The sequence below is a fragment of the Ruegeria sp. AK11 genome, from assembly GCF_056541095.1.
On record NZ_JBQFXU010000003.1, the window covers coordinates 1 to 224,524 of the forward strand.

Below are 224,524 nucleotides of genomic sequence, written 5' to 3' on the forward strand. Positions count from 1 at the left end.
CACTGGATATTCCAAGCTTCGCGCCGATCTCCTGGATCGGCTTCTTATTCGCTTCACGCGCAATTTCGATGTCGGATTTATAGCTCATTGGCCGGGGTCCTTGATTGAATACCGTGCAAAACCGACGTCTAACGTCGGCGCTACGCATTCCATACCCTTGTGTACAATCTGATTAGCCATGGATTCCGACATTCTGGCGTCGCGAAGCGTCGTCAGGTCACTTCATCGGGAACTAATCGGAAACCTGCATATTTTCAGGGCTCCAGGCAGGCTGGTCCGGAACAAAGAGCTTGAGGTGATCGCCCAGTTGAATGCGCCCGGGACGTTCGACCCAGCCCGTGACACCCCGGCGTCCGACGGCAGCAGGTTTAAACCCTGCACCATACCCCTGATGATCCGCTTCGATTTCGCGACCGGGCAATACGCAAGGTGCGTTTTCCATATCCACAGTGATCGTCAGCCCGTTGACCGCCTGAAGACGCGAGGACGGCGGAATGTGCGAGAAATCCGGAATACCTTTCAGCACTATGGATGCGCCCAGATAAGACGGGTCAAGCTGGTCCAGCCCCATGTTCTGCGCGATCTGCTGCAACTCTTCCAAGGACAGCACCGACAGTTGACGAACATTGCGGATTTCAGTGCCCTTGGGATAGAGGTTCGAGACCCGAACACAGGACGCACGGTTCAGACCTTCGTGCCGCTCGCCTTTCACGCCCTCAAACCCAAGATCCAGCAACTCAACGGGCTTGGCACGAAGCGATCCGCCGGCAGGAACAAGGCCCAGCCAAAGAACTTCGGCTGCAAATTCGGTTTCCCGCAAAAACGGCATACGCGCTTCCCTTCCCATTGGTGTCTGCCAGCGCATAATGCTCAGTAACGCTCTGATGGAAAGAGAAAAACCCGGGTCAGAGCCCGGGTTCTTGCTGGTTATGCTGTCGGTTCAGGTTCCATCCCACCCTCAGGTGGTGATTTCTTTGCCTTGGTCTTGGGGATGGCTGTCACGCTGGGCGCACTGCCCTCGTCCGACTTGTCGTTCCGGTCATCGCTATCGCCGGGCGACTCCCCGTTCATGACGCGTTTGATTTCGTCACCGGTCAGCGTTTCGTATTCCAGCAAACCTTGGGCCAGACGTTCCCATTCCTCGTTCTGATCGGTCAGAATCTTGTGCGCCTGTTCATAGCCTTGCTGGATCAGACGCTTTACCTCTTCTTCAATCAGTTCCTTGGTATGAGCCGATACCGAGAACCCGGCAGTATTGCCCTGATATCCCTCATGCGCCTCGGCATAGTCGATATTGCCGACCTTATCCGACATACCCCAGCGCATCACCATGGCGCGTGCCAGTTGGCTGGCCTGCATGATGTCCCCGGCAGGACCGTTCGACACGTGATCTTCGCCATACTTGATGACTTCGGCAGCTTTACCTGCCATGGTCATCGCCAGCTTTTGTTCGCACTCATCCCGGTGATAGTTCAGGCGATCCATTTCCGGCAGCGAAACCACCATACCCAGCGCACCCCCGCGCGGTATGATGGTCGCCTTGTAGACCGGATCGCACATGGGCAGAGACAGACCAACAACAGCATGACCCGCTTCGTGATAGGCAGTTTTTTCCTTCTGATCCTGCGTCAGCACCATCGAGCGGCGCTCGGCCCCCATCATCACCTTGTCCTTGGCGTTTTCAAAATCTTCCATGGTGACAAAGCGACGACCCACGCGTGCGGCCATCAACGCGGCCTCGTTCACGAGGTTGGCCAGATCCGCACCCGAGAAGCCGGGCGTACCGCGCGCGATGATGCGCAGATCGACATCGGGGCCCAGCGGCGTCTTGCGTGCGTGAACGCCCAGAATTTTCTCGCGGCCCTTGATGTCCGGGTTGCCGACTGTGACCTGACGGTCGAACCGGCCCGGTCGCAGCAGCGCAGGGTCCAGAACATCCTTGCGGTTTGTCGCCGCCAGAATGATTACACCTTCGTTGGCCTCAAACCCGTCCATTTCGACCAGCAACTGGTTGAGCGTTTGTTCCCGCTCGTCGTTGCCGCCACCATACCCGGCGCCGCGATGACGACCCACAGCGTCAATTTCATCGATAAACACGATACAGGGCGCGTTCTTTTTCGCCTGCTCGAACATGTCACGCACGCGGGACGCACCCACACCAACGAACATTTCGACAAAATCCGAACCCGAGATGGTGAAGAACGGCACGCCCGCCTCACCCGCAATGGCACGGGCCAGAAGCGTCTTACCGGTACCCGGAGGGCCAACCAGCAGCGCGCCCTTGGGGATCTTGCCACCAAGGCGGCTGAACTTCTGCGGGTTTCGCAGGAATTCGACAATCTCTTCCAGCTCTTCCTTGGCCTCGTCGATACCGGCAACATCGTCAAAGGTCACGCGGCCATGCTTTTCGGTCAGCATCTTGGCCTTGGACTTGCCAAAGCCCATCGCGCCACCTTTGCCGCCGCCTTGCATCCGATTCATGAAATAGACCCAGACACCGATCAGCAGCAGGAAAGGCAGCAGCGTGATCAGGAACGACTGAAAGCCTGATTGCTGTTGTTTTACGGCCTGAACGGGGATGTTTTCTTCGATCAGAAGCTTGGTCACTTCGGCGTCGCCGGGTTTGATCGTGACATAGCTGGCACCGCTTTGCAGGGTATAGCGAATCTGTTCACCATCCAGGGTCACGTTCTTGACTTCACCGCTTTGGACGGCACCGACAAAGTCGGAATAGGTTTTCTCGTTGCTCTGAAGCGTTCCGCCCGGTCCACTGAACAGATTGAACAGTGCAAGGATGAGCAGGAACAAAACGACCCAAAACGCGATATTGCGAGCGTTGCCCAAGGAAATTCTCCTAAAAGTTCCGGCAGGTGAGACGCTGCCAAGTTACCTCTTAAAATAGAGAGGATTGTCGTATGTTCAATGCGATAAAAAAGATGCGTGGAACTCGGGCCAATCTGACGCAAGCCTGGCATGCCAGCCATTCGCGAGACCCGCAAGCGGGGCGGCCAGCACCCTGTCCGCAATCCAAACCGCAGGCGTCGCCGTCAACGCTATCCTGGGACGCCCGGTTGCACGCCACTCGGGCACCTGTTGCAACCCCTCACCGCCCAAAGCGCGGATTTCTGCGCCCATTATTGCCGGTCCGCTGAGCCGCCATTTGCCATCCCACACAGCACTGGGCGCCGCGATCTGAGATTTCACGGCATTAAATTCCCTGCAAATCCAAACACTCCCGCCTTGTGGAACAATCAGACAACCGCCCACTGACCCCGATTGCCCATTCGCAACTGCATCCATTGCCTGATCCACGGCCGCCTGACGCGGGGGATAACCCGACCCGGCAATCCACGAGAGGATTCCCAGCAGCACACGACGCCGAATCTCAAGGGGCAACGCGGCAAATCCGGCCCGATTCACCCTCACGTCACTTTGATCCACCTGCGCCACGGACCCTGCGGATTCTTGCGTACAGAGGCCAAGTGCCGTGTTTGCCTGCGCCAGATTATCCGCCACGCGGGACAATGAAAGCGCATCAATTCCCAAAGGTTCCAGCCCACCCAAAGCTTCGCGCGCCTTGATCCGATCGAAACGGGCATCCTGATTCGAAGGATCGTCCACCCATGCTACGCCAGCCTCAGTCAGATAGGAGCGCAGCTGTTCACGGGTGATCCCCAGCATCGGACGCAGCAACGTCAGACCCCGCCGTTTCCGAATAGCCGACATGCCGGACAGGCCCGTGACCCCGGATGATCGGCCCAACCGCATCAGCAGTGTTTCCGCCTGATCATCTGCGGTGTGGCCCAGCGCAATGGCGTCGATTCCGCGGCCCTTCGCCCATTCGGATAACAAATCATATCGCGCCTGACGTGCCCGGTCCTGCAAGTTGCCGGTACCGTCCCATCCCGACCAACGCAGCGTATCATGAGACATCCCCAACGCAGCCGCCTGCCGAAATACCGTTTCGGCCTCGCACGCGGATTCGGGTCGCAAACCGTGGTCGACCGTGGCAACGAAAAGAGTGATGGCCTCATCTTGCGCCACCTGATGCAAAAGATGCATCAAGGCGACGGAATCCCCGCCTCCCGAAACTGCAATCCCCAACTTGCGCGGAAGTGTTTCGGGTAGCCGGGCGCGCAGGTCTGCAAGTAGTTTGCCGGAGTGATGGTTCAAGTACATCCCAACGCGGTCATCTCCTGCGTGGCGTTCGAAAACTCTGGCGCAGAAGGAAAGCGTACTCCGACCTCATTAAGCGTGATGCAGGCCTGATCGGTCTGTCCCAAACGGCCAAGCGCCGCGCCCAGTTCGTACAGCGCCTCGGGTGCAAATGCGCCCTCGGAATCACCCGTGAAGCTGGCCAGAAATGCCCGGGCCGCTTCGCGTGTGTCGCCAATCCCTTCTAGGGCATGACCGCGTTTCAGGTTGGCTTCGGGCGCCAGCGGACTGCCGGGATAGCTTGTTTCAAACTGCGCAAACAACGTGGCAGCAGTCTGGAAATCGCCATCGGCCAACGCTTGCGAGGCAGCATCAAAATCAGCGCGTTCACCTATGGCCAGTTCACCATGATCAGTTGCCGTTGGCGTTTCGATACTTGTTGGCCCGGTTATGACAGTGGCCGTGTCACCACCAAGTGTCGAGGTCTCACCCAACGTCGACAAATCGCCGCCTTCCAGTTCAACCAGCCTGAACTCAAGGTCACCGATTCGGTTGGTGCCGTCAGTGACAATGTTCTGCACCCGCTGGTTCAATTGCTCGGTCTGGCGGGTCAGGCGCTGCAATTCGGCCTCGATGGCATCCACCCGTTCAAGGACCGAACTGCCGGACAGGTTTGGTGCGGGCGAACCCGTAGTGGAAAACTCGCGCTTCAAACGCTGAATTTCCACATGCAATACCGTCAGTTCCTGACGGATATCCGCAAGGGTCTGTTGATCCTGTGCCTGTGCAACACCAGCCGTCGCCACAACCGCCGCCAAAACCCATCCTGCAATGCGCATCATCTTACCCCAGAGTTGACCCGGTCAGAACCGTTACTGCACGACGGTTCTTGGAATAACATTCCTCGGTGCTGCAAATCTCGATCGGGCGTTCCTTGCCATAGCTCACGGTGTTCAGGCGGCTGCCCGCGACGCCGCGCGAAATCAGGTACTCACGCGCAGCGTTCGCCCGGCGTGCGCCCAGTGCAAGGTTGTATTCCCGCGTGCCCTGCTCATCCGCGTGGCCTTCGATCGTTGCGACAAAATCCGGATTGGCCAGCAGCCAGTCCGCCTGCCCCTGCAACACTGTTTGCGCCTCGGGCGACAGGGTTGACTGGTCAACGGCAAACAGGACACGGTCCCCGACTGTTTGCTGGAAATACGCGGGCGAGCGCGGATCACTCGGTGATCCGGGGACAATGGATCCAATGCCTCCGCTACCACCACCGCCACCCAAGGCTGAGGGGTCATTGTTTGTGCAGGCGGCGATCACACTCAGCGCGCCCAGCGCCAGAACTTTGCTCAATACGTTCATTTCAGGTGCCTCGTGTTATGTTTATTGCCGCCTGTCTACCACAGGGACGATTTGTTGTGAACTTTGCTGCGATCAATTCTGCAATGGGCCCCAGGACGGATCGCTGCCGCCGTCCGGTGTACGTACCGGGCGCAGGTTCCTGCCCGAGATATCCACCGAGTAAAGCGATGCCCTACCACTGGCCCCCTGCGTTTCGCGGGTGAACATGATGACCCGGCCATTGGGCGACCAGGTGGGGCCTTCATCCAGGAAAGAGGCTGTCAGCAAACGTTCTTCTGACCCGTCGATGCGCATCACGCCGATATGGAACCGGCCCTGGTTCTGCTTGGTAAAGGCGATCAGGTCGCCGCGCGGTGACCAGACCGGGGTACCATAGCGGCCTGCGCCAAAGCTGATCCGCGTGACCTCGCCCCCGTTTGCTGCCATCACGTACAATTGCGGCGTGCCGGAGCGGTCGCTTTCAAAGACGATCCGGCTGCCGTCGGGTGAATAGCTGGGGGCAGTTTCAATTGCGGGCGTGTTGGTCAGGCGCGTGCTTTGACCCGAAACGATATCCATCTTCCACAGATCGGTATTGCCGCCCTGAATCAGCGAATAGACAATCGACCGGCCATCCGGCGAGAACCGAGGCGAAAAGCTCATCGTCCCGTCCTGCGTCTTCAGTTCCCGCGGTTTGGGGCGCCCGACTTCAGTCACGTAAATGCGCGGGCTGCCGCTTTCATAACTGGTATAAAGCAGCCGGTCACCGGTGGGTGAGAACCGGGGCGCCAGAACGATTGCGGCGCTGTCGGTCATGTACTGCACATTCGCGCCATCGTAATCCATGATCGCCAAACGCTTCAGGCGCTGGTCCTTCGGCCCGCTTTCCGAAACAAAGGCAACGCGGCTGTCAAAATAACCGCCTTCACCTGTGATCCGGCTATAGACCTGATCGGCCACCTTGTGCGCCATGCGCCGCCACCCGTCTGTGGTACCTGCCAGTTGAAGGCCATTGCCCAGTTCCTGGCCCGAGAACACATCCCACACCCGGAACCGGACCGTCAGTTTCTGACCTGACACATTGACAGCGCCCGTGACCAGCGCGTCAGCGTTGATCGCCTTCCAATCCGCAAACTGAACCGGAGCTTCGAAGCTGCTGACCCGGCTGATGAACGCATCCGAGGAGATTTCGCGGAACAACCCGGTCCCGGTCAGGTCAGCCGCCACCACGCGCGATATATCCTGCGCGAACTGAGCTGCGGCCGGGCCGTCCGGCACAAAATTCGGAACGGCAAAGGGCAAGGGTTCGATAATCCCCTCATCCAGTTCCAGGCGCAAAGGCCCGTTCTGTGCATAAACCGGCGCAGACATCAGTGTCAGGCCGACAAAGAGGCTGGTCAGAAGCTTCATCATTTGATCCGCATCCTCTCGGGGTTAAATGTAATCTCAACATCCTGCCAATGTTCGTATTTGTCAGCAGGCAAATCATATCCTTTGGCCCCGCAGCGCAAAATAGCACGTCGCGCAGCCTCGTAGGCCTGTTTAACGGCTCCCGCCGAGCCACCAGAGCTGTCCAGCATCCGAACACTGCCACCGACGACCGTACCATCACGGTTCAGTGAAAACGCGACAACAACCACAGTGTTCAGCGCATCCGTGGACAAGGAACCCACATTCCAACATCCAGAGACAGCCAGTCGCATCGCGTCTTTCTCTCCGCTGGTCAGCGGTGGGCCAGAAGGTTCGGACCCGCTGCCCAAGGCTTCGGCCAGGGCGTCGTTGATTGCCGTTTCATCGGTTTGTTTCTCAGGTTCCGGGGTCGCCTCAGGCGTTTTGGCCACAGCGGGTTCCGGCGGCGGGCTTGGCCGGTTTGGGCGCACGCGCGGTCGCGGAGATGTCAGGGGCGACTGGTCCTTGGTTTCCTCGGCTTCGGTCACAATCTCCGGGGCTGCCTCTTGCGGCGCGGTCTGATCCTGCTGTTCCTGTTGAACCTCTGCGCCTTCATCCAGGGATACCGGAGGCGTTTCAAAATCATCAGGCTTTGCCTCGGGCGGTGGCGGAGCTATTGCCTCAGGCGCGACGCGGTCTGATGGGCGCGGCTGTGCCTCCGGACCGGGCGGCGCAGGCTGTGCAACAGGCTCGATCTGAGGTTCCGTCAGAACCGGAGGCTCGTCAGGAACCTCGGGTTCTGGCGGCGCTTCCACGATGATGGGCTCTGGCTCTGGTTCCGGTTCAGCCGGTGCAACAGGTTCAGGGCGGGGCTGTTCGTCACTCTCGGGTTCCGGCGGCTTGGTCACAGCCTCCGGCTCGGGCGGCTGCTGCAACGCGGTCGGCACTTCGGGGAGTTCCGGCGCATCCCGCTGGGCCGTCATGGCCGCGAATTGTTCAGCCGTGATCACAGAGACATCCTGCACAGCCATCGGCAACGGTTCGGACCGGAAGGTGCCGCCGAATATCGCCCATCCGATCAGGCTGACATGCGCAATCGCTGAAATCTTGGTGCCGGTATCCACCGTGCGACCTCACTCTCCACCTTCATCCAGCGTCGGCCCGCCGGTATCGGTCACAAGGCCAACGTTGGAAAACCCGCCTGCGTTCAGCGCACCCATGACCTGCATCACCTGTGCGTAAGGGATTGCGCCATCGGCCCGCAGGAAAACCCGGTCACTGCTCCGCTCTGCCGCAATGGCACGCAGCTTGCCAATCAATTCTTCGCGCAACACGTCGGTGGTCTGGATCTGCACGCGTCCGTCAGCGGTCAGGGTCACGGTCAAAGGCTCTTCATTGTCGCCGGGCAGCGCACTGGCTGCGGTCTTGGGCAGATCGACCGGAACACCAACCGTCAGCAATGGCGCGGCCACCATGAAGATGATCAGCAACACCAGCATGACATCCACGAAAGGTGTCACATTGATCTCGGCCATCGGCTGCGCGCGACCGCGACGCCGACCACGCCTGCGCCCATTGCCGTTCGAAGATTGCTGGATCGCAGCGCCCATCGTCAGCTGTCCAACTGGCGCGACAGAATGGTTGCGAATTCATCCGCAAAGGCTTCATAGCCGCCAACGATCCGGTCACTATCGGCGCTGAGTTTGTTATAGAAAATCACCGCCGGGATCGCCGCCAAAAGGCCCAACCCTGTCGCCATCAACGCCTCGGCAATACCGGGGGCCACAACGGCAAGGTTGGTGTTTTGCTGTTCGGCAATCTCGATGAATGCATTCATGATGCCCCAAACGGTGCCAAACAGCCCGATAAACGGAGCCGTGGAGCCGACAGTTGCCAGAATGGGAAGACCTTTTTGCAGGGTTTCCGCCTCTTTCGCGATGGCGACATCCATCGACCGGTCGATCCGCGCGGTTGCCCCGGCAATCAGCCCGCCATCATTGCGATGTGACCTGCGCCACTCGATCATGCCTGACGCAAAGATCTTTTCCGAGCTGCCATCCGGCTGCGTTCCGATCTGCTCGAACAACTCATCCAACGGGTTGCCCGACCAGAAGCTTTCATCAAAAACCTGCGCCTCGCGTCGGGCCGCGCGATAGTTGATCAGCTTCTGAATGATGATCCCCCAGGACCAGATGGATGCGCCGGTAAGTACCAGCATCACCAGTTTGACGATAAAGGTCGCGCGGGCAAACAGCCCCCACATGGAGAAGTCGATCTCCTGCGCCAGCGCCAGCGTTTCAGCTTCCATGAACCTGCTCTTTGTTTTGCCTGATGGCCGTTCGTTTGGCCTTATTTTGCCAAACGCTATCTCAGTTGGTCATGAAAAGCCAACAGAACCACCCATGGTCCGCAAATTGTTACATCAATGCGCGAATCTCTGCCGGCAATCGGATCGGTTTGCCCGCTTTATTGATGCAAACGGCCGTGACAGATGCACGAAATATTTCGGTCTCACCGCGGCGAACAAGCTGCGCCATAGTCAGACGCACGCCCGAGATTTCGGTGACCTCGGTTTCAACGATCAATTCATCATCAAACCTTGCAGGCGCCAGATACTCGGCTTCGACCCGCCGCACGACCCAAACAATGCCCTCCTCCCGCATGGCGTTTTGGTCATTGCCCAGATTACGCACCCAGTCCGAGCGCGCGCGCTCGATATAGCGCAGGTAGTTCGCGTGATAGACAACCCCACCCATGTCGGTGTCTTCATAAAACACGCGGATGGGGTAGGTGTGTTTCATTGCAACGCCTCCAGTCGGGCAAACAGCCTTAACGCATGCGAGGCATCCTGTGCCGCCCGTGGCAAAACCGGATCATAGGCCGCCCGGATCAAGGACGCGATGTCGGGACGCAGGATCGTGGCCTCACCTGCGATTGCCAGTGGAGATTGATTGCGAAATGCAATGTCCGACCAGAGCAAGATGGTCTGCACGACCTGATTGAGCGCAAGGGTTTCCGCCGGAACCTTGGACAATTCCTTGTCCATGCGCAGAAACACAAACGCCGCGCGGATCGCGCCATCTTCTTCGAACCGGAAAATGCGGTACTGGTTTGCATCTGCCGCGACCAGCCGCGCAACCAAAGGTTCCAGATCCGGGATCAAGCGATCAAGGTCCGGTACCTCCAGCAGCTCCTGCCAGTCCCGGAAAAAGAAAACCATGCTATTCGCGCCAAGCTCAGGGTCCGTCTCGGCCATTTGGTGACCGGCCAGCGTAACAACGGCTTCGAAAGCCCCCTTTACGGTGGCCAGCGTCTCGTCTTCGACGCCGAAAACGATCGGAACAATAGGCCGCCCCCAGCGCGCAAACAGAAACTCGCCGCTTTCGCGTGTGAACAGCGCCTCAATTTCTTCCGGTGTCACCGCCAGCCCTTCATCTTCTTAAAAATACTCTCGCCGAAAGGCATAAAATCTAAGCGCGCTGGCTTCAACCGAACAGATCACTTTGGCGCTTGGGCGCGGCCATCCCAAGATGCGCCCACGCCTTCTGCGCCAACATCCGCCCACGCGGAGTACGTTGGATCAGCCCCTGTTGCAGCAAATAGGGCTCAATCACTTCCTCAAGCGAGTCGCGGCTTTCGGACAGCGCGGCAGACAGGGTTTCAATCCCCACCGGGCCACCTGCATAGTTTTCGGCAATCAGCTTCAGATAACGCCGGTCCGCACCATCAAGGCCCAAATTATCGACGCCCAGACGGGTCAAGGCACCATCGGCCAGGTCCCGTGTGATCCGCCCGTCCCCTTCGACAATGGCGAAATCCACAACGCGTCTCAGCAATCGCCCGGCGATACGCGGCGTTCCGCGCGACCGGCGTGCGATTTCGCGCGCACCATCGTTATCCGCGGGCGCGCCCAGTTTCCGCGCGTTCCGGGTGACGATTTCGTGCAATTCATCGACCGTGTAGAACTGAAGCCGGGTCGGGATACCAAACCGGTCACGCAAGGGCGTTGTCAGCAGACCCATCCGCGTGGTGGCCCCCACCAGCGTGAATGGCTGCAATTCGATCCGAACGGTGCGCGCAGCAGGACCTTCACCAATAACAAGATCCAGCTCGAAATCTTCCATCGCCGGGTACAGCACTTCTTCCACCGCCGGGTTGAGCCTGTGAATCTCGTCGATGAACAACACGTCCCGCGATTCAAGATTGGTCAGGATCGCCGCCAGATCCCCCGCCTTGGCCAGAACCGGGCCCGAGGTCATGCGAAAGTTCACCCCCAACTCACGCGCCATGATCTGCGCGAGGGTCGTCTTACCCAACCCCGGAGGTCCGTGAAACAAGGTGTGGTCCATCGCCTCGCCGCGTTGCCGGGCAGACTGGATAAAGATGCGCAAGTTAGCGCGCGCCTCAGCCTGACCAATGAATTCATCCAGCCCCTGAGGACGCAAAGCGCGGTCATTGTCTTCCGGCAGGGGTTCCGGGCGCAGGGTGGGATCAGCTTCAACCATTCACTTACCCTTTCGGAGCCAACAGCCTGAGGGCCGCGCGGATCAGATCAGCCTCGTCCGCATCCGGCTGACTGGCAGCCGCTTCAGCCACGGCACCTGCCGCCTCGGACGGCCCATATCCAAGGTTGGCCAACGCCGACAACGCCCCGGCAGACGCGGCCGCTGCACCCGATGGCGGTTTCGAAACACGTCTCGGCGCGGGCGTAGTGTCATTCGGTTCAACAACCTCGAGTTCCGGCCCGTCCATCGCCTGAGCAATCGTGCCGCCCATGGCCATCACGCCAGGTGCCTTATCCTTGAGGTCCAACACGATCCGCTGGGCGGTTTTTGGCCCGACGCCCTTGGCCGCCTTGACCGCGCCCCAGTCCCCGAGGGCAATTGCGCGGCTGACACCGTCGGGCCCCAGTGCACTCAGGATCGCCAGCGACACCTTCGCGCCGACCCCCTGGACCGAGCACAGCAGGCGATGCCACTCTTTCTCGACAAGCGACAGAAACCCGTAAAGCTGCATAAGGTCTTCGCGGACGACCATGTCAGTGTAGATCGAGACCGCCTCACCCGCCCCCGGCAATGCCGCCAAGGTCCGGTCGGAACAATAGACAAGATAGCCGACGCCCCGAACATCGATCAGCACATGATCCACCGCGCGGTAATCCAGCCGCCCTGTCAGTTTGCCGATCATGCCCGCACCTCTTTCACACGCGCCTGTTGCGTTTTCCCGTAATAGGCATGGCAGATCGCAATCGCCAGTGCATCCGCCGCGTCGGCCCCTTTCGGCAAACAGCCCGGCAATTGCAGTTTGACCATATGCAAAACCTGCTCTTTCTCGGCATGACCCACACCCACCACGGTCTTTTTCACCCGGTTGGGGGCATATTCCCCCACCGGCAGACCGGCCTGTGCCAGCGTCAGCAACGCCACACCACGTGCCTGCCCCAATTTGAGGGTTCCGGCCCCATCCTTGTTCACGAATGTCTGTTCGATAGCAGCCTGATCGGGTCTGTGATCCGCAATCACTTCGACAATCTGATTGTGCAGCGACAGCAGCCGCTCGCCCAGATCGTCCCCATCCGATTTGCACAACCCGTTGGCCACATGGCTCAGGCGGCTGCCATTTGATTCGATGACGCCCCATCCCAGGGTTCTAAGCCCCGGATCGATGCCCAGAATTCGCATATTTTGCCTCGGCCTGCTCGGGTTGTGTGATCTTTTTTCAACGCCTAGCACGAAGCGTGAACATTTTCCAAGCGAATTGACCCCAGGGCTGAAAACGACACGCGTGTCTCAGGCGCGACTTCGGGCGCGTTTTGCGACCCCGTGAAGTCTGAATTCGACACTTTCCCAAAGGCTTTTTCACCAATTGTTAAAGGGGATTACAGCTTCGTGAAGCCTTGCAGAAAACGCATAGGACACATGCAAAAACTGAACTTGTGCGAACGAAATGACAGCACTAGATGCCCCGCAGATCGCAGAAATGCAATGTGAACACTAACCAGAAGGAAACAGGATATGGCTGCACTGGACACAACCCGCGTCGCTACCACTGGCTCGTTCGGCCTTGTTGGCCGTATCGGCGCATTTTTCGTATCGGCCGTTAACGCCGCAGTTGAATGGAATGACGCCCGCGTAACCCGCAACGCGCTGACCGGTCTGACAGACCGCGAACTGGACGATATCGGCCTGTGCCGTGGTGACATCGACTCCATCGCCGAAGGTCGCCGCTAAGAACCGGCCACTATACTTATTTGCCCCTTCCTCCTCCCTTGAGGGGCACACAAAAACACCGCGCACCATAAGGGTACGCGGTGTTTTTTAATCCGAGGGAGCGGATTAGTAGAAAACTTTGTTCAGCTGAGCGGCGAGGGCTTGCGACACAGGGTCGATTTGCATCACCCAGGCACCGGCTTTTTCGACTGGCGTACCTTCGTTCAGGCTGTCGATCCGATATTGATAGCCGGTCGGGCCAAGGTGGGACAAAAGAAATGCTTTGAAGGCGAAGAAACCCACAAGCGTAAGCAGCAGCACCTTTGCTGGCACCGCCGAGCTCACCCGCTGCGGCCTCATCACCACCAGGCCATCCTTGCGCATCGTCGCGCGATAGCCACGGCTCATCTTTTGGTGTTTCTTGTTCAGGCGACTTACGCGCTGATTGAACTCCAGTTGTTTACCCGTCATGGCAGCCTCCAAAAACCGCCCCCCTCGACTTCATTCAGAAAACGGTAAAAAGAGATTGCGACAAAAACGTGGCAAAAACCTATAAAACTCCTGCAAATGGCCTAATTCACGCCCTGTTTGGTTAAAATTAGGGTCGTCCACTCACCAATCTCGGCCCTACAGGTCTGATTGAACCCGTTTTGTGAATAAACGGAAACCACGTCATCGGCCTGTTCGTTGAGGATTCCCGACAGGATCGCGTGCCCACCTGGGCGGAGATTCGCTGCCATTTCGGGTGATAAAGCTACCAAAGGCCCTTTGAGGATATTGGCAAAAATCAGATCGTAGGGTGCGTGCGCCTTGAGGTCGGGATGATCGAAACCTGCGGCTTCAACACACTGAACCGCGCCGGACATACCGTTTGCCTTCAGGTTGGCTTCGGCCACTTCAACGGCCACCTCGTCGATATCGCTGGCAATGAAATCGCCATCCCATACCCGGGCTGCCGCCATGGCCAGAACGGCCGTGCCGCAACCGATATCCGCTACTTTTGAGGCACTGAACCCTTCATCCAACAACCGGTCCAGAGCTTTCAAACATCCCAGCGTGGTACCGTGATGTCCGGTACCAAAGGCCATTGCCGCCTCGATCAGCAGTGGAATGCGACCGTCGGGCAGCTTGTCGGCATCGTGGCTGCCATAGACAAAAAAGCGGCCCGCCTCAACCGGGGCAAGCTCTCGCCGAACATGGGCCACCCAATCCGTTTCAGGCACTTCCGACACAACAAAAGGTTTGGCTTCAAAAGCAACTGCCAGAACGGCCAATGCGGTCTCGTCAGGGGCTTCGGTAAAGTACCCGCCCACTTCCCACAGGCCCGAACCGTCTTCGACCTCGAACACACCGACGCCGGTTGGTTCGGGCTCCAGACGCTCCATCGCTTCGCCCAGACCTTCGGCGGCTTTCTTACCTGTCAGCGTGGTCAGCGCAGTGAATGTGGGCATCCGGAACTCCTGTGTCAGTTGGCACTGCGCGTAGGACGGGGCGCCGCCAACGTCAAGCTTTGCGGCCTATTCCGCCGGGGCTGGCGCGTATTTGCTCAGGACGGTCTCATTGCCCGGTTCCGGGTGGCGCGGAACCAGCAGGGACAACAGCAGAGAAACGACCGCCATCGCCGCCGCAAGGCCAAACACGGCACCTGGCGACACGACCCAGAGCAAACCCAGCAACGCGGGCAAGAAAACCGCGGCGATATGGTTGATCGTGAACGCGACTGCGGCAGTTGGCGCAATATCCGCCGGATCGGCGATTTTCTGAAAATAGGTTTTCAGTGCAAGCGCCAGCGCGAACAGCACATGGTCGATGACATAGAGTGTCGCCGCCAACAGCACGCCCCAGCCAAACCAGTAGATGCCACCATAGGCTGCGAACACGATTGCCAGACCGGTATATTCAAAGATCAACGTGCGCCGTTCGCCAAACCTGGCCACTGCTTTACCCAGCAACGGAGCAACCATCATGTTGATCATCAGGTTGATCAGATACAGGCTGGTCAGCTCATGCACTTCAAAGCCGAACTTCTCGACCATCATGAACCCGGCAAACACGACAAAGATCTGTCGCCGCGCACCCGCCATGAATTGCAGAGCGTAATACAGCCAGTATCGACGGCGCAGGATCAGTTTCTTGGTTTGCGGCGTGGGGGCATCGAATTGTGGGAAGGCGAACAGGCAAAACAGGGCCAGCAAAGCTGTTGCACCGCCAGCAGCCATGAAGACAAAGTTGTAGGACAGATCGAACCGCTCCCAGGTCAGAACGATCAGCCCGTACACCACCATCGTTGCTGCCGAGCCCATAGCGACCAGCCACCCCAATACCTGCGGTGCGCGATCCTTGGGAAGCCATTGCAGCTGAAGCGACTGGTTCACAGTCTCATAGTAGTGAAACCCGATTGAACTGAACAAGGTCACGAACAACAATCCGCCAAGGCTTGGGAACCAGGCCGTCAAAGCCGTTGCGACCCCAAGCATCATCAGCGAGATCATGGCCAGCACCTGCTCGCGAATGAAAATGATGACGGCAATCACGCCGACCGCCAGAAAGCCCGGAATCTCGCGCACCGTGTGTAGCAGGCCGATATCGGCCCCGTCGAAATTCGCTGCCTCAATGACGAAGTTGTTCAACAGCGCGCTCCATGCATTAAACGCGATGGGCATGGTCAAGGCCATCACGAACAGAAGCGTGACAGGACGACGCCAGAACGGAAGGCTCTGCGCCTCGGCAAGGGGCATGGGTTTCAGCATGAGAATCCTCTACGCCCATTTCCCGACTTTGGCGAGGGGGAAGCGACCGGCGCACAATGGCCCTGCGTTAATGCAATAGTCAGTAAAAGCTTTGTGGATCGATATCGACGGTCAGGCGGATATCGCCTTTCAGGCGCAGCGGGGCGATCCAACGAGCGATGGCGTCCTGGATTGGTGCGCCTTTAGGTGCCTTGACCAGCAGGCGGACACGGTGACGTCCGCGAATACGGGCAATCGGCGCTGGGGCGGGGCCAAACACCTGCGCGCCAATCTGGCGCAATGGGCTGTCGTTGCGCGCCATGGCGTTGCCAATGTCAAAGACCGGTCCGACCTCGGGGCCCGACAACACGATCCCCGCCATACGTCCATAAGGCGGCACACCGGCCGCTTGCCGACCGGCGGCCTCGGCCTTCCAAAAGCCCTCTTCGTCACCCGACAGAATCGCCCGGATCACCGGGTGTTCCGGCTGGAAAGTCTGTAACAGCGCCTGCCCCGGTTTTTCAGCCCGACCGGCACGCCCCGCAACCTGTCGCATCAGCTGAAATGTTCGTTCAGCGGCCCTCAGGTCTGCGCCATGCAGACTGAGATCCGCGTCGATCACCCCCACCAATGTCAGCTTGGGAAAGTTGTGCCCCTTGGCCACCAATTGCGTTCCGATGACGATATCGGCGTCCCCTGCCGCAATCTCTTCGATCTTGGCCTTCAGTGCGCGGGCTGAGCCGAACAGATCAGAACTCAGCATGGCAATCCTGGCCTCGGGGAAGGTTGCTTCGGCCTCTTCGGCCAAACGCTCAATGCCCGGCCCCACCGGGGCCAGCTTGCCCTCGACCCCGCAGGAAGGGCAGATCTCGGGCATCGGCTTGGTCTCACCACATTGGTGGCACATCAGGCGCTTCAGGAACCTGTGTTCCACCATGCGCGCGTCGCAATGATCACAGGCGATCTGTTCCCCGCAGGCGCGGCACAGGGTAACCGGTGCATAGCCACGGCGGTTGATGAACAGCAGCGACTGTTCGCCTTTCTCGATCCGCTGCTGCACCGCTTGTCGCAAAGCCGGAGATATCCACGTTCCGGCCTGCATCTGTTCGGCCCGCATGTCGATGGGCTTCATCTCGGGCAACACCGCCGCGCCGAAACGCGAAGTCAGGTCGACCCGATCATATTTACCTGCCTCAGCATTCGCCCAGCTTTCCAGCGACGGGGTTGCACTGGCCAGAATCACCCGCGCACCGCAGATGGCAGACCGCAGGACCGCCATGTCGCGCGCGCTGTAATGCACCCCGTCTTCCTGTTTGTATGAGGTGTCGTGTTCCTCATCCACCACGACCAGCCCCAGATCGCGAAATGGCAGAAACAGGGCTGACCGCGCGCCAACAACCAGTTGAGCTTCCCCCTGCCCGACCATCCGCCAGACTCGCCTGCGTTCAGTCATGGTCGCGCCCGAATGCCACTCGGCAGGGCGCGCGCCAAACCGCGCCTCAACCCGTGTCAGGAATTCTGCGGTTAGCGCAATTTCCGGCAAAAGGACAAGTGCCTGCCGCCCCATGCGCAGCGCTTCGGCCACAGCCTCCAGATAGACTTCGGTCTTGCCGGAACCCGTCACGCCTTTCAGCAACGTTGTGCCGTAATTCCCCGTCCGTTGCCCGGCGCTAAGCTGCGCAACCGCACTTGTCTGATCTTCGGTCAGGTCCTTTCCCGGCAAATCGGGATCAAGATGCGGATACGGCAGGTCGCGCGGGCTGTCTTCTTCACGAACCGCGCCTTGCTTGACCAAGCCTTTGACAACGGACGAAGTTACCCCGGCCTGTTCTGCCAGTTCCTTTAACGTAAATGCCAACCCGCCATAGTCGCGCAACACGTCAAGCACACGGGTTCTGGCGTCGGTCATCCGGTCTGGCGAGGTGGTTCCCAAACGATAGATCTTGCGCATGGACGGTGGGTCACCCAGCCCCGGCGCGCGGGTCGCCAGTCGCAACATCGCGGGCATCGGCGTCAGGGTGTAGTCGGCAACCTTGCCGAGGAATGCCCGCATCTCCTCGCGCATGGGCGCAACGTCCAGCACACGGATCACCGACCGCGCCTTGTTCAGATCGAATCCGCCCTGCCCCGGCCCCCAGACAACCCCCAACACCTTGCGCGGACCAAGCGGCACCTCGACAAACGCACCCAGAAAGCATCCTCCTTCCGGCGCTTTGTAATCCAACGTCCGGTCCAGCGGTTGCGTTGTCAGCACCGCAATCAGCTCTCCCTCGTCGAAAAATCCGTTAGCGCTCACAGCATATCCTTTGCAGGGGGTTCCAGCATGGCTCTCTTTGAGGTAAAGCCATCCGCGACCAAGGCCAACCCATCAAAGGACTGCCCTCATGAAATTCTTCGTAGACACTGCCGAGATCGACGCCATTGCTGAACTGAACGATCTGGGCATGGTGGACGGCGTGACCACCAACCCCTCGCTGATCCTGAAATCGGGCCGCGACATTCTGGAAGTGACAAAAGAGATCTGCGATCTGGTCGACGGTCCCGTTTCCGCCGAAGTTGTCGCCACCGAAGCTGACGACATGATCGCCGAGGGCCGCAAGCTGGCCAAGATTGCCCCGAATATCGCCGTGAAGGTTCCGCTGACATGGGCCGGTCTGAAAACCTGCAAGACGCTCAGCGACGAAGGACAGATGGTCAACGTCACCCTGTGTTTTTCGACCAATCAGGCGATTCTGGCTGCAAAAGCGGGTGCGACCTTCATTTCGCCCTTCATCGGCCGTCTGGACGATATCAACCTGGATGGCATGGATCTGATCGCCGACATCCGTCAGGTCTATGACAATTACGGGTTCGAAACCGAAATTCTGGCCGCTTCGATCCGCACCGTGAACCACGTCACCGAAAGTGCCCGCATTGGTGCCGATGTCATCACCGCGCCGCCAGCCGTGATCAAGAAACTGGCCGATCACCCGCTGACCGACAAAGGTCTGGAAACCTTTCTGGCCGATTGGGCCAAAACCGGTCAGAAAATCCTCTGATCTGGTTTGCGACCGCGCGGCGCCGTCCGGCGCCGCGCCCGGCCCAACAGCCCAAAGCCTGATCTGCGATCAGGCGTGGCAGGCGGGAGCCTATCCGCCACAGCATCCGGGGAAATCCACTCTTGCGTGCATTTTTCCCAAGGCAAATCCGGTTCGGCATGTTATAAGCCGCCCAACAAAAAAAGACCGGACAGGACATGAGCAGCAATCCCAAACTCGAGGATAATCTCCGCGCGGCAATTCTGGCCGAGCCCGACGTCGTTCTGGACGACAAGGACCTGATGCAAGCCCTTGTGGCCGCGAACGAACGCGCCCGGGGTGATAATGTGATCGATCTGCGCGGCATTGCCATGCAGCGGCTTGAGGCGCGGCTGGACCGGCTGGAAGATACCCACCGCTCGGTCATCGCGGCGGCCTATGAAAACCTTGCAGGCACCAATCAGGTTCACCGCGCGATTTTGCGCCTGCTGGAACCGGTCGAATTCGAGGATTTCCTGCGCGCCCTTGGAACCGATGTCGCAAATATCCTGCGGGTTGACCATATCACGCTGGTTCTGGAAACCACCGTGGTTCAGAACGATCCTGCCGTCGACAGGCTTGGAGGCGTTCTGACGATCGCAGAGCCCGGCTTTATCAATCAATACCTGACCAATGGGCGCGGCGGCCCTGTCCGCGACGTGACCTTGCGCGAAACTCATCAGCCGAACCGACGTGTTTTCGGCGCGCTGGCGGATCAGTTGCGCTCAGAAGCCTGCCTGAAACTGGACCTCGGTCCGGGTCGCCTGCCGGGCATGATCGTCATGGGGGCCCGCGATCCGCGGCATTTCACACCGCAACTCGGCACCGATCTTCTCACCTTCTTTTCCGGCGTATTCGAACGCTCGATGCGCCACTGGCTGTCGTGAACCTGATCTCACCCGCTTGCCGCGACGCGCTCCAGCACTGGCTGGACACTCTGGGCGCGCTGGCGGGGCGGTCCCAGAACACCCAGACCGCCTATCGCGGCGATGTCACCGAGTTTTTGTCTTTCATGACCCTTCATCACGGGGAACGACAAGGGTTGAAGGCGCTGGAACGGATCACCGTCTCGGACATGCGCGCCTGGATGGCAGATCAGCGCAGCGGAGATATCGGCGCGCGATCCCTTGCGCGCAAACTGTCCGCCGTCAAAAGCTTCTATCGTTGGCTGGCCGAGCGAGAGGGATTTGAACCCACCGCCGTTCTGTCGACCCGCGCGCCCAAATTCACCAAGAAACTGCCCCGCCCTCTGGCCGAAGACGCCGCGCTCGCCATGATTGACACGGTCGAGCTGCAATCTGTGTCCGACTGGGTCGCGGCCCGTGATGTTGCGGTTGTCACGCTGCTCTATGGATGCGGCCTGCGGATATCCGAGGCCTTGTCCCTGACCGGTGCAGACGCGCCCCTGCCCGAGACATTGCGCATTGTCGGGAAGGGCGACAAGGAACGGATCGTTCCGGTTCTTCCAGCTGCCCGAGACGCGGTTGACCGGTATCTTCAGCTTTGCCCCCACCCGCAAGCGAAGAACGCCGCCCTGTTCCGGGGTGCCCGTGGCGGTCCGCTGAACCCGCGCGCGATTCAGGGCGTCATGACCAAGGCACGAATGCAACTGGGGCTGCCTTCAACTGCCACGCCTCATGCCATGCGACACAGCTTTGCCACCCATCTGCTGTCCGCCGGAGGAGATCTGCGGGCCATTCAGGAACTGTTGGGGCACGCCTCATTGTCAACCACACAGACCTATACCGCCGTGGATACCGCACGGCTGATGGAGGTCTACAACCGTGCGCATCCAAAGGCGTGACCGACACATCGAACAGGAACCTCGGGCTTTTGGTTTGCATCTCTGGCGTGCATCGGTCATGACCCTAGCATGACACTCAGATTCAAAGCTCTTGCCGTACATCTCTTCACTGCCACTGGTGCTGTTTTCGCAATGCTGGCCATGCTGGCCGCCGTGGAAGAGAAATGGAGCCTCATGTACCTTTGGCTGGTTGTATCCTTCATTGTCGATGGCATCGACGGCCCGTTGGCGCGGCACTATCACGTCAAGAAAAACGCACCCGAGTTTGACGGCGTCTTGCTGGATCTGATCATCGATTATCTGACCTATGTGTTCATCCCAGCCTTTGCGCTGTTCAAATCCGGATTGATGGATGGATGGACCGGCTGGTTCGCAATCATCGTCATCACCTTTGCCAGCGCGATGTATTTCGCGGACACCCGGATGAAAACAAAGGACAATTCCTTTTCCGGCTTTCCCGGATGCTGGAACATGTTCGTTGTCGTGATCTTCGCACTGGAGCCCAATTTCTGGATCATCCTGCTGCTGGTCACGCTGCTGTCGCTTGCGATGTTTCTACCTTTGAAATTCGTTCACCCCGTGCGCACCGAGCGTTGGCGCAGTCTGACCTTGCCGGTCGCCCTTGCCTGGACGTTTTTTGCGGGCTGGGCCGCATGGGTCGATTTTCATCCCGAAAGCTGGGCCCACTGGGGTCTGGTCATCGCCAGCCTGTACCTGACATTTGCGGGTATCGCACAACAGGTTGTTCCGCAGCGCCGTACCTGACACGAGCGCTGCCGGACCGGATTTAAAGAACGTCCTGAACCTCAAATTCAGTACCGTTATGGGTAAAGACGTCGCCTGCTTGCAGGCCCGCCATGGCTAGGTAGATCGGGCTTTGTGTCGAGATCCCCATATATGTATCTCCACCCACCTCGAACCGGGTCGTCGAAACGCAGACGACAAAGCTGCGGTTGTTGAACCTGATCACCGATCCCGGCCTGACTGTATCTGTCAGACCAAAATCGGTATTCTCAATCACATCGATTTTGGCATGATGCGCATGAACAGGCGCGTCAAATGCAGCTGCCAGATCGGCATTTTCGCGCGATGCGGCTATGTCATCCTTGTCGTGGCCTTCCCGGTCATCCAGTTGGGCATCCTTCAGAAATGCGTCGTAATGGGCCTGCGCCGTTGCAAGCTCCTCTGCCTCAAGCGACATCAACCGGTCGATAATGGCCTTCTTCTGGGCTGCGCGATCTTTTTCGGTGCTCATTCAATGCGATCCTTCAAATTCAGCAACTGATATAAGTTGTGCTTCCCAGAACCGGATTGCAACCGAATTTCGAGGCTCAGATCAAAAGACCCGCCGCCCGCTCATGCCGTAGCAGTGCAACCTTTGTCTCGATCCCGCCGCACCCGGAAAACCCGCCCAGCCCATTGGCAGCCAGCACTCGGTGGCAGGGAATAATAACGGGGATCGGGTTTGCCCCGCAGGCCTGACCGACCGGTTGCGCCGGTTGCCCCAACGCCTTGGCGATATCCCCGTAGGTGCGCGTTTCCCCAAGGGGAATGGCATACATGAGATCACAGACCTGCCTTTGAAACTGCGATCCATGAATGCGGTAGGGCAGATCGAAGCGGTCAAGCCGTCCAGCGTCATAGGCCATCAACTGCGCCGCCGCCTCGCGCAGCAGAGCTGTTGGTTCGCCGTCGTCCTGACCGTCCCAGACCAGCCGCGTGAGGGCACCATCCGTTTCCTCGATCCCAAGTTTTCCGAACTGAGTATCAACTGCAATCATCGCCATGGGCTGACGGTTTCAGATCAATCCTCCAAGTTCAAGTGGCGAAGCCATGGGGCTGCGAGGCGCGCGGATTTTGCGAATTGCCGCAATCATGTTAGCCTAGCCGCATTGTCAAAAAGAGATTTGGAGCATGAGATGGGTCGCCATTTGATCCTGACGGTTCACGGAATTGGCGAACAAATACCCGGTGAGACCGTCGATCAGGTCGTCGGGGCCGCGACAACCTGGCTGGATGGCAATCCCGAACCCCCGATTGAGGTTCAGCGTGGGATGATAGAGCTGGCCGAAACAACCTTCGACGGCACGCCCCGAAGCGCAAAACTATTCCCGGTCAACCTGCGCAAGGTGACGAAACCGTCAGCACCGCAGGACGAGGCCATGTTTGCCGAGGTTTTCTGGGCCGACCGCTCACCCGCCCCGAAAGGAGCCATTAAGACAGCATTGGACCTGATCTGGGTTGTTCTTGCGCTGGGTTATCTGGCCATGGACAATGCCGAACAAACGCATAGCCGCGCGGATGTGGCCTCGGACCAAGTCAACGGCAGGAACACTTTGGCCGCGCGGCTGGTTCACCTTTTTACCTGGGTTTTCTTCGGCGCAGTTGCGACCCTGAATGCCTATCTTCTGATCGGTGCCATAGCCGTTATGGTTGATCGCGTTCCCGGGATCTTCTTTCAAAGCACGATCCTGCTGTTTTGGCTCTTGTTCACGCTTTACGCCGGAGGGGCCGCATACGGACTAAGGCGCAGCTTTGCAGCCCCGACTTATCTAAGACGCGTATTCTGGCGCGGCATTTTCGGGATAGGGTTTTTGCTGCTGATCTGCCTGATCATTGGTCCGCTTGGTCTGGAAATCCGAGCCTGCACACCCTTGCCGGACAGCCCGGTTTGCCCTTCGGCGCTGGAGCAGTTTGTAGCTTTTCAGGTCTACCTGCTCGCGTTTTTCTGGGCTTCTCTGATCTTCATGACAATCATTTTGTACGTGCTTTCTGCGACCAGCCTTGATGAAAAGGTTCAGGCAGACAATCTGAAAGAACACAGGCGGCTGTACCCCAGCATTTGTGCAGGCATGTTGGTGTTCTGGATGTTCTTCATTTCCGGGTTGTGGCTAATGCTGCGGGAAATGCTCGACACGGTTCCGGGGCTGTCGGATGGAAAACTGACCGGTCTTTTTGACAATTTCCTCAGTGACTCCATCGAAACACTCAGTGTTGCCTTCGCGGCAATTGTCCTGCTTGCGTTTGTCGGTGTTGGGCTGTTTGCCGGTCGCAGAAGGCTGAAGGCAAACCTGCATGTCCGCGACGGGCTGATCAGCCGCGCCATCCTCAATCGTTTTGCACAATGGGTTTTTTTGTTCGGTGCAATCGTACTGGCGATGGTCACTATCCGAGAAATCGCGTTGAGCCAGCACGTCGATCCCCTGTGTCAGATCGGAACGGACAATTGCAACCTGATTGGCCGGGTTCTGAACAAACTGGCAAGCAAACAGGGCGAGATTGGCCTGATCGTCCTGGGTGCAACAGCATTGATGTACCGCTTTTCCGATTTCGTCGCAGCAGGGCTGGGTGTGGCACGGGACATCGTCACCTATGCCATTCGCGACAAGTGTTTATTGACAGCGGACCTGAAAACGAGGCTGCGCAATTATCCGGATCGCAAGGCGATTGATGAACGATTTTATCGTGCGCTGCATTATGTGGTGGATATCTTTGCCGCGGACCACATCACGGTGATCTCACATTCACAAGGCACGGTGATTGCCACGCAAATGCTGGCTGATCCACGCGTGAAAAAGCTTATCAATGGGCGCACCCTGACGCTGATTACAATGGGCTGTCCTGTGACCCATATCTATCAGCGCTATTTTCCCGAGATGTTCACAGTCGTTCCCAAAAACCTGAACGCCGCATGGTTCAACATCTTCAGGCAGGATGACTTTGTAGGGACCGAGATTGAAGGCGGGCTGATTTCCGCAAACCGCAACATTCCGGTCGAGCCCGGTGGTCACACCGGATATTTCACGGATTATCAGGTTTGGAAGGCCCTGAAGGACTCAGCCATAGGCTTTGACCTGTTTAATCCGACACCGCAATCCGCGCAGACGTGAAACGAAAAACGCCCCCTCGAAGGATCGAGAGGGCGGTTTCAATCAGCTTAGCGCCTCATCGCAGCGTCGGCAAACTCCGACATGGGCGTGGCGGCCCACGTCAGGAAGGATTTTCCAACAGCGCTGACATTTCTCGCCTTCTGCTTTTTCGAACACGACGGCCACGCCTTCGATTTCGGGCACACGGAACGCCTCGGCAGGGGCCGGGTCGCCGGTCACGGTCAGGCCCGAGGTGATGCACATGTCGTCCACGTCGAACGTGGCCAGCAGATCGCGGGTATCGCCATCATCGACATGCACGATCGGGGCCGCTTCGAGGCTTGAGCCGATCACCTTGTCCTGGCGCTGGATTTCCAGCGCGGCAGTCACGGCCCGGCGCACTCGGCGCACCTTTGCCATGTTGGCCTCAAGCTCGGCATCGCGCCAATCCGCAGGCGTTTCCGGGAAGTCGACCAAGTGGACCGAGCTATCGTCGCCCGGAAAGCGCCCCAGCCAGACCTCTTCCATGGTGAAAACCAGAACCGGTGCCAGCCACGTGGTCAGGCGATGGAACAGGATATCCAACACCGTCCGCGCAGCACGACGGCGCGGCGTGTCGCCGTCACAATAAAGAGCATCCTTGCGAACGTCGAAATAGAAGGACGACAGATCAACCGTGGCAAAGGTAAAGACCGCACTGAATACGCCCTGGAAATCGAAAGACGCATAACCCTTGCGCACCTGCTCATCCAATTCCGCCAGCCGGCTGAGCACCCAGCGTTCCAGACGCGGCATATCTTCGGGCGCGACGCGATCGGCCTCGGTGAAATCCGCCAGCGAGCCCAGCATGAACCGCATAGTGTTGCGCAGACGGCGATAACTGTCGGCAGTGCCTTTCAGGATCTCCGGCCCGATCCGCTGATCGGCGGTATAGTCGGTCTGTGCCACCCACAGACGCAGGATATCGGCGCCGTACTGCTTGACGACCTCTTCCGGTACGATGGTGTTGCCCAGCGATTTGGACATCTTGTTGCCCTTGGCATCCAGCGTGAAACCATGTGTCACGACGTTGCGATAAGGCGCGCGGCCTTTGGTGCCGCAGGCCTGCAACATGGAAGAATGGAACCAACCACGGTGCTGGTCGGTGCCTTCCATGTAGACGTCGGCGATACCGTCCTCGGTCCCATCTTCGCGGTCGCGCAAAACAAAGGCGTGGGTCGAACCAGAATCGAACCACACATCCAGCACGTCAAACACCTGATCGTAGTCATCGGGGTTGGCGATGCCGTCGAGAATTTTCTCTTTGAACCCGTCGGTGTACCAGATATCGGCGCCGTCTTTCTCAAACGCCGCCTTGATGCGCGCGTTCAGGTCTGCGTTGCGCAGAAGGTAATCCGCGTCGGTGGGCAAGGCACCTTTCTTGGTGAAACAGGTCAGCGGCACGCCCCAGGCACGCTGGCGCGAGAGAACCCAGTCCGGGCGCGCTTCGATCATCGAATAGAGGCGATTGCGACCGGTCTGCGGCGTCCACTTCACCAACTCGTCGATCGAGCGCAGCGCACGTTCGCGGATGGTGTCCCCCATTTCACCCATGCCGTCATCCAGCTGGCGGTCAACGGATGCGAACCACTGCGGCGTGTTGCGATAGATGATCGGCGCCTTCGAGCGCCATGAATGCGGATAGCTGTGCTTGATCTTGCCGCGCGCCAGCAGCCCGCCAACTTCGGCCAGCTTGTCGATGACGGCCTTGTTCGCGTCACCCTCACCGCCTTTGCGGGACAGAATGTATTTGCCACCGAAAAATGGCAGGTCAGCGCGGAAGCTACCGTCATCCATCACGTTATAGGTGATGACCTGCTCCAACATACCCAGATCGCGGTACAGCTCGAATTCCTCCATACCGTGTGACGGCGCACAATGAACGAAACCGGTGCCTTCGGTATCGGTCACGAAGTCAGCCGCGCGGAAGTCGCGGATATCGTCCCATTCGCCATTGCCGCCTTCGGCCCCGGCCAGCGGGTGGGTCAGTTGGACGCCGTCCAGCTCATCTGAGCTTACGTCGCGGACACGGGTCCATTGATCGTCGTTCAGACGGGCGCGACCTAACACGTCGGCAGCCAGATTGTCTGCCAGCAGAAACTTGTCGCCAACAGCGGCCCAACATTCCTCGGGCGCACCGGTGACTTCGTAGAGACCGTAGGAGATGTCTTTGCCATAAACGACCGCCTTGTTCGACGGCATAGTCCAGGGAGTGGTGGTCCAGATTACGACGAACGCATCATCCAGATCACCCGCGTTCACGACCTTGAACTTCACCCAGATGGTAAAGCTTTCCTTGTCGTGATACTCGACCTCGGCCTCGGCCAGCGCTGTCTTCTCGATGGGCGACCACATCACGGGTTTCGAGCCCTGATAGAGCGTGCCGTTCATCAGGAACTTCATGAACTCGTCGGCGATCACGGCCTCGGCATGGAAGTCCATGGTGATGTAGGGATCAGGCCAGTTGCCGGTGATGCCCAGACGCTTGAACTCTTCGCGCTGGATGTCGATCCAGCCTTCGGCGAACTTGCGGCATTCCTGACGGAAGTCGACGATGTTCACCTCGTCCTTGTTCTTGCCCTTCTTGCGGTACTGTTCTTCGATCTTCCATTCGATCGGCAGGCCGTGGCAGTCCCAACCGGGCACGTAACGCGCGTCAAAGCCCATCATCTGATGAGAGCGCACGATCATGTCCTTGATCGTCTTGTTCAGTGCGTGGCCGATATGCAGGTGGCCATTCGCATAGGGGGGGCCGTCGTGCAGAGTAAAGGGTTTGCGCCCCGTTTTCTCGCGCAGGCGGTCATAGACACCGATGGTCTCCCACCGCTCCAGCCATGCGGGTTCGCGTGCAGGTAGGCCCGCGCGCATGGGAAAATCGGTTTTGGGCAGGTTCAGCGTGTCTTTATAGTCAGGCGTTTGGGTCGTGTCGGCGCACATTTTGAGCGTCCTTTGGATGATCTGGTCGTACTAGGATCGAAGCGGTCGGTGCGAGTTCTCAAACACCTTTGCCCGGCGTCTCAGAGGGTCAGAGCGCCGGGGATATAATTCGAATAATGATGGCCGTCCGGTCATACATGGCCGCGCTTATAAGACGCCTGCCTTCAATGGTCCAGAGGTTCCGGCCCATGCGGCGAATGGCGCAGCTTGGCCCAGCGATTCAACCATGCCAGACCGGCCAGCCCAAGCCCCAGCGCCAGCAGTGAGAACACGCGGATCAGCCCGCCCAGACCAGCAATATCGATCAGAAAGACCTTGGCCACAGCCAGCCCTATCACCACCAGCCCCGCCTTGCGCATCGCATCCGAACCACGTGCCAGAGATTGGTAGAACAGCGCCGCCCCGACCAGCAGCAGAACAAGGGTATATGTATAAAGCTCGGGCTGCGTGACGCCGTTGCCTTCAAACATGCCTGCTGCGCCCTGCCAGAAATGGCGGATGGTCAACCCGAACCACACGGCAACCAACGCACCCGCAATGGCATAGCTTGCCAGCCTGATCTGCTTTGGCATGTCCCTGATCCGCCATGCCGAGAATCCGATGGTCAGTGCAGGCACCAGATAGGCAAGGACAAGAGTGTTCAGAACCGGTGGGCCAAGCACCGGGTCGGCGTTGGGGTTCAGAAGCGGGTTTTGGTCGGTCAAAGCCAGGGTCAGTCGGAACACGCCATGACCGGCAAAGAACGCCGCCAACACGTACCGTGCATAATTCAGTTTGCCACCCAGCCCAAACCTCTGAACCTGAGCGAAGGCCAGCAGCAGCCAGATGACCGCCAGCAGGCCAAGACCCCAATGGCTGTTGTCGGCCCCGCCTTCTCCGAAACCTTCAAGCCACCGCAGTAGCAACAGGGACAGCAGGATGCCGCCCGTCGCCCATGCCGCGCTTTCCAGCAACAGTGCGGCAACCGGCCGCTGCAAGGGACGCAACAGCCACCAGCCAGCCACGAAACCCAACGTGGCCGCACCATAGACCATCGCCATTTCGGGCACCGGGGCCGCATTGGCCCAGTCCAGACCCGGGTCAAGCACCAAGCGCACCGTGACCGTAAAGACACCGGCCCAGATAAACCAACTCATCTGCGGCAAGGTGAACCTGCGATCCAAGGCTGCTGCTGCGACGATGCTGGCCACCAGCGCAATCGTCAGCGCGGCCGAGCTGAGCACGATGACGCAAGCAAAGACCAGACAAGACAACGCGGACAACGTGGCCAGAGCAGCCCGCATCCGGTCGTCGCCATCGGCGCGACCAAAACGCCCGGCCAGAACCACCATCAGAATTGCCAGGACAATCGCGTGCAGGGCCCAGGCGTACGCACCGATAACCGTGGCAGGACGCCAGCCCAATTCCAAAGCGATGGCCAGCGCCGGTGCAAGAATTACAGCGCCCCCGGCCCAGATTGCACGATACTGGTTTGCCCTGAATGACCGCCATGCCATCAAAATCGACATGAGCGCGCCCAAAGCAACCAGCGCGGTGGCTGCCATCGGAAAGTCGGCCTCGGGCGTCTCGGCATAGGTGTCGGTGAAACTGCGAAGAACTACTCCGTATTCCAGCCCGTGAGAGGCCACAAAAAACACAAGGCCCGCCGCAGGCAGGACGGTCAGATCCTGTAACGCAGGCGCATCCTTGGCGCACAAAAGCAGCGCCAGAAGCAGGACGGACAGCAGGCAGACACCCAACCAGAATTCAGCCGCTGAGTCTGCCCAATGCCAGGACAGGATCGCGGCACTGGCCGCAATAGCTCCCGCGGCGAGCCGAGTTGGAAACTCGGGCCACGGGCGGGTTCCGGGGTTGCGGATCACCTGAGACATCATGCGCCCTGCATGATCGGGCCAAACGCGCCGCACCGGAATGGCCGTCGCCAGAAGTGCGAGCACTGTTGTCGCGACCAGATATCCCGGTTCCGTATACGGAGCGCCACTGACCAAAAGCAGGTTTGCCGCATATATCCCGACCAACGTCAGAACCGAAATCCACGCCCAGCGCCGCACCGTGTCGATACCCAGCCCCAAAACGGCAACCAAAAGAAAATAGGCATAGAGCCACGATGGATCGTCAGATGCGCCTCCAACCAGAAAGGGTGCTGCAAAAGCTCCGATCAGTCCAACCGCAGCCAGCAGCGGGCCGTGGAACCACCCCAGAACAAGCCCAACAAGCGCGATGACAACCATTCCTGCCAAGGCCGTCTCGGCCCCGATCAGGCCATAAAGCTGCCGCGCAGACAGGATGGCGCCGAACAAGGTAACAAGGCCGGCCCCGGAAAAGACCGATGGCAAATAGGCAGTGGCCACCGCTTCGTCATCCCCGAACCTGCGGCGCAGAACCTCACCCCCGATAATCAAAACCGAGCCGAAGCCAAGCGCGGCAAAAACGCGGGCCGCCGGAGGTAACAATCCGTTCTCAACGCCATATTGCACGAGGAAAATACCGGCCAATGCCAGCGACAGTGCTGAGACCGCGTAAAACCAGTTCTCACGCAGCCACGCGCCCAGCGCGGCAAACCTGTCATGGCGAAATACAATTGCAGGCGTAGCGGCCTCGGTGTTTACATCTTCGGCACTTTCGTCTTCCTGCCGCTTTGGCGCGTCCCACGGCCCCGGGCTGTGAACCTGTTCCTCTGCCATAGGTTGCGGTGCAGGTGCATCCTGTTCCGGTTGCAGCGATGCAAGCGCATCGCCCGACACCAACGCATTGATCTGCGCTTCCAGTTGTTCGACCCGGCGACGCAATCGGGAATGTCCGACCAGAAGTGCAATCAATGTCACCGGGATGGCCAGAACAACCAGGCCAATAAGAACAAGCAGCGTTTCCAACCGAGTCTCTCCGATCCGTAATTTCGGCCAAGCTATCTTGTGCTGTCGGTCAGCAACAGTCAGGAAAGCCGTGACAAAGTCTAAAGTACCGAAATCGCCGGACGAGCGATCATCAGCCAAAGGATGGTCAAAACCGCCAGAAATGCCGGAACCCCGCAAGCAAACCAGAACCGAAACAAGCGGTAATACTCCGGTGGCAGTTGCGTTCCCTGCTCTGCCGCCGTTCGCGCGTGGTCCCGCAACCGGATTTGGACCCAAACCACCGGCAACCAGAACAGGCCCGTCAAAACATAAAGCACCAGAGACAACACAATCCATCCTTCGCCCAAATGCCACCCGATCTGCCAGGCAAGCAGCGCTCCGGTCACTGGTTGCAGGATGACAGCGGTCGTGGTGAACAGAAGGTCGGCAAGCACCACGATACCCGCCGTATGGGCGATGACGCGCGGGTCGTTTGTCCGGTGCGCCATCAGCATGAAAAAGGCGATCCCTGCCCCTGTTCCCAGCAGCACACATGCACCGATGACATGCAGCCATCGCAAGATCAGTTCAGGGTCCATCATCGGCTCTCAAACAAGGGCAACGCCACAAGCGACAGGATCATCGCGGGCAGGATTTTCACCAGCGGCCCCAGCGGGTCCAACCACAAGTCCGGCATCGTGACCGAAGCGGCAATCAGGTAGAATATGGCCACAGTCAACTGCGCCATACATGCCCGCGCCGCCCATCGGCGCCACAGGATGGCCAGACCAAGTGCTATGTCGATCAGGGACCAGAACACAACGCTGGTCACCGCCAAGGCGGATGACCACCCCGCTTCGACCAGCATACCAGAAGCCGTAGACAAACCCGCCAGCCCAAACAGGCCCGACAGCAACCAGAACAGGCTGAGTGTTGCAACGATCAGCGGCATCAACAGCGTCATCCGCGCGGTCAACCGATGCTCGCGCGCGCAAGGCAGCATGGCATAAACCTCAGGCAAGGCGGCATTTCCGCGCCCGGCCGCTGCACGATAGGGGCCAGGGTCGCCGATCACGCCATCCGCCATGACCGTCATCGCCGTGCTGCGCAGCGGAGACCGCCAACCCAACAGGGCCAGACAATCCGCCATGGCCGCAACGGCTTTTGTCAGGACAGGCGGCAGGACCAGATGGAAGCGCGCAGCGGGAAACCCCAGCCACTGCCGCGTGCAGCGCACCACGTCCGACAAACTATGCGGGGTATCCTCGACCAGATCGTAATTACCCTGCGGCAGACGACCGGCAACGGCAGCAATCACGACGTCACACAGATCGGGCATCCCGATGCATTGAACGGGTGTATCGGGGTAAGCCAGCGGTTGAATAAAAGGAACAGACGCCAGCATTCGAAGCAACGCCGTTCCCCCATAATCCGTTTGCCCGATAACAAGCCCTGGCTTTAGAATCCAAAGTGTTACGCCCGATGCGCGCAAAGCGGCATCTCCGCGTGCCTTGCTGCACAGGAAATGCGTGCTGGCGTCCGGCTCTGCTCCGATGGCCGAAATCTGAACAATGCTTATGCCACCTTCCGCGCAGGCCCCTGCAAGGGCTGCGACCGCCATATGGTGCACCGCTTCAAGGTTGTCCTGCGCGTTATCCTGCAAAGCCCCTGCGCAATTCACCACGACATCGACGTCGGCCAGCAGGTCCTGCCAATCGTCCTTGTGCAACAGATCGCGCATATCGCCCTGTTTCAGCAAAACCCCCGGCAGGACCTTTGCCCCTTGAGCAAGATTGCGCCCCATGCCCTGAACCGTGGCACCTGCGGCCGACAATGCCCGCGTGACGGCGGTGCCGATGAACCCATAAGCACCCAGAACCAATACGTTCTTTCCAGAAAGCTCGTGATCTGCCATCGTCCTTTGCACCTGTTTTGCGCCACTCTACCTATCCGGGAAGTTTTGACCAGTCGCGACTACCGTGCTGCGACATTTATGGATGGAACAGAGACCCGACGAGATACGCGATCAGTGCCGCCAGACCACCGATCAACAGCGTTTCGATACCTGACCGCCACCAGGGCGCCAACGACCACCGGCTTTTGAACGCACCAATCGCAAAGAAGACCCCCATCGTCATCCAGACCGACATCTCAAAAGCGCTCTCCACCGACGCCAAAAACGGCAACAGCGGGATCATTCCGGCCACAAGGAACGCGAAAAACGTGGCCAACGCGGCTTTCATCGGATGTGGGTCGACACTGCCCAGCCCATATTCACCCTCGATCATCAGGTTGACCCAATGTTCGTGGCTCGACGTGATCGCGGCGGTGGCTTCGTTCAGAATTTCCCCTGACAACCCTTTTTGCGACAGAATTTCACGGACCTCCTCACGTTCGCCGTCGGGGTAGAGTGCGATGTGGCGTTCCTCGATCACCCGAATGCGCCGGATATTGTCCAGTTCGGCCTTGGTGCCCGAGTAATTCCCGGCAGCCATTGAAAACCCGTCCGCCAGAACGTTTGCCAATCCAAGTGCCACGATAACAAACGGGGAAAGACCCGCCCCCGCGACACCGGCGACAATGGCAAACGTAGTGACGGAACCGTCAATGCCGCCATACACAACGTCTCGCAACACGCCACGCCCGGGCGGAGCATTGATCCGGTCGGCGATTTCCTGCGGACTGTGACCGTGATCCGTCATGGCTAGCTCCTTTTTCACAGGCAGAGTGCCGAAGGGAGTGTTCTGACGCTTTGCTCTGGATCAACCCTTGGAGAATAGACCCTGCAAGGCTCGCTTGATGATGCCCCGCGTGGAGGGTTTGTGGCGTTTTGAGAATGGTAACGGGCGGCAGACTTCCATCGCGGCCACGCCCACTCGGGCGCTGAGCGCACCGTTGACCAGACCTTCTCCGAACCGTCGGGACAATTTGCTGAGAACGGATCCGCCAAGAACAGGTTCCAGCAGATCGTCACCAACGGCCACCGCCCCAGTTGCGACCAGATGCACAAAGACGGCACGCGTCAGACGCCAGCTTCCCAACGTGCCAGCCCGCCCTCCGTAGATTTCCGCAATGCGACGGATCATCCGCAGGGACGCAGCCAGTGCCGTTACAACATCCGCCAGTGCCAGAGGGACCAGAGCGGTCACGGTGGCAACCTGCCGTGCCGCGGCCTCAACCTCACGGCTGGCGGCGGCGTCGAGCGGGGCCAACAGCTCATCCTCGGCAAGGACTATAAGCGCCTCGGCATCGAACTGTTCTCCCATACGCTCGGACAACCGCTCGCGACCCCAGCGGGTATCCTCGCGCCCTTTGTAGAATGCAATGATGCGATGTGTGACAGCACGTGCCTGAGCCAGGTCTTCATCAGCCAATGCAATATCCGCTGCACGGCGCATCCCATCAACACGGGACAACCGCCCCAAAGCCGCGAGCTCGCGCAGCGCGATGATCACCACCACCAGAACCAATGCAGCCAACAATCCGGCAACGATCCAACCCAAAACGGGCGTCCGCGCCACCAGAGAGGTTGCAAAATCCCAGGCGGCCACCGATATGGCCGCCCCGACTACGGAAAGCGCAAGCCCCCAGAACCAGCGCGCAAGGACTGAGGGTTTGCTGGCCGCCAGTCGGGCCGCGCTTTGCATCGCCTGCCCCTGAGGCGGCACAATATCCGGCACCGGTTTTGCCTGCGCGACATCAGCAGCGGGTTCATCATCGTCAAGATCGATCAAAACCGGACCTTTAGCCATTTGTCGTATCCCTGCTGTGCCAGACAAACCTTATGTCCGGCAGGTTTTCATCGTTTTCTGCCCCATCGCTGCGCGCCACCTCGGCAAAGCCGTTTCGCTCATAGAACCGACAGGCGCGGGAATTATCCTGAAACGAGTACAAGCCCAGCCGCCGCTGGCTTGCTTTCGCGTGATCCAGCAATTGCTGACCGATCCCCTGCCCCCGAGCTTGTGCATCCAGATAAAGTGAATGGATTTCACCCCCATTCAGAGAAATAAACCCGACCACGCCTGTCTCGGCCTCGGCCACAGTGACCCAGTCCTGATCAATCATCCGGCCGCAAAAGGCGATGGTTTCAGCACAGCTGTGCAATTTGGGCATCCAGTCGTTTTCCAAAGCGAAGCCGTGCAAGATCATACCGATTGTACCGGCATCCGTGGTGCGTGCGGGGCGCAGTGTCGCGATCACAATCTGTCTCCGATCAGGAACTGCGCCGCACGATCCAGTCGAATATGCGGGGGGCCGTCACCAGGTTTCAGGGTTAGTTTTGCAGGCGCAAAGGCCATGAACCCATAATCTTCGTTCAACCAGCTCTCCGCCCCATTTCGCGCCGGACCCAACAGATGCGCCGGATCCTCGGGCAATTCTCCGGGATAAAAAGCAGCCTGTTTGCCGCTGTCCAACAAAGTGCCACGCACGCATGGCAGATCGGTTCCGTCATGGCTGCGTATCTCTTCGGTCGTTGCACGCAGCGAGGCCAGAGACAGGGCCGCAGTCCGGGCCCCGGCGAAATTCGCACGATCGCGTGCCTCGCGCGTCAAAGCTTCGATAATCGCGGTCAGGCGGGGATGCTGAGTGTGGTGCAGGTGGTCCGCTTTTGTCGCTGCAAACAGGATGCGCTCGACCTTTTTGCCCAACAAAAGCTGGCTCAGCCATGCGTTCCGTCCCGGACGAAAAGCCGACAGGATATCGGCCATCGCGCGGCGCATATCTTCAACGGCCTGAGGACCTTTGTGAATTGCGCCCAGCGCGTCAACCAGAACCACCTGCCGGTCAATCCGCGAGAAGTGATCCCGAAAAAACGGTTTCACGACCTGAGATTTATAAGCGTCGAACCGCCGTTCCATCTCGCGCTGAAGGGTCCTGCGCCGCGACGGGCCAGTGATTGCCAACGGTGCAAAGGTCAGAACCGGAGATCCCGCCAGATCACCCGGCAACAGGAACCGACCGGGAGTACAGTCATAAAACCCGGCATCGCGCGCTGCGTTGAGATAGGCGGTGAACGACGCGGCCAGAGCTTGTGCGGCAGGTTCGTCGTGCCCTACCGACGGGTCTGTATCTTGGACCAGCGCCAGATACGCGGCAGCCTCGGCGCGGGTCTTAATCCGTGCCAGTGTTTCCTGAGACCAGTCTGCGTAAGACTTGTCCAGCAAGGCCAGGTCCAGCAGCCATTCACCGGGGTAGTCGACAATATCCAGATGGACCGTGCGCGGCCCCTGCAGCCCGGCAAGCAGCCCGGCGGGACGGGCTTTGAAGGACAAGCGCAATTCAGATACCGCGCGCGTGCTGTCTGGCCAGTGCGGTGTCGGTCCCGTCAGGGCGGACAGGTGCGATTCATAATCAAACCGGGGCACAGTGTCATCCGGTTGGGGTTGCAGAAAGGCGGCATTGATTCGCCCCTCCTGCTGCGCAACCAGCCCGGTCATACGGCCCCGATCCAGCAGATTGGCAACCAACGAAGTGATGAATACTGTTTTACCGGACCGCGCCAGCCCGGTGACACCCAAACGGATGACCGGCTCGAAAAATGTCTCGGACACGCTGTCGCCGATACTTTCGACGCCACGTGCAAGACTGTCTGCCAGTGAAGAGATCACCAATCCGCCGCCCCGCAATTTTCCTTTTACCCAAGATAGGTAGCGGTCGCGGCACATACCAGCGCTTTCGCCCCCTTGCCCGATCCTGCGCTGCGCTGTACCAGCGGCACATGCCCAGATATGCGTTGAAAGTTGAATACCAGGGGGAACCGTTTGCCGGATGGCAGCGGCAAAAGGATCAACCATCTGTACAAGGCGCCATCGAACAGGCCCTGTCCCGTATTCAGCCGGGCGACCACACAATTGCCGCAGCGGGGCGCACGGACGCCGGTGTTCACGCCCTGGGGCAGGTTGCCCACTGCGACATGGCAAAGGAATGGGACCCGTTCCGCCTGTCTGAGGCGCTGAACTATCACCTCAAGCCACTCCCAGTGGCCATCGTAAAGGCCGCCCCCGTGACCGAGGATTGGCACGCGCGGTTTTCAGCGGTTGAACGGCAATATCTGTTCCGCATCCTGATGCGCCGGGCGCCCGCAACCCACGACCGGGGACAGGTCTGGCAGATTAGCCACCTTCTGGATGTCGACGCCATGCAGGAAGGGGCAAACATGCTGCTGGGCCGGCATGATTTCACCACGTTCAGGTCGTCGATCTGCCAGGCGGCCAGCCCGGTCAAAACCCTGGATGAACTGCGCGTTGAACGGGTCGCAGGCTTTTCCGGCCCCGAGGTTCATTTCCACGTGCGCGCCCGGTCGTTCCTGCACAATCAGGTACGCAGTTTCGTCGGAACGTTGGAACGTGTGGGCGCCGGAGCGTGGACCCCGGAAGATGTGCGTGAGGCTTTAGAAGCCGCCGACCGCGCTGCCTGCGGGCCGGTATGTCCGCCGCACGGGCTGTATCTGGCGCGGGTCGGATATCCGGACCCGGTGTTCGACTGATCTAAACCGCGCGCAGAAGCAACCCGCCTGCAATCACCGCAATGACAAGTCCCGCCACCAGTTCGATGGAGGGTGCCAGAAACGACGCAAAGCGCGTGGCCGACGCCGAAGCCAGTAGCCCGCCGCGCAGACCAAAAGACGTCCACCCGACCAGCGTAGTCACAGTCGCCGTGCCAAGCGCCATGGCGAAAGCACCCGCGATCCCTACCATGGCGATGCCCATTTGCCACGTCAGGATCAGTACAAACAAGGCACCGGTACAAGGCCGCGCTGCTATGCCTGCGATCAGGATCAGGGCTTCGCGCAACGTGCCCACATTTGCGACCTCGTCCGCGGTTGGACCATGACGATGACCGCACTCCGCACAGGCTCCCTCATCATGATGGTGCCGATGGGTGTGATCGTTAGAGACATGCTTTTTTTGCTGTCGTGCGAAATTGCGCACAGCCCGTACAACCAGCCAAAGCCCAATCAACGCAATGGCCCCGTAGCTGATCGGAGCCATCACCTGTTCGGTCGTCCCAACTAGGCTTTCGCGGGACATCTGAAAGACCAGTACCCCCGCGTAGACCAGCACAACCGCCGTCACCGCCTGACCAAGGCTGGACAATACACTGATCGCCGACAACCGCCAGAAGGCGACACGCCGACCCAAACCGTAGCCGCCGATCAAAACCTTCCCGTGGCCCGGACCCACAGCATGAAAGAACCCATAGGCGAAACAGACAGTCAGAAGCGTGGCCACCGCCTGAGGCTGTTCCGCGCGCGCTGAACGCAAGGACCGCGCGATCTGGTTCTGAAAGTCACGCTGCTCTCCGGCTGCCCAACCTGCCAGACTGTCAAACCCACCACTGCCCCAGAACCAAAGCAGCAAACCAAAGGCCAGAGCGACCGGAACAATCAGGAAACGGGACATGAAATGAGGATCTCGGTCGCAAAGCTCTCACCAACCAAGGGAATATCGTTTTCCTCCAGGTCGTAATCCGCGTCCAGTGTCAACAGAAACGCCTGCATCTGTGCAAGCTGCCCGTCTATGTCAGGGTCGTTACGATCCACCCGGCATAAAGCCGGGCCCGTCACGGTTACAGGGCGCGTAATCTCGTAGGCCGTATAGAAGGACTCATCAAATGCCTTGGCGGAAAGCCCTATGGCAGGTATCGCGTCGCCTTCGACCGCGCGCATATGGGTGGTCACGACCCGCCCATCTTCCGTTGTCGCACTGGGCTCCATTGGACCGGACAGTGCAACCAGCGCTCCGTCTTTGGTGAGCACGAAGTCGCCGTTATACCCCTCGACCCATTGCATATCGAACCCGCTCAGACGTTCTTCTTCGCTTTTCGTCAAAATGCCGTCAGCATCCTGATCCAAATTCATGTCTTCCAGAACAAGCAGAGAGTAGAATTCGTCATATGCCCAAGTCACCCGGATATGGGTCAGGTGACCGGCCTCATCCACGATGAATTCCAGCCCGGTGTCGATAAAGACATGCGGGTGGGATAGTGCCGGGATCGGCAGGCAACAGGTCATGACAGTGAACAGCCAGCGCATATGCGCAATATAGGTCTGAAGGGACACGGCGACAACGGCCTTTACACACACATGCGGAAACTGGCCGACCTTCAGACTGGCGGGAACAGCACAAGTGTTTGCAGAGCGGTTCCTACAGGACCCTGCGTGTCGAAAAGCACGGACTGAGACATGCCGATGCCCGTAGGTTGCCAATGTGAAACCGAACGGGACGCCAGCCAATCTGACACCGGTTCGCGGTGGATATTCACGGTCAGATCGGTGTTCATGAACCCCATTTCCGACGTCGGAGCATTCCACGAGATTCCATTGCCGCAATCCGCCAACGGGCACAGTGCCTGAATGGGCGACTGATCTTCGCCGCTCAACAGCTTTGGGGTGCGCATCCAGACCGTTTTGGGTCCGGCCCCCTGTTTGCCGTCTTTGGGATAAAGGATGTCACTGTAGTGGGCAAACCCCTTCAAATCATGACGAATCTCGCCGATTGGAAAAGGACCTTCTACCGCGTCTTCCAACTGTGGCGCGCTGGTTTCGACGTTTGCCACCACGCCCAGATCGCGCCGCACCAGATGCATGGTGGTGGCCGTGGCGCAGAGTGTGTCATCCAGATCATGCACCGTAACCCGTGTGGTCGCCAGCGTCTTGGTATGGCGCGTGGTTTCTGCGGCAACCCGCAACCCGGCCAAGGGCAGAGGGCGCAACAGGTCAACTGTCAGGCGGGTCAGCATCTTTTCGGGGCCAACCTCAGTTTCCGCTGCCCGCACTATCAACCCGCTGACCGGCCCTGCGTGGCAATGATCGGCAGACCACGGACCGCGTGCAGGATCATGTCCTACAAACGCCCCATCCTCGCGCTGATGAAAATAGGTCTGATCCGTGAAGTCGAGCCCTGCCATCAGTCCCCTCTGGTCATTCGCTGCGTTGTGTGCCTCGGCTCACTCATACCGGTAACCGGTTGCGAAGTAACGTGGTTTCCCTTGCACGAGGTGAGTGGTATCTTCACGAAACTGTCCTTTTCGGGTTATGAAACCGGGCTGTACTTTTAGGCACGAGGATGGCTTAACAGACCTGATCCTGTCCACCGCTGTGACGGGACGTCACCACATCACATCCAAGTGGGGTCGCATATGGCGTTGTTGATTGAAACCGGGTTGTCGGACTGGATTGGGGATGAGGAAATCGCCACCTCACTACAAGCCTTAGCGCCCGGTGCAGACATCCGCACACCCGGAACGCTGGGCGACCCCAACGACATTACGATGCTTGCAGTGGTCAGCATGCAAAGCAATCACCCGGCGAAGTTGCCCAACCTGAAACTGGTTCAGAAGCTGGGGGCCGGGGTTGAGACCATAGTTGGCCATCCGGACCTGCCTCCGCATATCCGTGTAGCGCGATTGAAGCCAGACGCGCCTGCGCAGGGCATTGCCGAATGGTTTCTGGCCTATATTCTGCGCGCTCAGCGCCATATGGTTTTTCACGAGGCATCCCAGAGCCGCGCCGAATGGTTGCCGCGCGCACCTATCTTCACACCTGATACGGTTGTGGGCGTTCTGGGTCTGGGCCATATAGGGGCCCGCACTGCCCGCATGTTACATGCCGTCGGGTTTCAGGTCATGGGCTGGAGCCGCTCACCAAAGTCCATCGATGGTGTCACCTGCCTGCATGGGCAAGACGCGCTGCCTCGGCTATTGGGGCAATGTGATCACGTCTGTGCCATCCTTCCTTCGACGCCGCAAACCGCGGGTTTGTTTGACGCACAGACGCTGGCCGCGATGAAGCCGGGCAGTCAGTTGCTGAACGCCGGACGCGGAAACCTGATTGACGAGGCGGCGCTGATCGCGGCGCTGGATAACGGCTCACCGGGCCATGCCGTGTTGGACGTCACGTCACAGGAACCGCTGCCAAAAGACAGTCCCTTGTGGCGGCACCCTTCTGTGACGATCACACCGCATGTCTCGGGCTGGTATCTGGGGGACGCACTGTCGGATGTGGCTGAGAACTACCATAGGCTCAGGTCCGGCGATCCCCTGTTGCACGAAGTCAGTCGCGATCTGGGGTACTGATAACCAAGTCAGAGATCAGGGCGTCAGGATCCAGTTTCCGTTACCGTCATTGCACCGGCGGGTTCTGATCTCGCGGCTTTGATCGCTGCCTTCCGGCTGGATGACATGCTGAAGGCCGACGCAGTTGCCCTGAACGTTTTGCACCCGGATCGTTCCTTTTGAGCCGGTCTCGTCGTTTTGCCAGGACCGTTCCTGCCCTACGGAGGGCGTGCCATTGTTCAAAAGGGCATTCGAGGTTTCACTGACCACTTCAAAGTCTGCCGGGGACAGCCCCATCTCAGCTATGATTCGGGAGAGTGACTTGGCGCCGGCGGAACCGGTCATCAATAGGGCGCCACACGCGGCAATGACGGGTAAAAACTGGGCTTTCATTGTGGCCTCACAGAACTGAAATCATTTACGACCAAGGATATACCTCTGTTTCAGCAGGGCCAAGCCCCGGGGTGCCGACCTTCAAAATATCCCGAACAAACCTATCGCGTGTCAGGACCTAATAGCGCCGCGCCTTTGTCCCCATAGTGCCATTCAAACGATCCCGAGGCACACAAATGACCCATCCGACCTACTTCGCCCCGACCGGCGGCCACCCCGGCCAGAACCAGTTGCTGACCGACCGCGCCATGTTCACAGACGCGTATGCGGTCATTCCCAAAGGTACGATGCGCGACATTGTCACCAGCTATCTGCCGTTCTGGGAAGGAACACGCCTGTGGGTTCTTTCACGCCCGCTCAGCGGATTTGCCGAAACGTTCTCGCAATACATCATGGAAGTGCAGCCCGGCGGCGGCAGCGATCAGCCAGAGACAGACGCGCAAGCACAGGCAGTGCTTTTTGTCGTCGAAGGAACAGTCACTTTGACGCTGAACTCGGAAAACCATGTGTTGGAGACAGGCGGATACGCCTATATCCCCGCCGGCAGCGACTGGACATTGCGGAACACTGGCCAGACGGCAGCCCGGTTCCACTGGGTCCGCAAAGCCTATGAGTCCGTTCCCGGGTTGTCCGCGCCAGACCCGATCATCACCAACGAACGCGATGTGACGCCTGTCGAAATGCCGGGCACCGAAGGCCGATGGTCCACCACGCGGTTCGCAGACCCGCAGGACCTGCGCCATGACATGCATGTGAACATCGTCAATTTCGAACCAGGCGGGGTCATTCCCTTCGCCGAAACCCATGTGATGGAACACGGGCTTTATGTTCTGGAAGGGAAAGCGGTTTATCGCCTCAATCAGGACTGGGTCGAAGTTGAGGCCGGAGATTACATGTGGCTGCGCGCCTTTTGCCCGCAAGCCTGTTACGCAGGGGGGCCGGGCCGGTTCAGGTATCTGCTTTACAAGGACGTCAACCGGCATATGCCCCTGTCCCTGTCGCGCCGCTAAACGCTGGGCTGGCTGGGAATCGCAGTGATCTTTTGCCCCGGGGCTTCACACAAGGGTCGGAATTTGCTGAAATCCAGGTAACTTCTTGTTTTGAGCATTGGAGATTTGTCCATGAAACTGCGCCTTGCCCTGATAGCCGTTGCCACACTCTCTACCTCTGCAATCCTGCACACCGCACCCGCCATTGCGGGGGAAGAGACCAAATCCGTCTTCGTCATGAGCCGCAACTGGGCTGTGACACAGGTCGCAGACGAACCGGTCATTTATCGCGCCACACGCGACAACAACAACCTGAACCCGTTCGGCCCGCCCCCACGCCTTCGCACGACGCAAGCTATTACTGCCATTCAACAAGCGACGGGCTGCAAGGTGATCTTCAACAGCATGTACCAGAATATATCGGGTCAGTTCTTTTCTCAGGTCAGGTGCAAGTAAGCTGTTGCTGATCAGGCATTGAGATCGACCCGACGCCCTGCCATAGCTTGCGCATGAAACTCGCGATAAACGGATTCGGCCGCATTGGCCGCACGATCCTGCGGCAGGTTCTGGCCCTGCCCGAAGGGTCGGATATCGAGCTGGTGCTGATCAATGACATCGCGCCGCTGGAGACCTGTGCTTACCTGTTCAAATACGACAGCACCTTCGGCCCCTATCCCGGCGATGTGTCACAGGGCGATGCCGCGCTGATCGTAGACGGACGCTCTGTTCCTATGACGCACAGTGCCGATCTGACACGCGTTGATTTATCCGGCGTAGACGTGATGCTGGATTGTACCGGGGTCGCGCGCGCATCCGACGTGGCGCGTCGCGGATTGTCTGCGGGCGCCAGCAAGGTCCTGATCTCGGGTCCTTCGCCTGCGGCCGACTTAACCGTCGTTCTGGGGGCGAACGAGGATCAGTTGGGCAGCGCCCGGATCGTATCGAACGCCTCCTGCACAACGAATGGGCTGGCACCGCTGGTCAAAGTGCTGGACCACATTGGCGGTATTTTGTCGGGCCATATGACAACCATCCATTGCTATACCAACAGCCAACCCATGGTTGACGCCCCGCGCGGCGACCTTGCCCGGTCGCGGGCCGGTGCGCTGTCCATGGTTCCGACAACGTCCAGCGCCACACACCTGATCGACGTGGTCCTTCCACATCTGGCCGGGCGCATCTCGGGTGCCGCAGTTCGCGTCCCGACAGCCAGCGTTTCGGCGGTCGACCTCGTGGTCACGCTGGAACGCGGTATGCGGGCCGAGGATTTCGATCGTGCTTTGCGTCAGGCTGTTGTCGCGTCACCGGTTTTGGGTTGGACGGATATGCCGCTGGTCTCTTCCGATTTGCGGGCGCGCCCGGATTCGCTGGTCATTGCCGGGCCGGAAACCCGCATGGTCGGAGAAAATCAGGTGCGCGTTTTCGGCTGGTACGACAATGAATGGGGCTTTTCGGCTCGCATGCTGGACGTGGCCCGTCTGATGGCCGCGTCGTGACCGGACTAACCTTCGTACACAGCGTCGGGTCGGCAACTATGGTTTAGGCCCCGCGACAGGGTATTCTGTAACGCGAACCACCTTACTGATCCGTTCAATCATGAAATCCATGAACAGGCGTGCCTTTGGATCCTGATGGCGCCGATGCGTGTATAGGCAGGCCATCTGAACTGAAACAGGCGGAGTTTCCGTTGCAACCGGCACGAGGCGGCCGGATTTCAGATGCTCGGCCACCTCGAAAACCGGCTTCATTGCAATGCCTTGACCGGACAACGCCCAATCCGTCAGAACATCCCCATCATCACATTCGAACCGCCCGGACACGGCAAATCGTTTCGGGCCATCGGGTGTGACCAGCATCCACTGAAACTCGGTCGCACCCGGAAAGCGCAGATTCAGGCATTCATGCTTGTCGGCAATCAGGTCAGCCCCGGTCTTAGGCATACCGCGCCGCGCCACATAGTCTGGCGCAGTGCACAGTACACGCTGGCAGTCGGCAATCTTGCGAATACGCAACGTGCTGTCCTCGGGCTGGCCAATGAAAAACGCCAGATCCAGACCTTCCGTCGTCAGATCAACCGAGCGATCCGTCAGGCGCAACCGGACATCAATCTCGGGGTATTCCGCAAGAAACTCGGGCACATGTGGAGCCAGCAATCGCCTCCCCACCCCCAGTGGAGACGCCACGAACAACGACCCGCGCGGTGCCTCGGTCAGATGTGTGACCTGAGCCTCGGCCTCGTCCACCGCATCCAGAACCGCCACCGCACCGGGATAGAATGCCTTTCCCTGCTCTGTCGGGGACAGGTTGCGTGTGGTGCGCTGGAACAGACGTACACCCAGATGGTCCTCAAGCTGCGATATTCGCGCCGATGTCACCGCTGGCGAAATCCTAAGATCCCGCCCGGCCGCAGACATGCTGCCCAGATCGTAAACCCTGACAAAGGTTCGGATGTTGTCGAGATAGGACATTTTTTCGGTTTTTTTTGATACCCGTTGGCAATATACTGGGAATACCGAAGAACCGCCCGTTTGCCTAGTGAATTGCACTGGCCAAGACCAAAGGCCAGCCCGGACATTTGTTGCATACGGTTGACTATCGCCTGCAACGCGGCAATTCCAGTCTGCCAATCTAGATGCGCAATACGATGTGTCGGCACAAACCGGGACAATTTGACCAAAATTACCCGATCCCGCGTTTATCCCTTTTCCCAATAGCATTCAGATGTTCTAACCTGACACTATAAGACCGTCCGTGACACGGTAGCTGAGATTTGGAACTGGGACAATTGGGGCAATTCATGCAAGGGCGCACGCCGCAAGGCCGTTTGAAGTTCTGGCTGAGTGCCATTGTCATTTCACTGACCCCGACTGCTCTGATGGCGCTGGAAACCTCTCTGACGGCGCCGGGCGCTTCGAAGGAACTGGTTGAACGCCTGAAAAAGACATCATCGGTTACAACAGCGAAAGAGCGGGGCTTGGATACGCCACTTGAGATCCTGTCTGCCGCCTTGTCGGATTACCGCACGCTTGTACAGATCTTGTATGATGAAGGGTATTTCAGCCCGGTTGTCAGCATCAAGCTTGACGGGCAGGAAGCCGCTGAGTTGAGCTCTTTGACTGTGCCAACACAGATCAACAGGGCCGCAATTACCGTTGAAACCGGACCAAGCTTCAAATTCGGCACGGCCATTGTTCAGCCCCTGGCGTCTGGCACCGTTCTGCCCGAAGGTTTCGCCCCCGGCAAGTTGGCAACGACCGGAGCCATTCAAAAAGCAGGCTCGGACGGTGTGCAGGGGTGGCGGAATGCGGGCCATGCGAAAGCGAAAATTGAGGATCAGACCATCATCGCCCGCCACGCGCAGGCCCGTCTGGATGCGCAGATTGATCTGGACCCGGGGCGCAGGTTGACGTTTGGCAGAATGTTCATCAAGGGCGACACGGATGTGCGCCACCGGTCCATCGAAAAAATCGCCGGTTTCCCAAGCGGAGAAGTTTACTCACCAGAAAAAATCCAGAAGGTTGGAACACGTTTACGCCGCACCGGCACGTTCAACGTCGTGTCATTGCAGGAACATGAGACAGCAAACCCCGACGGCACACTGGATTTCGACGCCACATTCGAAGACTTGCCAAAGCGTCAGCTGACCTTTGGGCTCGAGCTGGCCTCGCGCGACGGCCTCGACGTGACCGCGACCTGGACACATCGAAACATGTTCAAACGCGCGGAACGCCTGCGGTTCGAGGCCGCGATACGAAATATCGGTGGTTCCGAAGATCTTGATGGGCGGATCGGATTGCGCCTGGATCAGCCCGATCGTCTGGGTCCGGACGACAATACTTTCTGGAACGCGTTGCTGGAGCGCCGCAACACCGAAAACTACAATGTCTCGGTTGCGTCTGTGGCATATGGTGCGCGCCGCACATTCTCGGACACGCTCTATGCCGAAGCCTCGGCTGGGTTACAGTGGTCAGATGCTGACGACGCCTATGGAAGTGGCCGCAAGTTCAGATACTTTATCCTGCCCTTCCGCTCGGAATGGGATGAGCGAGACAGCAAAGTTAGTGCCACACGCGGTTTCTATCTGGATTCTCAGATAATGCCGTTTGTCGGTTTTTCTGGCACAGACACTGGCATTCGCATGTTCTTCGACGGTCGGGCCTATACCAGCCTTGGCACGGGTGGAAGGATAGTGCTGGCGGGGCGGGCGCAAATTGGATCAATCATTGGTCCACCAGCAGATGGTGTCACACCCGACTTTCTGTTTTTTTCCGGTGGTGCGGGAACCGTGCGCGGGCAACCCTATGAAAGCCTTGGCATCCCTGTCGGGACCGGTGTCGCAGGCGGCAAGTCCTTTCTTGGACTTTCCGGCGAGATCCGGGGCAAGGTGACAGATTCTCTGTCGCTGGTTGGGTTTTACGACTACGGTGTCGTCGATACCTCTTCCTTTATTGGAAGTGGCGCGGAAGATCATGCAGGTGCCGGTATCGGCGTAAGATATGATTTGGGCGGCTTCGGACCCCTGCGGTTTGACCTGGCCTTCCCGGTAAGCGGCCCCACCGGAGACGGTTTGCAATTCTATATCGGGATCGGGCAAGCGTTTTGAGACGGCACCTTTCATACCCTCTGCTGATTGGCACGCTGATGCTTGTGCCAGTGGCCGGCCCCGCGCAGGAGGACGAAGGCGGCAGCATGATCGAGCGGTTCCTACAGGACACGCTGTCGGGCGACGATCAGAATGTCACCGTCAAAGGCCTGCAAGGCGCGCTGAGTTCACGCGCCACCATTGCCGAGATCACGGTGGCCGATGATGAAGGGGTCTGGCTGACCATTCGGGGAGCGGAACTGGATTGGAACCGGTTGGCGCTGATCCGCGGGCGGTTTTCGGTCAACGCGCTGACCGCACAGGAAATCGACGTGGCCCGTGCGCCGGGCACCACGACCAAGGACACGCCGTCCCCTTCTGCCGAGACCCAGGCTTTTCAACTGCCTGAACTGCCTGTGGCCATCGAAATCGGCGAAATCCGTATTGGCGAGCTGGCATTGGGCAAACCTTTGATCGGCGTTGCGGCGGAACTGGCCGTCAATGGCAACCTGTCGCTGGCCGACGGCACGCTGGACACCAAACTGGACATCACCCGACTGGATCGGGCCGGTGATGAAATCTCTTTGGCTGCGGGTTTTAGGAACACTGACAGCCAGATCGATCTTGACCTTCAGGTCACCGAAGCTGCGGGGGGTCTGATCTCGACCGCGCTAAAAATGCCGGACAGCCCTCCGATCGGATTGTCCGCGAAAGGGTCCGGGCCGGTGACGGATTTTACGGCCGATATTGGCCTGAGCAGTGATGGGCAGCCACGAGTGACCGGACAGGTTCGGTTGCGTTCGGCCCCAACAGCCGCGGCTAGCGCGGAGGAGGGCATCGCCTTTACCGCAGATCTGGGCGGTGACCTAACGCCCTTTGTCGCTGAGAATATGGATACGTTCTTCGGCCCCAAAACGCAGTTGATCGTGGAAGGACGGACCCTGCCTGAAGGCGCGTTGGATATCAGTGATCTGGAACTCAGTTCTCAGGCACTGAACCTGAAAGGGGCGTTGCAACTGGCGCCGGGCGGTCGGCTGCAACTGGCGGCCCTGCAAGGACGCATTACGCCACCAGAGGGGCAAAGCGTCGTCCTTCCGTTATCAGGTGGCGACACATCGATCGAAGCTGCGCAGGTCTCTGCGTTGTTTGATGAGAAAAACGGCAATCTCTGGGATCTAAGTCTGACCGCTAACGCCGTAAGATCCGACACCCTGAACCTGCAACGCGCGCAGATTACGGCGCAAGGGACCTTGGAACAGGGTGACGTTTTGCGGATCGACGGTGATTTGCAGGCTGCTTTGGACGGTATCGACCTGACTGACGATGCCCTGAACACCGCCGTTGGCGACCGCATTACGCTGGACGGTATGTTCCAATATGGCAGGGATCAGACCCTGAACCTGTCAGGGGTCGAGATGGTCGGCTCGGACTATGAACTGGGCGTTGATGCCGAGATCAGCGGCTTGTCCAGTGGTTTGGCCGTCAATGGTGCTGCGACGTTGCAGGCGACCGATCTGTCGCGGTTTTCGGGTCTGGCGCAGCTGGAACTGGGCGGTCAGGCCTCTGCCCGGCTCACCGGCCAGGGTTCGCCGCTTGAAGGCAGTTTCGATGGCAAGCTTGAGGTCGAAGGGCGCGATCTTTCCACAGGGCGCGACGACATTGACCCGGTGATAAGGGGCAACACAACAATCACGCTGGACGCCAAACGCGGAGCGGATGGCGTAACGATCCGGGATTTTACGCTGATCGGCGACGCTCTGCGCGCGCAGGCGGATGGCGCGGTTACCACCCCTGACGGCAACGTGACGATTGATGGGCAAGCAACAGTCAACGCGCAGGACCTTTCCGTGTTCTCGGGCCTCGCCAAACGTGAGCTTGGCGGTGCGGTACAGGCGAAACTGGACGGCAAAGGCACTGTTCAGACGCTCGAATTCGATGGCACAGCCAGCATGATGAGCCGGGATGTCAAAACGGGCCTACCCGAGATTGACCCGCTGCTGGTCGGCCGGACCGAGATCACGTTCGACGGCGCGCTGAGCCAGAAGCAGATTGAAATCCGCGACGCGGTGATCAAAGGTTCAGCCCTTGTGGCAAGCGCCGCAGCAACAATTGACGATCTGACGGATGCTTTGGCTGTGGACGGGCAGGTCAGTCTGAACATCCCGGACCTGTCACCCTTTTCAACTCTTGCCGGGCGAGATCTTGCAGGTTCGATTATCACGGATGTCGCAGGCAAAGGTACGGTTGGCAGCAAGGCCTTTGACGTAAAAGGCAACCTGGCTGCTGATGACATCAAATCCGGCATCAATGCGGTTGACAACCTGATCCAGGGGCGAACGAACCTGACGGTGGATGCGGTGAATGACGAGGCCGGTCTGAATATTCGCACATTCCAGCTGATCGGCACCGCCCTTTCTGCGGATGCATCCGGCAAACTGGACCGCGATGCTGGCGGACTGACCTTTACCGCTGCGCTGGATGATTTGGGGCGGCTGTCGAAAACACTCTCCGGGCCTCTGAAGCTGGACGGCAACGTCGCTCCGACACAATCCGGGCTGGAAGGGTCAGCTCATCTGCTGGGGCCAGAGAGTTCCTATGCCAAAGTGGCCGGTACGGTGGACACAAATGGATCCGCCGATCTGGACTTTGATGCCAAGTTCAACCGCATCGAAAGGTTTGTGCCAGAGTTTCCCGGCACCCTTACCGCTGCGGGCAATGCAAAGCGGGACAGTGGCGTTTGGACCATCGACGCCAAGGCGCAAGGTCCCGCAGACATCGTCAGCACGGTTGCAGGCACCTTTGATGAAACCAGCAGCAATGCAGATATTTCAGCGAAGGGTGGCGTAAACCTGGGGATAGCAAACGTCTTCATCACGCCTAACAAGATTGAAGGGTCCGCACGTTTTGATCTGGCCCTCAAAGGCCCGGCTGATCTGGCGTCCCTAAGCGGGTCGATTACCACCTCGGGAACATCCCTAGCACTTCCCGGCGCGGGTCAGACCATCACCGGGATCAACGGACAGGTGGATCTGGCGCAAAGCCGTGCAACCATCAAACTGAACGGCGGTGTGCGGGCCGGTGGTGGCTTTACCGTAAATGGACCTGTCGATCTGACGCCCCCGTTCAACGCGCAGATCACGACAACAATCGACAACCTCGTCCTGACCGATCGGCTTTTGTATGAGACGACTTTGAATGGCCAGATTGCCATGACCGGCGCCTTAGCCGGGAACAGTTCGCTGGCCGGGCAGATCACCTTTGGTGAGACCAATATCAACCTCGCTGCGGCTTCGGGGGCTGTAGGTGCCGCACCGATCCCTGAGATACAGCATGTCAACGAAAGCGGAGCCAGTTTCATCACGCGTGAGCGTGCAGGTCTGGTAGCCACCGAAGACAAGGGGCAACGCACGTCCAGAATAGCACTGGACGTCAACTTGCTGGCACCCAAAGCTGTGTTCGTACGGGGGCGCGGTGTAAATGCCGAATTGGGCGGCCGGATCTCCATTGGTGGTACGACGACCTCGGTGGTCCCGTCAGGTCAGATTGAATTGATCCGCGGTAATTTCGATATTCTGGGCCGCAGGCTGGCCCTGACCAAAGGCATCGTGACCCTACAAGGTGACTTGACGCCTTATATCGAGTTTGAATCCTCTGCCAGCACCTCGGACGGCACCGCGACCATCGAAATCGCAGGGCCACTGGATTCACCCGAGGTTAACGTGTTTTCCGATCCCGAGCGTCCGGCTGAAGAGGCGCTGGCGATGCTGCTCTTTGGGAACAGGTTCTCGGAAATCTCACCGTTCCTGATTGCGCAGATGGCCGCATCGCTGGCGCAGCTCAGCGGTGCTGGCGGGGATGCGACCAAGGGATTACGCGACTCTACCGGTGTTGATACGATTGATGTTGGTGCGTCAGAGGGTGGCGCGGGCCGACTGGGTGCCGGGGCCTATCTGGGTGAAAACCTCTACACCGACTTTACCGTCAATACCGAAGGCAATACCGAGGTGAACCTGAACCTTGATGTAACCGACAATTTCTCGGTCAAGGGCACGGTTGACGGTCGTGGCGAAACGGGCATCGGAGTGTTCTTTTCAAAGGACTATTAGGATCGCGTCCGACCCCAGCAAACTATTTCCGGCGAATTCCTATCGGTTGGCCGATCTGCGAAGCCGGTTCCAGAGACTTGTGATCCTCCACCATTTGCGCAAGACGCGCCGCTGCCCAATTCGGATAGGGCGCGGATCGCCCGGTACTATGGCTGACATTCATGAAAAGCGCCTCTTGCGTCGCACAAATCTCGTCAGTTTCTGCCAAAAGCATCTGGGCGAAGTAATGTCCTCTCTTGCTGTCAGCATCCAGCATACGGAACCTGAAATAAAATGACGAACCATCTTTGACCTCTTGCACGAAATGCAGATGAGACTGCAGGATGTAAGGCCCCTGCCCCAACGCCTTGACCTGCACCTCGCCCAACCCGAGATGGTCAACCATCAGCTTTTCCAACGCCATGTCAAAGGCGACACCGTAAAACCCGACATTCACATGGCCGTTATAGTCGATCCATTCGGGCCGTACTTCAAAGCCGCGAATTTCCACAGGCGCGGCATACGGGCCATCATGCCCGCCAGGAGGTGTCGAAGTCAGCTGCATTTGGCCCCCTTTACTGTGCGCCTTCATCGTCAAATATAGCCACGGCCCGGACAAATCCCGCAGAGGCCCCTTTTATCTTGAAGGGGAAACAGGAAATCTCGAACCCGGTGGGCGGCAGGTCTTCCAGATTGGTCAGCTTTTCCAAGTGGCAATACCCGATATCCATCGACGCGCGGTGGCCTTCCCAGATAATTGATGGATCTCGGGTCTCTGCGTATTCCTGAGCGGTGAGCGGAAACGGTGCATCCCAGCTCCAGGCGTCGGTGCCGGTGACACGCACGCCACGTTCCGTCAGATAAAGCGTCGCCTCGCGCCCCATTCCACATCCTTTGACCAGATAGTCCGGCGCGCCATAACGTGTCCCTGCCGCAGTGTTGACCACGACGATATCCAGCGGGCAAAGCTCGTGGCCGATGCGCTTCAATTCGGCTTCGACATCTGCCGCGGTAACGACATACCCGTCCTCGAAGTGTCGAAAGTCCAGCTTGACGCCAGGGTTCATGCACCATTCCAACGGCACTTCGTCGATGGTTATCGCCCGTTCACCTTTGTTCATCGTGGAATGATGGTGATACGGCGCATCCAGATGCGTGCCGTTGTGGGTCGCGATCTGCAACCGTTCGATGGCCCACCCTTCACCGTTCGGCAGGTCTTGCCGTTCCAGACCCGGAAAGAAAGATATGACCTGTTCTGCCGTCTGATCATGGGTCAGATATTCGATTTGCGGCAACATGATTGGCGGGTCAGACACGATCCCGGTTTCCAACGGAACGGACAGATCGACGAAACGACGGGCCATTAGCAACTCCTCCACCATATTCCCGGACAGGGTTGGTTGAGCGCAAGCGCCTGTCAAGAAAAGAAAAAGGCGACCCGTCTGGCCGCCTTCTTTGCTTGATATGTATTGGGTTTACTCAGCCGCAACTGCGCCTTCGATCTTCTCGACGCGAATGGCCGAGAATTTGAACTCGGGGATTTTGCCATAAGGGTCGATGGCTGAGTTTGTCAGGATGTTCGCCGCCGCCTCAACATAGGCAAACGGGATGAACACCATATCTTCGGCAATCGCCCGGTCCGCGCGGACCATGATCTCAATCGAACCACGGCGTGTGGTCAGGCGGATCATGTCGCCCGGCTCGATTCCCATCAGCTTGAGCGTACGTGGATTCATCGAACAGTTCGCCTCGGGCTCCACCGCGTCAAGAACGTTGGACCGGCGGGTCATTGAGCCAGTGTGCCAATGTTCCAGCTGACGGCCAGTGGTGGCGATCATCGGGTATTCCTCGTCCGGGGCCTCATCCGGCGGAATGACGCTGGCGGGGGTGAACTTCGCCTTACCGCCCGAGCGGGGGAAACCATCCCCGAACACGATGGCCTGACCCGGATCGGTTTCGCTGAGCGACGGGTAGGTAATCGTCTCGGTCTCCAGACGCTCCCACGTGATGTTGTCAAGCGATGCCATGGTCAGTTTCATCTCGGCAAAGACCTGAGAGACATCGGTGTAATCCCAGTTCAGCCCGATGCGCTGTGCCAGCTCGACCGTGATCTTCCAATCTTCGCGCGCTTCTCCCGGGGGGGTAACGGCAGGCCGTACACGCTGTACCTGACGGTTGGTGTTCGACACCGTACCGTTCTTTTCATAGAGCGCCGAGGCAGGCAGGATGATATCGGCATAGTTCGCCGTCTCGGTCAGGAAGATGTCCTGCACGATCATCAGATCCAGTTTGGCCAGCGCCGCGCGGGCGTGGTTCACATCCGGGTCGGACATGGCCGGGTTTTCACCCTGAATATACATGCCCTTGATATTGCCCGCATAGGCCTGATCGATGATTTCGGTCACCGTCAGACCCTTCTCGTTCGAGAAGTCATCCGAATGCCAGACATCATTGAACCTGGCACGAACGCCGTCGTCAGTCACCGACTGATAGTCCGGCAGGAACATCGGGATCAGGCCCGCATCCGATGCGCCCTGCACGTTGTTTTGCCCCCGCAGCGGGTGCAGCCCAGCGCCGGGTTTACCGACATTGCCCGTCATCAGAGCCAGCGAAATCAGGCAGCGCGAGTTGTCGGTGCCGTGGATGTGCTGGCTGACGCCCATGCCCCAGAAGATCAGGCCAGCTTTGGCCTGCGCAAAGGTACGCGCGACACGGCGCAGCTGATCCGGTTCAATACCACAGATCGGTGCCATCGCTTCGGGCGTGAAGGCGCGCAGGTGCTCTTTCTCGGCCTCCCAGTTCTCGGTCCAGCGGTGGATGTACTGGCTGTCATACAACTCTTCCTCGACGATCACGTTCATGATCGCGTTGAGCATCGAGACATCCGCCCCCGGACGGAACTGCAGCATTTCATCCGCGAACTTGCGCATACCAACGCCACGGGGGTCCATAACGATCAGTTTGCCGCCACGCTTGGCGAACTGCTTGAAATAGGTCGCCGCGACTGGGTGGTTCTCGATCGGGTTCGAACCGATGATGATCGCCACATCGGCGTTTTCGATCTCGTTAAAGGTCGCCGTCACCGCGCCCGAACCCACATTCTCGATCAGCGCCGCAACGGATGAAGCGTGGCACAGACGGGTGCAGTGATCGACGTTGTTGTGCTTGAAGCCCTGACGGATGAACTTCTGGAACAGATACGCCTCTTCGTTGGTGCACTTGGCCGAACCGAAGCCCGCAACCGAACGTGGGTCTTCGGCGCGCAGGGTCATCAGCTTGGTCGCGGCCAAGTCCATCGCCTCTTCCCAGGTCGCCTCGCGGAAATGGGTCGACAGGTTGCCTGGATCAACGTTCAGCCCCTTGGCGGGCGCATCCTCGCGCCGGATCAAAGGTTTGGTCAGGCGGTGCGGGTGGTGGATGTAGTCAAAGCCAAAGCGACCTTTGACGCACAAACGACCTTCGTTTGCGGGGCCGTTGATGCCCTCGACATACTTCACCTTGCCGTCCTTGACCTTCAGCGACACCTTGCAGCCCACACCGCAGAACGGGCAGACGCTTTCGGTTTCGCTATCGTAATCCTTGCTGTCCCCCTGCTGCTGATCGTCCAGCACGGTGGCAGGCATCAGCGCACCGGTGGGGCAGGCCTGAACACATTCACCGCAAGCAACACAGGAGGAGGTACCCATCGGATCATTCTGGTCGAACACCACCTGCGCGGTATGACCGCGACCAGCCATGCCAATCACGTCATTCACCTGCACTTCGCGGCAGGCCCGAACACAAAGGTTGCAGTTGATACACGCATCCAGATTGACACGCATCGCCACATGGCTGTCATCCAGAAGCGGGATTTTCTCGGCCTCTTTCGCAGGAAAACGGCTGTCGCTGACATCGTTCAGCTTGGCCATATCCCAGAAATGGCTGGATACGTCATGCGGCTGCTCGGGCTGATCGGCCACCAGTAGTTCCATGACCATGGCGCGCGATTTTTCGGCGCGGTCGGTGTCGGTCTTGACCACCATCCCATCGGCCGCCGGGCGGATGCACGAGGCGACCAGCGTGCGCTCGCCCTCCACCTCGACCATGCAGGCGCGGCAGTTGCCATCGGGGCGGTATCCCGGTGCAGGCTTGTGGCACAGATGCGGGATCACCAGGCCCCGGCCATTAGCCGCTTCCCAGATCGTGGTGCCCGCGGGCACGGTGACGTCATCGCCGTTCAGGTTGAAGGTGACGGTCTTGGTTGGGCTTGCGTCAAGCATGGCTCTGTCTCCCTCAGATTTCGTCAGCGAAATGTTTCATGACCAGGCGGATCGGATTCGGGGCCGCCTGCCCCAGACCGCAGATCGAGGCATCGCTCATGACCTGGCACAAATCTTCCAACAGATCGGTGTCCCACTTGTCGGCCTGCATCAGCTTGACCGCCTTTTCGCAGCCTGCCCGGCAGGGGGTGCACTGGCCACAGCTTTCATCCTCGAAGAACCGCAGCATGTTAAGCGCGGCATCGCGGGCGGTGTCCTGATCGGACAGAACCACAACGGCGGCAGACCCGATGAAAGTGCCAAGCGGTTGAAGCGTGTCGAAGTCGAGCGGGACGTCGTCAATGCTCGAGGGGAGAAGACCAGACGACGGCCCGCCCGGTTGATACGCCTTGAACACATGGCCATCAGCCATGCCGCCGGCGGCATCAATCACATCAAGAATGGTCGAACCTGCGGGCAGCAGGTAAACGCCCGGCTTCGCCACACGCCCCGAGACTGAATAACTGCGCAGGCCCTTGCGACCGTTCTTTTCAACAGAGTTCAGAACCTGCGGCCCTTCGCGGCAGATTTTTGAGACCCAATACAGCGTCTCGACATTGTGCACCAAGGTCGGACGGTTAAAGACCCCAACCTGCGCCACAAACGGAGGACGGTGGCGCGGCAGGCCCTTCTTGCCCTCGATCGATTCGATCATCGCGGATTCTTCACCGCAGATATAGGCACCGGCCCCCCGGCGCAGGTCGATGTAACCCTTTGCGACGATACCGGCATTTTCCAATGCCGCTATCTCACGGCGCAGAATTTCCAGCACTGCCGGGTATTCGTCGCGCATGTAGATGAAGCAGGTCTCGGCCTCGACTGCCCAAGCGGCGATCAGCATACCTTCGAGGAAGACATGCGGCGTGCGCTCCAGATAATAGCGGTCTTTGAACGTGCCGGGCTCACCCTCGTCGCCGTTTACCGCCAGATAGCGCGGACCTTCGTTCATACGAACAAAGCCCCATTTCTTACCCGACGGGAAGCCAGCGCCGCCCAGACCACGCAGACCCGAGGACAGGACGTCTTCTTGCACCTGTTCCCAATCACCGCCGTCGCGCAGCTCTTTAAGCTTGGCGTAGCCGCCGTTTGCCTCATAGGCCGTGAAGGTCTCATAGTCGGGCAGATGCGCATGGGTGTCCCCTGCTGCAATCGCCGACTGCACCTTTTCGGGGGTCGCATGATCAATGTGATTGTGGCCAATCTCCAATACCGGAGCGGTATCGCAACGCCCCATGCAGGGCGCGCGAACAACGCGAACTTCGGCAGGGTCCAAACCATCTTCCAGCGCCTTCTGCAACTGCTGGGCACCGGCCATTTCGCAAGACAGGGAATCACAAACCCGGATGGTCAACACCGGAGGTGGCGTCTCGCCTTCTTTCACCACATCGAAATGGGCATAGAAAGTCGCGGTTTCGTAGATCTCGGCCTGACCGATCCGCATCTCGACGGCCAATGCCGCGATATGGTCGGCGCTGATATGACCGTGTTCGTCCTGAATCAAATGCAGGAATTCGATCAACAGATCGCGGCGGCGCGGACGATCGCCCAGCAGGCGTGTGATTTCAGCCTGCGCCTCATCCGTGAACTGACGGCCTTTGGGTGTGTGCCGCCCCTTGCCTTTACCTGACTTCCAGACGCCCTTGGGTGTGCCTGATGGCTTGGTATCTAATGGTGCCATGATGCCCTCCGATTGAGGTTCCGTCTCTCATCAGGCAAACATATCGTCAAATCGCTTTTGGCAATCGCACGATAACGACACCTTATCACCGCAAAGAGGTCACCACATCCCGCAAAGCCTTGACCGTCGGCAACTCGGGGTCGCGGCTGAGGGTCGCCAGACAAATCGGTTTGCTGACAACAGGTTCGATCAGCGGCAACACTTTCGTTCCCTTCAAATCGCCCAGCGCACGTACCAGAACCCGAGGAACAACCGTCGCCGCCAGCCCCTCCCGCACCATGACCATCGAAGCCGTGAAACCGCTGGTTTCGGCAACGATATCGGGGTGCAGCCCCTGTTCGGCAAACACCCGGTCCAGAATACGCCGGTTCTGCATCTGCGGCTCCAAAAGGCTGAGCGGAAATTCTGCGACCTGCGCCCACGGAATCGGGCCGCTTTGGTCCGTCAGATTCGTGGGCACCAACAACACATAGGTTTCCTCGTAAAGAGGCTGAACCTGCCGGAAGTCCGTGCCGATGCTGTCACCATAAGTCACCCCGGCATCAAGGCTGCCTTCGTCCAGCCGGTGCTGAATTGCGGTGGCAGACATGGTTTCAATGCGTGTGACGATACGAGGATGCGCGTCACGCAGCCTTTTGACCAACCGTCCCGTGAAGGCGATTGCGGTCGGGATCACGCCGAGGATCAGTGTACCCGTAATCTCTCCCTTTGCAGCAAGCACCTGCTGTTCCAGCGCCTTGGTGTCATCCAGAATACGCCGCGCCCGCTGGACAATCATCTCGCCCTCTTCGGTCAGCCCTTGAAAGCGGTTGGCGCGACGGACGATTGAGACACCCAATCGGTCCTCAAGATTGCGGATGCGCATTGAAAACGCGGGCTGCGAAATCCCGCATTCCTCGGCTGCTTTGGCAAAATGCCGATGCCGCGCCAAGGCGCTGAGCAGTTGCAGGTCGCGGATTTCGATCACTTACAATTGTCTCCGACAGCTGGTTGATCCATACCTTAGCGAGACTTCGATTGGGAAGGAAAGCAGGCGTTACATGGCGCGCGCAATAAGCGAGAAGAGCTTACACTTGTTACTATCCATCGACACCTCTTATTTGAAGTGAAACTGGATATTCAAAACCGTTGTCACACAAAAGATGAAATGTCATTTGCCCTTAAAGATCAAAACGCCAGAAACCGGAGCAGCTGATGAGCAAACCATTTAGAACTTTCCTATTTATTTGCTTTGTCTTCACTGTTTCTATAACCGTCAACTTACGAGCAGCGGCTGCAGATGAGCCCTACAAGAATGCATTTAAGTTCCCTGACGGCTTGACTGTACGCGTGCAGGTTCCCACGCTTTTTCGATCACTCTTTACTGAGTATGAGCGCCGCTTGGTCGTGTGTGACGACACCCCCTTCTCTTGCGCCTACGAATGGCTCGTGGCCGATTTGGGCCGCGAGGTTAATCTATACCTGCACGATGACGGCACTATTATCGTCGTGAACAGTGTATGGATGATGAAGATTTTAGATGGGCCAAGCGTCCGCATCTTCGACCATCAGGAAGAAGTGGACGCACGACTGCGTAATGATGATTGGAGTTGCAGTGAAGTAGGGCCCACCGCTGGTGTCGCCCCACCTGCTTCAATCTTTTTCAAGGATATGAAATACCTTGGTGCCTTCCGGTATCATCCAAATTCAAACGAAACAAAACATAGCATCGGCTACGAAGATTTCCGCTTTTTCCCCTTCAAAAGCTTCGGCGAAACACTCTGTGGGTATCCAGTTAGAGGATGATACCAAATTACTAATGGCAATTGGTGCGACGCCGCAGACGTTACAGCGCCCACCTCAAAACACTTCAAACAACCATCCACAAATAAGACCGTGAATCACGTATTAAACAAAAAGTGCATCACATCGCCGTCCTTGACGATATAGCCCTTACCCTCTGCCCGCATCTTACCCGCCTCTTTCGCGCCCTGCTCACCATTGGCAGCGACATAGTCGTCAAAGGCGATGGTCTCGGCGCGGATAAAACCCTTTTCGAAATCGCCATGGATCACACCTGCTGCTTGCGGTGCAGCGGTGCCGGTGCGGATGGTCCAGGCGCGGGCCTCTTTCGGGCCGACGGTGAAATAGGTTTCCAGCTTCAGCAGATCGTAACCTGCGCGGATCAGACGGTCGAGGCCGGGCTCTTCCAGACCCATCTCCTCAAGGAACATCTGGGCTTCGTCCTCATCCAGCAGGCTGATCTCTTCTTCGATCTTGGCGCTGATGATGACATGGGCATTGCCCTGCGCGGCGGCCATTTCGGCCACGCGGGCAGAGAATTCGTTGCCTTGTGCGGCGTCTTCCTCGGACACGTTGCAGACGTAGAGAACCGGTTTGGTTGTCAGCAGTTGCAACATCTTCCATGCCTTGGCGTCCTCGTCTCTGACTTCGACCAGACGTGCGGGCTTGCCGTTTTCCAGCATGGCCTGCGCCTCGGCCAACAGGCGATCTTGCTGTTGCGCCTCTTTGTCGTTGCCCTTCAGCTTGCGCACCAGATTGGCCCGGCGCTTTTCGATGCTTTCCAAATCGGCCAGCATCAGTTCGGTTTCGATCGTTTCAGCGTCCGCAACCGGATCAACACGCCCGTCGACATGTGTCACGTCACCGTCTTCGAAACAGCGCAGCACATGGGCAATCGCATCCGTTTCGCGAATATTCGCCAGAAACTGGTTGCCCAGCCCTTCGCCCTTTGACGCGCCTTTCACCAGACCCGCGATATCCACAAAAGTCATCCGCGTGGGGATGATCTGTTTTGAGGACGCAATCGCTGCCAGCCTGTCGAGGCGGGCGTCGGGAACCGCAACATCCCCGACATTGGGCTCAATGGTGCAGAACGGGAAGTTCGCGGCCTGCGCAGCAGCGGTTTTGGTCAGCGCATTGAACAGGGTCGACTTGCCGACATTCGGCAGACCCACGATTCCCATTTTAAAGCCCATCACGGCCTCCTGCATAGAATACGATCGCAGCTTCTATGCAGGTCCGCCTGAATGCGCAAGGGATTGCTGGCGGCACCTTTGCCGAGTCCATTTCGCCACATCACAAAATCGTTTGAAAATTGTGTTCTTGCCGAAATTGAAAAACAACTCCTACGATTACCAGTTAATAGCACACGATCACTTTTTGTTGGCGGACACTGATGAAACACCTTTTTCTTGCAACCGTTCTGGCGGCAACGGCCTGCGCGTCAGCCCAGGCCCAAACCGTTGTTTTTGGTGCCGGATACGCGGACTATTCTGAAGACACATCCGAAGATCAGGGTCTGATCTCGATCGAATACCACCACACGCCATTTCATCAGGCGACGCGGTTTCGCGCCGGTTGGGGTGCGGCCCTAACTGTAAATGAAGATGGTGACACGCATATCGGCGCGGGTTTGATCGGGCAGTATGCGCTGAGTGATCGCTGGTTTTTGGAAGGCAGTGTTATGCCCGGCTACTATAATGCCAGCAACGACCTGAATGATCTTGGGGGCGATTTCCAGATTCGCAGCCTTTTGGGACTTGGCTATAACCTGAACAATGGCAACAGCGTGTCTGTCGCGCTAACCCATAAATCCAACGCCAGTACCAATGACGAGAACCCGGGCGTGAATGCCCTGCTGGTACGCTATCATCTGGGCTTCTGATCCATATCATCTGGGCTTCTGATCCATTCCTGTCTGGGCGGGATTGATTTTCGGTCAAAGTTTCTGCACATCAGGTCGAAACCCGAGTGCAAGGACATCCGATGACCCGTATCGACGCCAAGTTCGCCGCCCTGAAAGCCGAAGGAAAAAAAGCCTTTGTCGCCTATGTCATGGCCGGAGATCCCGACTATGACACTTCGCTTGAAGTGGTCAAAGGCCTGCCTGGTGCTGGCGTGGATGTTATCGAGCTGGGCTTGCCCTTTACTGACCCGATGGCCGACGGCCCGACAATTCAGGCCGCGGGCCAACGTGCGCTTGAGCAGGGCATGACCTTGCAACGCACATTGGATCTGGCACGAACCTTTCGGGAAACGGACGATACAACCCCCATTGTCCTGATGGGGTATTACAACCCGATCTACAGCCGGGGTGTCGATGCGTTTCTGGCCGATGCAAAAGCAGCTGGTATTGACGGGTTGATCGTGGTGGACCTTCCCCCCGAGGAGGACGCAGAACTCTGCCTGCCCGCGCAAGCGGCGGGTCTGAATTTTATTCGCCTGGCGACCCCGACCACGGATGACAAACGCCTGCCACGTGTTCTGCAAAACACTTCGGGCTTTGTTTATTATGTCTCGATCACCGGGATCACTGGCGCAGCCGAGGCAGAAGCAACCGATGTTGGCCCCGAGGTTGCCCGCATCAAGGCCGCGACCGATCTGCCGGTAATCGTAGGGTTCGGGATCAACACGCCCGAAAAATCGCGCAATATTGCCTCGGTGTCGGACGGCGCGGTGGTCGGGTCAGCGATCGTCAGCCAGATCGGCGCAGGTAAACCTGTGACCGACGTGCTGACCTTTGTGAAATCTCTTTCGGATGGCGCGCACAGCGCCTGATTTCGCAGCCAACATGCGAGAATTGTGACCCGTCGCGGATACCGCGGCGGGTTTTTCGCGTCCCTTCACTGTGACGTCAAGACATTGCAGCCTTGGGAATGAATTGGTAAAGAAAACTAACCAATGAACGCGGAGCCCTGTTTTCATGCCTGTGATCACCAATATCGAAGACCTCAAACGCATATATGAACGCCGCGTGCCCCGTATGTTCTATGACTACGCCGAAAGCGGCAGCTGGACAGAACAGACTTTTCGCGAAAACACGACCGATTTTGAAAAAATACGCCTTCGCCAAAGGGTTGCGGTCGACCTGTCCGGTCGGTCGACATCTTCGCAAATGATTGGCGAAGACGTTTCAATGCCTGTTGCGCTTGCCCCGGTCGGGTTGACGGGGATGCAACATGCAGACGGAGAGATGAAGGCCGCCAAAGCCGCCGAGGAATTTGGTGTGCCCTTTACGCTGTCCACCATGTCCATCAACTCGATTGAAGATGTGGCCGGATATACCAACAAACCATTCTGGTTCCAGCTTTATACGATGAAGGACACGGACTACATCAACCGCCTGATCCAGCGAGCAAAAGACGCTAAATGTTCCGCACTGGTAATCACGCTCGACCTGCAAATTCTGGGCCAACGGCACAAGGACCTGAAAAACGGTCTGTCGGCCCCGCCCAAACTGACGGCAAAGACCATCGCCAACCTGATGACCAAATGGGCCTGGGGCATTGAAATGCTGCGGGCCCAGCGGCGCGAGTTCGGCAATATCGTGGGGCATGTGCATGGTATTTCGGACACGTCTTCATTGGGGGCCTGGACTGCAGAACAGTTTGACCCCAGCCTCGACTGGTCGAAGGTTGAAAAACTGATGGAGCAATGGGGCGGGAAAGTGATCCTTAAGGGCATCCTTGATGCGGATGACGCAAGGATGGCCGCCAAGCTGGGTGCCGATGCCATTGTCGTGTCAAACCATGGTGGGCGTCAGCTTGACGGCGCGCTAAGCTCAATTCGTGTCCTGCCCGAGATCATGGATGCGGTTGGGGGCGATATCGAGGTGCATTTGGACAGCGGTATCCGATCCGGACAAGACGTGCTCAAAGCCTTAGCGCTTGGGGCCAAAGGGACCTATGTTGGCCGCGCGTTTGTGTATGGTCTGGGTGCCATGGGTCAGAAAGGTGTCACCACGGCGCTTGAGCTGATCCAGAGGGAGCTTGATACGACAATGGCGCTTTGTGGTGAGAAAAATGTGGCTGCGTTGGGGCGTCACAATCTGCTGATACCTGAAAACTTCGGGGGCCGCTGGCAAGCGTAACCGGTCAATCAGGGGGCTCTGCCCCCGACGCCCGTTCCGGGCGCCTCCCCCGGGATATTTTTGGCCAGATGAAGCTGGGGATCCTTCAATCGTCCACCCGATAAATACTCCAGGACAGGCGATAGAACCCATCCGAACGGCATGGCAAGAAATACCTCTTTCCAAATCGGGTGAATCAAGCTAAGGACGCGGCTTCACGCGGGTATACAGCCTTGGAGGATGCCCGCCCTAACATTGGAGAATATATCATGGCTGGTGAGATTCCTGATCTCGTAGCTCTGGAACGGACGGGGACAGGCAAGGGCGCCGCTCGTCAAGCACGCCGCGACGGCATGGTTCCGGGCATCGTATTTGGTGGCGACAAAGAACCGTTGCCAATCCAGATCCCGTTCAACGTCTTGTTCAAGCGCCTGAAAGCGGGCCGGTTCAAGTCGACCTTGTGGAACCTGAAAGTTGAAGGCCACGATGACGTCCGCGTCATCTGCCGCGACGTTCAGCGTGATGTCGTCAAAGACCTGCCGACCCATCTGGACCTGATGCGCCTGCGCCGGACCACCAAGATCGCGTTGTTCATCCCCGTTGAGTTCATCAATGAAGCTGCGGCCCCTGGCATCAAAAAGGGTGGCGTTCTGACCGTTGTCCGCCCGGAAGTCGAACTGATGTGCACCGCCGGTGACATTCCTGAAAAGATCACCGTTGATCTGACCGGTCTGAACATCAATGACGTTGTGACCATTTCGTCGGTTGAACTGCCTGAGGGCACCAAACCAACCATCGACCGTGACTTTGTGATTGCCAACATCTCGGCGCCGACTGGTCTGTCCACCAGCGACGACGATGAAGATGGTGAAGTTGCAGCCGATGAAGTCGAAGTTGTCGGAAAAGAAGAAGAATAAGTCTGGAACAATGTTTCCGACTTTGAAGCGGGGCTCGGGTGAGCCCCGTTTTTTTTGCGGGTCCAATAATCAGGCCTGACTGGATTTCCTGACGATTTCCGGGCATGAAATGGTTTTGGAGCTACAGAGGCAAAACGGAAACATGAAGCTGTTTGTTGGATTGGGAAACCCGGGTCAGAAATATGCCCGGAACCGGCACAATATCGGGTTCATGGCCCTGGACCGTATCGCAGAAGATCACGGTTTTGGTCCCTGGAAATCGAAGTTTCAGGCCGAGATTTCGGAAGGTCGGCTTGGCACCGAGAAAGTCCTGCTGATGAAACCGCAAACCTACATGAACCGATCGGGTCAATCCGTCGGCGAGGCGATGCGGTTTTACAAGCTGGAATCCACTGACGTTGTTGTATTTCATGACGAATTGGACCTTGCCCCGGGCAAATTGCGCGTCAAGGCAGGGGGCGGGCACGCCGGGCATAACGGTCTGCGCTCGATCCATGAGCATATCGGGGCGGCCTATGACCGTGTACGCCTTGGGATCGGGCATCCGGGCCGCAAGGAAATGGTTTCGGGGTACGTGCTCAGTGATTTTGCGAAATCCGAAACCAGCTGGCTGGACGACGTTCTTCGGGGTGTTTCGGACGGGGCTGCTTATCTGGCTCAGGACGAGGGCGGCAAGTTCATGAATGCAGTTGCATTGCGCACTGCCCCGTCGCGATCATCAAAGACCGACGCACCAAAAGCCGACACACCTTCAACGCCCGCACCCGACACCGAGGATGACGACCGATCTGCCATGCAGAAGCTTTTGGACAAATTCAGGTAGCACCCCGGCCTCTTTCCGTTACGTAGAGGTTGCAGAATGCAACCTCCCGCGTTCCAATACCGGCCAACTAGGGAGGCAATGCGATGAAATCCATATTGAAGTGGGTGCTGCGCATCGTACTGGCGCTGGTTCTGGCCGCCACTGCCGTCGGGCTGTGGAAGCGCGAAGAGTTGCAGCGCCTATTGGCCGTAAACTCGTTATTTTCGGAAGAGAAGATCGTTCACAATTTCTCGCATATGGATGAGGCTTTTCTGACCGTAAACCTGCCGCGCGGAGACGCGCCAACCTGGGACCTGCCTTATGGCGAAGGATTCGACTTGCCGGAAGGAACCGACAGCTGGATCGATGAACGATCGGTCACGTCGTTGCTGGTCATGCAGAACAGCAAGATCAGATTCGAGGAATATTATCTTGGCACCGGGCCGGATGACCGGAGGATTTCCTGGTCGGTCGCCAAAAGCTATCTTTCGGCGCTCTTCGGTGTCCTGCTGCAAGAGGGCGCAATCGGGTCGTTGGATGACCCGGTCGTCAAATATGCGCCCAAACTGAAAGGCAGCGCGTATGAAACCGCGTCGATCCGCAACGTGCTGAACATGGCAAGCGGCGTGACGTTTGATGAAGATTATCTCGACCCAAATTCCGACATCAACCGGATGGGGCGTGTGGTTGCCCTGGGTGGTGAGCTGGACGATTTTGCAGCCTCGCTGCAAGACAGCTTTGCGACGCCGGGTGAAACCTGGCAATACGTGTCGATCGACACCCATGTTCTGGGCATGGTGATACGCGGTGCGACCGGGCGGAATGTGGCAGACCTTCTGACGGAAAAGATCCTTCAACCGTTGGGGCTGGAGCGGGACGGATACTACATCACGGATGGTGCAGGGGTCGCTTTTGTTTTGGGGGGCCTCAACTTTACCACGCGTGATTTCGCCCGGTTCGGACAAATGATCCTGCAGGACGGCATCGCGAATGGAAAACAACTGGTTCCTGCCGAATGGATTTTCGAAGCCACCCAACCCAGCGCACCGACCGCACAAGGAGAGATCGGGTACGGGTATCAATGGTGGATTCCCCGCGGCGCGCATGAAGGAGAGTTTCTGGCCCGTGGCGTCTATGGGCAATACATCTATTTCAACCAACCCAGGGGCGTTCTGATTGTGTCCACTGGTGCAGACAGGCTGTTCCGTGAACCCGGCGTGAATGATCTTAACATCGAAATGTTCCGCAAGATTGCGGAAAGTCTGTAAGATGCCATTATGCAGAAACAAGACAGTATCAATGTACTGGGTGGCGTTCTGGCCCCGTGCTCTCGCGACCCTTTGACGGGGTTTTTCCGGGATGGCGCCTGCAATACCTGCCTCGAGGATCAGGGCAGTCATACCGTCTGCGCCGTGATGACGGCCGAGTTTCTGGCATTCTCAAAATATGTCGGCAATGATCTGAGCACGGCACGACCCGAATTCGACTTTCCCGGCCTTCGCCCCGGCGACAGCTGGTGTTTATGCGCCAGCCGGTTTTTGCAAGCTCATGACGAAGGATGCGCGCCACAGGTTCATCTGGAGGCGACACATCAACGCGCGCTGGAGATCGTACCGCTCGACATTTTGCTTCAAAATAAGGCAAAGACCTGAAGGACCCATAAGGGGCGCATGGCTGATTCAGAATGCCATTTGCCAGATCAGGCTGACACTGTAGTTTTCAAAACCGCTTTCGCCGATACCGTCATAGAACAGGTTTGCAGCCAGAAGGCTGTCGTTTTCCAGCCGATAGTCAAAACCCAGATCAGCGCGGGCGCGGGCGGTATCCCCTATCGGTGTCACGCCAGGAACAGTGCCTGAGCCGGATGTTGTGCTCCAGATACCAGACAAACCACCGGTCAGCATCATCTGACCATGCGACACCTGGATTGGGTGACTGAAATCCATACCCAGCCGTGCAGTGGTCAGGCTGAAATCCTGCTGTGGGATCAGGTTGCCCAGACTATCGGTATAAGCCTCCTGATCGTCGCTGGCATAGCTAACATCCAGCAGCGGCATAAGCGTCAGGTCACCGCGCTTGAACTCTCCGGTTACGCGCGACTGGATCAGCCAGCGTTCACTATCGAAACTGTCGGTATAGGTGCCCAGTGGAGAAATGTCGTTATCAGCCTGACCGTACAGAACGCGCCCTTCGAAAAACACCGGCTGGCTGGGCAGTTTGGCGACGACATAAGGTCCGACCAGCCACCCTGTGCCATCCACGCTGGCCGGGCCGTTTTCGGTTTCGGCATAGTCGATCTGCAACATGGCGCCGATCAGAAGGTTCGAGTTCACCCAGCCATGCGCCCCCACCACGGCCAAGGCATAAGAACTGTCGTAATCGTTTTGAGAGCTCCAGTTCCCGGACAGATTGAACCAGACCGGGTGGGTTGGGTCACTTGCAAATTTCAGATACCCCGATCCTTGCGTTACCGACGAGTCCAGCGCACCTGATCCTGATTGCTGAAGAAACTGCGTCAGCTCTGGCTGATTGGTCACGAGGCTGTTGGCCCGGGCGTTCTGAAAGGCCTGCACCAGTCGCTGTGTGTCCGTTACACCCTGTTGTGTGCTGACCCTGTTGGACGCAAGGTTCAGGTTCCCGGCGGCATCCGAAAAAACGCCTGCGGGAATAAACAGCTCAATTGTACCGTTATTTTGCGCAGTTAACGTCGCAACATAATTGGTTCCCGATCCTGTCAGGCTTGCGGAGGCATTGGTAACCGACAAGTCGCCCACCGTGAAATCTGTGCTGGGTTCACTCAGTGTGATCACCGCTTGGAACGTACCGTTCCCGATTGTTGTCAGCGCACCAATTGAGGCCGTCGGCTGCGTCGTGTCTGCCAAAGTCCGAGTGTTGATAATCTGGGTATTCGTGACACCCGACAGCGCGATTTCATAAAGGTATAGTGGCCCTCCGACGGTTTCGCGCGCGGTGAACATGACCCCAAGATAGCCATCAGCGGCGTAAGTGGAATCGGCTCCATTCTGGCTGAGTATCGTCGCGCCAATATATCCCAGATTGGCCAATCCTGCTGGCGTAATAGCAGGTTGAGTCAAAACACCATTGTTGAAATAGAACGATCCTCCCGGGCCTTCACCCGAGCCGCCCAACGACATGAACGCTGTCGCAGTACTTTGGAGATTGGAAAAGAAAATCTGCCCGCCGTTAGGTGTTGCGACTGTCTGGGACGGAAACGAAGGGTTGCCAAACGCCAGACCCTGTTTGACGCTTCCCATCAAAAGCGCGGAAACCAAAAGACCCAGGCACGACAGCCTCGTAATTGCGGACCAAACCATATTACCTCCTACAGCACCGCGTGGGTGCCAAACACCAGAGTGCCCGGGGTTAAAATCGCATCCCAAGCAGCGTCATCCTTGCCCCATCTTCGCAGAGACATCCCCAGAACCGACCGCAAATCGCCGGTTAATGAGAAGTTAATTCAATTGGAAGACGCTGTATAGAACGCGACAGGAATCAACTGGGGCGTGCGGGACACGTCGTGTTGTTGGAACAAGCGGGTTTTGACCTGGACCAAATCTCAAACGGCTTGAAACACCCAATTTTTGCTGTGTTGTCGAGTGGAGATAGAAACGTGAGACAGGCTGCGCTGGAAAATCACATGCAAAGACAGAAAGGACATAGTCACTGACAGTCCAGCAATTTTGCAACAGTACGGCACCGCTTGCTGCACTGATCTCCAATTGGAAACCTTCGGGCGCAGGTTGAACGGGGTAATATCGCTTGTGGACGATTCTTTGACCGGGCTCCGTCGGGTTCAAAAAGATCGCCTGCGAGGGCCAACATACGGTGACCAAACCGGATGCCACACCAGGGCAGGAACAACAATCCGTCTGCGCCCGTTAAAACACCAATTAGATCCGAAGGCCATTTCGGAGCAGCATTACAATCAAGGGTGGACCGAAGGGTGTTCCGACAGCTTGCTTGATCAAGACTGTAAACCGGGGCATGTGGCCCCGGTTCGAAATCAACCGGCCGTGCGGCCCTCGGTGTCAGACATGTCAAAGTTCAGGTATTTTGCGACGGTCTGAACATCCTTGTCACCGCGTCCACACATGTTCATGCAGATCAGGTGGTCCTTGGGCAACTCGGGCGCGATCTTCATGACATGCGCCAGAGCGTGGCTGGGTTCCAGCGCCGGAATGATACCCTCAGTGGCACAGCAGAGCTGGAATGCCTCAAGCGCTTCCTTGTCGGTAATCGAGACGTAAGTCGCGCGACCAACCTCATGCAACCAGGAATGTTCGGGCCCGATACCCGGATAGTCCAGACCGGCCGAAATCGAATAGCCTTCCAGAATCTGCCCGTCATCATCCTGCAGCAGATAGGTGCGGTTGCCATGCAGAACGCCCGGACGACCGCCTGTCAGCGAGGCGCAATGCTCCATCTTTTCATTTACACCTTTACCGCCGGCCTCGACACCGATGATATTGACGTCCTTGTCATCAAGGAAAGGATAGAACAGACCCATCGCGTTCGAGCCGCCGCCGATTGCCGCAATGATCGTGTCGGGCAGACGGCCTTCGGCCTTCATCATCTGCTCTTTCGCTTCCTTGCCAATGATCGACTGGAAATCACGCACCATCGCCGGGTATGGGTGCGGACCGGCCACTGTGCCGATGCAGTAGAACGTATCGCGCACATTGGTCACCCAGTCACGCAGCGCGTCATTCATCGCGTCCTTCAGCGTACCGCGACCCGAGGTCACAGGGATCACCTCGGCCCCCAGCAGGCGCATACGAAACACGTTCGGGGCCTGACGTTGCACGTCATGGGCACCCATATAGACGATGCATTTCAAACCAAATTTCGCGCAGACCGTGGCTGTGGCCACACCGTGCTGCCCTGCCCCGGTCTCGGCAATGATCCGGGTCTTGCCCATGCGTCGCGCCAGAATGATCTGGCCCAGCACGTTGTTGATCTTGTGTGCGCCGGTGTGGTTCAGCTCATCACGTTTCAGATAGATCTTCGCCCCGCCCAGATGCTCGGTCAGGCGTTCCGCGAAATACAGAGGTGAGGGGCGGCCCACATAGTTGGCCCACAGATCATCCATCTCGGCCCAGAAGGTCGGATCATCCTTGGCTTTGTTGTATTCCTCTTCCAGTGACAGGATCAGCGGCATCAGCGTTTCGCTGACAAAACGCCCGCCGAATATGCCAAAGCGCCCTTGCTCGTCAGGGCCGGACATGAAGGAATTGAAAAGATCGTTGGCCATGGGTGTCTCCCTCGTCGTACCTGACTTTCATAGGTGGTCGTCGCGGGATTTGCCATGGCAAAACGCACCATGTCGCCCCCTGGCAGCGGCAAACAAAATCAGCGTGTCGCGTCGATAAATGCCTGTATCAGTCCAGCGTCCTTTACGCCCGGCGCGCTTTCAACACCCGACGCCACATCGACTTGCCGCGCACCCGTCATGCGGATCGCCTCAGCGACATTGTCTGGGTTCAGACCACCGGACAACATCCACGGCCTGCGCCAATATTTTCGACCTGCCAGCAGCCGCCAGTCAAAAGGAAGACCGTTGCCGCCGGGAAGTTCCGAATTCTTCGGCGGCTTTGCATCGATCAGAAGCTGGTCTGCAACTTCGGAATACAGATCAATCGCAGCCAAATCCTCGGCCTCGGCAACACCGATCGCCTTGATGACGGGCAGGCCATAGCGCTGCTTGATCTCTGCCACACGCTCGGGGCTCTCTCCGCCGTGAAGCTGCAACATATCCAGCGGAACCCCCGCGACAATCTCATCAAGCTGCGCGTCCGAGAAATTCACGGCCAGAGCGACCTTGGCGACGCCGACTGGTACTTCGGCGGCCAACGCCGCGGCTTGCGGTATCGGTGCGTAACGGGGCGATTTGGGAAAAAAGTTGAACCCGACATAGCGCGCACCGGCTGCAACGGCTGCGCGCACATGTTCTGAGGCGGTCAAACCGCAGATTTTAACGGACACATCGGTAGACATAAGCCTCAGCTGGCCTCGTCAAGCAGGGCCAGAACATCATCCTTACCCTCGTTCTGCTTTTTCTTGAGCTTCTTGACCTCGCGTTCAAGCTTGCGGACCTCGCCCTTTTTCACGGTCGCATCGCGGCGGTGTTTGTGTTCCCGCAGCCATTCCCACATGAAACCGATGATCAAACCGGCGACAACACCGCCCAGAACGACCAGAAAAAGTGGTAAAGAGGTACTGACGTTAAAGCCCAGAAGCTCGGCCAGAGCATCGGGCATCAGTTTCAGTTCTACAGACTGAACATTTGCCAAGGAAACGGAAATCAGAACGATCCCGAGAGTCCCAAGAAAAGCATATCGAAGGTAACGCATCATGAGGTCAGGCTTTACCGTTCAAACGATCCCTGAGCAACTTACCAGTTTTGAAAAATGGTACACATTTTTCTTCGACCTGAACGGTTTCACCGGTACGGGGGTTGCGCCCAACGCGGGCATCCCGCTTTTTCACCGAAAAGGCACCAAAGCCACGCAGTTCGACCCGGTCGCCGCGCGCCATGGCATCGGTGACTTCTTCGAACACGGTGTTCACAATCCGCTCGACATCACGCTGATAGAGATGCGGGTTTTCGTCAGCGATTTTCTGAATCAGTTCTGAACGGATCATTCGTGATACCCTCCCAGGCAGCCGGTGTGACAGGTCTACTGTTTTGACAGTATAGGAAAAAACCCAGAACGGGGGAACGGATACTCTGCGTGTTGAGGCTTTATTTTGCCATATTCTCACACGAAATTTTGCCCGACAGGGCGATTTACACACTTCAAGCGCGAACATTATCGAGTTTGAGCAGCGTGTTTGGAACATGTTGATTCGCAACAAAAACGGCCCCGCACTTCCATGCGAGGCCGTAAATCATACTTGGGATGCGCCCCGGGCTTAGTCGCCCGACTTCAGCGCTGCGCCCAGAATGTCGCCCAGCGACGCGCCCGAGTCGGAAGAACCGTACTGTTCCACGGCTTCTTTCTCTTCTGCGATCTCGCGTGCCTTGATCGACAGACCCAGACGACGGGTCTTGCTGTCGACGTTGGTTACGCGGACATCAACCTTGTCACCGACCGAGAAACGCTCGGGGCGCTGTTCGGAACGGTCACGCGACAGATCGGAACGACGGATGAACGACTTCATGCCTTCGTACTCAACCTCGATGCCGCCATCTTCGATTGCAGTCACTTCGACAGTGATGACCGAGCCACGCTTCACGCCGCCAACGGCTTCTGCGAACTTGTCACCGCCCAGAGCTTTGATCGACAGCGAGATACGCTCTTTCTCGACATCCACTTCCGAGACAACGGCCGAAACCATGTCGCCTTTGCGGTAGTTCTGGATCGCATCCTCGCCACGCTCGTCCCAGGACAGGTCCGACAGGTGAACCATGCCGTCGATGTCTCCTTCGAGGCCAATGAACAGACCAAATTCGGTGATGTTCTTGACTTCGCCTTCGACTTCGGTGCCCTCGGGGTGGGTTTCTGCAAACACTTCCCATGGGTTGCGCTGAGTCTGCTTCAGGCCCAGAGACACGCGGCGCTTGGCACCGTCGATTTCCAGAACCATGACGTCGACTTCCTGGCTGGTCGAGACGATCTTGCCGGGGTGGACGTTTTTCTTGGTCCAGGACATCTCGGACACGTGCACCAGACCTTCGACACCGGCTTCCAGTTCGACGAATGCGCCGTAGTCGGTGATGTTGGTGACGCGACCCTGATGAACCGAGCCCAGAGGGTACTTGGCAGCAACCAGATCCCACGGATCTTCCTGAAGCTGCTTCATGCCCAGGCTGATGCGGTGGGTGTCTTTGTTGATCTTGATGACCTGAACCTTGATGGTTTCACCGATCGTCAGGATCTCGGACGGGTGGTTCACACGACGCCATGCCATGTCAGTGACGTGCAGCAGGCCATCTACGCCGCCCAGGTCAACGAATGCGCCGTATTCGGTGATGTTCTTGACCACGCCCTCGACGTTCTGACCTTCGGTCAGGTTGCCGATGACTTCGGCGCGCTGTTCGGCACGCGATTCTTCCAGGATTGCGCGGCGCGACACAACGATGTTGCCACGGCGGCGGTCCATTTTCAGAATCTGGAACGGCTGCTTCAGACCCATCAGCGGGCCTGCGTCGCGTACGGGGCGTACGTCAACCTGCGAACCGGGCAGGAATGCAACTGCGCCACCCAGATCGACGGTGAAGCCACCTTTGACGCGGCCAAAGATCGCACCATCGACACGCTGGTCGTCGGCATATGCTTTTTCCAGGCGGTCCCATGCCTCTTCGCGGCGGGCCATCTCGCGCGAGATGACGGCTTCGCCACGGGCGTTTTCTGCGGCACGCAGGTAAACTTCGACCTCGTCGCCGACAGCGATTTCAGGTGCTTCGCCGGGATTTGCAAATTCTTTCAGATCAACGCGGCCTTCCATTTTATAGCCGACGTCGATGATGGCTTGACCGGCTTCAATCGCCAGAATCTTGCCTTTGACAACAGAACCCTCTTCGGGCGTGTCCATTTCGAAGCTTTCATTCAGGAGGGCTTCGAATTCCTCCATGGATGCGTTAGCCATGTGGCGTTCATTTCCTTTACAGTACGTTTTTGCTGGCCGAGCGGTTGTCTCCGCCGGTCTTGTTTCATGACGTCTTCAGGCGTGATCCGGTGCGCCCCGAGCAAACAAACACAAAGGGCCGAGGTAACCCGGCCCTGCTCAGAAACGTCATCCGGACGTTGACCGCCCTTGTATCGACAGCGCGCGTATAGGCTGAATCTTGAACCGGTGCAAGTGCAAAGCCTATGGTGCGCGGCAGCGCGCGCAGGAACTCCTGCCTAGCGCTGATCCCCAATGCAAGATGGCAACCTGAATGATAGCAGGTTCTGACTGAAAAAGTCTGCATGGTCCGCGGCAGGTTCTTGCCCGAAGGAATCCTGGTACCGGGAACCGAACCACGCGGCTAAGCCTCAGCATGCAACGCAAAGGTGATATGTCTCAACTTTTCGCGCGTCACGCGGCGCCCGGCTTCCTGCGTCACAGGATGGATGGTGGAGAATTGGAGAGTGAACGCCAACCATTCGACTGTTTGTACGATCTGCAAGATTTGGTGACGTATCTGAGATTAAACGTTCCGTATCCTTTCCCTAATTTAGCTTTATCGGTCGACAAAGAGGTCGACCAGAAACCAGAACCAAAAGGAAAATATTATGAAATCTCTCATCTTTGCCGCCATGGCGACTGCAATTGCCCTGTCCACCCCGGCCTTTGCCGCTGACGAAATCAACGTGTCCAACGGCATTTCAGCCGCTGGTGCGCCACTGGCCGCACATGGCGTTGATCTGGTTGCATTGGTCAATGATGGCAACCCGGTCGAAGGCTTCGCCACTCATTCGTCAACTTATGACGGAGCCTCCTATTATTTCACGTCCGCCGCGAACCGTGAAGCGTTCGAGGCAAACCCTGCTGCATACCTGCCGCAGCATGGTGGCTTCTGTTCATTCGGCGTATCGGTCGGCAAGAAGTTTGACGGTGACCCGGATCAATACCTTGTCGCAGACGGAAAACTGTTTCTGTTCCTGAACGCGGAAACCCGGGCAGCCTTTTTGAAGGACGTTGTCGCCACCGCAAAGACGGCGGATGACCAATGGGCGAATATCAAAACCGTCGCCGTGGGCGAGCTGTAAGACCTGCCCCGTTTGCCTGCGGCGTTAACGCGTCGCGGGCAGTTTTGCGTTGATCACCTCAAGGGCTTTGGCCAACGCCGCCTCGATACTCAAATCGGTGGTGTCCAACCGCACGGCATCCTCAGCGGGTTTCATCGGAGCGGTGCTGCGCTCAGCATCTCGCGCATCCCGTTCTCTGACATCTGCCAGAACCTGTTCACGGGTTACGTCAGCGCCTTTTGCACTTAGCTCCAGGAAGCGTCGCTCGGCGCGCACTTCAGCACTGGCTGTTACAAACAGCTTCACTTCGGCATTCGGACAAATCACCGTGCCGATATCACGACCGTCCAGAACGGCCCCACCTGCCCTGCGGGAAAAAGCGCGCTGAAAATTGACCAAGGCCGCACGAACTTCCGGAAGAACCGCCACTTTGGAAGCTGCCTGCGCAATCTCGGCGGTGCGCAGGTCGCCTTGTTCAAGTTCTTCCGCTGTCAGGGCCTGTGCGGCCTCAAGCGCGTCAACCCCTTCCAGGGTCCGCCTTCCGACAGCGCGATACAGCAAGCCCGTGTCCAGATGGGCAAAGCCGAAATGCGCCGCCACAGCCTTGGATATCGTGCCCTTGCCCGCAGCCGCTGGTCCGTCAATGGCAACAGTGAAACTCACGTGCGCTCTACCTTTGCACCCAGCGACTCCATCAGTGGTTCAAAGATCGGGAACGACGTCGCGATCGGGCCGCCGTCATCCACACTCACGGGGCTCTGTGCACCCATACCCATCACCATGAACGACATGGCGATGCGGTGATCCAGAAAGCTTTCGCAGGTGCCTCCACCCGGAACGTTGCCGATGCCCAGCCCTTCAACCGACCACCAATCGTCACCTTCGGCAACAGTCACCCCGTTGGCGCGCAGGCCACGGGCCATGGCGTCAATCCGGTCGCTTTCCTTCACGCGCAGCTCTTTCACGCCACCCATCATCGTTGTGCCTGTGGCATTTGCAGCCACTACCGACAGAACCGGGTATTCATCGATCATTGAGGCGGCACGCTCGGAAGGAACGTCGATGCCTTTCATGTTGGGCGAGTATTTGGCGCGCAAATCGGCGACTGGTTCGCCTCCCTCTTCGCGTTCGTTTTCATAGGTCAGATCAGCGCCCATCTCGCGCAAGGTCGTAAAGAGGCCCGCGCGTGTGGGGTTCAAACCGATCCCAGGCACCAAAACATCGGATCCAGGTGTGATCAACGCCGCGCAAACCGGAAAAGCCGCACTGGACGGATCGCGCGGTACAGCGATGACCTGCGGCTTCAGTTCCGGGCGACCGGTCAAAGTGATAACTCGGCCCTCGTCGGTATCCTCGACGGTGATCTCGGCACCAAATCCAGCCAGCATCCGTTCGGAATGGTCACGCGTGGCCTCTTTCTCGATCACAACGGTCTTTCCGGGAGCATTCAGACCCGCCAGCAGAACGGCAGATTTCACCTGCGCCGACGGCACAGGAACTTCGTATCGCACAGGGGTCGGGTCCGCCGCGCCAACGATGGTCATCGGCAAGCGCCCGCCGGACCGCCCAACCGATTCTGCCCCAAACAGGGCCAGAGGGTCTGTAACACGCGCCATGGGGCGTTTGTTCAGGCTGGCATCACCAGTAAATGTCGCAGTGATCGGAGAGGTCGCCATCGCCCCCATGATCAGCCGCACACCGGTTCCCGAGTTGCCACAGTCGATCACCTGACCCGGTTCGGCGAAGCCACCGACACCCACGCCGTGCACTGTCCATTCCCCGTTTCCGTGATCTGTGACCTCGGCACCGAAGGCACGCATCGCCTTGGCGGTATCCAGAACGTCTTCGCCCTCCAGCAAGCCCGAAATCCGGGTTTCACCCACGGCCATTGCGCCAAGGATCAGCGACCGGTGCGAAATCGACTTATCGCCGGGCACCTCTGCCATGCCGGTCAGCGGGCCGCAGGGATGCGAGGTCATCGGGATGGGCGTGCCGTGTCCGGACATGAGGGCTCCTTTTGCGCTATCAGTGCTCAAGCCGATTAGCGAATTGACGCCCGTTGGTCCAGCGGCAATCAGCCTTTGCGTCGGAAGGTCAGGTAGTGAGGTGTCCGACCCTCGCGTAGCGCCTTCTGCTCGTATCGCGTAGAGATCCAGTCGTTCCACGGTTCGCGCCAGTCCGAAGGGCGTTCGGCCAGCCATTCAAACCCGGCGCGCGGAACCTCTTCCAATGTCTGACGCACGTAATCGGGAATGTCAGTAGCAACCCGGAAGATCGCCCCGGGTTTCAGCACCTTTGCGAATGGCTCAAGATGTTCCTGGGTTACAAACCGACGGCGATGATGCCGCGTTTTGGGCCATGGATCGGGATAGAGAAGGAACGCGCGCGAAATGCTGACCTCTGGCAGCACGTCGAACAGATCACGCGCATCTCCGGGGTGCACGGCGAGGTTTTCAACACCTGCCTGACGGATTTTGCCCAGCAGCATGGCAACACCGTTGATGTAAGGCTCGGCCCCGATGATGCCAATGTCAGGATTGTTTTGCGCCTGGTGCACCAGATGCTCACCACCGCCAAAGCCGACTTCCAACCAGACCGGCTTACCGCCGAACAGGCCATCCAGGTCCAGCGGCTTGCGTTCAGGGTTAATGTCCCAGTCCACAGCGCCGGGTGACAATTCAGCCAGATCTTCGTTCAGATAGGTCTTTTGACTGGGCTTTAGGGTCTTGCCCTTGAAACGGCCATAAAAGTTTCTGCGCGGGCGTTGTGGGGTCTCGGTGCTCATGGCGGTGGCCATACTGCGCAGCGGAGTACGTTGCAAGAGCGTGCACCGCCCCAAAGAAAAAGCGCGCCCCTGAAGGCGCGCTTTGGATTTTTCAGATCAAACTGCTGATTTCAGTGCGTCGACCAGATCAGTGCGTTCCCAGCTAAAACCGCCATCCGCATCCGGTTCGCGACCAAAGTGCCCGTAAGCCGCTGTACGCTGGTAGATCGGCTTGTTCAGCTGAAGGTGCTGACGAATACCGCGGGGTGTCAGATCCATGATCTGGCCAACTGCTTTTTCGATCGCCGCATCTGCAACCTGACCCGTGCCATGCGTGTCTGCATAGATCGACAGCGGCTTCGATACGCCAATGGCATAGCTCAACTGAATGGTGCAGCGCTCGGCCATACCGGCGGCTACGACGTTTTTCGCCAGGTAGCGCGCGGCATAGGCCGCCGAACGGTCAACCTTGGTCGGATCTTTGCCCGAGAAAGCACCGCCACCATGCGGGGCCGCGCCACCATAGGTATCCACGATGATCTTACGACCGGTCAGACCCGCGTCGCCATCCGGTCCGCCAATAACGAATTTGCCGGTCGGGTTGACGTGCCATTCGGTATCAGCCGACAGCCAGCCTTCGGGCAGAGTTTCACGGATATAGGGTTCAACGATGGCGCGGATGTCATCCGACGTCAGCGCCTCATCCAGATGCTGCGTCGACAGAACGATCGAGCTGACGCCGACTGGTTTGCCGTCTTGATAAACGACGGACAACTGAGATTTCGCATCCGGCCCCAGTGCAGGCTCGGTGCCGTTCTTGCGCACTTCGGCCAGACGCCGCAGGATTGCGTGCGAATACTGGATCGGCGCAGGCATAAGCGCAGGCGTTTCTGTTGTGGCAAAGCCAAACATGATGCCCTGGTCGCCAGCGCCTTCGTCCTTGTTGTCCGCGGCATCCACGCCCTGCGCGATATGGGCGGATTGTTCGTGCAGAAGGTTCGTCACCTCGACTGTTTCGTGGTGGAACTTGTCCTGCTCATATCCGATGTCTTTCACGCACTCGCGCGCAATTTCGTCGATGCGGCTCATGTAGTCATGCAGTTTGTCCTTGTCCGACAGACCAACTTCGCCACCGATAACGATGCGGTTGGTCGTGGCAAAGGTTTCGCAGGCCACGCGCGCCTCAGGCTCTTCGTTTAGAAATGCATCAAGGACAGCATCCGAGATACGGTCACAGACCTTATCCGGGTGCCCTTCAGAAACGGATTCCGAAGTAAAAGTATAGTTCTGTCGGGACATAAATGTGCTCCATTAAGGTTTCTCCGCCACGCCAGGAAGCCGTTGTGGCAGACCACAGACGCATACGCTTGCCCAAAGTTGGGGTCAATCTCTAATTGCCCGGTTGCCGCGAGTACGAAACAGCGCCATCGCCAGAATAAACAGTAAGACAACAACGATCGGACTGTCCCCGATACGTGCATAAGTCGTGCGACGGTGTGGTTGCGGCAACGCGGCGTCCACATATCCTGCCTCACCCAGAGCCAACGACGCAGTCACCCGACCCAATGGGTCAATTATGGCCGATACACCGGTATTGGCCGAACGTATCATCGGCAAGCCCTGCTCAATTGCCCTCATCCGGGCTTGCACCAGGTGTTGAAACGGTCCCGACCGCGTACCAAACCACGCGTCATTTGTGATCTGCAATAAGAAGTCAGCCCGGCCCGGCGCACCATTCACATCTTGCGGGAAAATGGCTTCGTAGCAAATCAGGGGCAATGCGCTTCCAAGCTTGCCGAGGTCCAACAGGGCGGGGCCCGGCCCCGCGCTGAACCCGTGCCCGGTTGTGGCTGCCAAGCCACTGACCCCGAAACGCCCCATCAGGTCACCCAAGGGGACGTATTCACCGAAAGGCGCCAGATGGTGTTTGTCATACAACCCTGCCTGACGCCCGGTTTCATCCAGATAGACCAGCGAGTTGAAGATTCTCGGGCCTTCTGCGCGCTGAATCCCCAATATCACCGGCACACCCTGCGCGGCATCCGCAACAGTTGACAGAAACGGTTGTGCGCTACCTAACCAAGCTGGAACTGCGGTCTCGGGCCAGACAATCAGGTCGGGTCTGGGAAAGGCTGCGGTATATTCAACCTGACGCGCGAAAAACAAAGGCGCATATGCCGGATCCCATTTTTGGTGCTGAGGGGCATTCGGCTGGACCACGCGAACCAGATGTGAACCGTCCTGAACGACGGGTCGCGTCAACCCGTAGGCAATCGCCATCGCTGCCATCACGCCGGTACAACCCAGGGTCCGCACCAAACCGTTCAAGGGTTTATCCTGCACCAATGCCGCGCCAATTGGTAACGTTGCGGCAAAGGTCAGCGCGTTCAACCCATATGGCCCAACCAGAGACAGCACCTGAGCCACCGGTGTATCCACCCAAATCTGCGCGACGCCAGCCCATGGAAAGCCGGTCATCACATATCCACGCGCCACCTCTGCCAGGGACAAGACTGCAACCAGTAATATGCCCTGACGAATGGGCGTGGCACCAATATTGCGCGACAGGCCAAAGGCGGCAGCCCAGAACAAGGCCAGTCCGCCCGCCAAGAATACTAACGCAAACGGGGCCATCCAGGCATGTCGTTCAGCATCCACCTGAAACGGCTCAATGATCCAGCCAAGGGCATGGGCAAAATAGCCGGTCGCGAAGGCCCAGCCGACCCATGCCGCCCGGCCTCGGGTTTCGCTGGCAAGGAAAATCGGCACAATCAGGACCAGAGCCAAAACGGTTGCGCCCCAATACAGATGAGGCGCCTGACCAAACGCGCCTGCCCCGCCAAGGGTGGCAGCGACCAACAATCTCAACGATAATGGCCAGCCCCTTACTGGGGTCATGCAGCAACGTCCGGCAGCATGACGCGCAGCCGTTTGATTCGGCGTGGATCGGCTTCGATCACTTCGAATTCCGGGCCCTCTGGGTGAATGACAACCTCACCCCGCGCCGGAACGCGGCCGGAGAGCATAAAGACAAGCCCGCCCAGAGTATCGATTTCCTCTTCGTCGACGTCTTCATGACTGGTCAGAGACCGGCCAATCTCGGCCTCGAAATCTTCGAGCGGCACACGTGCCTGTACCACATAGCATCCGGGCTTTTCCTGCACCCAAAGCTGGTCTTCATCCGCATCGTGCTCGTCAGCGATTTCACCCACGACCTGCTCGATCAGGTCTTCGATCGTCAGCAGACCATCAACGCCGCCATATTCATCAATCACCAATGCCATGTGACGCCGCTCGGTTTGCATCTTGGTCAACAAGACGCCGATTGGCATGGATGGCGGCACGAACAATAGCGTCCGCAGCATAGAGGTCAGATCAAACTTTTTACCCCCACCGTTGAAACCGTGGGTCAGAGCAAAATCCTTGAGGTGAACAAAACCAAGCGGTGTATCCAAGGTTCCCTCATAGACTGGAATCCTCGACATACCACTGCTTCGGAAAACATCCGCCAGTTCATCTTTTGTGATCGTCGAAGGTACCGAGACGATTTCAGCGGTAGGGATGGCAACATCCTCAACGCGCATCCGGCGCAGGTTAATCATCCCGCGTGGCTGCGCCACAGCCGCGTTTTGTCCGTTCACCGTCTGGTCCGGTTGAGTATCATCGCTCGAAAACACTTCGAGGATTCGAGAAAACAAACCGGTTTTCTCTTCCGTTTCAGTACTGCTGTCCTGAGGTTGCGCGCTTTGCGCCGCCCTAGAACTGCCTTCTATATCGCCCATTACCTTGTTCCAACTGATCGGGTCTTGAACCCACATTATACCTTATATGGGTCATCAATACCCAATTTGCCAAGTATCTTGACCTCAATCCCTTCCATCAAGGTGGCATCGGGGTCACGAATGTGATCATAACCCAGCAAATGCAACGTTCCGTGAACAAGCAAATGGGTCACGTGATCACTCATTGCCTTGTTGGCTTCGGCCGCCTCTCGGGCGCAGGTGTCATAGGAAATCGCAACATCGCCCAGAACAATCTCGCCGGTAAAGTCCGGCTCTGGCAGGCGTGGTGATTGCCCTGCCTCGTCCGGAGCCAGGTCTTCCGCAGGCCAGCTCAGCACATTGGTGGGCGTCGGTTTGCCCCGAAATTCTGCGTTCAGTTCGGAAATCCGCGCATCGTTGCACCCCAGAATACTGACTTCGCACAGCTCCGGGGTCAAACCGCAATGGGTCAGAACGGCGTTAATCGCCTTTTGTGACAAGACCTCAAGATCTTGCCACCTTTCGTCTTCGAAAATGAGATCCAGGGTCATCTTACCGCACAACAGCCTCGTTAACGGGCTATGTGCTCACGTGGTTTCACGGCCCGCATCGGCCTCATACGCCTCGATGATCGCAGCGACAAGCGGGTGGCGCACCACGTCTTTCGAGGTGAAGTAGTTAAAACTGATATTCGGGATCGTTTTCAACAACCTCTCAGCATCCGCCAGACCCGATTGAACACCACGCGGCAAATCGACCTGTGACCGGTCGCCGGTGATGACCATGCGGCTTCCTTCCCCCAGACGGGTCAGAAACATCTTCATCTGCATCGTGGTGGCGTTTTGCGCTTCGTCCAGAACCACAAATGCGTTGGCCAGCGTACGACCGCGCATAAAGGCCAGCGGAGCGATTTCGATTCGTTTCTCTTCGATCAGTTTGGCCAACTGTTTTCCGGGCAGAAAATCGTTCAGCGCGTCATAAAGCGGTTGCATGTAAGGGTCGACCTTATCCTTCATGTCACCCGGCAGATAGCCCAGTTTCTCGCCCGCCTCGACCGCCGGACGGCTCAGGATGATTCGATCCACATGCCCGCCGATGAACATCGAAACCCCGACCGCCACCGCCAGATAGGTCTTACCCGTCCCCGCTGGACCAATTCCAAAGGCCAGCTCATTGTTGAACAGTGACTGGACATAGGCTTTCTGGGCGTCGGTGCGCGGCTCAACCAGCTTCTTGCGGGTCTTGATCTCGACAGAACCGCCCTTGAACATCTCAAGCTGATCGCCATCGCGGCTTCCAGTTCCCTGCTCCGAAACACCCATCCGCAACTCGCGATCGACGTCTGCGGCCTCAACCTCGCGCCCACCTTCAAGCCGTGTATACAGCGATTGAAGCACTTCAACCGCCTGTTTCTGAGCATCATCATCGCCCATAACAACCAACTGATTGCCGCGACGTACAATCTGGACCGAAAGCTTGGTTTCGATCTCGGCCAGATTGCGGTCATATTCACCGCACAGGTCAATCAGCAATCGGTTGTCTGGAAATTCTACGAACGCCTCGTGTTGGGGCATTTCATCTTGCGGTGGGGTCAGGGCACCGATGGCCAATCCGCTCTCCTGTCTTGGCTGTTCACTCCGAGCGTAGACAACAAATCTTGGTAGGCGCAAGCCACAGTTTCAAAAATAAACGCTGAGATGTCATAACAGCCGATTTAACGGTGATCGGTTGCCGATTGGGCGAACATCAGAAGGTATAGTTCAGCCCGAATCTCAAACCGCTGTATTTTGGTGTGGACTTTGTGGAAAAGCCAGAACTGAACTGGACGTTTTTTGATTGGAATTGGACATATTCATATTCGCCCGTAATCGACCAATTGTCGGACAACTTATGCTCGGCCCCTATGCTTGCCGAATAACCGTTCCGCCGATCTGACGCCGAGAAATTCTGAACCGTCGGGCCCAATGCCAAGCTGTTGGTTGTTTCCACATCGCCCCACAGATATCCGACACTGAAGAAATACAGAATTCGTCCGCTGCGGTTTGTCAGACCATTACGAAATCGGACTGCCAGAACATCCGAAATCTCTGTTCCGCCTTGCACATTGACGCCGCCGATCCGCCTGCTGACAGTGTCGTCCAGGGAACCGAATTCATACCCGACTTCAAAGCCATAGACATAGTCGCGCCCACCGGTAGCAGGTAAAATACCACGCCACCCCCCCCGGAGCCCCCCGTATGTCCCCGACAAGTCCTGATCACCGATATCAAACTGCCTGCTGGGCGTTGTCAGGCCAAACCGATCGTCCCCGCCGGACCCATACCCGCCGGTAAGTCCCAGGTAAAAAGCGCTGACATCAGTGCTGAATCTTTCCGGGCCTACCACTTCCGGATCGGTTACCGCACCTTTCAAATCACCGGCCATGGATGCGCCGGCAATCAGTGTAACAGCGGCAGTTAGCGTCAGCGTTTTCAACCTGCTCAGGCTCCTAAAGCTCTTGATAGTCGTCACTCGCACCTCCCTCATCCCGTTTTCCGGGACCGGCATACTGCCGATTTGCGGACGCAGAACCTTGCGCCCAAAAAACCATGGCTCCTCTCGGAGCATAGTTCCAAGCAATAAATCAAGGGTAAATTTTGGAAACAAACACCAACTATGGTGTCCGGGAGGTGTTTACACCGACCTACAACAACTCACCGGCCAGAGAATTCGCCCCGGACTCAGTGATCCGGACTTCTCTCAAGTCACCCGTGGCGATCTCTGGTCCTTTTACGTGCACCGAATGCAAATATTCGGACTTTCCAACCATCTGCCCGGACAAGCGACCCGGTTTTTCGAAAAGAACGCGGACAGTGCGTCTAACCATACCGTCCTGAATCTCTCGCTGATGGCGCGTGATCAAGGCCTGAAGCCGCTGCAACCGTTCATCTGCCGCAGCCGGATCAACCTGCGACCGTTCAGCTGCCGGGGTTCCTGGACGTGTGGAGTATTTGAAGGAATAGGCATAGCCGTATTTGACCTCTTCGACCAAATCCATCGTGGCCTGAAAATCATCTTCGGTCTCTTCTGGGAAACCAACAATGAAGTCCCCCGACATCACGATATCTGGACGCGCCGCACGAATGCGTTCGACCAGCCGCAGATAGCTTTCTGCCGTATGGCTACGGTTCATCCGCTTGAGGATACGGTCCGAACCCGACTGAACCGGCAGGTGCAGATAAGGCATCAGCTTGTCACAGGTGCCATGCGCCTCGATCAGATCGTCGGCCATGTCGTTTGGGTGCGAGGTGGTAAAGCGGATGCGTTCCAGCCCGTCGACCTTGTTCAGTTCCCAGATCAAGCCGGCAAGCGTCATGTCACCATTCGCCCCGGCACCGTGATAGGCGTTGACGTTTTGGCCCAGCAACGTGATCTCGCGTACCCCGCGTTCGACCAGATCATGGGCTTCGCGGATGATGCGATCGGCTGGGCGGCTGACTTCAGCACCGCGTGTATAAGGAACCACGCAGAAGGCGCAGAATTTATCGCAGCCCTCCTGAACAGTCAAAAACGCCGTCGGTCCGCGCTTGGCCTTGGGGCGGTTTTTCAATTTTTCGAACTTGTCTTCTTCGGGGAAATCCGTGTCCAGCGCCTTTTCGCCCGCTCGGGTCTTTGCCTCCATCTCGGGCAGGCGGTGATAGCTTTGCGGACCTACCACCAGATCAACCAAAGGCTGGCGGCGCATGATCTCTTCGCCTTCCGCCTGAGCAACACAGCCCGCCACGCCGATTTTCAGATCAGGCTTCTCGGCCTTCAGACCCTTGAAGCGCCCCAGTTCGGAATACACTTTTTCTGCCGCTTTCTCGCGGATGTGGCACGTGTTCAGCAGGATCATATCCGCATCTTCGGGGGTCTGGGTTTCAACGTAGCCCTGCCCGCCCAGCGCCTCGGACATGCGTTCACTGTCATAGACATTCATCTGACAGCCATAGGTCTTGATAAACAGCTTCTTCGGTTCGGACATGAGACGGGCCTTTGCATTCGCTGGACCGGCGTCGTCTATATGCTTCGAACGCCGCTTGCAATGCGGGCGCAATTACCCGAATTTGGCGGAACTTTCCAGCAAGACAAAACTGAAAACAGCCGATGCAATACGATTCCCTCGACCATTTCCTGAAAGCCGGGCAACCCGCAATGGCGCAAGGCCCCGTTGCGATGGTCTTTGCCGAGGATGAGGTCGAGTTGGAAAGTACTCTGCATCACCATCTGAAACTAGGGTTCAAATCCGTTATCGCCTTCATGCCTCAGGAGTTCCGACTGGAGCCCGCGTTGACCGACCGGGTGCATCGGGTCACCTTGAAGTGCGTTCCCCGAACGGTGGTTTTCGATACCCTGAACAGAATAATTCAGGCCGCGCCCGGCATCTGGATGTACTACTGCTACAACGCCGAATACCTGTTCTTTCCGTTTTGCGAAACGCGCAGCATTGCTGAGATGTTGGCCTTTCACAGCGAAGAACGCCGCAACGCGATGCTGAGCTACGTCATCGACCTTTATGCCGAGGATCTGACCGCTTTTCCCAACGGTGTCGCCCCCGAACAGGCTTTGTTCGACAAAACGGGTTACTATGCCCAATCACGCCGCGACCCTGACGGCCAAACGCTGGACCGGCAGGTTGACCTGTCAGGTGGCTTGCGCTGGCGGTTCGAGGATCACATTCCCTATGAACGCCGTCGCATCGACCGCATCGCCCTGTTCAAGGCGCAAAAGGGCCTGATCCTGAAATCCGACCACACGTTCAATGAGCCGGAATACAATACCTATTCCTGCCCTTGGCATCACAACATGACCGCAGCTATTTGTTCCTTCCGCGCTGCGAAGGCGCTCAAAACAAATGCCGGGTCGACTTTTGACATTCCAAATTTTAGCTGGCGCAACTCCGTGCCTTTTGAATGGCACTCGCGGCAGCTGCTGGATCTGGGTCTGATCGAATCAGGCCAATGGTTCTGAAGCGCCTCAGCGCTCAAACAGGACCGGAAACCAGTCTTCACGAAGACGCTGCCCCGGTGTCATGCCATGGCCGGGAAAAGGTGGAGAGGTTCTGCCTGGACGCTCTACATACCGTGCGTCATCGCCGACCAGCCGGAGAGAAAAGGCGCGGCGACGGCTATCCGAGTGGTTACCCCGCGCACCGTGAAGGGTGCGATAATTGAAGGCAACGGCGTCACCGGGGTCCATTTCGAATTCAACGACTTTCATGCCCTCGGCATCCGGGTCCGGCACGGGGATGTACTGCCCTTCATCGGGGAAAAAACCTTCCTCGGAAACCCAGCGGGTTGGCAGCACCTCTTTCTCCCACCGGTGAGAGCCTGCGACACAGCGCAACGTCGCCTGCCTGACCGGATCCAGCGGAGACCAGAAGCTGATGGTTTGCTGACCTTCAACGAAGTAATATGGGCCATCCTGATGCCAGGGCGTGGCCATGGATGTCCCGGGTTCTTTTACCAATACGTGGTCGTGAAACACCTGCACGCTTTTCGACTGCATCAGGTCCGCTGCGACCTCGGCCGCGGGCGAGTTTTCGATCGCCTCGCGGAACTGTGGAATGCGGGTCCAGTTGCAGTAATCGTCAAAGAACAGACCCGTTTGACCCTCTTTCTTGTTTTCTGATGCATACGGGCCAGGCTCTGCCATATTCGCGGCCACACCCTTCCGCAGTTGATCCACATAGTCTGCAAACAGCCCTTTGATCAGAACGACGCCATCATCCTGATACGTTGTGATCATCTCTTGGGTAACAAGCGGGTGAGGCATCCGGGTCTCCATTCGTTTTTCAATCTTTTGCGTAGAAGGAGTGTTCTGTTCAAATCATATCTTTCGAAGTTATAATTAATTTCATGTTATACATTTCACTGCGTCAGTACGAATATGTTTGCGCGGTCGGGCGCCACGGCAGCCTGTCAGCAGCCGCACAATACCTGAATGTTTCACAACCAGCACTGTCCACGGCCCTGACGCGTGTCGAAGCACATTTGGGATACCCGCTGTTTATCCGCCGCCGAGGTTCGGCCATGGCGCTGACACCTCAGGGGCGAAAATTCATCGATCAGGCCGAGACCCTGCTGAAAGACGCAGCCCAAATCGAGTCATCTGAAACTCCGTCGCCGGGCACGACACATCTAAGACTGGGGTGTTTTACGGACCTCGCGCCCTTCCTGCTGGCACCCGCCCTGCACCATTTGCGCGATGCTTTTCCAAACATCGCTATCACTTATTTTGCCGCCTCCTTCGAAGGGCTGTTGAACAGATTGATTGATGGCCAGATCGATGTTGCAATCACTTACGAGCTGACAATGGACGCGGGGTTTACACGAGCAAAACTGTTCGACAGTCGGCCAAAGGCCCTTATGCCCCCGGATCATCCGTTGGCGACAGCGGGCACAGTCTCGCTGGCTGACTTGGCCGCTCATCCGTTGATCCTGTCGACAGAAGGCTGGTCGGCACAACACATCCTCAGCCTCTTTCGGCGCAACGGTCTGCACCCGACTGTCGCGCATAGGGCGGCATCGATTGAGATTCAGCGCAGTCTTGCCGCCCATGGCGAAGGGATCGGGATCAGCTATACCAGCCCGCTCAACCCGGTCAGTTATGACAATAAACGTCTTGTCAGTGTTCCGATCAGCGATCAGGACGCAACTGAGTCCGTTGTTCTTGCGCGCCACGGAACAGGGCCAGCTGACGCGACCATTGATCAGGTTGAACGTTTGTTGTTGGCGAGTTTGAAAGGCGGTATTGGCGCTACTTTTTGCGCAGGCGAATGACAACGTCGACCGAGGCAATCTCGACCCCCTCGGGCGCTTCAGGCAGGCGTTGGATCACCAATTGGTCAGACGGCGCATCACTAAGGCGCGCCTCGTCTTCCCAATAAAAATGAGGGTGGTCATGCGTGTTCGTGTCGAAATAGCTTTTTGACCCGTCCACAGTAATTTCCTGCAGAACACCAGCGTCGCAAAACGCGCGCAGGGTATTGTATACCGTCGCCAGTGACACAGCGTCACCATTCTCCTTGGCCGATTCAAACAGGCTCTCGGCGGTGACGTGACGATGGCGGCCATCGCCCACCAGAAGCTCAGCCAACGCCACACGCTGACGCGTCGGACGCAGGCCGGCGTTCACCAGCCAACCCGTTGCTATTTCGCCGCTCTGCGGTGTCATTGATCCAATACCCATAGTCACTTCCATTATATATAGGAGCGCATGGTTGGCAATTTCAAATGAAATTCATTCGCAAAGAACGCGGCATACACAACATGATGTAGCCGCTGCTCTTGCAGGACCTTGCAAACGGGTGCTAGACGAGGCCAGATATAACGAACGGACCCACGGCAGGAGAGGCGGCAAGAATGGCCCAGTTCCCAAGCAGTTTTGACAAAGACGATCTGCTGAAATGCGCCCGCGGCGAATTATTTGGCCCCGGCAATGCACAATTGCCCGCCCCGCCAATGCTGATGATGGACCGGATTACCGACATCTCGGAAGACGGTGGCCTGCACGGTAAGGGCCATGTGCTGGCCGAGTTCGATATCACCCCTGACCTTTGGTTCTTTGACTGCCATTTTCCCGGCAACCCAATTATGCCGGGCTGCCTGGGCCTTGACGGTCTATGGCAGCTGACCGGTTTCAACCTGGGTTGGCGTGGCTGGCAAGGGCGCGGCATGGCTGTCGGCGTGGGCGAAGTGAAACTGACCGGTATGGTTCGTCCCGACCGCAAGATGCTAACGTATAAAATCGATTTCAAAAAAGCGATTCAGACACGTCGCCTGACCATGGGTGTGGCAGATGGAATCGTCGAAGCCGATGGCGAGATGATCTATGATGTCAAAGATATGAAGGTCGTTCTGTCCGAGGCCTGAGCCTGACCGACCCGAAATAAGGAGTGCGCACATGCGTCGAGTAGTCGTCACCGGTCTGGGGGTAGTGTCTTCGATCGGGAATAATGCCCAAGAGGTTCTGGCCTCGCTTAAAGCTGGTAAATCCGGGATCGAAGCCAGCGAACAGATGGTGGAACACGGGTTTCGCAGTCAGATCGCGGGTACGCTCAAGATTGACGTGGCTGAACACGTGGACAAACGTACCCTGCGATTCATGGGTCCCGGGGCCGCCTATGCACATATCGCCATGAGCCAGGCGATTGCCGATTCCGGGCTGACCGAAGACCAGATCGTTAATCCCCGCACCGGACTGGTTGCGGGCTCTGGCGGCCCGTCGACAAGCGCGATGCTGACGGCGCATCAGACCGTTCTGAAGACAGGCGCGACCAAGCGGATCGGTCCGTTCGCAGTGCCGAAATGCATGTGCTCGACAATCTCGGCAAACCTGGCGACCGCATTCAAGATCAAGGGTATCAACTATTCGATCACCTCGGCCTGCTCGACCTCGCTACATTGCATCGGCAACGCGGCCGAACAGATCATGCTGGGCAAGCAGGACGTCATGTTCGCTGGCGGCGGCGAGGAACTGGACTGGACACTTTCGTGCCTGTTCGATGCAATGGGCGCGATGTCGTCAAAATATAACGACGCGCCCGAGAAAGCCTCGCGCGCGTTTGACGAAAACCGTGACGGGTTTGTGATTTCCGGTGGCGGCGGCATCCTCGTTCTGGAGGAGTTGGAGCACGCTCTGGCCCGCGGCGCAAAGATTTATGCCGAAGTCACCGGCTATGCTGCTACCTCGGATGGCCACGACATGGTGGCCCCTTCGGGTGAAGGCGGCGAGCGCGCAATGCGGCTGGCGCTGGCCACATTGCCCGAAGGTCGCAAAGTCGGCTATATCAATGCACATGGGACCTCGACCCCTGTCGGTGACGTAGGCGAGGTAGAGGCTGTGCGCCGCATATTCGGTGAAGGCAATGTGCCACCGATTTCTTCGACCAAATCGATGACTGGCCACGCGCAAGGCGCGGCAGGAGCGCTTGAGGCGATCTTCTGCCTGCTCATGCTGGACAATGATTTTATTACGCCGTCGATCAATGTCGACACACTCGCCCAAGGCATCTTGCCCGGTGAAATTGCAACTGAAGTGGTTGAAAACGCAGGACTGGACAGTGTCATGACCAACAGCTTCGGCTTTGGCGGCACCAACGGGTCCATGATTCTGTCTAAGTATAACGGGTGAAAGTGATGTCGGATCTTCTCAAAGGTAAGCGCGGACTGATCATGGGCGTGGCCAATGACCGCTCAATCGCGTGGGGCATTGCCAAGGCCATGCACGAGGCAGGCGCAGAACTGGCCTTCACCTATCAGGGCGAGGCTTTCGGCAAACGGCTGGAACCTCTCGCTAAAAGCCTTGGCAGCGATTTCATGGTGGATGCCGATGTGACCGACGACGAGTCACTGGACCGCGCCTTTGGTGAGCTGGCTCAGCGTTGGCCCACCATCGACTTTGTTGTTCATGCCATTGCGTATTCGGATAAATCCGAGCTGACAGGCCGGTTTCTGAATACCACGCGGGCGAACTTCAAACACTCGATGGACGTGTCGGCCTATTCTTTCATCGAGGTGGCACGCCGCGCCTATCCGATGATGAAGGACAATGGGGGCTCGCTGCTGACGCTGACTTATCAGGGATCAAACCGGGTGGTACCGAACTACAACGTCATGGGTGTTGCCAAGGCGGCGCTGGAATCGGCGACCCGTTATCTGGCCAATGACCTTGGCCCGGATGGTATCCGCGTGAACGCAATCTCACCGGGACCGATGAAAACCCTTGCCGGTGCCGCCATTGGCGGGGCGCGCAGGACATATAAGTTCTGCGATCAGAATGCGCCGATGCGTTCGAATGCCACTCTGGAAGCTGTTGGCGGGACCGCAGTTTACCTGACATCTGATGCGGGAGCCTGCACGTCCGGAGAAATCATCCGCGTTGACGGTGGTTTCCACGTTCTGGGCATGCCGCAACCCGATTTCATGTGACCATATCTTTCCCTGCCGCCGCCAAGATTTCACCATCTTTGGGCGGCAGGACTTCGATATGAGCAAGCTAGATCAAATCATTGCAAACAACGCACGATCAGTGCAAAGCCGGAAAAAGTCCGGTTTCCTCAGCCAGCGGGCCAGAGTGCTGCTGCTCGCGCTGACATCATTGCTGCTGGTGTTCGTCTTTTTCACCCAGCCACAGGTGCGCGCAGCTGTTGAAGCTTTGATCGGCTGAAGTCCGGGCGGTCGTTCCAACCCGAACTATGTCTCAATTGATCGAGACTACTTCAATCTCAAACACCAGATCCTGACCGGCCAACGGATGGTTTCCGTCAAGGGTCACAGTCGCTTCGTTGGCGTCCACAACTGTCACAGGTACGGCCTGACCGTCCGGTGTCTGCATCTGCAGTTGAGTGCCCGGATCCAGCGGAATATCCTCGGGAATACCTTCGCGGGGGATTTCCTGACGCATCGCAGGGTTGATCGGGCCGTAGGCGTCGGTACAGGCAATCTCGACCCGTTTCTTGTCACCTGCGGACAAACCGGGCATGGCACTGTCCAGACCGGGAATGATCTGGCCCGATCCTACCACGAACTCCAACGGATCGCGCCCATCCGAACTGTCAAAGACTTTGCCATCCAACAATGTCCCTGTGTAATGGATGCGAACCGTGTCACCTTGCTTGATTTCGGTCATAGTGGCCTCCGGCCGTTTTTAGGGGTTAAGCGGCCAACCCTAGAGATTGACACAAAGTTGTAAACCCTTGGCCCTTCCCCCCCCTTTCGCGTTGTGCCAACCTGCGCGCAATCAAAGGAGGGTCATATGGCAATCACGACCTGCGTGTTCGACGCCTACGGAACGCTGTTTGATGTTGCGGCCGCCGCCCGGCAGGCAGCAGGCGAGCCGGGGTTCGAAGCCCTGAAAGACAAATGGCCCGAGGTCGCGGGGCATTGGCGCCTGAAGCAATTGCAATACACATGGCTGCGTGCTGTGGCGGATGCCCATGCGGATTTTTGGGATGTCACGCAGGACGGGCTGGACTGGGCGCTGGAAGCTGCCGGCCTCCAGGGCAATCCAGAATTGCGCCAACGCCTGCTGGATCTTTATTGGGAGTTACAGGCCTATCCCGAAGTTCCTGTCATGCTGAAAGCCCTCAAGGATGGCGGGATGCAGACTGCCATCCTGTCCAACGGATCACCGCCCATGCTGGACGGTGCTGTTCAATCCGCCGGGATCGGCGATGTGCTGGATGACGTGCTGTCGGTCGAAAGCGTTGGGGTCTTCAAGCCCCATTCCCGTGTCTATGATCTGGTTCAGAACAGGTTTGACTGCGCCCGTGACCAGGTCTTGTTCGTCAGTTCAAACGGCTGGGATGCCGCAGGGGCCAGCGGTTATGGTTTTGTCACCGCCTGGGTCAATCGGATCGGGGAACCAATTGACCGGCTGCCGTGGACGCCAGCGCATGTTCTGTCTGATTTGACCACCATTCCCAAGCTGGCTGGTCTTTGATGTCAGACTTTACGACTTCGGACGGCAAGCGCATCTATTTCGAAGACCATGGATCGGGCACGCCGCTTTTGTGTCTGGCCGGATTGACTAGGAACAGCCGGGATTTTTCGTATTTCGCACCACATGCCACTGAACTGCGCATGATTGCGATGGATTACAGGGGGCGCGGCCGCTCGGACTACGATCCCGATTTCATGAACTACAACATCTTTCGTGAATCCCATGACGCGATTGAACTGCTGGATTTTCTGGGCATCGAAAAAGCGGTCATTCTGGGCACCTCGCGGGGCGGGCTGATTGCCATGGCACTGGCAGCAAGCCACCCCGAACGTTTGGTCGGTGTGATCCTAAACGATGTGGGGCCCGTCATCGAGACGTCAGGCATAGCCAAGATCATGGCCTATGTGGGCGCGCAACCCACCGCGAAAACCCATGACGAAGCTGCTGCCGCCCTGAAACATATGATGGAGCCGCAATTTCCCAGGGTTCCGCTGGAGATCTGGCGCAAACAGGCCGAAATTCAATACAAACAACAAGGGGACGGGCTGGCGCTGCGCTATGACCCGGCCCTGCGCAAGGCGCTTCTGGAACAGGCCGCGAGCGGTGCCATACCCGATTACTGGTTGTTTTTTGAAGCGCTGCGCAACATACCCTGCGGCGCGATCAGGGGCGCGAACTCGGACGTTCTGAGCGCCGAAACCCTGGCTGAGATGCATCGGCGGCATCCCGGTCTGATCTCGGCCGAAGTCCCGGATCGCGGGCATGTTCCGTTCCTGAATGAGCCTCAATCTCTGGATGTCATCAAAAAGGTATTGAAGAACGCTGCATGAGCACAATTGAAATGATCGAAGCTGCGGCCAAACGGCTTAAGGGACATGTCCGCGAGACACCAATTCTGTCGTCGCCATTTCTTGACGCGATCGCCGGGCGCCGGATTTGGGTCAAGCCGGAATGCCTGCAACATACGGGCAGTTTCAAGTTTCGGGGGGCTTGGTCTGCCATATCCGCGCTGGACGAAGACATACGCCAGTGCGGCGTGATTGCCTATTCCTCGGGCAACCACGCGCAGGGCGTTGCGATGGCGGCGTCGAAACATGGAATTGCTTCGGTCATTGTCATGCCGTCGGACGCGCCGCACCTGAAAATCGAAAACACCCGAGCGCTTGGGGGTGAAGTTGTTCTTTACGACCGCGCAAACGAAAGCCGCGAAGAGATCGGGGAAACCATCGCCGCCGAACGCGGGCTAACCCTGATCCGGCCATATGACGAGCCTCAGGTGATTGCCGGGCAAGGTACCACCGGCTTGGAAATCTCCAGACAAGCAGCGGAACTTGGGGTTTCTCAGGCGGATGTTCTGGTCTGTTGTGGTGGCGGCGGCCTCACCTCTGGCATTGCGCTGGCGCTTGAAAAACACGCCCCCGACCTAAGGGTACGCCCGTGCGAACCGGAAGGGTTCGATGACGTCAAACGATCACTGGCGACGGGACGGATTCAGAACAACAACGCGGCATCAGGCAATATTTGCGATGCTATCCTGACACCGCAACCCGGCGATATCACCTTTCCCATCCTAAACCGTCTTTGCGGACCCGGTATTTCGGTCACCGAAGACGAGGCGCTGCGGGCCATGGCACTTGCTTTCCTGCGCCTCAAGATCGTGCTGGAACCCGGCGGCGCAGTCGCATTGGCCTCGGCGCTGTTCCAGGGCGACGAGATCGAGGGCGACGACGTGATCGTAGTTACTTCGGGTGGTAATGTCGATCCGGATGTTTTTGCCAGGGCGTTGGAATTCCTGACCTGACAGGCACCCCAAACCTGTGCAAGTTGCACCTGGAACGCCGGGGCTGCAAGGACCTGAGTCATGAAGATCGCTGATCTGGGCGACGTGAAACTGAATTACCGTGTCGATGGTGCGGCGGATGGCGCGCCACTGGTTTTTGCCAACCCATTGGGAACAAACCTGCACCTGTGGGACGCCGTGTTACCGCACTTGCCCAACGGGTTGCGCATCATCCGGTATGACAAACGCGGACATGGGCAATCCTCGGTTCCACCGGTGCCTTATTCTATGGGCGCCCTGATTCGTGATGCCGAGGTACTGCTGGATCACCTGAAGGTTCGCGACTGCGTTTTTGTCGGCCTGTCCATTGGCGGGATGATTGCACAGGGGCTGGCCGTCAAACGTATGGATCAGATACGTGCGCTGGTTCTGTCGAACACCGCTGCCAAAATTGCCACACCCGCAGTCTGGCAGGATAGGATCGACGCCGTGCGTCGCGGTGGGATCGAAGCACTGGCGGACGCCACGATGGAACGCTGGTTTTCCCGTGATTTCCGCGCGGCGCAAGACCACCTGCCATGGCGCGACATGATGGTCAGCCAACCCCTTGACGGGTATCTTGGCTGTTGCGCTGCCATCGCCGGGACCGACTTCTATACACCCACAAGCGGCCTGCGCCTGCCTACACTTGGCATCGCCGGAAGCACGGACGGCTCGACCCCGCCCGATCTGGTGCGCGAAACTGTTGACCTGATCCCCGGATCGCGGTTCGAACTGATCCGCAAAGCTGGCCATTTGCCCTGTGTCGAGAAACCCGCAGAATACGCAGCAATCCTAACCCGGTTTCTGACCGATATCGGGCATATCTGAAGGAGAACAGCAATGGCGTCTTTCCTGTTGGTCCACGGCTCTTGCCACGGTGCCTGGTGCTGGCGCGATCTGATCCCTGCGCTTGAGGCTTTGGGACACTCTGCCCGGGCCATCGACATGCCCAGCCATGGTGCGGATCCAACGCCGGTGTCCGAGGTGACACTGGACACTTGCCGCGATGCCGTTCTGAGCGCCTGCACGCCCGATACGATTGTCGTGGGTCACTCGTGGGGCGGCTATCCGATCAGCGCCGCCGCCGAGGCTCGACCGGACGCCATGCGCGCCCTGATCTTTCTGTGCGCCTACGTGCCTCACGATGGGCTTTCGCTGGCAGATATGCGCAGGCGCGGGCCACGGCAAACCATTGCTCACGCAGTCGAAAAATCCGCAGACGGTCTGTCTTACACCGTGTCGGTAGATGCCATTCCCAGGCTGTTCTATCACGATTGTCCGGACGATATTCTGCCTTACGCCTATGCGCGCCTGTGCCCACAGGCCATTCTCCCCCAGGAAACACCACTGCCGGTCGGCACGAATTTCAACGAAGTGCCCAAGGCCTATATCCGCACCACGGATGACCAAACAATCCCCACGGAGTATCAGGCGGACATGTGCGCGTTCATCCCGAAGGACCTGCGGCTAACCATCGACAGTTCGCATTCTCCGTTTTTCTCGCATCCACAGGAACTGGCCGGATTGCTAAGCGAATTGGCAAGCAAATTCGGGTGATACCGCAGATTGTACGTAAAACTCTGTCTTCCCACATTCGGTGACTGTGCCTAGGGTGCCACGAACAGATCACCTGCCCGAGTCCCATGCGCCTGCCATCACTCTTCATCCTCAGCATCGTCATGATCGACGCAATGGGCATTGGTCTGGTGATGCCAATCATGCCGCAACTGATTGTAGACGTGCAGGGCAGCTCACTTGCCAATGCGGCGATCTGGGGCGGAGTGCTGAGTACGGCTTTTGCGGCGATGCAGTTCGTCTTTGGTCCAATCCTGGGAAACCTGTCCGACGCCTATGGTCGCAGAACCGTACTACTGGTGTCGCTGTTCGTCATGGCGCTTGATTATATGGTTATGGCCGTGGCCGGCAGTATCTGGCTGTTGCTGGCCGGTCGTATTGTCGGCGGTATAACCGCAGCCACACATTCCACCGCTGCCGCGTTCATGGCGGATATCTCCGATCCCAAGGACAAGGCCGCGAACTTCGGCCTGTTGGGCGCGGCCTTTGGCGTGGGTTTTGTCCTCGGCCCGGTGATCGGCGGGTTGCTCAGCGAATATGGAACCCGTGCCCCGTTTTGGGTGGCGGCAGGGCTGGTGGCACTGATCTTTGCCGTAGGCTGTTTCGTGATGCCTGAAACCGTAACCGACAAGACCCGGCGCGCCTTCAACTTGCGCCGCGCCAACCCGGTGAATTCGCTGCGCGCCATTGCTGCACTGCCCGGTATCCGGCCTATGCTGTGGGTCTACTTTCTGTATTCGGTCTCAATATACGTCTACCCCGCTATCTGGTCCTTTTTCACCACCGAGCGGTTCGGCTGGTCCCCTCAGATGATCGGCCTGTCACTGGGCGTCTACGGGATCGGCATGGCCGTTGTGCAAGGCGGTCTGATCCGCCCCGCAATCCGATTGTGCGGCGAGCGGGGCGCCATCATCTACGGGATGGGTTTTGAAATCCTCAGCTTCGCAATTCTGGCCTTTCTGACCAACGGGTTCATTGCGCTTTTGTTCATCCCAATCACCGCAATCGGGGCAATCACCACACCGGCACTTCAGGCAATGATGTCCAAAGCGACACCGGATTCGCAGCAAGGAGAGTTGCAGGGTGTATTGTCCGCGCTCCACGCGCTTTCGATGGTCATTTCGCCCTTGGTCATGACCAGCGTATTTGCGCAATTCATTCGCCCCGACACACCGCTGTACCTGCCGGGTGCTCCGTTCCTGCTGGCATTGGCGCTGATGCTGGCCGGGTTTGTGTTATTTCGCCGGTCCCCGCCTGTCGTGGCTTAACAACGACACACACATGACGGTTTCTGCCTTGCGATCAATCCTTTCCCACGCCACCGTGGGCCCAACGGAAGTGAGGGAAAACATGCAAACAATCAAAGCCGCAGTCTGCCGGGCATTCGGCGAACCCTTGGTTATCGAAGAGGTTCAGCTGGCACCCCCCGGCACGGGCGAGGTCGAAGTGACGCTGGATGCAGTAGCCATCTGCCATTCGGACATATCCTATGCCGAAGGTGCCTGGGGCGGCTTTCTGCCCGCCGTTTACGGCCACGAAGCCGCAGGCGTGATCTCCGCAGTTGGAGAGGCCGCCGGTGACTTCAGGATTGGCGAGCCTGTGGTTGTAACGCTGATCCGCGCGTGCGGGTCCTGCCCCACCTGTGCCGGAGGGCACCCGACAAATTGCGAAACACCGTACGACACCGTCAAAGGCCCGCTAAAAACGGCTGACGGTAGTCCTCTGGAACAGGCCATGGCCTGCGGTGCGTTTGCCGAAAAAGTTGTGGTGAGCCATCGGCAAATCGTCAGGATACCCGAAAGCCTGCCCAAAGACCTGGCCAGCCTTCTGTCTTGCGGGGTGATCACCGGGGTCGGCGCTGCCGTCAACGCCGCCAATTTGCGCCCGGGTCAGGATGTCGTTGTTATCGGTGCGGGTGGTGTTGGCCTGAACGCCATTCAGGGCGCACGGATCGCGGGTGCACGGCGGATCGTGGCCGTGGACATGACTGAAGAAAAGCTGGAAATCGCGAAGGAGTTCGGCGCGACCCATGGCGTGCTGGCCAGCCTGAAAGAACCCTGGAAGGCAGCGTTCAAAGCCCTTGGCGGACGCGGTGCCGATGCGGTTCTGATTACGGTCGGCGCAATCGCCGCCTATGATCAGGCCCCGCGTTATCTTGGCCGCGGCGGTAAGGCCATCATGATCGGAATGCCGCATTCGGGCGGCATGGCCAGCTATGAACCGGTTGTTCTGGCAGCCCTCGGCCAGGGTGTTGTCGGCTCGAAAATGGGTGATGTGGTTATTCAGCGGGACATCCCCTGGATGATTGACCTTTATGAACAGGGTCGGTTGAAGCTGGACGAGTTGATCTCGGGCCGCTGGTCGCTGGACCAGATCAACGAGGCCATTGCCGATACCAAAACCGGATCTGCCAAGCGCAACGTGATCCTGTTCGACAGAACCTGATCCCCCGGCTCGGAGGAACTGAGATGAAACTGCAGGATCTCGACATCATCGTCACCGCCCCACCCGCTCCGGGTTGGGGGGGGCGATACTGGATATTGGTTAAACTGACGACTGACACCGGCATCACCGGTTGGGGCGAATGCTATGCCTCGTCCGTCGGACCCGAGGCGATGCGCCACGTCATTCGGGATGTGTTCGAACGGCACATGCTGGGCGAGAACCCCGAAAACATCGAACTTATGTTCCGTCGCGCCTATTCCAGCGGTTTCACGCAGCGCCCCGACCTGACGGTGATGGGCGCATTCTCGGGGTTAGAGATCGCCTGCTGGGATATTCTGGGCAAGGATCGCGACCGCCCGGTTTATGCGCTGTTGGGCGGCAAGGTGAACGAACGAATTCGCTCCTATACTTACCTCTACCCTTTGCCGCATCACAATCTGACCGACTTCTGGACCTCTCCCGAACAAGCGGGTGAAACAGCTGCCGAAATGGTGCGGCGCGGCTATACCGCGGTGAAATTCGACCCGGCAGGCCCCTATACGATCCGTGGCGGCCACATGCCCGCGATGAGTGACATTTCCATGTCCGTCGCCTTTTGTAAGGCAATTCGCGATGCGGTGGGGGACAAGGCCGACCTACTGTTTGGCACACACGGTCAGTTCAACACGGCTGGAGCCATCCGGCTGGGGCAGGCGCTGGAACCATACCAGCCCCTATGGTTCGAAGAACCCACGCCACCTGATATGATCGAGGACATGGCCCGTGTCGCCCGCAACGTCCGTATCCCCATCGCCACCGGAGAGCGCATGACAACCAAGGCCGAGTTCGGAGCCGTTCTGCGCGCCGGGGCTGCGGAAATCCTGCAACCGGCGCTGGGGCGAGCCGGTGGAATCTGGGAGATGAAGAAAGTCGCCGCCATAGCTGAGATATTCAATGCTCAGATGGCGCCACATCTTTATGCAGGACCGGTCGAATGGGCCGCCAATGCCCACTTGGCCGCGTCGATCCCGAACCTGCTGTTGCTGGAAACCATCGAAACACCGTTCCATAATCAGCTTATCAAAGGCTCCATTCAGGTAGAGAATGGCTTCGTGATCGCTCCGACCGGTCCGGGCCTTGGGATCGACATCGACGAAGATCTGGCGCGCGCGCATCCGTATGAAGGTCGGGGCTTGCATCTGCAAATGCAGGAAGAGCCCTGCGATTATGTGAACGGCAATGCTTTTCAGGGCGGCGCCCCTGCAACCGAGGGGTGACAACACAGACGTGTTTGAGGCATATTAACCCAAGATTAATGGCACAACGGTCAAAACGTGACACTCCTAGAAACCGAACCTCAGGCACACACCTCGGACACACCATCAGAAATGAAAGAAAATGCAGCCCGCGCGGCGGCATTTCTCAAGACGCTGGCGCATGAAGGGCGCCTGATGATCCTGTGCCACCTTGGGAATGGTGAGAAATCCGTAGGCCAGCTTGAAGATTTGCTGCAATTGCGGCAAGCCGCCGTCAGCCAGATGTTGGCACGCTTGCGGGAAGAAGGGTTTGTCACCACCCGAAGGGATGGCAAAACGATCTATTATTCGCTGCGCGATGGGAATGCAGCGCAGATGATCGGCCTGCTGTACGATCTGTTTTGCGAACCTGCCAGCTGATCACGCCTAATTGGACACGTAACCGGCGATCACCTGCATCAGCTTGAACGCGGTTGCCGCATCGTTTTCCACAACGGCCAGGAACTCTTCTTCACCGATCCGAAGACAGGATAGGTTTGTTTCGGCCACCATGCTCAGCGCGCGTGGTTCTTTGCGGATCAGACCAAGCTCACCCACCAATGCGCCCGGCCCCACGGTGGTGATCAACTGGTCGGGGCCATCTTCCTGCGGCAGGTACAGGCCGGCCTCACCCTCCAGCACCACATAAGCGCCATCGGTCGGCTGATCATCTTTCAGGAACACCACCTGCCCGGGCTTGGCATCAAACCACTGCGCGCCAAAAGCCAGAAGGCGCAATTGCCTCCGGTCCAGTCCCGAAAACAAGGGAGTTTGCTCCAGCGCGCGAAGTTTCCGCGCCAGATCTGCTGAAGATGCGCTGTCTTTTCCCACGTCTACCGGTCCTCCGTCCGAGACGACACGACCTTGCCGGATTTCCACGAACATGTCGAATACGTCCGGGTTTTCGAACTGGTCATTGAGGTAGAACACCGTGGCATCCGGCAACAACTCGCGCAGCTTCTTGTAGACCGACACCTGCGTTTTCATGTCGTAACTGGCCAATGCCTGCTCCAGGATCAGGATATCCGGCTTCTTGATTGTCGCGCGGGTAAACGCCAGCGGTTCGGCAAAAACCGCCGGAAGGCTCTGCCCACCCAAAGCAACCGGAATGTCATAAATCAGCTCGACCACCAAAGGACGCGCGCCGTTCTCCTCCAACACGTCCACAATGACCTTGCGGGCCTCATCCGATCGCGCGCCACCAATCTGGCTGACCTTGCCGAACAGCGCGTTTTCCATGACCGTCAATCCAGGCGCGAAATCTTCCGGGTCCAGCGGAACAAAAGCGTCCTTGAGACTTTCCAACAGCTTGTCCGAATGACTCTGCCTCAGTTCCAGAATGCGGTCCTTCAGCTCATCCGTGAACGCCGGGCCAATCTGTTCAGCCGAGACGACGAAAGGCACGGCCAACATACTGGCCAGCTGTTCGTCATCCAGCCCTGACGTTCCCTCTTTGCGGGTCTGTTCAACCAGCTCCACAGCTGCCTCATAGGTCTTTGCATCAAGACCCAGCTTGCGGAACAACGGATGGTCGGTTCCGTCGAACCCGAAGATCTGGCGCAGCATCTCGATCACGTCACGCGTCAGGGCGATCAACGTCTCATCCAGTCCCAACTCTCGCAACTGCATGAGGAAAACCTTCTGCCGGGCAAGCAAAGCCTGCGTCACCGGCACGCGAGGCGTCGCAAAAAGCAGGTTTTCTGCAACAGGCAGCGCCGGGTTGTAAGCATTCCGGTCGAAAATCAGCGCCTGCTGCTCAAGACCCGCGTCATGGACCGCCTGCCGCACAAGCGGGCGCAGCTCGACCAGTTTCTTTGCCAGTTCGCAGTGTTCGGTCGCAACAAAGCTCTGTTCAGCACCACGCCGGAACAGGGCAGCCCCGGACCCCATTCCATCAATCAGTTGCAACCACCAATCGCGCAACGCCGTCGCGTCTTCAAACCCGGCCAGCGCCGGGTCAAGCCATTCCGCCCTGAACGGATCCATGCTGTTTCCAGCCCGCAAGGTCTCGGCAAAATCTGGGTCATCTGTGGATTCAGCCAAAGGTTTGAACCGCATCGGCATCATCACGTTGTCACCCAACGTTCCCTGAAACATCACCGGGCGGGATGTGGCATACCCGATACGTGCGGCCACAACGCCCTGATGCAGGTCTGCCAGATTCAGATCCCCCACCTGAACCGTGCCGGCAGCGGGCAAAATCTCGCGAGTCAGTAACTCCCCCATGGCGCGCCGGTCCTCTTCGCTGGGTGCGGCGATACCAATCGTTTTGCCGCCGGGGAAAGTCAGATTCAGATCATCCAGCACCTGATTGCCGTCCATGTCGCGAACCGAGACGTGCTTTAGTGCTATATCGCCGCTGAGGTGGGGGCGCTCTGCTGGTTCGCCCTCGAACAGCGCTTCGTCCTTCAGTCCAGCCGGATCGAAACGGTCAACGACGATATCCCAGCGCAACGACATGTCCTGAGTTTGGTTGTAATAGGTCAGCAGCTCTTTCCAGGGTGAGCTCAGATCCTTGTACGCCGCCAGCGCCGCAACCAACGCCCCCAAAGAAACCGAGCCCTGCAACACCAGAAGGCCACCGATCAGGTAGAACATGAATGGTGTCAGCTGCGAGATGAAGTTGTTTATGAATTTCATAAAGAACTTCTTCTGGTAAATATCAAAGCGGATCGCAAAAAGCCGCCCCAATTGATCGGAGATCATAGCCCGGCGATAGCGCCAGCCGCCATTGCTGCGGAGGGTTGACGCACCTGCCGCGTTTTCGCCGATCTGGGCAGCCAACGCCCGAACTTCCTGAATACGTTTCTTGTTCAACAGGTTGATCTGACGCTGCAATTTAGGGATTAACCAGGCCTGCACCGGGATCAGGGCGACAGCGGCCAGCCCGAACCAAAAGCTTTGCAAGAACAGGAAAGAAAGGATGGTAATCATCTGACCGGCTTGCAGAACCGGCTGGCTGATCGCATCGCCCATCAGCCCACCCATCGGTTCGCTCTCAGCTGTGATCATCGAGACCATTTCGCCCTGGCTGACCCGTTCGAAATAGGGTTGCGGAAAAAGAAGCGCGCGGCTGACCAGCTGATACCGAAACCGTCGCAGCATGCGTTCGCTCAGCACACCCTTCATGGTGTTGATGCGCATTTTCATCAGCCCGTGCGCCAACACGGCAACAAGGAAAACAAAGCACAAGATGATCAGGAAATTCGTCTGTGAAAGCGTATAGCCCCAGACATCCACTTCGGCCGTTGTCGAACCGATTGCGTCGTTGATGATACGCTTGGGCAACTCCAGCGTAAGATAGAGCAGCGGAAACAACGTCGCCGTCACAGCCAGCAGGATCAGCTGATCGCGTTTGGAGTATTTCCAGATAAAGCGGAAAATCGTGCGTTCTATGGAACCTGCCCCTACTGCTGGCTGATAACGCGGCCCGGATGCCACGCACCCGGATTCAACGGTTTGAATTTACTGCCATACTGACACGTTATGCAAATTTTTTCCCACCCGAGAATTTTCTTTATCTTATGTGAACTAGTTCATTTACGCATGGCCGTGTTATTGCCTAAAGTCAGTTTAGAACGATATCGGGAGGGTTCTTTTGACTGCCAGTATTGGCGCGGTGTTACTTATGCTTTGCCTTTTTCAGGTCAAGCACATGTTCGCTGACTACTACCTCCAGACACCGAAAATGCTCTCTGGCCGAGGCGAGTATTTTCACTTGGGACGCGCGCAGCACGCAGCAGTACATGTTGCGGGCTCTGTTATCGTGTTTGCCGCGTTTGGCGCTCCGGTATTGTTCATCCTGATTGTCGGACTGCTTGAATGGGTCATTCATTTCAATATCGATTTCTTGAAAGCTAGCTATTCAGACAAGAAACAGCTTGAGCCGACGCAGGCCGCGTTCTGGCGTGCGGCTGGGTTAGACCAGTGCCTGCACAACCTGACCTATGTGGCGATGGTCTGGGCCTGGGTGACTTTCGCGGCAACGTAGCTCGAACCAGGATATGCCGTCCGATGCGCAGCCCGGAAGCTATGCGCCTATCCTTCGGCCGGTCATAGCGAGGCAAGCTGTTAACCTGCCCCGCTCGACTTTGATCGATGCCAAAACCCGACTAGCCCAGAACCGAAAAACTGCTTTCCTCATTGATCGGGCGCTTGCGTGAGTAAAAGCCCACGTTGATGGTCCGTTTGATATAAGGCAGTTCGAATTGCAGCGGTTCCGCGTCGTGATCCGCTCCGCCTTCGCAATATGCGATCAGGGCTGCCATCATCTTACCCGCAATCGGTGCATTCTTATACTGGTTCCCGCTGGATCCGCAGGCCATGTAAAACCCCGGCAGGCTGGATTTGTCATAGATCGGAATCCAGTCGGTTGAGGCATCGTAAAGGTCAACCACACCACGCGTTTTCGATGGGATGCCAAGGGAAGGCACGCGCTGCGCATATCGCATGGCCTGTGTGGTCCATTGATCCGTGAATTCGCGGTTGTAGGTGACGTCATCCTCGCACCATTGATGCGGATCACACTCCGGATCCTCTGATCCCACAAGGATGTGATTGCCGTGTTCCGGGCGGCAATAGCAGGCAATGTCGCTGTCCGAGACGATGGTTCCGTCGTTTTCAAAGTCGAACCCTTCCGGGGCAGGGACATGTACGACCTCTTGCCGCAGGGGGCGGGTTTTGATGGTCATGTCATCCAGAACGCCTGCCATCCCATTGATGATAGCCGAGCCCGGCCCGGCCACGTTCACGACAACCCTTGCGCGGATTTCTTCGCCTGAGGCAAGTTTTACACCGGAAACACGTCCATCCTCGGTCAGGATCTCGGTTACTTCGGCACTGGTGCGAACCTCGGCTCCGTGCTGTTTGGCAGCATCTATCAGGTTTTGCGCCGACAAGGCCGGGTCGGTGACGTACCCCGCCTGAGGCCAGTACACTCCACCCGACATCTTTCGCCCGTTGGGCTGGCCGAATTCCGGATCATCCAAACGGCGTGCCGGGGCAAAGCTGTCCAGCGAATAAACCGGCAGGCGTTCAACCACTTTTTCCCCCGACCATTCTTCGAACGGGCAATCCAGTTCTGATGAATTGCGCATGTGCTTTTCCAGCATCCCGTTCGCCTCGGTCTTCATAACCAGGCAGCCGGTTTCCCTGAACTGAGCCAGATTGGCCCCCTCCGGCAGTCCAAGATAGTCAGCCCAGTCGCGCCAGTAATGATAGCCTTCCCAGGCAAACGCCGTTCCATCGAAGGTGGAATAATGCATCCGGATGATCGCGCAGGACCCGGCGGTTGAACCGTGTCCAACCTGTGCGTTGCGATCCAGAGACAGGGTTTTCCAACCCGCCTTGGACATTTCGAACGCGATGGCCGCGCCGATCACGCCGGTACCGATGATGATTGCGTCTGGTTGACTCATGTCGGGTCTCCTTTCCAGTAGCGCCGGGAATATGCGCTGAATTCTTCAACTTCTTCGGGTTTCGGTTCGACGCCCGTAAAGGCGTATAGGTAATTCGGCACCATCGAGATCCGCGTCTCGAAGGGTTCGTTCAATTGTGCAAGGTCATATCCGATCTGCATGTAATACAGCACGCGCGCACGTGTTTCGGACTCAATCTCGGAATAGCCGTATCTGGCGAACATCGCGTGCAAAGCTTCAAGTCGCCGAGTGTCTGACTGGTCCAGCGCACGGCGTACTTTGCCCGATTTACGCGCCCAGTCGCGCACGGCAAAATCCAACGCGGTGTCAAACAAATCCGTATTGACCACACAACGATGCACGTTGCAGACCGCGCCCGTTATCGTGTCGGCTGGTGCTTCGGCCTGTTTTACAAGCGCAACCGTATTGGTCGCCTGCCACCGCGCCAGCAGTGCATCCAAAAGTTCCTGTCTGGACTTGAAGTACCAGTAGAAGGATGAGCGTGACACGGCCATCCGCTCGGCCAGGTTAAGAACCTTGATCTGGTCCACCCCGTCCGAAATCAGCACGTCCATCGCCACGTTCAGCCAGTCGTCGCGGGTCACCTTGATATTGCCGATCAGGGGCTCGGCTTCGGGATCGTCGCGGTGAAGGATAGGTTTGTTGTTCATTCAACTCTCCGGTGGCGCCCCGCCCTCTGCGGTGCGGCGTGCGATAAAGTCCTGCAAGGCACCAAAACGATCATTGTCTATGGCGGGGGCCTTGAAATCGTTCAGGATACCCTGCCAAACCCCCGTTGCACGTTGGTTGGCATCCGTCGATCCTCGCTCGGTCCATGTGCCGAAATTGGCGTAGTCATGGACATGCGGTTGATAGAACTCGGTGGTGTAGCGCTCCATCGTCTGGGGGCAGGCAAAGAAATGACCGCCGGGCGCGACCTCACTTAAAGCGTTATCAAAGCCGATCTCGGCAGGCCCCGCCTGCGCGCCTGCGCAAAGCTCGGCCACCATGTTCAGCACCTCGGCATCACAGACCAGCTTTTCGAAGGATACGGTCAATCCCCCTTCCAGCCAGCCCGCTGAATGAATGATCACAGTCGCGCCGGCCATCAGGCAACCCCAGAGGCCAAACTGGTTTTCATTCGCCGCCTGTACGTCGTTGCTGTTTGACGCCGACCCTGCCGCCGACCGCCAGGGCAGGCCAAGGTGACGCGCCAGTTGGCCTGCGGCAAGTGACGCCTGAAAATGCGAGGGCGTCCCGAATGCAGGTGCGCCGGATTTCATGTCCACATTGCTGGTGAACGTGCCATAACAGACCGGAGCGCCCGGTCTGGCCAGCTGCGTCAAGGTCAGCGCGGCAAGCGCCTCGGCATGGGACAGGGTGATTGCCCCGGCCACGGTGATCGGCGCCATCGCCCCCATCAGAGTGAACGGAGTGATGATCGACATCTGACCGTGGCGCGCAAAGTCGATCAGCCCTTGCGCCATGGGAATATCCAACGTGCGCGGGCTGTTTGTGTTGATGATCGTGTAACAATGCGCATTGCCCCGAAACTCATCATCCGACAGACCGCGCGCCGTGGACAGCATCTCAAAGCAATCCATGACCTGCGGCATGCCGCGCGAGAAGAGGAACGGAAACTTGTCGGTCAGTTCCATCTGCGCCTGTGTCGTGAAGTAGTGGCGCAAATGCGTCGGTACATCCTGCGGTTCAACCTGAGGCGAGATCATCTGGAACACATCGAAATGATGGGTGAGCTTCAGAAACTCCAGATAATCCTGACCCGTCGCCGGGCGACGGCCACGTTCCAGATCGGTTGCGTTCGGTGCGCCTGCCCCTGGTTGAAAAACCAGCGATCCCAGTTCCAGAGTAAAATCCCGATGCCGTGAACCGGCGCGACAAGCGATAGATTTGGGGGCCGAGGAAACAGCAGCCTCAACCATCTCGCGCCCGATAAAGACTATTTCACTGTCTTCATCCATGCGCGCACCACCCTGCTTGAACAGCTTGCGTGCCTCGGGAAGCAAGGTCTTTACACCCAACTCCTCGAGCGTACGCAACGCTGTCTCGTGCATGTTCGCGATCTGGTCAGCCGGGAACACCTCCATCAAAGGGAAAGGGTTCCTGAGCTGGCGATAGTTCACGTCGCGGCTGGGCTGCGGGGCAGCCTCGCCCCCTCGCCTTCGGCGTCGTCGGTCCGGAGCCGTCATGATCAGCCCCGCATCACTTTGCCCTGAGGGTCGTAAGGCGACGGTGCAATTACCCGCGCCGGACATTCCACACCCACCACATGGACAGACAGTTCCGTACCCGGGTCCACCTTGTCACGGTCAATCAAGGCCATCGCCAACGACTTGCCGGTATAGTGCCCGTAACCGCCTGAGGTCACAAAACCCACGCGTTCACCATTGGCCCAGACCGGCTCATACCCGCTGGCATCGGCGTCCAACGCATCGATTTCCAGTGTCACCTGCACCTGCACCGGGCCATTGCCATCCCGTTCGGCCAGAGCGGCCTTCTTGCCGATGAAATCCTTGTCCCAGTCGATCCAGCGATCCATGCCGGTCATGCCGGGTGTGTAAGCCTGCGTGAACTCTGCCGACCAGATGCCAAAGCTTTTCTCAAGCCGGGTTGATAGCATCGCATTGAAACCGCACTCGCGGATACCCTCTTCTGCACCGGCTTCCAGCAAAATGCGGCGCAGCTTGATGTGATCGCCATAGCGGCAGTTGATTTCATACCCTTTTTCGCCGGTCACCGACATACGAGCCACGCGGGCACGGACGAGACCGATGTCGAAATCACCGCAGCCCATGAATTTCAGACCCGAGATATCCTGTTCGGCCAATTTTTCGACCACCGCCTGCGATTTTGGTCCGACCACGGCGAACCCGCAATACTCCTCTCCCAGGTCGCGGACAGTGACCCCATCCGTCATATGATCGTTGAACCATCGCATATGCCAGGCGCGCAGGTAATAGCTGCCCATGATCCACCAGGTGCCATCGCCCCAGTTCAACACGGTCAGATCGCCTTTGAGCCGCCCGTCCTCGCCCAGCATCGGCGCCAGTTTGGCACGACCCGGGGCGGGCAGTTTCGATGCCATAACGTTATCCAGCCACGCTTTGGCATTTGGGCCCGAAACCTCAAAGCGGGAAAAACCCGTGATATCCATCAGGCCCACGCCCTCACGGATGGTCCTGCATTCAGCGGCCACGATGTCGTGCGCGTTCGAACGTTTGAGCGTTGGCGTTTCCTCGAACCCTTTGAGCGCGAAATACAGCGGCACCTCCAGATCCCAGCTGACACCCCATTTGCATCCGGCCTCGGTCATCGCGTCATGCGCCGGAGCCATCTTCAGCGGGCGACCCGCAGGCAATTGCTCGTTCGGGTAGGTCATCACAAAGCGGCGCGAATAGAACTGGCCAGTGGTTTCACGGATATACCGCTTGTTCTGTGCGAAATCACCATAGCGCGCCACATCCATCGGCCAGGCGTCCGCTTCGGGCTCACCATGGATCATCCATTCGGCCAGTGTTTTGCCAACGCCACCACCTTGCAGGAACCCGGCCATCACCGCGCAGGCGGTCCAATAGCCGCGCTTGCCCGGAACCGGACCGACCAGCGGGTTACCGTCCGGCGAGAACGTGAACGCACCATTGACCCATGTCTTGATGCCCACGTTCTGGATTGACGGATACCGCTCAAAGCCCAATGTCAGTTCGTTCTCGATCCGGTCAAGCTGTTCCTGAAACAGTTCCTCGCCATAGTTCCACGGCGCGCCATCCATCGCCCAGTGTTCGTGATCGACCTCGTAGATCCCCACCAGAACGCCCTTCTGGTCCTGCCGCATATAGGTGAATCCTTCTAGGTCCACAGTCATCGGCATCTCGAAATCCGCCTGCGCCACTTCGGGCACAGTGTCTGTGATCAGATAGTGGTGCTTCAACGGTGAGACTGGCAACTCTACCCCGGCCATACGCCCAACCTGCTTGGCCCAGAGCCCGGCCGCGTTGACCACATGTTCACAGGTGATCGTGCCCTTATCGGTCACAACCTGCCAACCATCATCTGTCTGGATCAGCTCTTCGACCTTGGTTTCCTCGAAATATTCGGCACCGCGATTTCTGGCCGCAGTCGCATAAGCCTGAACAGTGCCTGTCGTATCGATATACCCTTCGCGATCCGCCCACATCGCGCCCAAAACACCGTCGGTTGACATGATCGGGCAGCGTCTCTGTGCCTCTTGCGGGGTCAGCAGCTCGCAATCATCAATGCCGATGGACTGGAAGATGCGGTAATTAGCCTGCAACCACTCCCAGCGTTCAGGCGTACCGGCCAGCGTCAGACCACCGGTCATGTGCAAACCGATATTCTGGCCCGATTCTTTTTCGATCTCACTCAGTAGGTCAATTGTGTAGGCCTGCAACGAGGCCATGTTTGGATCCGCGTTCAGGGCATGGATACCGCCCGCTGCATGCCAGGACGATCCCGATGCCAGCCGCCGCCTCTCCAGCATGACCACATCCGACCAGCCGAATTTGGCCAGATGATACAGAACCGAAGCACCAACGACGCCCCCACCAATGACCACTACGCGATATTGGGATTTCATCCCGACCTCCCTGAACAGAATCTGGGAAGACGCTAGTGGCACTGTTCAGTTCTGTCTAGACATTTATGTACAGTACGGAATGCGAGAACTCCGCCGAATGCTTTGCAAACCTAAAGCTGGGCGCTTGGGCGGGCTTTCACGCTTTCAAACCAAACCTGCGTGTTCGTATTGCCGTCCGGTATCCGCATTTTAATGACGCGCGCGAAATCGACAAAAACAAAAGTGGATATATCCGCCAGAGTGAATACATCGCCCGCGACATACGCGCTTTGCATCAACCGCGCCTCCAGCAGTTCAAAAAACGACGTAACCCGTTCGCGCCCACGCTGCGCCAGTTCGGGGATCTGCGCATGATTTACCGTGCCGGGAATGGCACGGTCTTTGAATGCCGGATGGCTGTTGCGCAAAGCCTCAGCGATGGGTGCACCACCCTGCTGCTCGGCAATTGCGTTCCACATCAAGACAAACCCTTTTTCATCAGCGGTACGGCCCATTAAGGACGGCTCGGGGAAACGCGCTTCAAGATACGCGGCGATGCCAAGATTTTCGGTCAGGACTGCGCCTTCATCCGTTACCAGAACCGGGATTGTAGCCCGGGGGTTCACTGCACGAAACTCAGTGCTCAACTGCGCGCCCTCAGCAATCGAGATTTCGTGCGTTTCGATGTCCAACCCTTTTTCCGCGATAAACATGCGGGCACGGCGCGGGTTTGGGGCCGTAGAGCAATCGTAGAATATCATGCAGGCCCCTTCTCTCTGGTCAGCGCCGATAGATGAAACAGCGCCCTTCGACGGCACCCTCGGGCAACGGCATTTCCTCCAGCGCCTCGAAATACATCCGGTCGCTTGATACCATTAATCCACCCCGCGCCAGCAAGGGCTCGATAAACGGGGAAACAAGCCGCGCAAAGATGTCGTTCTTTTCGCGATTATGCCCCCCAAGGTCTGCATGAATCAGGCTTGCTGTCGGTCCAAACCTGTCGACCGCCGCTGGCAGCGTCTCGCGCACATCCCCCAAGATCACCCGATCCTCGGGCGGGGTTGAATCAGGGTGCGAAGCCACCGCGCGTTCGAACACAAAGACAGGGCGTCCATCGATATGCTGCACAAGATGATGATAGGTGCGCCCATTGCCCAGACCCAGTTCAAACACCGGGCCAGCCATGCCTGCCGTTTGCGCAATCGCGTGATCCAGGCAGGCGCGCTGCGACACCATACGATCGATAAACAAGTCCAGACGGCTTTGATTCTCGGACACTGGCAAATATCTCCTTGATACCAATCGAAAGCATAGGTGCCCCCGACGCCGCCTTAGATGACAAATTCTCAAGACTTTGTGTAGCGACGAAGCCCAAAGTTTCACATTTTCGCGACATTTCAGCCCAAGAACGGGTTTGACTAGACAGGCGGAACCGCGCGACACTGACGAAAAAATCACGGGGAGTTGAAACGACCGATGTCACCAAGCGGCCAAACGGTTGGAAAACCTGCATGAGAGCGTTGTTGTCTGTCAGAGACCTCAGCATCGGCTTTGGTGCGGGAAGTTCCGTGGTCACGGATGTGAATTTCGATGTCAAACCAGGAGAAACCTTGGCGCTGGTCGGTGAATCGGGATCGGGTAAAACCATCACGTGCCGGGCCGTCTTGCGGATTCTGCCGCGAACGGCGCAGATACGCAGCGGCACTATAACTTTGAATGATTCCAAGGGCACATGTAACCTGACAGCGGTCAGCGAGCGAGAAATGCGCGGCATTCGTGGCAATCGCGTTTCGATGATCTTTCAGGAACCTATGCGATCGCTGTCACCTCTGCACAAGATTGGGAATCAGGTCAGTGAAGTCCTGTGGCTGCATCGCGGGCTATCTGAGTCTGAGGCGCGCAAAAAGGTCCTGACGCAGTTCGAGCGCGTGGGCTTTCCAGATCCGCAGCGCGCCTATGACTCCTACCCGTTCGAACTGTCGGGCGGAATGCGCCAACGCGCCATGATTGCGATGGCCATGGTATCCAAACCCGAGTTGCTGATCGCGGATGAGCCAACCACCGCGCTGGATGTGACCACTCAGGCGCAGGTTCTGGGGCTGATCAAGGAATTGCAGCGCGAGACCGGCATGGCGCTTATTCTGGTGACCCATGATCTGGGCGTGGTCGCCAACATGGCCGAACAGGTTGTGGTCATGCACAAGGGCCGCATCATGGAGGCTGGCTCGGCCGCACCAATCCTGACCTCCCCCGCACATCCATATACCAAACAACTGTTTGATGCTGCACCGGAAATTCCAGATCAGGATGCTGTGGGTATACCGATGCCGGACGACGATCTGATCCTTCAGATGAAGGGTGTCTCCAAAACCTACACGATGCGGTCCAGCAAAGGGTGGCAGGCCGACAAGGAAATCTATGCGTGCAAAGGGGTAGATCTGAATTTGGCACGCGGCAAGACGCTGGCCATTGTCGGTGAAAGCGGATCAGGTAAAACAACAGCCGCGCGGATTGCATTGGGTGCAGAACTGCCCGATCCCGGCGGAGAAGTCCTGTTTCGCACCGTGCCGAATGCCGATCCCATCACAGTGCACAACATGACCCGCGCCCAGCGCACGGCGTTTCAGCGCAATGCGCAGATGGTGTTTCAGGATCCCTACAGCTCGCTCAGCCCGCGGATGCGCATTCAGGACGCGATGACCGAGCCGCTGGAAATTCACCGTATCGGAACAACGGCCGAGCAGCGCGACAAGGCCGCCGAGATGTTGCAGCGCGTCGGCCTGACAGCCGACATGCTGAAACGCTATCCACACGCCTTTTCGGGGGGCCAGCGGCAACGTCTGTCGATAGCCCGCGCCATGATGCTCGATCCACAGCTCATCGTGTGTGACGAACCCACCTCGGCGCTGGACGTATCTGTACAAGAGCAGATTCTGACCCTGCTGGAAAATCTACAGGACAGCCTGAACCTGTCCTATCTGTTCATCTCGCACGATCTGGCTGTGGTCGCGCGGATCGCCGACGAAGTTGCCGTGATGCGTCGCGGCCTGATCGTCGAGCAAGCACCCCCCGAAACTCTTTTCTACAATCCGCGCCACCCCTACACCAAAGCGCTGATTGCCGCTCAACCCGAACCCGACATCAATCGCCCGATCGACCTGCAAGTGGTTTCCTTGGGCGCCGGCGCGCCGGACAGTTGGGATGAAGCCTTTCGTTTCTCGGACACCGTGATACCCTCATTGGTGGAATTGGAACCGGGCCATAAGGTACGTTGCCATGTTTAAGACCACTCGCCCCCTGATCCTGGCCGCTTCGCTGGCGCTCATCGGGATGCTGCCCGCCACGGCAGAGACAATTCCGACGCCGCAGGAAAGCGCGTTCTGGAACGCGGAAGTAGAAGCGGGCAATCTGCCACCCGTTCAGGAGCGCCTGCCAGCGGACCCGCTGATTGTAGATCTGGCAGCAAAGGGTCGCGAGTTCGGCAAACAGGGCGGCACCCTGCGCACCATGATCACGCGGTCCAAAGATATCCGCCAGATGGTTGTCTATGGCTATGCCCGGCTGGTCGGTTTTGACCAGAACTATGAGATTATCCCCGATTTGCTGGCGTCGTTTGAAAACGAAGACGGCCGCAAGTTCACCCTGAAACTGCGCGAAGGGCACAAATGGTCAGACGGTTCTCCGTTTACGTCGGAAGATTTCCGCTATTGGTGGGAAGACGTTGCCAACAACAAATTGCTCAGCCCGTCAGGCCCGCCGGATTTTCTGATAGTCGAAGGCAAATCACCCACCGTTACCTTCCCGGATGAAACCACTGTGATTTTCGAATGGGAGGACCCTAACCCGGGTTTTCTACAATCGCTGGCTCAGGCAAGACCGCCCTTTATTTATCGCCCAGCAGCTTTCCTGAAACGATATCACGAGAAATATGCCGACCCCGAGGAACTTGCCTTTCTGGTCGACGATGCCCGCGTCAAAAGCTGGGCCGCGCTGCACAACAAGCTCGACAACCTGTACAAGTTCGACAATCACGAATTGCCCACGTTGCAACCCTGGCTGAATGCAAGTTCCGGCAAGAAAATCCGCCACAATTTCGTACGTAACCCCTATTACCACCGCATCGACAGCAAAGGGGTTCAGCTGCCCTATATCGATGTGGTCGAGATGGAGATCGTTGCCCCCGGTCTGGTCGCTGCCAAAACCAATGCAGGGGAAAGCGACCTGCAAGGCCGGGGTCTGGATTTCCGCGACGCTTCGATCCTGAAAAAAGGCGAGGCGCAAGGCGGCTACAAGACATTGCTATGGAAAACCGGCGTTGCGTCGCAAATCGCGATTTATCCGAACCTCAATTTCGAGGATGACGTCTGGCGCGACGTGTTGCGTGACGTCCGTGTGCGGCGCGCCCTGTCCCTTGCCATCGACCGCGAGACAATCAACCAGGCTTTGTATTTCAAGCTTGCGCATCCCGGCGCAATGTCGGTTCTGCCTGCCTCGCCCTTTTACGATGAAAAGAATGCCACCGCATGGGCCGGTTACGATGTCGGCCAGGCCAATGCATTGTTGGATGAGGTCGGCCTGACCCAGCGCGACAAGAACGGTATCCGCCTGCTACCGGACGGGCGCCCAATGGAGCTGGTGATCGAAACCGCCGGCGAGCGGCAAGAGGTTGAAAACGCCCTTCAGATCGTTACTGACACCTGGCGCGAGATCGGGGTCAAGCTGGTCATGCGCCCGTTGGATCGCGATATCCTGCGCAACCGGGTGTTTGCCGGCAACTCGATGGCATCGGTCTGGTATGGATGGGATGACGGCATCCCGCAAGCGCACACGTCACCGGCGTACCTGGCACCAACCGATCAGGTCTTCCTGGCCTGGCCGAAATGGGGCCAGTTTTATCAGACAGGTGGTGAAGCCGGGGAAGCCCCCGACATGCCCGAGGCAGAACGCCTGATGCAACTGGCCCATGACTGGGAGGTCGCAACTACCGATGACGAACGCAAGGAAGTCTGGACTGAGATGCTGAGAATCCACGCCGACCAGCTTTTTGCCATCGGTATCCTGAACGGAGCACCCCAACCGATTGTCGTGTCGAACCGTCTGCGCAATGTGCCGGAACAGGCCATGTGGGCATGGGAGCCCGGTGCGCATTTCGGCGTTCACCGCCCGGACGAGTTCTTTTTCGCCGACTAAGCAGGAGCAGCTAAATGGTCATGCTGCGCTATGCGGTGTATCGCTTTTTCACGATGCTGCTGACATTGTTGGTAGTCTCGGTCCTGATTTTCATAATCATCAACCTGCCGCCCGGTGATTACCTGAGCAACCAGATTGCCGAGCTTCAGGCCTCGGGCCAGTCAGCAGGTGTCGCCAAGGCCGAGTTTCTGCGCGCCGAGTACGCTCTGGATCGCCCCATGTGGGAACAGTACCTGATCTGGGTGGGCTTCTGGCCGGGACCGCACGGATTTTCCGGTCTGATCCAAGGCAATTACGGCTGGTCATTTGAGTTCGACCGGCCTGTATCTGAAATCGTGGGCGACACGCTTTGGCTGACGGTCGTCGTCAACCTTGCCGCGATCCTGTTTGTATATGCCGTTGCCCTTCCCCTGGGTGTTATTGCTGCGGCGCGATCACGGACGTGGATTGATTATACCTCGGCCTTTGTGGGTTATCTGGGGCTGGCGACCCCAAACTTCCTGCTGGCCCTGATCCTGTTCTACTACGGGCATCGGTATTTCAACCTGCCTATCGGCGGTCTGATGGACCCCCAATTCGAAGGTCAGCCGCTGAGTTGGGACAAGATGAAATCCATTCTCATCCACCTGATCGTTCCGACTTTTGTCATCGGAACCTCGGGCGCATCGGCGATGATGCAGCGCCTGCGGGCAAATATGCTCGACGAACTGGGGAAGCCCTATGTGGAAACGGCCATTGCCAAGGGCATGGCCCCGTCGCGGATGCTAACAAAATATCCGTTGCGCGTGGCATTCAACCCGTTCGTTGCGGATATCGGTAACCTTCTGCCATCAATGGTGTCAGGATCGGTTCTGGTTTCAGTCGTTCTGGGCTTGCAAACCATCGGGCCGACTTTGCTGACAGCACTGAAAACGCAGGATCAATTCCTGTCCGCATTCATCCTGATGTTTGTCGCGCTGCTGACGCTTATCGGCACGATGATCTCGGATATTCTGCTGGTGATGCTGGATCCCCGCATACGATATGAGGGGCGCGAAGCATGACCGATACTCCTGACAACCGCTACGTCGATGACGCGCCGTTTGATCCGCAGGCGTCGATACAGCAACTGGAACGCGCCGATCTGGATGCCCCCAACTGGGTGTTGGTCTGGCGCAAGTTCCGCACGCATAAGCTGGGTCTGATCTCGGGCATTTTCCTGCTAATGTGCTACCTGATGCTCCCATTTGCCGGTTTCATCGCGCCGTATGGCCCGAATGACCGGAACGGAGAGCATCTGTATGCGCCACCGCAATCGGTGAACTGGTTTTACGAAGGCGCTTTTATCGGCCCCCATGTTTTTCCAATCGTCGCCGAGGCGGATCTGGAAACCTTCCAGTGGAAGTTCGTCCCTGACACTGACGACCCGCGCCCGATCCGGTTCTTCTGTGAAGGGTCCGAATATCGACTTGCGGGTCTTATCAAGACAGACAGGCATCTTTTCTGCGCGCCGGATGGTGCCACCTTGTTCCTCTGGGGGTCCGACAGGCTGGGTCGCGATATCTTCAGCCGCATCCTCTATGGGGCGCAGCTGTCGCTGACCGTGGGGCTGATCGGTATTTCGGTATCATTCTTTCTGGGTATCCTGTTCGGTTCGATGGCCGGCTATTTCGGTGGCCGCATCGACTGGGTCATCAACCGGGTCATCGAAATTCTGCGTTCGCTGCCGGAATTGCCGCTGTGGCTGGCACTGTCTGCCGCCGTGCCATCGAACTGGAGCCCGGTTGCCGTATTCTTCATCATTTCGATCATCCTCGGCATCCTCGACTGGCCCGGGCTGGCGCGTTCGGTCCGTGCCAAGTTCCTGTCACTGCGCGAGGAAGAATACGTACGCGCCGCAGAAATGATGGGCGCAAGCTCGGGCCGGGTGATCCGTAAGCACTTGTTGCCGAATTTCATGTCTCATTTGATTGCATCAGCCACCCTGTCGATCCCGGCAATGATCCTTGGGGAAACCGCGCTGAGCTTTCTTGGCCTGGGCCTTCGTGCACCAGCGGTCAGTTGGGGTGTGATGCTGAATGACGCGCAGAACCTCGCATCGATCGAGATCTACCCCTGGACGGCAATCCCGATGCTGCCGATTATCGTGATCGTACTGGCCTTTAACTTTCTAGGTGACGGATTGCGCGACAGTCTGGACCCGTATCAGCAATGAGCCTTCTTGCCACCCTTCCCGCCGCCGACCGATATCGCAGGATCGGCACTGGCGCTCTGCCAAGTGCTTTTGCCGTTTCCGAACTGGCGACGGCCAGCTTTGCAGCCGTTGGGCAGGAAATGGCCCGGCTTTTGCAGGCGCTGAACCTGACCCAGAAAGCCCCCGAGATCGCCGTCGACCATCGGCTGGCATCGTTGTGGTTCGGCTATTCCTTCAAGCCCGACGGCTGGGAAATGCCAAACCTGTGGGATTCGGTCGCGGGGGATTACAGGGCGTCAGATGGCTGGATCAGGCTGCACACCAACCTGCCGCGCCATCGCGCGGCAGCGATGAAGGTTCTTGGCACCCCGCCAGAGCGTGAAGCTGTGACAAAAGCCGTCAGAACCCGGGCCATATCCGATTTGGAAACCGATATTGTGGCCGAAGGCGGTGTGGCCGCTGCCATGCGCAGCCGGACCGAGTGGCTTGAACATCCGCAGGGCCGCGCTGTATCGCGCGATCCGTTGATTGGTTGGCAAGGCCCCCGGTACGTCAAGCTACGCGAGAGGCCGCAGGCAACCCCTGCAAGACCTCTTGCCGGGTTGCGGGTTCTTGACCTGACGCGCGTTCTGGCAGGTCCGGTATCGACACGCACATTGGCCGGTTTCGGGGCCGAGGTTTTGCGGATCGATCCGCCCGGTTGGGACGAACCCGGCGTGATCCCTGACATTTCACTAGGCAAACACTGTGCTTATCTCGATCTAAAATCGACCAACGACATGGAAAGGCTGCAAGAACTTCTGCCCCAAGCGGATGTATTCGTTCATGGGTACCGGCCCGGCGCTTTGGACGCACTTGGCCTGACCCGCGCCAAGCGCGATGAACTGGCACCGAACAGGGTCGAGGTGACGCTGAATGCCTATGGCTGGCAAGGCCCCTGGTCGACCCGGCGCGGGTTTGACAGTCTTGTCCAGATGAGCGCGGGAATTGCGCATGCGGGCATGGAGTGGGCTGACGCCGACAAACCGACGCCATTGCCGGTTCAGGCTTTGGACCACGCAACCGGCTACCTGATGGCAGCCGCCGTCCTTTCCGCATTGGCCGAGGCCGCGTCGGGCAATTCCATCATGCATGCGCATCTGTCCCTTGCCCGCACCGCCGAGCTTTTGGCGGTTCTCGGCAAAGACGACGTCGAGGCAGAGACCATTACTCCGACGCCCACGGATTACTCTCCTGCGACAGAGGTTTCGGGCTGGGGACCAGGGCACCGCCTCAGATCAGCCCTCAGTCTCGGTGAAACTGTGCTGCAATGGGATTTACCGGCGTCGAAACTGGGCACATCTGACCCGGTCTGGCCCTTCGTTTCCAACTGACCTCACGCTTTCGGGGGCACCTCATCCGAGACTCAACACAAGGCGGCGGCGGGACTCTCTACCGGTCGTCGCCATCCGGCCCGATATCGTCCAGATAGTCCTCGTCAATTGCGGCCTGAACAGCCCCTGTCACGGCCTCACGCTGTTTTTGCGTCAGGTCTTCCGCCTCTTTGCCATCTGCCAATCTTACAGTGACCTCGCGATGCGCAAACTTGATCCCCTCTCGCGCGAACAGCTCGCGAATGTCCTGATAGACCTTTTTGCGAACCAGCCACTGGTCGCCGGGTTTCGTCATGAACTTGACCCGGATGATCATCGCTGAATCCTGCATCTCGATCACGCCCTGTGACTTCAGCGGTTGGATGAAATTGTCTCCGATTACGGGATCGGCCAACAACTCCTGACCCAGTTTCTTGATCAATTTACGAACCTTCTCGACATCGGTGTCATAGGTCACGCGCAGCGGCAGCTTCATGATCACCCAATCGCGCGAGTAGTTGGTCAGCACTTTGATCTCGCCAAAGGGAATGGTGTTCAGCGCACCCAGATGGTGACGCAGTTGCATGGACCTGACCGAGATTTTCTCGACCGTCCCTTTCACATCCCCAATGTCGATATATTCCCCTTTCCGGAACGCATCATCCAGCAGGAAGAATGCGCCGGAAAAAATGTCGCGTACCAGCGTTTGTGACCCGAACCCCACGGCCAAACCAACCACACCGGCACCCGCAAACAACGGGCTGACATTGATACCCAGTTCCATCAGGACAATTAGTACGATCGTGACCACGACAACAGCCAGAATTGCGCCCCGGAAAAGTGGCAACAGCGTTGCCAGACGGCTTTGCCCGCCTTCCCCGCCTTCGTCGCCCAGTTCAACCTCGGTGCCATCGTCGGATTCTTCAGCGATTTTGCTGTCGATCCAAATCCGAAAGAAGTGAAACAGGATGTACCCGATGAACAGGACAACCATCACATCCAGCGCACGTTCAACCGGCAGATCCTCGCTCCAGTCCGCGTTCGGGTACCATATCACGACAAGCGCATAAGCCCCGAGCACGAAAGCCAGAATTCCGGCTACCCGGCGGGCCAGGTCTTCATAAGTCAGAAGATGCTGCTTCGGCTGTTCAGCCTCGGGTATATCCGCCGCCATGACGCCTTCATCCGCTGCCTCGGCTTCCCCGTTTATTTCGCTAATCATGCGCGAGCGGTCAAAATACCGCTCCAGCAGGTAGTTCATTGCACCATAGGCCACGACCACGGACATGAAGATCAGATAGCTGCTTGCAATCAACGGCAGCGGTGTCGGATGCTCCAGCGCCAGATCAACAGCCAGACGGAACCAGCTGAACACGACATAGATGATCAATGCCGGCGCCCAGCCAAATGACACAAACCGCAGCAGCCATGACACCTGTTCGGATGCCCGCCCACCCCGGATCGCGTTCGAGATGGCACGGGCGTTGAACAGGATCATCAGAATATTGCCCAGCGCGCCCAGCATCGTCAGACTGCCATACACCATGGCGTAGACGTTGTAGTTCAGTCCAAAATCAGCGACCCAGGTGGAAAACAGGACGACCGAAATATCATAGGTCGCCAGCACGGACGCCCAGATGTACAGCCTGCGCGCATTCTTGTCCGAAAAGGGCGGTAATCGATATTGGCTCAGATAAGGCGACAGGACCATGCGCCACAGGTCCGACACCGTGCGCGACAGGAAAAAAGCCGTAAAGATGGCGGTGATCGTGAACTGGACCGAGATATCCTCGGCCTCGCCAAAGATCAGATACCCGACGATCAAAGCCATGATCATTGCAAAGACCGTTGCACCGATCCCCATCAGGAACCGGAACAGCAGGAACGGCATCTTTTCCCGATACCCCTGTGGTTCGTCCTTGATCCGCGCCACCACCCAGCGGCGCGCGAACCGTTTCCCGTAAATCTCGATCGACAGCCATCGCCCAAGTAACAGGAACAGGATATTCCAGCCCAACACCTCGACATAGGTCTGGATACGGCCATCTGGGCTGGTCTGGCGCAGGATGTATTGTACTTCAAAAATAGAATAGGGCAGCGCCTCGAGCCTCGATTGCATCGACTCACGGAACTTCGAGAACCGCTCTTGCGCCTTCATCAGTTGCGAACCGTCACCCATTGGGTTGCTCGAATCGCTGTCTGCGCCCCCCGAAACTGCATCCTTTCCACCTGCCGTTGTCACAACCTGACCGGCACTGTCGATGACAATGACACTTGCGCCCGCATCGCTGGCAGCACGGATTGCAGCGGCCAAATCACTTTCCTTGTCGGTCCCGGACGAACTGCCCGACCCGGAAGAATATCCGGGAATCAAGGATGACTGCGCCAATGCACCAGTGGAAATGCTCAGGAAAATGGCCCAAAACGCCAAAAAAAATGCGGCCAGAAAGTTATTTCGCATTGGGTCGTGCATCCAGTTTTTGCCGATATTGGTCAGATTACAGAAGCGTTTCAAGCAGTTCAAATACTCGCATCGAACCGTCTCAATATCGTGTTTGGACGTGTTCTTGGCGCACTCTGATGAGCGCAGGTGTTTTCAATCTTTCAATAATTGAATATGACCAAGCAAAGGTTTCTGGTCGGCCTCGATTGTCTTCATCGTTCTCATTAGGCGATCTTGTCTGGCGGTGGTGCGATATGTCGCGAAACAGTCAATACGCTGTTGCCAAATCGCAATGCTTGAAACATTTGCAAGTGCGCAAATCCGCCTTTGGCAAGCGTGGGATTGAAATATACAGTAACGCTTGCGAACGCGCGGATTTCGCTCTGGGATCAAGAAGACGGGCAACACTATGAGCCTTGGCACAACCAATTCTAAACCGGACCGCGCGCCGCGTATCCTGTTTTACAGCCACGACACGTTCGGTCTGGGGCATTTGCGCCGGTCCCGCGCCTTGGCTGCGGCAATCACGCAGGCGGATCCAAGCGCCTCGGCGCTGATCCTGACGGGTTCGCCCGTGGCAGGCCGTTTTACCTTTCCCCGCCGCGTTGACCATGTGCGCCTGCCCGGTGTGACCAAGCGCGCGGACGGATCGTATGCCGCGCGTACAATCGGAATGGGGATCGACGAAGTAACCGAATTGCGCGCGGGATTGATCCAGACTGCGGTTCAGCAATTCGACCCCGACGTGTTGGTCGTCGACAAGGAACCGACAGGGTTCCGGGGTGAGCTGGTGCCGACACTGAAATACCTTGAACGCCATTGCGGAACGAAACTGGTTCTGGGTCTGCGTGATGTGCTGGACGAACCCGAAGTACTGGCCGCCGAGTGGGCGCGCAAAGAAGCCATCGAAGCGACCGAGCGGTTCTATCATGAGATTTGGGTTTATGGATCACAGTCGATCTATGACCCGACGCAAGGCTTGCCGCTAAGCGCGTCAGCGCGATCCCGCATTCACTGGACGGGATATCTGCGCCGCGACCTCGGCCCGATCGGGGAACCGCCTCAGCAACCCTATATCCTGATCACACCCGGCGGCGGGGGCGATGGCAAGGCGTTGGTCAACCTCGTCTTGTCCGCCTACGAGAAAGACCCAGACCTGTCGCCGCGTGCCGTGCTGGTCTATGGCCCATTCCTGTCGGGTGAATTGAGGAATGAATTCGAAGCACGGGTTGCCGCATTGAATGGTCGTGTAACCGCGGTTGGATTTGAATCGCAGATCGAAACGCTGTTTGCCGGGGCCGAAGGCGTGGTCTGCATGGGCGGCTACAACACGTTTTGCGAGGTCCTGTCCTTTGACAAACGGGCCGTCATCGTTCCACGCACCACACCCCGTCTGGAACAGTGGATACGGGCCTCACGCGCAGAAGAGCTGGGGCTGGTCAAGATGCTGGACGAACAACGCGACAGCCTGACACCCGACGCAATGATCCGTGCCATCCGCAACCTGCCGCACCAATCAGTGCCGTCGCAGGCCATCCAATGCGGATTGCTGGATGGTTTGGACTATGTCACCGACCGCATTGACAGCCTGCTGACACGGGAACAGAAACGAGCCACTGGATGAACTCGGCCTCTCCCAATCTGGCGGTTGTGGTCAAAGGCTGGCCGCGACTGTCCGAAACATTTATCGCGCAGGAACTTGTTGCCTTGCAGGAAGCCGGACACCGATTTGACATCTGGTCTCTGCGCCATCCAACCGACACCAAACGTCACCCTTTGCACGAACGCTTCTCGGGGCAGGTTCGCTATCTTCCAGAATACCTGCATGAAGAGCCACAGCGGGTGTGGGCGGCCCGCGCTGCCGCCCAAGACCTGCCCGGCTATGCCAAAGCCTACAAGATCTGGCGGCACGACCTGCGCCGCGACCCGACGCCGAACCGCATCCGCCGGTTCGGGCAAGCATGTGTTCTGGCCGCCGAGTTACCCGCCCAGACGCAGGGGCTCTATGCCCATTTCATGCACACTCCCTCGTCGGTCGCCCGATATGCGGCCATCATGCGCGGTCTGCCATGGAGCTTTTCCGCCCATGCCAAGGATATCTGGACCTCACCGGATTGGGAAAAGCGTGAAAAGCTGCAGGCCGCAACGTATGGGGCCGCTTTCGGGGCCACCTGCACGGCAATCGGCGCGGAACACCTGCGCAGCCTCGCTGATGACCCCAACCGCGTGGAGCTTATCTATCACGGTCTGGACCTGTCGCGCTTCCCCGAACCGCCAAAACGCAGGATACGCGCCGCTGGCGATCCGTTTCACATGATTTCCGTTGGACGACTGGTTGAAAAGAAGGGCTTTGACCGTCTTATTGCGGCCTTCACACTGCTGCCGGAAAACCTGAACTGGCATTGGACCCACATTGGCGGCGGGGGTCTTGGGGACACTCTGCACACACAGGCGCGCGCTGCTGGTATCGCGAACCGCATCACCTGGAGGGGGGCCTGCGATCAGCCGGAGGTGATCGAAGCCATGCGCAGGGCCGACCTGTTTGTCCTGCCCAGCCGTATTGCTGCGGACGGGGATCGTGACGGATTGCCGAACGTGTTGATGGAGGCCGCATCGCAGCAGTTGCCGATCCTGTCGACACCGGTTTCGGCCATCCCTGAATTCATCCAATCCGGAACGCATGGCGTATTGTCTGATGACGACCCGGCTGCATTGGCTTCGGCCATTTCAGCTCTGGCCGCTGATCCGGAAACGGCAGCAACTATGGCGCGTGCAGCCTATGACCGTCTGATTGCAGATTTTCGAATGGACCCTGGTATTGAACGGCTGTCGGCACGGTTGAAAACCCTGAGCATGGAAGACGCGTAATGGCGCGGGTAGTGTTTTATGCGCCAATGAAATCCCCCGGCAGCCAGAAACCCTCAGGCGACCGCGAAATGGCGCGAAACCTGATGCTCGCCTTGGCGGCGCAAGGGGATAAGGTCGAACTGGCCTCGGACCTGCGCATCTATGACAAGAACGGGAACCGGGACCTACAGCAAACCCTTGTTCGCGCGGCTGAGAATGAAGCACAGCGGCTGAACGCCGAGTTGCCCTTTGATACAGATCTTTGGGTGACTTATCACAATTACTACAAAGCACCCGACCTGCTGGGCCCCAAGATCTGCCAGGCGCGCGGCATTCCGTATGTGCAATTGGAAAGTACGCGCGCATCAAGCAGGCTGAACGGGCCGTGGGCCGATTTCGCCCAAGCGGCGCATCAGGCGTGTGATGCAGCGGATATCATTTTCTACCACACAGCCAATGACCTGATTACGTTGGAACGGGACCGTTTTGGCAAGCAGGCACTGGTTGAATTGCCGCCATTTCTGCCTGAAACCGTGTTGCCTGTGGCAACGACCGGGGACGGCCCCATGCTGACTGTCGGAATGATGCGGCATGGGGACAAGCTGGCGTCCTACCGGATTTTGGCCGAAGCCCTTTCGCACCTGACATGTGACTGGAACCTGAACATCGCGGGGGACGGTCCGGCGCGGCCGGATGTTGAAGCGTTGATGGTGCCGTTCGGAAGCCGGGTGCGTTTTCTGGGCCAGCTCGACCGGGCGGCCTTGCAGAAAATCTACCAACACGCATCCCTGCTTGTCTGGCCCGGCGTGAACGAAGCCTATGGGATGGTCTATCTCGAGGCGCAGGCGACAGGCCTGCCCGTGATCGCACAGGACCGCCCCGGCGTTCGGGATGTGCTGGCACCTGCTGTTTACTCATCGGTTGATGCTGGGGCCAGAGGGCTTGCCGATCACATGCAAAACCTGCTGGAGGATACCGCGCAGCGCCATGCGCTTGGGGCGAATGCGCGCAGCTATGTGGCCCGGCGTCATCTTATGCCTCAGGCGACCGAGCGATTGTGGGCACATCTACGGCCCTTGTTGAAGGATGTATCATGACCCGTCTTGCACTGCTTCGCCACGGGCATACCCATTGGAACCGCGCAGGGCGCATTCAGGGGCGCAGTGATATTCCACTGGATGACGACGCGCGGTCTGAACTGGCCGGGTATCGCTTGCCTGACCCATGGGCCGCCGCTGATATCTGGTCCAGCCCGTTGCTGCGCGCCAGTGAAACGGCGCGGATCGTGTCTGGGCGCGCCCCGAAAACCTCGGACGCGCTGACCGAAATGAATTGGGGCGACTGGGAGGGGCTTCGAGGTGTCGACCTGATCGCCGATGAAACCAGCGGGTATCGCCATATCGAAGACTGGAGCTGGGATTTTCGCCCGCCTCACGGTGAAAGCCCTGCCGAGGTTTGGACCAGGCTTCGCCCCTGGGTATCCGGACTACGACAGGATACAGTCGCGGTCTGCCATATTGGCATCATGCGGGTCATTCTCGCCCAGGCGTGGGGTTGGGATTTTGATGGTCCCGCCCCCTTCAAGATCAAGCGCAATCGGCTGTATATCGTTGAAATGGACACAATGACCGCAGACCCGGACCCCGCTCGCCTGATCAAACATGGGCCGATGCCATGAAGGTGATGATCGTTGTCACGCACCTTTTGGGAACAGGGCATCTAAGCCGGGCCCTGACGTTGGGCCGGGCGTTCCGGGATGACGGCCACCAAGTCATGGTCGTCTCGGGCGGGATGCCTGCGCCTCAACTGGACAGCAGCGGGCTAACCCTGTTCGGTTTGCCGCCACTCAGATCAGATGGAACCAATTTCACCCGGCTTCTGACTGAAAGCGGCGTCGAGGCTGACGCGGATTATCAGCGCGCGCGTGTGACAGCCATGGTGCAGGCGGTAAACAGCTTTCAGCCGCAAATCCTGGTAACCGAGCTTTACCCCTTTGGTCGCCGGTCGCTGGCAGCGGAGTTCGACGCGGCCCTGAATGCGGCACGGGTCCTGCCTCGGCCTCCGATCATCCTGGGATCGATCCGGGATATTCTGGCCCCGCCTTCCAAACCTGCCAAGGCCCAGCGGACAGAAGATATCGTCACCCGCTTTTTTGACGGCATTCTTGTTCACTCGACCGAAAGTGTCACACCGCTTTCGGTCAGTTGGCCGGTGTCTGACCGATTGGCGGAACGGTTGCATTATACCGGCTTTGTTGCGCCGGAACTGCCTCAACCGCATCCTGATGCCGTTGGGCAGGGCGAAATCCTTGTCAGTGCCGGCGGCGGTTCTGTGGGGCAACCGATCTTTCGCGCGGCCATCGAGGCCGCCCGCCAGATGCCCAACAGGTGCTGGCGCCTGCTGGTCGGCGGGACGGATGCCAAGGCGAGAATAGCCGAGCTGTCCCAAATGGCTGATGGAACCTCGGCAATTCTGGAACCCGTGCGCCCGGATTTTCGCCAGATGCTGCCCCATGCGGCTGCATCGGTCAGCATGTGCGGCTACAACACCGCCATGGATATTCTGCAAAGCGGAACACCCGCTGTTTTTGTCCCATTCGATGATGGCAAAGAGGTTGAACAGGGGCTGCGAGGGCAAAGCCTTTCGAGTTTGCCAGCCATCGAGGTGCTTCTCAGCCGAACCCTGAGCGGGCAGGCGATGGCGCAGGCCGTAGAACGCGTCATTTCAGATGGACCCCGCGCACAGCAGGATTTCGGATTTGATGGCGCGGCCCAAACCGTAGAGATCGCAAAACACCTGCTGGAATGGCGTACATGAACCCGGATTGGTACCCACTTGAGGTCGAGCTGACCCATTGGCGTGCAGCGGGCCTGTCGCTTCCGCTGTGGTGGCGAGACGATGACGCGATCGCTCCGACATCGCGGTTGGATCGCCTGTCCGGTCTGGCCGCACAGTTGGGCCTGCCGGTACATCTGGCCGTCATTCCCCATGCGGCAACCCCTGCGCTGGCTGACTATGTTGCGCGCGGCGAAACTCTCATCCCTGTGGTCCACGGGTGGTCCCACAAGAACCATGCGCCTGCCAGTGAGAAGAAAGCCGAGTTTCGTCTCAACCGTCCGCTGGACGAGGTTGTTGCGGATGCTGCGGCAGGATTGTCATGCCTTGACGCCTTGTTCGGCAACGCCCTGCGGCCGATGTTTGTCCCTCCGTGGAACCGCATTGCACCAGAAGTCATCGAACACCTTCCGTCACTGGGATACCGCATTCTTTCCACGGCAACGCCCCGCAGAACGGAAATGGCGGCTGCGGGGCTTGAGCAGGTCAACACACATCTTGACCCGATTGACTGGCGGGGTTCACGCGGTCTGATCTCTCCGGATCGCCTGATCGCGCAGACAGTCAACCTCCTGCGGGACAGGCGCGAAGGCCGCGCAGACAACGCCGAGCCTTTTGGAGTATTGACCCATCACCTGGTCCATGATCAGGACATCTGGGCCTTTACCGAGGCGCTGCTGAAACATCTGCTGGACGGTCCTGCCACACCCTGGGTCGCACCAAAGAACGAATGAGGACATCGTCATGAGCCGACTGGATTCCATGCTGCGCCGATTGACGGCTCAGCGCGACGGGCTGAACTGGGCAGCCGAACAGATCAGTGACCAAACTGGCGACGTGCTGGATATGGGGCTAGGCAATGGTCGCACCTATGACCACCTGCGAGAGATCCTGCCGAACCGCCGGATCTGGGTGATGGATCGTGTGCTGCAATGCCATCCTGACAGCACGCCACCGGCCGAAGATTTCCTGCAAGGCGAAGCTGAACCCATGCTGCGGAGGCTGATGGCCGAGGGGCACAGGATCGCATTGGCTCATTATGATTTCGGACGCGGCATCAAACACGAAGATGTGGCCGAAGCCGCACGCCTCAGCCCGTTGATCGCGCAAGTCATGCAGCCCGGTGGGTTGTTGATTTCCGGCCAGCCCCTTGTCGGCTTCAACCAGATCAAAGGGCCTGAGACGATCGCGCCGGACCGTTACCTGTTCTATACAGCCTGATCACGCCACACGGCGACCGCGCGCCCAAACCGAGTTGAGGGCTGGCACACCCGCGCGCATCCGGAAACGGATAACATCGGCGCGGGCATTGGCGCGCAACTCGCCACGATCCTCCAGCCCGGCGGCCTGCGCCGGGGCCAATGTGACGGTCTTCATCCCACGCGCCATATCGCCCCACATTTCACCCAGCATGACCGCAGACAATAACAAGGCGGACGGCACGTAATCCGAGGACATTACGTCCAGATGCCCAAGCTCGGCCAATTCTCGGGCTGCAACATTCCCGGAATGAGAGCTTCCGCGAACAACGTTTGGCGCACCCATCATGACCTTGATGCCGCGATCATGGCACGCTCGTGCGGCCTCAACCGTTGTGGGGAACTCAGCCAGCCGAATGCCGTGACCCGCCGAGACCTTCACCTGATCTTCGGTCGTATCGTCATGACTGGCAAGAACGGCTCCAAATCGGCGCGCGGCTTTGACGGTTTCGACCTCGTGCACATCACCGTTGCGATCCCGAAGGCCTTTCAGCTGGGCTACATGCTGAAAGAACGTATCATCGTCCATGGCATATTTTCCCTTCAGATAGGACTGCAACTTGCCCATGTCGCGAAACTGACGCTGGCCGGGGGTGTGATCCATGATGGACACAAGACCAACCCTGTCCTCGGGTCCAAACTCGTCCAGTTCTTCGATCAGTGTCTCGGAACAAACCTCTGCACGCAAATGCAGGAAATGGCTGATCTTAAGCGCATCCTGCTCGCGCAGATCCCACAACTCCCGCGACAGGCCGCGTGCATATTTTCCGTACCGTCCGGCGCCGGACGGGATCGAACCAACCCGCATCGCATCGAACACACTTGTGATCCCCACGCTGGCCAGTTCCGCGTCATGGGCCAAAATGGCGGCAGCATGGGGCCAATGCACGTTGGGGCGCGGCTGAATATGGCGTTCAAGATTATCCGTGTGCAACTCGACAAGACCGGGGCTGACATAGTCGCCTTCGCAATCTATCGCACCAGCGGGAACTGCACGCCCGGTGTCGATTTCGATGATAGTGTCACCTGCTATTCGAACACAACCGATCACGGTTTCATTCGGCAACACAAGCGTGGCATTGGCAAGGATCAAGTCTTCTGTCATCTGAACTTTACGCAATCTGAGGTATTGGAAGGCCACTTAATAGGAGGCCAATGTGACATTCACGCGATACGCGATCTATTTTGCGCCACCCGCCGGGGTGGCCTGGACGGAATTTGCAACCAGCTGGCTGGGCTGGGACATGGCAAAGGGAACGCAGGTCGCGCATCCGATCATGGGTGGCATCGACATAGCGACCATCACTGAGGTGCCGCGCAAATACGGGCTGCACGCGACCCTGAAACCGCCGTTCCGGTTGCGCGACGGCCTGACCTTTGACGCATTGCATCAGGCGTGCATTGCGCTGGCTGCAACTCGGCAGCCCATCACACTCGACGGTCTGGAAATTACCCGTCTTGGACGTTTTCTGGCCCTGTGCCCGCTGGGTGAAACGCAGGCGCTGAATGCGTTGGCCGCGGCCTGTGTTCGCGATCTCGACCGGTTTCGCGCACCTGCCACTCAGGCCGAACTGACGCGCCGCCGCGCCGCGGGACTGACCCCCGAGCAGGACGCTAATCTGACCCAATGGGGCTATCCCTACGTGCTGGACGCGTTTCGATTTCACATCACGCTCAGCGGTAAACTGGACAAACCAACCCTCAGGGCAACCCAAGAAGCACTGCACACCCATCTGAGCCCCTTGCTGCCGCAACCTTTCCAGATCACTGATCTTGCCCTGATGGGCGAGGCGGAAGAAGGGCGGTTTCACCTGATCCATCGCTACGCGCTTTCCGGTTGAAGGCGGCGCAGGATTTCGGCAACCGTGTCTTCCAGCGCGCCGGAATTGTCAATTTGGATGACCCGGTTCAGACCATCCGGCAACGCCACTTTGGCGCGACACAACCGCCGCGCCTGCTCGTCTGCGCTTTCCCGTCCCCGAGCGGACAGGCGCCGCGCCAAAACTCCGACATCTGCCGTCAGAGAGATCACAATCAGATCTCCAAACACCTTCTGCGCCTGCAAAAGAATCCCGCGGGAAAGATTGACCAGAACCGCAATCGCCCCCTGACGCTGTCGCAAAATCTCGTCCGGGATACCGTAGAACAGTCCGTGCGCAGGCCAGCTGAGGGCAAAAGCGCCTGCCTGTTCCATCTGCTGGAATTCTGCAACCGAAACCCGGTCAAAATCCTCGCCTTCTTCGCCTGCGGGGCGGGTGATCACCCTTCGCACCCGCCGGACGCCAGGCACCTGTGCCTCCAACGCTTCCATGACGCTGTCTTTGCCAACGCCCGAGGGGCCAACAATCGCTATGACAGGGGCAAGTGTCATGCCGCCAGTCCCGGCGTGAAGTCAGCGACATTGACTTCGCGGTCACAGACGCGCTCACGGGCATCGAGGTCGTGGAATATCCCGACAATCGCCGCGCCACGTCCTTTTGCCTCTTCAATCAGCGACAACACGGTTTCGCGGTTCTGCGCATCCAGACTTGCCGTCGGTTCGTCCAGCAACATCGCCGGGTAGTCATGCGCAAAGCCACGCGCAATGTTCACCCGCTGCTGTTCGCCGCCCGAAAAGGTTGTAGGGCTCAGGGTCCACAAGCGCTCAGGAATGTTCAGCCGCTTCAGTAACTCGGCGGATTTCTCCAGCGCCTCTGTCCTGTCGCAACCCACGGCCAGCAAAGGCTCTGCCACAACGTCCAGTGTCGGCACCCGCGGCACGACCCGCAAGAATTGACTGACATAGCCCAGCGTTTCCCGGCGGAGGGTCAAGATCTGGCGCGGCTCGGCTTTTGCCACGTCCAGACCTCCAACCAGCACCCGACCAGAGGCCGCCAGGTAGTTGCCATAAATCACGCGCATCAGCGTGGACTTGCCCGCACCAGACGCCCCGGTCAAAGCAACGCACTCACCCGGTTCAACCTTCAGCGACGCGCCTTCCATCACCGGGATAACAGCACCGCCCTGATTGTGCAGGGTAAAGCTTTTGCTCACATTGATCAGTTCAATCATTGCTTCACCTTTTCCCAAATACTCAAACCTGCAGAACGCTGGACACTAGCAGTTGCGTGTAGGCGTGTTGGGGATCATCCAGCACCTGATCGGTCAGCCCGGCCTCAACCACATGACCATCCTTCATCACCATCAACCGGTCGGCCAACAGACGCACCACAGCAAGATCATGGGTCACGATGATCGCGCTCAGCCCCATTTCACGCACCAAGCCGCGCAAGAGGTCCAGCAGCCGCGCCTGAACCGAGACATCCAGCCCCCCGGTCGGTTCGTCCATGAACACCAGTCGCGGGCCAGTCACCAGATTACGGGCGATCTGCAAACGTTGCTGCATTCCGCCCGAAAACGCGGTGGGCCGGTCATCAACGCGGGCCGCCTCGATCTCGACCCGACCCAGCCAGTCAATGGCCTTGTCTCGGATGTCACCATAGTGGCGCTCGCCCACGGCCATCAGCCGTTCACCAATATTGCCTCCGGCACTAACTGACATCCGCAGCCCGTCACGTGCATGCTGATGCACAAAGGCCCAGTCGGTACGGCTCAACATCCGGCGTTCGGGCTCAGACATGGTTACCGTGTCCACCGGCCCGTTCGCGCGCGTGTCAAAGATCACCTGCCCTGCATCGGGCACCAGATGACCGGCCAGACAATTCAGCAGGGTCGACTTGCCCGACCCGCTTTCGCCCACGATCCCCATCACCTCACCGGGGTAGAGATCAAAAGTCACATCCGCGCATCCGATCCGCGCACCATAGAGCTTTTCGATGCCCTTGACTTGCAACAGGGGGGTCATGCCGCGTTCTCCTCGGCCAGTCGGCCCATATGGCCCGCTTCGCGGCGCGACCGGCAATAATCGGTATCCGAACAGACAAACATTCGGTTGCCCGCATCATCCATGATGACTTCATCCAGATAGCTATCCTCGGCTCCGCACAGGTCACAGGGATGATCGGCCTTGGTGGCCTCGAACGGGTAATCCTCGAAATCAAGGCTCACGACCCGGGTATGTGGCGGTACCGCGTAAATGCGCTGCTCGCGCCCGGCACCGAACAGCTGGATTGCATCCATTTCAAGCTTTGGGTTGTCGAATTTCGGGATCGGGGACGGGTCCATCACATAGCGGCCAGACACTTTCACCGGATAGGCGTAAGCGGTCGAGATCGCCCCGTGCTGGCTGATATCCTCATATAGCTTCACATGCATCAGCCCATATTCTTCAAGGCTGTGCATCTTGCGTGTCTCGGTCTCACGCGGCTCGAGGAAGCGCAGAGGTTCCGGAATCGGCACCTGATAAACGATAATCTGATCTTCGCGCAGCTTCGCCTCGGGGATGCGGTGGCGGGTCTGGATCACCGTCGCCTTCTCGGTTTCCTCGGTCGTCTCCACACCTGCGGTCTTTTCAAAGAACTTGCGGATCGACACTGCGTTGGTCGTGTCATCCGCACCCTGATCGATGACCTTGAGCGTATCCTCAGGCGTCAGCGTCGCGGCCGAGACCTGCACCCCTCCGGTGCCCCAGCCATAAGGCATCGGCATTTCACGGCTGGCAAAGGGCACCTGATACCCTGGAATAGCCAGGCCCTTCAGGATGGCCCTGCGGATCATCCGTTTGGTTTGTTCGTCCAAATATGCAAAGTTGTACGCGCTCATAGCAGTCCCCGCGCAGTTAAGGCTACTTCAAAGGCCTGAGGGCTGGTAAAATGTATGGCGTCCATGCCAACGGCGCGGGCTCCATCCACGTTTCTTGGGCTATCATCGACAAAGATACAGTTCTGAGGGGAAAGATCGGCCCGGTCGCACATCCGGCGGAAAATCTCGGGCTGCGGTTTCAAAAGCTTTTCCTGACCTGACACTACGGTCACGCCAAAGACCTCGCCCAGTTCAGGATGCACACCAACACCAACGGGCCATGTTTCCGCTGACCAGTTGGTGATCGCATGAACCGGGGTGCCCTGTTCTTTCAAACGATGGAGCAATCGCCAAGTTCCCTCGATCTTGTGTGGGACGGTCATGGCATAGCGCTCAACATAAGAACTCAGACGTCGCTGGTCGTCAGCATCTTCCAGTTCAGCAGCCAGATCAGCGAAATCCTCACCGCCATCGGCCCGCAGATTACGTTCGGAGAAATCGATACGAGTGAGAAACTCTGCCACCGCCTCGCGGCTACCCATCTCATCCAGCCATGCCAAATGCGGATCCCACTGGATCAAAACGTTGCCGATATCAAAAACGACAGCCTTCATTCCGCAGCCTCCTTTGACGTGATCCGCGCGTCAGCCTCGCGGCGCAGTTTGCGGACCAGTTCAAGCTCGGACTGGAAATCCACGTAATGCGGCAGCTTGATGTGTTCGAGAAAACCGGTCGCCTGAATGTTGTCCGCGTGGCTCAGAACAAATTCTTCATCCTGCGCAGGCGCGCCCAGATTGTCTTCGCCCAGTTCCTTCCACCGCAGCGCGCGATCAACCAAGGCCATCGCGATGGCTTTTCGTTCGGATTGACCAAAGACCAGACCATAACCGCGCGTGAACTGAGGCGGCTCGGTTTTTGAACCCTTGAACTGGTTCACCGTCTCACACTCGGTCAGTTCGACCTCGCCGATATCTATGGCAAAACCCAACTCGGGGATGTCCATTTCAACAGCAACCTTGCCGATCCGCAATTCACCCACAAACGCGTGGTTGCGTGCGTAACCGCGCTGGGTGGAATAAGCCATGCCCAGCACGAAACCCTCATCCCCGCGTGTCAGCGATTGCAGGCGCAACGGGCGATTGGCGGGGAATTCCATCGGTTCGCGCGTCAGGTCGCCGGGGTTGTCATCACTTGTCGGCTCGTCCTGAATGAGGCCCTCGTCTTTCAGGAATTCAGTGATATGCGGCGTCGGTTCCTGCCGCGCTGAACCTTCCGGAACTTTCGGGACATCACCATCCGCGGCCAGTTTGAAATCCAGCAAACGATGGGTATAGTCGAACGTCGGCCCCAGAACCTGCCCACCGGGTGCATCTTTGAACGTGGCCGAAATCCGACGGTCGCAGGCCATCTCACCTGTTTCGACCGGATTGGAATGGCCAAAACGCGGCAGCGTGGTGCGATAGGCGCGGATCAGAAAGATCGCCTCAATCAGATCGCCCCGCGCCTGCTTTATCGCCAGCGCAGCCAGGTCGGGGTCATATAGCGAGCCTTCCGCCATGACCCGGTTCACTGCAAGGCTTAGCTGTTCGCGGATCTGTGCAAGGCTCAGTTCTGCCACATCGGTCGCGCCCCGGCGTTCTTCGGCCAGCCAGGCGTGGGCGTTCTCGATGGCTTTTTCACCCCCTTTGACAGCAACATACATCGCTTACGCCTCCGACGTGATCTGCGTGCTGCGTGGCAGGGCCGCAACCCTGTTGCCGCAGGTAAAGAAGAAATCGCACCCCAGAGGGTAGAGCATCGCGTTCCCCTGAAGCGCCGGAATATCCGGCAGAGACAGGCGCGCGGTCTTTTTGATGCCGGGGCCGCTCAGAACGGCACCGCTCTGCTCTAGCCGGTCGCATTCCACAATCAGGGTCGCAGAACGATCCGGGTATTCCGGCGTTCCGATGCGATAGGCGTTAAGCGGTCCCAATGCCTCCCACGTGCCAACGGTAAAATCAGCCTTTGCTGCGGATACGAGCGGGGCGCCCGTGTGGAATGTCAGCCAATTGCGGATTGCGGCGGTATCGGTGCCTCCGGCCAGGTGAACCCTGGTCTCGGGGTCGCACAGCGTCAGCAGCAGTGTACCGGCCGCCACGGACAGGGGCGCTGGAGGTTCGCCGCCCGATAGCACACGTATGTCGCCCGGGCATGCCATGACGGTCATCGCAGCGCGGAACGCATGTGCAGCATCGACAGGTGCGTTTTCAAAGCCCCCGGAAAACTGTGTTTGCGCGGCCATCAATCTTCCCCCCGAACAAGCGTGAAAAACTCAACCTTGGTGGCCGCTGCCTTGGCCGCGCGAGTGCTTTTGACCGCCTGCATTTGCTGCTGAAGCGGGTCGAGCAGCCGCGCCTGCACCTCATCCGCTGCCCCGGTCTGCATCATCGCATCAATCAATGCTGCGGCTTCGGCCTTGGGTTTCGATCTACCCTGAACATAACCGTGACCAACAGTTCCATCCTGCAACACCACAGAACAGCGCGTGACCGTCATTTCACCCAGGTTGAACGGCGCTCCGGTGCCGCCGGTGCGACCACGCACCATCACGCTCCCGACCTCGGGGCGGCGCAGCCAGTCAAAGCTCGGGCGGGTCTCAATCCCGTCCCACAAGGTCATCAGGGTGTCGTCAGGTGCACGGGCCAGCAATCCCATCCAATCCCTGCGCGCCCCGTTCGCGATTTCTGTCTGATCTGTCATCAAAGCCTCTTGGCCGGGTTGTCTATATGAACTATACAACTAGACAAATATTAACCTGCGTGTGCGCAACACGCAATCTCCAACTGTGTGAAGATTTGGTGACATGAGCAAAACGCCGATCTGGAAAAGCATTGCCCTGCGCCTGACCTCGGACATTGCCGAAGGGCGGTATCAAACCAGTGACCGCCTGCCGACCGAAGCGCAGCTGGCCGCCCAATACGGTGTCAACCGCCACACAGTGCGGCGCGCGTTGGCTGACATGTCGGAACAAGGTCTGGTTCATGCCCGGCGCGGTGCGGGCGTTTTTGTGGCGGCGCGGCCAACCGACTATCCGATTGGCAAAAGGGTTCGATATCACAAGAACGTCTCGGCCAGCGGCAAGATACCGGGAAAGAAAATCCTGGCCCTGACCACACGTGCGGCAGATGAAGCCGAGGCCGAAGCACTGGGTCTGAGCAAAGGGGACCCGGTGCATGTCTATGACGGGTTATCGCTGGCGGATGGGCAGCCCATAGCCGTTTTTCAAAGCGTCTTCCCGGCAGAACGCTTTCCAAACCTGTTACAGGCGCTGACCGAGACCCAGTCAGTAACAAAAGCCCTGCAACGCAGCGGCATCGCGGACTACACCCGCATCTCGACCCGATTGACCGCGCGCGGCGCGACAGCAACGCAAGCCCTTCACCTGCAACTGTCCGAAGGTGCTCCGGTGCTGTTTTCGATCGGTGTCAACGTGGACCCGGACGGCGCACCCGTCGAATATGGCCGAACCGTCTTTGCTGGTGAGCGTGTCACGCTGACGCTGAACGAAGAGTAAACCACAACCCCTGCCGCTCGATCTCGACCTCCTGCCGGAGGTCTCATCCCGTTGGGCATGGCGCGAAATCCGGATAAACTGCCTTTGGGCCGACGTTATCCGACAATCGGATGAACGGTCGTGCAAAAGCTCTGTGACGCTTTTTCAAACGGTTGCGCCGCACTGAACCGTGCCGTTTTCTTGCCACTCCTAACCCGGTTCAGGGCAACAGGAACGGTTTGGGGTCGAGCGTGCGCAGCCTGCGCTTTTTACCCAACTCACCCTGGATCAGACGGCGGCGCAGCCAGCCCGAAAACCAATCCATCAGCATCACCATCAGAATGATCAAGATGATGTAGTAGGCGACCTCTTCCCAGTCTTTCTGCGTGATGATTGCCTGCGTCAGCAGCAAGCCAATACCGCCCCCCGTGATTGCACCGATCACCGTCGCACTGCGGGTGTTGGATTCGAGAAAGTACAAAAGCTGGCTCAGCAAAACAGGCGTGACCTGAGGGATAACGCCGAACCGATACCGTTGCGGGGCGTTCGCACCCGTGGACTGCACACCTTCGATCTGCTTCTGATCCACGTTTTCCAACGCTTCCGAGAATATCTTGCCGAATGTCCCGGTGTCCGTCACCAGAATGGCAAGCGCACCGGTCAACGGGCCGGGGCCAAAGGCGCGGGCCAGAACCACAGTCCAGATCAACGCGTCTACGCCGCGCACAAAATCGAATACGCGCCGTGTCGCAAAGCGGATGGATGTCATCCGGTTGAAATTGCGCGTCGCAAGGAAGGCCAATGGCAGGGCCACAATCGCCGCGCCAAACGTGCCCAGAAATGCCATCAGCACCGTCTCGAAGATGGCCCACGCCACATCCTGATGGCGCCACATCTTGTTGGTCCAGAAATCATTAAAGATCGCACCCGCCTCGCCCGACACCGCGCGTCCGGCCAGTTCCGGGAGGGACTTGCCGAAATAAGGACTGTCCAGCGTGAACCAGAACAGTTCCCACCCCGTGAAATAGCGAAATATCTCGGACCGGTTGCGGGTGACAGTCAAACGACCTGCGTCCGTGGTCACAGCCAGCCGGTTTTTAGAGACATTGATCCACTCCGGAACCTCGCCCTCCGGCAACTCGGCCTGCACACCGGCCGAACGCGTGGGCGTCGCGCGAATGGTGCCATAGCCGGGAATGTCATATTCCACCGTCTGCGCACCGAAACGCACCACATGGCCCTTTTCAAGGTCGATCACGGTCGTCTCGCCCAGTGCCACCCACTCCGGCGCCTGACCCTCAGGGTAAGCGCCCTTGCGCTCACCCTCGATGGCGACAGACACTTCACCGGTGCGATTATCCCGCGCGACATGCGTTTTGTAGCTGTAGCTGTCTGCCACCAGCGTCTTGCCATTTGCCCAGTTTGCGCGCCCCACAAGGCCCGACACGTCAAAAGCAAAGAAGACATAGACCAGATAGACGAAAACCAGAGCAGGCAACCCGAAATTCATCAACCTTTTGCGGTTGAACAAGCGATCTGCTTCGGCTTTGAGGTCATCAACAGTCAAATTGGTTGCGAAAGTGCTCATGCCAAAGCTCCTTTTTCCGAGCCGTGGGTCAGACGGTCGCGAAGGTAGCCAGACAGCTGGTCGACGATCACGATTGTAACGAACAGAAGAATGAAGATGGCCGCGGCTTCGTCATAACGCCCCTGCCCCCAGGACATGGCATTGCGCAGCTCGTAACCCAGACCGCCCGCCCCGACAAATCCAAGAATGGCCGAGGCACGGATATTGATCTCGAACCGCAGCAACGCGTAGCTGACATAGTTCGGCCCGACCTGCGGGATCACCCCCAGATACATCCGCTGTGACCAGTTGGCACCGACGGAATGCAGCCCTTCCACCGGTTTCAGCGAGGCATTCTCGTTCACTTCGGAAAACAGTTTGCCCAATGCGCCAGCTGTGTGAATCGCAATAGCGATCATCGCGGGAACCGGGCCACCGCCCAGAATGAAGATCAGAACCAACGCAATTACGATCTCGGGAATGGCGCGGCAGATGTCTGATATTCGGCGAAACAGCGGGATAAATGACGGCCACAGCGCCATGCCGCGTGTCGACATCAGGGCGAAAAACGTCCCGACAATTGTGCCAACAAGCGTCGCCGCCGCCGCGATGTTGATTGTCTCGACCAGAGCCGGGAAGAACGAGACCAGATTGGCTGGCATTTCAGCAATCTTTTCCCACGCCTCGGACAGAACCTCTGTGGGGTAATCAAGAATACGGTGCCAGCCATCGACAAAGCTGCCGGCATTCCGGTTGTCAGCTGTGCGAAACCCTGCTGCCATCAACGACAGGAACAGGATCAGGAGGATGCCGCCATAGACCCGCTTGCGTCGTGTCATCGCTGTATAGTCGTTGCGGATCTGATCGACGGATAAGGACCCTGCGGTAAGGTCTGTCATGGAATGCTCCTGAAGGGAAAACGGGGTCCGGTACATCACCAGACCCCGATCATTGGATATGCAGTTTTAGTTGGACTTCAGCTTGCGCGCTTCGATGATGACCTCGTAGGCCTCATGCGTGATAGGATCAAAGCTCTTGGCTTCACCCGCAGCCACACCATAGAAACATTCGCGGTCTTTTTCATCCAGCGTGTTCCACAATTCGGTAACCTGAACTTTGACATCCTCGGGCAGAGCCTTGCGCAGTACAACCGGGCCTTCCGGGATCGGTGCCGATTTCCAGATCTCGACCAGATCGTTCATGTCGACCAGACCAGCATCCACAGCGCGGCGCAGCGCGCCCGACTGATAGCCGTCTTCCCACTCGCCGAGACCATCAGCCCAGGTCACACCGCCATCAACGTCACCGTTGTTCACCGCAACGATGGTCTGCTCGTGACCGCCCGTGAATTTCACCTCAGCAAAATAGTCACCCGATTCCATGGTTGCTCCGGTGGCCTGGGGAATCTCGATCGACGGGATCAGATAACCCGAGGTCGAATTCGGGTCGCCAAAACCAAAAACCTTGCCCTTCATGTCCTCGAGCGAGGTGATGCCGCTGTCCTTGCGTGCAAATCCAACCGAGTAATAGCCGTAGCCGCCATCGGTGTTCACCTTGACCAGTACCGGCTCAACCGCTTCGGGGTCGCTCAGATAGGTTTTGGCATAGCCCGACGCACCCAGCCAGGCGACATCAATCGTGCCGCCCAGCAGCCCCTGAATCACTCCGTTATAGTCGGCAGGGGCAAAAAGTTTGGTCGGAACACCCAGCAGTTCCTCGGTGTATTCGCGCAGACACTCGTTTTTGCTCATCCGGTCCTGAGCGTTCTCTCCACCCAGAATGCCGATACGAAACTCGCTGATTTCTTCAGCCATGACCGGTGCGGCCAGTGTTGTGGTTGCGACCAAGGCAGCAATCAGTTTTTTCATCTGTCTCTCTCCAGTTTGATAACCCTGGCCTCTCATCGGGCCGGGCGATGAAAGGGGTTGGGACGGCTCAGATGGTTGCTTCTGCTTCCATCAGCGCCTTTCGCGTGGCGTCGAGCGTTTCGATTTCCGTTGATGTCGCCTCTTCCGAGAAGCTGGCATCGGCACCATAGATCTCGCGGGCAACGCCCGTGGTCAGTTGCTCGGGCAGCCCATCGAACACGATGCGCCCGTCGCGCATCCCAACCACGCGGTCGCAATAGCGACGTGCTGTGTCCAGTGTGTGCAGGTTGGCGATGACAGTGCGGCCATCTTCTTCGTGGATGCGGCGCAGCGCCTGCATCACCACCTGTGCGTTCATCGGGTCCAGCGAGGCAATTGGTTCATCCGCCAGAATAATCCTCGGGTCCTGCATCAGAGCCCGCGCAATCGCCACGCGCTGTTGCTGGCCGCCCGACAAGGCCTCGGCCCGTTTCGGAGCGTGTTCCGCAATCCCCAACCGGTCCAGGATGTCGATGGCACGGTGAATTTCATCCATCGGGAACAGGTTGAACATAGCGGCCAGCGTCGAATGACGGTTGAGCGTGCCATGCAGCACGTTCGAAACCACATCCATGCGCGGCACCAGGTTGAACTGTTGGAAAATCATCGCACAATCGGCCTGCCAGGCGCGTTTGTCACGGCCTTTCAGTTGGGTGATGTCCCGGCCTTCAAACAGGATTTCACCTTCGCTGGCATCCGTCAGGCGGTTAATCATCCGCAGCAGGGTGGACTTGCCCGCGCCCGACCGTCCGATGATCCCGATCATGCATGGCTTGTCCACATCCAGCGTCGCGGCATTCACGGCAACATTGTCACCAAAGCGTTTGGTCAGTTTCTTGATACGCAGCACGTGCCACCCCCAATTCATGTTGGCGGACTGCTACAGATGCCGTTCAACGGATATGTGTCAGCGTAGTGAAAGTTTTGTAACGGCACGACACGTGCGGGGGGTATCCATCGCCCCGCCTCACGGGTATACGCATCCGCGACTCTTCAGCTGATACGAGGCCAATATGAGCTTTGACCGCACCATCAAGATCGCGCCGTCCATTCTGTCCGCCGACTTTGCCAATTTCGGGCAAGAAATTCAGGCCATCGAAGCGCAGGGCGCGGATTGGGTCCATGTTGACGTAATGGATGGCCATTTCGTCCCGAACCTGACCTTTGGCCCGCCAGCCGTCAAAGCGTTCCGCCCGCATGTAAAGACGGTCATGGACGTGCACCTGATGATCACGCCGGTCGATCCATACATCCAGGCCTACGCTGATGCAGGCGCCGACATTCTGACCGCGCATGTCGAGGCAGGGGCCCACACCCACCGCACGCTGCAGGCGATCCGCGCCGCGGGCATGAAGGCAGGCGTGGCCCTGAACCCGGGCACCCCGGCTGAGGCGGTCGAACATCTGCTGGACCTCACCGATCTGGTCTGCGTCATGACCGTGAACCCCGGCTTTGGCGGCCAGAAGTTCATCGACATGACTGGCAAGATCCGCAAATTGCGCCAGATGATTGGTGACCGCCCCGTGCATATCGAGATCGACGGCGGTGTTGATCCCCAGACAGCGCCCCTTGTTGCCGCAGCGGGGGCTGATGTGCTGGTGGCCGGGTCTGCCGTGTTCAAAGGCGGATCAGTTGATCGGCCCGAGGTTTACGGTGAGAATATTCGGGCCGTACGGGCCGCAGCTGAAGGCGGGTTGGGCTGATCTGCCAACTCGCGACTGCATAGTTGGCTTTATCCGCAAAACTGAATTTCGTTGAACTCATCGGGCGGGACACACCCCGCCTTGATGTTCTTGTTGCGGCCTTCATTAGGGTCACAGACGCGCCGGGCTGAAGCCCGGCCTACGAGTCGGTCGAAGGCCTTCGATACAATAACTTACAAAAAAGGCCGCCCCTTTATGGAGCGGCCTTCTTTGTTTCACCGATGTGCCGGGCTGAAGCCTGGCCTACGGATTATTCTACGATCTTCGACACGACGCCGGCGCCGACGGTGCGGCCGCCTTCGCGGATGGCGAAACGCAGGCCGTTTTCCATCGCGATCGGGGCGATCAGCTCAACGCCGAACGACACGTTGTCGCCGGGCATGACCATCTCGGTGCCTTCCGCCAGGGTCACGGTGCCGGTCACGTCAGTCGTACGGAAGTAGAACTGCGGACGGTAGTTCGCGAAGAACGGGGTGTGACGGCCGCCTTCTTCCTTGGTCAGGATGTAGGCTTCGGCTTCGAACTTGGTGTGCGGTGTCACCGAACCCGGCTTACACAGAACCTGGCCACGCTCAACGCCGTCACGATCCACACCACGCAGCAGGGCGCCGATGTTGTCGCCCGCTTCACCGCGGTCCAGCAGCTTGCGGAACATTTCAACGCCGGTGCAGGTGGTTTTCGCGGTGTCACGGATGCCGACGATTTCGATCTCGTCGCCAACGTTGATCACGCCACGCTCGACACGGCCGGTCACAACGGTACCACGGCCCGAGATCGAGAACACGTCTTCGATCGGCATCAGGAACGGCTGGTCAACAGCACGCTCGGGGGTGTCGATGTAGTCATCAACAGCCGCCATCAGCTCGCGGATCTTGTTCTCGCCGATTTCAGGGTCACGGCCTTCCATCGCGGCCAGAGCCGAACCTGCGATGATCGGAATATCGTCGCCGGGGTATTCATACGAAGACAGCAGCTCGCGGATTTCCATTTCCACCAGTTCCAGCAGCTCTTCGTCGTCAACCTGGTCAACTTTGTTCATGAACACGACCATCTTCGGGATGCCAACCTGGCGGCCCAGCAGGATGTGCTCGCGGGTCTGCGGCATCGGGCCGTCAGCGGCGTTCACAACCAGGATCGCGCCGTCCATCTGAGCGGCACCGGTAATCATGTTCTTGACGTAGTCGGCGTGGCCGGGGCAGTCGACATGCGCATAGTGGCGCGCGTCGGTCTCGTATTCCACGTGCGCGGTCGAGATGGTGATGCCGCGGGCTTTCTCTTCCGGCGCGCCGTCGATCTGGTCATACGCTTTGAAGTCACCGAAATACTTGGTGATTGCTGCGGTCAGCGTCGTCTTGCCGTGGTCAACATGCCCAATCGTGCCGATGTTGACGTGCGGCTTATTACGCTCAAACTTTTCCTTTGCCATTCCTCAGGCGCCCTTTTGCGATTTGGGGGACCCTTGGTCCCGGGTTACTATCTGCGCGCGCGAGATATTTGGTTCAAAGGGGAAAATCAAGCACATCCTGAGGGAAATGCGCTTATCCCGCCGGATTTTGCGTAACCTCGGTGGAATCGAGGGGCTGGATCAGGTCTGGCCGTTTTTCGAACCAACCTTTGTCTTCATGTTCTTCAGCCAGCCACTCTTCGACCCGGTCGGCAACTTTCAATGACAGACCGGCCATTTGTTCCTCTTTGGTGCGCTCGTGCCCCGACCCTTTCAGCGCACTGCCTCCGGTCGTGTCTTCCAGCACCTGGAACTGCTTTCCCTTGGCCAGAAACTTTTCTTTCTTCACGTCATAGACGTTGACCAACACAATCGCGGTGCTTTTGGGATTGTAGATGATCGGGATTCCCGGAGGCGCCAGCATGTAGCCTTCCAGGCTGATCCCGATGTCGTATTCCTGCGTGCCTTCATAACGGCCCAGACGAATATCGACCGCATTCTGGATGGCCTTCGTCCACTCGTCGGGCGTTGCGTCGCGCGACACTGGCCCTTGCACGGCCTTGTCAGCGAAGGCGTAGTTGACCCGCAGCTTGAATTCCCCCAGTGACTCGGGCGGTTCATAAACCTGTGTCTGGGTGCAAGCGCCCATCAGGGCCAATCCGGTGATCAGGGTCAGAATGCGCAACATGTCTCTTCTCGATAGGCCTGTTTTTCTTTGGTCTAGCGCACCGATACGGGTTGTGCCAAGCCGTATCGGTGGATTTCTACCGCAACCGAGGCCGGATCACGAAAACTTATAGTCCCGCGGGAAACCATAGGGCGCTTTTTTCCCTACGCTGGCGCGCTTGGACAGCCATTGGGACATATCTGCCTCATGCCGGGTCTTGTCGCCCCCCATGGACCATTTCAGGCCTTCCTCCCAGTTGAAGGTGGTGATGTCAGACAGACCGCCATCCAGCTCCAGCGTCCCCTGCCGCCCGCGTGCCATATTGTATTTTTGCAGGCGCACGCCCTTGCCGCGGGTCATTTCGGGCAATTCCTCGATCGGGAAGACAAGGAACTTGCCGTTCTGGGACACGATTGCAACGTGGTCGCCCTCGACCGGTATACAGATCACTGCTGTTTCGTTGTCCTTGACGTTCAGCACCTGCTTGCCGTTTCGCGTCTGCGCCAGCACGTCATCTTCGGGCACCATGAACCCGTTGCCCGCATCCGAAGCCACCAGCAGCTTGCGCCCCGGCTTGTGGATCAGGATATCGATGATCCGAGCCTCGTTCGGCAGGTCGACCATCAGGCGCAGGGGTTCGCCCATGCCCCGCCCGCCGGGCAGGTTGGCCGCGCTGACAGTATAGAACCGCCCGTTCGAAGCGAAGACCAGCAACCGGTCGGTCGTTTCCGCATGGAAAATAAAGCGCGGCCCGTCGCCATCCTTGAACTTCAATTCACGGGTCAGGTCGATATGACCGGTCATGGCGCGAATCCAACCCATCTGAGAGCAGACGACCGTGATCGGTTCGCGGTCGATCATCGCCTCAAGCGGCACTTCTTCGACCTCGCCCGCTTCAGCGAACCGCGTGCGGCGTGCGCCGCCTTCGTAATCTTTGCCGAAGGTCTTTTTCGTCTCTTTCAATTGCTCGGCAATCCTGGCCCATTGCAGGCCTTCGTCGGCCAGCAGGTCTTCGAGGTTGGCGCGTTCCAGCATCAACTCATCACGTTCGCGGACCAGCTCCATCTCTTCCAGACGACGCAAGCTGCGCAGGCGCATGTTGAGGATCGCGTCAACCTGAATCTCGGACAACTCGCCCTCGCCCGGTTTGGGTGAGACATAGTCGGCCTCGCTGGTGGCGCGGATGTGGTCGATCCCCCAATCCTCGCGCATAAGCGCGGCTTTGGGGTCGTCGTCATAGCGGATGATGTCGATCACACGGTCGAGGTTCAGGAAGGCAACGATAAAGCCCTCCAACACTTCCAGCCGGTGGTCGATCTTGGCCATGCGGTGGCGCGAGCGGCGGATCAGCACCTCTTGCCGGTGATCAAGGAAAGCGCGCAGCACTTCCTTCATCGAGCAGACTTTGGGCGTCACCCCGTCAATCAGCACGTTCATGTTCAGGCTGAACCGCACCTCGAGGTCCGAGTTGCGATAAAGCATGCCCATCAGCACTTCAGGGTCCACGTTCTTGGAGCGCGGCTCGAGGATCAGGCGGATGTCATCGGCGGATTCGTCGCGCACATCGGCAAGGATCGGGGTTTTCTTGGTCTGGATTAGCTCGGCGATCTTCTCGATCAGCTTGGACTTCTGAACCTGATAAGGAATCTCGGTGACGATGATCTGCCATTGGCCGCGCCCCAGATCCTCAACCTCGTACTTGCAGCGTAGCCGGAACGAGCCTCGGCCAGTTCGATAGGCTTGCGCGATGTTCTCGGGCGGCTCGACAATCACGCCTCCGGTCGGGAAGTCAGGGCCGGGCACGTAGTTCAGCAACGTGTCATCGCGCGCGTCCGGCGTCTTGATCAGATGCAGACAGGCGTCGCAGAGTTCCGAGATGTTGTGCGGCGGGATATTCGTCGCCATCCCCACCGCGATACCACTTGCGCCATTGGCCAGCAGGTTCGGGAACTGTGCAGGCAGCACGACCGGTTCGGTCAGGGTGCCGTCGTAATTGTCGCGGAAATCAACGGCGTCTTCGTTCAACCCTTCCAGCAGCGCCTCGGCCACGATGGTCATCCGTGCTTCGGTATAGCGCGAGGCCGCCGGGTTATCGCCGTCGATATTGCCGAAATTGCCCTGCCCGTCGACCAGCGGATAGCGGACGTTGAAATCCTGTGCCAGACGCGCCATCGCGTCGTAAATCGCGGCGTCGCCATGCGGGTGATAGTTGCCCATCACGTCGCCGGAAATCTTGGCAGACTTCCGGAAACCTCCGGTTGCACTGAGTCGCAACTCTCTCATCGCATAGAGGATTCGGCGGTGAACCGGCTTCAACCCGTCCCGCGCATCGGGCAGCGCCCGGTGCATGATGGTGGACAGCGCATAGGTCAGATACCGCTCACCAATCGCACGGCGCAGCGGTTCCGCCACCTCGCCCCCACCTGTGGGGGCCTGCATGTTGGGGTCATCGATCGTATCGTTCATATATGATGTGATACGACGCAAGTGCGCCTTGGTAAAGCGAGCAGCACATAAATTGCTGGGGAAAAGTCGTGCTTTTTGCAACAGGGGGAGACACCGTGTTGTTTTCCCCCATTTTTCGACTCGTCCCCCGAAATATGCTAAGATCTCATCAATTGATTTGCTGCCATTTGTTGATGTTACGATTGCTTTGGGGGATGCGCCATGACGCGCCTGATACTTGTTACCTTTGCCGCGCTCGGCTGGACCTTTTACGTGATGAGCGGTGGCCCTGATTTTGAACCGCGCGGCGTGCGCCCTGCCAAACCGGGACGCGTGGCCGTAGTGGCAGAACCGGTTGCCCCGGTCGTTGAGCCTGCACCTGTCGAAGATTTGGTCACCCGTGCCGCAGTCAAACCCGCTCTGGTGGTTCCACCTGTTGCCGAGGCGGTAACCCAATTGGGTGAGACCGAAACAAAGGCCCTCCTCTCGCAGGTCGCGGCTGGCCTGAAAGCCAATCCCTCGCTGTTTCAAGACGAAAGCGTGACCCTGACCCTGGCATCACTGGAACAGGGTGTGACCGCACTGGAGCAGGTGGTCACCGACGCCGAGTTGCCCACAGTCGAACTGCCCACGCCTGCCGAGGCCCAGACCGACATCCGCGAGATTTCGGGCACCCGGGTCAATCTGCGCGATGGCCCCGGCACGATCTATCCCATCATCGGCAAGGCCGCGCTTGGCCAAAGGGTCGAGGTCCTGAGCGATTCCGGCACCGGCTGGCTGCGCCTGCGCGTGTTGCCCGCGCAACAGGTCGGGTGGATTTCAGCATCACTTGTCCGGAAAACATCAAACTGACGCCCGGACGTCATTGCCCTGCCGCAAACCCCGCCCTAGCTTTTGGCGGGGTTCAGCTTCGGAAGGCACATGCAGAAATCGATTCTTATTACGGGATGCTCGTCGGGCATTGGGCTGGACGCAGCACACGGAATGCGTGCGCGAGGCTGGCGTGTGTTTGCATCCTGCCGACAGCAGCGCGACTGTGACCGCCTGCGCGCGCAAGGGTTTGAAAGCCCAAGAATCGACTATACCGATCGCGACAGCATTTCCTCGGGATTGTCATATGTACTTGAGGCAACGGGCGGAACACTGGACGCGCTGTTCAACAACGGCGCGCACGGGCTGCCCGGTGCGGTTGAAGACGTCCCGACAGACGCTCTGCGTCATATCTTTGAAACCAATGTCTTTGGATGGCACGAACTGACCCGACAGGTTATTCCCGTCATGCGGGAACAGGGTCACGGCCGGATCGTGCAATGTTCCTCGGTACTTGGTCTTGTTGCCTTCCCCTGGCGCGGCGCATATGTGGCCACCAAATACGCCATCGAAGGACTGACCGACACCTTGCGGCTGGAGCTCCGGGATGCAAACATTCAGGTCGTTTTGATCGAGCCGGGCCCGATCACCTCAAAGCTCAGGGAAAAGGCAATCCCGGTGTTCGAAAAATACATCGACTGGGAGAACTCGGCCCTTCGGGAAAAATACGAAGGTTCACTGCTGAAGCGACTATACGAAAACAGCGCGCCCGACCGGTTCGAACTGCCCGCCTCTGCTGTCACCGACAAGCTGGCCCATGCGGTCGAGGCGCGCCGCCCCAAACCACGCTACTATGTGACCACCCCGACATATGTCGCAGGGGTTCTGCGCCGGTTTCTGCCCACAAAAGCCACGGATCGCATCCTTTCGGATATCTGAGACGTTATTTCCCGTTCGCTTTTCGTCACCTTGACGCTAGATGGGTGATAATTGAAAAAACCGGACGGTGACTTTAAATGGACCCTTTAATGGTCATTCTGCTTCTGGCCATGGCGGCGGTTGTCGTTGTGTTAGCCCTGGGCATCGCGAATTTCGGCAAAAGCGGCATGGAAGCAGCTAAGAAAAGCAACAAGATGATGCGCCTGCGTATCCTCTTTCAGTTCATCGCCGTTATTTTGATCGTGCTATACGTCTATCTACGCGGGCAAGGGGTGCAGTAATGGTTGTGCTCAACAAAATCTACACGCGCACCGGCGACGATGGCAAAACCGCTCTGGGCAATGGCGAGCGTGTGGCAAAGTATTCGGGCCGCGTTGCCGCCTACGGAACAGTGGACGAGCTGAACTCTTTTGTTGGCGTGGCCCGCACCGAGGCCGAAGGCGAAGTCGATGCCGCCTTGTCGCGGATTCAGAACGACCTGTTTGATCTTGGCGCTGATTTCTGCCGCCCTGAAATGGAGAAGGATGCCGAAGCGGACTATCCACCGCTGCGAATCGTATCCGCTCAGATCGACCGGCTGGAAGCCGAAATTGACATCATGAACGAAACACTGGAACCGCTGCGCAGCTTCATCCTGCCGGGCGGTTCGCGGCTGGCCGCGCATTTGCACGTGTGCCGCACCGTATCGCGTCGCGCCGAGCGGTTGGCGGTTGAGTTGACGAATATGGAACCGGTTAACGACGTGGCCGTCAAATACCTCAACCGGCTAAGTGATTGGTTTTTCGTCGCGGCCCGGTGCGCAAATAACGATGGCAAGGACGACGTGCTGTGGGTTCCTGGCGCAAACCGCTGAATTTTTCCCTGAAAACAGGCCCAGTTCGGGCAACAATCTTGCGTGCCTCAAGGTAAAAAACTGCAAAACGCGACGTCCCGACGCGACGACGTGACGATTTTGCTCTGTTTTGCGGGTGCAGCAGACGTTATCAAGTCCGACGAGAGCATTGGTGGAGTCGCCTTCGCGGCTTGCCGTTTTTTTGAGGAGAAAGCGCTACAATGAAGGTACTGGTACCTGTCAAACGCGTGATTGACTACAATGTGAAGGTCCGCGTGAAAGCGGACGGTAGCGGTGTTGATCTCGCCAATGTCAAAATGTCGATGAACCCGTTCGACGAGATTGCGGTTGAAGAGGCCATTCGCCTGAAAGAGGCTGGCAAGGCAGACGAAGTTGTTGCCGTTTCAATTGGTGTGAAGCAGGCGCAAGAGACGCTGCGGACCGCTCTGGCCATGGGTGCCGACCGCGCGATTCTGGTTGTTGCGACGGATGATGTGCACACCGATATCGAGCCGCTGGCCGTTGCCAAGATCCTGGCCAAAGTGGTCGAGGAAGAGCAGCCGGGCATCGTTCTGGCGGGCAAGCAGGCGATCGACAACGACATGAACGCCACCGGTCAGATGCTGTCGGCCCTGTTGGGCTGGTCGCAGGGCACCTTTGCCTCGGAACTGGATATCGAAGGCGACAGTGCCAAGATCACCCGCGAGGTGGATGGCGGGTTGCAGACCATCAGCGTCAAGATGCCGACCATCGTGACCGTTGACCTGCGCCTGAACGAGCCGCGCTATGCGTCGCTGCCCAACATCATGAAGGCGAAGAAAAAGCCGCTGGATGAGAAAACCGCCGCCGATTACGGCGTCGACGTCACGCCGCGCCTGGAAATCGTCAAGACCGAAGAACCGCCGGCACGTGCCGCAGGTATCATCGTTGGCTCGGTGGATGAGCTGGTTTCGAAACTCAAAGAAGTGGGGGCTGTGTAATGGCTGTACTTCTGCTTGCCGAAGTCAACAATGGCGAACTGGCGCTGGACGCCACTGCCAAGGCAGTAAACGCTGCCAAGGTGCTGGGTGACGTGACCGTTCTGGCCGCAGGTGGCTCGGCCGCCGCTGCCGGCGAGGCTGCCGCCAAGATCGACGGCGTGTCCAAGGTGCTGGTTGCCGAAGACGCATCGCTGGGTCATCGCCTGGCGGAAGCGACCGCCGCGCTGATCGTGGGTCTGGCCGATGGGTACGAGCATATCGTGGCCCCCGCGACCACCGACGCCAAGAACGTGATGCCGCGCGTCGCAGCCCTGCTGGACGTGATGGTGATCTCGGATGCCTCGGGCGTGGTCGATGGCTCGACGTTTGAGCGCCCGATCTATGCGGGCAACGCGATCCAGACCGTGAAGTCGAACGACGCCAAGAAGGTCGTCACCATCCGCACCGCCAGCTTTGACGCGGCGGGCGAAGGTGGCTCGGCTGCGGTCGAGACCATCTCGGTCGGCGACAATCCCGGCCTGTCGTCGTGGGTCGAAGACAAGGTGGCTGCAAGCGACCGTCCGGAACTGACCTCGGCTGGCGTTGTTGTCTCGGGCGGCCGTGGTGTCGGCTCGCAAGACGACTTCAAGCTGATCGAAGCTCTGGCTGACAAGCTGGGTGCCGCGGTTGGCGCATCGCGCGCCGCTGTGGACTCGGGCTATGCCCCGAACGACTGGCAAGTGGGTCAGACCGGCAAGGTTGTTGCCCCCGATCTTTATGTCGCCGTCGGCATCTCGGGCGCAATCCAGCACCTTGCGGGCATGAAGGATTCAAAGGTCATCGTTGCGATCAACAAGGACGAAGAAGCGCCGATCTTCCAGGTCGCCGACTTCGGACTGGTCGCCGACCTGTTCCAGGCGGTCCCGGAACTGACCGAAAAGCTCGGCTGAACGCAGCCCGGGGCCTTAGCCCCACAATCACCAAAGGCTCGCCAACCGGCGGGCCTTTTTTAATTCAATTCTCTCAAAGCCGCCTCAAGCTTCAAAGCAATCTCCCTGTGCGCGGAGGGGCCGAGCATATGCTCGGCCACAGGCTGTTGCAGCGTCCCGAACAACACGTCCTCGATCTCGTCTGACAAGGAGGACACACTGACCGTGCATTCCACGACATCGGCACACAACGGTCGAACCTGTTCGATCATGTCAGCATCGGGCAAGACAAGGTCGCGATGCCGATCCTCCTGTCGCTGTATGTGCAGCCAGAGAAGAACAACCCGTGGCTTGATCCGTCGCACCAGCTCGGATGTGTTGCGCAACCAAGTCTCTCGCAACTCCTGCGCCACAACCTCAAAACGCGCGTCCTTTATGGCCCGCAACCTTTCCAGCAAATGCCTGACAAAGTGGATTTCCGTGAAATCGACCTCAGGATAAAGGCCCTGCAAGTCGCACGAGGGTTCAAGAAACCGATCATTCCGACGCGAATGCACGCGATAAAACCTGTTCGACTGGTACGGCACGTCCAGCACTTGCAGCACACAAAGGTCTGATCCGTTGACAAGATTTAAGACCCCCGGATCAGCAAGCAACGCATCAGCCCCACAAAAAAGACTGCCAAAATTGATACAAGGTTGCGGCAATCTTTTGGCAAGCAATGCCGGGTACGGATATTCCACGAACCGGCCAAACGTCTCTTCTCCACCCAGACAGGCCACATAAGGCGTCTCAAGATTTCCGTGCGGCGCCCGAAACCAAAGGTTTGATCCTGCATATTGGCACGCGGCCTCTGTGCCGACGTTTACCCGATGAAAGCTCATACCAAGCCCCCCAAATTTTTCACCCAATTGCCAATTTGCGGCCTTAGGTATTGAGAATCTCCTAATGCGCGCATTTGAAGCAAAATTGACCGGTTCGATCCCCTTGCCGCCCGCCCCGGTCTGCCGATACTGTCCCGGTATCCTCCAGGGCAAAGGCAGCTGAACATGGAAGTTAAATCGGTCGGGGTGATTGGCGCGGGTCAGATGGGCAACGGCATTGCCCATGTTCTGGCTTTGGCGGAATACGATGTCTTGCTGAATGATGTCAGTCAGGATGCGTTGAACAGCGCAATGGCCACGATCGAAGGCAACATGGCGCGTCAGGCATCACGTGGCAAGATCACTGACGATGCGATGCAGGCGGCCCTGAAGCGTATTACGACCACCCTTGAATTGCCGCAGCTGGGACAGACCGATCTGGTGATCGAAGCCGCGACCGAGCGGGAAACGGTCAAACAGGCCATTTTCGAAGATCTGCAACCGCACCTCCTGCCGCATACGATCCTGACGTCGAATACGTCGTCCATTTCCATCACGCGTCTGGCCAGCCGTACCGACCGGCCCGAACGTTTCATGGGTTTCCACTTCATGAACCCGGTTCCGATCATGCAATTGGTGGAACTGATCCGCGGTATCGCAACAGATGAGGAAACCTTCAAAGCCTGCAAGGCGGTCGTGGACCGGTTGGGCAAAACAGCTGCCAGCGCCGAAGATTTCCCGGCTTTCATCGTTAACCGCATCCTGATGCCGATGATCAACGAAGCCGTTTATACGCTGTATGAAGGTGTCGGAAGCGTCCAATCCATCGACCAATCGATGAAACTGGGTGCGAATCACCCCATGGGGCCGTTGGAACTGGCGGATTTCATCGGGCTGGACACATGTCTTGCCATCATGAACGTCTTGCATGATGGTCTGGCTGATACAAAGTATCGCCCCTGCCCGCTATTGACCAAATATGTCGAGGCCGGATGGCTGGGGCGCAAGACGCAACGCGGTTTCTATGACTATCGCGGCGAGGTGCCGGTTCCGACCCGCTAACAAAACCGACCTTGCCAAGCACGGTGTCGGTCAGATGAAGACACGGGTCAGGATTGGCCTGACTTGCCCAGCGACATTGTATGGTTTCTGAGCCACGTCATGAAACCACGCGGGTCACGTTCCAGCTGTTCCATGTCCTGATCCGAGATCGGATCGCCAATGACCGGCGATTGCGGTTTTTTGCACGAGCGGACGATTTCATGCAGCAACAAGCCTTGCCGCAGGATCGGCGACAGTTTGTTGGCGATCTGGTACCAGCGCGAGTTGCTGCCGGGAAAGAAAATCGGCACCACACGCGCGCCTGAACGGCGGATCATTTTTGCGGTGAACACATTCCACTCGCGCTCGACCGCGGGGCCAAACCAGTCATCCGAAGACATGACGACACCGGACGGGAACAGCGCCACGACGCCGCCGTCTTTCAGATGGTCCATCGCCTTGCCACGCATTTCCAGCATCTTGGCCTGCGCCTCGGGGTCATGCGGAAACGGAACCGGGATCATGAAAGACGTCGCTGCCTCATCAAGACCCGTCAGGACCGAGCGGGTCAGAATGCGATAATCACTTCGGACCCGCCCGATCAACTCGGCCAGAATCATACCGTCCACCATCCCGTGAGGGTGGTTGGCAACGACAACCACGGGGCCGGTTTTTGGGATACGGGCGATCTGTTCTTGCGGTGTGGTCAGGTCAATCCCCATCACCTCAAGCGCGCCACCCCAGAACCGCTGCCCCCGGTAAAGTTCGTTCTTTTTCTCGAATTTATTAACCATCCGCAGAATGGTCAGCTTGCCCGTACACCATTCGATTGCGCGAATGGCCGTCGAAGTCCAGGCATCGTCGAAAGAGTTCGCATAGGTCAGAGTTCTACGATCGTAGATCTCGCCCTGATCTGCGGTCCCATCCACCACCGGGCGTGTCTTGGTCTCGTGCGTCGTTTCCGCCAATTCCTGGCCTTCCCGTTCTTTCTGTCCTGGCGAGGGCGGGCTTAGAACCCCTCTCCGAACTTGTCGTTCACAAGCGCTTCCAGAGCTTCTGCCAATGCTTCAGCATCCGGTCCGGAGGTCTCGACGTCAATAGTTGTTCCACGTGATGCTGCCAACATCAAAAGGCCCATAATACTGTCGCCTGACGCAGAAATTCCGTCCTTCGACACCTCGGCATGCGCGTCGAAACCTTCCACAACCTCGACCAGCTTCGCAGATGCGCGGGCATGCAGACCTTTTTCATTGATAATTTTCAGGCTTCGGGTGGTCATATTCATCAATCCGATTTTAGTCCAATGTCACATTTTGCGCATTGATGTATTTGCGTCCAGCTTCCATTGCCTGACGGACAGCATCACCAACGGGTAAGTGGCGGCTTTTGGCCAATTTAATGAGCATTGGCAGGTTTGCCCCATACAATATCCGCCGATCCTGAGGGGCGCAGGCCCGCAGGCTGAGATTTGAAGGGCTGCCGCCGAACAGGTCGGTTACAACGACAACACCGTCGCCCATATCCACTGCGTCAGCCGCACGACAGATTTCCGCCTGTTTTTCATCCCTGTCGTGGTCAGGTTCGATCGCAATGGCCACAAGGCCGGGCTGCGGCCCGACCACATGCTGTGTGGCGGCCAGGTATTCCTGGGCCAAACCGCCATGCGCAACGATCACTATTCCGATCAATCCGACCTCACACTCAACGACCGACGTTCCATCTCGCGATGCCTAATTGCCACCTGCTGCCCGTCCTCTGCAAGGGCCTTTGCAACGGCTTCCGCCATTGCGACGGATCTGTGTTGCCCACCCGTGCATCCGAAAGCCACCGACAGATGTGCTTTTCCTTCGGCCCGAAAGGCCGGCAGCAACAAGGTTAGCAAATCCATCACCCGTCCAAGAAAGGGTTCGTAATTCTTATCCGATTGGACATAGCGCGCAACGTCCGAGTGTCGCCCATCCGCCGCCCGCAACTCGGGGCGCCAATAGGGGTTTGCCAGAAACCGGCAATCAAAGACCATGTCCAACCCGCGGGGAAGGCCCCGCTTGTACGAAAACGACTCGATTGAAACTGCCAGATGTCGCCCCCCTTGAGGCGCAAACCAGTTTTCAACTTCTTCCCGTAACTGGTGCACGTTCAGTTGGCTTGTATCGATCAGGGTATCTGCAATTTCGCGAATGGGGGCCAACAGCTCTTTTTCACGCTGAACACCGGTCTCAGGGCTGGCATCTTTGGCGACGGGATGCCGCCTGCGGGTTTCCGAGAACCGGCGCACCAATACGTCATCACTGCAATCCAGATACAGAACGGTCAAATCCACCCGCGCCATGCGGCCCAGGCTTTCGGCCAGTTCGATAAACCCTATTGTCGAGAAATCGCGATTGCGGGCGTCAATGCCCAGCGCCATTGGGCGGTCGCTGTCCGCACTGTCCAGCAGGCGCAGCAACAGGCCCATCGGCAGATTGTCGATGGCCTCAAAACCTAAGTCTTCCAGTACATGAATGGCTGTGGATCTTCCCGCCCCTGATGGGCCTGTTACCAGCACGATCCGCCGTTGCTCTGTCATTTGTTCGGCCATTCCGGGTGTACACGCCCATTCTTCAGAAGCTGCATCAACGCTGCGGCCAAGTTGGGCACGCCCGCCCCACGAAGCAAGGGAACAGTTTGCCCCAGCAACATGATTGTCGCCTCGGCGGGCAATCTCTGTGGTTCGTTTTGATCCAGATCCATAACATAGTCCAACGGAACCGGCGCGAATACATCCGCTTTGATCAAACCAATGTGACGGGCCTCAATCAAACCCTGTATCTGCGGCACGGCAGCGGCAATGACCTGATTGTCCCGCCTTGACAGGTCGACCCGATCATCCGCGACCAGACCCGCCCCATAGGCCATCATCTGCAATGCTAGAGCCGATTTTCCCGCGCCCGAAGCACCGACAATCAACAGCCCGCGCCCGGCCACTGTTACGCATGAAGCGTGCACACAAGCGCTGTCCCGGTCTTTAGCGTCTGACAGAGAACCTGCTTGCATGAGTTATACAGGTAACCCCACCACAAAGCGTGCCCCTAGCGGGTCTGACGTAATATCCGCTTCGGTCGGGCGGATATTCTCAGCCCAGATTACGCCGCCATGGGCTTCGACAATCTGTTTCGAGATGGCCAGACCGAGCCCCGAATTGTTGCCGAAATGCTCAGGTGGGCGTTGCGAATAGAAACGCTTGAACACTTTGGTCAAGGCCTGTTCCGGAATACCCGGCCCGGTGTCTTCGACCACGACTAGAACACGGTTGTCTCGCTGACGGACCCAGACGCGGATGGCATCACTTTCTTCACAGAAGGAAATGGCATTGGTGATCAGATTGACGAATACCTGCGCCAGCCGTGCCTCAAGCCCGTTAATGACAATCGGTTCGGATGGCAGATCGGTGATATAGTCAATCCCCTTGGACCGCGCGTCCTCACCCAGATATTGACCGATATTGCCAATCAGCTTGAGCAGATCAAAGGGTTGTTCTTCTTCCTTAACCAGTTCCGCATCAAGACGTGACGCGTTCGAGATGTCGCTGACCAGCCGGTCCAGGCGCCGAACGTCATGTTCGATTACACCCAGCAGCTTGTCGCGCTGATCATCACGCTTGACCATGCGAAGCGTGCCAACAGCGGATTGCAGGCTGGCCAAGGGGTTCTTGATTTCGTGGGCGACATCAGCGGCGAACTGTTCGTTTGCGTCGATCCGATTATACAGAGCAGTCACCATGCCCCGCAGAGCGCGGCTGAGGCGACCGATTTCATCCGGACGGGCGCTAAGATCAGGTATGCGAATGCGCCCCGGATTGACCCCTGTGCCCCGATCCTTACCCATTTCCGCCGCTGCGGCCAGGTCTGCCAACGGGTTGGCGATGGTCGAAGCCAGCACAAGGCTCAGGCCCACCGAAACCAGCAAAGCCACCACGAACATTTGCAGAATGCGCTCCTGCTCACGGCGGGCCAGTGCGTCGATCTCACCGGCGGGGCCTGTGATGGCAACTGCTCCGGCAGGGGTATCCTCGTAAAGAATCGGAGCAGCGGCTACGATCACGGTCTCACCTGCGGCGTCCTGAACTGCCTGAACCTGCCTTTGACCTGCCAGCGCCTGTGGGATAATTCCCTGCACCCGCTGTGCCAGAGTCGGTGCCTCGACCTCGGTCGACCAGTTGAGAAGGTTCGACACACCGATCCAGACCGCGTTCAACGTGTCGCTGATCACCGTGCTGCCGGTTTGCAGCTCGGAATTGGTTTGCAGAAGAACCGGCATGGCCGACACTTGCGGGGCACCGCGTGTCCAGCCAATCAGGGTGCCACTGGCGTCATAGACAAAGACTTCCCCGCCTTCAGGAAGTGTCAAACCTGACAGCGTATCTCTGACGTCGAGGTTGCCAGCATCCTGCGCGGTGTGCTGCGCACCCTGGCGCAGCTGGGTTTCAAAGACGTTGCTGACCAGCTGCGCATCGCCAAGCAGATTGCGCGCCGTCTGCTGAACCGTCTCTTTCCGCGAATCGTCCAGATACAGCAATCCTGTAACCAGGATCACCAGCGCGATCAGGTTGAAGGTGATGATCTTGCGCGCCAAAGGCGAGCCTCGCAGAGAAAACAGGTTTCTCTGGGACCGCTTTTCCCTCAGTTCCGCTGACTCGGTATCGTCGGGAATGACCCAGTCATCCCCGAGTACGACGTCACCGTCACGTAGTTCGCTGGCTGCTTCGGTGTCGCGCACGAGAGCCCATTACCCCTTGCTGGCGTGGCGCCTATTCTTCGTTGTACCGATAACCGATACCATAAAGGGTTTCGATCGCCGAAAACTCGGGATCAGCCGCGCGCATCTTCTTGCGCAGACGCTTGATGTGGCTGTCGATCGTCCGGTCATCCACATAAACCTGATCATCATAGGCCACATCCATCAGCTGGTCGCGGCTTTTGACGAAACCCGGACGCTGGGCAAGTGCCTGAAGAAGCAGGAATTCGGTCACGGTCAGGGATACATCATTCCCTTTCCAGCTGACCGCATGGCGCAGCGGGTCCATCCGCAAGTCGCCGCGTTCCATAACCTTTGTGTCGTTGCTATTGGCCGCAATCGCGTCGCCGCTTGTTGCTTCTTGCCGACGCAGCAGAGCGCGGATGCGCTCAACCAGCAACCGTTGCGAGAAGGGCTTTTTCACATAGTCATCCGCGCCCATGCGCAGACCCAGAACCTCGTCGATTTCATCATCTTTCGAGGTCAGAAAAATCACCGGCATCTGCGTTTTCTGACGCAGCCGTTGCAGCAGATCCATGCCATCCATTCGCGGCATCTTTATATCGAGTACGGCCATATCAGGCAGCTTTTTGTTGAACGCATCCAACGCGGCCTGGCCATCATTATAAGTTTCAACCTCGAAACCTTCGGCTTCGAGTGTCATGGATACAGACGTCAGAATGTTTCTATCGTCATCCACAAGTGCAATCTTTGACATCGGGCTCACCCCTATTCCTGCTCACTCGCGCAATAATTCGCTTATTTGTAAGGCATTGTTGGCGGTTTTAAGACGCCGAATCAATCCGTAACTGCGAATCGTGCCTTTGTTGCGGCAGGTCTGCGGCAAATTTGCCTTTATGCCCGCAAAAATATGCCCGGTTCTCGGTCATTGAATTTGTGATGGCGCTAAACCCGAACTTGGTTGCGCTAACTGCGTCAAACCCGCCTGTTCATGTCCTGAACGACCGTGGTAAGACGCGCCCAACCGCCGGTTTTCCCGGTACACTGCCCCAAAGGCGCCTCAGGGCCCAAAGCCCCCGCGCCGCCACAGGAGAAGATACACATGACATCTGGACGGGTTAACCCGCAATTCCGCCTCGAGGATCAGGGCATCGAGGGTCTGGGCAATGTCTATTATAACTTCATGGAACCGGCGCTGATCGAAGAAGCGCTGAAGCGCGGCGAAGGTACACTTGGGAATGGCGGTGCCTTTCTGGTCACCACTGGCAAGTTCACCGGTCGCTCGCCCAAGGACAAGCACGTCGTCAAAACCAGCAGCGTGGCTGACACTATCTGGTGGGAAAACAATGCCGAGATGACCCCCGAGGGATTTGACGCCCTCTACCAAGACATGCTGGCCCATATGAAAGGCCGCGACTATTTCGTGCAGGATCTCGTCGGTGGTGCCGATCCGACCTACGCGATTAACGTGCGCATGGTGACCGAGCTTGCCTGGCACAACCTGTTCATCCGTCACCTGCTGCGTCGCCCGGATCGCGAGGATCTGGACGAGTTCACCGCGGACTTCACCATCATCAACTGCCCCAGTTTTCAGGCTGACCCGGCCAAACATAACTGCCGCAGCGAGACGGTTATTGCGCTGAACTTCGACCGCAAGCTGATTCTGATCGGCGGCACCGAATACGCGGGTGAGAACAAGAAATCCGTCTTTACCCTGCTGAACTACATGCTGCCAGAAAAAGGCGTGATGCCGATGCACTGCTCGGCCAACCATGCTGTCGGAAACGCGGTCGACACCGCCGTGTTCTTTGGTCTGTCCGGCACCGGAAAAACAACCCTGTCCGCTGATCCTTCGCGCACGCTGATCGGAGATGACGAGCACGGCTGGTCGGATCGGGGCACCTTCAACTTCGAAGGCGGCTGCTATGCCAAGACCATCAACCTGAACGCCGAAGCCGAGCCGGAAATTTATGCGACCACCTCGAAATTCGGCACCGTGATCGAAAACATGGTCTTTGACCCCGAGACCAAGGAACTGGATTTCGACGACGACTCGCTGACAGCGAACATGCGTTGCGCCTATCCGCTTGAATATATCTCGAACGCCTCGAAAAGCGCGCTGGGTGGGCATCCGAAGAACATCATCATGCTGACCTGCGATGCCTTTGGGGTTCTGCCGCCGATCGCGCGGCTGACGCCTGCACAGGCAATGTATCACTTCCTGTCGGGCTTCACCTCAAAGGTGGCCGGGACCGAGCGTGGCGTAACCGAACCGCAGCCCACCTTCTCGACCTGCTTTGGTGCGCCGTTCATGCCGCGTCGCCCGGAAGTCTACGGAAACCTGCTGCGCGACAAGATCGCCCAGCACGGCGCGACCTGCTGGCTGGTCAATACAGGCTGGACCGGTGGCGCCTATGGTGTCGGCAGCCGGATGCCGATCAAGGCCACCCGCGCCCTGCTGACCGCAGCGCTGGATGGTTCACTGCGCGACGCCGAGTTCCGCAAGGACGCCAATTTCGGCTTTGACGTTCCCGTCTCTGTCCCGGGCGTCCCTGAAGTTCTGCTTGACCCGCGTCGGACCTGGGATGATCAGGCCGCATTCGACAAGCAGGCCGAGAAACTGGTGCAGATGTTTGCCGAGAACTTTGAGCAGTATCTGCCGTTCATTGACGACGACATCAAAGCCGTCGCAATCGGATAAACGAAAAAGGGGCCGTCAGGCCCCTTTCTTTTTGCCGATCCGTAGCTTTTTTGCTGTCCGCCGAATACTCATCTTATAGTTGTATGTCGTTAAAAGCACATACAAGTGCGTTGTTTCAAAGTGCGATCTGCGCTAGGCATATTTACTGTTGAGACGAAAAAGCCCGGCACATTCGCGCCGGGCACTGACTGAAAGGACTTTATGGAAGCTCATATGCGCACACTCACAACGCTGGATTGAGCAACCTAATCAGGCTTCTAGTCTAAGTAAACGGGGATGAGTGTCAACATGGGACTGGCTGGTTGGTATTGCTATCAGTGTGGTTCAAATGGTCGCGGACATGCGGCGGTTGGCACAGAAAACTACAGGTAACACCATGACGGAAATCTCGAAACTCACCGAACTACGCAAATTGATGCAAAGCATGGAGCGGACGCTTGGGCTGGAAAAACTATCTCCGGTTGAGCGCGACATCTATTACGCCGCGGAAGAGCTTTCAAAATCCACTCAGGAAGTGCGTACGTTCGGTTTGATCGAGCATACTTTGGTCCAAAGCATTTCACGCCCAACTTTTTTCCGCGCGCTGAAATCGCTGGTCGAAAAAGGCTATCTTTCGCAAAGCGGCAGCGCCAATCGCGGGCGGTACATCGTTCATGCCCCCAGATGACGCGCCCCGTGCGCGCACGGTGATGTGATCGCAATGCGCGGCTGGGCGACTGACACCCTTGCGGCTTCACTGGCTTATGTGCTGGCGTCGATACTGACCTTCGCCGTGCTTATGCCAATGCAGAACGTGTTTTTTCCGGAATACCCAAGCCGGGCGAGCCTGCTGTTTTTGCCACATGGCGTGCGGGTTCTGTCGGCCTGGCTGCTGGGGTGGCGCGCGGTATTTGCGTTGCTGCCGGGTGTGTTCATCGTCTTTGCTTATCTGGCGGGAACGGATGTTTTCCTGCCCACCCGCCTGCTGGCAATTGCTGTCGCGGTTCTGACAGTTCCTGCGGTTTTCTATCTGCTCAAGGCTGTCGGATGGGACCTGTTCCCCAACCCGAACCGCAAACCCTGCTGGATTTGCGTTATGGGCGTGGGCATAGCCACATCCATTCTGGTCTCTGGCCTGACCAATCTGGTCTTTGGCAGTGCAACGGTTGAGTACATCGCCTTCCTGATCGGCGACATCTCGGGCCTGTTCTTTCTGATGCTGGGTCTGTATTTCGCGTTCCGATTTGCAGACAGGCGACCGGGCTAGCGCCTTAGCCCATCAGGCCACGCCGCAGCAGGTTCAATCCCGCCACCAGTAAAACGAACAGCGTGGCCTTGCGAAAGCTGGCCTGATCGATGCGATCCTGCAGTTTCAAACCAACCCACATGCCAAGCATGGCGGGAAAGATCAGTATTACTGAAAACGGAACCGTTTGCACCCGCAGAAAACCGGACCAGACATGCGCGGCCAGTAACATGACCGCCCCCAATCCATAGATGACGCCCTGAATTCGGATCTGCTCGGCCTTCGGGGTATTCAAAGCCGTCAGATAAGCAACTGTGGGAGGACCCCAGATGCCCGACATGCCACCCACGAACCCGGCGACGCCGCCAACAATAGCCTCAACACCGGTTGATGGATGATGTAGCACCAGCCTGACGCCCAGAACCTGCACAAGGGCGAAGAAGGACACGAATGCACCGATCAGCAGCAGGAAGACCGAGCCGGGCACCAGCGTAACCAGCTGTGCGCTCAGCACCAGAAAAATACCGCCAACGACCAGGAACACCCGAAATCGTCGAATAGAGCTGAGTGCGGCGCTGGCGCCCCCGCGAAAAGCCTGAACGCCGTTGGTGACAAGGGTCGGCAGAATAAGCCCTGCCAGGGTCAGATCCGGTGGCAGAAACGAATTCAGGCCAGATACAAACACCATGGGCATGGCAAATCCAACCATGCCCTTGACCCATCCGGCGGCAAAGGCGACGGCGATGGCAAGTAACAGCTCTTGCGGCGACAGAAGGGAAAACAGGTCCATGCCTTCTAGATATCATCTGGATTTTCTTCTGCATTGCAAAAATGATAAGGTAATTTTTGAACTTTCTAGCAGCAAATTGAGTATTTTTGTTGCGCTGCACGTGCAGCATGATATGACCAGACGACCGAGGAAAGGACGCGATTCATGGCCCATGACGGACAGGATATGACCCAAATGACAACTGATGCAGTTTTGCCCGATCTTCTGGATTTAACGCGGGCCGCCGTGCCTGCTGTGGACGCCGTTTTTGAAAAAGCCCGCGCATCCGTGCGTGGCATGGTGACCGCCGAGGGCCGGGTTTCTGGCGCATTGATCGAAGCAAATCAGACCGCCGCGCATGGTCTGGCCTGGCTGGCGACATATTCGCAGTCGCTGCAACAGATGCAGCGCTGGGCAGAAGCGCTGCAAGCCGATGGTAAATTTGGCGAGATCGAGCAGTTGCTGCACCAGATAGCCTTTGGCGAATATCTGCATCAGGTCGCGGGCGGTATTCCGATGAACCAGGGCGAGGTGGTGCGTCTTCAGGATATGGGTCTTGGCTGGGACGCGCTGTCGGGCTTTCAATCGACCGAAGTACAGACCCTGATGGCACGGGCCAATTCTCAGGCCGCACGTAGCCGTCTGGTTGCGCTGATGCAGGATCAGGCCGGAGCTACGATGTTCGGCGCGTCCGGTCTGGATGAAGAGCTTGAGATGATCCGGGACCAGTTCCGCCGCTACGCGCAGGAAAAGGTCGAACCAAACGCGCATGACTGGCACCTGAAGGATGAACTGATTCCGCTGGAAATCATTGAAGAACTGGCGGAAATGGGCGTTTTTGGTCTGACCATCCCCGAGGAGTTCGGTGGGTTTGGCCTGTCCAAAGCGTCGATGTGCGTGGTGTCCGAGGAACTGTCGCGTGGCTATATCGGCGTGGGTTCGCTGGGTACCCGATCCGAGATTGCGGCCGAGTTGATCATCGCGGGCGGCACCGACGCGCAAAAGGCACAGTGGTTGCCAAAGATCGCCAGTGCCGAGATCCTGCCGACCGCCGTTTTCACGGAACCTAACACCGGTTCAGACCTTGGCAGCCTGCGCACGCGCGCGGTCAAGGATGAGAATGGCGATTACAAGATCACCGGCAACAAGACCTGGATCACCCACGCCGCGCGAACCCATGTGATGACCCTGCTGGCGCGGACCAACCCCGACAGCACCGACCACCGCGGCCTGTCCATGTTCCTGGCGGAAAAGACACCGGGCACTGACGAGAACCCCTTCCCGACCCCCGGCATGACCGGTGGCGAGATCGAGGTTCTGGGCTATCGCGGCATGAAGGAATACGAGCTGGGTTTTGACGGCTTCCACGTCAAGGGTGAGAACCTGCTGGGCGGAGAAGAAGGCAAAGGTTTCAAGCAGTTGATGGAAACCTTCGAAAGTGCGCGCATCCAGACCGCCGCCCGCGCCATCGGCGTGGCACAGTGTGCGCTGGACATCGCCATGCAATATGCGATCGACCGCAAGCAGTTCGGAAAATCTCTGATCAACTTCCCGCGCGTGTCCGGCAAGCTGGCGATGATGGCGGTCGAAATCATGATCGCGCGTCAGCTGACCTATTTCAGCGCATGGGAAAAAGATCACGGCCAGCGCTGTGACCTTGAGGCCGGTATGGCCAAGCTGCTTGGTGCACGTGTGGCCTGGGCTGCGGCGGATAACGGGTTGCAGATTCATGGCGGCAACGGCTTTGCGCTGGAATACAAGATCAGCCGCGTTCTGTGTGACGCGCGTATCCTTAACATTTTCGAAGGGGCTGCTGAAATTCAGGCACAGGTCATCGCACGACGTCTGCTCGGGTGACCCATTTCGGCAGTCCTGTTTCCCCGACTGGCCCGGCGCTTGCGCCGGGTCTTTTTCCTGTATTGTACAATCTGTACGCGGTCCGAACCATGCAGAGTACGTTTTGTACAAAACAAACCAATGCCCCTCGTGGCCCGCGTGACGGTCACAAATGACCCACGTGTTTCAAAACTTCCCCCTTTGATCCCGCCCCTTTCACCGGTAGAGCATCAGCCGGACACGAGACGGAAAAATAACTTTTGGGAAACCGCATGACCCGACCTTTCCTTGCCATGTGGGCCGTTCTTGCGGCTCTTGCTCTGTCGGCTTGCACCACCCCGCAGCCGACGGTGAGCCGGAACGATATTGATGCGCTGGCGCAGTCGATCCAGGCGCTTGGGCCCGATGTTAATCCGGCCGAGGCACAGCAAGCGGCCACGATTGCCTATGCCTATTCGCAGCAGCTGAAGCAGGACTGGAATGTCACCGACCCGGCGATCATCCACAATGCCAAGATCATCAACGGGTTCCGCGAAAAGGGTCTGTGCAATGACTGGGCCGAAGCCATGACCAAACGCCTGCGGCAGGAAAATTTCCGGACGCTGGATTTGCATTGGGCCACGTCGCCGCCGACCCCGCTGCGCATCATCCACCATTCGGCATCGATCAGCGCCAAGGGGGACACGATGTATGATGGCATTATCCTGGACCCCTGGCGCAACAGCGGTGCCTTGTTCTGGGCGCCGGTGCGCGAGGATACGCGATACAACTGGGCACCCCGGCTGGAAGTGCGCGAGCGGCTTCTGAACGGGTCATTGCCCTACTGACCCGGTTTCGCCGACAGGGCAGATACGCTAGAACGCTGCCATGACACGCCTGATCCTGACTCTGCCTTTGATGGCCCTGTTTCAATGCGACAGGGATGAAACCGTTGCCGCCTATGGCGCGGCAGACCGGACATGGGCGTTGCAGGAGATCGACGGACAGCCCTTTGCCGCCAGCGCCCTGCTGCGGTTCCCCGAAGAGGGCAGGATCGCCGGAAATGCCCCCTGCAACGGCTATGACGGCACGCTGAACGCGCCCTACCCGTGGTTCGAAATTCAGGACCTGAGAGCAACGCGGGCCGCCTGCGCCGGGCTTGAGGCCGAAGGGGTCTATTTCGCTGCCCTTTTGGCCATGACCCAGTCCGAAGTGTCGGGCGATGTGCTGATCCTGCGCAATGAGGACGGGCACGAGATGGTGTTTACAGCCGCCGAGTGACCTGATCCACGAACCGCGCGCGCGCCTCGGGCAAAGGGTTATGCCCCAGCGCAGGGGCGACGCGGTGGTTCAGGAAATACCCGGTTGTGCGCAAAGCTTCGGCAATCTCGGCATCCGGCGCGGTGCCTTCACCCCGCAGGCAGGGCGGCAGCGGCAACAGCTTGTCTGCCCATTCCCCCGCCCCTTTGACACTGACGGCGCGCCCGGTCTTGGGCGACACATAGATCAGCCCCTCGGTTGTGCCGGTCGCGGCGCAGGCGGTCAGATCAAGGCCAAAGCCAAGCTCGTCCAGCAACGCCAGTTCCCATCGCAGGTAGGCCAGCGGCCAGATCTCATCCTGTCCCAACAGGTCCATCAACCGCTCGGTCCGGGTATAGAGCGCCGGATGCGCCTCTCGTTCGGGCAGGCAGAAGGACAAAAGCGACACGACGGCGTTCAGCCCGGACAGGGCCAGCCGCCCGGAAAACGCCGCCGCCGCGCGCGAGCGCAGGGGTTCGACCTGAAAGGTGCCGATATGTTCCTCCAGCCGCGCGCGCCACAGCACGTCCAGCTGCGCGCCGGGTTGCAGGATCGGTGCGATCTTGCGGCTGGTCCCGCCCCGCACCACACCGGCATGACGCCCGTGGGATTCGGTAAAGACCTCGATAATCGCCGAGGTTTCGCCGTGGCGGCGAGAGGTCAGTAGGATGCCGTGATCGCGCCAGTCCAATTCGGGGTCCTGTCGGTGATTAAGTTGTGGTGTTCCCAGAAAATCGTGAAGGGTTCCGTTCTGCAATGGTTTTGCGCATCAAACGCGGAAAGATAGGTGAATCGCCTGGTCCGACGGGAGGGGGCTAGTGATCTAAGTGGGACGAAGTGCCAATTCGCTGCGGATGCGCCGAGGTCTACTATTCCCGCTTAGTCGTCCATACCGAGGGTGAAATCGCAGAATTGCGTATATTGCAGGGTCACGTTGCCGTTCGATATTTCAAGCACTCCGTATTGTGGTGCTTCTTTAGCAGGCTTGAAGCTATCCCAATCCCAAGGAGGACGCGGTGCTGGCGCTTGAAACGACAACGCACCCAATGTCGCGAAAGGGATACCACGAACTGTCCCACAGGTAGGCCTATGAACATGCCCCATGAATAAGTGCTTCACGTTTGTATGGCGGCAAACGACATTCAAAAAAGCTTCTTCGTCCTCAAGTCTGATTTCATCTTGTTTAGGCAATCCAAGCGCGAACGGCGGGTGATGCATGAAGATGTAAGCGGGGCGATCGTCATTCCTGCTCAACAGGCTATCCAACCAGCCTCGCCGCACTTCGCAAAATTGGCCTGCGTGGGAGCCAACCTTATGGGTGTCCAAGCAAACCACTGTACCGTCAGCGGTCTCTAGGGCGAATTGGATAAAATCAGGCATCGTGTCTTCGGGCAAAGGAAGATGGGATCTAAATCCACCCCTGTCATCGTTGTTTCCCATCATCGGATAGATATGCAACTTAGACTTGGCGAGGTATCCCGCCAATGCGGTATAGTCACCCTCGATATCATCCCCAACCAAATCTCCGGACAGTATCGCGAAATCAGCGTCAGCGTGATGGGTGTTTGCATGATTGATGGCAGCAGCGAGCCGCGCTCGTGGGTTTAGCCCGTCGATTGTACCTTCATTCTGGAAATGAGGATCGGACATCCAAATGATTTTGGTCATTCTAATCCCATAAACTTAGATTAAACAATTGTCGCCAGCTTCGGGTACGCTAACTGCAATAGCGAGTAGCTGCCAGTCTTGTATGGAGATTCCAGCCATTCCGCGACGACGGCAGCTTCGCGCGGAACTGGTACAGTTTGCTCTGTATGCAGCATCAGCGACTTGGCCTCAAAGCCGACATGCGTCTGGCCCGCTACTCCAGCCCCTCTTCGCCCAGCAGGTGTCGGCCTTGCCGGTCTTCGACCTCAATCACCCAGAGGTCGGGGTCAAAGCTGCGCTGGCGCTGGATGGCGTGATCCACGTCGCTCTCGGGGCCAGAGGAAAGTTCGACCCATGTGCGTTCGCCGCTCATCAGATCAAAGCTGCGTTGAAAGGCGGTGGCCTGCCCGTCGAGCGTGTTGAGCTTGACCAGAACCGCGCCCGCGGTGTCATCGCCATGGGCCACAACAAAGGCGGGGATTTCCTGAAACCGGAGCCGCGCCAGATAGGCGTGAACCCAGAAATCGGCGGTCAGGCGGGTCATGCGTTGCCGTCTTTGAAATCCAGACCCATCTCCGAATAGCGCTCGGACTCCTCAAGCCAGTTGGGCCGGACTTTCACTTGCAGGAACAGGTGGATCTTGCGGTCGAGGAACTCTTCCAGTTCCGCCCGCGCGGCCTGACTGACGGCCTTGATCGTCTCACCCTTTTTGCCCAGCACGATGCCCTTGTGACCGTCGCGCATGACATAGATGACCTGATCGATTCTGGCCGAGCCGTCCTTGCGTTCTTCCCAGTTTTCGGTCTCGACCGTCAGTTGGTAGGGCAGTTCCTGATGCAGGCGCAGGGTCAGCTTCTCGCGCGTCATTTCAGCGGCGATCATGCGCATCGGCAAATCGGCGATCTGATCTTCAGGATACAACCACGGGCCTTCGGGCAATTCGCCCGCCAGCCATTTGCGCAGGTCGTCGACGCCGTGGCCTTTCTCGGCCGAAATCATGAAGGTTTCGGCAAAGGGGTAGCGCGCGTTCAGGTCGCTGGTCAGCGCCAGCAGTTTCTCGGACGGTACCTTGTCGATCTTGTTGATGGCGAGCGCGATGGTGCGGCCCTGCCCGATCTCGGCCAGCCCTTCGAGGATGCGTTCGACCCCTTCGGTGATGCCGCGATGCGCCTCGACCATCAGCACGACGATATCGGCATCGGCGGCCCCGCCCCAGGCGGCGGCGACCATGGCACGGTCCAGACGGCGGCGCGGTTTGAACAGGCCCGGCGTGTCGACAAAGACCAGTTGCGCATCGCCTTCCATCGCAACGCCCCGGATACGGGCGCGCGTGGTCTGCACCTTATGGGTCACGATCGAGACCTTGGCCCCGACCATGCGGTTCAGGAGGGTGGATTTGCCTGCGTTGGGCTCTCCGATCAGGGCGATAAATCCGGCGCGTGTGGTCATGTGTCTGGCAATCCTGTCTGCAACTGCGCCCCCCTATAGCAGAAAGGGGCGGCGGGCCAGAGGGATTTGTCGCATTGCGGTGCTGCGTCTGCGGTGGCAGGACAGGCTCAGATGCCCAGCCAGTTCCAGCCCGGCAGCAAATCCTTTCAATGAGGTTGTCATGAAACGTCGCGAGTTTCTTCTTGGAAGCGGTGTCGCCGCTGGCGCGGTTGGGTTGGGCGGATGGTCGCTGGCAACAGGTGATGCAGCACAGGAACTGGTGCTGCAACCTGCCAGTTACCGGCTGCGCGAAGGGCTGACCACGGGGATGGTCAGCCTGTCGCCCGATGCGCCACCGCCGGTTCTGTATGGGCGGCAGGGCGAGCCTATGCGGCTGAGTGTGCGCAATACGCTGCCGGATTATACCTCGATGCACTGGCACGGGTTGCGCATCCGAAACGAGATGGACGGGGTGCCTTACCTGACCCAGATGCCCATCGGCGAGGGCGAAAGTTTCACCTATGAGTTCACGCCACCGGATGCGGGGACCTACTGGTATCACCCCCATTGCATGACGATGGAGCAGATGGCGCGCGGGCTGACCGGCGTGATGGTGATTGCCGAGCCGGAAGAGCCGGGGTTCGACAGCGAACAGGTGATCAATCTGCGGGATTTCCGTCTGGACGAGGGTGACGCGTTCTTGCCGGCCTATACGGCGCGGGGTGCGGCGCGAGCGGGCACGTTTGGCACGGTGCAGACCGCCAACTGGCAGGGCGCGGCGGTCTATGAGCACGCGGCGGGCAGTCTGGTGCGGCTGCGGGTGGTCAACACGGACACGACCCGCATCTACAAGCTGCATCCCGAGGGGGCCGAGACCCGGATCATCGCCTGGGACGGGCATCCGGTCGAGATCGACCTGCCGGTGCCAACGGCGGATGAACCGCTGTTGCTGGGCCCCGGTCAACGGGTGGATATTGCCGTCCGGATACCCGAGGGCGAAGGGCAGTCAGCGGAGCTGATGGCCAAGTTTCCCGGCCAGCCGCACCGCGCCATGGCGCGTTTGCGGGCGACTGGCACATCAGCGGCGCGTGATCTGAGAGAGCTGCGCCCGCTGCGTGCAAATCCCGTTGCGCGCCCGGATCCGAACCGGGCGGAATTGCATGAGTTCGTCTTTGGCTGGACCCCCGAAGGCGGTGCCCCAAATGACGGGTTCTGCGGCACGCTGGGGTATAGTTTCTGGTCGATCAACCGCAAACCATGGCCGGGTGATGCGGCGCAAGGCACCGGGCCGCTGGCGGTTCTGGAACAGGGCAAAAGTTATGTCCTGCGGCTGCGCAACGAGTCGCCCAACCTGCATCCGATCCACCTGCACGGGCTGGCCTTCGTGCCGCTGCGATCCAACCTGCGCACCCTGCCACCGCTGATGACCGACACGATGCTGCTGTTGAAGGATGAGGTGGCGGATATCGCACTGGTGGCGGACAACCCTGGCGACTGGGCGTTTCACTGCCATGTGATCGAACATCAGAAAACCGGGCTGACCGGGTTCATCCGGGTGGAGTGATAAATGAAAGCCGTCGGCCCGACACCGGACCGACGGATAGAACGGATCAGATCACGGGTGACGGCGCAGGATGGGGTTCAGCACGGCAACAAACACGATGCCGTACAAAACGTGGCCGATCAGCGCGACCCATGTGATCCCGACGAAGTTCAGGAACGGCGGCAGACCGGCAAAGGTCGTGACACCTCCGATTGCAAACACCCACAGACCGAATCCATAGATTGCCGAGGCTGCCAACATGTGGACCGGACCCAGTACCTTGACCCAGATTGGCTGGAAAATAAGGAACCAACCCAAAGGATAGGCAATCAGGCCGACAATGTAGAAATGCACGAAGAAGCCCAGAAAAGCGTTGCTGGGCAAACCCAGACTGGACAGCAAACTCTGCGCCAGACCTTCGGGTGACAGGTTGGCCCAGCCGATCCCCGGACTGACAACTTGCCCCCAGAAATCGAAGGCCATGGTTGCCACAAACCCGGCAATGAACAGGAAGCCGATATTGACGAGCGAGAGTTTTGCACGTTGCATTGGATTGCCTTAATACGTTGTTTCCCGAGTGCTTTGACCTGCCGCAGTCTGACGGGTGCCAAAACGACTGATACCCAGATACAGGTCGTCTGTCGTGGCTTCTATAGTCTTCAAGTTAGATTGAAGTTTGTGACAGGCCGAGCTTCAACAGGGATCAGCCGACCCGCTCCAGCAACGCCTTGGCAGCCGCTTGTTCGGCCTGGCGTTTGGAGCCCGCGGTGGCTTGTGCTTCGGTTCCGTCCTGAAGGCGGGCGGCGATGGTGAAGACGGGGGCGTGGTCGGGGCCGCTGCGTTTGACCTCGACATAGCTGGGCGGTTTCTGGCCGCGCGCCTGTGCCCATTCCTGAAGCGCGGTTTTGGCGTCGCGGGCGTCGGCCTCGACCTTGTGGATGCGGTCGCCCCAGAGGGCGAGGATGACATCGCGGGCGGCTTCGAACCCGGCGTCGCGGTAGATGGCGGCAATCACCGCCTCCATCGCGTCGCCCAGCAGCGCCTGTTTGCGGCGCCCCCCCGAGAGCATCTCGGACCGGCCCAGTTTCAGCACCGCGCCCAGATCGATCTGGCGGGCGACATCTGCACAGGCTTCTTTGCGGACCAGTGCGTTGAATCGGGGCGCAAGCTGGCCTTCGGAGGCTTTCTTGTCGGCCTCAAGCAGCGCAGTGGCCATGACAAGGCCCAGCACGCGGTCGCCCAGAAATTCAAGCCGCTGATTGTCGGGCCGGGTCGACGATGAGACCGAGCCGTGGGTCAGCGCACGCACCAGCAACTCGGGGTTGGCAAATTCATACCCCAAACGCTGCTGGAAAGCCTTTATCTCGGCTGAGAGCTTCAATTGACCGCCTTGAAGAAGCGATCCCCACGCCAGGTCCAGAAGAACAGCATGGACCGCCCGGCAGACGAGAACATGATCCGGTCGGCGCGACCGATCAGGTTTTCGTAGGGCACATAGCCAACCCCGCCAGCGGATTGCGGCAGGCGGCTGTCAGCCGAGTTGTCGCGGTTGTCGCCCAAGAAGAAATAATGGCCCTCGGGCACGGTATAGATGCCGGTATTGTCCGAGCCCTGATTGCCGATATTCAGCACGTCATAGGTGACGCCGTTGGGCAGGGTTTCGATCAGGCGCGACTTTTCACAGGCGCCGCCAACACCGACGGGGCCGTTTTCGCAGCGGGGGCGCAGGCGTTGCGGGCCCTGCGGTTCGGCGATTTCGGTGAATATGCCGTCAGGCTGTTGCGGAACCGGTGTGCCGTTGAGGATGATCTGCCCCTCGCGGACCTGAATGCGGTCGCCCGGCAGGCCGATCAGGCGCTTGATATAATCGCGCCCGCTGACCGGGTGGCGGAAGACGATGACATCGCCGCGCACGGGATCGCCGCCCCAGATGCGGCTTCCGTCGTCGCCCTGCATCCAGCCACAGAGATCTTCGGCGTCGATATTCAGGCCGACACTGGGGATGATCAGGCTGGGACATGAGGCGTAGGAATAGCCGTAGGCCATCTTGTTGACGAAGAGGAAATCGCCGATCAGCAGCGTCTGCTTCATCGAACCGGACGGAATCCAGAACGGTTGAAAGAAGAGGGTCCGGAACACGCCCGCGATCAGCAGGGCATAGACGATGGTCTTGATCGTTTCCCAGACGCCGCTTCCGGTTTTGGCTTCGTCGGCCATACTGCTCTCTCCAGTTCTCTGTGCTTGGCTTCGCTGCTACATGCGGGGGGGATGGGGTCAAGTCAAGGCTGTGTGACGTGATCTTGCAGGGGACGCGCCTCGATCACGACAAAGGCCTGTGCCCAGGGGTGGTCATCGGTCAGCGTGACGTGGATGATCGCCTCGTGCCCTGCGGGGGTCAGTTCGTTCAGGCGTTCGGCGGCCCAGCCTGTGACATGCATCACCGGCTGCCCGGTGCGCAGGTTGGTGACGGCCATGTCCTTCCACGAAATGCCCATGCGCAGGCCGGTGCCGAGCGCCTTTGAACATGCCTCTTTCGCGGCCCAGCGCTTGGCATAAGTGCCTGCGGTATCCGCGCGGCGTTCGGCCTTGCGCTGTTCGGTGTCAGTAAAGACACGGTTGCGGAACCGGTCGCCGAACCGGTCGAGCGTACCCTGAATGCGGTCGATATTTGCAAGATCTGTGCCGATGCCGAGGATCATATGGCTCTCATTTCTATGGTCGGGCCAATCAACGGCAATTGATGACCACACGCAAGCGGTTGGTTGCCGCATTCCGTGATATACTTTACCGGAATGTTCAATTTTTACGTTGGTGCGGGGGACGCAATGTCGAAAATTCCGTTCATGGCGATTGCGGTGGCTGGCATTGTCGCAAGCACCGTTTTCCCCGCTTTTGCACAGGATTGCGGAACCGAGGATACCCCCTGTCAGGTAGGAGAGTTGTCCTATCGGGTGGTTCTGCCCGAGGCCGCGCCCGAGCCGCCAGCTGTTATCTATCTGCATGGCTATGGGGCAACGGCGAATTCAGCCGTGAATCTTTCCGGCCTCGCGGCGGCCTTTACCGACCGCGGCATCGCCTTTATCGCGCCGAATGGTCAGGTCGACATTGGCAACCCCAAGGTGTTGGACTGGGGGGTGCATGATGGCTATCGCTGGCCGCGGGATGATCTGGCCGCGCTGGAGCAGATCAAGGAAGACGCCATTGCCCGTTTCGACCTGAACGCAGATCGCATCTTGCTGGCGGGGTATTCACGCGGCGGATCACTGGTTTGGGACAAGGCCTGCACGGATCATTCCTTTGCCTTTGCCTATGCCTCGGCATCAGGAGCCTTTTGGGAGCCAATGTGGCGGCGGTGCAGCGGCCCGGTTCACATGCATCATTCCCACGGATTTGCAGACCGGACCGTCCCGCTGGAGGGGCGTTTTGTGACCTTTGGGGACTATGATTTCGAACAGGGCAGCGTTTTGAAATCCATTGAAATTCTGACCAGAACCAATGGATGCGGGCAGATGGCAAACAGCGTTGCAACAGAAGGCGCATCCTGGCGAAAGAAGTGGAGCAAGTGTCAGGACGGTTCTGTCACCCTGGCGCTTGGGCCACATGGCCACGGCAGGCAGCCCGGTTGGGCCGGTGCCGTGGCGGATTGGTTTCTGGAAATCTCGAACGCGCCCTAGCGCTTCCACCGGAACTTGCCGAGATCTATTTGCGTGCGTTTGCCAGGTCTGTACCGATACCGAGGATCAGTTGTGTCAGCTTCTTTCACCGCCAAAAAGCGTTCGTTTTGCCTGTATCGATTGCGATAGCACGGCTCGGCATATGCCTATAGAAACCGCTGCCCAAAACAGCAGAGCACTGTTTCTAAAAGCGAAAGCCGAAAAATCAAATTGGTGCCAATACCTGAAGTGGTAAAACAATGCTGCGAGTTGCATAGCCCACAACACCGCCACTGAAAGACCAACCATGTAGGCTGCGTTGTACCACAATGTGGCGTTTGCGGTTGTTTCAGAAAACCTCTTTGACCATGGATGTGTGAGAACCACTGCTGCCATAATGCTGGGGGTCACAAAGAAATCGACCGGAAAGAAAAACACACCTTCGAGGCCCAGTTTTTCCCGGGCAAAGCCCGACGAAACCGACAGCATCATACTAACAACGAAACAAACCACGTACCAAACCCGGTTAAACAACAAGGTTTTTTGCTCGGATGTCCAAAGGTTGATCACGACAACCGCACCGTCAGGATCTTGTAACTCGCCACGCCAAAGAACCCGGCGAAGGCGAAATCGAACCAGCAGCGGGCGCGGCGGTAGGTGCGGACCATGCGGGCGGATGAGAACAAAAACGCATAGCCGATGAAGATCATCAGTGATCCCGCGTACAGCATGGCGAAATAGCCCAGCAGCATCGGCAGGCTGGCATCGCTTGGCGCGACGATGGCATAGATCGACCCCCAGCTGAGGATTGCTTTAGGGTTGGTCAGGTGGATGGCGGCACCTTTGGCAAAGATCGTGGGCAGCGTGCCGGTGACCGGTTTACCCAGGGCGACCTCATCATCCGAGGTCATCGCGCGTTTCAGGGCCTTCAGCGCCAGCCAGCCCAGATAGGCCACGCCGACATAGCGGATCACCTCGAACAGCCAGACATTGGCCAGCATGACCGCCGACAAGCCCAGCGCCGCGGCAATGCCCCAGGCGGCCGATCCGGCGCAGATGCCAAGGGCAAAGGCCAGCCCGGCGGTGCGGCCTTCGTTCATGGCGGTTCCGGCAATGCCCATCGTGGCCGGGCCCGGAGATCCCCCGGCCATGAGCCAGGCGAACCAGATGGCGATAAAGCCGGAGGTGATCACGCGCGCGCCTCGTCCATCAGGCGGCGCATCTCCCGAATGGCGGGGGTGAGACCCAGGAAGATCGCCTCACCAATCAGGAAATGCCCGATGTTCAATTCCATGACCTCGGGGAAAGCGGCAACCGGCTTTACGGAGTCATAGGTCAGGCCATGGCCTGCATGGACCTCGAGCCCCAGCGAATGGGCAAAAGTGGACATCTGGCGCAGCGATTCAAGCTCGCGCGCGGCGGCGTCCATGCGGCCTTCGGCATGGGCGTCGCAATAGGCACCGGTGTGCAGTTCGATCACCTCGGCACCGATGCGGTGTGCGGCCTCGATCTGACGCTGATCCGCGGCGATGAAGATCGACACGCGGCACCCGGCCTCGCGCAGGGGGGCGATGAAATGGGCCAACTTGTTTTCCTCGCGCGCGACTTCGAGCCCGCCTTCGGTGGTGCGTTCCTCGCGCTTTTCGGGAACGATACAGACGGCGTGCGGTTTGTGGCGCAGGGCGATTTTCTGCATCTCTTCGGTGGCGGCCATTTCAAAGTTCAGAGGCACCGACAGAACCTCCATCAGCCCGTCAATATCGGCGTCCGAGATGTGGCGGCGGTCTTCGCGCAGATGCGCGGTGATGCCGTCGGCGCCGGCCTCCTCTGCCAGCTTGGCGGCGCGCAGCGGGTCAGGATAGGCCCCGCCGCGCGCGTTGCGCACGGTGGCGACATGATCGATATTCACACCCAGACGCAGACGGCTTTCGGACATCATTTGGTTCCTTTTGCAGATTTTCGCCCCGACCTTAGCGATCTTGGCGCGGGACCGGCAGATGTTTCTCCGGCCAGACGTTTGATTTCTTCAAACTTTGCCTTGATCTTGGCGCGGCGGCGCTGCTGGTAGGTCAGGATCAGTGGCAGGCTGAGGTAGTAGCAGATGATGCCCGCCACGATACCGGGGATGATGCCGCCAATCATGTAGGGATAGAAAACGTCGTGATAGAACTGCCCCAGCCCGTGCCAGTCGGCCACGCGATCGGTGAAGAGCGCAAGAAGGTTGTCCTTGAGGTCACCGATGGCGTCGGCAAATTTGCCCATCAGCCCCTGCGTGTCGCCTTCTTCATATTCGGTGCCCAGCAGGAAATGCCCGGTTTGCAGGCAGATCACCCCAATCGGGACATAGGTCAGGGGGTTGCCGAAGAACGTACCGCTGAGCGCGGCCAGAATATTTCCCTTGATCAGCCGCGCACCAATTGCAGCGACCAGAAAGTGCAGCCCATAAAACGGCGTGAAGGATGCGAAAACGCCCGCCCCGATGCCGCGGGCGATCCGGTCAGGGGAATCCGGCAGGCGGCGGACACGGTGTTTGACATAGTGGAAGGCGCGGGTCCATCCGCCACGCGGATAGACGAGTTCCGATGCGACCTGAACAGGAGAGCGTCGGTCTCGGCGCTTGAATACCACCCGTGATCACCCCTTCTCAGCCAGCCGCAGTCGCGGTTTTGGTCCGGTCCCGATAACGCTCGACCGCTGCAACGTCGCTTTCAGCCTCAAGCATCAGCATCAGCGAATGCAACTGTTCAAGGTCGCGCAGTTCGACATTGATCAGCAGGCGGTAAAAATCCGGTTTGCGGTCCACAAATTCCAGGTTCGAGATATTGGCCTTTTTCTCGCCGATCAATGTGCAAATGCGCCCCAGAACCCCGGCATCATTGCCGATGGTCAGATCCAGTGTCGCCCCATAGACGGCCGGGTGCGTACCCGAATGCCAGTGCAGATCGACCCAGCGCTCCGGTTCGCTTTCATATTGGCTGAGCTTGTCGCAGTCGATGGCATGCACCACAACACCCTTGCCCCGGTAGGTGATGCCGACGATCCGTTCGCCCGGCAGCGGCTGGCAGCAGGGCGCGCGGTCGAATTTCTGGCCGGGTTCAAGACCGATCACGGCGCGCCGCAGCGGGATGGCGTCGCCGTCATCCTGAGCCAGTTCGGGATAGACGGCCTGAACCACCTCATGAGCGGTCAGTTCGGCGCTGCCCAGACGGGCCAGCAATTCATGCCGGTCTTTCAGGCGCAGGTGCTTGGCGGCAGTATCAAGCGCCTTGTCGGTGGCCTTGCGCCCCACATGGTCAAAACCCGAGCGCGCCAGTTCCTTGCCCAGCTTGATGAACCGTTCGCGATCCACCTCGCGCAGGGCGCGGCGGATGGCGGTGCGAGCCTTGCCGGTGACGGCGATCTCAAGCCATGTGACCTGCGGTGTCTGCCCGTCAGCGGTGATGATATCCACCGACTGGCCGTTCTTCATCCGCGTCCAGAGCGGCACGCGAATGCCATCGACCTTGGCCCCCACGCAGGCATGGCCGATCCGGGTGTGGATGGCATAGGCGAAATCGATCGGGGTCGCGCCCCGCGGCAGTTTCACCACGTCGCCCTTGGGGGTGAAGCAGAAGACCTGGTCCGAATACATCTCGAGCTTGACGGCTTCGAGGAAATCTTCGTGATCATCCTCGTTGTCGAATTGCTCGGTCAGGTTGGATATCCATTTCGCCGGATCGACGGCAAAGGGGTTTTCCGTGCGCACCCCGTCCCGGTAGGACCAGTGCGCCGCAACGCCGGTTTCGGCCACGTCGTGCATCTGGCGGGTACGGATCTGAACCTCGACCCGTTTGCCATCGCGGCCCGAAACGGTGGTGTGAATCGAGCGGTAGCCATTCGATTTCGGCTGGCTGATATAGTCCTTGAACCGACCCGGCACCGCGCGCCAGCGCTGATGGATGGCCCCAAGCGTGCGATAGCAGTCTTCTTCCGTCTGGGTGATGATGCGGAACCCGTAGATATCCGAGAGGCGCGAGAAGCCCTGATCCTTTTCCTGCATCTTGCGCCAGATCGAATAGGGTTTCTTGGCGCGGCCAAAGACTTCGGCCTCGATGCCTGCCTTTTCCAGCTCGTGGCGCATGTCGCCGGTGATGCGGTGGATCACATCGCCGGTTTCACGTTGCAGCGTGATAAAGCGACGGATGATCGACTGGCGGCCTTCGGGGTTCAGGACGCGGAACGCGAGGTCTTCGAGCTCCTCGCGCATCCATTGCATCCCCATGCGGCCCGCAAGCGGCGCGTAGATATCCATCGTCTCGCGCGCTTTCTGAACTTGCTTTTCGGGCCGCATCGCCTTGATGGTGCGCATGTTGTGCAGACGGTCGGCCAGCTTGACCAGAATGACCCGCAGGTCCTTGGACATGGCCATGAACAGCTTGCGGAAATTCTCGGCCTGTTTGGTTTCGCGGCTGGACAGTTGCAGGTTGGTCAGCTTGGTGACGCCATCGACCAGTTTGGCGACCTCATCCCCGAACAGATCGGACACCTTGCCGTAATTGGCCTTGGTGTCTTCGATCGTGTCGTGCAGCAAAGCCGTAATGATCGTCGCATCATCCAGACGCTGTTCGGTCAGGATGGCGGCAACGGCAACGGGGTGGGTAAAATAGGGCTCGCCAGAGTGGCGGAATTGCCCTTCGTGCATCTTCTGGCCAAACTCATAGGCCAGCGCGATACGTTCAGCATTTGTCTTGGGATTGTAGTTGCGGACCAGCGCAATCAGATCGTTAGCAGAAATCATCCGGCCCGCACCTTCGTCTTTGGAGCTTACCCCTGCCCTTGAGCCTCCATCAGAGCGCGCAGGAGCTTTTCTTCGGACATGTCGTCCATCGCAGGCTTGTCCGACTCGGCACCCATCAGCAGCGCCATCTGATCTTCTTCCGGCTCATCAACCTCGATCTGGGTCTGGTTGGCCTCGATCAGGCGTTCGCGCAGGGCGTCCGCACCTTGGGTCTCGTCGGCGATTTCGCGCAAGGACACGACAGGGTTCTTGTCGTTGTCGCGGTCAACGGTAATCGCGGCACCGGCAGAAATCTCGCGCGCCCGATGGGCGGCCAGCATCACCAGTTCGAACCGGTTTGGAACCTTGTCTACGCAATCTTCAACCGTCACGCGGGCCATTGGGCGCTCTCCGTTTCTGAGTCCATGTCAGGAAGGGGTTTATCTAAGCGCGATTCCGCGCCTTGACAAGCAGGAAATGCTGCATTTGCAGGGATCACAGCGGCGTAACCGCTGCAACCTCGGGCGGGGGCAGGTCGGCAACCATCTGGGAAACCGTGCGATCAAGCACGGGGTGACGCCAGTCGGGCACAATATCCGCCATCGGAACAAGCACAAATGCCCGATCCTGAAGGCGCGGATGCGGCAGGATCAGCTGATCCGGTGCCTCTTGCCGCTGCGCCTCGGGCGGCAGGGTCAGCCAGCGGTCGAACAGGGCGCGGTCGGGCAGAATCTGATCGCCATAGCACACAAGATCCAGATCCAGCGTCCGCATCCCCCAGCGCTGCACCCGTTCACGACCGAACTGGTGTTCAACCTCGTGCAGCAGGCGCAAAAGCTGGGCCGGGGATTTGTCGGTTTCGATCAGCACAGCCGCATTCACGTAATCCGGACCAGCGCCAGCGGGGAAGCAGGGTGTCGCAAAAAACCGGCTGACAGAGCGAATCACTACGCCCTGCTGCGAAAGTGCGTCAATTGCGCGCTGTAGCGTTACAGCGGGCCCATTTCCTCTCAGATCGAGATTTGCGCCCAATGCCACAACCGCATTTGGCAAAGAATTGTACATATGCTACCCTATATTCGACACAATGCATACTTGCGATAACGGCCAAAAGTTCTAACTATAAGCCCACCAGATTGCGTCAATTTATAAAACACCCACTCACTCACGTAACGCGGCGCAGTCTGGATTATACCGGAAGGACCTATTTATGTTTTATAAGGACGAACGGCTAGCGCTGTTCATCGACGGCTCGAACCTTTATGCCGCGGCAAAAGCACTCGGTTTCGACATAGACTACAAACTTCTGCGGCAGGAATTCATGCGCCGTGGCAAGTTGCTTCGGGCTTTCTACTATACAGCGCTGCTTGAAAACGACGAGTATTCACCGATCCGCCCATTGGTTGACTGGCTTCATTACAACGGCTTCACCATGGTCACAAAACCGGCCAAGGAATACACCGACAGCATGGGGCGTCGGAAAGTCAAAGGAAACATGGATATCGAACTGACTGTCGATGCCATGGAACTGGCACCGCGTGTGGATCATATCGTGCTGTTCTCGGGTGACGGGGATTTCCGCCCGCTGATCGCCAGCCTGCAACGTCAGGGCGTTCGCGTGTCGGTCGTGTCAACGATCCGCAGCCAGCCGCCAATGATTTCGGACGAGCTGCGCCGTCAGGCCGACAACTTCATCGAGTTGGAAGACCTGCGCGACGTGATCGGTCGCCCGCCGCGTGAAATGCCGGCAGAGCATCGCAGCGTCGCGGTTGCAGGCGGCAGCTGATCCGGCACCACTGCCTGTTGATGGGAAAAATTCGCGCGGTCAGGACCGGAGTCCTGGCCGCGCTTCTTTAACTAAGGATTGGTGCTGAAACATCCTCTGACTAACAACGATTCGTGTCAGATGAATGACAATGTCCTGTCTGGACCAAGGCCGGGAAAAGACTTACCTGTGCCCTAAGGAGACAGCCGAATGACCAAGCCGCCACTGACACTTTATCTGGCCGCCCCCCGCGGGTTCTGCGCCGGTGTGGACCGCGCCATCAAGATCGTTGAAATGGCCCTGCAGAAATGGGGGGCACCGGTTTATGTGCGCCACGAGATCGTGCATAACAAATTCGTGGTCGACGGGTTGCGGGCCCAAGGGGCTGTGTTTGTCGAAGAACTGCATGAATGCCCCGATGACCGCCCGGTGATCTTTTCCGCCCATGGTGTTCCTAAATCGGTACCAGCCGAAGCCGCGCAGCGTGAGATGATCTATGTGGATGCCACCTGTCCGCTTGTGTCGAAGGTTCATGTCGAGGCACAGCGCCATGCGGATGCGGGATTGCAGATGATCATGATCGGCCACAAGGGCCATCCCGAAACCGTTGGCACGATGGGACAGTTGCCAAAGGGTGATGTGCTGCTGGTCGAAACGGTCGAGGATGTGGCCACCGTGCAGGTGCGCGACCCCGACAAGCTGGCCTTTGTCACCCAGACCACCCTGTCAGTGGATGATACCAAGGACATCATCGCAGCCCTTCAGGACCGGTTCCCGGCCATTGTCGGGCCGCATAAGGAAGACATTTGCTATGCCACGACCAACCGGCAGGAGGCCGTGAAGGCCGTGGCCCCCAAGGCCGATGCGCTGCTGGTTGTGGGGGCTCCGAACTCGTCCAATTCCCGCCGTCTGGTCGAGGTTGCATCGCGCGAGGGGTGCAAATACGCGCAGCTGGTCCAGCGTGCGACCGAGATCGACTGGCGCGCTTTGCAGGGCATCAAAAGCGTTGCGGTGACCGCTGGCGCATCGGCCCCGGAATTGCTGGTGAACGAGGTGATCGACGCCTTCCGCGATCACTATGATGTCACTGTCGAGCCGGTCGAGACCGCAACCGAAAACGTCGAGTTCAAAGTACCGCGCGTGTTGAGGCAACCGGCGTGATCGGCGTGCCGAAGGCGCCGCTCTATCTGGGGCTGGCGGGACTGGTCCCGTTTGTCTGGGGCGCGCTGACCTATCTGAACGGTGATCTGAACGCCTGGGGCGCGCGCAGCTTTGGCCCACGCTTTGTTGGCCCTTATGTGCAGCTGTTCTATGGCTCGGTCATCCTGAGCTTTATGTCAGGTGTGCTGTGGGGCTTTGCCACCAAGACCTCGGGCAGCAAGGCGGCGCTGTGTTATGGGCTGTCGGTCCTGCCTGCGCTGTGGGCCTTTGCCATGACAGGCGGCGGGCCGGTCACTGCAGGCACCAATCTGATCTACGGGTTCACCGGCTTGCTGCTGCTGGACGCCCTGTTTTCATACTGGCGGCTGACGCCGGTCTGGTGGATGCAGCTGCGTATCCTGCTGACCGCAATCGTTCTGGCCAGCCTAGCCGTAGGAGTGTACCTGTGAGCGACAAACGCACGATTGATGCCTATACGAACAGAGTAAACGAATATCTGGCCATTCCTCTGCCAGCCGAACAGCTCAAGACCCGTCAGGATTTTGCCGATGCGGTCGGTGCGGGCGGCTATGTGCTGGATCTGGGGTCAGGCCCCGGATCGGACAGCGGTTTCCTGATGCGTCAGGGGCTGAAGGTGCGGGCGCTGGATGCCACCCCCGCCTTTGTCGAACATGCCCGCCAGAACGGGGTGGACGCGCATCTGGGTACGTTCGACGATGTTACCGAAACCGCCGAATATGATGGAGTTTACGCCAGTTTTTCCCTGCTGCACGCGCCGCGTGCGGATTTTCCGCGTCACCTGAAAGCGATCCACACGGCCCTGAAGCCCGGCGGCCAGCTGTTTCTGGGCATGAAGCTGGGCACGGGCGAGCATCGTGACGATCTGGACCGCTATTACACCTATTACTCGGAAGCCGAGATCCGAGAGGCGCTGACCCAGGCCGGGTTCACGGTTGACCGCACGGTCGAAGGGATGGGCAAGGGTCTGGCCGGGTCGTACGACGGGTTTATTCTGGTGTTCGCCCATGCCTGAGTTGTTTGCCTATACAGATGGCGCCTGTTCCGGCAATCCCGGCCCCGGAGGCTGGGGCGTGCTGCTGCGCGCGATGGACGGGGACAGCGTTCTGAAAGAGCGGGAACTGAACGGCGGCGAGGCCGAGACCACCAACAACCGGATGGAGTTGCTGGCTGCCATCAGCGCGCTGGAGACGCTGGAGCGCCCGTCAAAGATCACCATTGTCACCGACAGCGCCTATGTGAAGAACGGCGTCACCGGCTGGATATTCGGCTGGAAGCGGAATGGCTGGAAAACCTCGAACAAGAAGCCGGTCAAGAATGTCGATCTGTGGCAGCGACTGGACGAGGCGCAGGATCGCCACGACGTGACATGGGAATGGGTCAAGGGCCATGCGGGCCATCCAGAAAACGAAAAGGCCGATGAACTGGCCCGCGCAGGCATGGCGCCCTTCAAGCCGAAAAAGGCACAGGCGTGAGCGCGCTGACGCTGCTGGATTATGCCTCGGTTCTGATCTTTGCACTGACCGGGGCGCTGGTGGCCAGCCGGGCGCAGCTGGATCTGGTGGGCTTTGCCTTCATGGCCTGCCTGACCGCAGTTGGCGGCGGCACGGTACGCGACCTGCTGCTGGACCGTCACCCGATCTTCTGGGTCGGCCAGCCGGATTACATCCTGATCGCCGTCGCGGCGGCGGTGTTTGTGTTCTTTACCGCGCATCTGGTGGAAAGCCGCTATAACTGGCTGGTCTGGCTGGACAGTTTCGCGCTGTCGGTCGCCGTTGCGGCCGGAACCGGTGCCGCGCTGTCACTGGATCAGCCCGGTATCATCGTCGTGCTGATGGGAGTGACGACCGGGTGTCTGGGCGGGCTGATGCGCGACGTGGTCTGCAACGAGGTGCCGCTGGTGCTAAAACAGGGCGAACTTTACGTCTCGTGCGCATTTGTGGGGGCGTTGACGGCGGTACTTGCGGTCAGGCTGGGGCTGGAGCCTGCCTTTGTGCTGGGCCTGTGCGCCCTTGTGTGCTGGGCCTTGCGGGCCGGGTCGCTGGTGTTTGGCTGGCAGTTGCCCGTCTACAAAAGCCGCCCGCCCCGCAACTGAACCTGTCGGTGGACGCGACCGGGGCGGGCTGATAGCTGTTTGGAACGCGCAGCCCGGAGGCCAAATGCCGTTCAGACTTACATCGATTGCGGTCTCACTGGCTTTGCTGGCCTCCTGCGGCGCATATTATGCGCCTGTCCACTTTGTTGCCGAGGGTGACCGGATCATCGCCTCGGGCACGATTGACGAAACGACGCTGTCCGCTTTTGAAGACGTCATCGCCGAAAATCCCGAAGCGCGCACGCTGGTGCTGCAATATATCGAGGGATCGGTGGATGACGACGCCAATGTCATCTTCAGCCGCGAGGTGCGCAAGGCCGGGTTCGATACCATCGTGCCCTCGGACGGTCTGGTTGCCAGCGGCGGCACCGATCTGTTTCTGGCCGGACATCGCCGTGTTTTGCAGCCGGGGGCCTGTGTCGGTGTTCACAGCTGGGCCGGGTCGGGGCTGGTGGCAACGGAGCTGCCCGAGGATGACCCGGAACATGACCGCTATCTGGATTATTTCAGGGACATTGGCGTCGATGAGTCGTTTTACTGGTACACGCTGTATGCGGCCCCGGCCGACAGCATCCACTGGATGACTGCCGCCGAGGCGAACCGGTTCGATATGACGACGAAAGCCGCCCCGGCGCTTGGTTCAGCGCTGGAGTGCGACGAGCGCTGATCTGCTGCGCTATCTGTCGAGTGAAGGTTTGCGGGACGGAATGCGCAGCCAAGGAATATGCTAACGGCGCAGGTAGGTCTGCCAGATCCAGATCACCAGCAATGCGCCCAGAACCGCGCCCGCAAAGCCCGACATCCAGCCAGCGTCGGGTATCAGAGACCACAGAAGGGGCCCACCGATCATAGCCCCAACAATGCCGATCAGCATCGTCGCCGGGAGCAACCTGGCGAGCAAAACTTCAAGCGCAGCTTGGATGATGATCAGAGCGACGATGGGCATGTCATTTTCGCCAATGGGTCGGCACGATGATCAGCGCGCCGATAGACGAGATCACCGCATCCAGACCCGGAGGGCCAAAGCTGATACCGAACATGATGCGGATGAAGTAGAACAGGAACGCCCCACCCACGCAGATGATGATCGACTGAAGATAGCCGTTATGGGTGAACCCGGTCTGTTCGGACAGATATCCGACGATCCCGGCAATCACGACGGTCCCCATCATCACCATGAACATCGGGCTTCTCCTAGGTCAGGCGGGTGCCGGTGGGAATGGGCCAGCCCCGCAGGAAGGTTTCCCTATCCTGCGCGCCTTTGCCCGCCCGTTGCAAGCGCAGCAGTTCGACCGCGCCCTGACCGCAGGCCACGTGCAGGTCGTCGTTCAGAACCTCACCCGCTGCGCCCTGCCCGTCTGCCAGCCGCGATGCCAGCAGCTTGATGCGCTCGCCATTCATTTCGGTCCATGCGCCGGGAAAGGGTGACAGCCCGCGGATTTGCCTGTCGACCTCGACCGCCGGGCGTGCCCAGTCGATGCGGGCCTCGGACTTGTCGATCTTGGCGGCATAGGTCACGCCATCCTCGGGCTGCGGTTCCGGTATCAGGTCCGGCAGCTTGGCCAGAGCCTCGACGATCAGCGCGGCCCCCATGGCCGAGAGCCGGTCATGCAGGTGCGCGGTGGTTTCTTCAGCCTCAATCGCGGTTGCCTGTCGCAACAGGACCGGGCCGGTGTCCAGACCGGCCTCCATCTGCATGATGCAGATCCCGGTTTCGGCATCGCCGGACATGATCGCCCGGTGGATCGGGGCGGCACCGCGCCAGCGCGGCAGCAGGCTGGCGTGGATGTTCAGGCAGCCGTGTCGCGGCGCGTCCAGAATGGGTTGCGGCAGGATCAGGCCATAAGCGACGACGACGGCGATATCGGCGTTCAGCGCGGCAAATGCGGTCTGTTCGTCAGCGGATTTCAGAGAGGTTGGGTGGCGAACGGGCAGGCCCAGCGCCTCGGCCCGGGCGTGAACCGGCGTCGGGCGGTCTTTCTTGCCGCGTCCGGCGGGGCGCGGGGGCTGACAGTAGACGGCGGCGATGTCGTGCCCGGCCCTGACGAGTGCGTCCAGCACCGGGACCGAAAAATCAGGGGTTCCCATGAAGATGATGCGCATCGTTGGCTCCGGCAGTTGGGACGGGTGCCGGGCTGAAGCCCGGCCTACAGACGTCAGGTTTGTTTGCGTGCCTTGCGCAGCAGCATGTCACGCTTGACCTTGCTGAGCCGGTCGAAATACATCCGCCCGTTCAGGTGGTCGATCTGATGCTGCACGCTGGTCGCGTCGATCCCGACGAAATCGCGGCGGTCCAGCATGCCATGTTCGTTCAGGAACTTCACGGTCACCGCGCGCGGGCGTTTGATTGTGGCCGAGACGCCGGGCAGGTTCGGGCTGGCCTCTTCATGTTCGCGCAGCTCGATCGAACTGTGCAGGATTTCCGGGTTTGCCAGACGCACGGCCCGGCCCCGTTCGGCAGAACCGTCAACAACGGCCAGCCGCAGCATCACCCCGATCTGTGGCGCGGCAAGACCGACGCCGGGCATCGCCTCCATCGTGTCGATCATGTCGTCCCAGATGGCGCGGACCTCATCAGTGATTTCGGGCACCTCATCCGCCTTGGTGCGCAGGCGTTTGTCAGGCCATGGCAGGCAGGTACGAACGGTCATGCACGGGCCCGTTCGCGTTTGAGCTTTTGCATCTTGCGGGTGATCATCTGCCGTTTCAGCGGCTTGAGATAGTCGATGAACAGCTTGCCGTCCAAATGATCGATCTCGTGCTGAACGCAGGTGGCCCAAAGCCCGTCAAAGGTTTCCTGTTGCAGGTTTCCGTCGCGGTCCATCCAAGTCACATCGACCACTTTGGGGCGCGTCACCTCGGCGTATTGATCGGGGATCGACAGGCAGCCTTCCTCGTAGACATTGGTTTCTTCCGAGGCCGCGATGACCTGCGGGTTGAACATGATCAGGGGGCGCGGAGCCTCGCCTTCTTCCTTGACGCAATCCAGCACGATCAAGCGATCCAGCACGCCGATCTGTGGCGCGGCAAGGCCAACACCGGGGGCGTCATACATCGTTTCCAGCATGTCATCGGCCAGCGCGCGCAGGTCGTCCGTGAGGTCGGCCACGGGGGCGCAGACCTTCTTGAGACGGGGGTCGGGATAGATCAGGATGTTACGTTTCATGAGGCTGATTTAGGCCATCCCGCCCCGCGCCGCAACGCCCCCCTTGCACCTGCCTGAATTGCGGTTAGCTTTCGGTCGAGAAAATGGAGCAGACATGACTTTCAACGACCAGATCGACCGCCGGGGCACCAACAGTACCAAATGGGACAAGATGGAGATGCTGTATGGTGTCTCGCCCGAGGACGGGCTGGCCATGTGGACGGCCGATTCCGATTACCCGACAGCCCCCTGCGTGATCGACGCGGTGCGCAAGGCCGCGGATCACGGCGTGTTCGGGTATTCCTGGGCGCACCCGGAGTATCTGGCCTCGGTCCAGTGGTGGATGAAAACCCGCCACGACTGGGAGATTGACACGGACTGGGTTCTGACCACTCAGGGCTTGGGCAATGCAATCGCCCTGTCGCTGGATGTCTGGACCGATCACGGTGATGGCATCGTGATCTTTACCCCCGTTTACCATGAGTTTGCCCACAAGGTGAACAAATCGGGCCGCCGGGTCGTGGAATGCCCTTTGGTGCGGGACGGGGAAAGTTATGGCCTTGACCTGGACGACGCCCAGTCGCGGCTGGACGGGTCCGAGAAGATGTTGCTGTGGTGTTCGCCGCAGAACCCGTCGGGCCGCGTCTGGACGCCGGAGGAACTGCGCGCCGTGGCCGCATTTGCCGAGCGCAACGGGCTGATCCTTGTGTCAGACGAGATTCACCACGATCTGGTCTATCCCGGCGCCAAATTTGTGCCGATGGATGTGGCAGCCCCGGATGCGCGGCCATGGACGGTGACGCTGACTGCGGCATCGAAGACCTTTAACATCGCCGGGCAGCGGACCGGCAACATGATCATTCCCGACCCCAAACTGCGCGAGGCGATGAAGCATCGGCTGACAACGCTGGATTATGGCCCCAGTGCGTTGGGTGTGGCGATGATCACCGCCGCCTACAGCCCGGCCGGTGCGGAATGGGCAGATGCCCAGATCGCGCATCTGGATGGAAACAGGCGTCTGTTCGACCAGACCATCGCCGAGATTCCGGGCCTGTGGTCGATGCCCTTGCAGGCGACCTATCTGGCCTGGGTCGACTTTTCCGGCACCGGCATGGATCACACCGAGTTTGTCCGCCGATTGCGCGAGGATGCGCGGATTGCAACCTCGTCAGGGCCGGGCTTTGGCACTGGCGGAGAAACGTTTGAACGGTTCAACCTGGCCACGCAACGAGCGCGGGTCGAGGACGCCTGCGCGCGGCTGAAACGGGCCTTTGGCGACCTGCAATAATCCAGGCGGTGGCTGGGGTGGCTGACCCTACGATGGACCGCGCCTGTTGGCCGGGCGCGGACCTGAATGGCGAAATCCATAGCGATAGCCAGCCTAACGGCCTGTTGGGCGTTACCCTTACCGAACCCGGTACTACGATAGAACTCCGATCCTAGTCTTCGTAGCCCAGCAACGCGATGGGCGCATCCGGGGCGCGGTAGAAATCCAGCGGTGCCTTGTCATGGGCGGCGGTGCTGCGTTTGAATTCATACCGCATCTCGCCGCCTTCATCCTGATCGGCAATGATCAGGCATTGATACAGAAGGTTGGCCCCTTCATAGATATCGACCAACCCGCGCAGGCGCGGTGTTGTTTCCGCCTCAACCGTGAAACCATCTTTCCACAATTTGAGAATTTTATAGGTATTGTCGCCCATCTGGACACGAAGGCGACTGGCCTTTTTCAATGTGGCGATTCGGGCGGCGTCCAACTCGGCGCGTATTTCCTTTGAAACATAAGTACTCATTAAATCATTCCCCCGCTAATGACCTCTATTGTGCGGGAACTGTTGTAAAAATCCAGTGAACGCGTTCACGCAACGGGCTGTGCCTGCGGTTTGTTGCACAGATATCCCAGCATTGCCTGTGCGCGCATGCAGGTCTTGTGCGCGGGCAAATGCATAGGAACAGGCGGGGCTTGGACCTATCTTTGGCCAAACGCCTATGCGGAGGATGAGATATGGGCCTGCTGGTCGATGGAAAATGGCAAGACACCTGGTATGACACCAAATCCACGGGTGGCGCATTCAAACGCAGCGCGGCGCAGTTTCGCAACTGGCTGACCGCCGATGGCCGCGCGGGGCCGTCGGGCAAAAGCGGGTTTCGGGCCGAAGCCGGGCGGTATCACCTGTATGTCAGCCACGCCTGCCCCTGGGCGCATCGCACCCTGATCTTTCGCGCGTTGAAGGGGCTGAGCGATCTGGTTCCGGTCTCGGTCGTGCATCCCGACATGCTGGATCACGGCTGGACCTTTGAGGCGGATGATCACGGTGCCACGGGTGACCGTCTTTACGGGCTGAGCTATGCACATCAGATCTACACCAAGGCGGATCCGTCCTATTCCGGTCGCGTCACAGTGCCGATCCTGTGGGACAAGGTGCAAGAGACCATTGTTTCGAACGAAAGTTCGGAAATCATCCGCATGTTCAATTCGGCCTTCAACGATATCACTGGCAATACGGACGATTACTGGCCCGAGGCGATGCGGGACGAGATCGAAGAGGTCAACACGCGCATCTATTCAGACGTCAACAACGGCGTCTACAAGTCGGGCTTTGCCACCACGCAGGACGCCTATGACGCTGCCGTACACCCATTGTTCGACACGCTGGACTGGCTGGAGGAGCGTCTGGCCCGGAACCGTTACCTGATGGGGGATCGGATCACCGAAGCCGATTGGCGGTTGTTCACAACCCTGATCCGCTTCGACCCGGTCTATCACCTGCATTTCAAGTGCAACCGGCGGCGCCTGGTCGATTACCCGAACCTATGGGCCTATACGCGTGAGCTGTATCAATGGCCCGGTGTCGCCGAGACCGTGAACATGGCCCACATTGTGCGCCACTATCACTACAGCCATGACAGCATCAATCCGCACCGGATCATTCCGGTGAACCCGGTGCTGGATTACATGGAGCCGCATGGACGCGGTCAGCGCCCCGCAGCGTAATGTTCGACCATCGCCGCCAGATCCTCTGGCGGCGTTTCGCTTTGAACATAGGCACAGGCATTGGGACTGTGCGCAAAAATCGACCCGTCGGAAAAGAAGGTGGTGTTGGTGACAAAAATCACCCGCGCCTCGGGGCGGCGATAGCTGGCAAAATCTGCCACAGCCAATGCGCTTCCGGTTTCCAGAACCAGATCCAGCACGATGATATCAAAATCCGTGCCATAGAGCGCCAGAATGGCGGCCTCCTGAGCGTCAACCAGCGTGACTTCGGCGTCTTGCCGCTCCAGATGTCTTTTCCAGACCCGACCAAGGTCGGGGTTACTCTCAACAATCAGAACTTTCATTTGCAACAACCTCGGCACTTGGTATGGTGAGTGGTGCCGACCCCCGTGGTCCGTGATCTCGTTATTTCCTTAACAAAGTGTTAACAGCAGCCGCACGCTTGCGTGTTCGGGCGGATTTGCTTGTGTAAATGGCAAAAATCCGCTTGAAGCACCCCGAAACCGGTCAATCCCCGCAGAGAGAGCAGATGAGTACACTTGATCACGGCTTGGACCCCCGCGCAGTTCGCGACCACGGCGGGGGGCTGGACAGGGCGATTGTCAGGTATGGTGGAACGCGCGCAGATTGGATTGATCTGTCGACCGGAATCAATCCGCATCCTTACGCAGTCGCGGGTCTGACCGCCGGAGATTGGGCCGAATTGCCGGATCACGGTGCCTTTGAACGGCTGAGTGATGCGGCCCGCAGGTTCTGGAACGTGCCGCAGGGGGCTGCGATCCTGCCGGCACCCGGTGCATCGGCTGTCATCTCTCGCATTCCGGCGCTGGCCGCGCCAGGGCGTGTCCAGATCACGCCGCCCACCTACAACGAACACGCCGCCGCCTTTTCGGCGCAGGGGTGGCGTGTTCAGCCTGAGAGCGCGACTGACGCCCGCGTGATCGTGCATCCCAACAACCCGGACGGGCGTATCTGGCAGGAACGCGATGTCTCGGCCCCGCTGACCGTGATCGACGAGAGCTTTTGCGATGTCATGCCAGAGGTATCGTTGATCCATCTGGCGGAACGTCCCGGCGTGATCGTGCTGAAGAGCTTTGGCAAGTTCTGGGGGCTGGCCGGGATGCGGCTTGGGTTTGCCATCGGGCGGCCTGAACTGATCAACCGCCTGAACGACCTGACCGGACCCTGGTCGGTGTCCGGCCCGGCCCTACGGGTTGGGACACAGGCCTTGTCGGACGATGACTGGGCTGATGCCACGCGCGCGCGACTGGCGGATGAGGCGGCCCGGCTGGATGCGCTGATGCTGACCAGGGGCGCGGATATTGTCGGTGGCACCAGCCTGTTTCGTCTTTATCGGGTCGATGACGCCTCGGGGTGGCAGGACCGGCTGGCCCGCGCCAATATCTGGAGCCGGATCTTTCCCTATTCGGAAAGTTTTCTGCGTCTGGGTCTGCCACCAGAAAAGGGGTGGGACAGGCTGGAGGCCGCACTGTGAGCCCTGCCCTGATGCTGGTCTGCGCCCTGTGTCTGGACGCGGCACTGGGAGAGCCCGACTGGCTCTGGTCCCGCGTCAAACACCCGGCGGTGGTGATCGGCAACCTGATCGGCTGGCTGGACAAACGCCTGAACCACGGGCGCGGTCGGCGACTGAAAGGGGTGGCGGTGCTTGCCCTTCTGATCTGCGGCGCATGGGGCCTTGGGTGGGGTCTGTCCCTACTGGGGCCGGTGGTTGAAATTCTTGGCTGCGCGATTCTGCTGGCGCAAAAGTCGCTGGTTGCCCATGTCCGCGCGGTTGGTGACGGGTTGCAAACCTCGCTGGAAGACGGGCGGGCGCAGGTGGCTATGATCGTCTCGCGCGACACGCAGGATATGACCGAAGCACAGGTGGCGCGTTCCGCCATAGAAAGCGCGGCTGAAAACCTGAGCGACGGGGTCATTGCCCCTGCATTCTGGTTTCTGGTCGCCGGGCTTCCGGGGTTGCTGGTGTACAAGGCGGTGAACACCGCCGACAGCATGATCGGCTATCGCATCGAAACGTACTGCGATTTTGGCTGGGCCGCGGCCCGGTTCGACGACCTGCTGAACCTGATCCCTGCCCGCCTGACCTGCGTGATGATCGTGGCACTGTCCGGCCAATGGTCGCGCTGGTTTGAGATGGTGCGGGATGCGCAACGCCATATTTCGCCCAATGCTGGCTGGCCCGAAGCCGCCATGGCCCGCGCCCTGAATGTCGCGCTGGCAGGGCCGCGCAGCTATGACGGGCAGGTGCGCGATCTGGCCTGGGTTAATGGCGACGCCCCGCGCGAGATCGGCGCATCAGAAGTTTTTCGCGCATGTGACATGCTCTGGCGGGTTTGGGGGCTTGCGCTTGCGCTCGTGTCAGTGTGGGTTGGGGCCGAACTGATATTCTGACGGACCTTTTCATGCGTATACTCTCTGGCCTGATCGCCGCCGCCCTGTTTACCTCACCTGCGCTGGCGCAATGTGGAGGTGGATTTAACTCCTTTGTCAAAGGGCTGAAGACCGAAGCCGTGCAGCTGGGTTTGGACAAATCAGCGGTGAACGGGTTTTTTGACGGGGTGCAACAGGACAGCGCCGTGCTGAAGGCCGACCGGGCGCAGGGCGTGTTTCAGAAGCCCTTTGTTGAGTTTTCCCGTCGTCTGATTTCGCAAAACCGGATTGAGCGCGGGCAAGCGATGTCGCGCAAATACGATGCGGTCTTTGATCGGATCGAGCGCGAGTATGGCATTTCCCGCGGGGTGCTGCTGGCCTTCTGGGCATTTGAAACCGATTACGGATCGTTTCAGGGCGACTTCAACACCCGCAACGCCTTGGTGACGCTGGCCCATGATTGCCGCCGCCCGGAACTGTTCCGGCCACAGATCTTCGCCGCCATCGAGCTGTATCAGAACGGTGATTTCGACCCGGCCCGCACCACCGGCGCATGGGCCGGAGAGATCGGCATGGTGCAGATGCTGCCGCGTGACATACTGGAAAACGGCGTCGATGGTGACGGTGACGGGCATGTCCGCCTGAAAAGCTCGGCCCCTGATGCGCTGATGTCGGGGGCCAGAATGCTGTCTCATCTGGGATGGCGCGCGGGTGAGCCGTGGTTGCAGGAGGTCACCGTGCCCGCGCAGATGGACTGGTCCCTGTCCGGCCCCGGTAAGCCGCGTTCGGTGGCTGAATGGCAGGCGATGGGCGTTCAGGCGCGCAGCGGGTCCTTGGCCAACCTGCCCGCCTCGCTGATCCTGCCACAGGGGCGCAACGGGCCTGCCTTTCTGGCCTACCCGAATTTCGATGTCTATTTCGAATGGAACCAGAGCTTTGTCTATGTTCTGACCGCCGCTTATTTCGGAACACGGCTTGAGGGCGGCCAGATCTATGACGCGGGCAATCCCGCGCAGGGCCTGAATGGCGCACAGATGAAACAGTTGCAGACCAAGCTTCAGGCCAAAGGATATGATGTGGGCAAGATCGACGGGATCCTGGGGTCAGGGACGCGAGCTGCGACGCAGGCGGAGCAGAAACGTCTGGGCCTGCCTGCGGACGCATGGCCAACGATGGAGTTGCTGGGAAAACTCTGATCCAGCGGCCCGCACTTCTATGGTATGACGCAAAACCCGAAGATTATTCGACGATATCAGCGCCGTCACCGCTGATTATGTGACCGGATATTTTTCGGGGTCAATTCCATGTCTGTGACAGACAATATCGATGTAACTTCCCTTTGGAGGAATACCGCCGAACTTACTGCGAATACCACTGCGGGTTTCGCCCTGGAAGTGATGAAACCGGGCCCAATCGGGTTCGTAGTCTTCAATGTTCTCGACCGGGTCCAGAAACCCGCGACGCGGCCAATATAAATGCCAATGCTGGCCTCGGTCGATTTCACCAGTGACCCCCAGCGCCCAGCGGGTCACGCTTGGGCCGGTTGTCGTCCACGGAAGGTCGTAAAGCGTGAGTGTCTCGCCCGCCTCATAGCGTTTGACCAGTTTTTCAATGTGATCACTGCCCAACCAAAACGGGATCGGGACTTCTGACTCAAGGAAATTCAGGATCAGCTTCAGTGCCAGAGAATTTTTGGGAAGACGCAATACGCAATTGTTCATCGCCTTATTGCGCCAGACGACACCAAACAGATAGTCCGGTGGAACATCCAGCGGCCGGATGCAGTAGATATCCAGATCCACCCACACATAGTCGGTTTTTTGCAGCATGTGGATCCGGAAGATGTCTGAATAGACCGCCATCCGTCGTCGGCCACCGGTCAGGTTTTCGGTGGTTTCATCCGCATAGATTTCGCGGGCATCATGAACAACGACGCCGTCGGGAACATCTATGTTCATATCCAGCACGTACAGGTGGAAGACATAGCCATGATCCAGAAAGGACTGAATGCATACTCTTTCAACGCAAGATAACGGCGAGCCAAACCAGAAACTTGCAACTTGAAAATCCAAAACAGCACCTCTTGCCCAAAGCCGAAACGGGGTCGCTGCTGCACTAACGAAGCGGTGTGTGGCTCGTCAACCGCGGCTGCTGTTTTGGCGCGACTTACCCTGCTTTGCGCCAGTGCGCTGTGTCGAGGTGCCCACAGTTTGGTTCTGGCCTATCTTCGGGCGCGCATTTTTGGCTGGTGTTCCCAACATAGCCGTTAACGTCTGCCGCGGGTTCAGATTGCTGCGCGGGTTGGTCCGTTGCCAACATGGCCGGCCCAAATTGTGACTTCTTTATTTGGGCCGCACCGGGTACCTATCCCCTTTCTGATCGATCAGGATCAGCCGCTCGCCACTGTGGACATACAGGTCGCAGCGGCTGAACCCGTTGCGATACGCGATGCAGACGGAACCGTCATCGGCGATGGAGTAGGTTCCGAATGCAGACCCCCCGCCCGCGTAGGTATAGGAATAAGCGCCCCCCGCCGAAAACTTGGCCTGACCATCATCGTAGAAGGTCAGCGTCTGGCCCGCGAGGGCGTCAAGCTCGGCCACTGTCAGCGGGACATCGCCGGATTTGACGGGCCATTCAGCGGCGACAACTGAAGTGGCGGCGATGAGGGCGGGGATCAGAAAACGCGTCATGAGGCCAAGGTAGCGCGTTATGCCTGCAATCATCATAACGTTGCGGTGAGCGGTCAGGCCACCATCTGCTCGGCCTTTTTCAGGTCGACCGAAACCAGCTGGCTGACGCCCTGTTCCTGCATGGTGACGCCGAACAGACGATCCATGCGCGCCATGGTCACCGCGTGGTGGGTGATGATCAGGAAACGGGTGTCGGTCTGGCGGCACATCTCGTCCAGCAGGTCACAAAAACGGGTGACATTGGCATCGTCCAGCGGCGCGTCAACCTCGTCCAACACACAGATCGGGGCCGGGTTGGCCAGGAAAACGCCAAAGATCAGCGCGGTCGCGGTCAGCGTCTGTTCGCCGCCCGACAGCAGGCTGAGGGTCGACAGCTTCTTGCCCGGCGGCTGGCACATGATTTCCAGCCCCGCATCCAGCGGGTCGTCGCTTTCGACCATGACCAGATTGGCCTCGCCCCCGCCAAAGAGGTGCTTGAACAACATCGCGAAGTTCGAGTTCACCTGTTCAAACGCGGTCAGCAGACGCTCGCGCCCTTCGCGGTTGAGGCTGGAGATGCCGCTGCGCAGGGCTTTGATCGCCTCTTCCAGATCGGCCTTTTCACTGCTGAGCGTGTCGAATTCTTCCTGAACGTCCTTGCTGTCTTCCTCGGCCCGCAGGTTCACTGCGCCCATGGCGTCACGCTGACGCTTGTGGCGGTTCACTTCGGCCTCCAGCGCATCCGCGGCGGGCATCTGGTCGGGGTTTACGTCCAGCTGGTTCAGCAGCTGGTTCGGGGTCAGTTGCTGGTCTTCGGCAATTCGTTCTGCTGCCGCAAGCACGCTTTCCTTTGCCGCGTCACTGCGCGCCTCGGCTGCGGCGCGGTTTTCGCGAGCTTCCGAGGCCAGGCGTTCCGCCTCACGCTCGGCCATCACCACTTCGCGCAACTGTGTTTCTGCTTCGGCCAGCTTGTCGGCGGCGTCGGCCCGACGGGCTTCGGCGGCTTCGATCAACTCGTTCAACTCTTCCCGCGCCTCGGCGATTTCGCCGGGGACGGCCATGGCCTCGGTCAGTTCCTCTTCCGAGCTTTCCTTGCGCTCGGCCAGTTCCGAAATCCGTTTCTCTGCCGTTTCCAGACGGTGCCGCCAGCCGCTGAGATCCTTGGTGACCTCCTGCGTGCGACGGGTACGGGCATCGCCTTCACGGCGCAGCTCATCATGGGTCGAGCGGTGGGTCAGCATGGTGATCCGCGCCGCCTCGACCGTCTGTTTGATGTCCTCAACCTCGGCGCGGGCGCTGGCAAGATCACCCAAGTCGTTCAGCGCCGCCTCGGCCTCGCGCAGTTGCACGCGGGCGGACATGGCATCTTCCTTGTGACGGTCCACGGCGAGGGCCAGGGTTTCCAGCTTGCCCTGCGCGAGGTTGCGATCCGCCTCGGCGCGGCTGAGCTGGCGTGCGGTTTCGGCCATGCGCTGATCAGCGGCACGACGGGCTTCGCGCGCGCGGCGGTCGGCCTCGGTCACGTCCGCCAGTTGCCGCGACAGGGTTTCATGCGCGGCGCGGGCGCCGTCGGCCTGCGCCTCGGTGCGGGCCAGTTCCTGTTTCAGCGCCTCAAGCTTGTTGAGCTGCTCCAGTCGCAGCGCCGCCGCACTTGGCGCATCCTCGGCCCAGGCGCGGAACCCGTCCCAGCGCCACAGATCGCCCGAGCGGGACACAAGACGCTGGCCCGGCTTCAACGACGCCTGCAACCGCGCGCCCTTATCCGCATCGACCAGCCCGATCTGCGCGATGCGACGGCTGAGCCTGTCCGGCCCTGACACGTGCAGCGCCAGCGGGTCGACCCCATCGGGCAAGGGCTGATCGCTGTCATACCCTGCCACCTGAACCCAGCCGGACGGGCCGTCACCTTCGACCAGCGGCGCACGGAGGTCATCGGCAAGCGCAGCACCCAGCGCCTTCTCAAAACCCGGTTCCACGCGCAGCAGGTCCATCACCTGCCCGCCCTCGGCCGTGTCGCGGTCCACCAGCTTGGCAAGCGCGGTGGTTTCGGCGCGGATTGCACCCAATTCACCTTCGGCCTCGGACCGTTGCGCGCGTGCCTCGGCTTCGCGGGCCTGCGTTTCATTGCGCAGCTCATCTGCGGCGGCCAGCGCCTCTTCGGCGGCCTCGGCGGCTTCGCGGGCTTCTTCCTCACCCTCCTGCGCGGTTTCAAACGCCTCGCTGGCGCGGGTCAGGGCTGTTTTGGCCTCATCCACGGCCAGCCGGGCTTTTTCCTCTTCCCCCTCAGAGCGCGCCAGTGTCTTGCGGCTGTCTTCGACCAGACGCTGCGCCGACTGGTGACGGGCGACAAGACGCGCCATATCTTCGGTCTGCTGCGACAGGTGGTCTTCGCGGTCCTGAAGGATCGAAGCCGCTTCGCGGGCAATTTCTGCGGCTTCCGCCACCTTCGCGTCATGCCCTTCTGCAGCCTTGGCCAGTTCGCGGGCTTCCCATTCCAGCCGTTCGATCATCTGGCCCGCATCGCGGTTCAGGCCGGTTTCCCGTTCGATATCCTTGCCGAGCTGATGGATGCGGCTGGTCAGCGTCTCAATGGTCTGGCGCGCGCGGGTTTCCTGATCGGTCAGTTGATCGCGCTGCACCTGCTGGCGTTGCAGGACAGCGGCGGCGATGGCCTCTTCCTCGCGCAGGGGGGGCAGGGTTTCTTCGATCCCGGCCCTTTTTGCTGCGGCGGCGCGGGCTTCGGCCTCGGCGCGGGAGGCCTCGGAAATCCGGTCCCTCAGCTTGTCTTCGGCCTGCTGGCGGGCCATGTCGGCCTCTTTCCAGCGGCGATAGAGCAGCATCCCCTCGGCCTGACGCAGCTGTTCGCCGATTTCGCGATAGCGTGCGGCCTGACGGGCCTGACGGGCCAGTTGCGCAAGCTGCCCGCCCAACTGCTCGAGCACGTCATCGACGCGGGTCAGGTTGGACTCGGTCGCTTTCAGCTTCAGCTCGGCCTCATGCCGGCGTTGGTACAGCCCCGAAATCCCGGCGGCCTCTTCCAGAATGCGGCGGCGGGCGCGGGGTTTGGCGCTGATCAGCTCGGCGATGCGGTTCTGCCCTACAAGCGCCGGGGAATGGGCACCGGTCGAGGCATCCGCGAACAGCATCTGCACATCGCGCGCGCGCACATCCTTGCCGTTGGTCTTGTAGGCGCTGCCGACATCGCGGGTGATCCGGCGCACGATTTCAAGCTGGTCGGTGTCGTTGAACCCCGCAGGCGCCAGACGTTCGGAATTGTCCATGGTCAAGACAACTTCGGCGAAATTGCGGGCGGGCCGTGTGGCGGCACCGGCAAAGATCACATCCTCCATCGCGCCGCCGCGCATGGATTTGGGGCGGTTTTCACCCATCACCCAGCGCAAGGCTTCCAGAAGGTTGGACTTGCCACAGCCGTTCGGACCCACCACACCGGTCAACCCGTCCGCGATGATCAGATCGGTCGGATCAACAAAGCTTTTGAAGCCGGTCAGTTTGAGCTTGCTGAAACGCAATGGCCGCGTGTCCCGTGATTCCTATGAATTGAAAGTCTGCGCAAGGGATGGGGTCCGAGTCAACGCAGTTGCGCAGGATATGGGAGATCAGTGCAAGTTATCCACAACATCTTGCCGAAATGCGCAGGAACACGCGTATGTCAGTATGGGCTGCATTCGAAGACCTGATAGCCGCTGTCGCCCCCGACATTTTCATAGATACCATAGTCGATACATTCATACCGGGGCGTCGAGACAGCGGTCAGCAACAGCCGTTCCCCCGCCTCGCGGTCACACCCCAGTACACCAACCGTGACAGCCGCGTCACCCAGCACGTCGAGGATCGGGCAGCCTGAAACCTGCGCCATGGCCAGCGCGGCGCGATCCCGAACAGGGCCAAGCCGCGGGGCGTATTGCGCGTTGATCCGCACCGCCTCGGCCAGATCGCCGCGCACGCGCACGTCGAACACACTACCGTTCACCGCCACGCGGGTGGCCGGAACGTCGCGGAAATGCGGGGTCCCGGCGGCGCAGGCGGCCAGCAGGAGCGGAGCGAGAAACCGGATCATGCCGCAGAGTTGCAGCAATTTGGTTAACAGAACCTTTCTGGACGTCAGGCGCGCAGAACTTCGCCTAACCGGCGGATACCTTCGCGGATCGTCGCCTCGTCCGAGTTCGAGAAGCTGAGCCGGATCGTGTTCGCCCCGCTGCCGTCGGGGAAAAACGCCTGCCCCGGCACAAAGGCCACTTTCACCGTATCCAGCGCCTGCGCCAGCAGGTCAGACCCGCTGATTCCCGACGGGAGTGTCACCCAGACGAACATGCCGCCTTCGGGGCGCGTCCAAGCCACCCCGTCGGGCATGTGCTGTTGCAGCGCACCCAGCATCGCATCACGGCGCGCGCGGTAAGTGTCGCGCACTTTCGGGATATGGGTGTCAAAGCACGCTTCCGCCACCTGATGCACGGCCATCTGGTTGATGGTCGCCGAATGCAGATCCGCCGCCTGTTTCAGCAGAACCATCTGCGAGATGATCGGCTTGGCCGCAACAACCCACCCCATGCGCAGACCCGGTGACAGGGTTTTCGAGAAGCTGCCACAGTAGATCGTCCGGCAGTTTTCGATCGATCCCTTGCGCTCCTGTTCCAGAGCCAGGATTGGCGGGATCGGATCGCCGTCATAGCGCAGTGCCTGATAGGCGCCGTCTTCGATCAACGCGCAGTCCAGTTCGTCGGTCAGGTCCAGCAATGCCTCACGACCCGGGCGGGTCAGGGTTTCGCCTGTCGGATTGGCAAAATCGGGCGACAGATAGGCGAATTTCACAGCGCCATCCCCTGCCGCAACCCTGAATTCATCGGCCCCCTTGTTGCCATTGAGCCGGTCAAAGCGCGGCTCATACGCGTTGAACGCGGCAAGCGCGCCCAGATAGGTGGGCCACCCGACCAAAGCCGTGTCGCCGGGGGACAGGAACAGCTTGCCCAGATAATCCAGCGCCTGCTGCGAGCCCGAGGTGATCAGGACGTTGTCCATGTCACATTCCACCCCGATTTCGCGCATGTGCTGCACCAGCCACCGGCGCAGGGGGGCATAGCCTTCGCTGACCGAATATTGCAGCGCCTGCGCCTGCATGTCCGGCCCCAATGCCTGCTGAAACGCCTGAGCGAAAGCTTCAGCCGGGAAAAGCGCGGGGTCCGGAATGCCACCTGCAAAGGAAATGATACCGGGCTGATCGAGCAGTTTCAGCAGCTCGCGGATTTCTGACGCCTTCATCCGGGAAGCCCGGGTGGCAAACAAAGGGTGATGGGACATGAGGCTCCTCCGATCTCATTTCGGCGCAGCCTATGCTTTCTCAAATTAAAGTCAATACTTCTGACCTAATATTTCAGCGGATGTGACCGGGTATTCTTGAACAGCCCCCCTGTCCATGGTCAAATGAGTTGACCAATTTCGGAACGGACCATGCCATTTCAGAAAGTTCAGACGGAAAAACTGTCACTTGCGGTCGTTCGCCAGATCGAGCTGTTGATCCTGCGCGGCATCCTGCGCCCCGGGGAGCGCCTGCCGCCCGAGCGTGAGTTGGCCGAACGGATGGGTGTGTCGCGCCCGTCCCTGCGCGATGCGGTGTCCGAGCTTCAGGAACAGGGGTTGCTGACAACAAAAGCCGGCTCCGGGATCTATGTGGCCGAGGTTTTGGGCTCGGCCTTTTCGCCGGCGCTGATCCGGTTGTTCAGCAGCCATGACGAGGCCGTATTCGATTACCTGTCCTTTCGCCGCGACATGGAGGGGCTGGCGGCGGAACGGGCCGCGCGGCTGGGATCAGAAAGCGACCTGAAGGTTGTTCAGACGATCTATGACAAGATGCGGGCGGCCCATGACCGGAACGCTGCGGACCAAGAGGCGCAGCTGGATGCCGAGTTTCATATGGCCATCATCGAAGCCAGCCACAATGTGGTGATGCTGCATATGATGCGGTCAATGTATGACCTGCTGGTGCAGGGTGTGTTCTATAACCGGCGGACAATGTTCCGGCAGCGCGCGACCCGCGAGGCCATTCTGGACCAGCACAGCACTATCAACGCAGCCCTTCAGGCCCGCGATCCGGCAGCCGCACGTCAGGCCGTCGAAACGCATCTGAGCTTTGTCGAACGCTGCATGATCGATCAGCAGAAGGCCGAGCGGAACGAGGCTGTTGCGCAGCAAAGGTTGCAGCACGAAACCCGTCAGGCCTAGCGCTTTCCAAGTGCCCTCAGGGATCAGGCGGCCCCGGTCTCGGGCTGGATCAGGTGTGACGGGAAAGGTGCGCCGCTGCCTTCGCCCAGATCGTCATTCGGGGCGATGGTTGTCAGGGCCGGGTCGATGAACAGCCGCGCGCCCCGGTCCCTGAGGTGTTTATGCAGCATCACATGCTCGCACACGAGGTCGCCCTTTTCGTCCCGGCAGGAATAGCGCAGGCCACGCAAGGCGCGGGTCTTGTACATTCCTGCACCGCCGAAGGCGCTGTCGACCGGTATCAGGGGCATATCGGACGGGATGTGGTACTGCCGGTCGAAAACCGCTGATTTCAGAAGAACTTTCCGCCACTTTCGGCGCCCGAACAGCGGTTTGCGCGTTGTCTGAATTCTTTGCCAGACGTCTTCGTCACACCAGCCCGCGCAACGCAGGGCGTAGATATCGTAATAGGCCGGTTGGGAATTGGCGAAGACACCTTCCCAGCGCGGTACGGACCGTTGTGCGGCAGTCAGAACCGTCTGAACGTCCAGACAGACATTCGGCCCGTTCAGATCCAGCACCAGTGTCAGGTCGTGACCGCTGTCGCGTTCTTCCAGCCTGTTGAGGACTGCGTTTCTGGCCGCCGTGATCCGCTCGACCCGGTCTGGCAGTCTGGACGCCAGACCATCCATGCGGACAAGGTCCACATTCGGGTCGCGGCGCGCGAATTCGGACAGAACCCGATCTGTACGATCGGCGTTGTCGTTTGTCGCGATGGTCACGGAATAGCGGTGCAAGCGGGTGGTCAGGTCTTCGATCCTGTTGATGCTTTCGATCAGCGCGGCCCCGCCGTTCCTGACCACCCCAACAATATTCATCGAAACGTCTTCGCCTGCCACGGCCCGTCTTTCCCTGCTCTTTTCGCACCCTTAGACCCCAAGCGGAACATTCAGACCCTCTGAAGGGTACAGAATCCGGGTGATGTTGCGGTCAATACAATCAGCCCCGTCACCAAAACAAAAGACCCGACAGCGCAATGCTCTCGGGTCATCTGCGTTTTTTACCGGCCGGTGTCCCCGTCAGTGCAGCTTGGCGCCCACATCTGCGATCGAGGCATCGATCAGCTTGTTCGCCTGCGCGGCTGTCATCTGCTTGGCCAGAACCGAGCTGGCAGCGGCAATCGCAACCGAAACGGCCTGATCGCGCACGTCTTTAACGGCAGAGGCTTCGGCCGAGGCAATCTGGTCCTGCGCAGCAGCCAGACGGCGTTCGATCGACTTTTCGAGATCGACCTTCGCCTGGTCCGCAGCCAGAGCCGCGTCCTGTTTGGCCGCCTCGACTATCGCGTCGGCCTGTGCCTGCACTTCACGCTGCTTGCGCTCGTACGAAGCCAGCAGGCTGCGTGCTTCTTCATGCAGGGCGCGGGCTTCGTCCAGCTCGGCCTTGATGCCTTCGGCACGGTTGTCCAGCGCACCGCCGATCATGCCCGGCACCTTGAAGTAGAACAGGACCGCGATGAAAACGATGAAGCCCAGAAGGACGACAAAGTCAGTATTGCCAAGCGAGAAGAACGGACCGCTTGCAGCCAGCGCGGGGCTGGCGGCACCAACGGTCAGGATAAGGGCAAGAGTGTTCCGCATGTCACTTATCCTTTCATCTGCGCGTCAATGGCACTGTCGATGGCTTTGGCATCCGCCTCGCCGCCCAGCGCGGTGACCAGTTCAGCCGCCGTATCCTTGGCGACCACTTGAATGCTTTCCAGCGCACCGGCACGGATTTCGGCAATTGCCTTTTCCGATTCAGCCGCCTTTGCAGCGATTTCCGCATCCGCCCTGGCAATCGCATCATCCAGACCAGCCTGGATTTCTGCGCGTGCTTCTGCCGCGATACGCTGCGCTTCGGCACGGGCATCGGCCAGCGCCTTGTTATAGGCCTCTTCGGCCTCGACCGCTTTGGCCTTCAGATCTTCGGCCGCAGCCAGGTCATTTGTAATGGTCCCCCGGCGCTCGGCCAGGATTGCCGCGATGCGGGGCAGAGCCACGCGAGACAGGACCAGAAAGATGACGACCAGCGTAATGACCAGCCAGAAAATCTGGTTGGGGAACCAATCGAAGCAGAGCTGCGGCATCCCGATGGCAGAGCCATGCGAGTCAACGCACGCGCCAACTACTTCTTCGCTAATGGGTTCAGTCGCCATGATGTCCTCCGTCGGAACGTTGTCTTTACAACAGGTGGGCCGCTATGGCTTGGACCCACCTGCGCGTAAGGATCAGGTTCCGCAGATTAGACGGCGAACATCAGCAGCAGCGAGACCAGGAATGCGAAGATCCCCAGGGCTTCTGCGAATGCGATACCGATGAACAGGGTTGCGGTCTGCGAAGCAGCCGCCGAAGGGTTGCGCAGGGCGCCGGCCAGGAAGTTGCCTGCAACGTTGCCCACCCCGATTGCGGCTGCGCCGGAACCGATTGCTGCCAGGCCTGCGCCGATGTGTGCGAGATCGCCTTCCATGATGTATCTCCTTACGAATTGGAAGTTTCGATGTTGGGTTATCGGACCTTAGTGCGAAGGATGCAGCGCATCTTTCAGATAAACACAGGTCAGAATGGTGAATACGTAGGCCTGAATGAAGGCCACCAGGACCTCGAGACCGTACATTGCGGTGATCGCCAGAACCGACACGGGCGAGATCAGGGAAATTGCGGCAAAGCCTGCAAACACCTTGATCACCGCGTGGCCAGCCATGACGTTACCGGCAAGACGAATGGAGTGGCTGACCGGGCGTACGAAGTACGAGATCAGCTCGATGATCGCCAGGATCGGGCGCAGCGCCAGCGGCGCGCTGGAGACCCAGAACAGGCCCAGGAACGCGGCACCGTTCTTGACGAAACCCAGAATGGTCACGGTCAGGAACACGGCCAGCGCCAGCGGGATGGTCACGGCGAAATGCGATGTGGTGGTGAACGAGGTCGGGATCAGGCCCAGGAAGTTTGCGGTCACAATGAACATGAACAGGGTCATGACATAGGGGAAGTACTTGACACCGTCCTTGCCGCAGATGTCTTCCAGCATCTTGTAGATGAAGCCATAGGCCAGTTCCGCAATCGACTGCATCCGGGTCGGGACGATGGCGCGCTTTGATGTGCTGAGAACCAGCAGGCCAAAGATCGCCACGATGGCCAGGAACAGCCACAGGGTCACGTTGGTGGGGGTGTACCAGGCAATCTCGCCACCGAACAGCGGCTTGACGATGAACTGGTCCATCGGGTGAAACACCAGGCTGCTGGCTTCTGCTGCGTGGTCTGCGCCTTCGGCGCCGTGTGCTGCGGTGGTCTCGCTTGCCACGTTCAGTCCCTCTCGTCCTTTTCGGCCTGCATATGGGCCGCTTGTTTATCTTGAACCTCTTTCGCGCTGCGGAGCATAACCTTCACGCCCGCGACAAGGCCCAGCAATGTGAACAGCACCAGAAAGATCGGGATTGTCCCGAGCAGGCTGTCCAGCCCGTATCCGATGCCAAATCCGATCCCCAGACCGGAAACCATTTCGATGACCATCCTCCAGGCAAGCTCGCCCCCGGATATGTCACTGTCAGCGCGGGCAGCCGGTTGTCTGGCCTTTTTCGCCGCGTCGATCTTGGCCTCAAGCTGCGCCATACGCTGCTTTTGGTCGTCATCGGTCACGGACGGAATCCTCGCGCTGTCTTGCGCATGGTGCTAAGGCGCGAAAGGCCCAGAGTCAACGGCGTTGATGGCGTGAAATGACGCAGGTTAGTGTGTTGTTTTTAAACTGTTATTACTGGTTAACTCGTCCAGCCAAATTGCTTGCCCATGCCCTGAACGGCAACAATCTCCCAAAAACCCATATTCAACCTTTTGGTTGATCTTTGTGCGTGCGCTGAGGCCACAGGTGTCGAACAAGGCGTCCGTCGATCAGCAAGAGCCCGGCAAAAATCGCCGCCATGCCCATCAAATGTTCGGGTTGCAGAGTTTCCCCCAGAACCCAGGTTCCAAGTATCAGGGCGGAAACCGGCGCGATCAGCGTGACGGTCGAAATGTTGGTTGGCCCGACTCTGGGCAGCAACCAGTAGAAGGCAATGAAAGCGGCCGAGGTCAGCACAAAACCGATCATCAGCAACGAAAGCCATGTTTCAGTGTGCTCGATCACCGGCAGGCCTTCACGCCAAAGCGCCAGGGGTAAAATCGCCAATGTCGCTCCTGTCAGGGCAAGGGCGACCAGCACCACCGGCTGCATGTCACGGAAGGCCCGCGCAATGTTGACGGAAAACGCGTAACAGATCGGCGCGCACAGGGTCAGCAGAACCGCCCAGAACTGAGAGGTTTCGCCATTGTGCAAAATCGGGACGGACAACACGACAATCCCGATGAAGCCGCACAACACGCCAAGGGATTTCAACAGCGTCGCACGCTCGCTTCCCGGCCAGAAATGCGAAACGATGACGGCAAAGGCCGGTGTTGTCGCATTCACGATCCCCGCCACGCCGGACGCGATATGCTGCTGCCCAAGCGCATAGAACGCAAATGGTGCGGCATAGCTGAGCGCCCCGAACCCCAGCAGACCGATGGCGCGCCCGAGTGTCAGGTGAACCGGCATACGGGCAGCAATCACATAGATCCAACAGCCCAGCGCCCCAAATGCAACACGCCCCAATGACACGGATAGCGGCCCAAGTTCGCGCAGCAATATGGCGTTGAACATGAAAGACATGCCCCACCCGATGCCAAGGACGCAGATCACCAGCCAGTATTTCAGCGCCATAGCCGCCCCCCTTGCGCATCACCGCTGCACAGTGACGTGATGGGGGAAATTGTCAAACGGGTTCTCGCCCATTAGGAAAGACCCATGTCCAACGATCTCGACACCGTGTTTGCGGCCCTTGCCGACCCCACCCGCCGCACCATTCTGGCGATGCTGCTGGAGGACGATATGGCCGTGACGGATGTGGCCGAGCCGTTCGAGATGTCGCTGGCGGCGATCTCGAAACATCTGGTCATCCTGACCAAGGCCGGGCTGATATCACAGGAAAAGCGCGGCCGGGTGAAATGGTGCAAGCTGGAACCCGACGCGCTGCGCACCGCTTCGGTCTGGATGCAGGGGTTCGGTCAGTTCGAACCCATCAACCTGGATGCGTTCGAACGGTTTCTGGAAGTCGAGCTTCCGACCTCGGACGAGGCCTAGCGCACCACAAAGACCGACATGCTGGCATGTTTGGCCAGATATCCGGCGTGGCTGGAAAAGATGTAATCGGTGATCCGGGGCGCATGGGTGCCCACGATGATCAGGTCTGCACCGATCTCTTCTGCTGCGCGGGTCAGGTCGCTGTCCACTTCGGCAGCAACATCGACCGAGTGTATCTTGCGCACCGCAACTTCGGCCGCGCCTTCTGATGCAAGCTGTTCGGTGAAGTCGGCCAGTTGCTTGTCTATCTCGGCCTCGGTTTCCGAGGATGCACCCATATGGGCCCCGCTGACACTGACCAGAGTGATCTTGGCGCCTTGCCATTTCGCCACCTGCGCGGCGACATCTGCGGCCTTGCGAACCTCGGGCGGCAGATGGCGGTCAATCGGCAGCATGATATGTTTGAACATAATCTCCTCCTTTTGTCCGCTTTCCAAGGTAGTCCTGAGACCAAGGGCCTACCTTGATCTGGCTCAACAGATTCTGCTTTTGGAATTCGTGGGCAATCTGTACCGGTTTCAGACCGGGAGTGGCTTTATTCAGCTGCCCGGCGTTGGGGGCTGTTGCGCGGGGCTTCTTCCTTCAGCAGCATCAGCAGGGCAATGACCGTCAGCGCCACACCGCCCAGGATCAATCCCGTCGGGACAGGTTTGCCCAGCGCGATTTCCCACAGGATCACCCAGCTTGGCACCAGATAGGTATAGGCCATGACCTTGGCCGACGGCAGCCGGAGCGAGGAGAATTGCACCAGAACGAAACTGGCCGCCGTTGCGAAGAACGAGATATAGAACAACCCGAGCCAGACGATGGCGGGAAGGGCTGCCCATTCGGTCGCTTTCAGGTCGGACCAGCCGAACAGGACCAATAACAAGCACCCGGCAACCAGCGTTCCGAACGTGAACACGACGGCAGGTTCTCCGCGGTTCAGCCTGCGGATCATGGGGGTGTAGATCGCGTGCGCGACGCATCCCCAGAAATAGATGATCTCGCCCCCGCCGATCTGGAAGGCGCGGAACATCTGCCAGTCGGCCCGAAAGATCACCCATAGCGCCCCAATCGCACCGATGGTCAGGGCCATTGCCATGCGCGGCGTGGTGATCTGGCGCAGCAGGACCCAGCCCGCAATGGCCGAGACAACGGGGGTCAGGGTGAAAACCGCGGCAGCGCTGACCGGCGGGGCGGTTTGCAGCCCGTAAAACATCAGGACAAAGTAGGTGGCGAACAACCCGCCCAGCACCAGATACCGCCAGGGCGCCTGTGCGGCACTGCGGGACAGACCGGTTGTCGCCAATGCCGCCACACCAATCACCACAGCCGCAATGGCAAAGCGCACCGCATTCAAGGCAGCAGGGGCAATTTCGTTGGCAATCATCGACCCAAGCGAGAAGCTGCCTGCGACTAGGGCCGAAAAGGCCAGCATGGCCAGATGGCCACGCATCTGCGGGTTCATGGACACCAGCCTTTGGAGGCTTCTTTCAGAAAACTCAGGAACGCTTGCACCTTGGTCGTTCGGTGCAGGTCCACATGGGTCACCAGCCAAAGGTTGCCGAACCATTCCGGAAGCGGGTCGATCACTTCGACCAGAGTGTCATGACGGGCGGCCTCCCAACGGGCCATAAAGCCGATACCGGCCCCGGCCAGAACGGCCTCGCGCATACAGAAATTGTTAGTGCAGCGAAAGGTGATGCGGTCGGCGGATACCGTGTTACGCAGCCACCGGGTGAACGGCGCGCGGCTGCTTTCATCGTCAGAGCTGACGAAGTGGTGGTTTCCGAAATCCTCGATGCCTGAGGGTTTGCCGTGCCGTTCGATATACGAGGTGCTGGCATAGAGGCCGACTTCTTCCTGCCGGAAAGGTTGCACAACGTTGTCGGGTTGATCCGGGGCCGATCCCGCACGGATTGCAACATGCGCCTCGCCATATTCCAGCCGGAACAGGCGGTCTCCGGTCAGGTAGCGCACGATCAGCTCGGGGTGCATCTTTTGAAATTCGGTCAGCGTCGGCACCACCAATGGCGCGATGGAGCCCAGCGACGTCACCACCAGTTCGCCCGATACATCGTCACCGCGCCCCTTCATCCGGCCGACAAGCTGGTTGAACTGGTCTTCGGTAGCCTGCGCCACGCGCAGCAAATCGTCGCCCGCTTCGGTCGGGGTGTATCCCCGCGCATGGCGCTGGAACAGTTTGACACCCAACCGGGCCTCGATCGCGTCGATGTGGCGGATCACCGTGGCGTGGTGCACGCCCAGAACCTCGGCCGCACCGCTGACGGTTCCCATACGCGCCACCTGATAGGCGGTCCTCACCTCATCCCAATTGTCCATCGTCACACCGTTCTGTGCAATTTCCAACAATAACTGTTGATGTATCCGAGTTTTGTTCGCAAACGCAACAGCCATATTGGGATCAGAACAAGATTACCCTGACCTTAAGGACCCAGAAAATGGCTAAAACCATCCTACATATCGACGCCTCTGCCCGCCGCGTGGCTTCGACCACCCGCGACCTGTCTGACAGCATCGTCCGGCAGTTGGGTGCGGACCGCATTATCCGCCGCGACCTGGCTACCCCCCTGCCCCTGCTGACCGAAGACTGGATCGCCGCCAACTTTACCCCGGCCGAGCAGCGCGACGACCTGCAGCGCGACCGGCTGGCCCTTTCGGACGCGCTGGTGACCGAATTGCAAGAGGCCGATACCATCGTTATCGGCCTGCCGATCTACAACTTCTCGGTCCCCGCTGCATTCAAGGCCTGGATCGACCTGGTCGCCCGCGCGGGCCTGACCTTTTCCTATTCGGAGAACGGCCCAAAAGGGTTGCTGGAGGGGAAACGCGCCATTCTGGCAATCGCGTCGGGCGGTACTGCCGTCGGATCCGAGATCGACTTTGCCACCAACTATGTGCGTCACGTTCTGGGCTTTATCGGCATCCATGATGTAGCGGTCATCGCTGCGGATCAGATGGCGGTGAACCCCGAAGCCGCGCTGGAAAGCGCCAAAAAGGCGGTAACAGAACTGGCGGCCTGATCGCCTCTGGTCATTGAGCCCTGAAACGTCCAGTCTGCTGGTCAGATGGAACTGGCGGACTGGATGGCGCGCATGAAAAAGATCGGAATTCTGGGCGGTGTAGGCTGGGCTTCGACCGTGGACTATTACCGTGCCATTGCCGAGGGTGCCGGGCGTCACTTTGCGGCGCGTGGCCACGGCGCGCCCCTGCCGATCCCTGCCATGACCATCGAGTCTGTCACACAGGCCAAGACCCGCGCCCTGCGGGGTGTCGCCGGGGACGAAGCCAGCTGGGCGGCGTTTGATGCGGTGTTTCGCGACGCGCTGCTGACGCTGGAGCGCGCGGGATGCGATTTTGGCATCATAGCGTCCAACACCCCGCACGCGCGGCTGCACGCGATCAGACAGGGTGTTTCCATGCCCATCCTCAGCATTTTCGATGCAACGGCAGAGGCCACGGCCAGCACAGGCGTGTCAAACGCATTGGTGCTGGGAACAACCGTGACGATGCAGGCCACCAACTATGCGGATCGTCTGGCGGCCGAGGGCATCACCGCAAATGCGCGGCTGCCCGACCCCGAGATTTCCGAGATGCAGGCGATGATCGACAGTGATTTCTACGGTGGTGCCTCTGATGCGGCGCGCGCAAGGCTGCTGGCCTTTTGCAACAAACATGCCCGTCCCGGAACCGCCATTCTGCTGGCCTGTACCGAACTGCCGCTTGCCTTTCCAAAGCATCTGGATGACCCGGTATTCGAGGCCGATGGGCACCTGTTCATCAACCCGTCCGCCGCGCATGTCGCCGCCGCGCTGAAACTGGCGCTAGAGTGATCAGGGCAGCCACGTAACGGTGCAACCGATGCGATCGAAGAACGCCATCACGTCGGATTGTTTCATCACAACGGTACGGTCATTGACCAACGGGTGCATATAAATCATCTCGGCCCCTTGGGCGGCGGCGTCCATGAAGAACTGCACATCGTTCTGCACACCGTTGATCATCGCCAGCGGGCTGACCGCACCGGGGCGAATACCTAGGTTCTGCAACAGCCGGTCTGCCGACCCAAAGGACAGGGCGCCGACACCCAGTTCTGCGCCCAGCGCCTTGAGGTCAATCTCGCGGCTTTGTTCCAGCGTCACCAGGTAGTTGCGCTTTTTCTTGTCGCGCAGATACAGGTTCTTGACCCGCAACGCGTTCTCGCCCGGCACCATGAACTGGCCTTCTACGGCCTTGGAGTCCTCGACCGTACGCAAGGGAACATGGGTATGCAGGCGGTAGGGCAGCCCCCAGTCATCCAGCTGCGCCAACAGCGCGTCAGAACTGAGCGGCAATGTATCCTGAAATGTGGATGATGCGTCCATGGGGCCCTCCTGTTTGTAGCGCTCATCGCGCAACATGGCGGCGAATTCAAGCTGGGGCAGAGCAGAAAACGGTGCTAGCGTGCCGCCATGAAAGTCACACGAAACACTCCGACCCAACTGATCCTTGCCGACACGCCCTGGTTCATCGGAATCATGCTGGTCTTTTTCATACTGGCCTTTGTCGGCGCAGGGCTGGTCATGGTCAGTGACGGCGGCGAGAATATCTGGTTCGGGCTGTTCTTTGCACTAATCGGCGGCGGGCTAGGTGTCGGGGCGTTCTGCGTTTTCGTGCGGCGGGTTCAGGTCATTCTGGACCGCACAAAGAACCGCATTCTGATCCGCAGGCAGTCTGTCTTTGGCTATGAAGCGGTCGAGCATCAGCTGTCCAGCCTGTCCCATGCCGAAGTTGAAAGCTCGACTTTCCGCAGCGACAGCAGCAGTTCGACGCTGTATCGCCCGGTTCTGGTGCTGGACAAGGGAATGAGCGAAGGGCGTCATCCGATTGTCGATGCGTTCTCGAACGGGCGCGGCGCGCATAAACTGGTTGACGCGGTCAATGCATGGCTGCCCGCGCAGCAGGAAGACACGAAGGAACAGGCCTGACGATTACAGGACTTGTCCGTGCTCCAGCCAGGCTCGATCGGCCGGTGTCACCATTTCGGACAGGCGCGCGTCGTATCGGGCCATGTCATCGGCGGTCAGCTTGCCCTCCCATTTGTTGCTGGTCCCGGACGAGAAGAACTGCGCGTAATCCTGAAACGCGCTTTTGAAACCGGGCTGCTGCGAAGCGCGCCGGGCGTTTTCCTTCATTGAACCAAAGCTTGCGGCCTCAGCGATATCGTCGATCATTTCTGGTGCGATCTCGGTCCCCAAGATGTTTGCGATCCGCGCCACCTGTCCCGGCAAATCGCGGCTGAGTTCGGCGTAATGCAGGAAATGGATGTTTGGCAGATGCCGGAACGCGCGGAATGAACGGTAATGGTGGACGTATGAGGCCAGCGTCAGATCGTCAGTGCCCTTTGACGAGGCGGGCCGGTCCAGAAACATCGCGAAGGCTTCGGAAAGATCATCGGGAAACAGGTAGTCCAGCCAGTCGTCTTTCATGTTTTCCACATGGCGGCGCAGCGAGAAATGCACGTCAACCGGATGGCGATGCACCACCAGATAGGTCGCATCCGGGGAATAGGTGATCCCGTCCAATGGCGTGTGGGTCTTGATGCACCGTCTGTGCGTCTGTGCGGCAAGTATTCTGTCCTGCTCCTCACGATCTCTGAACCCGCAATCGAGCCAGGGGGAGACCGCGTTGTTGTACACGACTGGATCCGCGGTTTTGGTGATCAGCATTCGTACCAGCGTCTGCGTCCACGTGGTGCCGCATTTGGGAGGCGTGCAGACAAAGATGTCGTCGGGACGGATTATGAAGTCGGACCAGATATCGGTATTCGTGACTTCACCGACATAATCCCTGGTGCGCTGCGGCAATGGTTGACTCATGACCAAACTCCAAAACTGACCCCGACCTTTGGACGCTACACCAAGTGGCCAGATGCTCAAAGCGTTTGCCTTGACTCGCAGAGCCCAGAGGCGTAGATGACCGCCAAACATCCGGAAGCGTCTTGATCTTCCGGTCCCTTGAGTCGTTCAGGGATCGCCCCCCACCAGCGAGTTTCGCCCGTGGGGGCGTTTGTGCATTTAACCGACGCATCCTATCTAGGACGCGCCACCAGATAACCGGCTAAGGAGGCCGAAGGCATGTTTGAAAATCTATCCGAACGCCTTTCCGGCGTCTTTGACCGGCTGACCAAACAGGGTGCCCTGTCCGAGGAAGACGTCAAGACCGCCCTGCGCGAGGTCCGTGTTGCCCTGCTTGAGGCCGACGTCTCGCTGCCGGTGGCGCGTGAATTCGTCAAGAAGGTGCAGGACCAGGCAACCGGTCAGGCGGTGACCAAGTCGATCACCCCCGGCCAGCAGGTCGTCAAGATCGTGCATGACGCGCTGGTCGATACCCTGCGTGGCGAGGAAGACCCCGGCAAGCTGAAGATCGACAACCCGCCTGCCCCGATCCTGATGGTTGGTTTGCAGGGTTCGGGTAAGACCACCACCACTGGTAAACTGGCCAAGCGCCTGAAAGAGAAAGAGGGCAAGAAGGTCCTGATGGCCTCGCTCGACGTTTATCGCCCGGCGGCGATGGACCAGCTGGCGGTTCTGGGCGCGCAGGTCGGCGTTGATACGCTGCCGATTGTACCGGGCCAGAAACCCGTCGACATCGCCAAGCGCGCCAAGCAGCAAGCCACATTGGGCGGCTATGACGTCTACATGCTGGATACCGCCGGTCGCCTGCATATCGACGAAGTGCTGATGGACGAGGTCGAGCAGGTCCGCAATGCGGTTGACCCGCGCGAGACCCTGCTGGTTGTTGACGGCCTGACCGGTCAGGTCGCCGTTGAAGTGGCCGAAGAATTCGACGCCAAGGTCGGTATCTCGGGCGTGGTCCTGACCCGGATGGACGGGGACGGGCGCGGTGGTGCGGCGCTGTCGATGCGCGCAGTGACTGGCAAGCCCATTCGCTTTGTCGGTCTGGGCGAGAAGATGGACGCGCTGGAGACCTTCGAGCCGGACCGGATCGCCGGACGTATTCTGGGCATGGGCGACATCGTTGCCCTGGTCGAAAAGGCCCAGGAAACGATGGAGATGGAACAGACCGAGCGCATGATGAAGCGCATGGTCAAAGGTCAGTTCAACATGAACGACCTGAAAATGCAGCTGGAACAGATGATCCAGATGGGTGGCATGCAGGGCATGATGGGCATGATGCCGGGCATGGGCAAAATGGCCAAGCAGATGGATCAGGCCGGTCTGGACGACAAGATCCTGCGCCAGCAGATCGCCTTGATCCAGTCCATGACCAAACGCGAGCGCGCCAACCCGCAGCTGCTGCAAGCCAGCCGCAAGAAACGGATTGCAGCTGGTTCGGGGATGGAGGTCAGCGACCTCAACAAGCTGCTCAAGATGCACCGGCAGATGTCGGACATGATGAAAAAGATGGGCAAGATGGGCAAAGGCAAGATGCTGAAACAGGCCATGAAGGGCATGTTCGGCAAAGGCGGCCCCAGCTCCGAAGACATGGCAGCCGGCATGGACCCCAAGGCACTGGAACAGGCGGCCAAGGCGATGGGCGGCAAGATGCCCGGCGGTCTGCCCGGCCTGGGCGGTGGCATGGGGCTGCCACAGGGCCTGAGCGGGTTTGGCAAGAAGAAGTAATGAACGCCATCGCCCAACATATCCCCCGGCTTGAAACCGAGCGCCTGATCCTGCGCGCGCCGTCCGAGGCTGATCTGGACGCCGATACCGCGTTTTTCGCCAGCGATGCGGCGAAGTTCGTCGGCGGGCCACTGCGCCGGGATGAGGTCTGGCGACTGATCGCTTCGCTGCTGGGCCACTGGTCCCTGCGCGGTTACGGGTTCTGGAGCGCCGAGGAAAAAGCCTCGGGCAGTTATGTCGGGCGGATCGGGCTTTGGTGCCCCGAAGGCTGGCCCGAACCCGAGATCGGCTGGACGCTGATGAACCATGCCACCGGCAAGGGGTACGCGACCGAGGCGGCACTGGCCGCGCGGTCTTATGCGTATGATGTTCTGGGGTGGGAGACGGCGATCTCGTTAATTGATCTGGACAATCATGCCAGCAAGGCGGTGGCGAAACGGCTGGGCGCGCAGTTCGAGTATCACTATGACCACCCCAAATTCGGCAGGTCCGAAATCTGGCGGCACCCCGCGCCTGCCGATCTGGTGAATGGCGGGATGGAGGCCTACGCATGACCGCGTTCACCATCCCCACCGTTGAAACCGAACGTCTGATCCTGCGCGCGCCGCATCTGGATGATCTGCCTGCGCTGACCGCATTCTTTGCAACCGAGCGCAGCCATATGGTAGGCGGCCCCCGGGACGCGCTGGAAAGCTGGGGCATGTTGGCCAGACGCCTTGGGCACTGGGCGTTGAAAGGATTTGGCCTTTGGCACCTGACCGAGAAATCCAGCGGTCGGTTCGCAGGCGGCGTCGGCCTGATTGACGCCCCCGGCTGGGACGAGCCTGAACTGGGCTGGACCGTGATGGAAGATTTCGAAGGCAAAGGCTTTGCCTACGAGGCGGCGCTTGCCGCCCGGTCCTATGCGGCGCGGCATCAGGGCCTGAACGGGGTGATTTCGTATATCGCCCACGAAAACGACCGTTCGCGCGCTTTGGCCGAGCGGTTGGGTGCAACGCTGGAGCGTGACAATGCCGAACTGCTGGGCCAGTCCTGCCAGGTGTGGCGGCACCCCAAGATTGACGTTTCGACAGCCGAAAGGACCGGCCAATGAACAACCCCGTGACACGCGCGGCTGCATTGCTGAAAGAGCATCGCGAAAGCATCGACCGGCTGGATGCGATCCTTGTCTATACGCTGGGCGAGCGGTTCAAACACACACAGGCCGTTGGCAAGCTCAAGGCCGAACACAACCTTCCCCCGTCCGATCCCTCGCGTGAGGCCACGCAGATCGCACGGCTTGAAGACCTGGCGAAAGAGGCCGATCTGGACCCCGATTTCGCCAAAGCTTTTCTGAATTTCATCATTCAGGAAGTCATCCGACACCACAGGAAACACCAAGGGTGAACCAGAGGTTCAGCAAGTTGAAAGTGAACCAGAGGTTCAAAAAACACCAGAATTAACCGGAAAAGACACCGGCCAATCAAATACACGCCTCCGGCGTGATGCCATTCAAAGGAGATACCACCATGGCAATGAAAATTCGTCTCGCCCGCGCAGGCTCGAAAAAACGTCCGTTTTACCGCATCGTGGCGGCTGACAGCCGGATGCCGCGCGACGGCCGTTTCATCGAGAAACTGGGCACCTACAACCCGCTGCTGCCGAAAGACAGCGAAGAGCGTGTGAAAATGGACATGGAACGCGTTCAGCACTGGCTGGATCAGGGCGCCCAGCCCACCGATCGTATCGCGCGTATGCTGGAAGCAGCCGGCACCCGTGACAAAGCCGAGCGCAACAACCCCAACAAGGGTACCCCGGGCAAGAAAGCTCAGGAACGCGCGGAAGAGAAAGCTGCAAAGGCTGCGGAAGCTGCCGAAGCGGCTGCTGCACCGGCTGAAGAAGCGGCTGCAGAAGAATAAGCAGGCCGAAGCGTGCGGGATCAGACCTTTACTGACGCATTTCGCACGCAGTTCGATCTGTTGTTGCGGCTCCGACGCGATGTGCGCCGGTTCCGCGGCGACGCGGTAGACGAGGCAGTGCTTTCGCGCTGCCTCGACGCGTTTCGGCTGGCCCCGTCGGTGGGGTTGAGCGAGCCGTGGCGCGTGATCCGCGTCGAAAGCGCGGCGGCCCGGGCTGCGGCGCTAAGGAATTTCCAAACCGCCAATGATGACGCCCTGGCGGGATATTCCGGCGACAGGGCGCAGCTTTACAGCCGCCTGAAACTGTCAGGGATGCAGGAAGCGCCGGTGCAACTGGCCGTCTTCTGCGACGACAGCACCGACAAGGGATTGGGTCTTGGCGCGGGCTCGATGCCCGAGATGCGGCGTTATTCCGTAGTCTCTGCCATCACCCTGTTCTGGCTGGCCCTGCGGGCCGAGGGGCTGGGGCTGGGCTGGGTATCCATTCTGGACCCCGAACAGATGGCGCGCGATCTGGATGTGCCGGGAAACTGGCGTCTGATCGGGTATTTCTGTGTCGGATGGCCGGAACAGATATCTGACACCCCCGAACTTGAACAGGTTGGCTGGGAAAACCGGGCCGACAGCCTGAAGATCGAAACAAGGTAGGGCCGCATGTTCGGATTGATACGCCTTCCCATTCTGCTGCTGATCGCCTTTATTGTGGGCGTGTTCTTTGAGCGCAACAATCAGCGCGAAGCCTGCGAAGGGCTTGGCGAGTGGAGAAACGGGATCTGTTTGACGACGGGGGCTGCCAATGAATGATCTGATCTGCGTCGGCAGCGTCGCGGGGTCTTATGGTGTACGCGGTGAAGTGCGCCTGAAAAGCTTCTGCGCCGTTCCCGAAGATATCGAGACGTATTCGCCACTGACGGATGAAACCGGCAAGGAACGCTATCCGGTGGTACTGACGCGTACGATCAAGAACGGTTTTGCCGCCCGTCTTGGCGGGGTTGAAACCAAGGAACAGGCAGATGCCCTGAACGGTTTGCGCCTGTTTGCGCGGCGCGATCAGTTGCCCTCGTTGCCCGATGACGAGTTTTACCACACAGACCTGATTGGGCTTGATGTCTATGACACCGGCGGCACCCTTCTGGGCAAGGTCAAATCCGTGCAGAACCACGGGGCCACGGACCTGCTGGAACTACACGGGCCGGGCCTGAAGGCGACGGTTCTTCTGCCGTTCACGATGCAGGTGGTGCCAACCGTCGATCTGGAACAGGGCCGCATCGTGGCCGACCCGCCCGAAGGCCTGATCTGATGCGACGTGTTCTGCTGCATCTGGGTTTTCACAAGACCGGCATGACGGCAGCACAGTCCTTTCTGCACGAAAACCGCGAGCTGATCTGGCCGCATTTCGCTCTGGTTCCTCCGTATAAGACCCGCAAGGCCGGTTTAAGCGGAGCGGCCACGCGCCATTCGATCTATCGACTGGATGACACGCTGGCGGGTTTTGGCGGTCAACTGCACACTTTTTTCGGCGGTCTGGATTTCGGAGCACGCCGGGGATTGATCCTGAGCGAAGAGAATTTTCTGGGCCTGCGCCCCAGCAGGAACAAAATCGAAGGATACGGGGCCGCACCCGAACTGGCGGAAACGGTCGTCAGCGTGCTGCGCCGCCGTCTGGTGGGCGAAGAAACCGACATTACCGTCTACCTGTCGTTGCGCAATCGCGATGTGTGGTTGCGCAGCCTTTGGGCCCACGATCTGCACCTGTCGCGCATGGTTCAGGACCTGGACGGCTATTGCGCTGATCTTGCGCACCTGCCATCGCTACAGAACACGGCAGACCGGATCAGGGACCGGTTGCCAACTGTCACGGTACGGACCGCGTGGATGGAAGCGCTGAAAGGCCACCACCTTGGATTGGGCGCACCATTTGCCGAATTTCTCGCCCTGCCACCCGGGAAATCTGCGCAGCTTGTGAAGCCCGTGCATGAAAGCCCTCAGCTGTCCGACGACGTTCTGAGGGAAATGCTAGCCCTGAACCGATCATCGCTGGACGAAGCGGCATTGATCACTCAGAAAAAGGCCCTGATTCGAACCGCCCAACATGAACTGGCCCGCCAGAAATGACTGACAAACCCGGCAAATCCCATGGTCGCAAGGCGATCCGGGCCACGCTGAAACCGCGTGAGCTGATGACACCCACCCCGGACCTGCACGGCGTCTGGAAGGCCAAGATCATCACCCTGTTTCCAACCGCCTTTCCGGGCGTTCTGGGAGAAAGCCTGACCGGCAAGGCGCTGCAGGAGGGGTTGTGGCAGCTGGAAACCGTGGACTTGCGGCAATTCGGCGTCGGCAGGCATCGCAACGTGGATGACACGCCTGCCGGGGGCGGCGCGGGTATGGTTATGCGGCCCGATGTGTTGGGCGAAGCCATCGAGCACACCATGGCGGGCATTCAGGGCAACTGGCCACTGATTTACCTCAGCCCGCGCGGGCGGCGCATGGACCAGCGCATGATGCAGACCCTTGCGCGCTGCGATGGCATGACCCTGTTGTGTGGCCGGTTCGAAGGCGTGGATGAGCGCGTGCTGGAGCATTACGGTGTGCAGGAGGTCTCCTTAGGTGATTTCGTGATGACCGGTGGTGAGATTGCGGCACAGGCCCTGATCGATGCCACAGTGCGCCTGATCCCCGGCGTTCTGGGCAATCAGGCCTCGACCGAAGAGGAAAGCTTTTCCTCGGGCCTGCTGGAGCATCCGCAGTACACCCGTCCTGCGGATTGGAAAGGCCGCCCGATACCCGAGGTTCTGATGTCGGGCCACCACGGCCGCATCGCCGAATGGCGTCACAAGATGGCTGAGGACATTACCCGCGAGCGGCGCCCGGATATCTGGGCCGACTATGTAAAATCCCGATCGGATTCGTCTGAGTGACAGGCCGGATTGTTGCGCACTTGCCGCAGGTCTAGTGTGCGCAACGCCTTTGGGGAAGAGCGGGAGCGCCGGTTGGACCATCTGGTTGGCGGCGGCACTGTGGAAACCTACGGCGCACCAAAGACCTAACCTCCGGCCTTCCATCTGGCCCAGACGTCTGGTGTGCCGTTGAAGGTGTTGATGTCTACCCGGCCCTGAACGCCCGGCACCAGACCGGTGCCGGTATATTGCCAGAACCGCCAGACCGCGCGGGGATAGACAGTGCGGGGGTGGCCCGCAACCGATCTCAGCCAGAACTCGGTCTTGGGCAGGCGCCCGATATCGGTGTCTTCAAAGAAATCCACCGTGGTATAGACGATCGGGCGGCGGCCATAATGTCGTTCGAGAATGTCCAGAAAACGCTGCGCCTCGGCGCGGACGGTTCTGCCATCAGGGCGCAGCGTGCAAGTCTTGGAATGCGGCGTCCATTCCATATCCAGCACATGCGGCAGGTCTGCCCCTTTGGGCACGTTCTGGATGAACCAGCGGGCCTGTTCCCGGGCCGAGCGGCAGAAATAATAATAGTGATAGGCGCCCCAGGGCACACCAGCCGACTGTGCGCCGCGGCGGTGATCATCGAACAGGGGATCGGCCACGTCGCCGCCTTCGGTCGCCTTCAGAAAAACAAAGCTGACGCCTGATGCCCGGGCCGTGCGCCAGTCAATCGGCCCCTGCCAGCGTGAAACGTCAAGGCCATGGATCGGGTATTGTCCGGGGTGACGCCCTTCCCAGTCATGGGGATCCGCGTCGCCAAAATCGGGGTAGATCACAAGCGGTGCTGTCCTGTCCACGCCCGGAACGGGTTCTACGGCCTGAGGTTTCGGGCCGCCCCGCCCGCAAGACATCAGCGCGACGGCCGTTATGGCCAGCATGAATGCCAATCGCATCATAGGGTCCTGTCTGAAATATCTGCTCATATTATTTGCCTCAGAATGCCTGATCTGGGCCGCTTGGCAACGCCTTACTTTCAGGCTGGCGGATTCCTACCGGCGCCTTGGGCAAGACAGGGCGTTTTTCCCTTGATCCCTGCCGGCAATACCCTTAAACGACCGCAATCCGGTGCCGCGTTCTGCGACTCCGGTGTTTTGGTTTGCACCATGGCGTGACGTCCCGCTTTCTTCGGCAGGGATGCGTCGGGTCAGGCCAGACCAAAGGAACATTCGATCTGACCTCTGGCGGGCTGTACGCAGGACCCGGTGAAGACCAAGAGCTCTCAGGCCGTGCCCAACTTCGTGGACCAACCACGAGCAGATAGGAGAAACTGCGATGGACCTGATCGCACAGCTTGAGGCGGAACAGATTGCCGCCCTGGGGAAAGACATCCCCGATTTCAAAGCCGGTGACACCATTCGTGTCGGCTATAAGGTGACCGAAGGGTCGCGCACCCGTGTGCAGAACTACGAAGGCGTCTGCATCGCGCGCAACAACGGCAATGGCATTGCCGGTTCGTTCACCGTTCGCAAAATCTCGTTTGGCGAAGGCGTGGAGCGTGTGTTCCCGCTGTATTCGACCAATATCGACAGCATCACCGTTGTCCGCCGTGGTCGCGTTCGCCGCGCCAAACTGTACTATCTGCGCTCGCGTCGCGGTAAATCCGCACGTATCGCAGAGGTCACCAACTACAAGCCTAAAGCTGGCGCCGAAGCGTAAGGAGCGGAAAGATGAAAAAAGACATCCATCCCGATTATCACGTCATCGACGTCAAGATGACCGATGGCACCGTCGTTCAGATGAAATCCACCTGGGGCAGCGAAGGCGACCAGCTGGCACTGGAAATCGACCCTTCGGTACATCCTGCATGGACCGGTGGTTCGTCGCGCCTGTTGGACGCTGGCGGCCGCGTGTCGAAGTTCAAGAAGAAATACGAAGGCCTGGGTTTCTAAACCTTTGCCACAGTCTTTCAAAGGAAGGTCGCCAGCGGGCGGCCTTCTTTCGTTTCAGGCCCCTGCTTTCCCCGGTTTCTGATCCTTGGGTTTCGTGAGTTCGGCCGCGTCGTGCAATGGCGGAACCGGACCGCGCAGCAACAGCAGCGCGATCACCAGCCCGATACAGGCCGCGATAGCAGCCATGAGCATCGCCGCATCAAATGCATTATCCTGCAGGTCACGCAATGCTTTGGCTAGTGTTGAGCCTGTTGACGGGTCAAGCCCGGCAATCAACTGTTCCACCTGTGTTGCCGTGCCATGCGTCAGGGCGCGCGCAAGGTCGCCGCGCTGTGCCGACCCGTCGGGCAGCGCCGCGATGACTTCGGACAGGCCGGAGCGGATGGTCAGGGACGCGGCCAGACCGCCGACAACCGATCCCATCGTGGCCCCGAAATACAGGAATGTGTTGATCACCCCGGACCCCTGTCCGACATGTTCGTCGGGCAGCAACCGAAGCCCGAGACGGGGCAGCAACGAAAAACAAATGCCGATGCCAACCCCCACAATGATCAGCTTCCACCAGATTTCAGCATAGCTGTCGATGTTCGAGGTTGTTGTCAAAAGCAGGAAGCCGCAGGCCATCAATCCCATTGCGACGGTCACCGGCCATTGAAAACTGTATGGCGCAAGCAGGCGCGGAGCGGTGACGGAAATGACAAACATGCTCAGGCTTAGCGGCAGTATCGCGACGCCTGCCTCAACCGGTGAATAGCCGAACGCGTCCGGGGATTGGACGAACACGTTGAAATAGATAAAGAAACAAAACAACGCAAATCCCACAAAGAACATCCCCGTTGCCGCCATAAGGTAGCGCGGGTGCCGGAAATATCGGAACTCGACCAGCGGATCGTCGCTGCGCCGCGAGGTATAAACCAGACCGACAGCCGCCAAAGCGGCGACCCCCAAAGGAACAATGGTCAGGGCATTGTCCCATCCGCGTGCTTCACCGTTGCTGAGTGCGAATGACAATGGACCCAGAAGCAAGACAATGGCTATCGCCCCTGCGGTATCGAATTTCGCACCCTGAAGGCGCGTATCCGGGACATAGTTTTTCCTGCTGACCTGCAGGCCGATCACAAACGCAATGGCAAGCAACACAAGGTCCGTGGCGAATACACCGCGCCAGCTCAGGAAGTTGGCAAAGCTTCCTCCGACTATGGGCCCGACGCCTATCGCAAGGCCCACGATTGCGCCCCAAACACCGGTCACGCTGGCCCGTTGTTCCTCGGGCGTTGCGGCGGTCAGCAGGGACAATGAGGTGCCGAACAGGGCCGCCGCCCCCGCCCCCTGCGCGCCACGCCCAATCAGCAGCATCGCCGCGTTCTGTGAAAACAACACAGAAGCAGAGCCGCAGGCAAACACGATCATGCCAAAGAAAAAGACACCCATCTTGCCCGTGATGTCCCCAAGCCGACTTACAATCGTCACAAGGGTCGCGCTGGCCACTGTGTAGATCGCCATCACCCATTGCAGGCCCGAAGGCGTCAGGTCGAACTCGGCCTTCAGATACGGAAGGATGGTCGCAACAGCGGTGGTGTTGAAGCCAACGACCATCATGCAAATGGCCGTCATTGCAAGAACAACGCGTGAACCGCCTGAACTTTCCGCAGCAGTGTCCGGCATGCCAATGCCCCTTTCACCTGCTTTGAAGATGAACCGAAGAGGACCCGTGCAAAGCCTGCAAGGTTATTCGGTGTAAATCTGTTTGGTATTTAACCAAATTTTCCGCCCCCCGCATAGTTTTCACGATCCGGACCAAGCGGCGTCACCGCGAAAGGACCCTTTGGGAGCGCGATCTGTACATGTGTGAATCAGGCAAACGGCGCGATTGATTCCAGTGCGGATCGTTGCAGGCAGCGGTTGTTCAAGATGTTCGGGACTAGGCGCCGACACGGCGATATCGCTGCCAAGACCGTGATCGGATAGCCGATCAAGGCAGATCACCAGACTGGTGCCTTCCCGTAACCCGCGCACTGCGCTGTGTTTTCCAAAATAGAGTCCGATAATGCCCAAAAGCGCCGCTTGAGGTTCTTTTCATCGCAGGCGACACAACATATAGTGGGTGCCAACAACGTGTAGTCAAACACGGCAAGACTTGGGAATACAAGCATGGCACATATCATTGTGGTCGGGAACGAAAAAGGCGGCGCTGGCAAATCGACCGTGTCGATGCATGTGGCAACCGCGCTGGCCCGACTGGGTCACAAGGTCAGCACGCTTGATCTGGATCTGCGGCAACGCAGCCTTGGACGGTATTTCGAGAACCGGAACAACTTTCTGAAAAGCGCGGGCCTGACGCTGCCCGGCCCCCGCCATCACGACCTGCCCGAGATCGATGCCAGCACGCTGAAGCCGGGCGAGAATATCTATGACCACCGCCTGTCTGCTGCCGTGTCGCAACTGGAAAGCGACAGTGACTTTATCCTGATCGACTGCCCCGGCTCTCATACCCGGCTGAGTCAGGTGGCCCATTCGCTGGCCGACACGCTGATCACCCCTTTGAACGACAGTTTCATCGATTTTGACCTGCTGGCGCGGATTGATTCAAAGGGTGAGAAAATCCTTGGCCCGTCCGTCTATTCCGAGATGGTCTGGAACGCCCGGCAATTGCGGGCGCAGGCCGGGCTGAAGCCCATCGACTGGGTCGTTGTGCGCAACCGCGTCGGTACCCAGCGCATGGTCAACAAGGAAAAGATGCAGCGCGCGATCGAAATGCTGTCGCAGCGCATCGGCTTCCGCGTCGCTTCGGGCTTTTCCGAACGGGTGATCTTTCGCGAACTGTTTCCGCGCGGCCTGACCCTGCTGGACCTCAAGGATATTGGCGTCAAACAGCTGAACATCTCGAACATCGCAGCGCGTCAGGAACTGCGCGACATGATGCGAGAGCTGAACCTGCCGGGTGTCGAGATCGACTTCTGATCAGCTGTATTGGAGGTAGGGACGCGGACGAAGCGGATATCTATCGTCAATGAATGTCGTTCTGGTGTGCGGGAACTCTTGGCACATCAATCGCCAAGGAACTGACCCATTTACATTCGTGGCCGTTACGAGCAGCGACGATCCGGTCTTCAACATGACTTGCCTCCCAAACAGCAACGCATTCCAATCCAAGGCACTCGCTCAGAAGCGCTGGCCGTTCCCAGCCTTGCTCCGCAAAGTCTGAATGATAAAGCGAAAGAGCCCCAGAAACATTGTCCTGCTTGAAACGGTAGTCTTCCTTCATCACATCACTTCGAGGCTCAACCCAGCCAACTTTCAGCCAAAAACCTCTGCTAATAACGTCACGGTAGACAAAGGACTTGAACAATATCGGTAGGTGAATCAGATCTTTGATTGCCGGGCGCTCTGAGAAATATCCTTCAAAAACCGCGACGAAATACTCTTCCCCAAGTTGCCCATATGCCCAACAGTTTTCAGCTATTGGAATCTCAACTAAAGCCCCAGCTTGCCAGCGCTGCCGTTTTGTAGCTTGGCCTCTTTGTGCTCGTAGAAAGTTATTCGTGCCCATGCTTCGTGCATCGCACGCTCAGCACCTATTCTCAATGTCAAAGAAGGCCTCAAACCAGCCCTTCGTTCAAATCCTCGCTGCCCTCGAACATCCGCTCCAACCCGCCGTTCTTGTCCGGTAGAACAAAGGTGCTCCCTCAGGACTTTCAGTTTCGGAACCGCTGAACGGGGCAGCCTCGGTTTCACCCGGTAACTGATGGCCCGCCGGGACTGTATACTGTGAACAGCTCTTTGGGTTCGTTCACCCCGCGCAGCATGTAGCGCCCGACCGAGATGAGGTCTTGTGCGCAGGGGCGTGCCGCGACCGCGACGTCGTCCGAGATCAGGATTCTCTGACCCAGCGACCGGTGCATTCCCGCGATTCGGGCGGCCTGATTGACGGCGGGGCCGATCACTGTGAAATCCAGCCGTGTTTCGGACCCGATATTGCCATACAGAATTTCGCCGGAATGCAGGGCCAGCGTGAAATTCGCAACCGGCAGCCCCTGCGCCTGACGTCGGGCGTTCAATTCATCCATACGGGCTTGCAGCAAGGGCACCGCGCTGAGCGCGGCACGGGCGTCCTCGTCGATTTCGCCGACATCGAACATGGCCATCAGCCCATCGCCCATGAATTTCAGAATATTCCCACCCTTGTCGTGCACAACGCCCACGGCGACGGCCAGGTAATCATTGAGCATGTCGATGATCTCGTGACCCGGCAGGTCTTCCGACAGGTTGGTGAACCCTTCCAGATCGAAATTCCAGATCACCGCATCGATTTGCTGCAATGATCCGCGACGAATCTCACCTGACAGGACGCGGCGCCCGGCATCACGACCCAGATAGACCCGCATCAGGTCTTCGGTCAGGTTCTGGTTCTTGGCGGATTTGAGCGCCAGCCCCAGATGCGGCAATACCGCATGAATGTGCCTGAGATCGCTGTCATCAAACCCGGACGGCGCATCGCTGGCCCAGGACATCAGGACGCCATCACTGACTTTTTTGGTACCGTCGGGGCGCATCTTCCCCGACCCCTCATACGAGATGCCGGTGGCATAATAATCGGTCGCCCCAACCTCTCTCAGGTCGTTCAACAACGGAAATCGGCTGGGTTCATTATGGTCGACCAGTTTGACCCGGATTTCATCCAGATCCTCGTTCAGCAGCGCATAAAGCGGGCTTTGTTGCCACATTTCGCTGGGCGTATCCGTGTTTTCAAACTTCTCGGATTCACCGCCGGTGCTTTTGTACCAGCTATATCCGGTTCCGCCATAAACCGGGTGCAAGGTCGACTGCGCCGCATGGAACCGCATCAGCGGAATACCCATGTCGAGCAGACTGGTGCAGAAACCTTCCAGCAACTCTTCCTGCCCGGCACCCTCAAGCCCCTTTTGGACCAACCAATCGATCAGGGTGTGTGTGGATACCTTGGCAGGTTCGAATGACGTCATTTCAAATTCCGTATCAAGCATGACACACATCTGGGGACGGCAGGCGCCAATTACCAGTGGTCAATCCACGCCAGCCAACCGTCGCAACATCTGGCGCAGCAAGGCGGCCTCTTTTTCGCTGAACAGGTCCGACAGCCTGGCGTCATAGCTTGCAGCCACCCCGTACAAGTCGCGATACACGGCTTGCCCGGCGGGTGTCAGTGTCAGCCATTCCGCCCGACGATCAGATTCGTCCCGTGTGCGTTTCAGGTACCGGCGCTCCTCGAGCTTGGCAACTGCACGGCTGATCTTGGTCTTGTGCATTCTGGCCCGTTCACCAATTTCCTTGGCGGTCATTTCGCCAAACAGCCCCAGATGGAACAGCACCCGCCATTCGGTTCTGAGCATTCCATACCGTCCCTTGTAGACAGCCTGAAATTCCAACGAGGCGCGCTCGGCCGCCTGGTTCAGCAGGAACGGCAGAAAATTCTGCAGGAAAAAGTCATCATTTTTTTCAGATTCGTCATGTGTCATGCTTGTTAGTTACAAAATCAACTATTAACCGACAAGCAGCAAACGGAGGAATACGTAATGAACCGTCCGACGGATCCGCATTCATTGACGCAAGCAGCAACGCCTGTTGGTACCCATGCCGGCTACATGCCCGGCTTTGGCAACGACTTTGAAACCGAGGCGCTGCCCGATGCGCTGCCGCAGGGGATGAACAGCCCGCAAAGGTGCA

235 protein-coding genes and 1 riboswitch (1 of these 236 cut by a window edge) are annotated in these 224,524 nt (G+C 58.8%); of the genes, 99 read left to right on the plus strand and 136 right to left on the minus strand.

Annotation, left to right across the window (positions count from 1 at the left end):
* Positions 1 to 232: 232 nt before the first annotated feature.
* From ACR0D9_RS09530 to ruvC, 14 genes are all read right to left on the minus strand, one after another.
* Positions 233 to 829, minus strand: a complete 597-nt coding sequence (locus ACR0D9_RS09530; RefSeq protein WP_480484072.1) for an MOSC domain-containing protein — start codon at positions 827 to 829, stop codon at positions 233 to 235.
* 98 nt (positions 830 to 927) lie between these two features.
* Positions 928 to 2,844: an ATP-dependent zinc metalloprotease FtsH gene (ftsH, locus tag ACR0D9_RS09535; protein WP_267367030.1), complete on the minus strand. Its 1,917-nt coding sequence runs from the start codon at positions 2,842 to 2,844 to the stop codon at positions 928 to 930.
* Between the two features lie 75 nt (positions 2,845 to 2,919).
* Complete coding sequence (gene tilS, locus ACR0D9_RS09540) at positions 2,920 to 4,179, minus strand: tRNA lysidine(34) synthetase TilS (protein ID WP_480538575.1); 1,260 nt, start codon at positions 4,177 to 4,179, stop codon at positions 2,920 to 2,922.
* Entirely contained in the window at positions 4,170 to 4,994 is an 825-nt protein-coding gene (ybgF, locus tag ACR0D9_RS09545; RefSeq protein ID WP_480538871.1) for a tol-pal system protein YbgF, read from the minus strand. Before ybgF ends, tilS begins: the two co-directional genes overlap by 10 nt.
* A 4-nt stretch (positions 4,995 to 4,998) precedes the next feature.
* Positions 4,999 to 5,508 (minus strand): peptidoglycan-associated lipoprotein Pal, encoded by a 510-nt coding sequence (gene pal, locus ACR0D9_RS09550; RefSeq protein WP_267364104.1) that lies wholly within the window; start codon positions 5,506 to 5,508, stop codon positions 4,999 to 5,001.
* A 72-nt stretch (positions 5,509 to 5,580) separates the two neighbouring features.
* Positions 5,581 to 6,900 carry a Tol-Pal system beta propeller repeat protein TolB gene (gene tolB / locus ACR0D9_RS09555; RefSeq protein ID WP_480488197.1) on the minus strand — a complete coding sequence of 440 codons (1,320 nt, stop codon included), beginning with the start codon at positions 6,898 to 6,900 and terminating at the stop codon, positions 5,581 to 5,583.
* On the minus strand, positions 6,897 to 8,000 hold the full coding sequence (locus ACR0D9_RS09560; protein ID WP_480488199.1) for an energy transducer TonB: 1,104 nt from the start codon (positions 7,998 to 8,000) through the stop codon (positions 6,897 to 6,899). Before ACR0D9_RS09560 ends, tolB begins: the two co-directional genes overlap by 4 nt.
* Before the next feature lie 9 nt (positions 8,001 to 8,009).
* Positions 8,010 to 8,486, minus strand: coding sequence for a protein TolR (tolR, locus tag ACR0D9_RS09565; RefSeq protein ID WP_480483970.1), 477 nt, complete (start codon positions 8,484 to 8,486; stop codon positions 8,010 to 8,012).
* Positions 8,487 to 8,488: 2 nt separating this feature from the next.
* The gene (tolQ, locus tag ACR0D9_RS09570; protein ID WP_209505518.1) at positions 8,489 to 9,184 is read right to left on the minus strand and encodes a protein TolQ; all 696 of its coding nucleotides are present in this window, start codon (positions 9,182 to 9,184) and stop codon (positions 8,489 to 8,491) included.
* A gap of 109 nt (positions 9,185 to 9,293) precedes the next feature.
* A complete protein-coding gene (gene ybgC / locus ACR0D9_RS09575; protein ID WP_480538577.1) occupies positions 9,294 to 9,677 on the minus strand; it encodes a tol-pal system-associated acyl-CoA thioesterase in 384 nt (127 codons plus the stop codon).
* Positions 9,674 to 10,297, minus strand: coding sequence for a hypothetical protein (locus ACR0D9_RS09580; protein ID WP_480538579.1), 624 nt, complete (start codon positions 10,295 to 10,297; stop codon positions 9,674 to 9,676). The genes ybgC and ACR0D9_RS09580 overlap by 4 nt, the downstream gene beginning before the upstream one ends.
* 64 nt (positions 10,298 to 10,361) lie before the next feature.
* Positions 10,362 to 11,381, minus strand: coding sequence for a Holliday junction branch migration DNA helicase RuvB (gene ruvB, locus ACR0D9_RS09585; RefSeq protein WP_480538581.1), 1,020 nt, complete (start codon positions 11,379 to 11,381; stop codon positions 10,362 to 10,364).
* Between the two features lie 4 nt (positions 11,382 to 11,385).
* Entirely contained in the window at positions 11,386 to 12,063 is a 678-nt protein-coding gene (gene ruvA, locus ACR0D9_RS09590; RefSeq protein WP_480488202.1) for a Holliday junction branch migration protein RuvA, read from the minus strand.
* Entirely contained in the window at positions 12,060 to 12,557 is a 498-nt protein-coding gene (gene ruvC / locus ACR0D9_RS09595; RefSeq protein ID WP_209598197.1) for a crossover junction endodeoxyribonuclease RuvC, read from the minus strand. Before ruvC ends, ruvA begins: the two co-directional genes overlap by 4 nt.
* Positions 12,558 to 12,890: 333 nt before the next feature.
* Between ruvC and ACR0D9_RS09600 the strand changes: the two genes are divergently transcribed.
* Positions 12,891 to 13,106 carry a DUF1127 domain-containing protein gene (locus tag ACR0D9_RS09600; RefSeq protein WP_267364114.1) on the plus strand — a complete coding sequence of 72 codons (216 nt, stop codon included), beginning with the start codon at positions 12,891 to 12,893 and terminating at the stop codon, positions 13,104 to 13,106.
* Between the two features lie 105 nt (positions 13,107 to 13,211).
* On the opposite strand, the gene ACR0D9_RS09605 is transcribed toward ACR0D9_RS09600, so the two are convergent.
* The 4 genes from ACR0D9_RS09605 to ACR0D9_RS09620 all read right to left on the minus strand — a co-directional run bounded on the left by ACR0D9_RS09605 (position 13,212) and on the right by ACR0D9_RS09620 (position 18,110).
* On the minus strand, positions 13,212 to 13,568 hold the full coding sequence (locus tag ACR0D9_RS09605) for a hypothetical protein (protein ID WP_267364115.1): 357 nt from the start codon (positions 13,566 to 13,568) through the stop codon (positions 13,212 to 13,214).
* Between the two features lie 89 nt (positions 13,569 to 13,657).
* Positions 13,658 to 14,536, minus strand: a complete 879-nt coding sequence (locus tag ACR0D9_RS09610; protein WP_480488204.1) for a 50S ribosomal protein L11 methyltransferase — start codon at positions 14,534 to 14,536, stop codon at positions 13,658 to 13,660.
* A 66-nt stretch (positions 14,537 to 14,602) separates the two neighbouring features.
* The gene (locus ACR0D9_RS09615; RefSeq protein WP_480488206.1) at positions 14,603 to 15,835 is read right to left on the minus strand and encodes an MFS transporter; all 1,233 of its coding nucleotides are present in this window, start codon (positions 15,833 to 15,835) and stop codon (positions 14,603 to 14,605) included.
* A 79-nt stretch (positions 15,836 to 15,914) separates the two neighbouring features.
* A complete protein-coding gene (locus tag ACR0D9_RS09620) occupies positions 15,915 to 18,110 on the minus strand; it encodes a primosomal protein N' (RefSeq protein ID WP_480538583.1) in 2,196 nt (731 codons plus the stop codon).
* Between the two features lie 88 nt (positions 18,111 to 18,198).
* Here ACR0D9_RS09620 and fsa point away from each other — a divergent pair, with 88 nt between their 5' ends.
* From fsa to ACR0D9_RS09640, 4 genes are all read left to right on the plus strand, one after another.
* Positions 18,199 to 18,852: a fructose-6-phosphate aldolase gene (gene fsa / locus ACR0D9_RS09625; protein WP_209505487.1), complete on the plus strand. Its 654-nt coding sequence runs from the start codon at positions 18,199 to 18,201 to the stop codon at positions 18,850 to 18,852.
* A 197-nt stretch (positions 18,853 to 19,049) separates the two neighbouring features.
* Positions 19,050 to 19,757, plus strand: a complete 708-nt coding sequence (locus ACR0D9_RS09630; RefSeq protein ID WP_209505485.1) for a DUF484 family protein — start codon at positions 19,050 to 19,052, stop codon at positions 19,755 to 19,757.
* Positions 19,754 to 20,674, plus strand: a complete 921-nt coding sequence (locus tag ACR0D9_RS09635; protein ID WP_480538585.1) for a tyrosine recombinase XerC — start codon at positions 19,754 to 19,756, stop codon at positions 20,672 to 20,674. The genes ACR0D9_RS09630 and ACR0D9_RS09635 overlap by 4 nt, the downstream gene beginning before the upstream one ends.
* 69 nt (positions 20,675 to 20,743) lie before the next feature.
* Positions 20,744 to 21,439: a CDP-alcohol phosphatidyltransferase family protein gene (locus tag ACR0D9_RS09640; protein WP_480483981.1), complete on the plus strand. Its 696-nt coding sequence runs from the start codon at positions 20,744 to 20,746 to the stop codon at positions 21,437 to 21,439.
* A gap of 22 nt (positions 21,440 to 21,461) precedes the next feature.
* Here ACR0D9_RS09640 and ACR0D9_RS09645 read toward each other — a convergent pair whose 3' ends face one another.
* Positions 21,462 to 21,929 (minus strand): hypothetical protein, encoded by a 468-nt coding sequence (locus ACR0D9_RS09645; protein WP_267364127.1) that lies wholly within the window; start codon positions 21,927 to 21,929, stop codon positions 21,462 to 21,464.
* A 76-nt stretch (positions 21,930 to 22,005) separates the two neighbouring features.
* On the minus strand, positions 22,006 to 22,461 hold the full coding sequence (locus tag ACR0D9_RS09650; RefSeq protein ID WP_480488210.1) for a methylated-DNA--[protein]-cysteine S-methyltransferase: 456 nt from the start codon (positions 22,459 to 22,461) through the stop codon (positions 22,006 to 22,008).
* Positions 22,462 to 22,593: 132 nt separating this feature from the next.
* Here ACR0D9_RS09650 and ACR0D9_RS09655 point away from each other — a divergent pair, with 132 nt between their 5' ends.
* On the plus strand, positions 22,594 to 24,564 hold the full coding sequence (locus ACR0D9_RS09655; RefSeq protein WP_480488211.1) for a hypothetical protein: 1,971 nt from the start codon (positions 22,594 to 22,596) through the stop codon (positions 24,562 to 24,564).
* A 42-nt stretch (positions 24,565 to 24,606) separates the two neighbouring features.
* Here the strand turns inward: ACR0D9_RS09655 and ileS are convergent, their stop codons facing one another.
* The 8 genes from ileS to ACR0D9_RS09695 all read right to left on the minus strand — a co-directional run bounded on the left by ileS (position 24,607) and on the right by ACR0D9_RS09695 (position 35,965).
* Entirely contained in the window at positions 24,607 to 27,519 is a 2,913-nt protein-coding gene (gene ileS, locus ACR0D9_RS09660) for an isoleucine--tRNA ligase (RefSeq protein WP_480538587.1), read from the minus strand.
* A gap of 164 nt (positions 27,520 to 27,683) precedes the next feature.
* On the minus strand, positions 27,684 to 30,392 hold the full coding sequence (locus tag ACR0D9_RS09665) for a DUF2339 domain-containing protein (RefSeq protein WP_480538588.1): 2,709 nt from the start codon (positions 30,390 to 30,392) through the stop codon (positions 27,684 to 27,686).
* Positions 30,393 to 30,472: 80 nt separating this feature from the next.
* The gene (locus ACR0D9_RS09670; protein ID WP_480538873.1) at positions 30,473 to 30,952 is read right to left on the minus strand and encodes a DUF2269 family protein; all 480 of its coding nucleotides are present in this window, start codon (positions 30,950 to 30,952) and stop codon (positions 30,473 to 30,475) included.
* Entirely contained in the window at positions 30,952 to 32,268 is a 1,317-nt protein-coding gene (locus tag ACR0D9_RS09675; protein ID WP_480538590.1) for an SDR family oxidoreductase, read from the minus strand. Before ACR0D9_RS09675 ends, ACR0D9_RS09670 begins: the two co-directional genes overlap by 1 nt.
* Positions 32,269 to 32,344: 76 nt before the next feature.
* Complete coding sequence (locus ACR0D9_RS09680) at positions 32,345 to 33,055, minus strand: VIT1/CCC1 transporter family protein (protein ID WP_480538592.1); 711 nt, start codon at positions 33,053 to 33,055, stop codon at positions 32,345 to 32,347.
* A 60-nt stretch (positions 33,056 to 33,115) separates the two neighbouring features.
* A complete protein-coding gene (locus tag ACR0D9_RS09685; RefSeq protein WP_480538594.1) occupies positions 33,116 to 34,105 on the minus strand; it encodes a YcjF family protein in 990 nt (329 codons plus the stop codon).
* Entirely contained in the window at positions 34,098 to 34,553 is a 456-nt protein-coding gene (locus ACR0D9_RS09690) for an N-acetyltransferase family protein (protein ID WP_480538596.1), read from the minus strand. Before ACR0D9_RS09690 ends, ACR0D9_RS09685 begins: the two co-directional genes overlap by 8 nt.
* Entirely contained in the window at positions 34,550 to 35,965 is a 1,416-nt protein-coding gene (locus tag ACR0D9_RS09695; RefSeq protein WP_480538598.1) for a YcjX family GTP-binding protein, read from the minus strand. Before ACR0D9_RS09695 ends, ACR0D9_RS09690 begins: the two co-directional genes overlap by 4 nt.
* 107 nt (positions 35,966 to 36,072) lie before the next feature.
* Between ACR0D9_RS09695 and truA the strand changes: the two genes are divergently transcribed.
* Complete coding sequence (truA, locus tag ACR0D9_RS09700) at positions 36,073 to 36,840, plus strand: tRNA pseudouridine(38-40) synthase TruA (protein ID WP_480483990.1); 768 nt, start codon at positions 36,073 to 36,075, stop codon at positions 36,838 to 36,840.
* A 1-nt stretch (position 36,841) separates the two neighbouring features.
* Here the strand turns inward: truA and ACR0D9_RS09705 are convergent, their stop codons facing one another.
* Genes ACR0D9_RS09705 through ACR0D9_RS09715 form a run of 3 tightly spaced genes read right to left on the minus strand, consistent with a single transcriptional unit; the run spans position 36,842 to position 39,263 of the window.
* Positions 36,842 to 37,756, minus strand: a complete 915-nt coding sequence (locus ACR0D9_RS09705; protein WP_480538600.1) for a nickel/cobalt transporter — start codon at positions 37,754 to 37,756, stop codon at positions 36,842 to 36,844.
* On the minus strand, positions 37,741 to 38,415 hold the full coding sequence (locus ACR0D9_RS09710; RefSeq protein ID WP_480483992.1) for a DUF1007 family protein: 675 nt from the start codon (positions 38,413 to 38,415) through the stop codon (positions 37,741 to 37,743). The genes ACR0D9_RS09705 and ACR0D9_RS09710 overlap by 16 nt, the downstream gene beginning before the upstream one ends.
* Before the next feature lie 44 nt (positions 38,416 to 38,459).
* Positions 38,460 to 39,263 (minus strand): thioesterase family protein, encoded by an 804-nt coding sequence (locus ACR0D9_RS09715; protein WP_480483993.1) that lies wholly within the window; start codon positions 39,261 to 39,263, stop codon positions 38,460 to 38,462.
* 231 nt (positions 39,264 to 39,494) lie between these two features.
* Here ACR0D9_RS09715 and ACR0D9_RS09720 point away from each other — a divergent pair, with 231 nt between their 5' ends.
* Entirely contained in the window at positions 39,495 to 40,430 is a 936-nt protein-coding gene (locus ACR0D9_RS09720; protein WP_480488223.1) for a 2-hydroxyacid dehydrogenase, read from the plus strand.
* 15 nt (positions 40,431 to 40,445) lie between these two features.
* Here ACR0D9_RS09720 and ACR0D9_RS09725 read toward each other — a convergent pair whose 3' ends face one another.
* Complete coding sequence (locus tag ACR0D9_RS09725; RefSeq protein ID WP_480488225.1) at positions 40,446 to 40,754, minus strand: hypothetical protein; 309 nt, start codon at positions 40,752 to 40,754, stop codon at positions 40,446 to 40,448.
* Positions 40,755 to 40,978: 224 nt separating this feature from the next.
* Between ACR0D9_RS09725 and ACR0D9_RS09730 the strand changes: the two genes are divergently transcribed.
* From ACR0D9_RS09730 to ACR0D9_RS09740, 3 genes are all read left to right on the plus strand, one after another.
* Positions 40,979 to 41,812, plus strand: coding sequence for a bifunctional allantoicase/(S)-ureidoglycine aminohydrolase (locus ACR0D9_RS09730; RefSeq protein ID WP_267366556.1), 834 nt, complete (start codon positions 40,979 to 40,981; stop codon positions 41,810 to 41,812).
* Between the two features lie 111 nt (positions 41,813 to 41,923).
* Positions 41,924 to 42,247 carry a hypothetical protein gene (locus ACR0D9_RS09735; RefSeq protein WP_480483996.1) on the plus strand — a complete coding sequence of 108 codons (324 nt, stop codon included), beginning with the start codon at positions 41,924 to 41,926 and terminating at the stop codon, positions 42,245 to 42,247.
* Positions 42,248 to 42,300: 53 nt separating this feature from the next.
* Entirely contained in the window at positions 42,301 to 43,287 is a 987-nt protein-coding gene (locus tag ACR0D9_RS09740) for a type I glyceraldehyde-3-phosphate dehydrogenase (protein ID WP_480488227.1), read from the plus strand.
* A gap of 36 nt (positions 43,288 to 43,323) precedes the next feature.
* Here ACR0D9_RS09740 and ACR0D9_RS09745 read toward each other — a convergent pair whose 3' ends face one another.
* Complete coding sequence (locus tag ACR0D9_RS09745; RefSeq protein ID WP_209598213.1) at positions 43,324 to 44,259, minus strand: LysR family transcriptional regulator; 936 nt, start codon at positions 44,257 to 44,259, stop codon at positions 43,324 to 43,326.
* A gap of 329 nt (positions 44,260 to 44,588) precedes the next feature.
* On the opposite strand from ACR0D9_RS09745, the gene ACR0D9_RS09750 reads away from it, so the two are divergent.
* Together ACR0D9_RS09750 and ACR0D9_RS09755 are read left to right on the plus strand one after the other, a co-directional pair.
* Entirely contained in the window at positions 44,589 to 46,394 is a 1,806-nt protein-coding gene (locus tag ACR0D9_RS09750; RefSeq protein ID WP_480483998.1) for an autotransporter assembly complex protein TamA, read from the plus strand.
* The gene (locus tag ACR0D9_RS09755) at positions 46,391 to 50,479 is read left to right on the plus strand and encodes a translocation/assembly module TamB domain-containing protein (protein ID WP_480538602.1); all 4,089 of its coding nucleotides are present in this window, start codon (positions 46,391 to 46,393) and stop codon (positions 50,477 to 50,479) included. Before ACR0D9_RS09750 ends, ACR0D9_RS09755 begins: the two co-directional genes overlap by 4 nt.
* Before the next feature lie 22 nt (positions 50,480 to 50,501).
* Here the strand turns inward: ACR0D9_RS09755 and ACR0D9_RS09760 are convergent, their stop codons facing one another.
* The 5 genes from ACR0D9_RS09760 to ACR0D9_RS09780 all read right to left on the minus strand — a co-directional run bounded on the left by ACR0D9_RS09760 (position 50,502) and on the right by ACR0D9_RS09780 (position 57,401).
* On the minus strand, positions 50,502 to 51,023 hold the full coding sequence (locus tag ACR0D9_RS09760) for a thioesterase family protein (RefSeq protein WP_480484000.1): 522 nt from the start codon (positions 51,021 to 51,023) through the stop codon (positions 50,502 to 50,504).
* A 10-nt stretch (positions 51,024 to 51,033) separates the two neighbouring features.
* Positions 51,034 to 51,822, minus strand: a complete 789-nt coding sequence (locus tag ACR0D9_RS09765; RefSeq protein WP_480484001.1) for a cyclase family protein — start codon at positions 51,820 to 51,822, stop codon at positions 51,034 to 51,036.
* Positions 51,823 to 51,933: 111 nt separating this feature from the next.
* Positions 51,934 to 54,717: a formate dehydrogenase subunit alpha gene (gene fdhF, locus ACR0D9_RS09770; RefSeq protein ID WP_480488235.1), complete on the minus strand. Its 2,784-nt coding sequence runs from the start codon at positions 54,715 to 54,717 to the stop codon at positions 51,934 to 51,936.
* Between the two features lie 13 nt (positions 54,718 to 54,730).
* Positions 54,731 to 56,434 (minus strand): NAD(P)H-dependent oxidoreductase subunit E, encoded by a 1,704-nt coding sequence (locus ACR0D9_RS09775; RefSeq protein ID WP_480538604.1) that lies wholly within the window; start codon positions 56,432 to 56,434, stop codon positions 54,731 to 54,733.
* Positions 56,435 to 56,519: 85 nt separating this feature from the next.
* The gene (locus ACR0D9_RS09780; protein WP_480538605.1) at positions 56,520 to 57,401 is read right to left on the minus strand and encodes a LysR family transcriptional regulator; all 882 of its coding nucleotides are present in this window, start codon (positions 57,399 to 57,401) and stop codon (positions 56,520 to 56,522) included.
* A gap of 227 nt (positions 57,402 to 57,628) precedes the next feature.
* Here ACR0D9_RS09780 and ACR0D9_RS09785 point away from each other — a divergent pair, with 227 nt between their 5' ends.
* The gene (locus ACR0D9_RS09785; RefSeq protein ID WP_480484004.1) at positions 57,629 to 58,219 is read left to right on the plus strand and encodes a hypothetical protein; all 591 of its coding nucleotides are present in this window, start codon (positions 57,629 to 57,631) and stop codon (positions 58,217 to 58,219) included.
* Between the two features lie 95 nt (positions 58,220 to 58,314).
* Here the strand turns inward: ACR0D9_RS09785 and ychF are convergent, their stop codons facing one another.
* Positions 58,315 to 59,412, minus strand: coding sequence for a redox-regulated ATPase YchF (gene ychF, locus ACR0D9_RS09790; protein ID WP_480484005.1), 1,098 nt, complete (start codon positions 59,410 to 59,412; stop codon positions 58,315 to 58,317).
* A gap of 200 nt (positions 59,413 to 59,612) precedes the next feature.
* Here ychF and ACR0D9_RS09795 point away from each other — a divergent pair, with 200 nt between their 5' ends.
* The 7 genes from ACR0D9_RS09795 (at position 59,613) to ACR0D9_RS09825 (ending at position 65,656) form a co-directional block, all read left to right on the plus strand.
* Positions 59,613 to 60,101 carry an acyloxyacyl hydrolase gene (locus tag ACR0D9_RS09795; protein WP_480484006.1) on the plus strand — a complete coding sequence of 163 codons (489 nt, stop codon included), beginning with the start codon at positions 59,613 to 59,615 and terminating at the stop codon, positions 60,099 to 60,101.
* A 101-nt stretch (positions 60,102 to 60,202) separates the two neighbouring features.
* The gene (gene trpA, locus ACR0D9_RS09800) at positions 60,203 to 60,994 is read left to right on the plus strand and encodes a tryptophan synthase subunit alpha (RefSeq protein ID WP_480538607.1); all 792 of its coding nucleotides are present in this window, start codon (positions 60,203 to 60,205) and stop codon (positions 60,992 to 60,994) included.
* Positions 60,995 to 61,139: 145 nt separating this feature from the next.
* Complete coding sequence (locus tag ACR0D9_RS09805; RefSeq protein WP_480538609.1) at positions 61,140 to 62,306, plus strand: alpha-hydroxy acid oxidase; 1,167 nt, start codon at positions 61,140 to 61,142, stop codon at positions 62,304 to 62,306.
* Positions 62,307 to 62,554: 248 nt separating this feature from the next.
* Positions 62,555 to 63,202 carry a 50S ribosomal protein L25/general stress protein Ctc gene (locus ACR0D9_RS09810; RefSeq protein WP_480484009.1) on the plus strand — a complete coding sequence of 216 codons (648 nt, stop codon included), beginning with the start codon at positions 62,555 to 62,557 and terminating at the stop codon, positions 63,200 to 63,202.
* Between the two features lie 142 nt (positions 63,203 to 63,344).
* Positions 63,345 to 64,025, plus strand: a complete 681-nt coding sequence (gene pth, locus ACR0D9_RS09815) for an aminoacyl-tRNA hydrolase (RefSeq protein WP_480538611.1) — start codon at positions 63,345 to 63,347, stop codon at positions 64,023 to 64,025.
* Positions 64,026 to 64,108: 83 nt separating this feature from the next.
* The gene (locus ACR0D9_RS09820; RefSeq protein WP_480538613.1) at positions 64,109 to 65,272 is read left to right on the plus strand and encodes a serine hydrolase domain-containing protein; all 1,164 of its coding nucleotides are present in this window, start codon (positions 64,109 to 64,111) and stop codon (positions 65,270 to 65,272) included.
* Between the two features lie 9 nt (positions 65,273 to 65,281).
* Entirely contained in the window at positions 65,282 to 65,656 is a 375-nt protein-coding gene (locus ACR0D9_RS09825) for a DUF2237 family protein (RefSeq protein WP_480538614.1), read from the plus strand.
* A gap of 27 nt (positions 65,657 to 65,683) precedes the next feature.
* On the opposite strand, the gene ACR0D9_RS09830 is transcribed toward ACR0D9_RS09825, so the two are convergent.
* From ACR0D9_RS09830 to rpsA, 6 genes are all read right to left on the minus strand, one after another.
* Complete coding sequence (locus tag ACR0D9_RS09830) at positions 65,684 to 67,339, minus strand: Ig-like domain-containing protein (protein WP_480538616.1); 1,656 nt, start codon at positions 67,337 to 67,339, stop codon at positions 65,684 to 65,686.
* A gap of 689 nt (positions 67,340 to 68,028) precedes the next feature.
* Entirely contained in the window at positions 68,029 to 69,276 is a 1,248-nt protein-coding gene (trpB, locus tag ACR0D9_RS09835; protein WP_267365446.1) for a tryptophan synthase subunit beta, read from the minus strand.
* A gap of 98 nt (positions 69,277 to 69,374) precedes the next feature.
* Complete coding sequence (locus ACR0D9_RS09840; RefSeq protein ID WP_480484014.1) at positions 69,375 to 70,019, minus strand: phosphoribosylanthranilate isomerase; 645 nt, start codon at positions 70,017 to 70,019, stop codon at positions 69,375 to 69,377.
* A 5-nt stretch (positions 70,020 to 70,024) separates the two neighbouring features.
* The gene (locus tag ACR0D9_RS09845) at positions 70,025 to 70,375 is read right to left on the minus strand and encodes a LapA family protein (RefSeq protein ID WP_267365457.1); all 351 of its coding nucleotides are present in this window, start codon (positions 70,373 to 70,375) and stop codon (positions 70,025 to 70,027) included.
* Between the two features lie 7 nt (positions 70,376 to 70,382).
* Positions 70,383 to 70,667 carry an integration host factor subunit beta gene (gene ihfB / locus ACR0D9_RS09850; RefSeq protein ID WP_050603110.1) on the minus strand — a complete coding sequence of 95 codons (285 nt, stop codon included), beginning with the start codon at positions 70,665 to 70,667 and terminating at the stop codon, positions 70,383 to 70,385.
* A gap of 270 nt (positions 70,668 to 70,937) precedes the next feature.
* A complete protein-coding gene (rpsA, locus tag ACR0D9_RS09855; protein ID WP_480484015.1) occupies positions 70,938 to 72,614 on the minus strand; it encodes a 30S ribosomal protein S1 in 1,677 nt (558 codons plus the stop codon).
* Positions 72,615 to 73,243: 629 nt separating this feature from the next.
* On the opposite strand from rpsA, the gene ACR0D9_RS09860 reads away from it, so the two are divergent.
* Positions 73,244 to 73,720: a YHS domain-containing (seleno)protein gene (locus ACR0D9_RS09860; protein WP_480473785.1), complete on the plus strand. Its 477-nt coding sequence runs from the start codon at positions 73,244 to 73,246 to the stop codon at positions 73,718 to 73,720.
* Between the two features lie 24 nt (positions 73,721 to 73,744).
* Here ACR0D9_RS09860 and cmk read toward each other — a convergent pair whose 3' ends face one another.
* The 10 genes from cmk to miaB form a co-directional block, all read right to left on the minus strand.
* Positions 73,745 to 74,362 carry a (d)CMP kinase gene (cmk, locus tag ACR0D9_RS09865; protein WP_480488256.1) on the minus strand — a complete coding sequence of 206 codons (618 nt, stop codon included), beginning with the start codon at positions 74,360 to 74,362 and terminating at the stop codon, positions 73,745 to 73,747.
* Positions 74,359 to 75,705, minus strand: a complete 1,347-nt coding sequence (gene aroA / locus ACR0D9_RS09870) for a 3-phosphoshikimate 1-carboxyvinyltransferase (RefSeq protein ID WP_267365452.1) — start codon at positions 75,703 to 75,705, stop codon at positions 74,359 to 74,361. The genes cmk and aroA overlap by 4 nt, the downstream gene beginning before the upstream one ends.
* A gap of 68 nt (positions 75,706 to 75,773) precedes the next feature.
* Complete coding sequence (gene trmB / locus ACR0D9_RS09875) at positions 75,774 to 76,484, minus strand: tRNA (guanosine(46)-N7)-methyltransferase TrmB (protein ID WP_480484019.1); 711 nt, start codon at positions 76,482 to 76,484, stop codon at positions 75,774 to 75,776.
* A gap of 96 nt (positions 76,485 to 76,580) precedes the next feature.
* Positions 76,581 to 77,762 (minus strand): methionine adenosyltransferase, encoded by a 1,182-nt coding sequence (gene metK, locus ACR0D9_RS09880; RefSeq protein WP_480484020.1) that lies wholly within the window; start codon positions 77,760 to 77,762, stop codon positions 76,581 to 76,583.
* Between the two features lie 5 nt (positions 77,763 to 77,767).
* A riboswitch (SAM-SAH riboswitch) is annotated at positions 77,768 to 77,816 on the minus strand.
* A 30-nt stretch (positions 77,817 to 77,846) separates the two neighbouring features.
* A complete protein-coding gene (gene lnt / locus ACR0D9_RS09885; RefSeq protein ID WP_480488260.1) occupies positions 77,847 to 79,361 on the minus strand; it encodes an apolipoprotein N-acyltransferase in 1,515 nt (504 codons plus the stop codon).
* Complete coding sequence (locus ACR0D9_RS09890; protein ID WP_480484022.1) at positions 79,358 to 80,245, minus strand: hemolysin family protein; 888 nt, start codon at positions 80,243 to 80,245, stop codon at positions 79,358 to 79,360. The genes lnt and ACR0D9_RS09890 overlap by 4 nt, the downstream gene beginning before the upstream one ends.
* A 35-nt stretch (positions 80,246 to 80,280) precedes the next feature.
* Positions 80,281 to 80,775: an rRNA maturation RNase YbeY gene (gene ybeY / locus ACR0D9_RS09895; RefSeq protein WP_480538618.1), complete on the minus strand. Its 495-nt coding sequence runs from the start codon at positions 80,773 to 80,775 to the stop codon at positions 80,281 to 80,283.
* Between the two features lie 36 nt (positions 80,776 to 80,811).
* A complete protein-coding gene (locus ACR0D9_RS09900) occupies positions 80,812 to 81,834 on the minus strand; it encodes a PhoH family protein (RefSeq protein ID WP_480538620.1) in 1,023 nt (340 codons plus the stop codon).
* A gap of 136 nt (positions 81,835 to 81,970) precedes the next feature.
* Positions 81,971 to 82,735 carry an outer membrane protein gene (locus ACR0D9_RS09905; protein WP_480538622.1) on the minus strand — a complete coding sequence of 255 codons (765 nt, stop codon included), beginning with the start codon at positions 82,733 to 82,735 and terminating at the stop codon, positions 81,971 to 81,973.
* A 172-nt stretch (positions 82,736 to 82,907) separates the two neighbouring features.
* Entirely contained in the window at positions 82,908 to 84,227 is a 1,320-nt protein-coding gene (miaB, locus tag ACR0D9_RS09910; RefSeq protein WP_480484025.1) for a tRNA (N6-isopentenyl adenosine(37)-C2)-methylthiotransferase MiaB, read from the minus strand.
* Between the two features lie 122 nt (positions 84,228 to 84,349).
* Here miaB and ACR0D9_RS09915 point away from each other — a divergent pair, with 122 nt between their 5' ends.
* Complete coding sequence (locus tag ACR0D9_RS09915) at positions 84,350 to 85,213, plus strand: hypothetical protein (RefSeq protein WP_480538624.1); 864 nt, start codon at positions 84,350 to 84,352, stop codon at positions 85,211 to 85,213.
* A gap of 6 nt (positions 85,214 to 85,219) precedes the next feature.
* On the opposite strand, the gene ACR0D9_RS09920 is transcribed toward ACR0D9_RS09915, so the two are convergent.
* Complete coding sequence (locus ACR0D9_RS09920) at positions 85,220 to 86,017, minus strand: phytanoyl-CoA dioxygenase family protein (RefSeq protein ID WP_480488270.1); 798 nt, start codon at positions 86,015 to 86,017, stop codon at positions 85,220 to 85,222.
* 83 nt (positions 86,018 to 86,100) lie between these two features.
* Between ACR0D9_RS09920 and ACR0D9_RS09925 the strand changes: the two genes are divergently transcribed.
* Complete coding sequence (locus tag ACR0D9_RS09925) at positions 86,101 to 87,024, plus strand: LysR family transcriptional regulator (RefSeq protein ID WP_480538626.1); 924 nt, start codon at positions 86,101 to 86,103, stop codon at positions 87,022 to 87,024.
* Here ACR0D9_RS09925 and irrA read toward each other — a convergent pair.
* Entirely contained in the window at positions 87,002 to 87,418 is a 417-nt protein-coding gene (irrA, locus tag ACR0D9_RS09930; protein WP_480484074.1) for an iron response transcriptional regulator IrrA, read from the minus strand. The genes ACR0D9_RS09925 and irrA overlap by 23 nt on opposite strands.
* A gap of 188 nt (positions 87,419 to 87,606) precedes the next feature.
* On the opposite strand from irrA, the gene fabA reads away from it, so the two are divergent.
* The 4 genes from fabA to ACR0D9_RS09950 are packed head-to-tail and all read left to right on the plus strand — an operon-like array spanning position 87,607 to position 90,412.
* The gene (fabA, locus tag ACR0D9_RS09935; RefSeq protein ID WP_209505371.1) at positions 87,607 to 88,116 is read left to right on the plus strand and encodes a bifunctional 3-hydroxydecanoyl-ACP dehydratase/trans-2-decenoyl-ACP isomerase; all 510 of its coding nucleotides are present in this window, start codon (positions 87,607 to 87,609) and stop codon (positions 88,114 to 88,116) included.
* Positions 88,117 to 88,147: 31 nt separating this feature from the next.
* Positions 88,148 to 89,377: a beta-ketoacyl-ACP synthase I gene (gene fabB, locus ACR0D9_RS09940; RefSeq protein ID WP_480538628.1), complete on the plus strand. Its 1,230-nt coding sequence runs from the start codon at positions 88,148 to 88,150 to the stop codon at positions 89,375 to 89,377.
* A 5-nt stretch (positions 89,378 to 89,382) separates the two neighbouring features.
* Positions 89,383 to 90,174 (plus strand): enoyl-ACP reductase FabI, encoded by a 792-nt coding sequence (locus ACR0D9_RS09945; RefSeq protein ID WP_480488276.1) that lies wholly within the window; start codon positions 89,383 to 89,385, stop codon positions 90,172 to 90,174.
* A gap of 58 nt (positions 90,175 to 90,232) precedes the next feature.
* Positions 90,233 to 90,412 (plus strand): hypothetical protein, encoded by a 180-nt coding sequence (locus tag ACR0D9_RS09950; protein WP_267366102.1) that lies wholly within the window; start codon positions 90,233 to 90,235, stop codon positions 90,410 to 90,412.
* Positions 90,413 to 90,445: 33 nt separating this feature from the next.
* On the opposite strand, the gene ACR0D9_RS09955 is transcribed toward ACR0D9_RS09950, so the two are convergent.
* Positions 90,446 to 90,874: an FKBP-type peptidyl-prolyl cis-trans isomerase gene (locus tag ACR0D9_RS09955; protein ID WP_209505363.1), complete on the minus strand. Its 429-nt coding sequence runs from the start codon at positions 90,872 to 90,874 to the stop codon at positions 90,446 to 90,448.
* 126 nt (positions 90,875 to 91,000) lie between these two features.
* On the opposite strand from ACR0D9_RS09955, the gene ACR0D9_RS09960 reads away from it, so the two are divergent.
* The 9 genes from ACR0D9_RS09960 to ACR0D9_RS10000 all read left to right on the plus strand — a co-directional run bounded on the left by ACR0D9_RS09960 (position 91,001) and on the right by ACR0D9_RS10000 (position 99,184).
* Positions 91,001 to 91,687 (plus strand): haloacid dehalogenase type II, encoded by a 687-nt coding sequence (locus ACR0D9_RS09960; RefSeq protein ID WP_480538630.1) that lies wholly within the window; start codon positions 91,001 to 91,003, stop codon positions 91,685 to 91,687.
* Positions 91,687 to 92,517 carry an alpha/beta fold hydrolase gene (locus tag ACR0D9_RS09965; protein WP_480488282.1) on the plus strand — a complete coding sequence of 277 codons (831 nt, stop codon included), beginning with the start codon at positions 91,687 to 91,689 and terminating at the stop codon, positions 92,515 to 92,517. Before ACR0D9_RS09960 ends, ACR0D9_RS09965 begins: the two co-directional genes overlap by 1 nt.
* Entirely contained in the window at positions 92,514 to 93,488 is a 975-nt protein-coding gene (locus ACR0D9_RS09970) for a threonine ammonia-lyase (protein ID WP_480538632.1), read from the plus strand. The genes ACR0D9_RS09965 and ACR0D9_RS09970 overlap by 4 nt, the downstream gene beginning before the upstream one ends.
* Positions 93,489 to 93,548: 60 nt before the next feature.
* Positions 93,549 to 94,337, plus strand: a complete 789-nt coding sequence (pcaD, locus tag ACR0D9_RS09975; protein ID WP_480488286.1) for a 3-oxoadipate enol-lactonase — start codon at positions 93,549 to 93,551, stop codon at positions 94,335 to 94,337.
* Positions 94,338 to 94,349: 12 nt separating this feature from the next.
* The gene (locus ACR0D9_RS09980; protein ID WP_480484035.1) at positions 94,350 to 95,066 is read left to right on the plus strand and encodes an alpha/beta fold hydrolase; all 717 of its coding nucleotides are present in this window, start codon (positions 94,350 to 94,352) and stop codon (positions 95,064 to 95,066) included.
* A gap of 86 nt (positions 95,067 to 95,152) precedes the next feature.
* Positions 95,153 to 96,352 carry a TCR/Tet family MFS transporter gene (locus tag ACR0D9_RS09985; RefSeq protein WP_480484036.1) on the plus strand — a complete coding sequence of 400 codons (1,200 nt, stop codon included), beginning with the start codon at positions 95,153 to 95,155 and terminating at the stop codon, positions 96,350 to 96,352.
* Positions 96,353 to 96,434: 82 nt separating this feature from the next.
* A complete protein-coding gene (locus ACR0D9_RS09990) occupies positions 96,435 to 97,529 on the plus strand; it encodes a Zn-dependent alcohol dehydrogenase (protein ID WP_480538634.1) in 1,095 nt (364 codons plus the stop codon).
* A gap of 23 nt (positions 97,530 to 97,552) precedes the next feature.
* Positions 97,553 to 98,785: a mandelate racemase/muconate lactonizing enzyme family protein gene (locus tag ACR0D9_RS09995; protein WP_480538636.1), complete on the plus strand. Its 1,233-nt coding sequence runs from the start codon at positions 97,553 to 97,555 to the stop codon at positions 98,783 to 98,785.
* A gap of 111 nt (positions 98,786 to 98,896) precedes the next feature.
* Positions 98,897 to 99,184: an ArsR/SmtB family transcription factor gene (locus tag ACR0D9_RS10000; RefSeq protein WP_480488347.1), complete on the plus strand. Its 288-nt coding sequence runs from the start codon at positions 98,897 to 98,899 to the stop codon at positions 99,182 to 99,184.
* Between the two features lie 6 nt (positions 99,185 to 99,190).
* Here the strand turns inward: ACR0D9_RS10000 and ACR0D9_RS10005 are convergent, their stop codons facing one another.
* On the minus strand, positions 99,191 to 102,244 hold the full coding sequence (locus ACR0D9_RS10005; protein WP_480488292.1) for a cyclic nucleotide-binding domain-containing protein: 3,054 nt from the start codon (positions 102,242 to 102,244) through the stop codon (positions 99,191 to 99,193).
* Positions 102,245 to 102,431: 187 nt separating this feature from the next.
* On the opposite strand from ACR0D9_RS10005, the gene ACR0D9_RS10010 reads away from it, so the two are divergent.
* Positions 102,432 to 102,794 (plus strand): DUF3307 domain-containing protein, encoded by a 363-nt coding sequence (locus ACR0D9_RS10010; protein WP_480488349.1) that lies wholly within the window; start codon positions 102,432 to 102,434, stop codon positions 102,792 to 102,794.
* Positions 102,795 to 102,915: 121 nt separating this feature from the next.
* Here ACR0D9_RS10010 and ACR0D9_RS10015 read toward each other — a convergent pair whose 3' ends face one another.
* The 6 genes from ACR0D9_RS10015 to ACR0D9_RS10040 all read right to left on the minus strand — a co-directional run bounded on the left by ACR0D9_RS10015 (position 102,916) and on the right by ACR0D9_RS10040 (position 110,092).
* Positions 102,916 to 104,220: an NAD(P)/FAD-dependent oxidoreductase gene (locus tag ACR0D9_RS10015; protein ID WP_480488294.1), complete on the minus strand. Its 1,305-nt coding sequence runs from the start codon at positions 104,218 to 104,220 to the stop codon at positions 102,916 to 102,918.
* Positions 104,217 to 104,891 carry a TetR/AcrR family transcriptional regulator gene (locus tag ACR0D9_RS10020; protein ID WP_480488296.1) on the minus strand — a complete coding sequence of 225 codons (675 nt, stop codon included), beginning with the start codon at positions 104,889 to 104,891 and terminating at the stop codon, positions 104,217 to 104,219. The genes ACR0D9_RS10015 and ACR0D9_RS10020 overlap by 4 nt, the downstream gene beginning before the upstream one ends.
* Positions 104,892 to 106,430, minus strand: coding sequence for a trimethylamine methyltransferase family protein (locus ACR0D9_RS10025; RefSeq protein ID WP_480538638.1), 1,539 nt, complete (start codon positions 106,428 to 106,430; stop codon positions 104,892 to 104,894). It lies immediately after the preceding gene.
* A 2-nt stretch (positions 106,431 to 106,432) separates the two neighbouring features.
* Complete coding sequence (locus tag ACR0D9_RS10030; protein WP_480538640.1) at positions 106,433 to 108,835, minus strand: GcvT family protein; 2,403 nt, start codon at positions 108,833 to 108,835, stop codon at positions 106,433 to 106,435.
* A 110-nt stretch (positions 108,836 to 108,945) separates the two neighbouring features.
* A complete protein-coding gene (locus ACR0D9_RS10035) occupies positions 108,946 to 109,575 on the minus strand; it encodes a glutathione S-transferase family protein (RefSeq protein ID WP_480538642.1) in 630 nt (209 codons plus the stop codon).
* Positions 109,576 to 109,594: 19 nt separating this feature from the next.
* On the minus strand, positions 109,595 to 110,092 hold the full coding sequence (locus ACR0D9_RS10040) for a class I SAM-dependent methyltransferase (RefSeq protein ID WP_480538644.1): 498 nt from the start codon (positions 110,090 to 110,092) through the stop codon (positions 109,595 to 109,597).
* Positions 110,093 to 110,325: 233 nt separating this feature from the next.
* On the opposite strand from ACR0D9_RS10040, the gene ACR0D9_RS10045 reads away from it, so the two are divergent.
* Genes ACR0D9_RS10045 through ACR0D9_RS10065 form a run of 5 tightly spaced genes read left to right on the plus strand, consistent with a single transcriptional unit; the run spans position 110,326 to position 117,550 of the window.
* Positions 110,326 to 112,098 (plus strand): ABC transporter ATP-binding protein, encoded by a 1,773-nt coding sequence (locus tag ACR0D9_RS10045; protein ID WP_480488302.1) that lies wholly within the window; start codon positions 110,326 to 110,328, stop codon positions 112,096 to 112,098.
* Complete coding sequence (locus tag ACR0D9_RS10050; RefSeq protein ID WP_267363794.1) at positions 112,091 to 114,004, plus strand: ABC transporter substrate-binding protein; 1,914 nt, start codon at positions 112,091 to 112,093, stop codon at positions 114,002 to 114,004. The genes ACR0D9_RS10045 and ACR0D9_RS10050 overlap by 8 nt, the downstream gene beginning before the upstream one ends.
* 14 nt (positions 114,005 to 114,018) lie before the next feature.
* Positions 114,019 to 115,047, plus strand: a complete 1,029-nt coding sequence (locus ACR0D9_RS10055) for an ABC transporter permease (RefSeq protein WP_267363792.1) — start codon at positions 114,019 to 114,021, stop codon at positions 115,045 to 115,047.
* Entirely contained in the window at positions 115,044 to 116,198 is a 1,155-nt protein-coding gene (locus ACR0D9_RS10060; RefSeq protein ID WP_480484049.1) for an ABC transporter permease, read from the plus strand. Before ACR0D9_RS10055 ends, ACR0D9_RS10060 begins: the two co-directional genes overlap by 4 nt.
* Positions 116,195 to 117,550: a CoA transferase gene (locus ACR0D9_RS10065; RefSeq protein WP_480538646.1), complete on the plus strand. Its 1,356-nt coding sequence runs from the start codon at positions 116,195 to 116,197 to the stop codon at positions 117,548 to 117,550. The genes ACR0D9_RS10060 and ACR0D9_RS10065 overlap by 4 nt, the downstream gene beginning before the upstream one ends.
* Positions 117,551 to 117,608: 58 nt before the next feature.
* On the opposite strand, the gene ACR0D9_RS10070 is transcribed toward ACR0D9_RS10065, so the two are convergent.
* Positions 117,609 to 119,990, minus strand: a complete 2,382-nt coding sequence (locus ACR0D9_RS10070) for a mechanosensitive ion channel domain-containing protein (protein ID WP_480538648.1) — start codon at positions 119,988 to 119,990, stop codon at positions 117,609 to 117,611.
* A gap of 391 nt (positions 119,991 to 120,381) precedes the next feature.
* Between ACR0D9_RS10070 and ACR0D9_RS10075 the strand changes: the two genes are divergently transcribed.
* The 7 genes from ACR0D9_RS10075 to ACR0D9_RS10105 are packed head-to-tail and all read left to right on the plus strand — an operon-like array spanning position 120,382 to position 126,875.
* Positions 120,382 to 121,596: a glycosyltransferase family protein gene (locus ACR0D9_RS10075; RefSeq protein WP_480488306.1), complete on the plus strand. Its 1,215-nt coding sequence runs from the start codon at positions 120,382 to 120,384 to the stop codon at positions 121,594 to 121,596.
* On the plus strand, positions 121,593 to 122,840 hold the full coding sequence (locus ACR0D9_RS10080) for a glycosyltransferase family 4 protein (RefSeq protein WP_480538650.1): 1,248 nt from the start codon (positions 121,593 to 121,595) through the stop codon (positions 122,838 to 122,840). Before ACR0D9_RS10075 ends, ACR0D9_RS10080 begins: the two co-directional genes overlap by 4 nt.
* The gene (locus ACR0D9_RS10085) at positions 122,840 to 123,916 is read left to right on the plus strand and encodes a glycosyltransferase family 4 protein (RefSeq protein WP_480538652.1); all 1,077 of its coding nucleotides are present in this window, start codon (positions 122,840 to 122,842) and stop codon (positions 123,914 to 123,916) included. Before ACR0D9_RS10080 ends, ACR0D9_RS10085 begins: the two co-directional genes overlap by 1 nt.
* The gene (locus ACR0D9_RS10090) at positions 123,913 to 124,497 is read left to right on the plus strand and encodes a histidine phosphatase family protein (RefSeq protein WP_480488312.1); all 585 of its coding nucleotides are present in this window, start codon (positions 123,913 to 123,915) and stop codon (positions 124,495 to 124,497) included. The genes ACR0D9_RS10085 and ACR0D9_RS10090 overlap by 4 nt, the downstream gene beginning before the upstream one ends.
* Entirely contained in the window at positions 124,494 to 125,636 is a 1,143-nt protein-coding gene (locus ACR0D9_RS10095) for a glycosyltransferase family protein (RefSeq protein WP_480488314.1), read from the plus strand. The genes ACR0D9_RS10090 and ACR0D9_RS10095 overlap by 4 nt, the downstream gene beginning before the upstream one ends.
* The gene (locus ACR0D9_RS10100; RefSeq protein WP_480488316.1) at positions 125,633 to 126,388 is read left to right on the plus strand and encodes a polysaccharide deacetylase family protein; all 756 of its coding nucleotides are present in this window, start codon (positions 125,633 to 125,635) and stop codon (positions 126,386 to 126,388) included. The genes ACR0D9_RS10095 and ACR0D9_RS10100 overlap by 4 nt, the downstream gene beginning before the upstream one ends.
* A 10-nt stretch (positions 126,389 to 126,398) precedes the next feature.
* Positions 126,399 to 126,875, plus strand: a complete 477-nt coding sequence (locus ACR0D9_RS10105) for a class I SAM-dependent methyltransferase (protein ID WP_480488318.1) — start codon at positions 126,399 to 126,401, stop codon at positions 126,873 to 126,875.
* On the opposite strand, the gene ACR0D9_RS10110 is transcribed toward ACR0D9_RS10105, so the two are convergent.
* Positions 126,876 to 128,018: an alpha-D-ribose 1-methylphosphonate 5-triphosphate diphosphatase gene (locus ACR0D9_RS10110; protein ID WP_480488320.1), complete on the minus strand. Its 1,143-nt coding sequence runs from the start codon at positions 128,016 to 128,018 to the stop codon at positions 126,876 to 126,878.
* Between the two features lie 52 nt (positions 128,019 to 128,070).
* Here ACR0D9_RS10110 and ACR0D9_RS10115 point away from each other — a divergent pair, with 52 nt between their 5' ends.
* On the plus strand, positions 128,071 to 128,754 hold the full coding sequence (locus tag ACR0D9_RS10115; RefSeq protein ID WP_209505313.1) for a DUF1045 domain-containing protein: 684 nt from the start codon (positions 128,071 to 128,073) through the stop codon (positions 128,752 to 128,754).
* Here the strand turns inward: ACR0D9_RS10115 and phnN are convergent.
* From phnN to phnG, 8 genes are read right to left on the minus strand one after another with little or no spacing between them, the layout of a single operon-like run.
* Entirely contained in the window at positions 128,736 to 129,284 is a 549-nt protein-coding gene (gene phnN, locus ACR0D9_RS10120) for a phosphonate metabolism protein/1,5-bisphosphokinase (PRPP-forming) PhnN (protein WP_480484059.1), read from the minus strand. The two genes, ACR0D9_RS10115 and phnN, sit on opposite strands and share 19 nt — an antisense overlap.
* A complete protein-coding gene (phnL, locus tag ACR0D9_RS10125; RefSeq protein ID WP_480538654.1) occupies positions 129,281 to 129,964 on the minus strand; it encodes a phosphonate C-P lyase system protein PhnL in 684 nt (227 codons plus the stop codon). Before phnL ends, phnN begins: the two co-directional genes overlap by 4 nt.
* A gap of 22 nt (positions 129,965 to 129,986) precedes the next feature.
* Positions 129,987 to 130,757, minus strand: a complete 771-nt coding sequence (gene phnK / locus ACR0D9_RS10130; protein WP_480484061.1) for a phosphonate C-P lyase system protein PhnK — start codon at positions 130,755 to 130,757, stop codon at positions 129,987 to 129,989.
* On the minus strand, positions 130,754 to 131,614 hold the full coding sequence (locus tag ACR0D9_RS10135; RefSeq protein WP_480484062.1) for an alpha-D-ribose 1-methylphosphonate 5-phosphate C-P-lyase PhnJ: 861 nt from the start codon (positions 131,612 to 131,614) through the stop codon (positions 130,754 to 130,756). Before ACR0D9_RS10135 ends, phnK begins: the two co-directional genes overlap by 4 nt.
* Positions 131,611 to 132,207: an HAD family hydrolase gene (locus ACR0D9_RS10140; protein ID WP_480538656.1), complete on the minus strand. Its 597-nt coding sequence runs from the start codon at positions 132,205 to 132,207 to the stop codon at positions 131,611 to 131,613. The genes ACR0D9_RS10135 and ACR0D9_RS10140 overlap by 4 nt, the downstream gene beginning before the upstream one ends.
* Positions 132,204 to 133,295: a carbon-phosphorus lyase complex subunit gene (locus ACR0D9_RS10145; RefSeq protein WP_480538658.1), complete on the minus strand. Its 1,092-nt coding sequence runs from the start codon at positions 133,293 to 133,295 to the stop codon at positions 132,204 to 132,206. Before ACR0D9_RS10145 ends, ACR0D9_RS10140 begins: the two co-directional genes overlap by 4 nt.
* A 3-nt stretch (positions 133,296 to 133,298) precedes the next feature.
* A complete protein-coding gene (phnH, locus tag ACR0D9_RS10150; protein ID WP_480538660.1) occupies positions 133,299 to 133,874 on the minus strand; it encodes a phosphonate C-P lyase system protein PhnH in 576 nt (191 codons plus the stop codon).
* Positions 133,874 to 134,332 carry a phosphonate C-P lyase system protein PhnG gene (gene phnG, locus ACR0D9_RS10155; protein WP_480507124.1) on the minus strand — a complete coding sequence of 153 codons (459 nt, stop codon included), beginning with the start codon at positions 134,330 to 134,332 and terminating at the stop codon, positions 133,874 to 133,876. The genes phnH and phnG overlap by 1 nt, the downstream gene beginning before the upstream one ends.
* Before the next feature lie 103 nt (positions 134,333 to 134,435).
* On the opposite strand from phnG, the gene phnF reads away from it, so the two are divergent.
* Positions 134,436 to 135,146 carry a phosphonate metabolism transcriptional regulator PhnF gene (phnF, locus tag ACR0D9_RS10160; RefSeq protein ID WP_480507125.1) on the plus strand — a complete coding sequence of 237 codons (711 nt, stop codon included), beginning with the start codon at positions 134,436 to 134,438 and terminating at the stop codon, positions 135,144 to 135,146.
* Positions 135,147 to 135,345: 199 nt separating this feature from the next.
* Here phnF and phnE (ACR0D9_RS10165) read toward each other — a convergent pair whose 3' ends face one another.
* The 4 genes from phnE (ACR0D9_RS10165) to phnC all read right to left on the minus strand — a co-directional run bounded on the left by phnE (ACR0D9_RS10165) (position 135,346) and on the right by phnC (position 139,449).
* Positions 135,346 to 136,713 carry a phosphonate ABC transporter, permease protein PhnE gene (phnE, locus tag ACR0D9_RS10165; protein ID WP_480538662.1) on the minus strand — a complete coding sequence of 456 codons (1,368 nt, stop codon included), beginning with the start codon at positions 136,711 to 136,713 and terminating at the stop codon, positions 135,346 to 135,348.
* Positions 136,710 to 137,591: a phosphonate ABC transporter, permease protein PhnE gene (gene phnE / locus ACR0D9_RS10170; RefSeq protein WP_480538663.1), complete on the minus strand. Its 882-nt coding sequence runs from the start codon at positions 137,589 to 137,591 to the stop codon at positions 136,710 to 136,712. Before phnE (ACR0D9_RS10170) ends, phnE (ACR0D9_RS10165) begins: the two co-directional genes overlap by 4 nt.
* Before the next feature lie 66 nt (positions 137,592 to 137,657).
* Positions 137,658 to 138,560 carry a phosphonate ABC transporter substrate-binding protein gene (gene phnD / locus ACR0D9_RS10175; RefSeq protein ID WP_480538665.1) on the minus strand — a complete coding sequence of 301 codons (903 nt, stop codon included), beginning with the start codon at positions 138,558 to 138,560 and terminating at the stop codon, positions 137,658 to 137,660.
* 67 nt (positions 138,561 to 138,627) lie between these two features.
* Complete coding sequence (gene phnC / locus ACR0D9_RS10180; protein ID WP_267365713.1) at positions 138,628 to 139,449, minus strand: phosphonate ABC transporter ATP-binding protein; 822 nt, start codon at positions 139,447 to 139,449, stop codon at positions 138,628 to 138,630.
* Between the two features lie 163 nt (positions 139,450 to 139,612).
* On the opposite strand from phnC, the gene rpe reads away from it, so the two are divergent.
* On the plus strand, positions 139,613 to 140,302 hold the full coding sequence (rpe, locus tag ACR0D9_RS10185; RefSeq protein ID WP_209598264.1) for a ribulose-phosphate 3-epimerase: 690 nt from the start codon (positions 139,613 to 139,615) through the stop codon (positions 140,300 to 140,302).
* 250 nt (positions 140,303 to 140,552) lie between these two features.
* On the opposite strand, the gene tuf is transcribed toward rpe, so the two are convergent.
* From tuf to ACR0D9_RS10200, 3 genes are all read right to left on the minus strand, one after another.
* Positions 140,553 to 141,728, minus strand: a complete 1,176-nt coding sequence (tuf, locus tag ACR0D9_RS10190) for an elongation factor Tu (protein WP_480492715.1) — start codon at positions 141,726 to 141,728, stop codon at positions 140,553 to 140,555.
* A gap of 112 nt (positions 141,729 to 141,840) precedes the next feature.
* A complete protein-coding gene (locus ACR0D9_RS10195; protein ID WP_480487110.1) occupies positions 141,841 to 142,434 on the minus strand; it encodes a hypothetical protein in 594 nt (197 codons plus the stop codon).
* A gap of 96 nt (positions 142,435 to 142,530) precedes the next feature.
* Positions 142,531 to 144,879, minus strand: coding sequence for a DNA topoisomerase IV subunit A (locus ACR0D9_RS10200; RefSeq protein WP_480538666.1), 2,349 nt, complete (start codon positions 144,877 to 144,879; stop codon positions 142,531 to 142,533).
* A 201-nt stretch (positions 144,880 to 145,080) separates the two neighbouring features.
* Here ACR0D9_RS10200 and ACR0D9_RS10205 point away from each other — a divergent pair, with 201 nt between their 5' ends.
* From ACR0D9_RS10205 to ACR0D9_RS10230, 6 genes are all read left to right on the plus strand, one after another.
* Positions 145,081 to 145,710, plus strand: a complete 630-nt coding sequence (locus ACR0D9_RS10205) for an SH3 domain-containing protein (RefSeq protein WP_480483740.1) — start codon at positions 145,081 to 145,083, stop codon at positions 145,708 to 145,710.
* 69 nt (positions 145,711 to 145,779) lie between these two features.
* On the plus strand, positions 145,780 to 146,607 hold the full coding sequence (locus tag ACR0D9_RS10210) for an SDR family NAD(P)-dependent oxidoreductase (RefSeq protein ID WP_480538668.1): 828 nt from the start codon (positions 145,780 to 145,782) through the stop codon (positions 146,605 to 146,607).
* A 77-nt stretch (positions 146,608 to 146,684) separates the two neighbouring features.
* A complete protein-coding gene (locus ACR0D9_RS10215) occupies positions 146,685 to 146,888 on the plus strand; it encodes a twin transmembrane helix small protein (RefSeq protein ID WP_209506337.1) in 204 nt (67 codons plus the stop codon).
* Positions 146,888 to 147,460, plus strand: a complete 573-nt coding sequence (locus ACR0D9_RS10220) for a cob(I)yrinic acid a,c-diamide adenosyltransferase (protein ID WP_267364209.1) — start codon at positions 146,888 to 146,890, stop codon at positions 147,458 to 147,460. The genes ACR0D9_RS10215 and ACR0D9_RS10220 overlap by 1 nt, the downstream gene beginning before the upstream one ends.
* A 200-nt stretch (positions 147,461 to 147,660) precedes the next feature.
* The gene (locus ACR0D9_RS10225; RefSeq protein WP_209506332.1) at positions 147,661 to 148,419 is read left to right on the plus strand and encodes an electron transfer flavoprotein subunit beta/FixA family protein; all 759 of its coding nucleotides are present in this window, start codon (positions 147,661 to 147,663) and stop codon (positions 148,417 to 148,419) included.
* Entirely contained in the window at positions 148,419 to 149,348 is a 930-nt protein-coding gene (locus tag ACR0D9_RS10230; protein ID WP_480538670.1) for an electron transfer flavoprotein subunit alpha/FixB family protein, read from the plus strand. Before ACR0D9_RS10225 ends, ACR0D9_RS10230 begins: the two co-directional genes overlap by 1 nt.
* Before the next feature lie 59 nt (positions 149,349 to 149,407).
* On the opposite strand, the gene ACR0D9_RS10235 is transcribed toward ACR0D9_RS10230, so the two are convergent.
* Positions 149,408 to 150,211 carry a DUF6473 family protein gene (locus ACR0D9_RS10235; protein ID WP_480483744.1) on the minus strand — a complete coding sequence of 268 codons (804 nt, stop codon included), beginning with the start codon at positions 150,209 to 150,211 and terminating at the stop codon, positions 149,408 to 149,410.
* Positions 150,212 to 150,376: 165 nt separating this feature from the next.
* Between ACR0D9_RS10235 and ACR0D9_RS10240 the strand changes: the two genes are divergently transcribed.
* Positions 150,377 to 151,252: a 3-hydroxybutyryl-CoA dehydrogenase gene (locus ACR0D9_RS10240; protein WP_209506328.1), complete on the plus strand. Its 876-nt coding sequence runs from the start codon at positions 150,377 to 150,379 to the stop codon at positions 151,250 to 151,252.
* 47 nt (positions 151,253 to 151,299) lie between these two features.
* Here ACR0D9_RS10240 and ACR0D9_RS10245 read toward each other — a convergent pair whose 3' ends face one another.
* Genes ACR0D9_RS10245 through ACR0D9_RS10275 form a run of 7 tightly spaced genes read right to left on the minus strand, consistent with a single transcriptional unit; the run spans position 151,300 to position 156,722 of the window.
* Positions 151,300 to 152,199 carry a lysophospholipid acyltransferase family protein gene (locus tag ACR0D9_RS10245; RefSeq protein WP_480538672.1) on the minus strand — a complete coding sequence of 300 codons (900 nt, stop codon included), beginning with the start codon at positions 152,197 to 152,199 and terminating at the stop codon, positions 151,300 to 151,302.
* 41 nt (positions 152,200 to 152,240) lie between these two features.
* Complete coding sequence (locus ACR0D9_RS10250; RefSeq protein ID WP_209506323.1) at positions 152,241 to 152,510, minus strand: HPr family phosphocarrier protein; 270 nt, start codon at positions 152,508 to 152,510, stop codon at positions 152,241 to 152,243.
* A gap of 16 nt (positions 152,511 to 152,526) precedes the next feature.
* Positions 152,527 to 152,919 carry a PTS sugar transporter subunit IIA gene (locus ACR0D9_RS10255; protein ID WP_267364203.1) on the minus strand — a complete coding sequence of 131 codons (393 nt, stop codon included), beginning with the start codon at positions 152,917 to 152,919 and terminating at the stop codon, positions 152,527 to 152,529.
* Positions 152,916 to 153,797, minus strand: coding sequence for an RNase adapter RapZ (gene rapZ, locus ACR0D9_RS10260; protein WP_480538674.1), 882 nt, complete (start codon positions 153,795 to 153,797; stop codon positions 152,916 to 152,918). The genes ACR0D9_RS10255 and rapZ overlap by 4 nt, the downstream gene beginning before the upstream one ends.
* A complete protein-coding gene (locus tag ACR0D9_RS10265; RefSeq protein ID WP_480538676.1) occupies positions 153,794 to 154,264 on the minus strand; it encodes an HPr kinase/phosphorylase in 471 nt (156 codons plus the stop codon). The genes rapZ and ACR0D9_RS10265 overlap by 4 nt, the downstream gene beginning before the upstream one ends.
* A 3-nt stretch (positions 154,265 to 154,267) precedes the next feature.
* The gene (locus ACR0D9_RS10270) at positions 154,268 to 155,986 is read right to left on the minus strand and encodes an ATP-binding protein (RefSeq protein ID WP_480538678.1); all 1,719 of its coding nucleotides are present in this window, start codon (positions 155,984 to 155,986) and stop codon (positions 154,268 to 154,270) included.
* Positions 155,987 to 156,017: 31 nt separating this feature from the next.
* A complete protein-coding gene (locus tag ACR0D9_RS10275; protein ID WP_267364197.1) occupies positions 156,018 to 156,722 on the minus strand; it encodes a response regulator transcription factor in 705 nt (234 codons plus the stop codon).
* A 345-nt stretch (positions 156,723 to 157,067) separates the two neighbouring features.
* Between ACR0D9_RS10275 and ACR0D9_RS10280 the strand changes: the two genes are divergently transcribed.
* The 3 genes from ACR0D9_RS10280 to ACR0D9_RS10290 all read left to right on the plus strand — a co-directional run bounded on the left by ACR0D9_RS10280 (position 157,068) and on the right by ACR0D9_RS10290 (position 159,912).
* Positions 157,068 to 158,666: a phosphoenolpyruvate carboxykinase gene (locus ACR0D9_RS10280; protein ID WP_267364196.1), complete on the plus strand. Its 1,599-nt coding sequence runs from the start codon at positions 157,068 to 157,070 to the stop codon at positions 158,664 to 158,666.
* A gap of 280 nt (positions 158,667 to 158,946) precedes the next feature.
* Positions 158,947 to 159,333 carry a hypothetical protein gene (locus ACR0D9_RS10285; protein ID WP_480483750.1) on the plus strand — a complete coding sequence of 129 codons (387 nt, stop codon included), beginning with the start codon at positions 158,947 to 158,949 and terminating at the stop codon, positions 159,331 to 159,333.
* Positions 159,334 to 159,366: 33 nt separating this feature from the next.
* Complete coding sequence (locus ACR0D9_RS10290) at positions 159,367 to 159,912, plus strand: hypothetical protein (protein ID WP_267364195.1); 546 nt, start codon at positions 159,367 to 159,369, stop codon at positions 159,910 to 159,912.
* A gap of 4 nt (positions 159,913 to 159,916) precedes the next feature.
* Here the strand turns inward: ACR0D9_RS10290 and ACR0D9_RS10295 are convergent, their stop codons facing one another.
* Positions 159,917 to 160,681, minus strand: a complete 765-nt coding sequence (locus ACR0D9_RS10295) for a sulfite exporter TauE/SafE family protein (protein WP_480483751.1) — start codon at positions 160,679 to 160,681, stop codon at positions 159,917 to 159,919.
* A 144-nt stretch (positions 160,682 to 160,825) separates the two neighbouring features.
* Between ACR0D9_RS10295 and ACR0D9_RS10300 the strand changes: the two genes are divergently transcribed.
* From ACR0D9_RS10300 to ACR0D9_RS10310, 3 genes are all read left to right on the plus strand, one after another.
* Entirely contained in the window at positions 160,826 to 162,517 is a 1,692-nt protein-coding gene (locus tag ACR0D9_RS10300) for an acyl-CoA dehydrogenase family protein (RefSeq protein ID WP_480483752.1), read from the plus strand.
* Between the two features lie 251 nt (positions 162,518 to 162,768).
* Positions 162,769 to 163,323: a hypothetical protein gene (locus tag ACR0D9_RS10305; protein WP_480538680.1), complete on the plus strand. Its 555-nt coding sequence runs from the start codon at positions 162,769 to 162,771 to the stop codon at positions 163,321 to 163,323.
* 40 nt (positions 163,324 to 163,363) lie between these two features.
* The gene (locus tag ACR0D9_RS10310) at positions 163,364 to 163,756 is read left to right on the plus strand and encodes an META domain-containing protein (protein WP_480538682.1); all 393 of its coding nucleotides are present in this window, start codon (positions 163,364 to 163,366) and stop codon (positions 163,754 to 163,756) included.
* Here ACR0D9_RS10310 and recO read toward each other — a convergent pair.
* The 5 genes from recO to ACR0D9_RS10335 all read right to left on the minus strand — a co-directional run bounded on the left by recO (position 163,740) and on the right by ACR0D9_RS10335 (position 167,032).
* The gene (gene recO / locus ACR0D9_RS10315; protein ID WP_480538684.1) at positions 163,740 to 164,465 is read right to left on the minus strand and encodes a DNA repair protein RecO; all 726 of its coding nucleotides are present in this window, start codon (positions 164,463 to 164,465) and stop codon (positions 163,740 to 163,742) included. The two genes, ACR0D9_RS10310 and recO, sit on opposite strands and share 17 nt — an antisense overlap.
* A gap of 188 nt (positions 164,466 to 164,653) precedes the next feature.
* Positions 164,654 to 165,442 (minus strand): metallophosphoesterase, encoded by a 789-nt coding sequence (locus tag ACR0D9_RS10320; RefSeq protein WP_480487131.1) that lies wholly within the window; start codon positions 165,440 to 165,442, stop codon positions 164,654 to 164,656.
* 193 nt (positions 165,443 to 165,635) lie between these two features.
* Positions 165,636 to 165,965, minus strand: a complete 330-nt coding sequence (locus tag ACR0D9_RS10325; RefSeq protein ID WP_480487133.1) for a DUF1491 family protein — start codon at positions 165,963 to 165,965, stop codon at positions 165,636 to 165,638.
* Positions 165,962 to 166,870: a GTPase Era gene (gene era / locus ACR0D9_RS10330; RefSeq protein WP_209598773.1), complete on the minus strand. Its 909-nt coding sequence runs from the start codon at positions 166,868 to 166,870 to the stop codon at positions 165,962 to 165,964. The genes ACR0D9_RS10325 and era overlap by 4 nt, the downstream gene beginning before the upstream one ends.
* Positions 166,871 to 166,903: 33 nt before the next feature.
* On the minus strand, positions 166,904 to 167,032 hold the full coding sequence (locus ACR0D9_RS10335) for a hypothetical protein (RefSeq protein WP_480473867.1): 129 nt from the start codon (positions 167,030 to 167,032) through the stop codon (positions 166,904 to 166,906).
* On the opposite strand from ACR0D9_RS10335, the gene ACR0D9_RS10340 reads away from it, so the two are divergent.
* A complete protein-coding gene (locus ACR0D9_RS10340; RefSeq protein ID WP_480538686.1) occupies positions 167,031 to 168,413 on the plus strand; it encodes a multicopper oxidase family protein in 1,383 nt (460 codons plus the stop codon). The genes ACR0D9_RS10335 and ACR0D9_RS10340 overlap by 2 nt on opposite strands.
* A 51-nt stretch (positions 168,414 to 168,464) precedes the next feature.
* Here the strand turns inward: ACR0D9_RS10340 and ACR0D9_RS10345 are convergent, their stop codons facing one another.
* From ACR0D9_RS10345 to acpS, 4 genes are all read right to left on the minus strand, one after another.
* Positions 168,465 to 168,941 carry a hypothetical protein gene (locus ACR0D9_RS10345; protein ID WP_480483757.1) on the minus strand — a complete coding sequence of 159 codons (477 nt, stop codon included), beginning with the start codon at positions 168,939 to 168,941 and terminating at the stop codon, positions 168,465 to 168,467.
* Between the two features lie 154 nt (positions 168,942 to 169,095).
* Positions 169,096 to 169,773: a ribonuclease III gene (gene rnc / locus ACR0D9_RS10350; protein ID WP_480483758.1), complete on the minus strand. Its 678-nt coding sequence runs from the start codon at positions 169,771 to 169,773 to the stop codon at positions 169,096 to 169,098.
* Complete coding sequence (gene lepB, locus ACR0D9_RS10355; protein ID WP_480538688.1) at positions 169,770 to 170,609, minus strand: signal peptidase I; 840 nt, start codon at positions 170,607 to 170,609, stop codon at positions 169,770 to 169,772. Before lepB ends, rnc begins: the two co-directional genes overlap by 4 nt.
* 62 nt (positions 170,610 to 170,671) lie before the next feature.
* The gene (acpS, locus tag ACR0D9_RS10360) at positions 170,672 to 171,091 is read right to left on the minus strand and encodes a holo-ACP synthase (RefSeq protein WP_209506227.1); all 420 of its coding nucleotides are present in this window, start codon (positions 171,089 to 171,091) and stop codon (positions 170,672 to 170,674) included.
* A 126-nt stretch (positions 171,092 to 171,217) separates the two neighbouring features.
* Between acpS and ACR0D9_RS10365 the strand changes: the two genes are divergently transcribed.
* On the plus strand, positions 171,218 to 172,066 hold the full coding sequence (locus tag ACR0D9_RS10365; protein WP_480483759.1) for a CE1 family esterase: 849 nt from the start codon (positions 171,218 to 171,220) through the stop codon (positions 172,064 to 172,066).
* Positions 172,067 to 172,141: 75 nt separating this feature from the next.
* Here ACR0D9_RS10365 and ACR0D9_RS10370 read toward each other — a convergent pair whose 3' ends face one another.
* From ACR0D9_RS10370 to folK, 7 genes are all read right to left on the minus strand, one after another.
* On the minus strand, positions 172,142 to 172,615 hold the full coding sequence (locus ACR0D9_RS10370; protein WP_480538690.1) for a hypothetical protein: 474 nt from the start codon (positions 172,613 to 172,615) through the stop codon (positions 172,142 to 172,144).
* Positions 172,612 to 173,238, minus strand: coding sequence for a LysE family translocator (locus tag ACR0D9_RS10375; RefSeq protein ID WP_480538692.1), 627 nt, complete (start codon positions 173,236 to 173,238; stop codon positions 172,612 to 172,614). Before ACR0D9_RS10375 ends, ACR0D9_RS10370 begins: the two co-directional genes overlap by 4 nt.
* Positions 173,235 to 173,981 (minus strand): pyridoxine 5'-phosphate synthase, encoded by a 747-nt coding sequence (locus tag ACR0D9_RS10380; RefSeq protein WP_480483761.1) that lies wholly within the window; start codon positions 173,979 to 173,981, stop codon positions 173,235 to 173,237. Before ACR0D9_RS10380 ends, ACR0D9_RS10375 begins: the two co-directional genes overlap by 4 nt.
* The gene (locus ACR0D9_RS10385; protein ID WP_480538694.1) at positions 173,981 to 174,673 is read right to left on the minus strand and encodes a DUF2062 domain-containing protein; all 693 of its coding nucleotides are present in this window, start codon (positions 174,671 to 174,673) and stop codon (positions 173,981 to 173,983) included. Before ACR0D9_RS10385 ends, ACR0D9_RS10380 begins: the two co-directional genes overlap by 1 nt.
* A 16-nt stretch (positions 174,674 to 174,689) precedes the next feature.
* Complete coding sequence (locus tag ACR0D9_RS10390) at positions 174,690 to 176,822, minus strand: RelA/SpoT family protein (protein ID WP_480538695.1); 2,133 nt, start codon at positions 176,820 to 176,822, stop codon at positions 174,690 to 174,692.
* A 26-nt stretch (positions 176,823 to 176,848) separates the two neighbouring features.
* Entirely contained in the window at positions 176,849 to 177,202 is a 354-nt protein-coding gene (gene rpoZ / locus ACR0D9_RS10395) for a DNA-directed RNA polymerase subunit omega (RefSeq protein WP_209506215.1), read from the minus strand.
* A gap of 94 nt (positions 177,203 to 177,296) precedes the next feature.
* Positions 177,297 to 177,866, minus strand: coding sequence for a 2-amino-4-hydroxy-6-hydroxymethyldihydropteridine diphosphokinase (gene folK / locus ACR0D9_RS10400; RefSeq protein ID WP_480538697.1), 570 nt, complete (start codon positions 177,864 to 177,866; stop codon positions 177,297 to 177,299).
* Positions 177,867 to 178,011: 145 nt separating this feature from the next.
* Here folK and ACR0D9_RS10405 point away from each other — a divergent pair, with 145 nt between their 5' ends.
* The 7 genes from ACR0D9_RS10405 (at position 178,012) to ACR0D9_RS10435 (ending at position 182,507) form a co-directional block, all read left to right on the plus strand.
* Positions 178,012 to 178,587 (plus strand): LabA-like NYN domain-containing protein, encoded by a 576-nt coding sequence (locus tag ACR0D9_RS10405; RefSeq protein WP_209506211.1) that lies wholly within the window; start codon positions 178,012 to 178,014, stop codon positions 178,585 to 178,587.
* Positions 178,588 to 178,776: 189 nt separating this feature from the next.
* A complete protein-coding gene (gene ispH, locus ACR0D9_RS10410; RefSeq protein WP_480538699.1) occupies positions 178,777 to 179,727 on the plus strand; it encodes a 4-hydroxy-3-methylbut-2-enyl diphosphate reductase in 951 nt (316 codons plus the stop codon).
* Positions 179,724 to 180,176 carry a DUF3429 domain-containing protein gene (locus tag ACR0D9_RS10415; protein WP_480538700.1) on the plus strand — a complete coding sequence of 151 codons (453 nt, stop codon included), beginning with the start codon at positions 179,724 to 179,726 and terminating at the stop codon, positions 180,174 to 180,176. The genes ispH and ACR0D9_RS10415 overlap by 4 nt, the downstream gene beginning before the upstream one ends.
* The gene (locus ACR0D9_RS10420; protein ID WP_480487147.1) at positions 180,173 to 180,760 is read left to right on the plus strand and encodes a class I SAM-dependent methyltransferase; all 588 of its coding nucleotides are present in this window, start codon (positions 180,173 to 180,175) and stop codon (positions 180,758 to 180,760) included. Before ACR0D9_RS10415 ends, ACR0D9_RS10420 begins: the two co-directional genes overlap by 4 nt.
* Entirely contained in the window at positions 180,753 to 181,220 is a 468-nt protein-coding gene (gene rnhA, locus ACR0D9_RS10425) for a ribonuclease HI (protein ID WP_480538702.1), read from the plus strand. The genes ACR0D9_RS10420 and rnhA overlap by 8 nt, the downstream gene beginning before the upstream one ends.
* On the plus strand, positions 181,217 to 181,840 hold the full coding sequence (locus ACR0D9_RS10430) for a trimeric intracellular cation channel family protein (protein ID WP_267364069.1): 624 nt from the start codon (positions 181,217 to 181,219) through the stop codon (positions 181,838 to 181,840). Before rnhA ends, ACR0D9_RS10430 begins: the two co-directional genes overlap by 4 nt.
* Before the next feature lie 64 nt (positions 181,841 to 181,904).
* Positions 181,905 to 182,507, plus strand: a complete 603-nt coding sequence (locus tag ACR0D9_RS10435) for a COG3904 family protein (protein ID WP_480538704.1) — start codon at positions 181,905 to 181,907, stop codon at positions 182,505 to 182,507.
* A gap of 60 nt (positions 182,508 to 182,567) precedes the next feature.
* Here the strand turns inward: ACR0D9_RS10435 and ACR0D9_RS10440 are convergent, their stop codons facing one another.
* From ACR0D9_RS10440 to def (ACR0D9_RS10460), 5 genes are read right to left on the minus strand one after another with little or no spacing between them, the layout of a single operon-like run.
* A complete protein-coding gene (locus tag ACR0D9_RS10440; protein WP_480538706.1) occupies positions 182,568 to 182,786 on the minus strand; it encodes a GlsB/YeaQ/YmgE family stress response membrane protein in 219 nt (72 codons plus the stop codon).
* A 1-nt stretch (position 182,787) separates the two neighbouring features.
* The gene (locus ACR0D9_RS10445; RefSeq protein ID WP_267364066.1) at positions 182,788 to 183,024 is read right to left on the minus strand and encodes a hypothetical protein; all 237 of its coding nucleotides are present in this window, start codon (positions 183,022 to 183,024) and stop codon (positions 182,788 to 182,790) included.
* 10 nt (positions 183,025 to 183,034) lie between these two features.
* The gene (gene fmt / locus ACR0D9_RS10450) at positions 183,035 to 183,943 is read right to left on the minus strand and encodes a methionyl-tRNA formyltransferase (RefSeq protein WP_480538708.1); all 909 of its coding nucleotides are present in this window, start codon (positions 183,941 to 183,943) and stop codon (positions 183,035 to 183,037) included.
* 53 nt (positions 183,944 to 183,996) lie between these two features.
* On the minus strand, positions 183,997 to 184,491 hold the full coding sequence (gene def / locus ACR0D9_RS10455) for a peptide deformylase (RefSeq protein WP_209506187.1): 495 nt from the start codon (positions 184,489 to 184,491) through the stop codon (positions 183,997 to 183,999).
* Positions 184,488 to 185,006 (minus strand): peptide deformylase, encoded by a 519-nt coding sequence (def, locus tag ACR0D9_RS10460; RefSeq protein ID WP_209506185.1) that lies wholly within the window; start codon positions 185,004 to 185,006, stop codon positions 184,488 to 184,490. Before def (ACR0D9_RS10460) ends, def (ACR0D9_RS10455) begins: the two co-directional genes overlap by 4 nt.
* Positions 185,007 to 185,100: 94 nt before the next feature.
* On the opposite strand from def (ACR0D9_RS10460), the gene ACR0D9_RS10465 reads away from it, so the two are divergent.
* The gene (locus ACR0D9_RS10465) at positions 185,101 to 186,273 is read left to right on the plus strand and encodes a MalY/PatB family protein (protein WP_480538710.1); all 1,173 of its coding nucleotides are present in this window, start codon (positions 185,101 to 185,103) and stop codon (positions 186,271 to 186,273) included.
* 151 nt (positions 186,274 to 186,424) lie between these two features.
* On the opposite strand, the gene ACR0D9_RS10470 is transcribed toward ACR0D9_RS10465, so the two are convergent.
* Positions 186,425 to 186,778, minus strand: coding sequence for a hypothetical protein (locus tag ACR0D9_RS10470; RefSeq protein ID WP_480538712.1), 354 nt, complete (start codon positions 186,776 to 186,778; stop codon positions 186,425 to 186,427).
* A gap of 212 nt (positions 186,779 to 186,990) precedes the next feature.
* On the opposite strand from ACR0D9_RS10470, the gene ACR0D9_RS10475 reads away from it, so the two are divergent.
* Positions 186,991 to 187,980 (plus strand): glutathione S-transferase family protein, encoded by a 990-nt coding sequence (locus ACR0D9_RS10475; RefSeq protein ID WP_480538714.1) that lies wholly within the window; start codon positions 186,991 to 186,993, stop codon positions 187,978 to 187,980.
* Here ACR0D9_RS10475 and ACR0D9_RS10480 read toward each other — a convergent pair.
* A complete protein-coding gene (locus tag ACR0D9_RS10480) occupies positions 187,962 to 188,324 on the minus strand; it encodes a response regulator transcription factor (RefSeq protein ID WP_209506176.1) in 363 nt (120 codons plus the stop codon). The two genes, ACR0D9_RS10475 and ACR0D9_RS10480, sit on opposite strands and share 19 nt — an antisense overlap.
* 185 nt (positions 188,325 to 188,509) lie before the next feature.
* Between ACR0D9_RS10480 and cobD the strand changes: the two genes are divergently transcribed.
* The 3 genes from cobD to ACR0D9_RS10495 are packed head-to-tail and all read left to right on the plus strand — an operon-like array spanning position 188,510 to position 191,567.
* Entirely contained in the window at positions 188,510 to 189,475 is a 966-nt protein-coding gene (gene cobD / locus ACR0D9_RS10485; protein ID WP_480538716.1) for a threonine-phosphate decarboxylase CobD, read from the plus strand.
* Entirely contained in the window at positions 189,472 to 190,392 is a 921-nt protein-coding gene (cbiB, locus tag ACR0D9_RS10490; RefSeq protein WP_480538717.1) for an adenosylcobinamide-phosphate synthase CbiB, read from the plus strand. Before cobD ends, cbiB begins: the two co-directional genes overlap by 4 nt.
* 11 nt (positions 190,393 to 190,403) lie before the next feature.
* Entirely contained in the window at positions 190,404 to 191,567 is a 1,164-nt protein-coding gene (locus ACR0D9_RS10495; RefSeq protein ID WP_480538719.1) for a lytic murein transglycosylase, read from the plus strand.
* A 75-nt stretch (positions 191,568 to 191,642) separates the two neighbouring features.
* On the opposite strand, the gene ACR0D9_RS10500 is transcribed toward ACR0D9_RS10495, so the two are convergent.
* From ACR0D9_RS10500 to ACR0D9_RS10520, 5 genes are all read right to left on the minus strand, one after another.
* Positions 191,643 to 192,329, minus strand: coding sequence for a hypothetical protein (locus ACR0D9_RS10500; RefSeq protein ID WP_480538721.1), 687 nt, complete (start codon positions 192,327 to 192,329; stop codon positions 191,643 to 191,645).
* Positions 192,330 to 192,713: 384 nt separating this feature from the next.
* The gene (locus ACR0D9_RS10505; RefSeq protein WP_480538723.1) at positions 192,714 to 193,064 is read right to left on the minus strand and encodes a hypothetical protein; all 351 of its coding nucleotides are present in this window, start codon (positions 193,062 to 193,064) and stop codon (positions 192,714 to 192,716) included.
* 53 nt (positions 193,065 to 193,117) lie between these two features.
* Positions 193,118 to 196,573 carry a chromosome segregation SMC family protein gene (locus ACR0D9_RS10510; RefSeq protein WP_480538725.1) on the minus strand — a complete coding sequence of 1,152 codons (3,456 nt, stop codon included), beginning with the start codon at positions 196,571 to 196,573 and terminating at the stop codon, positions 193,118 to 193,120.
* Between the two features lie 140 nt (positions 196,574 to 196,713).
* Positions 196,714 to 197,121, minus strand: coding sequence for a hypothetical protein (locus ACR0D9_RS10515; RefSeq protein ID WP_480483776.1), 408 nt, complete (start codon positions 197,119 to 197,121; stop codon positions 196,714 to 196,716).
* A 44-nt stretch (positions 197,122 to 197,165) separates the two neighbouring features.
* Positions 197,166 to 198,359: an aminotransferase-like domain-containing protein gene (locus ACR0D9_RS10520; RefSeq protein ID WP_480487172.1), complete on the minus strand. Its 1,194-nt coding sequence runs from the start codon at positions 198,357 to 198,359 to the stop codon at positions 197,166 to 197,168.
* 150 nt (positions 198,360 to 198,509) lie between these two features.
* Here ACR0D9_RS10520 and ACR0D9_RS10525 point away from each other — a divergent pair, with 150 nt between their 5' ends.
* Positions 198,510 to 199,280: an FCD domain-containing protein gene (locus ACR0D9_RS10525; RefSeq protein WP_480487174.1), complete on the plus strand. Its 771-nt coding sequence runs from the start codon at positions 198,510 to 198,512 to the stop codon at positions 199,278 to 199,280.
* Between the two features lie 23 nt (positions 199,281 to 199,303).
* Here the strand turns inward: ACR0D9_RS10525 and ACR0D9_RS10530 are convergent, their stop codons facing one another.
* From ACR0D9_RS10530 to ACR0D9_RS10560, 7 genes are all read right to left on the minus strand, one after another.
* Complete coding sequence (locus ACR0D9_RS10530) at positions 199,304 to 200,137, minus strand: hypothetical protein (protein WP_480487176.1); 834 nt, start codon at positions 200,135 to 200,137, stop codon at positions 199,304 to 199,306.
* A 201-nt stretch (positions 200,138 to 200,338) separates the two neighbouring features.
* Positions 200,339 to 200,899, minus strand: coding sequence for a F0F1 ATP synthase subunit B (locus ACR0D9_RS10535; RefSeq protein ID WP_480487178.1), 561 nt, complete (start codon positions 200,897 to 200,899; stop codon positions 200,339 to 200,341).
* A gap of 5 nt (positions 200,900 to 200,904) precedes the next feature.
* On the minus strand, positions 200,905 to 201,456 hold the full coding sequence (locus ACR0D9_RS10540) for a F0F1 ATP synthase subunit B' (protein ID WP_209506152.1): 552 nt from the start codon (positions 201,454 to 201,456) through the stop codon (positions 200,905 to 200,907).
* An 86-nt stretch (positions 201,457 to 201,542) separates the two neighbouring features.
* Positions 201,543 to 201,767 (minus strand): F0F1 ATP synthase subunit C, encoded by a 225-nt coding sequence (locus ACR0D9_RS10545; protein ID WP_005981269.1) that lies wholly within the window; start codon positions 201,765 to 201,767, stop codon positions 201,543 to 201,545.
* Positions 201,768 to 201,815: 48 nt separating this feature from the next.
* Positions 201,816 to 202,601, minus strand: a complete 786-nt coding sequence (locus tag ACR0D9_RS10550; protein ID WP_480538728.1) for a F0F1 ATP synthase subunit A — start codon at positions 202,599 to 202,601, stop codon at positions 201,816 to 201,818.
* Between the two features lie 2 nt (positions 202,602 to 202,603).
* Positions 202,604 to 202,936 carry an AtpZ/AtpI family protein gene (locus ACR0D9_RS10555; RefSeq protein ID WP_480483780.1) on the minus strand — a complete coding sequence of 111 codons (333 nt, stop codon included), beginning with the start codon at positions 202,934 to 202,936 and terminating at the stop codon, positions 202,604 to 202,606.
* 184 nt (positions 202,937 to 203,120) lie between these two features.
* Positions 203,121 to 204,032, minus strand: a complete 912-nt coding sequence (locus ACR0D9_RS10560) for a DMT family transporter (protein WP_480483781.1) — start codon at positions 204,030 to 204,032, stop codon at positions 203,121 to 203,123.
* 84 nt (positions 204,033 to 204,116) lie between these two features.
* Between ACR0D9_RS10560 and ACR0D9_RS10565 the strand changes: the two genes are divergently transcribed.
* Positions 204,117 to 204,452, plus strand: a complete 336-nt coding sequence (locus tag ACR0D9_RS10565; protein ID WP_480483782.1) for an ArsR/SmtB family transcription factor — start codon at positions 204,117 to 204,119, stop codon at positions 204,450 to 204,452.
* Here ACR0D9_RS10565 and ACR0D9_RS10570 read toward each other — a convergent pair.
* From ACR0D9_RS10570 to ACR0D9_RS10580, 3 genes are all read right to left on the minus strand, one after another.
* Complete coding sequence (locus ACR0D9_RS10570; protein ID WP_267367733.1) at positions 204,449 to 204,862, minus strand: universal stress protein; 414 nt, start codon at positions 204,860 to 204,862, stop codon at positions 204,449 to 204,451. The genes ACR0D9_RS10565 and ACR0D9_RS10570 overlap by 4 nt on opposite strands.
* A gap of 125 nt (positions 204,863 to 204,987) precedes the next feature.
* Entirely contained in the window at positions 204,988 to 205,902 is a 915-nt protein-coding gene (locus tag ACR0D9_RS10575) for a DMT family transporter (RefSeq protein ID WP_480538730.1), read from the minus strand.
* Positions 205,899 to 206,777 (minus strand): LysR family transcriptional regulator, encoded by an 879-nt coding sequence (locus ACR0D9_RS10580; RefSeq protein ID WP_209506137.1) that lies wholly within the window; start codon positions 206,775 to 206,777, stop codon positions 205,899 to 205,901. The genes ACR0D9_RS10575 and ACR0D9_RS10580 overlap by 4 nt, the downstream gene beginning before the upstream one ends.
* A 119-nt stretch (positions 206,778 to 206,896) precedes the next feature.
* Between ACR0D9_RS10580 and ACR0D9_RS10585 the strand changes: the two genes are divergently transcribed.
* The gene (locus ACR0D9_RS10585) at positions 206,897 to 207,478 is read left to right on the plus strand and encodes an FMN-dependent NADH-azoreductase (protein WP_480487184.1); all 582 of its coding nucleotides are present in this window, start codon (positions 206,897 to 206,899) and stop codon (positions 207,476 to 207,478) included.
* Between the two features lie 72 nt (positions 207,479 to 207,550).
* Entirely contained in the window at positions 207,551 to 208,288 is a 738-nt protein-coding gene (locus ACR0D9_RS10590; protein WP_480538732.1) for an aspartate/glutamate racemase family protein, read from the plus strand.
* Here ACR0D9_RS10590 and ACR0D9_RS10595 read toward each other — a convergent pair whose 3' ends face one another.
* Complete coding sequence (locus ACR0D9_RS10595) at positions 208,289 to 208,819, minus strand: prolyl-tRNA synthetase associated domain-containing protein (protein ID WP_480538734.1); 531 nt, start codon at positions 208,817 to 208,819, stop codon at positions 208,289 to 208,291. It lies immediately after the preceding gene.
* A gap of 87 nt (positions 208,820 to 208,906) precedes the next feature.
* On the opposite strand from ACR0D9_RS10595, the gene ACR0D9_RS10600 reads away from it, so the two are divergent.
* Positions 208,907 to 209,422 carry a hypothetical protein gene (locus ACR0D9_RS10600; protein WP_480538736.1) on the plus strand — a complete coding sequence of 172 codons (516 nt, stop codon included), beginning with the start codon at positions 208,907 to 208,909 and terminating at the stop codon, positions 209,420 to 209,422.
* 3 nt (positions 209,423 to 209,425) lie between these two features.
* On the opposite strand, the gene ACR0D9_RS10605 is transcribed toward ACR0D9_RS10600, so the two are convergent.
* Entirely contained in the window at positions 209,426 to 210,313 is an 888-nt protein-coding gene (locus ACR0D9_RS10605; RefSeq protein WP_480538737.1) for a sulfotransferase domain-containing protein, read from the minus strand.
* A 258-nt stretch (positions 210,314 to 210,571) separates the two neighbouring features.
* On the opposite strand from ACR0D9_RS10605, the gene ffh reads away from it, so the two are divergent.
* The 10 genes from ffh to trmD all read left to right on the plus strand — a co-directional run bounded on the left by ffh (position 210,572) and on the right by trmD (position 216,899).
* The gene (gene ffh / locus ACR0D9_RS10610; RefSeq protein ID WP_480538739.1) at positions 210,572 to 212,080 is read left to right on the plus strand and encodes a signal recognition particle protein; all 1,509 of its coding nucleotides are present in this window, start codon (positions 210,572 to 210,574) and stop codon (positions 212,078 to 212,080) included.
* Entirely contained in the window at positions 212,080 to 212,634 is a 555-nt protein-coding gene (locus ACR0D9_RS10615) for a GNAT family N-acetyltransferase (RefSeq protein WP_480538741.1), read from the plus strand. The genes ffh and ACR0D9_RS10615 overlap by 1 nt, the downstream gene beginning before the upstream one ends.
* Positions 212,631 to 213,173 carry a GNAT family N-acetyltransferase gene (locus ACR0D9_RS10620; protein ID WP_267365321.1) on the plus strand — a complete coding sequence of 181 codons (543 nt, stop codon included), beginning with the start codon at positions 212,631 to 212,633 and terminating at the stop codon, positions 213,171 to 213,173. Before ACR0D9_RS10615 ends, ACR0D9_RS10620 begins: the two co-directional genes overlap by 4 nt.
* Positions 213,170 to 213,466, plus strand: a complete 297-nt coding sequence (locus ACR0D9_RS10625; RefSeq protein ID WP_209506121.1) for a chorismate mutase — start codon at positions 213,170 to 213,172, stop codon at positions 213,464 to 213,466. The genes ACR0D9_RS10620 and ACR0D9_RS10625 overlap by 4 nt, the downstream gene beginning before the upstream one ends.
* 122 nt (positions 213,467 to 213,588) lie before the next feature.
* Positions 213,589 to 213,978: a 30S ribosomal protein S16 gene (gene rpsP, locus ACR0D9_RS10630; RefSeq protein WP_209506119.1), complete on the plus strand. Its 390-nt coding sequence runs from the start codon at positions 213,589 to 213,591 to the stop codon at positions 213,976 to 213,978.
* Between the two features lie 12 nt (positions 213,979 to 213,990).
* Positions 213,991 to 214,626, plus strand: a complete 636-nt coding sequence (bluB, locus tag ACR0D9_RS10635; RefSeq protein ID WP_480538743.1) for a 5,6-dimethylbenzimidazole synthase — start codon at positions 213,991 to 213,993, stop codon at positions 214,624 to 214,626.
* A 6-nt stretch (positions 214,627 to 214,632) separates the two neighbouring features.
* A complete protein-coding gene (locus ACR0D9_RS10640; RefSeq protein ID WP_209506115.1) occupies positions 214,633 to 214,782 on the plus strand; it encodes a hypothetical protein in 150 nt (49 codons plus the stop codon).
* A complete protein-coding gene (gene rimM, locus ACR0D9_RS10645; RefSeq protein ID WP_480538745.1) occupies positions 214,775 to 215,278 on the plus strand; it encodes a ribosome maturation factor RimM in 504 nt (167 codons plus the stop codon). Before ACR0D9_RS10640 ends, rimM begins: the two co-directional genes overlap by 8 nt.
* Entirely contained in the window at positions 215,278 to 216,093 is an 816-nt protein-coding gene (locus tag ACR0D9_RS10650) for a hypothetical protein (protein WP_480538746.1), read from the plus strand. The genes rimM and ACR0D9_RS10650 overlap by 1 nt, the downstream gene beginning before the upstream one ends.
* Positions 216,090 to 216,899 carry a tRNA (guanosine(37)-N1)-methyltransferase TrmD gene (trmD, locus tag ACR0D9_RS10655; protein WP_480538747.1) on the plus strand — a complete coding sequence of 270 codons (810 nt, stop codon included), beginning with the start codon at positions 216,090 to 216,092 and terminating at the stop codon, positions 216,897 to 216,899. Before ACR0D9_RS10650 ends, trmD begins: the two co-directional genes overlap by 4 nt.
* Positions 216,900 to 217,024: 125 nt before the next feature.
* Here the strand turns inward: trmD and ACR0D9_RS10660 are convergent, their stop codons facing one another.
* Complete coding sequence (locus ACR0D9_RS10660) at positions 217,025 to 217,825, minus strand: glycoside hydrolase family 25 protein (RefSeq protein ID WP_480487199.1); 801 nt, start codon at positions 217,823 to 217,825, stop codon at positions 217,025 to 217,027.
* Between the two features lie 379 nt (positions 217,826 to 218,204).
* Between ACR0D9_RS10660 and rplS the strand changes: the two genes are divergently transcribed.
* On the plus strand, positions 218,205 to 218,588 hold the full coding sequence (gene rplS / locus ACR0D9_RS10665; RefSeq protein WP_117869922.1) for a 50S ribosomal protein L19: 384 nt from the start codon (positions 218,205 to 218,207) through the stop codon (positions 218,586 to 218,588).
* Positions 218,589 to 218,599: 11 nt separating this feature from the next.
* Positions 218,600 to 218,821 (plus strand): 50S ribosomal protein L31, encoded by a 222-nt coding sequence (rpmE, locus tag ACR0D9_RS10670; RefSeq protein ID WP_267366773.1) that lies wholly within the window; start codon positions 218,600 to 218,602, stop codon positions 218,819 to 218,821.
* Positions 218,822 to 218,875: 54 nt separating this feature from the next.
* Here the strand turns inward: rpmE and ACR0D9_RS10675 are convergent, their stop codons facing one another.
* Positions 218,876 to 220,486 carry an MFS transporter gene (locus ACR0D9_RS10675; protein ID WP_480538748.1) on the minus strand — a complete coding sequence of 537 codons (1,611 nt, stop codon included), beginning with the start codon at positions 220,484 to 220,486 and terminating at the stop codon, positions 218,876 to 218,878.
* A 486-nt stretch (positions 220,487 to 220,972) separates the two neighbouring features.
* Here ACR0D9_RS10675 and ACR0D9_RS10680 point away from each other — a divergent pair, with 486 nt between their 5' ends.
* The gene (locus tag ACR0D9_RS10680; RefSeq protein WP_267367261.1) at positions 220,973 to 221,782 is read left to right on the plus strand and encodes a division plane positioning ATPase MipZ; all 810 of its coding nucleotides are present in this window, start codon (positions 220,973 to 220,975) and stop codon (positions 221,780 to 221,782) included.
* Positions 221,783 to 221,828: 46 nt separating this feature from the next.
* On the opposite strand, the gene ACR0D9_RS10685 is transcribed toward ACR0D9_RS10680, so the two are convergent.
* From ACR0D9_RS10685 to ACR0D9_RS10695, 3 genes are all read right to left on the minus strand, one after another.
* Complete coding sequence (locus tag ACR0D9_RS10685) at positions 221,829 to 222,371, minus strand: hypothetical protein (protein WP_480487205.1); 543 nt, start codon at positions 222,369 to 222,371, stop codon at positions 221,829 to 221,831.
* Between the two features lie 181 nt (positions 222,372 to 222,552).
* The gene (locus ACR0D9_RS10690; RefSeq protein ID WP_480538749.1) at positions 222,553 to 223,824 is read right to left on the minus strand and encodes an adenylate/guanylate cyclase domain-containing protein; all 1,272 of its coding nucleotides are present in this window, start codon (positions 223,822 to 223,824) and stop codon (positions 222,553 to 222,555) included.
* A 39-nt stretch (positions 223,825 to 223,863) separates the two neighbouring features.
* Positions 223,864 to 224,316, minus strand: coding sequence for a MarR family winged helix-turn-helix transcriptional regulator (locus tag ACR0D9_RS10695; protein WP_480538751.1), 453 nt, complete (start codon positions 224,314 to 224,316; stop codon positions 223,864 to 223,866).
* Between the two features lie 57 nt (positions 224,317 to 224,373).
* On the opposite strand from ACR0D9_RS10695, the gene hmgA reads away from it, so the two are divergent.
* Positions 224,374 to 224,524, plus strand: partial view of a homogentisate 1,2-dioxygenase gene (gene hmgA / locus ACR0D9_RS10700; protein ID WP_267365046.1) — the beginning only. 1,205 nt of this gene lie beyond the right edge of the window; 151 of the gene's 1,356 nt are visible here — the first part of the coding sequence; it begins with the start codon at positions 224,374 to 224,376; its stop codon lies beyond the right edge, outside the window.

Coding starts and splice junctions, on each gene's coding strand:
- truA (WP_480483990.1), top strand. CDS start 36,073: ATGCCCAGATATGCGTTGAAAGTTGAATACCAGGGGGAACCGTTTGCC.
- ACR0D9_RS10290 (WP_267364195.1), top strand. CDS start 159,367: ATGCGCGGCTGGGCGACTGACACCCTTGCGGCTTCACTGGCTTATGTG.
- ACR0D9_RS09960 (WP_480538630.1), top strand. CDS start 91,001: ATGGCAATCACGACCTGCGTGTTCGACGCCTACGGAACGCTGTTTGAT.
- ffh (WP_480538739.1), top strand. CDS start 210,572: ATGTTTGAAAATCTATCCGAACGCCTTTCCGGCGTCTTTGACCGGCTG.
- phnH (WP_480538660.1), bottom strand. CDS start 133,874: ATGGCCGCGCAAACACAGTTTTCCGGGGGCTTTGAAAACGCACCTGTC.
- ruvC (WP_209598197.1), bottom strand. CDS start 12,557: ATGCGAATTCTGGGCATCGATCCGGGGCTTAGAACCCTGGGATGGGGC.
- ACR0D9_RS09785 (WP_480484004.1), top strand. CDS start 57,629: ATGAGCAAACCATTTAGAACTTTCCTATTTATTTGCTTTGTCTTCACT.
- ACR0D9_RS09640 (WP_480483981.1), top strand. CDS start 20,744: ATGACACTCAGATTCAAAGCTCTTGCCGTACATCTCTTCACTGCCACT.
- era (WP_209598773.1), bottom strand. CDS start 166,870: ATGACCACACGCGCCGGATTTATCGCCCTGATCGGAGAGCCCAACGCA.
- ACR0D9_RS10615 (WP_480538741.1), top strand. CDS start 212,080: ATGAACGCCATCGCCCAACATATCCCCCGGCTTGAAACCGAGCGCCTG.
- ihfB (WP_050603110.1), bottom strand. CDS start 70,667: ATGATCCGTTCAGAACTGATTCAGAAAATCGCTGACGAAAACCCGCAT.
- ACR0D9_RS09965 (WP_480488282.1), top strand. CDS start 91,687: ATGTCAGACTTTACGACTTCGGACGGCAAGCGCATCTATTTCGAAGAC.
- ychF (WP_480484005.1), bottom strand. CDS start 59,412: ATGGGCTTTAAAATGGGAATCGTGGGTCTGCCGAATGTCGGCAAGTCG.
- fsa (WP_209505487.1), top strand. CDS start 18,199: ATGAAATTCTTCGTAGACACTGCCGAGATCGACGCCATTGCTGAACTG.
- phnL (WP_480538654.1), bottom strand. CDS start 129,964: ATGATTGAACTGATCAATGTGAGCAAAAGCTTTACCCTGCACAATCAG.
- ACR0D9_RS10440 (WP_480538706.1), bottom strand. CDS start 182,786: ATGCCCATCGTCGCTCTGATCATCATCCAAGCTGCGCTTGAAGTTTTG.
- ACR0D9_RS09735 (WP_480483996.1), top strand. CDS start 41,924: ATGAAACTGCGCCTTGCCCTGATAGCCGTTGCCACACTCTCTACCTCT.
- ACR0D9_RS10065 (WP_480538646.1), top strand. CDS start 116,195: ATGAGCCTTCTTGCCACCCTTCCCGCCGCCGACCGATATCGCAGGATC.
- ACR0D9_RS10310 (WP_480538682.1), top strand. CDS start 163,364: ATGACACGCCTGATCCTGACTCTGCCTTTGATGGCCCTGTTTCAATGC.
- ACR0D9_RS10105 (WP_480488318.1), top strand. CDS start 126,399: ATGAGCCGACTGGATTCCATGCTGCGCCGATTGACGGCTCAGCGCGAC.
- ACR0D9_RS10575 (WP_480538730.1), bottom strand. CDS start 205,902: ATGAACCCGCAGATGCGTGGCCATCTGGCCATGCTGGCCTTTTCGGCC.
- ACR0D9_RS10405 (WP_209506211.1), top strand. CDS start 178,012: ATGTTTTATAAGGACGAACGGCTAGCGCTGTTCATCGACGGCTCGAAC.
- ACR0D9_RS10505 (WP_480538723.1), bottom strand. CDS start 193,064: ATGACGCGTTTTCTGATCCCCGCCCTCATCGCCGCCACTTCAGTTGTC.
- ACR0D9_RS10590 (WP_480538732.1), top strand. CDS start 207,551: ATGAAAAAGATCGGAATTCTGGGCGGTGTAGGCTGGGCTTCGACCGTG.
- ACR0D9_RS10650 (WP_480538746.1), top strand. CDS start 215,278: ATGCGACGTGTTCTGCTGCATCTGGGTTTTCACAAGACCGGCATGACG.
- ACR0D9_RS10570 (WP_267367733.1), bottom strand. CDS start 204,862: ATGTTCAAACATATCATGCTGCCGATTGACCGCCATCTGCCGCCCGAG.
- aroA (WP_267365452.1), bottom strand. CDS start 75,705: ATGTCCGGACACGGCACGCCCATCCCGATGACCTCGCATCCCTGCGGC.
- ACR0D9_RS10090 (WP_480488312.1), top strand. CDS start 123,913: ATGACCCGTCTTGCACTGCTTCGCCACGGGCATACCCATTGGAACCGC.
- pal (WP_267364104.1), bottom strand. CDS start 5,508: ATGAACGTATTGAGCAAAGTTCTGGCGCTGGGCGCGCTGAGTGTGATC.
- ACR0D9_RS09530 (WP_480484072.1), bottom strand. CDS start 829: ATGCCGTTTTTGCGGGAAACCGAATTTGCAGCCGAAGTTCTTTGGCTG.
- ACR0D9_RS09825 (WP_480538614.1), top strand. CDS start 65,282: ATGCAGAAACAAGACAGTATCAATGTACTGGGTGGCGTTCTGGCCCCG.
- ACR0D9_RS10080 (WP_480538650.1), top strand. CDS start 121,593: ATGAACTCGGCCTCTCCCAATCTGGCGGTTGTGGTCAAAGGCTGGCCG.
- tolQ (WP_209505518.1), bottom strand. CDS start 9,184: ATGGAAGCTGAAACGCTGGCGCTGGCGCAGGAGATCGACTTCTCCATG.
- phnE (WP_480538663.1), bottom strand. CDS start 137,591: ATGACAGACCTTACCGCAGGGTCCTTATCCGTCGATCAGATCCGCAAC.
- ACR0D9_RS10625 (WP_209506121.1), top strand. CDS start 213,170: ATGAACAACCCCGTGACACGCGCGGCTGCATTGCTGAAAGAGCATCGC.
- rnhA (WP_480538702.1), top strand. CDS start 180,753: ATGCCTGAGTTGTTTGCCTATACAGATGGCGCCTGTTCCGGCAATCCC.
- ACR0D9_RS10345 (WP_480483757.1), bottom strand. CDS start 168,941: ATGCAACGTGCAAAACTCTCGCTCGTCAATATCGGCTTCCTGTTCATT.
- miaB (WP_480484025.1), bottom strand. CDS start 84,227: ATGTCCGAACCGAAGAAGCTGTTTATCAAGACCTATGGCTGTCAGATG.
- ACR0D9_RS09810 (WP_480484009.1), top strand. CDS start 62,555: ATGGCTGGTGAGATTCCTGATCTCGTAGCTCTGGAACGGACGGGGACA.
- ACR0D9_RS09705 (WP_480538600.1), bottom strand. CDS start 37,756: ATGTCCCGTTTCCTGATTGTTCCGGTCGCTCTGGCCTTTGGTTTGCTG.
- ACR0D9_RS10045 (WP_480488302.1), top strand. CDS start 110,326: ATGAGAGCGTTGTTGTCTGTCAGAGACCTCAGCATCGGCTTTGGTGCG.
- ACR0D9_RS10475 (WP_480538714.1), top strand. CDS start 186,991: ATGGGCCTGCTGGTCGATGGAAAATGGCAAGACACCTGGTATGACACC.
- ACR0D9_RS10240 (WP_209506328.1), top strand. CDS start 150,377: ATGGAAGTTAAATCGGTCGGGGTGATTGGCGCGGGTCAGATGGGCAAC.
- ACR0D9_RS09995 (WP_480538636.1), top strand. CDS start 97,553: ATGAAACTGCAGGATCTCGACATCATCGTCACCGCCCCACCCGCTCCG.
- ACR0D9_RS09615 (WP_480488206.1), bottom strand. CDS start 15,835: ATGCTGAAACCCATGCCCCTTGCCGAGGCGCAGAGCCTTCCGTTCTGG.
- ACR0D9_RS10230 (WP_480538670.1), top strand. CDS start 148,419: ATGGCTGTACTTCTGCTTGCCGAAGTCAACAATGGCGAACTGGCGCTG.
- ACR0D9_RS10680 (WP_267367261.1), top strand. CDS start 220,973: ATGGCACATATCATTGTGGTCGGGAACGAAAAAGGCGGCGCTGGCAAA.
- tuf (WP_480492715.1), bottom strand. CDS start 141,728: ATGGCAAAGGAAAAGTTTGAGCGTAATAAGCCGCACGTCAACATCGGC.
- ACR0D9_RS10340 (WP_480538686.1), top strand. CDS start 167,031: ATGAAACGTCGCGAGTTTCTTCTTGGAAGCGGTGTCGCCGCTGGCGCG.
- ACR0D9_RS09670 (WP_480538873.1), bottom strand. CDS start 30,952: ATGGACCCTGAACTGATCTTGCGATGGCTGCATGTCATCGGTGCATGT.
- ACR0D9_RS10295 (WP_480483751.1), bottom strand. CDS start 160,681: ATGGACCTGTTTTCCCTTCTGTCGCCGCAAGAGCTGTTACTTGCCATC.
- def (WP_209506185.1), bottom strand. CDS start 185,006: ATGAAACGTAACATCCTGATCTATCCCGACCCCCGTCTCAAGAAGGTC.
- ACR0D9_RS10265 (WP_480538676.1), bottom strand. CDS start 154,264: ATGCAAGCAGGTTCTCTGTCAGACGCTAAAGACCGGGACAGCGCTTGT.
- ACR0D9_RS10140 (WP_480538656.1), bottom strand. CDS start 132,207: ATGAAGGCTGTCGTTTTTGATATCGGCAACGTTTTGATCCAGTGGGAT.
- ACR0D9_RS10015 (WP_480488294.1), bottom strand. CDS start 104,220: ATGAGTCAACCAGACGCAATCATCATCGGTACCGGCGTGATCGGCGCG.
- rapZ (WP_480538674.1), bottom strand. CDS start 153,797: ATGACAGAGCAACGGCGGATCGTGCTGGTAACAGGCCCATCAGGGGCG.
- ACR0D9_RS10545 (WP_005981269.1), bottom strand. CDS start 201,767: ATGGAAGGCGATCTCGCACACATCGGCGCAGGCCTGGCAGCAATCGGT.
- ACR0D9_RS10540 (WP_209506152.1), bottom strand. CDS start 201,456: ATGGCGACTGAACCCATTAGCGAAGAAGTAGTTGGCGCGTGCGTTGAC.
- ACR0D9_RS10085 (WP_480538652.1), top strand. CDS start 122,840: ATGGCGCGGGTAGTGTTTTATGCGCCAATGAAATCCCCCGGCAGCCAG.
- rpsA (WP_480484015.1), bottom strand. CDS start 72,614: ATGGCTAACGCATCCATGGAGGAATTCGAAGCCCTCCTGAATGAAAGC.
- phnF (WP_480507125.1), top strand. CDS start 134,436: ATGAGCAAAACGCCGATCTGGAAAAGCATTGCCCTGCGCCTGACCTCG.
- fmt (WP_480538708.1), bottom strand. CDS start 183,943: ATGCGCATCATCTTCATGGGAACCCCTGATTTTTCGGTCCCGGTGCTG.
- def (WP_209506187.1), bottom strand. CDS start 184,491: ATGACCGTTCGTACCTGCCTGCCATGGCCTGACAAACGCCTGCGCACC.
- rpsP (WP_209506119.1), top strand. CDS start 213,589: ATGGCAATGAAAATTCGTCTCGCCCGCGCAGGCTCGAAAAAACGTCCG.
- ACR0D9_RS10365 (WP_480483759.1), top strand. CDS start 171,218: ATGTCGAAAATTCCGTTCATGGCGATTGCGGTGGCTGGCATTGTCGCA.
- ruvB (WP_480538581.1), bottom strand. CDS start 11,381: ATGGTTGAAGCTGATCCCACCCTGCGCCCGGAACCCCTGCCGGAAGAC.
- ACR0D9_RS09740 (WP_480488227.1), top strand. CDS start 42,301: ATGAAACTCGCGATAAACGGATTCGGCCGCATTGGCCGCACGATCCTG.
- ACR0D9_RS10580 (WP_209506137.1), bottom strand. CDS start 206,777: ATGGACAATTGGGATGAGGTGAGGACCGCCTATCAGGTGGCGCGTATG.
- trmB (WP_480484019.1), bottom strand. CDS start 76,484: ATGAGCACCGAGACCCCACAACGCCCGCGCAGAAACTTTTATGGCCGT.
- tolB (WP_480488197.1), bottom strand. CDS start 6,900: ATGATGAAGCTTCTGACCAGCCTCTTTGTCGGCCTGACACTGATGTCT.
- ACR0D9_RS09820 (WP_480538613.1), top strand. CDS start 64,109: ATGAAATCCATATTGAAGTGGGTGCTGCGCATCGTACTGGCGCTGGTT.
- ileS (WP_480538587.1), bottom strand. CDS start 27,519: ATGTGCGCCGACACGACCCAAACGCCTGACTATAAAGACACGCTGAAC.
- ACR0D9_RS10525 (WP_480487174.1), top strand. CDS start 198,510: ATGCCATTTCAGAAAGTTCAGACGGAAAAACTGTCACTTGCGGTCGTT.
- ACR0D9_RS09610 (WP_480488204.1), bottom strand. CDS start 14,536: ATGCCCACATTCACTGCGCTGACCACGCTGACAGGTAAGAAAGCCGCC.
- acpS (WP_209506227.1), bottom strand. CDS start 171,091: ATGATCCTCGGCATCGGCACAGATCTTGCAAATATCGACCGCATTCAG.
- ACR0D9_RS09840 (WP_480484014.1), bottom strand. CDS start 70,019: ATGTCTACCGATGTGTCCGTTAAAATCTGCGGTTTGACCGCCTCAGAA.
- ACR0D9_RS10210 (WP_480538668.1), top strand. CDS start 145,780: ATGCAGAAATCGATTCTTATTACGGGATGCTCGTCGGGCATTGGGCTG.
- ACR0D9_RS09775 (WP_480538604.1), bottom strand. CDS start 56,434: ATGGCACCATTAGATACCAAGCCATCAGGCACACCCAAGGGCGTCTGG.
- ACR0D9_RS10535 (WP_480487178.1), bottom strand. CDS start 200,899: ATGCGGAACACTCTTGCCCTTATCCTGACCGTTGGTGCCGCCAGCCCC.
- ACR0D9_RS09860 (WP_480473785.1), top strand. CDS start 73,244: ATGAAATCTCTCATCTTTGCCGCCATGGCGACTGCAATTGCCCTGTCC.
- ACR0D9_RS10110 (WP_480488320.1), bottom strand. CDS start 128,018: ATGACAGAAGACTTGATCCTTGCCAATGCCACGCTTGTGTTGCCGAAT.
- ACR0D9_RS10300 (WP_480483752.1), top strand. CDS start 160,826: ATGGCCCATGACGGACAGGATATGACCCAAATGACAACTGATGCAGTT.
- trpB (WP_267365446.1), bottom strand. CDS start 69,276: ATGGCCAACGATCTTTTCAATTCCTTCATGTCCGGCCCTGACGAGCAA.
- ACR0D9_RS09680 (WP_480538592.1), bottom strand. CDS start 33,055: ATGACGGATCACGGTCACAGTCCGCAGGAAATCGCCGACCGGATCAAT.
- ACR0D9_RS10325 (WP_480487133.1), bottom strand. CDS start 165,965: ATGACCCGCCTGACCGCCGATTTCTGGGTTCACGCCTATCTGGCGCGG.
- folK (WP_480538697.1), bottom strand. CDS start 177,866: ATGTACAATTCTTTGCCAAATGCGGTTGTGGCATTGGGCGCAAATCTC.
- fdhF (WP_480488235.1), bottom strand. CDS start 54,717: ATGCTTGACGCAAGCCCAACCAAGACCGTCACCTTCAACCTGAACGGC.
- ACR0D9_RS10620 (WP_267365321.1), top strand. CDS start 212,631: ATGACCGCGTTCACCATCCCCACCGTTGAAACCGAACGTCTGATCCTG.
- ACR0D9_RS10145 (WP_480538658.1), bottom strand. CDS start 133,295: ATGTATGTTGCTGTCAAAGGGGGTGAAAAAGCCATCGAGAACGCCCAC.
- ACR0D9_RS10095 (WP_480488314.1), top strand. CDS start 124,494: ATGAAGGTGATGATCGTTGTCACGCACCTTTTGGGAACAGGGCATCTA.
- ACR0D9_RS10220 (WP_267364209.1), top strand. CDS start 146,888: ATGGTTGTGCTCAACAAAATCTACACGCGCACCGGCGACGATGGCAAA.
- ACR0D9_RS10200 (WP_480538666.1), bottom strand. CDS start 144,879: ATGAACGATACGATCGATGACCCCAACATGCAGGCCCCCACAGGTGGG.
- ACR0D9_RS10075 (WP_480488306.1), top strand. CDS start 120,382: ATGAGCCTTGGCACAACCAATTCTAAACCGGACCGCGCGCCGCGTATC.
- ACR0D9_RS09920 (WP_480488270.1), bottom strand. CDS start 86,017: ATGCCTCACCCGCTTGTTACCCAAGAGATGATCACAACGTATCAGGAT.
- metK (WP_480484020.1), bottom strand. CDS start 77,762: ATGTCCCGACAGAACTATACTTTTACTTCGGAATCCGTTTCTGAAGGG.
- ACR0D9_RS09645 (WP_267364127.1), bottom strand. CDS start 21,929: ATGAGCACCGAAAAAGATCGCGCAGCCCAGAAGAAGGCCATTATCGAC.
- ACR0D9_RS10640 (WP_209506115.1), top strand. CDS start 214,633: ATGTTCGGATTGATACGCCTTCCCATTCTGCTGCTGATCGCCTTTATT.
- ACR0D9_RS09805 (WP_480538609.1), top strand. CDS start 61,140: ATGCCTGTGATCACCAATATCGAAGACCTCAAACGCATATATGAACGC.
- ACR0D9_RS10000 (WP_480488347.1), top strand. CDS start 98,897: ATGAAAGAAAATGCAGCCCGCGCGGCGGCATTTCTCAAGACGCTGGCG.
- pth (WP_480538611.1), top strand. CDS start 63,345: ATGAAGCTGTTTGTTGGATTGGGAAACCCGGGTCAGAAATATGCCCGG.
- ACR0D9_RS09600 (WP_267364114.1), top strand. CDS start 12,891: ATGGCTGCACTGGACACAACCCGCGTCGCTACCACTGGCTCGTTCGGC.
- ACR0D9_RS10380 (WP_480483761.1), bottom strand. CDS start 173,981: ATGTCCGAAAGCCGTCTGCGTCTGGGTGTGAATATCGATCATGTCGCC.
- ACR0D9_RS10215 (WP_209506337.1), top strand. CDS start 146,685: ATGGACCCTTTAATGGTCATTCTGCTTCTGGCCATGGCGGCGGTTGTC.
- rplS (WP_117869922.1), top strand. CDS start 218,205: ATGGACCTGATCGCACAGCTTGAGGCGGAACAGATTGCCGCCCTGGGG.
- ACR0D9_RS10685 (WP_480487205.1), bottom strand. CDS start 222,371: ATGGGCACGAATAACTTTCTACGAGCACAAAGAGGCCAAGCTACAAAA.
- ACR0D9_RS10250 (WP_209506323.1), bottom strand. CDS start 152,510: ATGACCACCCGAAGCCTGAAAATTATCAATGAAAAAGGTCTGCATGCC.
- ispH (WP_480538699.1), top strand. CDS start 178,777: ATGACCAAGCCGCCACTGACACTTTATCTGGCCGCCCCCCGCGGGTTC.
- ACR0D9_RS09985 (WP_480484036.1), top strand. CDS start 95,153: ATGCGCCTGCCATCACTCTTCATCCTCAGCATCGTCATGATCGACGCA.
- ACR0D9_RS10445 (WP_267364066.1), bottom strand. CDS start 183,024: ATGTTCATGGTGATGATGGGGACCGTCGTGATTGCCGGGATCGTCGGA.
- ACR0D9_RS10695 (WP_480538751.1), bottom strand. CDS start 224,316: ATGACACATGACGAATCTGAAAAAAATGATGACTTTTTCCTGCAGAAT.
- ACR0D9_RS10390 (WP_480538695.1), bottom strand. CDS start 176,822: ATGATTTCTGCTAACGATCTGATTGCGCTGGTCCGCAACTACAATCCC.
- ybeY (WP_480538618.1), bottom strand. CDS start 80,775: ATGACCCTGGATCTCATTTTCGAAGACGAAAGGTGGCAAGATCTTGAG.
- ACR0D9_RS10020 (WP_480488296.1), bottom strand. CDS start 104,891: ATGAACAACAAACCTATCCTTCACCGCGACGATCCCGAAGCCGAGCCC.
- ruvA (WP_480488202.1), bottom strand. CDS start 12,063: ATGATCGGCAAACTGACAGGGCGGCTGGATTACCGCGCGGTGGATCAT.
- ACR0D9_RS10335 (WP_480473867.1), bottom strand. CDS start 167,032: ATGACAACCTCATTGAAAGGATTTGCTGCCGGGCTGGAACTGGCTGGG.
- phnE (WP_480538662.1), bottom strand. CDS start 136,713: ATGAGCACTTTCGCAACCAATTTGACTGTTGATGACCTCAAAGCCGAA.
- ACR0D9_RS09830 (WP_480538616.1), bottom strand. CDS start 67,339: ATGGTTTGGTCCGCAATTACGAGGCTGTCGTGCCTGGGTCTTTTGGTT.
- ACR0D9_RS09970 (WP_480538632.1), top strand. CDS start 92,514: ATGAGCACAATTGAAATGATCGAAGCTGCGGCCAAACGGCTTAAGGGA.
- ACR0D9_RS09925 (WP_480538626.1), top strand. CDS start 86,101: ATGTTATACATTTCACTGCGTCAGTACGAATATGTTTGCGCGGTCGGG.
- ACR0D9_RS09890 (WP_480484022.1), bottom strand. CDS start 80,245: ATGGGCGATATAGAAGGCAGTTCTAGGGCGGCGCAAAGCGCGCAACCT.
- ACR0D9_RS09990 (WP_480538634.1), top strand. CDS start 96,435: ATGCAAACAATCAAAGCCGCAGTCTGCCGGGCATTCGGCGAACCCTTG.
- irrA (WP_480484074.1), bottom strand. CDS start 87,418: ATGACACCGCAGAGCGGCGAAATAGCAACGGGTTGGCTGGTGAACGCC.
- ACR0D9_RS10055 (WP_267363792.1), top strand. CDS start 114,019: ATGGTCATGCTGCGCTATGCGGTGTATCGCTTTTTCACGATGCTGCTG.
- rpoZ (WP_209506215.1), bottom strand. CDS start 177,202: ATGGCCCGCGTGACGGTTGAAGATTGCGTAGACAAGGTTCCAAACCGG.
- ACR0D9_RS10675 (WP_480538748.1), bottom strand. CDS start 220,486: ATGCCGGACACTGCTGCGGAAAGTTCAGGCGGTTCACGCGTTGTTCTT.
- ACR0D9_RS10585 (WP_480487184.1), top strand. CDS start 206,897: ATGGCTAAAACCATCCTACATATCGACGCCTCTGCCCGCCGCGTGGCT.
- ACR0D9_RS09730 (WP_267366556.1), top strand. CDS start 40,979: ATGACCCATCCGACCTACTTCGCCCCGACCGGCGGCCACCCCGGCCAG.
- ACR0D9_RS10305 (WP_480538680.1), top strand. CDS start 162,769: ATGACCCGACCTTTCCTTGCCATGTGGGCCGTTCTTGCGGCTCTTGCT.
- ACR0D9_RS10515 (WP_480483776.1), bottom strand. CDS start 197,121: ATGATCCGGTTTCTCGCTCCGCTCCTGCTGGCCGCCTGCGCCGCCGGG.
- ACR0D9_RS10605 (WP_480538737.1), bottom strand. CDS start 210,313: ATGAGTCAACCATTGCCGCAGCGCACCAGGGATTATGTCGGTGAAGTC.
- ACR0D9_RS10600 (WP_480538736.1), top strand. CDS start 208,907: ATGAAAGTCACACGAAACACTCCGACCCAACTGATCCTTGCCGACACG.
- ACR0D9_RS09950 (WP_267366102.1), top strand. CDS start 90,233: ATGAGCAAGCTAGATCAAATCATTGCAAACAACGCACGATCAGTGCAA.
- ACR0D9_RS09725 (WP_480488225.1), bottom strand. CDS start 40,754: ATGACCGGTTCCGCCGGCGCCAAGTCACTCTCCCGAATCATAGCTGAG.
- ACR0D9_RS09795 (WP_480484006.1), top strand. CDS start 59,613: ATGAAACACCTTTTTCTTGCAACCGTTCTGGCGGCAACGGCCTGCGCG.
- ACR0D9_RS10435 (WP_480538704.1), top strand. CDS start 181,905: ATGCCGTTCAGACTTACATCGATTGCGGTCTCACTGGCTTTGCTGGCC.
- tolR (WP_480483970.1), bottom strand. CDS start 8,486: ATGGGCGCTGCGATCCAGCAATCTTCGAACGGCAATGGGCGCAGGCGT.
- ACR0D9_RS10030 (WP_480538640.1), bottom strand. CDS start 108,835: ATGAAATCCCAATATCGCGTAGTGGTCATTGGTGGGGGCGTCGTTGGT.
- rpe (WP_209598264.1), top strand. CDS start 139,613: ATGAGCTTTGACCGCACCATCAAGATCGCGCCGTCCATTCTGTCCGCC.
- ACR0D9_RS10225 (WP_209506332.1), top strand. CDS start 147,661: ATGAAGGTACTGGTACCTGTCAAACGCGTGATTGACTACAATGTGAAG.
- ACR0D9_RS09845 (WP_267365457.1), bottom strand. CDS start 70,375: ATGCGTTACCTTCGATATGCTTTTCTTGGGACTCTCGGGATCGTTCTG.
- ACR0D9_RS10560 (WP_480483781.1), bottom strand. CDS start 204,032: ATGGCGCTGAAATACTGGCTGGTGATCTGCGTCCTTGGCATCGGGTGG.
- fabA (WP_209505371.1), top strand. CDS start 87,607: ATGGCCCAGTTCCCAAGCAGTTTTGACAAAGACGATCTGCTGAAATGC.
- ACR0D9_RS10470 (WP_480538712.1), bottom strand. CDS start 186,778: ATGAGTACTTATGTTTCAAAGGAAATACGCGCCGAGTTGGACGCCGCC.
- ACR0D9_RS09675 (WP_480538590.1), bottom strand. CDS start 32,268: ATGGCAGATCACGAGCTTTCTGGAAAGAACGTATTGGTTCTGGGTGCT.
- ACR0D9_RS09685 (WP_480538594.1), bottom strand. CDS start 34,105: ATGGCTAAAGGTCCGGTTTTGATCGATCTTGACGATGATGAACCCGCT.
- trpA (WP_480538607.1), top strand. CDS start 60,203: ATGACCCGTATCGACGCCAAGTTCGCCGCCCTGAAAGCCGAAGGAAAA.
- ACR0D9_RS09750 (WP_480483998.1), top strand. CDS start 44,589: ATGCAAGGGCGCACGCCGCAAGGCCGTTTGAAGTTCTGGCTGAGTGCC.
- ACR0D9_RS10070 (WP_480538648.1), bottom strand. CDS start 119,990: ATGCGAAATAACTTTCTGGCCGCATTTTTTTTGGCGTTTTGGGCCATT.
- ACR0D9_RS09760 (WP_480484000.1), bottom strand. CDS start 51,023: ATGCAGCTGACTTCGACACCTCCTGGCGGGCATGATGGCCCGTATGCC.
- ACR0D9_RS10280 (WP_267364196.1), top strand. CDS start 157,068: ATGACATCTGGACGGGTTAACCCGCAATTCCGCCTCGAGGATCAGGGC.
- ACR0D9_RS10050 (WP_267363794.1), top strand. CDS start 112,091: ATGTTTAAGACCACTCGCCCCCTGATCCTGGCCGCTTCGCTGGCGCTC.
- ACR0D9_RS10135 (WP_480484062.1), bottom strand. CDS start 131,614: ATGAGCGCGTACAACTTTGCATATTTGGACGAACAAACCAAACGGATG.
- phnG (WP_480507124.1), bottom strand. CDS start 134,332: ATGACAGATCAGACAGAAATCGCGAACGGGGCGCGCAGGGATTGGATG.
- ACR0D9_RS09955 (WP_209505363.1), bottom strand. CDS start 90,874: ATGACCGAAATCAAGCAAGGTGACACGGTTCGCATCCATTACACAGGG.
- ACR0D9_RS10010 (WP_480488349.1), top strand. CDS start 102,432: ATGCTTTGCCTTTTTCAGGTCAAGCACATGTTCGCTGACTACTACCTC.
- ACR0D9_RS09765 (WP_480484001.1), bottom strand. CDS start 51,822: ATGGCCCGTCGTTTCGTCGATCTGTCCGTTCCGTTGGAAACCGGGATC.
- ACR0D9_RS10465 (WP_480538710.1), top strand. CDS start 185,101: ATGACTTTCAACGACCAGATCGACCGCCGGGGCACCAACAGTACCAAA.
- cobD (WP_480538716.1), top strand. CDS start 188,510: ATGAGTACACTTGATCACGGCTTGGACCCCCGCGCAGTTCGCGACCAC.
- lnt (WP_480488260.1), bottom strand. CDS start 79,361: ATGACCCCAGTAAGGGGCTGGCCATTATCGTTGAGATTGTTGGTCGCT.
- phnD (WP_480538665.1), bottom strand. CDS start 138,560: ATGAAAAAACTGATTGCTGCCTTGGTCGCAACCACAACACTGGCCGCA.
- ACR0D9_RS10275 (WP_267364197.1), bottom strand. CDS start 156,722: ATGTCAAAGATTGCACTTGTGGATGACGATAGAAACATTCTGACGTCT.
- ACR0D9_RS09715 (WP_480483993.1), bottom strand. CDS start 39,263: ATGGCAGGGCTCGACTTCACGGATCAGACCTATTTTCATCAGCGCGAG.
- ACR0D9_RS10595 (WP_480538734.1), bottom strand. CDS start 208,819: ATGGACGCATCATCCACATTTCAGGATACATTGCCGCTCAGTTCTGAC.
- ACR0D9_RS09915 (WP_480538624.1), top strand. CDS start 84,350: ATGCAATACGATTCCCTCGACCATTTCCTGAAAGCCGGGCAACCCGCA.
- ACR0D9_RS09650 (WP_480488210.1), bottom strand. CDS start 22,461: ATGGCGATGATTGCAGTTGATACTCAGTTCGGAAAACTTGGGATCGAG.
- fabB (WP_480538628.1), top strand. CDS start 88,148: ATGCGTCGAGTAGTCGTCACCGGTCTGGGGGTAGTGTCTTCGATCGGG.
- rpmE (WP_267366773.1), top strand. CDS start 218,600: ATGAAAAAAGACATCCATCCCGATTATCACGTCATCGACGTCAAGATG.
- ACR0D9_RS10060 (WP_480484049.1), top strand. CDS start 115,044: ATGACCGATACTCCTGACAACCGCTACGTCGATGACGCGCCGTTTGAT.
- ACR0D9_RS09720 (WP_480488223.1), top strand. CDS start 39,495: ATGGCGTTGTTGATTGAAACCGGGTTGTCGGACTGGATTGGGGATGAG.
- pcaD (WP_480488286.1), top strand. CDS start 93,549: ATGAAGATCGCTGATCTGGGCGACGTGAAACTGAATTACCGTGTCGAT.
- ybgC (WP_480538577.1), bottom strand. CDS start 9,677: ATGAAACACACCTACCCCATCCGCGTGTTTTATGAAGACACCGACATG.
- ACR0D9_RS10480 (WP_209506176.1), bottom strand. CDS start 188,324: ATGAAAGTTCTGATTGTTGAGAGTAACCCCGACCTTGGTCGGGTCTGG.
- ACR0D9_RS10205 (WP_480483740.1), top strand. CDS start 145,081: ATGACGCGCCTGATACTTGTTACCTTTGCCGCGCTCGGCTGGACCTTT.
- ACR0D9_RS09655 (WP_480488211.1), top strand. CDS start 22,594: ATGGGTCGCCATTTGATCCTGACGGTTCACGGAATTGGCGAACAAATA.
- ACR0D9_RS10025 (WP_480538638.1), bottom strand. CDS start 106,430: ATGACGGCTCCGGACCGACGACGCCGAAGGCGAGGGGGCGAGGCTGCC.
- ACR0D9_RS10495 (WP_480538719.1), top strand. CDS start 190,404: ATGCGTATACTCTCTGGCCTGATCGCCGCCGCCCTGTTTACCTCACCT.
- ACR0D9_RS10235 (WP_480483744.1), bottom strand. CDS start 150,211: ATGAGCTTTCATCGGGTAAACGTCGGCACAGAGGCCGCGTGCCAATAT.
- rimM (WP_480538745.1), top strand. CDS start 214,775: ATGAATGATCTGATCTGCGTCGGCAGCGTCGCGGGGTCTTATGGTGTA.
- phnN (WP_480484059.1), bottom strand. CDS start 129,284: ATGACACTTGCCCCTGTCATAGCGATTGTTGGCCCCTCGGGCGTTGGC.
- trmD (WP_480538747.1), top strand. CDS start 216,090: ATGACTGACAAACCCGGCAAATCCCATGGTCGCAAGGCGATCCGGGCC.
- ACR0D9_RS10690 (WP_480538749.1), bottom strand. CDS start 223,824: ATGCTTGATACGGAATTTGAAATGACGTCATTCGAACCTGCCAAGGTA.
- ACR0D9_RS09945 (WP_480488276.1), top strand. CDS start 89,383: ATGTCGGATCTTCTCAAAGGTAAGCGCGGACTGATCATGGGCGTGGCC.
- lepB (WP_480538688.1), bottom strand. CDS start 170,609: ATGGCCGACGAAGCCAAAACCGGAAGCGGCGTCTGGGAAACGATCAAG.
- ACR0D9_RS10500 (WP_480538721.1), bottom strand. CDS start 192,329: ATGAACATAGATGTTCCCGACGGCGTCGTTGTTCATGATGCCCGCGAA.
- ACR0D9_RS10195 (WP_480487110.1), bottom strand. CDS start 142,434: ATGTTGCGCATTCTGACCCTGATCACCGGATTGGCCCTGATGGGCGCT.
- ACR0D9_RS10530 (WP_480487176.1), bottom strand. CDS start 200,137: ATGAATATTGTTGGGGTGGTCAGGAACGGCGGGGCCGCGCTGATCGAA.
- phnK (WP_480484061.1), bottom strand. CDS start 130,757: ATGACCCCCCTGTTGCAAGTCAAGGGCATCGAAAAGCTCTATGGTGCG.
- ACR0D9_RS10035 (WP_480538642.1), bottom strand. CDS start 109,575: ATGATATTCTACGATTGCTCTACGGCCCCAAACCCGCGCCGTGCCCGC.
- ACR0D9_RS09630 (WP_209505485.1), top strand. CDS start 19,050: ATGAGCAGCAATCCCAAACTCGAGGATAATCTCCGCGCGGCAATTCTG.
- ACR0D9_RS10100 (WP_480488316.1), top strand. CDS start 125,633: ATGAACCCGGATTGGTACCCACTTGAGGTCGAGCTGACCCATTGGCGT.
- ACR0D9_RS10520 (WP_480487172.1), bottom strand. CDS start 198,359: ATGTCCCATCACCCTTTGTTTGCCACCCGGGCTTCCCGGATGAAGGCG.
- ACR0D9_RS10660 (WP_480487199.1), bottom strand. CDS start 217,825: ATGCGATTGGCATTCATGCTGGCCATAACGGCCGTCGCGCTGATGTCT.
- ACR0D9_RS10565 (WP_480483782.1), top strand. CDS start 204,117: ATGTCCAACGATCTCGACACCGTGTTTGCGGCCCTTGCCGACCCCACC.
- ACR0D9_RS09745 (WP_209598213.1), bottom strand. CDS start 44,259: ATGTCCTATCTCGACAACATCCGAACCTTTGTCAGGGTTTACGATCTG.
- ACR0D9_RS09980 (WP_480484035.1), top strand. CDS start 94,350: ATGGCGTCTTTCCTGTTGGTCCACGGCTCTTGCCACGGTGCCTGGTGC.
- tilS (WP_480538575.1), bottom strand. CDS start 4,179: ATGTACTTGAACCATCACTCCGGCAAACTACTTGCAGACCTGCGCGCC.
- ACR0D9_RS10320 (WP_480487131.1), bottom strand. CDS start 165,442: ATGACCAAAATCATTTGGATGTCCGATCCTCATTTCCAGAATGAAGGT.
- ybgF (WP_480538871.1), bottom strand. CDS start 4,994: ATGCGCATTGCAGGATGGGTTTTGGCGGCGGTTGTGGCGACGGCTGGT.